This window comes from Mesorhizobium sp. CNPSo 4661 (assembly GCF_057784215.1).
Genome location: NZ_JBWGIO010000002.1, coordinates 395,717 through 594,035, shown reverse-complemented (window position 1 = coordinate 594,035; position 198,319 = coordinate 395,717). Strand labels below are relative to the sequence as shown.

At 64.4% G+C, this 198,319-nt stretch carries 174 protein-coding genes, 1 tRNA gene and 2 pseudogenes (1 of these 177 only partly in view); 96 read left to right on the top strand and 81 right to left on the bottom strand.

Features of this window, described 5'->3' with window-relative positions; all coding sequences use genetic code 11:
* Positions 1-182 precede the first annotated feature (182 nt).
* Positions 183-806, bottom strand: coding sequence for a DUF1062 domain-containing protein (locus AC0YKC_RS04730; RefSeq protein ID WP_488510304.1), 624 nt, complete (start codon positions 804-806; stop codon positions 183-185).
* A gap of 632 nt (positions 807-1,438) precedes the next feature.
* On the opposite strand from AC0YKC_RS04730, the gene AC0YKC_RS04725 reads away from it, so the two are divergent.
* Positions 1,439-2,050 (top strand): LysE family translocator, encoded by a 612-nt coding sequence (locus tag AC0YKC_RS04725; protein WP_488510303.1) that lies wholly within the window; start codon positions 1,439-1,441, stop codon positions 2,048-2,050.
* 61 nt (positions 2,051-2,111) lie between these two features.
* On the opposite strand, the gene AC0YKC_RS04720 is transcribed toward AC0YKC_RS04725, so the two are convergent.
* Both AC0YKC_RS04720 and AC0YKC_RS04715 read right to left on the bottom strand, forming a co-directional pair.
* Positions 2,112-2,435, bottom strand: a complete 324-nt coding sequence (locus AC0YKC_RS04720; RefSeq protein ID WP_488510302.1) for a YciI family protein — start codon at positions 2,433-2,435, stop codon at positions 2,112-2,114.
* 242 nt (positions 2,436-2,677) lie between these two features.
* Positions 2,678-3,241: a peroxidase-related enzyme gene (locus tag AC0YKC_RS04715; protein ID WP_320297549.1), complete on the bottom strand. Its 564-nt coding sequence runs from the start codon at positions 3,239-3,241 to the stop codon at positions 2,678-2,680.
* Positions 3,242-3,370: 129 nt separating this feature from the next.
* Between AC0YKC_RS04715 and AC0YKC_RS04710 the strand changes: the two genes are divergently transcribed.
* Positions 3,371-8,143, top strand: coding sequence for an NAD-glutamate dehydrogenase (locus AC0YKC_RS04710; protein WP_488510301.1), 4,773 nt, complete (start codon positions 3,371-3,373; stop codon positions 8,141-8,143).
* A gap of 260 nt (positions 8,144-8,403) precedes the next feature.
* Positions 8,404-9,777, top strand: a complete 1,374-nt coding sequence (locus AC0YKC_RS04705; protein WP_488510300.1) for an MFS transporter — start codon at positions 8,404-8,406, stop codon at positions 9,775-9,777.
* Positions 9,778-9,983: 206 nt separating this feature from the next.
* Here the strand turns inward: AC0YKC_RS04705 and purH are convergent, their stop codons facing one another.
* From purH to htpX, 5 genes are all read right to left on the bottom strand, one after another.
* Entirely contained in the window at positions 9,984-11,600 is a 1,617-nt protein-coding gene (gene purH / locus AC0YKC_RS04700) for a bifunctional phosphoribosylaminoimidazolecarboxamide formyltransferase/IMP cyclohydrolase (RefSeq protein WP_488510299.1), read from the bottom strand.
* Positions 11,601-11,712: 112 nt separating this feature from the next.
* Positions 11,713-13,437: a heparinase II/III family protein gene (locus tag AC0YKC_RS04695; RefSeq protein WP_488510298.1), complete on the bottom strand. Its 1,725-nt coding sequence runs from the start codon at positions 13,435-13,437 to the stop codon at positions 11,713-11,715.
* Between the two features lie 147 nt (positions 13,438-13,584).
* A complete protein-coding gene (locus AC0YKC_RS04690) occupies positions 13,585-14,931 on the bottom strand; it encodes an RsmB/NOP family class I SAM-dependent RNA methyltransferase (RefSeq protein ID WP_488510297.1) in 1,347 nt (448 codons plus the stop codon).
* Positions 14,928-15,242 (bottom strand): hypothetical protein, encoded by a 315-nt coding sequence (locus AC0YKC_RS04685; protein WP_434724428.1) that lies wholly within the window; start codon positions 15,240-15,242, stop codon positions 14,928-14,930. Before AC0YKC_RS04685 ends, AC0YKC_RS04690 begins: the two co-directional genes overlap by 4 nt.
* Positions 15,239-16,273 carry a zinc metalloprotease HtpX gene (htpX, locus tag AC0YKC_RS04680; RefSeq protein WP_488510296.1) on the bottom strand — a complete coding sequence of 345 codons (1,035 nt, stop codon included), beginning with the start codon at positions 16,271-16,273 and terminating at the stop codon, positions 15,239-15,241. Before htpX ends, AC0YKC_RS04685 begins: the two co-directional genes overlap by 4 nt.
* Before the next feature lie 106 nt (positions 16,274-16,379).
* Between htpX and AC0YKC_RS04675 the strand changes: the two genes are divergently transcribed.
* Complete coding sequence (locus tag AC0YKC_RS04675; RefSeq protein WP_434724426.1) at positions 16,380-16,601, top strand: DUF1674 domain-containing protein; 222 nt, start codon at positions 16,380-16,382, stop codon at positions 16,599-16,601.
* Between the two features lie 210 nt (positions 16,602-16,811).
* Here AC0YKC_RS04675 and AC0YKC_RS04670 read toward each other — a convergent pair whose 3' ends face one another.
* On the bottom strand, positions 16,812-17,477 hold the full coding sequence (locus AC0YKC_RS04670) for an HAD-IA family hydrolase (RefSeq protein WP_434724425.1): 666 nt from the start codon (positions 17,475-17,477) through the stop codon (positions 16,812-16,814).
* 173 nt (positions 17,478-17,650) lie between these two features.
* Between AC0YKC_RS04670 and AC0YKC_RS04665 the strand changes: the two genes are divergently transcribed.
* The 3 genes from AC0YKC_RS04665 (at position 17,651) to AC0YKC_RS04655 (ending at position 21,992) form a co-directional block, all read left to right on the top strand.
* Positions 17,651-18,520 carry a transglutaminase-like domain-containing protein gene (locus AC0YKC_RS04665; RefSeq protein ID WP_488510295.1) on the top strand — a complete coding sequence of 290 codons (870 nt, stop codon included), beginning with the start codon at positions 17,651-17,653 and terminating at the stop codon, positions 18,518-18,520.
* Between the two features lie 331 nt (positions 18,521-18,851).
* Complete coding sequence (locus AC0YKC_RS04660; RefSeq protein WP_488510294.1) at positions 18,852-20,213, top strand: VWA domain-containing protein; 1,362 nt, start codon at positions 18,852-18,854, stop codon at positions 20,211-20,213.
* Positions 20,214-20,723: 510 nt separating this feature from the next.
* On the top strand, positions 20,724-21,992 hold the full coding sequence (locus tag AC0YKC_RS04655) for a class I SAM-dependent methyltransferase (protein WP_488510293.1): 1,269 nt from the start codon (positions 20,724-20,726) through the stop codon (positions 21,990-21,992).
* A gap of 12 nt (positions 21,993-22,004) precedes the next feature.
* On the opposite strand, the pseudogene AC0YKC_RS04650 reads toward AC0YKC_RS04655, so the two are convergent.
* Positions 22,005-22,762, bottom strand: a pseudogene (locus AC0YKC_RS04650) (MOSC domain-containing protein).
* Positions 22,762-24,717, bottom strand: a complete 1,956-nt coding sequence (gene acs / locus AC0YKC_RS04645) for an acetate--CoA ligase (protein WP_488510292.1) — start codon at positions 24,715-24,717, stop codon at positions 22,762-22,764. The pseudogene AC0YKC_RS04650 and the gene acs overlap by 1 nt, the downstream one beginning before the upstream one ends.
* 303 nt (positions 24,718-25,020) lie before the next feature.
* Between acs and AC0YKC_RS04640 the strand changes: the two genes are divergently transcribed.
* Entirely contained in the window at positions 25,021-25,293 is a 273-nt protein-coding gene (locus AC0YKC_RS04640) for an usg protein (RefSeq protein WP_320297565.1), read from the top strand.
* A 175-nt stretch (positions 25,294-25,468) separates the two neighbouring features.
* Here AC0YKC_RS04640 and AC0YKC_RS04635 read toward each other — a convergent pair whose 3' ends face one another.
* Together AC0YKC_RS04635 and AC0YKC_RS04630 are read right to left on the bottom strand one after the other, a co-directional pair.
* Positions 25,469-26,503, bottom strand: a complete 1,035-nt coding sequence (locus AC0YKC_RS04635; RefSeq protein WP_488510291.1) for an aldo/keto reductase — start codon at positions 26,501-26,503, stop codon at positions 25,469-25,471.
* A 34-nt stretch (positions 26,504-26,537) separates the two neighbouring features.
* Entirely contained in the window at positions 26,538-27,725 is a 1,188-nt protein-coding gene (locus AC0YKC_RS04630; RefSeq protein WP_488510290.1) for an MFS transporter, read from the bottom strand.
* A 179-nt stretch (positions 27,726-27,904) separates the two neighbouring features.
* Between AC0YKC_RS04630 and AC0YKC_RS04625 the strand changes: the two genes are divergently transcribed.
* Positions 27,905-28,810 carry a LysR family transcriptional regulator gene (locus AC0YKC_RS04625; protein ID WP_488510289.1) on the top strand — a complete coding sequence of 302 codons (906 nt, stop codon included), beginning with the start codon at positions 27,905-27,907 and terminating at the stop codon, positions 28,808-28,810.
* 65 nt (positions 28,811-28,875) lie between these two features.
* Here the strand turns inward: AC0YKC_RS04625 and AC0YKC_RS04620 are convergent, their stop codons facing one another.
* The 4 genes from AC0YKC_RS04620 to AC0YKC_RS04605 all read right to left on the bottom strand — a co-directional run bounded on the left by AC0YKC_RS04620 (position 28,876) and on the right by AC0YKC_RS04605 (position 31,467).
* Positions 28,876-29,925 carry an aldo/keto reductase gene (locus AC0YKC_RS04620; protein WP_488510288.1) on the bottom strand — a complete coding sequence of 350 codons (1,050 nt, stop codon included), beginning with the start codon at positions 29,923-29,925 and terminating at the stop codon, positions 28,876-28,878.
* Between the two features lie 141 nt (positions 29,926-30,066).
* On the bottom strand, positions 30,067-30,468 hold the full coding sequence (locus AC0YKC_RS04615; protein WP_320297570.1) for a type II toxin-antitoxin system VapC family toxin: 402 nt from the start codon (positions 30,466-30,468) through the stop codon (positions 30,067-30,069).
* Complete coding sequence (locus AC0YKC_RS04610; protein ID WP_320297571.1) at positions 30,468-30,722, bottom strand: type II toxin-antitoxin system Phd/YefM family antitoxin; 255 nt, start codon at positions 30,720-30,722, stop codon at positions 30,468-30,470. Before AC0YKC_RS04610 ends, AC0YKC_RS04615 begins: the two co-directional genes overlap by 1 nt.
* 82 nt (positions 30,723-30,804) lie before the next feature.
* A complete protein-coding gene (locus tag AC0YKC_RS04605) occupies positions 30,805-31,467 on the bottom strand; it encodes a YggS family pyridoxal phosphate-dependent enzyme (RefSeq protein WP_488510287.1) in 663 nt (220 codons plus the stop codon).
* A gap of 290 nt (positions 31,468-31,757) precedes the next feature.
* On the opposite strand from AC0YKC_RS04605, the gene leuS reads away from it, so the two are divergent.
* Together leuS and lptE are read left to right on the top strand one after the other, a co-directional pair.
* Positions 31,758-34,385 carry a leucine--tRNA ligase gene (gene leuS / locus AC0YKC_RS04600; RefSeq protein ID WP_488510286.1) on the top strand — a complete coding sequence of 876 codons (2,628 nt, stop codon included), beginning with the start codon at positions 31,758-31,760 and terminating at the stop codon, positions 34,383-34,385.
* Positions 34,372-34,953 (top strand): LPS assembly lipoprotein LptE, encoded by a 582-nt coding sequence (gene lptE / locus AC0YKC_RS04595; RefSeq protein WP_488510285.1) that lies wholly within the window; start codon positions 34,372-34,374, stop codon positions 34,951-34,953. The genes leuS and lptE overlap by 14 nt, the downstream gene beginning before the upstream one ends.
* A gap of 72 nt (positions 34,954-35,025) precedes the next feature.
* Here the strand turns inward: lptE and fsa are convergent, their stop codons facing one another.
* A complete protein-coding gene (fsa, locus tag AC0YKC_RS04590; RefSeq protein WP_434724411.1) occupies positions 35,026-35,682 on the bottom strand; it encodes a fructose-6-phosphate aldolase in 657 nt (218 codons plus the stop codon).
* A gap of 90 nt (positions 35,683-35,772) precedes the next feature.
* Between fsa and AC0YKC_RS04585 the strand changes: the two genes are divergently transcribed.
* A complete protein-coding gene (locus tag AC0YKC_RS04585; RefSeq protein WP_488510284.1) occupies positions 35,773-37,956 on the top strand; it encodes a primosomal protein N' in 2,184 nt (727 codons plus the stop codon).
* Positions 37,957-37,966: 10 nt separating this feature from the next.
* On the opposite strand, the gene AC0YKC_RS04580 is transcribed toward AC0YKC_RS04585, so the two are convergent.
* Complete coding sequence (locus AC0YKC_RS04580) at positions 37,967-38,422, bottom strand: PIN domain-containing protein (RefSeq protein WP_488510283.1); 456 nt, start codon at positions 38,420-38,422, stop codon at positions 37,967-37,969.
* Entirely contained in the window at positions 38,419-38,664 is a 246-nt protein-coding gene (locus AC0YKC_RS04575) for a type II toxin-antitoxin system Phd/YefM family antitoxin (RefSeq protein WP_320297578.1), read from the bottom strand. Before AC0YKC_RS04575 ends, AC0YKC_RS04580 begins: the two co-directional genes overlap by 4 nt.
* Before the next feature lie 66 nt (positions 38,665-38,730).
* Between AC0YKC_RS04575 and AC0YKC_RS04570 the strand changes: the two genes are divergently transcribed.
* From AC0YKC_RS04570 to AC0YKC_RS04535, 8 genes and pseudogenes are all read left to right on the top strand, one after another.
* Positions 38,731-39,426: an aspartate/glutamate racemase family protein gene (locus tag AC0YKC_RS04570; RefSeq protein ID WP_488510282.1), complete on the top strand. Its 696-nt coding sequence runs from the start codon at positions 38,731-38,733 to the stop codon at positions 39,424-39,426.
* Between the two features lie 96 nt (positions 39,427-39,522).
* A complete protein-coding gene (locus tag AC0YKC_RS04565; protein WP_488510281.1) occupies positions 39,523-39,918 on the top strand; it encodes an AGROH133_08824 family phage infection protein in 396 nt (131 codons plus the stop codon).
* Positions 39,919-40,268: 350 nt separating this feature from the next.
* The gene (locus AC0YKC_RS04560; RefSeq protein WP_320297581.1) at positions 40,269-40,829 is read left to right on the top strand and encodes a F0F1 ATP synthase subunit delta; all 561 of its coding nucleotides are present in this window, start codon (positions 40,269-40,271) and stop codon (positions 40,827-40,829) included.
* Positions 40,829-42,358, top strand: a complete 1,530-nt coding sequence (atpA, locus tag AC0YKC_RS04555) for a F0F1 ATP synthase subunit alpha (protein ID WP_320297582.1) — start codon at positions 40,829-40,831, stop codon at positions 42,356-42,358. Before AC0YKC_RS04560 ends, atpA begins: the two co-directional genes overlap by 1 nt.
* A 34-nt stretch (positions 42,359-42,392) precedes the next feature.
* A complete protein-coding gene (locus tag AC0YKC_RS04550; RefSeq protein ID WP_320297583.1) occupies positions 42,393-43,277 on the top strand; it encodes a F0F1 ATP synthase subunit gamma in 885 nt (294 codons plus the stop codon).
* 65 nt (positions 43,278-43,342) lie between these two features.
* A complete protein-coding gene (gene atpD, locus AC0YKC_RS04545) occupies positions 43,343-44,908 on the top strand; it encodes a F0F1 ATP synthase subunit beta (RefSeq protein ID WP_320297584.1) in 1,566 nt (521 codons plus the stop codon).
* A gap of 98 nt (positions 44,909-45,006) precedes the next feature.
* Positions 45,007-45,414 carry a F0F1 ATP synthase subunit epsilon gene (locus AC0YKC_RS04540; RefSeq protein WP_488510280.1) on the top strand — a complete coding sequence of 136 codons (408 nt, stop codon included), beginning with the start codon at positions 45,007-45,009 and terminating at the stop codon, positions 45,412-45,414.
* Positions 45,413-46,552: pseudogene (locus AC0YKC_RS04535) on the top strand (IS1182 family transposase); the annotation flags it as partial. The gene AC0YKC_RS04540 and the pseudogene AC0YKC_RS04535, both read left to right, overlap by 2 nt.
* A 175-nt stretch (positions 46,553-46,727) precedes the next feature.
* Here the strand turns inward: AC0YKC_RS04535 and AC0YKC_RS04530 are convergent.
* The 6 genes from AC0YKC_RS04530 to AC0YKC_RS04505 all read right to left on the bottom strand — a co-directional run bounded on the left by AC0YKC_RS04530 (position 46,728) and on the right by AC0YKC_RS04505 (position 53,562).
* The gene (locus tag AC0YKC_RS04530; protein WP_320294153.1) at positions 46,728-47,840 is read right to left on the bottom strand and encodes an ABC transporter ATP-binding protein; all 1,113 of its coding nucleotides are present in this window, start codon (positions 47,838-47,840) and stop codon (positions 46,728-46,730) included.
* Positions 47,841-47,875: 35 nt separating this feature from the next.
* Positions 47,876-49,552: a beta-galactosidase BglA gene (bglA, locus tag AC0YKC_RS04525; RefSeq protein ID WP_488510279.1), complete on the bottom strand. Its 1,677-nt coding sequence runs from the start codon at positions 49,550-49,552 to the stop codon at positions 47,876-47,878.
* A gap of 4 nt (positions 49,553-49,556) precedes the next feature.
* Positions 49,557-50,711 carry a carbohydrate ABC transporter permease gene (locus tag AC0YKC_RS04520; protein ID WP_434724893.1) on the bottom strand — a complete coding sequence of 385 codons (1,155 nt, stop codon included), beginning with the start codon at positions 50,709-50,711 and terminating at the stop codon, positions 49,557-49,559.
* 1 nt (position 50,712) lies between these two features.
* A complete protein-coding gene (locus AC0YKC_RS04515; protein ID WP_320294156.1) occupies positions 50,713-51,726 on the bottom strand; it encodes a carbohydrate ABC transporter permease in 1,014 nt (337 codons plus the stop codon).
* Between the two features lie 166 nt (positions 51,727-51,892).
* Entirely contained in the window at positions 51,893-53,248 is a 1,356-nt protein-coding gene (locus tag AC0YKC_RS04510; protein WP_320294157.1) for an ABC transporter substrate-binding protein, read from the bottom strand.
* Positions 53,245-53,562, bottom strand: coding sequence for a hypothetical protein (locus AC0YKC_RS04505; protein ID WP_488510278.1), 318 nt, complete (start codon positions 53,560-53,562; stop codon positions 53,245-53,247). Before AC0YKC_RS04505 ends, AC0YKC_RS04510 begins: the two co-directional genes overlap by 4 nt.
* A gap of 46 nt (positions 53,563-53,608) precedes the next feature.
* Between AC0YKC_RS04505 and AC0YKC_RS04500 the strand changes: the two genes are divergently transcribed.
* On the top strand, positions 53,609-54,631 hold the full coding sequence (locus AC0YKC_RS04500; RefSeq protein WP_320294159.1) for a LacI family DNA-binding transcriptional regulator: 1,023 nt from the start codon (positions 53,609-53,611) through the stop codon (positions 54,629-54,631).
* A gap of 145 nt (positions 54,632-54,776) precedes the next feature.
* Positions 54,777-56,120: an NAD(P)/FAD-dependent oxidoreductase gene (locus AC0YKC_RS04495; protein WP_488510277.1), complete on the top strand. Its 1,344-nt coding sequence runs from the start codon at positions 54,777-54,779 to the stop codon at positions 56,118-56,120.
* A gap of 474 nt (positions 56,121-56,594) precedes the next feature.
* Here AC0YKC_RS04495 and AC0YKC_RS04490 read toward each other — a convergent pair whose 3' ends face one another.
* The 10 genes from AC0YKC_RS04490 to AC0YKC_RS04445 form a co-directional block, all read right to left on the bottom strand.
* On the bottom strand, positions 56,595-58,046 hold the full coding sequence (locus AC0YKC_RS04490; protein ID WP_488510276.1) for a S8 family serine peptidase: 1,452 nt from the start codon (positions 58,044-58,046) through the stop codon (positions 56,595-56,597).
* A complete protein-coding gene (locus AC0YKC_RS04485) occupies positions 58,036-58,701 on the bottom strand; it encodes an anti-sigma factor (protein WP_488510275.1) in 666 nt (221 codons plus the stop codon). The genes AC0YKC_RS04490 and AC0YKC_RS04485 overlap by 11 nt, the downstream gene beginning before the upstream one ends.
* Positions 58,698-59,264 carry a sigma-70 family RNA polymerase sigma factor gene (locus AC0YKC_RS04480; protein ID WP_488510274.1) on the bottom strand — a complete coding sequence of 189 codons (567 nt, stop codon included), beginning with the start codon at positions 59,262-59,264 and terminating at the stop codon, positions 58,698-58,700. The genes AC0YKC_RS04485 and AC0YKC_RS04480 overlap by 4 nt, the downstream gene beginning before the upstream one ends.
* 282 nt (positions 59,265-59,546) lie before the next feature.
* Positions 59,547-60,386, bottom strand: a complete 840-nt coding sequence (locus tag AC0YKC_RS04475) for an alkaline phosphatase family protein (protein ID WP_488510273.1) — start codon at positions 60,384-60,386, stop codon at positions 59,547-59,549.
* 82 nt (positions 60,387-60,468) lie between these two features.
* Complete coding sequence (locus AC0YKC_RS04470; RefSeq protein WP_488510272.1) at positions 60,469-62,058, bottom strand: ABC transporter substrate-binding protein; 1,590 nt, start codon at positions 62,056-62,058, stop codon at positions 60,469-60,471.
* A 231-nt stretch (positions 62,059-62,289) separates the two neighbouring features.
* Positions 62,290-63,966, bottom strand: a complete 1,677-nt coding sequence (locus AC0YKC_RS04465) for an ABC transporter ATP-binding protein (protein WP_488510271.1) — start codon at positions 63,964-63,966, stop codon at positions 62,290-62,292.
* Complete coding sequence (locus tag AC0YKC_RS04460) at positions 63,966-64,787, bottom strand: ABC transporter permease (protein WP_320294167.1); 822 nt, start codon at positions 64,785-64,787, stop codon at positions 63,966-63,968. The genes AC0YKC_RS04465 and AC0YKC_RS04460 overlap by 1 nt, the downstream gene beginning before the upstream one ends.
* 57 nt (positions 64,788-64,844) lie before the next feature.
* Complete coding sequence (locus AC0YKC_RS04455; protein ID WP_320294168.1) at positions 64,845-65,804, bottom strand: ABC transporter permease; 960 nt, start codon at positions 65,802-65,804, stop codon at positions 64,845-64,847.
* A gap of 100 nt (positions 65,805-65,904) precedes the next feature.
* Positions 65,905-67,494, bottom strand: coding sequence for an ABC transporter substrate-binding protein (locus AC0YKC_RS04450; RefSeq protein ID WP_320294169.1), 1,590 nt, complete (start codon positions 67,492-67,494; stop codon positions 65,905-65,907).
* Between the two features lie 148 nt (positions 67,495-67,642).
* Positions 67,643-69,628, bottom strand: coding sequence for a CocE/NonD family hydrolase (locus tag AC0YKC_RS04445; protein ID WP_488510270.1), 1,986 nt, complete (start codon positions 69,626-69,628; stop codon positions 67,643-67,645).
* A gap of 185 nt (positions 69,629-69,813) precedes the next feature.
* On the opposite strand from AC0YKC_RS04445, the gene AC0YKC_RS04440 reads away from it, so the two are divergent.
* Both AC0YKC_RS04440 and AC0YKC_RS04435 read left to right on the top strand, forming a co-directional pair.
* On the top strand, positions 69,814-70,068 hold the full coding sequence (locus AC0YKC_RS04440; RefSeq protein ID WP_320294461.1) for a BrnT family toxin: 255 nt from the start codon (positions 69,814-69,816) through the stop codon (positions 70,066-70,068).
* Entirely contained in the window at positions 70,055-70,366 is a 312-nt protein-coding gene (locus AC0YKC_RS04435) for a BrnA antitoxin family protein (protein ID WP_434724903.1), read from the top strand. The genes AC0YKC_RS04440 and AC0YKC_RS04435 overlap by 14 nt, the downstream gene beginning before the upstream one ends.
* A gap of 10 nt (positions 70,367-70,376) precedes the next feature.
* Here the strand turns inward: AC0YKC_RS04435 and AC0YKC_RS04430 are convergent, their stop codons facing one another.
* Genes AC0YKC_RS04430 through puuE form a run of 4 tightly spaced genes read right to left on the bottom strand, consistent with a single transcriptional unit; the run spans position 70,377 to position 73,768 of the window.
* Complete coding sequence (locus tag AC0YKC_RS04430) at positions 70,377-70,970, bottom strand: nucleoside deaminase (RefSeq protein WP_488510269.1); 594 nt, start codon at positions 70,968-70,970, stop codon at positions 70,377-70,379.
* A 10-nt stretch (positions 70,971-70,980) separates the two neighbouring features.
* Entirely contained in the window at positions 70,981-71,472 is a 492-nt protein-coding gene (locus AC0YKC_RS04425; RefSeq protein ID WP_488510268.1) for an ureidoglycolate lyase, read from the bottom strand.
* Positions 71,469-72,329: a bifunctional allantoicase/(S)-ureidoglycine aminohydrolase gene (locus AC0YKC_RS04420; RefSeq protein ID WP_488510267.1), complete on the bottom strand. Its 861-nt coding sequence runs from the start codon at positions 72,327-72,329 to the stop codon at positions 71,469-71,471. The genes AC0YKC_RS04425 and AC0YKC_RS04420 overlap by 4 nt, the downstream gene beginning before the upstream one ends.
* A gap of 14 nt (positions 72,330-72,343) precedes the next feature.
* Entirely contained in the window at positions 72,344-73,768 is a 1,425-nt protein-coding gene (gene puuE, locus AC0YKC_RS04415; protein ID WP_488510266.1) for an allantoinase PuuE, read from the bottom strand.
* Positions 73,769-73,954: 186 nt separating this feature from the next.
* Here puuE and uraH point away from each other — a divergent pair, with 186 nt between their 5' ends.
* From uraH to xdhC, 4 genes are all read left to right on the top strand, one after another.
* Entirely contained in the window at positions 73,955-74,329 is a 375-nt protein-coding gene (uraH, locus tag AC0YKC_RS04410; protein WP_320294176.1) for a hydroxyisourate hydrolase, read from the top strand.
* A gap of 3 nt (positions 74,330-74,332) precedes the next feature.
* Positions 74,333-75,808 carry a xanthine dehydrogenase small subunit gene (gene xdhA / locus AC0YKC_RS04405; RefSeq protein WP_488510265.1) on the top strand — a complete coding sequence of 492 codons (1,476 nt, stop codon included), beginning with the start codon at positions 74,333-74,335 and terminating at the stop codon, positions 75,806-75,808.
* Positions 75,808-78,171, top strand: a complete 2,364-nt coding sequence (xdhB, locus tag AC0YKC_RS04400; protein ID WP_434724909.1) for a xanthine dehydrogenase molybdopterin binding subunit — start codon at positions 75,808-75,810, stop codon at positions 78,169-78,171. The genes xdhA and xdhB overlap by 1 nt, the downstream gene beginning before the upstream one ends.
* A 114-nt stretch (positions 78,172-78,285) precedes the next feature.
* Positions 78,286-79,188: a xanthine dehydrogenase accessory protein XdhC gene (xdhC, locus tag AC0YKC_RS04395; protein WP_488510318.1), complete on the top strand. Its 903-nt coding sequence runs from the start codon at positions 78,286-78,288 to the stop codon at positions 79,186-79,188.
* Between the two features lie 28 nt (positions 79,189-79,216).
* Here the strand turns inward: xdhC and dps are convergent, their stop codons facing one another.
* Positions 79,217-79,705 carry a DNA starvation/stationary phase protection protein Dps gene (gene dps, locus AC0YKC_RS04390; RefSeq protein WP_488510264.1) on the bottom strand — a complete coding sequence of 163 codons (489 nt, stop codon included), beginning with the start codon at positions 79,703-79,705 and terminating at the stop codon, positions 79,217-79,219.
* Between the two features lie 225 nt (positions 79,706-79,930).
* On the opposite strand from dps, the gene AC0YKC_RS04385 reads away from it, so the two are divergent.
* The gene (locus tag AC0YKC_RS04385; RefSeq protein WP_488510263.1) at positions 79,931-80,761 is read left to right on the top strand and encodes a PhzF family phenazine biosynthesis protein; all 831 of its coding nucleotides are present in this window, start codon (positions 79,931-79,933) and stop codon (positions 80,759-80,761) included.
* 4 nt (positions 80,762-80,765) lie between these two features.
* Here the strand turns inward: AC0YKC_RS04385 and AC0YKC_RS04380 are convergent, their stop codons facing one another.
* The 3 genes from AC0YKC_RS04380 to AC0YKC_RS04370 all read right to left on the bottom strand — a co-directional run bounded on the left by AC0YKC_RS04380 (position 80,766) and on the right by AC0YKC_RS04370 (position 84,648).
* On the bottom strand, positions 80,766-82,016 hold the full coding sequence (locus AC0YKC_RS04380) for an LLM class flavin-dependent oxidoreductase (RefSeq protein ID WP_488510262.1): 1,251 nt from the start codon (positions 82,014-82,016) through the stop codon (positions 80,766-80,768).
* Positions 82,013-82,981 carry an LLM class flavin-dependent oxidoreductase gene (locus tag AC0YKC_RS04375; protein WP_488510261.1) on the bottom strand — a complete coding sequence of 323 codons (969 nt, stop codon included), beginning with the start codon at positions 82,979-82,981 and terminating at the stop codon, positions 82,013-82,015. Before AC0YKC_RS04375 ends, AC0YKC_RS04380 begins: the two co-directional genes overlap by 4 nt.
* A gap of 746 nt (positions 82,982-83,727) precedes the next feature.
* A complete protein-coding gene (locus tag AC0YKC_RS04370; protein WP_488510260.1) occupies positions 83,728-84,648 on the bottom strand; it encodes a LysR family transcriptional regulator in 921 nt (306 codons plus the stop codon).
* Between the two features lie 132 nt (positions 84,649-84,780).
* Between AC0YKC_RS04370 and AC0YKC_RS04365 the strand changes: the two genes are divergently transcribed.
* The 4 genes from AC0YKC_RS04365 (at position 84,781) to AC0YKC_RS04350 (ending at position 89,158) form a co-directional block, all read left to right on the top strand.
* Positions 84,781-86,007 carry a urate hydroxylase PuuD gene (locus AC0YKC_RS04365; protein WP_320294183.1) on the top strand — a complete coding sequence of 409 codons (1,227 nt, stop codon included), beginning with the start codon at positions 84,781-84,783 and terminating at the stop codon, positions 86,005-86,007.
* 2 nt (positions 86,008-86,009) lie between these two features.
* Positions 86,010-87,323 (top strand): guanine deaminase, encoded by a 1,314-nt coding sequence (gene guaD / locus AC0YKC_RS04360; protein ID WP_488510259.1) that lies wholly within the window; start codon positions 86,010-86,012, stop codon positions 87,321-87,323.
* Positions 87,324-87,398: 75 nt separating this feature from the next.
* On the top strand, positions 87,399-87,902 hold the full coding sequence (locus tag AC0YKC_RS04355) for a heme-degrading domain-containing protein (protein WP_434724918.1): 504 nt from the start codon (positions 87,399-87,401) through the stop codon (positions 87,900-87,902).
* A complete protein-coding gene (locus AC0YKC_RS04350) occupies positions 87,899-89,158 on the top strand; it encodes a glycerate kinase type-2 family protein (RefSeq protein WP_488510258.1) in 1,260 nt (419 codons plus the stop codon). The genes AC0YKC_RS04355 and AC0YKC_RS04350 overlap by 4 nt, the downstream gene beginning before the upstream one ends.
* Positions 89,159-89,448: 290 nt before the next feature.
* On the opposite strand, the gene AC0YKC_RS04345 is transcribed toward AC0YKC_RS04350, so the two are convergent.
* The 5 genes from AC0YKC_RS04345 to AC0YKC_RS04325 all read right to left on the bottom strand — a co-directional run bounded on the left by AC0YKC_RS04345 (position 89,449) and on the right by AC0YKC_RS04325 (position 95,384).
* Positions 89,449-90,138 carry a UdgX family uracil-DNA binding protein gene (locus AC0YKC_RS04345; RefSeq protein WP_488510257.1) on the bottom strand — a complete coding sequence of 230 codons (690 nt, stop codon included), beginning with the start codon at positions 90,136-90,138 and terminating at the stop codon, positions 89,449-89,451.
* Between the two features lie 60 nt (positions 90,139-90,198).
* On the bottom strand, positions 90,199-91,605 hold the full coding sequence (locus AC0YKC_RS04340) for a glutamine synthetase family protein (protein WP_488510256.1): 1,407 nt from the start codon (positions 91,603-91,605) through the stop codon (positions 90,199-90,201).
* Positions 91,606-91,616: 11 nt separating this feature from the next.
* On the bottom strand, positions 91,617-92,993 hold the full coding sequence (locus tag AC0YKC_RS04335; protein ID WP_488510255.1) for an aspartate aminotransferase family protein: 1,377 nt from the start codon (positions 92,991-92,993) through the stop codon (positions 91,617-91,619).
* Positions 92,994-93,096: 103 nt separating this feature from the next.
* Positions 93,097-94,071, bottom strand: coding sequence for a WD40 repeat domain-containing protein (locus tag AC0YKC_RS04330; RefSeq protein ID WP_488510254.1), 975 nt, complete (start codon positions 94,069-94,071; stop codon positions 93,097-93,099).
* Positions 94,072-94,343: 272 nt separating this feature from the next.
* Positions 94,344-95,384 carry a CobW family GTP-binding protein gene (locus tag AC0YKC_RS04325; protein ID WP_488510253.1) on the bottom strand — a complete coding sequence of 347 codons (1,041 nt, stop codon included), beginning with the start codon at positions 95,382-95,384 and terminating at the stop codon, positions 94,344-94,346.
* A gap of 373 nt (positions 95,385-95,757) precedes the next feature.
* On the opposite strand from AC0YKC_RS04325, the gene AC0YKC_RS04320 reads away from it, so the two are divergent.
* Positions 95,758-96,231 (top strand): MarR family winged helix-turn-helix transcriptional regulator, encoded by a 474-nt coding sequence (locus AC0YKC_RS04320; protein WP_434725610.1) that lies wholly within the window; start codon positions 95,758-95,760, stop codon positions 96,229-96,231.
* A gap of 179 nt (positions 96,232-96,410) precedes the next feature.
* On the opposite strand, the gene AC0YKC_RS04315 is transcribed toward AC0YKC_RS04320, so the two are convergent.
* Positions 96,411-97,277: an AraC family transcriptional regulator gene (locus AC0YKC_RS04315; protein ID WP_488510252.1), complete on the bottom strand. Its 867-nt coding sequence runs from the start codon at positions 97,275-97,277 to the stop codon at positions 96,411-96,413.
* A 44-nt stretch (positions 97,278-97,321) separates the two neighbouring features.
* Between AC0YKC_RS04315 and AC0YKC_RS04310 the strand changes: the two genes are divergently transcribed.
* From AC0YKC_RS04310 to AC0YKC_RS04285, 6 genes are all read left to right on the top strand, one after another.
* Complete coding sequence (locus AC0YKC_RS04310) at positions 97,322-97,729, top strand: DUF2000 family protein (protein ID WP_488510251.1); 408 nt, start codon at positions 97,322-97,324, stop codon at positions 97,727-97,729.
* A gap of 444 nt (positions 97,730-98,173) precedes the next feature.
* Positions 98,174-99,058 carry a DMT family transporter gene (locus AC0YKC_RS04305; RefSeq protein ID WP_488510317.1) on the top strand — a complete coding sequence of 295 codons (885 nt, stop codon included), beginning with the start codon at positions 98,174-98,176 and terminating at the stop codon, positions 99,056-99,058.
* Between the two features lie 71 nt (positions 99,059-99,129).
* On the top strand, positions 99,130-100,152 hold the full coding sequence (locus AC0YKC_RS04300; protein WP_320294465.1) for a LacI family DNA-binding transcriptional regulator: 1,023 nt from the start codon (positions 99,130-99,132) through the stop codon (positions 100,150-100,152).
* Positions 100,149-101,132 carry a 2-hydroxyacid dehydrogenase gene (locus tag AC0YKC_RS04295; RefSeq protein ID WP_320294194.1) on the top strand — a complete coding sequence of 328 codons (984 nt, stop codon included), beginning with the start codon at positions 100,149-100,151 and terminating at the stop codon, positions 101,130-101,132. The genes AC0YKC_RS04300 and AC0YKC_RS04295 overlap by 4 nt, the downstream gene beginning before the upstream one ends.
* A gap of 259 nt (positions 101,133-101,391) precedes the next feature.
* Positions 101,392-101,781: a hypothetical protein gene (locus tag AC0YKC_RS04290; protein WP_434724928.1), complete on the top strand. Its 390-nt coding sequence runs from the start codon at positions 101,392-101,394 to the stop codon at positions 101,779-101,781.
* Positions 101,782-101,826: 45 nt separating this feature from the next.
* On the top strand, positions 101,827-102,567 hold the full coding sequence (locus AC0YKC_RS04285) for an outer membrane protein (RefSeq protein WP_488510250.1): 741 nt from the start codon (positions 101,827-101,829) through the stop codon (positions 102,565-102,567).
* Between the two features lie 39 nt (positions 102,568-102,606).
* Here AC0YKC_RS04285 and AC0YKC_RS04280 read toward each other — a convergent pair whose 3' ends face one another.
* Positions 102,607-103,380 (bottom strand): gamma-glutamyl-gamma-aminobutyrate hydrolase family protein, encoded by a 774-nt coding sequence (locus AC0YKC_RS04280; protein ID WP_488510249.1) that lies wholly within the window; start codon positions 103,378-103,380, stop codon positions 102,607-102,609.
* Positions 103,381-103,636: 256 nt separating this feature from the next.
* Here AC0YKC_RS04280 and AC0YKC_RS04275 point away from each other — a divergent pair, with 256 nt between their 5' ends.
* The gene (locus tag AC0YKC_RS04275; RefSeq protein WP_488510248.1) at positions 103,637-104,746 is read left to right on the top strand and encodes a TRAP transporter substrate-binding protein; all 1,110 of its coding nucleotides are present in this window, start codon (positions 103,637-103,639) and stop codon (positions 104,744-104,746) included.
* Positions 104,747-104,910: 164 nt separating this feature from the next.
* On the opposite strand, the gene AC0YKC_RS04270 is transcribed toward AC0YKC_RS04275, so the two are convergent.
* The 4 genes from AC0YKC_RS04270 to AC0YKC_RS04255 form a co-directional block, all read right to left on the bottom strand.
* The gene (locus tag AC0YKC_RS04270) at positions 104,911-105,939 is read right to left on the bottom strand and encodes a zinc-dependent alcohol dehydrogenase family protein (RefSeq protein ID WP_488510247.1); all 1,029 of its coding nucleotides are present in this window, start codon (positions 105,937-105,939) and stop codon (positions 104,911-104,913) included.
* An 11-nt stretch (positions 105,940-105,950) separates the two neighbouring features.
* Complete coding sequence (locus tag AC0YKC_RS04265; RefSeq protein ID WP_488510246.1) at positions 105,951-107,738, bottom strand: TRAP transporter large permease; 1,788 nt, start codon at positions 107,736-107,738, stop codon at positions 105,951-105,953.
* The gene (locus AC0YKC_RS04260) at positions 107,735-108,340 is read right to left on the bottom strand and encodes a TRAP transporter small permease subunit (RefSeq protein WP_488510245.1); all 606 of its coding nucleotides are present in this window, start codon (positions 108,338-108,340) and stop codon (positions 107,735-107,737) included. The genes AC0YKC_RS04265 and AC0YKC_RS04260 overlap by 4 nt, the downstream gene beginning before the upstream one ends.
* A 233-nt stretch (positions 108,341-108,573) precedes the next feature.
* Positions 108,574-109,479 carry a branched-chain amino acid ABC transporter permease gene (locus AC0YKC_RS04255; protein WP_488510244.1) on the bottom strand — a complete coding sequence of 302 codons (906 nt, stop codon included), beginning with the start codon at positions 109,477-109,479 and terminating at the stop codon, positions 108,574-108,576.
* Between the two features lie 93 nt (positions 109,480-109,572).
* Here AC0YKC_RS04255 and AC0YKC_RS04250 point away from each other — a divergent pair, with 93 nt between their 5' ends.
* The 10 genes from AC0YKC_RS04250 to AC0YKC_RS04205 all read left to right on the top strand — a co-directional run bounded on the left by AC0YKC_RS04250 (position 109,573) and on the right by AC0YKC_RS04205 (position 121,878).
* The gene (locus AC0YKC_RS04250; RefSeq protein WP_320294203.1) at positions 109,573-110,181 is read left to right on the top strand and encodes a CGNR zinc finger domain-containing protein; all 609 of its coding nucleotides are present in this window, start codon (positions 109,573-109,575) and stop codon (positions 110,179-110,181) included.
* Entirely contained in the window at positions 110,174-110,704 is a 531-nt protein-coding gene (locus AC0YKC_RS04245; RefSeq protein ID WP_320294204.1) for a hypothetical protein, read from the top strand. Before AC0YKC_RS04250 ends, AC0YKC_RS04245 begins: the two co-directional genes overlap by 8 nt.
* A gap of 299 nt (positions 110,705-111,003) precedes the next feature.
* A complete protein-coding gene (locus AC0YKC_RS04240; RefSeq protein WP_488510243.1) occupies positions 111,004-114,477 on the top strand; it encodes an indolepyruvate ferredoxin oxidoreductase family protein in 3,474 nt (1,157 codons plus the stop codon).
* A gap of 151 nt (positions 114,478-114,628) precedes the next feature.
* Entirely contained in the window at positions 114,629-116,944 is a 2,316-nt protein-coding gene (locus AC0YKC_RS04235) for a putative bifunctional diguanylate cyclase/phosphodiesterase (protein ID WP_488510242.1), read from the top strand.
* 344 nt (positions 116,945-117,288) lie between these two features.
* Entirely contained in the window at positions 117,289-118,107 is an 819-nt protein-coding gene (locus AC0YKC_RS04230; RefSeq protein ID WP_320294207.1) for an N-acyl amino acid synthase FeeM domain-containing protein, read from the top strand.
* A 90-nt stretch (positions 118,108-118,197) separates the two neighbouring features.
* Positions 118,198-118,347 carry a DUF3096 domain-containing protein gene (locus AC0YKC_RS04225; RefSeq protein WP_127866594.1) on the top strand — a complete coding sequence of 50 codons (150 nt, stop codon included), beginning with the start codon at positions 118,198-118,200 and terminating at the stop codon, positions 118,345-118,347.
* Positions 118,348-118,497: 150 nt separating this feature from the next.
* The gene (locus AC0YKC_RS04220; RefSeq protein WP_320294208.1) at positions 118,498-118,722 is read left to right on the top strand and encodes an aa3-type cytochrome c oxidase subunit IV; all 225 of its coding nucleotides are present in this window, start codon (positions 118,498-118,500) and stop codon (positions 118,720-118,722) included.
* An 84-nt stretch (positions 118,723-118,806) separates the two neighbouring features.
* On the top strand, positions 118,807-120,060 hold the full coding sequence (locus AC0YKC_RS04215; RefSeq protein ID WP_488510241.1) for a Re/Si-specific NAD(P)(+) transhydrogenase subunit alpha: 1,254 nt from the start codon (positions 118,807-118,809) through the stop codon (positions 120,058-120,060).
* Entirely contained in the window at positions 120,057-120,479 is a 423-nt protein-coding gene (locus AC0YKC_RS04210) for an NAD(P) transhydrogenase subunit alpha part 2 (protein ID WP_434724938.1), read from the top strand. The genes AC0YKC_RS04215 and AC0YKC_RS04210 overlap by 4 nt, the downstream gene beginning before the upstream one ends.
* A gap of 1 nt (position 120,480) precedes the next feature.
* A complete protein-coding gene (locus AC0YKC_RS04205; protein WP_488510240.1) occupies positions 120,481-121,878 on the top strand; it encodes an NAD(P)(+) transhydrogenase (Re/Si-specific) subunit beta in 1,398 nt (465 codons plus the stop codon).
* A gap of 76 nt (positions 121,879-121,954) precedes the next feature.
* Here AC0YKC_RS04205 and gyrB read toward each other — a convergent pair whose 3' ends face one another.
* Positions 121,955-124,426, bottom strand: a complete 2,472-nt coding sequence (gyrB, locus tag AC0YKC_RS04200) for a DNA topoisomerase (ATP-hydrolyzing) subunit B (protein WP_488510239.1) — start codon at positions 124,424-124,426, stop codon at positions 121,955-121,957.
* A gap of 240 nt (positions 124,427-124,666) precedes the next feature.
* Complete coding sequence (locus tag AC0YKC_RS04195; RefSeq protein WP_488510238.1) at positions 124,667-125,239, bottom strand: NADPH-dependent FMN reductase; 573 nt, start codon at positions 125,237-125,239, stop codon at positions 124,667-124,669.
* Between the two features lie 182 nt (positions 125,240-125,421).
* On the opposite strand from AC0YKC_RS04195, the gene AC0YKC_RS04190 reads away from it, so the two are divergent.
* Complete coding sequence (locus tag AC0YKC_RS04190; RefSeq protein ID WP_488510237.1) at positions 125,422-126,792, top strand: cytochrome P450; 1,371 nt, start codon at positions 125,422-125,424, stop codon at positions 126,790-126,792.
* 94 nt (positions 126,793-126,886) lie between these two features.
* Here the strand turns inward: AC0YKC_RS04190 and AC0YKC_RS04185 are convergent, their stop codons facing one another.
* From AC0YKC_RS04185 to AC0YKC_RS04160, 6 genes are all read right to left on the bottom strand, one after another.
* Positions 126,887-127,870 (bottom strand): complex I NDUFA9 subunit family protein, encoded by a 984-nt coding sequence (locus tag AC0YKC_RS04185; RefSeq protein ID WP_488510236.1) that lies wholly within the window; start codon positions 127,868-127,870, stop codon positions 126,887-126,889.
* 382 nt (positions 127,871-128,252) lie between these two features.
* Positions 128,253-129,254 (bottom strand): Ldh family oxidoreductase, encoded by a 1,002-nt coding sequence (locus AC0YKC_RS04180; protein WP_320294216.1) that lies wholly within the window; start codon positions 129,252-129,254, stop codon positions 128,253-128,255.
* 104 nt (positions 129,255-129,358) lie between these two features.
* Entirely contained in the window at positions 129,359-130,168 is an 810-nt protein-coding gene (locus tag AC0YKC_RS04175; protein WP_320294217.1) for an ABC transporter permease, read from the bottom strand.
* Complete coding sequence (locus AC0YKC_RS04170) at positions 130,168-130,833, bottom strand: ABC transporter permease (protein ID WP_320294466.1); 666 nt, start codon at positions 130,831-130,833, stop codon at positions 130,168-130,170. The genes AC0YKC_RS04175 and AC0YKC_RS04170 overlap by 1 nt, the downstream gene beginning before the upstream one ends.
* A gap of 198 nt (positions 130,834-131,031) precedes the next feature.
* Entirely contained in the window at positions 131,032-131,829 is a 798-nt protein-coding gene (locus AC0YKC_RS04165) for a transporter substrate-binding domain-containing protein (protein ID WP_320294218.1), read from the bottom strand.
* 57 nt (positions 131,830-131,886) lie between these two features.
* Positions 131,887-132,702, bottom strand: coding sequence for an ABC transporter ATP-binding protein (locus AC0YKC_RS04160; RefSeq protein WP_488510235.1), 816 nt, complete (start codon positions 132,700-132,702; stop codon positions 131,887-131,889).
* 211 nt (positions 132,703-132,913) lie between these two features.
* Between AC0YKC_RS04160 and AC0YKC_RS04155 the strand changes: the two genes are divergently transcribed.
* From AC0YKC_RS04155 to AC0YKC_RS04140, 4 genes are all read left to right on the top strand, one after another.
* Positions 132,914-133,786 carry a dimethylarginine dimethylaminohydrolase family protein gene (locus AC0YKC_RS04155; RefSeq protein ID WP_488510234.1) on the top strand — a complete coding sequence of 291 codons (873 nt, stop codon included), beginning with the start codon at positions 132,914-132,916 and terminating at the stop codon, positions 133,784-133,786.
* Positions 133,756-134,445, top strand: a complete 690-nt coding sequence (locus AC0YKC_RS04150) for a TetR family transcriptional regulator C-terminal domain-containing protein (protein WP_434724945.1) — start codon at positions 133,756-133,758, stop codon at positions 134,443-134,445. The genes AC0YKC_RS04155 and AC0YKC_RS04150 overlap by 31 nt, the downstream gene beginning before the upstream one ends.
* Before the next feature lie 144 nt (positions 134,446-134,589).
* The gene (locus AC0YKC_RS04145; RefSeq protein WP_488510233.1) at positions 134,590-136,170 is read left to right on the top strand and encodes a 5-guanidino-2-oxopentanoate decarboxylase; all 1,581 of its coding nucleotides are present in this window, start codon (positions 134,590-134,592) and stop codon (positions 136,168-136,170) included.
* A gap of 194 nt (positions 136,171-136,364) precedes the next feature.
* Positions 136,365-137,072 carry an SDR family NAD(P)-dependent oxidoreductase gene (locus AC0YKC_RS04140; protein WP_488510232.1) on the top strand — a complete coding sequence of 236 codons (708 nt, stop codon included), beginning with the start codon at positions 136,365-136,367 and terminating at the stop codon, positions 137,070-137,072.
* 121 nt (positions 137,073-137,193) lie between these two features.
* Here AC0YKC_RS04140 and rpsA read toward each other — a convergent pair whose 3' ends face one another.
* The 3 genes from rpsA to aroA all read right to left on the bottom strand — a co-directional run bounded on the left by rpsA (position 137,194) and on the right by aroA (position 141,194).
* Positions 137,194-138,891 (bottom strand): 30S ribosomal protein S1, encoded by a 1,698-nt coding sequence (gene rpsA / locus AC0YKC_RS04135; protein WP_320294224.1) that lies wholly within the window; start codon positions 138,889-138,891, stop codon positions 137,194-137,196.
* A 193-nt stretch (positions 138,892-139,084) separates the two neighbouring features.
* Positions 139,085-139,735, bottom strand: a complete 651-nt coding sequence (gene cmk, locus AC0YKC_RS04130; RefSeq protein WP_488510231.1) for a (d)CMP kinase — start codon at positions 139,733-139,735, stop codon at positions 139,085-139,087.
* 100 nt (positions 139,736-139,835) lie between these two features.
* Complete coding sequence (gene aroA, locus AC0YKC_RS04125) at positions 139,836-141,194, bottom strand: 3-phosphoshikimate 1-carboxyvinyltransferase (protein WP_488510230.1); 1,359 nt, start codon at positions 141,192-141,194, stop codon at positions 139,836-139,838.
* A gap of 196 nt (positions 141,195-141,390) precedes the next feature.
* On the opposite strand from aroA, the gene AC0YKC_RS04120 reads away from it, so the two are divergent.
* The 3 genes from AC0YKC_RS04120 to AC0YKC_RS04110 all read left to right on the top strand — a co-directional run bounded on the left by AC0YKC_RS04120 (position 141,391) and on the right by AC0YKC_RS04110 (position 142,685).
* On the top strand, positions 141,391-141,786 hold the full coding sequence (locus AC0YKC_RS04120; RefSeq protein WP_320294227.1) for a TIGR02300 family protein: 396 nt from the start codon (positions 141,391-141,393) through the stop codon (positions 141,784-141,786).
* Positions 141,787-141,947: 161 nt separating this feature from the next.
* A tRNA-Ala gene (locus AC0YKC_RS04115) sits at positions 141,948-142,023 on the top strand.
* 230 nt (positions 142,024-142,253) lie between these two features.
* The gene (locus tag AC0YKC_RS04110) at positions 142,254-142,685 is read left to right on the top strand and encodes a hypothetical protein (protein WP_488510229.1); all 432 of its coding nucleotides are present in this window, start codon (positions 142,254-142,256) and stop codon (positions 142,683-142,685) included.
* Positions 142,686-142,934: 249 nt separating this feature from the next.
* On the opposite strand, the gene AC0YKC_RS04105 is transcribed toward AC0YKC_RS04110, so the two are convergent.
* Positions 142,935-143,477 (bottom strand): pentapeptide repeat-containing protein, encoded by a 543-nt coding sequence (locus tag AC0YKC_RS04105; RefSeq protein WP_488510228.1) that lies wholly within the window; start codon positions 143,475-143,477, stop codon positions 142,935-142,937.
* Positions 143,478-144,175: 698 nt separating this feature from the next.
* Between AC0YKC_RS04105 and AC0YKC_RS04100 the strand changes: the two genes are divergently transcribed.
* Positions 144,176-144,529 (top strand): hypothetical protein, encoded by a 354-nt coding sequence (locus AC0YKC_RS04100; protein WP_488510227.1) that lies wholly within the window; start codon positions 144,176-144,178, stop codon positions 144,527-144,529.
* A 13-nt stretch (positions 144,530-144,542) separates the two neighbouring features.
* Here the strand turns inward: AC0YKC_RS04100 and AC0YKC_RS04095 are convergent, their stop codons facing one another.
* Complete coding sequence (locus tag AC0YKC_RS04095; RefSeq protein ID WP_488510226.1) at positions 144,543-144,872, bottom strand: beta-propeller fold lactonase family protein; 330 nt, start codon at positions 144,870-144,872, stop codon at positions 144,543-144,545.
* A 306-nt stretch (positions 144,873-145,178) separates the two neighbouring features.
* Here AC0YKC_RS04095 and AC0YKC_RS04090 point away from each other — a divergent pair, with 306 nt between their 5' ends.
* From AC0YKC_RS04090 to AC0YKC_RS04080, 3 genes are read left to right on the top strand one after another with little or no spacing between them, the layout of a single operon-like run.
* Positions 145,179-145,730 (top strand): MaoC family dehydratase, encoded by a 552-nt coding sequence (locus AC0YKC_RS04090; protein ID WP_434724952.1) that lies wholly within the window; start codon positions 145,179-145,181, stop codon positions 145,728-145,730.
* 3 nt (positions 145,731-145,733) lie between these two features.
* The gene (locus AC0YKC_RS04085) at positions 145,734-146,894 is read left to right on the top strand and encodes a CaiB/BaiF CoA transferase family protein (RefSeq protein WP_488510225.1); all 1,161 of its coding nucleotides are present in this window, start codon (positions 145,734-145,736) and stop codon (positions 146,892-146,894) included.
* Positions 146,895-146,908: 14 nt separating this feature from the next.
* On the top strand, positions 146,909-148,036 hold the full coding sequence (locus AC0YKC_RS04080; protein WP_488510316.1) for an extracellular solute-binding protein: 1,128 nt from the start codon (positions 146,909-146,911) through the stop codon (positions 148,034-148,036).
* Here AC0YKC_RS04080 and AC0YKC_RS04075 read toward each other — a convergent pair.
* Together AC0YKC_RS04075 and AC0YKC_RS04070 are read right to left on the bottom strand one after the other, a co-directional pair.
* Complete coding sequence (locus AC0YKC_RS04075; protein WP_488510224.1) at positions 148,033-148,872, bottom strand: amidohydrolase family protein; 840 nt, start codon at positions 148,870-148,872, stop codon at positions 148,033-148,035. The genes AC0YKC_RS04080 and AC0YKC_RS04075 overlap by 4 nt on opposite strands.
* 65 nt (positions 148,873-148,937) lie before the next feature.
* Positions 148,938-149,726 carry an IclR family transcriptional regulator gene (locus tag AC0YKC_RS04070; RefSeq protein WP_320294235.1) on the bottom strand — a complete coding sequence of 263 codons (789 nt, stop codon included), beginning with the start codon at positions 149,724-149,726 and terminating at the stop codon, positions 148,938-148,940.
* Between the two features lie 165 nt (positions 149,727-149,891).
* Here AC0YKC_RS04070 and AC0YKC_RS04065 point away from each other — a divergent pair, with 165 nt between their 5' ends.
* From AC0YKC_RS04065 to AC0YKC_RS04020, 10 genes are all read left to right on the top strand, one after another.
* Complete coding sequence (locus tag AC0YKC_RS04065) at positions 149,892-151,208, top strand: ABC transporter substrate-binding protein (RefSeq protein WP_320294236.1); 1,317 nt, start codon at positions 149,892-149,894, stop codon at positions 151,206-151,208.
* Positions 151,209-151,329: 121 nt separating this feature from the next.
* On the top strand, positions 151,330-152,226 hold the full coding sequence (locus AC0YKC_RS04060; RefSeq protein ID WP_320294237.1) for a carbohydrate ABC transporter permease: 897 nt from the start codon (positions 151,330-151,332) through the stop codon (positions 152,224-152,226).
* A gap of 2 nt (positions 152,227-152,228) precedes the next feature.
* Positions 152,229-153,095: a carbohydrate ABC transporter permease gene (locus AC0YKC_RS04055; protein WP_488510223.1), complete on the top strand. Its 867-nt coding sequence runs from the start codon at positions 152,229-152,231 to the stop codon at positions 153,093-153,095.
* 4 nt (positions 153,096-153,099) lie between these two features.
* Positions 153,100-154,197, top strand: coding sequence for an ABC transporter ATP-binding protein (locus tag AC0YKC_RS04050; RefSeq protein ID WP_320294239.1), 1,098 nt, complete (start codon positions 153,100-153,102; stop codon positions 154,195-154,197).
* Positions 154,198-154,199: 2 nt separating this feature from the next.
* On the top strand, positions 154,200-155,312 hold the full coding sequence (locus AC0YKC_RS04045) for a mandelate racemase/muconate lactonizing enzyme family protein (protein WP_488510222.1): 1,113 nt from the start codon (positions 154,200-154,202) through the stop codon (positions 155,310-155,312).
* Between the two features lie 10 nt (positions 155,313-155,322).
* Positions 155,323-155,652 carry an L-rhamnose mutarotase gene (locus AC0YKC_RS04040; RefSeq protein WP_127233704.1) on the top strand — a complete coding sequence of 110 codons (330 nt, stop codon included), beginning with the start codon at positions 155,323-155,325 and terminating at the stop codon, positions 155,650-155,652.
* Entirely contained in the window at positions 155,645-156,718 is a 1,074-nt protein-coding gene (locus AC0YKC_RS04035) for a Gfo/Idh/MocA family protein (protein WP_488510221.1), read from the top strand. The genes AC0YKC_RS04040 and AC0YKC_RS04035 overlap by 8 nt, the downstream gene beginning before the upstream one ends.
* A gap of 8 nt (positions 156,719-156,726) precedes the next feature.
* Entirely contained in the window at positions 156,727-157,173 is a 447-nt protein-coding gene (locus tag AC0YKC_RS04030; protein WP_434724958.1) for a MaoC/PaaZ C-terminal domain-containing protein, read from the top strand.
* A 17-nt stretch (positions 157,174-157,190) separates the two neighbouring features.
* Complete coding sequence (locus AC0YKC_RS04025; RefSeq protein ID WP_434724959.1) at positions 157,191-157,922, top strand: SDR family oxidoreductase; 732 nt, start codon at positions 157,191-157,193, stop codon at positions 157,920-157,922.
* Between the two features lie 52 nt (positions 157,923-157,974).
* Entirely contained in the window at positions 157,975-159,252 is a 1,278-nt protein-coding gene (locus tag AC0YKC_RS04020) for an L-fuconate dehydratase (RefSeq protein ID WP_488510220.1), read from the top strand.
* A gap of 88 nt (positions 159,253-159,340) precedes the next feature.
* On the opposite strand, the gene AC0YKC_RS04015 is transcribed toward AC0YKC_RS04020, so the two are convergent.
* The 5 genes from AC0YKC_RS04015 to AC0YKC_RS03995 form a co-directional block, all read right to left on the bottom strand.
* Complete coding sequence (locus AC0YKC_RS04015) at positions 159,341-160,693, bottom strand: hypothetical protein (RefSeq protein ID WP_488510219.1); 1,353 nt, start codon at positions 160,691-160,693, stop codon at positions 159,341-159,343.
* An 80-nt stretch (positions 160,694-160,773) separates the two neighbouring features.
* A complete protein-coding gene (locus AC0YKC_RS04010; RefSeq protein WP_434724962.1) occupies positions 160,774-161,811 on the bottom strand; it encodes an ABC transporter permease subunit in 1,038 nt (345 codons plus the stop codon).
* The gene (locus AC0YKC_RS04005; protein ID WP_434724963.1) at positions 161,808-163,331 is read right to left on the bottom strand and encodes a sugar ABC transporter ATP-binding protein; all 1,524 of its coding nucleotides are present in this window, start codon (positions 163,329-163,331) and stop codon (positions 161,808-161,810) included. Before AC0YKC_RS04005 ends, AC0YKC_RS04010 begins: the two co-directional genes overlap by 4 nt.
* Before the next feature lie 68 nt (positions 163,332-163,399).
* Positions 163,400-164,353 (bottom strand): ABC transporter substrate-binding protein, encoded by a 954-nt coding sequence (locus AC0YKC_RS04000; protein ID WP_434724964.1) that lies wholly within the window; start codon positions 164,351-164,353, stop codon positions 163,400-163,402.
* A 163-nt stretch (positions 164,354-164,516) separates the two neighbouring features.
* Entirely contained in the window at positions 164,517-165,614 is a 1,098-nt protein-coding gene (locus AC0YKC_RS03995) for a LacI family DNA-binding transcriptional regulator (RefSeq protein WP_434724965.1), read from the bottom strand.
* A gap of 164 nt (positions 165,615-165,778) precedes the next feature.
* Between AC0YKC_RS03995 and AC0YKC_RS03990 the strand changes: the two genes are divergently transcribed.
* Positions 165,779-166,438, top strand: coding sequence for a DUF2161 domain-containing phosphodiesterase (locus tag AC0YKC_RS03990; RefSeq protein WP_320294246.1), 660 nt, complete (start codon positions 165,779-165,781; stop codon positions 166,436-166,438).
* Between the two features lie 28 nt (positions 166,439-166,466).
* On the opposite strand, the gene dgoD is transcribed toward AC0YKC_RS03990, so the two are convergent.
* Positions 166,467-167,615 carry a galactonate dehydratase gene (dgoD, locus tag AC0YKC_RS03985; RefSeq protein WP_434724967.1) on the bottom strand — a complete coding sequence of 383 codons (1,149 nt, stop codon included), beginning with the start codon at positions 167,613-167,615 and terminating at the stop codon, positions 166,467-166,469.
* A 15-nt stretch (positions 167,616-167,630) separates the two neighbouring features.
* Complete coding sequence (locus tag AC0YKC_RS03980) at positions 167,631-168,320, bottom strand: FadR/GntR family transcriptional regulator (protein ID WP_488510315.1); 690 nt, start codon at positions 168,318-168,320, stop codon at positions 167,631-167,633.
* 267 nt (positions 168,321-168,587) lie between these two features.
* Here AC0YKC_RS03980 and AC0YKC_RS03975 point away from each other — a divergent pair, with 267 nt between their 5' ends.
* The 6 genes from AC0YKC_RS03975 to AC0YKC_RS03950 all read left to right on the top strand — a co-directional run bounded on the left by AC0YKC_RS03975 (position 168,588) and on the right by AC0YKC_RS03950 (position 174,883).
* On the top strand, positions 168,588-169,580 hold the full coding sequence (locus tag AC0YKC_RS03975; RefSeq protein WP_488510218.1) for an arabinose ABC transporter substrate-binding protein: 993 nt from the start codon (positions 168,588-168,590) through the stop codon (positions 169,578-169,580).
* A gap of 83 nt (positions 169,581-169,663) precedes the next feature.
* The gene (gene araG / locus AC0YKC_RS03970; RefSeq protein ID WP_488510217.1) at positions 169,664-171,175 is read left to right on the top strand and encodes an L-arabinose ABC transporter ATP-binding protein AraG; all 1,512 of its coding nucleotides are present in this window, start codon (positions 169,664-169,666) and stop codon (positions 171,173-171,175) included.
* An 11-nt stretch (positions 171,176-171,186) separates the two neighbouring features.
* A complete protein-coding gene (gene araH, locus AC0YKC_RS03965; protein ID WP_488510216.1) occupies positions 171,187-172,137 on the top strand; it encodes an L-arabinose ABC transporter permease AraH in 951 nt (316 codons plus the stop codon).
* A 70-nt stretch (positions 172,138-172,207) separates the two neighbouring features.
* Positions 172,208-172,987, top strand: coding sequence for an SDR family oxidoreductase (locus AC0YKC_RS03960; RefSeq protein ID WP_488510215.1), 780 nt, complete (start codon positions 172,208-172,210; stop codon positions 172,985-172,987).
* A gap of 19 nt (positions 172,988-173,006) precedes the next feature.
* Positions 173,007-174,719, top strand: coding sequence for an L-arabinonate dehydratase (gene araD, locus AC0YKC_RS03955; RefSeq protein WP_434724971.1), 1,713 nt, complete (start codon positions 173,007-173,009; stop codon positions 174,717-174,719).
* Between the two features lie 11 nt (positions 174,720-174,730).
* Positions 174,731-174,883 carry a hypothetical protein gene (locus AC0YKC_RS03950; RefSeq protein WP_320294252.1) on the top strand — a complete coding sequence of 51 codons (153 nt, stop codon included), beginning with the start codon at positions 174,731-174,733 and terminating at the stop codon, positions 174,881-174,883.
* 165 nt (positions 174,884-175,048) lie between these two features.
* Here the strand turns inward: AC0YKC_RS03950 and AC0YKC_RS03945 are convergent, their stop codons facing one another.
* On the bottom strand, positions 175,049-175,996 hold the full coding sequence (locus AC0YKC_RS03945) for a GlxA family transcriptional regulator (RefSeq protein ID WP_488510214.1): 948 nt from the start codon (positions 175,994-175,996) through the stop codon (positions 175,049-175,051).
* A gap of 86 nt (positions 175,997-176,082) precedes the next feature.
* Between AC0YKC_RS03945 and AC0YKC_RS03940 the strand changes: the two genes are divergently transcribed.
* The 7 genes from AC0YKC_RS03940 (at position 176,083) to AC0YKC_RS03910 (ending at position 183,234) form a co-directional block, all read left to right on the top strand.
* Positions 176,083-176,790 (top strand): DJ-1/PfpI family protein, encoded by a 708-nt coding sequence (locus AC0YKC_RS03940; protein ID WP_488510213.1) that lies wholly within the window; start codon positions 176,083-176,085, stop codon positions 176,788-176,790.
* Between the two features lie 126 nt (positions 176,791-176,916).
* Complete coding sequence (locus AC0YKC_RS03935; RefSeq protein WP_488510212.1) at positions 176,917-177,648, top strand: FadR/GntR family transcriptional regulator; 732 nt, start codon at positions 176,917-176,919, stop codon at positions 177,646-177,648.
* A complete protein-coding gene (locus AC0YKC_RS03930; RefSeq protein WP_488510211.1) occupies positions 177,645-178,847 on the top strand; it encodes a PLP-dependent transferase in 1,203 nt (400 codons plus the stop codon). Before AC0YKC_RS03935 ends, AC0YKC_RS03930 begins: the two co-directional genes overlap by 4 nt.
* 26 nt (positions 178,848-178,873) lie before the next feature.
* Entirely contained in the window at positions 178,874-180,151 is a 1,278-nt protein-coding gene (locus AC0YKC_RS03925) for an ABC transporter substrate-binding protein (RefSeq protein ID WP_320294257.1), read from the top strand.
* 240 nt (positions 180,152-180,391) lie between these two features.
* Complete coding sequence (locus AC0YKC_RS03920; protein ID WP_488510210.1) at positions 180,392-181,315, top strand: carbohydrate ABC transporter permease; 924 nt, start codon at positions 180,392-180,394, stop codon at positions 181,313-181,315.
* Positions 181,315-182,163, top strand: a complete 849-nt coding sequence (locus AC0YKC_RS03915) for a carbohydrate ABC transporter permease (protein ID WP_320294259.1) — start codon at positions 181,315-181,317, stop codon at positions 182,161-182,163. The genes AC0YKC_RS03920 and AC0YKC_RS03915 overlap by 1 nt, the downstream gene beginning before the upstream one ends.
* Before the next feature lie 3 nt (positions 182,164-182,166).
* Positions 182,167-183,234: an ABC transporter ATP-binding protein gene (locus AC0YKC_RS03910; RefSeq protein ID WP_488510209.1), complete on the top strand. Its 1,068-nt coding sequence runs from the start codon at positions 182,167-182,169 to the stop codon at positions 183,232-183,234.
* On the opposite strand, the gene AC0YKC_RS03905 is transcribed toward AC0YKC_RS03910, so the two are convergent.
* A complete protein-coding gene (locus tag AC0YKC_RS03905; RefSeq protein WP_320294261.1) occupies positions 183,231-185,045 on the bottom strand; it encodes an ABC transporter ATP-binding protein in 1,815 nt (604 codons plus the stop codon). The two genes, AC0YKC_RS03910 and AC0YKC_RS03905, sit on opposite strands and share 4 nt — an antisense overlap.
* A gap of 191 nt (positions 185,046-185,236) precedes the next feature.
* Between AC0YKC_RS03905 and AC0YKC_RS03900 the strand changes: the two genes are divergently transcribed.
* The 9 genes from AC0YKC_RS03900 to AC0YKC_RS03860 all read left to right on the top strand — a co-directional run bounded on the left by AC0YKC_RS03900 (position 185,237) and on the right by AC0YKC_RS03860 (position 194,717).
* Complete coding sequence (locus AC0YKC_RS03900; RefSeq protein WP_320294262.1) at positions 185,237-186,595, top strand: LLM class flavin-dependent oxidoreductase; 1,359 nt, start codon at positions 185,237-185,239, stop codon at positions 186,593-186,595.
* Positions 186,596-186,607: 12 nt separating this feature from the next.
* Positions 186,608-187,381, top strand: a complete 774-nt coding sequence (locus tag AC0YKC_RS03895) for a DUF427 domain-containing protein (RefSeq protein ID WP_488510205.1) — start codon at positions 186,608-186,610, stop codon at positions 187,379-187,381.
* 52 nt (positions 187,382-187,433) lie between these two features.
* Entirely contained in the window at positions 187,434-189,077 is a 1,644-nt protein-coding gene (locus AC0YKC_RS03890) for an ABC transporter substrate-binding protein (protein WP_488510201.1), read from the top strand.
* 31 nt (positions 189,078-189,108) lie between these two features.
* The gene (locus AC0YKC_RS03885) at positions 189,109-190,068 is read left to right on the top strand and encodes an ABC transporter permease (protein ID WP_488510199.1); all 960 of its coding nucleotides are present in this window, start codon (positions 189,109-189,111) and stop codon (positions 190,066-190,068) included.
* Positions 190,065-190,952, top strand: a complete 888-nt coding sequence (locus AC0YKC_RS03880) for an ABC transporter permease (protein WP_488510195.1) — start codon at positions 190,065-190,067, stop codon at positions 190,950-190,952. Before AC0YKC_RS03885 ends, AC0YKC_RS03880 begins: the two co-directional genes overlap by 4 nt.
* 52 nt (positions 190,953-191,004) lie before the next feature.
* Complete coding sequence (locus tag AC0YKC_RS03875) at positions 191,005-191,490, top strand: hypothetical protein (protein WP_488510192.1); 486 nt, start codon at positions 191,005-191,007, stop codon at positions 191,488-191,490.
* 120 nt (positions 191,491-191,610) lie between these two features.
* Positions 191,611-193,050 (top strand): aldehyde dehydrogenase family protein, encoded by a 1,440-nt coding sequence (locus tag AC0YKC_RS03870; protein ID WP_488510190.1) that lies wholly within the window; start codon positions 191,611-191,613, stop codon positions 193,048-193,050.
* A 20-nt stretch (positions 193,051-193,070) separates the two neighbouring features.
* Complete coding sequence (locus AC0YKC_RS03865; protein ID WP_488510187.1) at positions 193,071-193,646, top strand: DUF1349 domain-containing protein; 576 nt, start codon at positions 193,071-193,073, stop codon at positions 193,644-193,646.
* A gap of 78 nt (positions 193,647-193,724) precedes the next feature.
* Complete coding sequence (locus tag AC0YKC_RS03860; protein WP_488510184.1) at positions 193,725-194,717, top strand: glycosyltransferase family 10 fucosyltransferase; 993 nt, start codon at positions 193,725-193,727, stop codon at positions 194,715-194,717.
* Between the two features lie 272 nt (positions 194,718-194,989).
* On the opposite strand, the gene AC0YKC_RS03855 is transcribed toward AC0YKC_RS03860, so the two are convergent.
* A complete protein-coding gene (locus AC0YKC_RS03855; protein WP_488510181.1) occupies positions 194,990-196,555 on the bottom strand; it encodes a glycosyltransferase in 1,566 nt (521 codons plus the stop codon).
* A gap of 22 nt (positions 196,556-196,577) precedes the next feature.
* Positions 196,578-198,319, bottom strand: partial view of a glycosyltransferase gene (locus AC0YKC_RS03850; protein WP_488510179.1) — the 3' portion only. 373 nt of this gene lie beyond the right edge of the window; only the last 1,742 of its 2,115 coding nucleotides appear in the window; its start codon lies beyond the right edge, outside the window — the gene reads right to left on this strand; the stop codon is at positions 196,578-196,580.

Sequence of the window (198,319 nt, the reverse complement as noted above, 5' to 3'; positions counted from 1 at the left end):
AGATCGCAATCAGCCTCTGGCCAAAACCCAAACCAAGCCTCGCATGAGGCCAATCCGCCGCGGCAGCCTCCTGACATCTATTTGCCGAGCGCAATCTATCCACAAAACAAAACCCCGCCGAAAATCGACGGGGTTTGTCAGCGGTCTGGAGGGAGGGAGCAATGCTCCCTCCCTTTTATGTTTCAGCCGCACGCAGCCGCGAGGATGGCGGCGCGGTCAGGCTCGTCGGACAGGTCTATGCGAACCGCCATGCCGTTGCGCGCCGGCTTGCGCAACGCTTTGGCACCATCCGGTTCAATACAGAGCCACCGCCCGTCATCCCAGCTCTGCAACCTTGACCGCGAAAGGCCGAGCTCGCCGGCAAGCAGGCGGTCCAGCCGCAAAGGCGTCGTGCCCTCGAGCCGAAGTTCGAGCGCGAGCGCGGCCGCGTGTCCCGGCTCGCCGTCCAGAAGCTCCTTTTGGACCGTGACATCGGGAGATTCCTCGATCCGGCCAGCCCGGTCGCGCAGCATCGCGCCATCGAAGGCGTAGCGGCGGACAAGCGCCGGATCGTTGCTTTCGAGCGCCGTAAGCAACGCGGGTTCGATGTCGCGGCGGTTTCGCCGCTCCAGGATGGCGAAATTCCAGGAGTTGTCGCAGGCGGTACAGCGGTAGATCAGCCAGACGTCGATGCGCTTGCCGTTGGCATTGACGCGGAATTTTTCGCTGCAGCGATATGGTCTGGCGCTGCGGCAGCGGTTGCAGTTGATGAGAGGTCGTGGCGCGATTGCAGGCGCGATCGTCCAGTGGACACGCAAGGTAGACATGCCGGTAGGCCCTTCCCGTCGGGAAGTCCGTCAGGCCGGCAATGTCCGAGATGCCCTTTTTTGTTGAGCATGATCTTTTCCGAAAACCGGGTACCACTTTTCGGGATCATGCTCGTGCGGGCACGGCGTGGCGAAAGGCTGCGTGTTTAAGGTTAGGCGTCGGCTCGGGATTCGGCCGGCGGCTCAGCAATGCCAAACCGGTCTCGAACCGCCGCCTGAAGAACACATGAAAATGATGCAGGGCCGCTAAAGCTGCGCCTGCGGTGCATTCGGAGGAGTTGGCGAGACCGGCGGTTACTGAGGCAAAGTGATGCTCGAAAATGGGTAAATGTTCGGGTCTTTTAGCGGCTGGGTGACGAAGGGGCAAGGGTGTCCCGACGCCGGTTCACGAGCGCTGTGCTGCCCCTCATCCGCCCTTCGGGCACCTTCTCCTCGTGAAGGGGGAAGGAAACTTCTGCGGCAACGCGGGTGATTGGCGAAATCATCGGCGAGAGCGCCCTTCGCCCCGTTTACGGGGAGAAGATGGCGGCAGCCAGATGAGGGGCGGCGCCGGCGTCAGCGATTGTCCCATCTTTGCCAACGTTGCTCCCGCTGGCTAGTATGACAGCCAATCCCAATCCAAGAGGTCCCTCATGCATCTCGCCTCGCTGCTGATCTTCGCCGCCGCGCTCTTCGTCGCGGCCGGCTCACCTGGCCCGTCGATCGCCGCTCTGGTGGCGCGCGTGATCTCGAAGGGGTTCCGCGACGTCTTCCCGTTCCTGCTGGCGATGTGGATCGGTGAGGCGATCTGGCTGTCGCTGGCGGTGTTCGGACTGGCCGTCGTGGCGCAGACCTTCCACTACGCCTTCGTCGCCGTGAAATGGGTTGGCGTCGCCTACCTCGCATATCTGGCGTTCAAGATGTGGACGGCGCCGGTCGAGGCGAAGGAAGGCGAGATGCCGCGCGAGGACTCGGCCCTGAAACTGTTCTTCGCCGGCATGGCGGTGACGCTCGGCAACCCGAAGATCATGATGTTCTATCTGGCGCTGCTGCCCACCATCATCGATCTTGCCTCGGTCAGCATGGTCGGCTGGGTCGAGCTGACGCTGACCATGGCCATCGTGCTGGTCGTCATCGACCTCGCCTGGGTGCTGGCCGCTTCGCAGGCGCGCCGGCTCTTGAAGAGCAAGCGCGCCATGAAGATCGCCAACCGCGTCAGCGCCACCACGATGGCGGGTGCGGCCGCGGCAATCGCCGCCCGGTAGAAAGACGCGCTGATGTTCAGGCGAGGCTGCCTGCGGGCGGCCCGGCCCGAGACCTCTTGCCTCACATCATCTCGATGATCGGCGCGATCTCGACGCTGAAGGCGGGGTCCATCAGGATCGGGCATTCCTTGGCCTTGGCGACGGCGTCGTCGATGTCCCTGGCTTCGACGATGGTGTAGCCGGCGGTCGGATTGCTGCCGCCATTGTTCTCGATCTTGCCGCTCGGCAGCACCGTCTTCGACATGCCGACCGGATTACCGCCGTCGACCACGGCCGAACCGAGCTTGCCGTACCAGCCGGTCCAGGCGTCCATAGCCGCTTTCCGTTCGGCGTCGTCGGTCGGCATCTTGCCGGAGCCGTGATAGACATAGAGAAATTTCGCCATGTTCTCCTCCCTTGTCGGCGGCGTCGAACCGGCATGCGGCCACGCCGCAGTCGTGATGTGCAGCCATGCTGCAATCCGATATGCAGCTGCGCTGCAATCCGATACGCAGCTGCGCTGCGATCGTTGATATGCAGCTACGCCGCAATCATGGATATGCAGCTACGCCGCAATCCTGATCATCGGACCAAATGGCGGGATGGGCAATGAAAAATTCTATATTGCTAATAGAAGGCCCGCGGAGGCTACCTTGCCATGGCGTGGTATTCGGGGTTGGGCCGCATATCGACCGCGGCTGCCACCCGGTTCGACATGTTGAAGAAGGCGGCGGTCGAGGCGATGTCCCAGATGTCGCGGTCTGAAAAGCCGGCCTGGCGCAAGGCGGCGCGGTCGGCCTCGACGATCCTGGCCGGCTCCTCGGTCAGCTTGACGGCGAATTCGAGCATCGCGCGCTGGCGGTCCGAGAGATCGGCGGCGCGGAAATTCATCACCATCATCTCGCCGAGCGCCGGCTCGCCCGACAGCTGACGCACCGCCGCGCCATGCGCGGTCAGGCAATAGAAGCAGTGGTTGATCGAGGAAACGACCACGGCGATCATCTCGCGCTCCAGCTTCGACAGGCCGGACTCTCCCAGCATCAGATCGTTGTACATATCGGTAAAGGCGCGCAGCTTCTTTTCGTCGAAGGCGTAGGCGGTGAGCACATTGGGCACGAGGCCGAGCTTCTCCTCGCATTTCGCGAAATAGGCCTTGGTCGCGTCGCTGAGCTCCGCCTGGACAAGGTCGAGCGCGATTATTTTGCCGGTCATATGGTCTCTCCTCGCGAGGACGATGGCGTCGGTTCGAATTTTTTAAAGCGTCGTCAAACCTTTGTCGCCAAACGGCGCTCATCTGGCTACCATAGTCGCAAAAGCATACGACGGGAGGGAATAAGCGTCATGGCCAGCGTGAAATCCAAGCCGAAGAAGAAAGTCACCGCCGCCGCGAAAGCGGAGGAGAAACCCACAAGGCTTGCCGACTATCTGCTTGCACGGGCGCCCGCCGAGGACATCGCGGCCTATGACGTGGCCGACCTCGAACGCGCCGGCGAGCTCGCCGCCCAAGCGGTCGCCAGCCACAGGAAGGGCGAAAGCGTCGTTGCCGTCGAGGCGGATTCGGGCGTTGCCTGCGACGGCCGGCCGGTCACGGTCATCACCGTCGTCAACGACAACATGCCGTTCCTGTTCGATTCCATCCTCGGCGAGATCGCCGAAACCAGCAGCGAGCCGACGCTGGTCACCCATCCGATCGTCACCGTGCGCCACGGCAAGGCCGGCGTCGTCGAGGTCCTTGGCGATGGCGGCAAGGACGATGACGACAGGCTGAGCGTCGTCCATGTCCACATTCCAAGGCTGAACGCCGAGCAGGCGAAGAGCCTTGCCGAGCGTTTGCGCAAGGTGCTTTCCCAGGTCCGCGCCGCCGTCGTCGACTGGAAGCGGATGCTCGCCCGCCTCGACCAGGCGATTTCCGAATTCCGCTATTCGGCAGTGCCGCTCGACAAGAAGAGCGTCGCCGAGGCGATCGCCTTCCTCGAATGGCTGCGCGACGACAATTTCACCTTCCTCGGCATGCGCGAGTTCAAATATGTCGGCGGCGAGGAGAGCGGCTCGCTGGAGCGCGCCGAAAAGCCCGGCCTCGGCATCCTGTCCGATCCCGACGTGCTGGTGCTGAGGCGTGGCACCGAGGCGGTGACGACGACGCCGGAGATCCGCGCCTTCCTGCATGGACCGGAGCCGCTGATCGTCACCAAGGCCAACGCCAAGTCCCTGGTGCACCGCCGCATCTATCTCGACTATGTCGGCATCAAGACCTACACGTCGAAAGGCGCGCTCGCGGGCGAACTGCGCATCGTCGGTCTGTTCACCTCGACCGCCTACACGCGCTCGGTGATGAAGATACCGTATCTGCGCTCGAAGGCCGAAACGATCATTGCCAAGTCCGGCTTCAATCCGAACGACCATTCGGGCAAGGCCCTGATCAACGTGCTGGAAAGCTATCCGCGCGACGAACTCTTCCAGGTTCCGGTGCCGGTCCTCAGAAAGCACGCCCATGCCATTCTCGGGCTGGTCGAGCGGCCGCGGATCAGGGCGCTGGTGCGCGTGGATCAGTTCGATCGGTTCGTTTCCATCATCGTCTTCGTGCCGCGCGACCGCTATGACAGCGTCGTGCGCGAGAAGGTCGGCGCCTATCTCAAGACCGTGTTCGAGGGCCGGCTGTCGGCCTATTACCCGGCCTTCCCGGAAGGCGGTCTGGCGCGCGTGCACTTCATCATCGGCCGTTCCGGCGGCAAGACGCCGAAGGTCGAGCAGTCGACGATCGAAGCGGCGATCCGCGACATCGTGCGCACCTGGGAGGACGCACTGTCCGAAGCCGCGGAAGCGGCCGGCAGCGATCCGGCGCTGAAGGCGATCGCGGCGCGGTTCCCCGAAAGCTATCGCGATACCTTCTCGGCCGCCGTGGCGCTGGCCGATGCCGGGCGCATCGCAAAGATCAGCGCCGAAAATCCGATCGCCATCGACTATTACCGCCATGCCGACAAGAAGCCGGAGCAGGCGGCGTTGAAGATCTATCACCATGGCAGCCCGGTGGCGCTGTCGCGGCGCGTGCCGGTGCTGGAGAATATCGGCTTCCGCGTCATCAGCGAGCGCACCTTCGAGGTCGGCAACGATCCAGCCGGCACGGTGTTTATCCACGACATGGAGCTGGAGAACAGCTACGGCAAGCCGATCGAGCTTACCGATGGCGGCGCGCTGTTCGAGGACGCGTTCCTGTCGGTCTGGCGCGGCGATGTCGACAATGACGGCTATAACGGCCTGGCCCAGACCGCCGGCCTGTGGTCGGGCGAGATCGCCATCCTGCGCGCCTATGGCCGCTATTTGCAGCAGGCCGGCATCCCGCAGAGCCAGGATTTCATCGCCGCAGCCCTCAACCGCTATCCGGAGATCGCGCGCGGCCTGCACGCGCTGTTCGTCGCCCGTCTCGGCCCGTCGGCGGAAGGCGACGGCGCGGTCGCCGCCAAGCACCTCAAGGCCAAGATCAAGGACGCGCTGGAAGAGGTGCCCAATATCGATGACGACACCATCATCCGCCGCTACCTCAACCTCATCGAGGCCTCGCTGCGCACCAATCATTTCGTAGCCGATACGAAAGCGAAGGGGCAGTCGCTGGCGATCAAGCTGGATTCGCAGGCGGTCGAGGGACTGCCGGCGCCGCGGCCGTGGCGCGAGATCTTCGTCTATGGCTCGGAGGTCGAGGGCGTGCATCTGCGCTTCGGCCCGGTGGCGCGCGGCGGCCTGCGCTGGTCGGACCGCGCCCAGGACTACCGCACCGAGGTGCTGGGACTGGTCAAGGCGCAGCAGGTCAAGAACGCGGTCATCGTGCCGGTCGGCGCCAAGGGCGGCTTCTTCCCGAAGCGCCTGCCGGCTGGCGGCAGCCGAGACGCCATCTTCGAGGCCGGCACCTCGGCCTACAAGAACTTCGTCTCCAGCCTGCTCTCGATCACCGACAATATCGGCGTCGACGGCGTCATCCCGCCGGCCGGCGTGGTGCGGCGCGATCCTGACGATCCGTATTTCGTCGTCGCCGCCGACAAGGGCACGGCGACCTTCTCCGACACCGCCAACGCCATTTCCGAGAAGCACCATTTCTGGCTGGACGATGCCTTCGCCAGCGGCGGCTCGGCCGGCTACGACCACAAGAAGATGGGCATCACCGCCAAGGGCGCCTGGGAAGCGGTGAAACGGCATTTCCGCGAGATCAACCGCGACATCCAGACCTCGCCCTTCACCGTGGTCGGCGTCGGCGACATGTCGGGCGACGTGTTCGGCAACGGCATGCTGCTCTCGCCGCAGACCAGGCTGATCGCCGCCTTCGACCATCGCGACATCTTCATCGATCCCGATCCGGACATGGCCGCCTCGATGGCCGAGCGGGTGCGCATGTTCGCGCTGCCGCGCTCGTCCTGGCAGGACTATGACAAGTCGAAGCTGTCGCAAGGCGGCGTCATCGTCTCGCGCAACCAGAAATCGATCACGCTGCCGCAGGCGGCGGCTGCCGCCATCGGCTTGTCCAAGACCACGGCAACGCCGGTCGAGATCATGAGCGCCATCCTCAAGGCGCCGGTCGACCTTTTGTGGTTCGGCGGCATCGGCACTTATGTGCGGGCCTCAGGCGAAAGCAACCAGGATGTCGGCGACCGCGCCAACGATGCAATACGCGTCACCGCGCTCGATGTTCGAGCGAAAGTGATCGGCGAGGGCGCCAATCTCGGCGTCACGCAGCGGGCGCGCATCGAGTTCGGCCTGAATGGCGGCCGCTGCAATTCGGACGCCATCGACAATTCGGGCGGCGTCAACTGCTCCGACGTCGAGGTCAACATCAAGATCGCGCTGGCCTCGGCCATGCGCAAAGGCTCGCTGACCAGGCCTGCGCGCAACAAGCTGCTCGCCGAGATGACCGACGAGGTGGGCGCGCTGGTGCTCTCCAACAACTACCAGCAGACGCTGGCGCTGTCGCTGGCGCGCAAGCGCGGACTTGCCGACATCGCGCACCAGGCGCGTTTCATGACGGCGCTGGAATCGCGCGGCCTGCTCGACCGCGCGGTCGAGACGCTGCCTTCGCCGGCGGTGCTTGCCGAACGCGAGGCGCGCGGCGAGCCGCTGACCAGGGCCGAGCTCGGCGTGCTGCTCGCCTATGCCAAGATCGTGCTGTTCTCCGACATCGTCGCCAGCGACGTGCCGGACGAGCAGCATTTCGACCGCGACCTGATGGGCTATTTCCCGGAACGCATGGCGAAGAAGTTCGCCGGCGAGATCCGCGACCACCGGCTGCGCCGCGAGATCATCGCGCGGGTCGTCGCCAACGACCTCGTCAATCGCGGCGGTCCGTCCTTCGTCAACCGACTGCAGGAAGCTACCGGCCGCACGGCGGCCGATGTCGTGCGCACCTTCGCGGTGGTCCGCGACGGCTTTGCGCTGCCGGCGCTCTACAAGGAGATCGACGCGCTCGACAACCAGATCGACGGCCAGATCCAGCTCGATCTCTACCAGGCGATCAGCCGGCTTATCTTCGTGACCAGCGGCTGGTACCTGAAAAACGAAGCGGGTTCCGTGCCGCTTGGCCAGCGCATCGCCGAATTGCAGGAAGCCCGCAAGGCGCTGGAGCCGAAGCTTACCTCGCTGCTGCCGGCCTTCTCGCGCGAGCGCGTCGAGGATCGGCGCCACGGCCTGTTCAAGGGCGGCGCGCCGGAGAAGCTCGCCGGGCAGCTCGCTCTGACCGAAGTGGCCGAGCTGATCCCGGATGTCGCGCTCACCGCGCGCACGGCCAATGCCGACATCGTCAGCGCTGCCAAGGCCTTCTTCGCCGTCAGCGACGCCTTCCGCATCCCGCGCGTCGAGGAAGCGGCGCGCTCGATCATGCCGCCCGACTATTACGATCAGCTGGCGCTGTCGCGCGCCACCGACACGATCGGCGTGGCGCGCCGCGGCATCGCGGTGGCGGCGCTCACCGCGCACGGCACGGCGGCGGATCCGGTCGCGGCCTGGCTGGAGGCCGGTGGCGAGCGCGTCGCACGCATCCGCGAGCGGCTGCAGGCGCTGACCGAAGGCGGCGACATCACCGTGTCGCGGCTGTCGGTGGCGTCGGGCCTGATGAGCGACCTGACGGGGATGTGAAGCTTCGGCAGGCTTGGTTCCTCGCCCTGCAGAGCGGGGAGAGGTGCCGAGCGCTGCGAGGCGGAGAGGGGCTTCGTAGAGCGGAGCCCTTCTTTGATGATCAACCTGTCATAGGCCGACGCATTCCCCTCTCCGTCTCGGCTTCGCCGAGCCACCTCTCCCCACTTCGTGGGGCGAGGAACCCGCGCTTGTTCATTTGCATCGCTGCCTGAAAACATGCAGACATGGCGCCCGACGCGAGCGATGCCAGGGGAATCAGCATGGCGGCAGTAGAGACAGTGCAGCGGGCATCGGGGCGCGGCATCTGGGGCTGGATGTTCTTCGACTGGGCGGCGCAGCCTTTCTTCACCGTCGTCACCACCTTCATCTTCGGGCCCTATTTCGTCTCGCGCATGGCGAGCGATCCGACCGCCGGACAGGCGGCCTGGGGCTACGGCATCGCCGCCGCGGGCCTGATCATCGCGGTGCTGTCGCCGGTGCTCGGCTCGATCGCCGACCAGACCGGACCGCGCAAGCCGTGGATCGCCTTCTTCGCCACGATCAAGATCGTCAGCCTCACGCTTTTGTGGTTCGCCGCGCCCGGCTCGAACCTCTTCCTGGTCGTGCTGTTGTTCTCGCTGGCTTCGGTGGCGGCCGAATTCTCAACCGTGTTCAATGATTCCATGATGCCGCGGCTGGTGCCGAAGGACGAGATCGGCCGGATATCCAACATGGCCTGGGGTCTTGGCTATCTCGGCGGCATGATCGCGCTGATCTTCGTGGTGCTGTTCCTGGCCGGCAATCTCGAAACCGGCAAGACGCTCATCGGGCTCGACCCGCTCTTCGGGCTCGACCCGAAGCTCGGCGAGGATGCGCGCTTCACCGGGCCGATGTCGGCCGGCTGGTATTTCCTGTTCATCCTGCCGATGTTCTTCTTCACGCCGGACGCCATCAAAGGGATCCCGATCGGCCCGGCGGTGCGCGAGGGCCTGTCCGAACTCAAGTCGACGCTTGCCGAGGTGCGCCAGCGCAGCGGCATCCTGCGCTTCCTGCTGGCCCGCATGATCTATCAGGATGGCGTCAACGCGCTGCTGGCGCTTGGCGGCACGTTCGCGGCTGGCATGTTCCAGTGGTCGATCACCGAGATCGGCCTGTTCGGCATCATCCTCAACGTCGTCGCCATCTTCGGCTGCTGGATCGCGGCGCGGCTCGATACCGCGCTCGGCTCGAAGCATGTGGTGATGATCGCGCTGGTGATGCTTTCGGTCGCCACGATCGGCGTCGTCTCGACCGGCCCGGGCTTCACGCTGCTCGGCCTGATCCCGCTCTCCACCGCCGATTCCGGCGGCCTGTTCGGCACCGCGGCGGAGAAAGCTTATATCCTCTACGGCTTGCTGATCGGGCTCGCTTTCGGCCCGGTGCAGGCCTCGTCGCGTTCCTACATGGCGCGCAGCGTGACCGCCGCCGAGTCCGGCCGCTATTTCGGCATCTATGCGCTGGCAGGTCGGGCGACCAGCTTCCTGGCACCGTTCATGGTGGCGACCATCACCACCATGAGCGATTCGCCCCGGCTCGGCACGGCGGCGATCATCCTCTTCCTCGGCATCGGCATGGCGATCCTGGCGGGGACGCCCTATCCGGCGGACAAGCGGTAGCGCGATCTCGCCTTCTCCCCTTGCGGGAGAAGGTGGCCGAGCGAAGCTCGGTCGGATGAGGGGTGTTGGAAGGTTCGCTGCGCGGAAGAAGTAAGCGCCTGGAATCTTTCAGTTTTCCGACGTCTCACTCCGCTGGAACACCCCTCATCCGTCTCGGCGCTACGCGCCGATCCACCTTCTCCCACAAGGGGAGAAGGAAAAGGGTGCTAATGCCGGAAATGCCTTACCCCGGTGAACACCATGGCAATGCCGTGCTCGTCGGCGGCGGCGATGACGTCCTCGTCGCGCATCGAGCCGCCGGGCTGGATGACGGCGGTGGCGCCGGCCTCGATTGCCGAGAGCAGGCCGTCGGCGAAGGGGAAGAAGGCGTCCGAGGCGACGACCGAGCCCTTGGTCAGCGGCTCGGCGAGGCCGGCGGCTTCGGCCGCGTCCAGCGCCTTGCGGGCGGCGATGCGCGAGGAATCGACGCGGCTCATCTGACCGGCGCCGATGCCGACCGTCGCTCCGTCCTTCGCATAGACGATGGCGTTCGACTTGACGTGCTTGGCGACGCGGAAGGCGAATTTGAGATCGGCCAGTTCAGCCGGCGTCGGCGCGCGCTTCGTCACGACCTTCAGCTCGAGGTCGTCGACCACGGCATTGTCGCGGCTTTGGACAAGCAGCCCGCCGGCGACGGATTTCGCTGTCGTGCCGGCGGCGCGCGGGTCGGGTAGGCCGCCGGTGACCAGCAGGCGCAAATTCTTCTTCGCCGCGACGATCGCGGCCGCCTCGTCGGTGGCGTCGGGCGCGATGATCACCTCGGTGAAGGTCTTGACGATTTCCTCCGCCGCCTCGGCATCGAGGATGCGGTTCATGGCGACGATGCCGCCGAAGGCCGAGACCGGGTCGCAGGCCAGCGCCTTGGCGTAGGCAGCCTTCAGCGACGGGCCTTCGGCGACGCCGCATGGGTTGGCGTGCTTGATGATGGCGATCGCCGCCGAGCGGGCGGGATCGAACTCGCCGACCAGCTCGAAGGCGGCGTCGGTGTCGTTGATGTTGTTGTAGGAGAGCTGCTTGCCCTGCAATTGCCTTGCCGTCGCGACGCCCGGCCGCTTGTTGCCCGACAGGTAGAACCCGGCGCCCTGATGCGGGTTCTCGCCATAGCGCATCACCTGGTCGAGCCGGCCGCCGAAGGCACGCCAGGTCGGGTGCTCGATCTGCAGCGCCTCGGCGAACCAGCCCGAGATCGCCGCGTCATAGGTGGCGGTGCGGGCAAAGGCCTTGGCCGCCAGCATCTTGCGGAAGTCGAGCGACAGCGAGCCGAGATTCATCTCCAGCGCGTTGACGACGGACGCATAATCGGATGGGTCGGTGACGATGGCGACATAGGCGTGGTTCTTGGCCGAGGCGCGGATCATCGCCGGCCCGCCGATATCGATGTTCTCGACGATCGAGGCATAGCCGGCGCCGGAGCGGCGGACTTCCTCGAACGGGTAGAGGTTGGAGACGACGAGGTCGATAGGTTCGATGCGGTGGTCGCGCATGGCCTTGGCGTGCTCGGCATCGTCGCGGATGCCGAGCAGCGCGCCATGCACCGAAGGATGCAAGGTCTTGACCCGCCCATCCATGATCTCGGGAAAGCCGGTGAGCTCGGAAACGTCGCGGACCGCCAGGCCCGCCTCGGCGATGGCCTTCGCCGTGCCGCCCGTCGAAACCAGCTCGACGCCGGCGGCGGCGAGCGCCTTGGCGAAATCGATCAGGCCGGTCTTGTCGAAGACGGAAAGCAGCGCCCGGCGCACCGGAACGAGATCAGGCGCCGGAATGTTTTTTGTGGGCACGGCCATGGGCGGGCGGCCTTTCAGAGCTGGTGGACGGGACGTTGGCCGGCCCTAGCATATGAGCCCCGGAAATCAAGTGAGTCTTGGGATCAGGCGCGCGGCCGGATTTGCCGGGAATTCAGTTGTTCTCGGGATAGCCGGCGATGTCGGTGCGGGTCAGCTGCCAGTGGACCTCGGCAATCTCCGAGGCCTTGAAGGAGAGCACGATCTGCCGGCTGCGGCGCGGGCCGCTCAGTCCGGCGAAATAGATCGATTCCTCGACCTCCGGCACCACTTCGGCGCAGGTGAAGACCCAGGTGTCGCCCTGCGCGGCGGCAAGCGTCAGGCGGTCGTGGTTGTCCTGCAGCAGGTTGACGTCGGGGTGGACGTGGAAGCGCACCGTGACGAAGTCGCGGCCGTTGTTGCGGATCGCGGCATTGCCCGGGCGCAGGAAACGGTCGCGGCCGGCCAGCACGTTGCCGTTTGTGCCAAGCTTCAGCTCGCGCTCATGCAGGAAACCGAATTGCTGGGCATAGCCGTCGTGGCGGGCGACGAAGCCGTGCACGCCCTTCTGGTCGAGGCGCTTGCAGGGCACATGCTGCGGGCCGCCGATCAGCGGCGATCCCAGCAGGTCGCTGACGCGCAGCGAGTGGCTGAAGCGCGCCGACGACGTGTCGTTCAGGGTGGCGGTCGAATGCGCGGCGGTGGCGCGCGCCAGCGGCCGGAATTCCGGGGCGCCGTAGGTGTCGATGCCGGCATTGACGATGAAGTGCTGGCGCCCGGAGGAGAGCTCGAAGGCGAGGCAGCCGGCATGCGCGGCGTTGGAGACGTCGACCGGCGGCGGCAGGCCGGTGTCGGCGATCACCGTCACGCCGCCCATCGACAGGCGCTCGTAGCCGGAATGCGGCGCATGCAGCAGCGGCGCGCCCGCCGTGTCGTCATGACGCATGATGGTGGCGATGCGATCGTGGATGGTGGCGCCCATGCCGTTGAAGCGGGCGAGGCTGCCGTCCTGATGGCGAAAGAAGCGCAGCGCCGGCAACATGCGGTCGATGGCGCCGATCAGGGCCGCGGGCGGCGCCTCAGCCTGGTTGGCATAGGTCTGGCGCAGCGGCAGAAGGTCGGCCAGCAGCTCCAGCACCGCCATCGGCTTGCGTGAGATATGGCCGCCATCGGGCAGGATCTGATGGTCGAGCTCCTCGGCGAGGTTGCGTGTCGCCGCTCGCAGCGCCGAGGCCGGCGCCGGCAAGGACAGCGCGGCGAAGGCAAGCGCGATGCGGGCGCGCAGCCGGGCCTCGCCATCCGGCATCTCGCGCACCATCGAGCGGAGATAGCGGATCTGCACGGCAAGCGATTTCAGGAAGGCGCGATAGAAAGGGAACTCGGCGCCTTGCAAGACCACCGAGGAATGCTGCAGCCAGGCGATCACCCGCTTGGCCGTCGTTCCCGGCTCCCAGGCGATGCCTGAGATCTGGTTGCCGTGCATGGCGATCCAGTCGGTCACCAGGGCTCTCGCGTTGGCGGCGGCGAGTTCAGTGCCGGCGGCGCGCATGTGGCGCAGCCAGCGGAAGCCATGCAGCGATTTCTGCCAGCCGCGATTGGGCACGTCGAGCTGGAAGGGCGATGTGCCGCCGGTCTCGACCAGGTGGCCGGACAGCGGGTAGCGGCCGTAATAGATCTCCAGCGCGATCTGCGGATCGGCGAGCCGCAGATCCGGAGGGGCGATCAGGACACGTTCGGGCGTGCGTCCGGAATAGCGCCAACGATAGACCGGGCCGGCGCGCAAACGCCGGCGCGTCTTGCGCCAGAACTCCTTCGCGACAAGCGTCCATAGACGTGTCGTGCTGCCGGCAACAAGTGCCAATAGCCCTCCTGATGTCCCCGTAACCCGAGCACAAGCTTATGCGATTCAAGAACTTATGCGAAGGCGGATTTCGCCGAAGTGAACCAATTCACGCGGCCGCAGCCGGGCCGTCCCTAAAAAAGTCAGCAGGTTCAATACGACAACGACTTATCCGGCCCGCTTCATCCTGGCGGCGAAGAAGCCGTCGAGACCCGATAACCCCGGTGATCCCATGGCCAGGTCCGCGGGCGTGGTGCGCAGCGTGCCCTGCGGCGTCAGGAATGGGTCTATACCGGCAAATTCGCCGGGACGGATCGGATCGGCGGCCACGCCGGGGTTCCCGGCGAGGAAATCGCGATAGAGCTCCTCGCCTTCGATCGGGTCGAGCGAGCAGTTAGAAAAGACGATACGGCCGCCGGGCCTGACGAGGCCGACGGCGTGGGCAAGCAGCCGGCGCTGGAGGTCGGCGAGCTTTTCGACATCGGCCATGGTCTTGGTCCAGGGCACGTCGGGGTGGCGGCGCACCGTGCCGGTCGAGGAGCAGGGCGCGTCGAGCAGGACGGCGTCGAACAATTGCGCCGGCCGGTAATCCAGGAGGTCGGTCTGGACGAGATCGGCGGTCAGGCCGAGGCGCTCGAGATTCTGCTTCAGCCGCGCCAGCCGGTTCTTCGAGGTGTCGACGGCGGTGACTTCAGCGCCGGCCAGGATAAGCTGCGCCGTCTTGCCGCCGGGCGCGGCGCACAGGTCGGCGACGCGCTGTCCACGGATGTCGCCGAACAGGCGCGCCGGCAGGCTTGCCGCGGCATCCTGCACCCACCAGGCGCCGTCGGCGAAACCGGGCAGGTCGATGACGTTGGCGGAAAGCTTCTCGACGCGCACCGTGCCGGTGGCCAGCACGATGCCGCCAAGGCGCTCGGCCCAGAGCGCCGGATCGGCCTTGACGGTGAAGTCGACCGGCGCCTCGTGGCGATGCGCGGCAAGGATGGCGCGCGCCTTGTCGGCTCCGTAGGCGGCGGTCAGCCGCTCGGAAAACCATTGCGGCGCCTCGCTGGTCGCGGCAAGCGCCGGGGCGAGCTCGGCCTCCTTGGCGCGCGCCAGCGAACGCAGCACGCCATTGACGAGGCCGGAGAAACGCACTGTGCGCGGATCGGACTTGGCGTGGGTGACGGCAAGGTCAACGGCGGCGCTGTCAGGAACGTCGAGGAACAGGATCTGCGCGGCGGCGACATTGAGGATGTGCGAGAGCGCCGTGGCGTTGGCCGGCAGCGGCTTTTCCAGCCGCTTCGACAGCAGCCCGGCAATGGTCATGCGATGGCGCAGCGCCGTGACCAGGATGGCCCGCACCAGCGCGCGGTCGCGCCCGTCCAGCGCCTTGTATTGCGGGTGGCCGTTCTCGTTGTCGGTCAGTCCGTCGAGCGGCGTGCGGGCATCGATGACGGCGGCAAGCAGGCGCGCCGCCGCCTTGCGCGCGGCAAGGCCGGCTACTTCGAAAGCCTGGCTTTTTACGGGCTTCATTTCGTGGGTATTTGCTCGGCTAGTTCGAACACGGCGTTGACGAAAATATCCTTGCTCCCTCGGGGAGAGGTTAGCCCCATGTACTCTTTTTCCGCGGTGCTCAGATAGTCCACAATTTGCGATGGCGTGGCGCCATCTCTCACGAGCCGGATGACATGGAGCAGATAGGTATCATATTCGTCCTCTGGAAGCGGCCGGGATCGTAGTTCGCTCGATCTCACCAGGTTCGCCATCGGCATGCCGATAGGGTTCCAGTGGATAGCGCATAGATCACGCATTTGCGTCAGCGAGATATCGCCTTTTCCTGTCACGACCAGGGGCCTTTCGACCGGACATTGCGCGGTCCGGTCGGGTTGCGGCCCCAGGGATTGGCTTTCGGCGGCGCCGGCTTGGCCTCCGGGGTCGGTTCTGCCCGCTTACCCCATGGCCCCGCCGATGGCTCGTCGGGCTGGATGGGCGGCGGCGAAGCCTGGCGTCGAGCGGCCGGCGATACGCCACCCATCGCGCGCGCCATGTCCTGCAGGGCGGCGATGCGGTTCTCGGTGCTCGGATGGGTCGAGAACAGATTGTCCATGCGCTCGCCATGAAGCGGGTTGATGATGAAAAGATGCGCCATAGCCGGGTTGCGCTCGGCATCCTCATTAGGGATCTGCTCGGCGCCGCGCGCGATCTTGTTGAGCGCCGAGGCCAGCCACAGCGGATTGCCGCAGATCTCGGCGCCGCGCCGGTCGGCCTCGTATTCGCGCGTGCGGCTCACCGCCATCTGCACGATCATCGCGGCGAAGGGCGCAACGATCATCGCCACAAGCACGCCAACAAAGCCGAACGGATTGTTGTTCTCCCGGCTGCCGCCGAGGAAGAAGGCGAAATTGCCGAGCATCGAGATGGCGCCGGCGAGCGTTGCCACGATCGTCATGGTCAGCGTGTCGCGATGCTGCACATGCGCAAGCTCGTGCGCCATCACCGCCGCGACCTCTTCATGGGAGAGGCGCTGGAGCAGGCCCGTGGACGCTGCCACCGCGGCATTTTCGGGATTACGGCCGGTGGCGAAGGCGTTGGGCTGCGGGTTGTCGATCAGATAGGTCTTCGGCATCGGCAGGCCGGCCTGCTTGGCCAGCGCCTGGACGATCGTGTAGTATTCGGGCGCGTTCTTCTCGTCGACCTCGACGGCGCGGTTCATCGACAGCACCATCTTGTCGGCGTTCCAATAGCTGAACAGATTGGTGCCGGCGGCGATCAGAAGCGCGATGACCATGCCGCCCGAGCCGCCGATCAGATAGCCGACGCCCATGAACAGCGCCGTCATCGCGGCAAGAAGCATGGCGGTGCGAAGCGTGTTCATCGTTTCATCCGTCTGTAGTCGAGGCGAATAGGAGTCGATCCTCTCGGTTTCATGGCTATATGATGGGAAACGGCCGCTCCCGTTTCAATCGGCAAGGACTTATCGCATGATCGAAGAGCCAGGCAAAACCGAAGCCGCGGACGCGGGCGAAAAGCCGCAAAAGGCGCTGACGCCGGAAGCGCAGCGGGCGCTGGCAGAAGCCGAAGCCCGTCGTCAAAAGTATCGAGCGGCGGAAGCGCAATTGCCGAAAGAGATCGGCGGCCGCGGCGGCAAGGAACCCGGCCGTTATGGCGACTGGGAGGTAAAGGGCCTGACCAGCGACTTCTAGCCGGACGTGCTGACATTCAGGTGAGGCCGGCCTGCGAATGGCGGCTTCCTGCGCTTCCGGTGCTCACGTACTTTAAGTACGCTCCGCTCCGGCCTTCGCCGGCCGAAGCCCTCATACGTGTTTACGTTCTGTGAAAGGCTACGGCCGGCGTAGGCCGGTTCTCGGAATCCGTCGTTCTCGACTCGGCCTGACCTGAATCTCAACACATCCTTAGGCCGCCGCCTGGGTGGGCGACAGAACGATGAAACCACTGTCGTCCGTCGCAATGCCGATCTCGTCATAGGAGCGGATTGCCGGGTGCGGCGTGACCATCGGGTGGACATGCGTGGCGCTGATCACCATCACCGATGCGCCGGAAGCCTCGCCTGCCGCGATGCCCGCCGGCGCGTCCTCGAAGACCAGGCAGTCGCGCGCCTCGACGTCGAGACGCCTTGCCGCCAGAAGGAAGCAGTCCGGCGCCGGCTTGCCATGGGTCACGTCTTCCGCGGTCACCATCACGGCGGGAGCCGGAATGCCGGCCGCCTCGATGCGCAGCAGCGCCAGTTCGCGCGGCGCCGAAGTGACGATCGCCCAGCGCTCCGGCGGCAGCGATTGCAAAAACGCAACGGCGCCGGAGATCGGGACGATGCCTTCGAGATCGTCCGCCTCGGCCTTGAGCAGCAAATCCGCCTCCGCCAGCGGATCGACACCCGGAAGCTTCAGCGCGGCGATCGTCTCTCTCGCGCGCCTGCCATGGATCGTGGGCAGGAAGGCCGCCACATCGAGGCCATGCCGGTTTGCCCATGTCGTCCACACCCGTTCCGCGGCGGCGATCGAGTTGAGCACCGTGCCGTCCATGTCGAACAGGAAGGCGGCGAATTTTGAGCCTGCAAACATCGGATGTCCTGGAGAATCGTTTTCGGGGAGGGGCGAAACGCAGAACACAGTTTTAGACCGGGCAGCACCGCCTGAGAAGGCGAGACGCCGGCATTTCGACTCGGGCACTGGAACCAGCTCCGGCTCGCGGCGTTGAACAGGCTGTCTTTCCAAAATCACCAAGGGGGGATGCGATGCTGATCCGGCTCGGCTATGAAATCGCCATCGAATGCGCGGCGGTGACGCCGATCATCTCGCTTCTCGACATCCATCCTGACCGGCATGCCGACATCAAGCGGCAGACGCGGGTCCTGACCTCGCCCTCGGTTCCGACCCGGACCTATCGCGACCGCCACGGCAATATCTGCCGCCGCTTCACGGCGCCCGCCGGAAGCTTCCGCATCCTCTACGACGCGGCGATCGAGGACAGCGGCGAGACCGACGCAGTCAATACGCTGGCGCATGAAACGCCGGTGGCGGAATTGCCCGACGATGTGCTGGTCTATCTGCTCGGCAGCCGCTACTGCGAGACCGACCACCTCAGCGACATCGCCTGGCAGCTTTTCGGCCATCTGCCGCCCGGCTGGGCGCGCGTCCAGGCAATCGTCGACTATGTCAACAGCCGGCTCTCCTTCGGCTACGGCTATGCGCGCGCCACGCGCACGGCGGCCCAGGCGCATGAGGAGCGCGTCGGCGTCTGCCGCGATTTCGCGCATCTGGCGATCGCGCTTTGCCGCTGCATCAACATTCCGGCGCGCTACGTGAACGGTTATCTCGGCGATATCGGCGTGCCGGCCGATCCGGCGCCGATGGACTTCTCGGCCTGGATGGAAGTCTTCCTCGACGGCAAATGGTACACGTTCGATCCGCGCCACAACCGGCCGCGCATCGGCCGCGTCGTCATCGCGCGCGGCCGCGACGCCACCGACGTGCCGCTGCTGCACAGTTTCGGTCCGCACCGACTCAGCCTGTTCAGGGTCTGGACCTACGAGCAGGAAGGCAACCGCTTCAATCCTCCGCATCATGGCGTCGATCGGACGGTCAGCGCGCAGATGCTCTTTTGACATTCAGGTGATGCCGGCCTGGCCTGAATCTCAACAGCCCTGCGCCGCACCTGTTTCATGGCTGCCGCTGACCCGCTTCGGCACAGCCTGTTTGTGCCGAAGCGGGAACGGGTGCGACAGCCGCCGGCACATGGTAAGCGCTTCATGAACGTCGCTTGGCCAGCGCATTTTTCTTTACTTTCCGTTCACCTTCGGATTTGCCGAAAGCCAGCAAAAACAATGGATTAACCTCCCGTTAAGCGTCTTCTCGCTGCTGCCGGCCGCGTCTGGCCGAAATCCTGCAATGCCTCGGCCGAGCGGCACGGTGCCGCAAGCAGTGGAGGCGGAAGGGATGCGGCAGTTCAGAGGCGTCGTTCGTGGGGTGGACGGCTTTGCCCGCAATCGCCAAGGCAATTTCGCGGTACTGTTCGGGGCTGCCGCATCGGTCCTCGCGCTGGGGGTGGGATTCGCGGTCAATATCTCGCAGCTCTACAATGCGAGGTCGAGCTTGCAGGGCGTCGTCGACGCCGCTGTGACCTCGACGGCCCGGGATCTCACCCTCGGCGTCATCACCGAGGCCGACGCCAACAAGACGGTGCAGGCATTCCTCGACGCCAACAGCGCGGCCGGCATCCTGCAGGCCAATCAGGTCGTGCTCGACAAGCTCACCGTCGACAGGACAGCCAACACGGTAAGGGCGGATGTGCACACCGATGTCAGCCTCTACTTCCCGGTCTTCAGCATCGGCGACATGCAACGGGTTAAGTCCTCGACCACCGCGCTCTATTCGGACAAGACGGTCGAGGTGGCGATGATGCTCGACGTCACCGGCTCCATGGCGGGCCAGAAGATCAAGGACCTGAGGATAGCGGCTAGCAACGCGGTCGATTCGTTCCTCGACGGCCAGAACGCCTCCCGGCCACGGGTGCGGGTGGCGATCGTCCCTTACGCCAATTCGGTCAATGCCGGATCGCTTGCCGCAAGCACGGTCTTTGTCGAGACCAAGGCCAGCGACCGCAAGCAGGCGCCGGGCAATGGCGACCCGAAATATGTCTCCACGTCGACGCGACCGGACAATTGCGCCACCGAGCGCAAGGGCGCTTATCAGTATTCGGATGTGGGCCCGGATGTCGGCATGGTCAACCGCGACCTCTATTTGTCGACCTTCGCCAAGCAGACCAACACGGCAGCCTGTCCGGTCGCCACGGTTCAGCCGCTGACGGCGAATGAGTCGACGCTGAACAATGTCATCAAGGACCTTGTCGCTTCCGGCGGCACCGCCGGCCATATCGGCGTGCAGTGGGCTTGGTACTTGCTCTCGGAAAACTGGGGCAGCGTCATGAACGCCTCGCAACGGCCGGCCAAGATGGATCCGAAGAAGGTCGCCAAATATGTAATCCTGATGACCGATGGCGAATTCAACCTGTCCTATTTCGACGCCAGCGGCCCGGATCAGGTCTATAACGGCGCCGGCAAGGTTCAGACACGAACCGCTGCGACGACACTCTGCGCGGCGATGCGCGACCAGGGCATCGAGATCTTCACCATCGGCTTCGCGCTCACCGAGAAGAACGCCAAGTCGACGCTGCAATCCTGCGCCAGCCCGGATACCGGCAATGCCAAGCATTTCTACCAGGCGGCCAATGGCGCCGAGCTCGACCAGGCGTTTCAGGATATCGTGCGCAACATCGACAAGCTGACGGTGACCAGATAGCGGCCAAGCCGCTGACCTGCAGCGCTAAAGCGCGTGGCGATCTTTCAGATTCGCTCCATTTTACGCATGTCTTTATCCCGAAACCGGTTCCCACTTTCGGGAGACATGCTTTAGCGCAAAAGGAAAAGGCCGCCGCTTCTCGACGAAGCCGGCGGCCTTCCGTGTTTCCGTCCATGACGCGGCTCCTGGCGGCAACCCCTTCGGGCTACCCGCCGCGCGTCTCGCGCCTTAACGGGAAGACTGCTTCCCGGAAGTGCAATCCGCTGAGCTCACGTTATAGGAAACGAAATCACTCGACATCGGATCACCTCCTTTCAGTTCGTTGAACACACCCAGATGATGGGGTGTGTCGCGACGAAAGACAAGATGACGTGACGGAATGGCCATGCTTCGAGCCGGGAAACCTGCTCTTGCGGTGCTTTTGCGCAACAGATCGGGATTGCGGTCCACAGGCCGGTGGACGACAGTGCGGCCTGGGAATGGGGCGGAGGCTATATAACGGGAGGTGGAATGGACGCCGCCGACAGAGCCGCGCGGATCGTACGCAAGGTTGTCGAAACGCTGAAGCCGGGTTTTGCGGTCAGGCTATGGACCGGCGAGCGGATCGGGCCTCCTGGCGGTCCGGTGCTCGCCATCAACGACCAGGACATTGTCTGGCAGCTGGTCCGGCGGCCGACCTTCTCGACCCTGGTCGAGATGTGGATTTCCAAGACGGTCGATATCGAAGAAGGGACGCTGTTCGATCTCTATGCCCTGCCGTCGCAAGGCAAGCTCAAGACGAAGCTCAAATCCCTGCCCAAGCTGGCAATCCTGCGCGACCTGCCAATGGTGTTGTTTTCGCGCAAGCAGATGACGGCGCGCAGCGATCTTTCCGGCCGCAAGCCTTTCGTCAGCGGCTCGAACAAGGAGGCTATCCGGCATCACTACGACATTTCGAATGATTTCTACCGGCTCTTCCTCGACGAGCGCATGGTCTACAGCTGCGGCTACTTCCAGGATTTCGCCAACGGGATCGACCAGGCGCAGGTCGACAAGCTCGACCACATCTGCCGCAAGCTGAGACTAAAACCGGGCGAAAGGCTGCTCGACATCGGTTGCGGCTGGGGCGCCATGCTCATTCACGCGGCGAAGAATTACGGCGTCGTCGGCCACGGCGTCTCGCTGTCGCAAGCCCAGACCGACCTTGCTCGCGAGCGCATTCGCGCCGAGGGGCTGGAGGATCGCATCACAATCGAGATAAAGTCCTATGCCGAGCTGTCGGGCACATTCGACAAGATCTCGTCGATCGGCATGTTCGAGCATCTGGGGCTCGCCAACCACGCCACCTACTTCTCGGCTGTCCACCGCTTGCTGAAGCCCGGCGGCATATATCTCCACCACGCCATCACCAGGCGCAGCAAGGGCGACATCAGGAAGACGCTGCGCAAGGGGCCGGAATACAAGGCGCTGATCAAATACATCTTCCCCGGAGGCGAACTCGACACGATCGGCATGACGCTCGGCAATCTCGAGGCGCATGGATTCCTCGTCTACGACGTGGAGAACCTGCGCGAGCACTATGCCCGCACCTGCAGGCTGTGGGCGGAGCGCCTGCATGCGCGGTTCGACGAGGCCGTCGCCGAGGTGGGAGAGGCCAAGGCGCGGCTCTGGCTGCTCTATTTGACCGGTTGCTCGATCACCTTCGAGCGCGCCTCGGCGCAGATTTTCCAGACCGTCGCCACGAGGCGAGCCCGCGGCCCGAGCGGCCTGCCGCCGACACGGGCGGATCTTTATCGGTAGGTCCGGCCGGCTTCAATCCATCAAGCGCATCGGCACGCCGACTTCGATCCGCGCGGGCCGGTCGACGGTGCAATAGACGCCGAGATTGTGGGCGTTGTGGCGCACCAGGTTGCGCAGGATGCCGGGATCGGTGTCGAAACCGTCCTGGGCGATGATGGTGAAGCCGCAGCGGCGGCAAGGCTCGGAGACGGTGAGCAGGAGGTCGCCGACCGCGAGTTTCCTGCCGATCCATTCCGTCTCCGGAAAGGCGCCTTCGACCGGGTCCATGTCGACGACGATGTTGGGCCGGAAGCGGCGCGGATCTGGCGTGCCCTCGGGATGCAGCGCCTTCAGCCTGGCGAGCGAGGCGGTGGTGAGCAGGTGGATCGGCGCCTTGGTGTAGCGGGCCTCGGTCGGCGGGCCGGCATAGAAGGGCGTCGCGTTCTGCGCGCCGAACGGCCGGATCGCGGCGTCGAAGCCGAGAAAGGCGGATATGGCGCGGTCGCTTCGAGGATCGGCGCCGGCAGCCAGTCGCCGCCGGGCACGGCCACGTCGAGCCGCCATTCCTTGCTCGGCAGGGCCTCGCTCAACCGGGTGCGGATCAGCGGCACCTTGTGCCATCTCGCCTCGCGGTCGGGCCTGGCGATCTCGCCGTCGGCATCGACCAGGCCGAACAGCCGGTCGCCCTCAACGGTCTTCAGCCCGACGGAGATGACATCCAGCCGCTCGCCGGCGAGCGAGCTCGCCGGATAGCGCCAGAGCTGGCTGACGGTGCCGAGCTCGCCGGTCATCAGCCCTTCTTGTTCTGCCGGTTGGCGACGAGGTCGTCGACCACGGCCGGATCGGCCAGCGTCGAGGTGTCGCCGAGCGCGCCGAAATCATCCTCGGCGATCTTGCGCAGGATGCGGCGCATGATCTTGCCCGAGCGGGTCTTGGGCAGGCCCGGCGCGAACTGGATCTTGTCGGGCGTGGCGATGGCGCCGATCTCCTTGCGCACATGCGCGACGAGTTCCTTGCGCAGCTCCTCGCTCGACGTGGCGCCGGCCATCAGCGTCACGTAGCAGTAGATGCCCTGGCCCTTGATGTCATGCGGGTAGCCGACGACGGCAGCCTCGGAGACCTTGTCGTGGCTGACCAGCGCCGATTCGACCTCTGCCGTTCCCATGCGGTGGCCGGAGACGTTGATGACGTCGTCGACGCGGCCGGTGATCCAGTAATAGCCGTCGGCGTCGCGGCGGCAGCCGTCGCCGGTGAAGTACTTGCCCTTGTAGGTCGAGAAATAGGTCTGCACGAAGCGGTCGTGATCGCCATAGACGGTGCGCATCTGGCCCGGCCAGGAATCGGTAATGCAGAGATTGCCGTCGGTGGCGCCGTCCAGCACCTTGCCTTCGCCGTCGACCAGCTCCGGCTGGACGCCGAAGAAGGGCCGCGTGGCGGAGCCGGCCTTGAGGTCGGTGGCGCCCGGCAGCGGCGTGATCATGATGCCGCCGGTCTCGGTCTGCCACCAGGTGTCGACGATCGGCACCTTGGCGTTGCCGACGACGTTGTAATACCACTCCCAGGCTTCCGGATTGATCGGTTCGCCGACCGAGCCCAGAACGCGCAGCGATTTTCGCGACGTCTTGGTAACGTGGGCATCGCCGGCGCCCATAAGCGCGCGCAGCGCCGTCGGCGCGGTGTAGAAGATGTTGACCTTGTGCTTGTCGATGACGTCCCAGAAGCGCGACTGCGAGGGATAGTTCGGCACGCCCTCGAACATCAGCGTCGTGGCGCCGTTGGCCAAGGGCCCGTAGACGATGTAGCTGTGGCCGGTGACCCAGCCGACATCGGCCGTGCACCAATAGATGTCGCCGTCATGGTAGTCGAAGACATATTGGTGCGTCATCGAGGCATAGACGAGATAGCCGGCCGTGGTGTGCAGCACGCCCTTCGGCTTGCCGGTCGAGCCGGAGGTGTAGAGGATGAAAAGCGGGTCTTCCGCTTTCATCTTCTCCGGCTTGCAGTCGGCCTTCACCGTGGCGATCTCGTCGTGGTACCAGACGTCGCGGCCCGGCGCCCAGCCGACCTTGCCGCCGGTGCGGCGGACCACGACGACCTTGTCGACCATCACATGCTGCCTGGCCGCGATGTCGATGGCCTTGTCGGTGTTGTCCTTCAGCGGGATCGGCTTGCCGCCGCGCAGGCCTTCATCGGCGGTGATGACGAAGGTCGATTCGCAATCGACGATGCGACCGGCCAGCGCATCCGGCGAAAAGCCGCCGAAGACGATCGAATGGATGGCGCCGATGCGCGTGCAGGCCAGCATCGCGTAGGCGGCCTCCGGGATCATCGGCATGTAGATGGTGACGCGGTCGCCTTTCTTGACGCCGTGCTTCTTCATCACATTGGCGAGCCGGCAGACATGCGCGTGGAGCTCGTTGTAGGTGATCTTCTTGTCGTCGTAAGGGTTGTCGCCTTCCCAGATGATCGCGGTCTGGTCGCCGCGCTTCTTCAGATGCCGGTCGATGCAGTTGTAGGAGACGTTGGTCAGCCCGTCCTCGAACCACTTGATCGAGACCTTGCCGTTGAAGGAGGTGTTCTTGACCTTGGTGAAAGGCTTGAACCAGTCGATGCGCTTGCCGTGCTTGCCCCAGAACTTGTCCGGTGACTTCACGCTGTCGGCATACCATTTGAGATAAGTATCGTTGTCGATCAACGCGTTCTTCTTCCACGCCGGCTGGACGCGGTGGACATGCACATCGGACATTTTTCAGCTTTCCTCCCGAACCATTCCGCCGGCTTGGGTCGCCGGCGGTATCGCGGCGAAGCGGCCGCGAATTCGCGGGCATTATTAACAGTTCCGCCGTGACGGCAATATTAGACGTTGGATTCGCGCGGCGGGATGACGCAGGGGCAACCCTACGCGCTATTAGCAGTCTCGCTGTGCGGCTGCTAACTGCCTGTTTTAACGAGAAAAATTTTGAAGGACGGCGAAAAAATCCATAGACAGTTAAGCAACCGTGCGCACAATTCGGCGTTGGGAGGAAGGAGAATCAACCAAGGAAACGCAATGCGCGACAATTCCGAAATGGACCTGATGCTCAGGGGATACGGGCTGACCACGGCCAAGATCCTTTATCACTACCCGGACCACCCGCACCTGCTGCAAAGCTTCGTCTGGCAGGATTACGACATAGCGCCGAAGTTCCCGGTCCTGATCCGCTTCATCGAGTTCTGGAAGACCAGGCTCGACGGCCCGCTGCATTCGGTCACCTACACGCATCACAAGCTGATCGCGCCGAATGAGTGGCGCAAGGTGGACGGGGAGTTTCTGGTGCACTGAGCCGTCGCAGGGCTCTCCGGAGGTCGAACGTTTGGCGGAAACGCCCATCACTTCGTCATCCTCGGGTCGTCGCGACGCCGCTTCGCGGCTGCTTCGCCCGTGGATGACGAAGTTCAGGAGCCGCGGCTAATCGCATACGTTCGCGACCGCACCGATAGGGACGGTCGCAACACACTCACACCGCCGGCGGGTTCAGCCGGGCGAAACCTTCCTGACGCCGATAGGGAAAGTACGGGTAGGGCGCCGTCACGGCGCTCGCTTCATCGAGCGCCTTGATCTGCTCAGGCGTCAGCGCCCAATCGACGGCGCCGAGATTCTGCCGCAACTGCTCCTCGTTGCGGGCGCCGATGATCACCGACGATACGGTCGGCCGCTGGAGGAGCCAGTTGATGGCGACCTGCGGCACGGTCTTGCCGGTCTCGGCGGCGACCGCTTCCAGCGCATCGACCACCTTGAAAAGCTGCTCGTCCTCGACCGGCGGGCCGAAATCGGCGGTGTCGTGCAGCCGGCTCTTTTCCGGCAAGGGCTGTCCGCGGCGGATCTTGCCGGTCAGCCGGCCCCAGCCGAGCGGGCTCCACACCAGCGCGCCGACGCCCTGGTCGAGGCCGAGCGGCATCAGCTCCCATTCATAGTCGCGGCCGACCAGCGAATAATAGACCTGATGTGCGACATAGCGCGGGTAGCCGCGCCTGTCGGCCAGGCCGAGCGACTTCATCACCTGCCAGCCGGAGAAATTGGAGACGCCGACATAGCGCAGCTTGCCGGAGCGCACGAGGTCGTCCAGCGCCGACAGCACCTCCTCGATCGGCGTCGAGGCATCGAAAGCGTGAAGCTGCAAGAGATCGATATAGTCGGTGCCGAGGCGCTTCAGCGCCGCGTCGACGGAGCGGATCAGGCGCGAGCGCGACGAGCCCCAGTCGGCCGGGCCGTCGCCCATCGGCAGGGACGTCTTGGTCGAGACCAGCACCGCGTCGCGGCGGCCTTTGATCGCCTCGCCAAGCACTTCCTCCGAAGCGCCGTTGGAATAGACATCGGCTGTGTCGAAGAGGTTGACGCCCGCCTCCAGGCAGATGTCGACCAGCCGGCGCGCCTCCTTGGCGTCGCTGTTGCCCCAATGGCTGAAGAGCGGGCCGGAGCCGCCGAAGGTTCCGGCGCCGAAGGAAAGGGCGGGCACTTTCAGGCCCGAGGCGCCGAGAGGTCGATAGTCCATGTTTTTTCTCCTGATTGGATGAAGGAATCAGCGCTCAGCACTGCGCCGTGACCGGCTTGCCGATCGCGCGGCCGCGTTCGAGGCGCAGCGCCAGAAGCACCACGCCGAGCGCGGCGAGCGGCACCAGGCCGGCAACGAGGGGGACGGCGCCGAGGCCGGGGCCGTGGTCGATGACGAAGCCGCCAAGCCAGGCGCCGATGGCGTTGCCGAGATTGAAGGCGGCAATGTTGAAGGAGGACGCCAGGCCCTGGCCGGCGCCCTCGGCCTTCTCCAGCACCCACATCTGCAGCGGCGCGACGGTGGCGAAGGCGGCAGCACCGAGCAGGCCGACGGCGACGATCGCCGCGATCGGCTGATGGATCGCCGCGGTCATGACGAACAGCACCGCCGACAGCGCGACCAGCGTTCCGACGACCGTCGGCACCAAGTGCCGGTCGGCAAGGCGTCCGCCAAGCAGGTTGCCCGCGACCAGTCCGCCGCCGAAGACAAGCAGGATCGGGGACACCGAGGCTTCGGAAAAGCCGGTGACGCGGGTGAGGATCGGCGCCAGATAGGTGAAGGCGGCAAAGACGCCGACCCAGCTCAGCACCGTGGTCAACAGGCCGAGCAGCACCGGCCGGCGGGCGAGCACGGCGAGCGTGCCTTCGGAGCTTTCCTCCTCGTCCGTGGCGGCCGGCTCGTCGCGCGGCACCAGCAACGCGATCACGGCAAAGGCGACGACGCCGACCAGCGTGACGGCCAGGAAGCTCGAACGCCAGCCATAGGCCTGGCCGAGCCAGGTGCCGAAGGGGACGCCGAGGATGTTGGCGACGGTGAGGCCGGTGAACATCAGCGCGATCGCCGAGGCCTTCCTGTTCGGGGCGACCAGGCTGGTGGCGACGACGGAACCGACGCCGAAGAAGGAGGCGTGGGCGAAGGCGGTCAGCACACGCGCCGCCATCAGCGTCCAGTAGTCGGGCGCCAGCGCGCAGGCGAGGTTGCCGACGGTGAAGACCACCATGAGCGCAAGCAGCAAGGTCTTGCGCGGCAGGCGGCCGGTCAGTGCGCCGAGCAGCGGCGCGCCGCCGACGACGCCCAGCGCATAGCCGGAAATGAGCAGGCCCGCCGCCGAGATCGAAACGCCGAGATCGGCGCTGACGTCGAGCAGCAGGCCCATGATGACGAATTCGGTGACGCCGATGCCGAAGGCGCCGGCGGTGAGGGCATAAAGAGCAAGAGGCATGGCGGTGGTCCGGTTGATCTGAGTGGACGCAGTCCCCCGCGCCCCTTTTGTTGGAACATGATCTTTTCCGAAAACCGGTTCCCCACTTTTCGGGATCATGCATCGACCGGAAGATCGTGTTCCGCCAAGCTGTGAACCAGCCTTGCATCAGGCATATTTTCTGTGAAATAGATTCACGAATGGCGAGACCCGACATCAACCGCTCCGGCGAGATCGAGGTGTTCGTCCGCGTCGTTCAGGCGGGCAGTTTTTCCGCCGCGGCGCGGGCGTTGCGCATGACGCCGTCAGCGGTGAGCAAGCTGATCGCAAGGCTGGAGGCGCGGCTTGGCGCGCGGCTGATCAGCCGCTCGACGCGCAAGCTGCAGCTGACGCCGGAGGGCGCGGCCTTCCACGACAGCGGCCTGCGCATCCTCGCCGATCTCGACGCGGCTGAACGGGAAGCGGCTGCGGGCGCTGCGCCGCGTGGCCGGCTGAGGGTCAATTGCTATGTACCGTTCGGCCAGCACCGGCTGATGCCGCTGTTGCCGCGCTTCCTCGAACGCTACCCGGAAATCTCGGTCGAGGCGGTGCTGACCGACAGCGTCATCGACCTGATGGAGGAGCGCGCCGATGTCGCCATCCGCGCCGGCCCGCTGCGCGAGTCACGGCTGGTGGCGCGCAAGCTCGGCCAGAGCCGGATGGTGGTGGTCGCCGCACCGGCCTATCTCGAAGCGCGCGGCACGCCGCAAACGCCGGCCGATTTGGCCAGCCACAATCTGCTCGCCTTCGGCTTCGTGCGGCATATAGACGGCCTGCCATTCGTCGATGCAAAAGGCGCGTCAGTCATGGTTCCGATCGCCGGGAATTCGACGGTCAGCGACGGCGAAGCGATGCGGCTGACGACGTTGGCGGGAGCAGGCATCGCAAGGCTGGCGCGCTGGCATGTCGAGCTCGATATGGCCGCCGGGCGGCTCGTGCAACTGCTGGAGGCGTTCAACCCCGGCGACGAAGAGCCGACGCATGCCGTCTATGTCGGCCAGGGCAAGCATCTGCCGGCGCGGGTGCGTGCTTTCCTCGACTTTCTGGCGGAGACCGTTCGTCTCTGAATAAGGAAAGAGCCGCGTGTCCAAGGGCGCGCGGCTCTGACCTGTCTGCTCAAAGTGAAAGGAATTTACGCCTTCGGCACGAACGGCGCCGGCCGGCGCCCGGCGCCTTGCCGCTCCAGCATCCAGCCGGGATATTCGGCGGGCAGCGCGCTGACCTCGTCGAGCCTGGCGAGATCATCGGCGTCGAGCTTCAAGCCGGTCGCGGCGAGATTCTGTTCGAGCTGGTCCATGCGGCTGGCGCCGATGATGACGCTCATGACGAAGGGCTTGGCCAGCACATAACCCAGCGCCACCGTGGCGACGCTGACGTCGTGCTTCTTCGCGACCTCGCGCATGACGGCGACGGCCGCCCAGGCGCGGTCCTCGTTGACCGGCGGGAAGTTGAAGGAGGCACGGCGGCCTTCGCCATTGCCCGGTGCGCCGGGCCCGTATTTGCCGGAGAGCAGCCCGCCGGCCATTGGCGACCAGACCATCAGGCCTAGCTTTTCCTCGTTGATCAGCGGCACGATCTCGCGTTCGAGATCGCGGCCGGCGATGGAGTAATAGGACTGGATGGTCTCGAAGCGGGCAAAGCCCTTGCGCTCGGCAATGCCAAGCGCCTTGGCGATGCGCCAGGCCTGCCAGTTGGAGACGCCGACATAACGCACCTTGCCGCTGGCGACGAGATCGTCGAGCGCGCGCAGGGTCTCGTCGATCGGCGTCACGGTGTCGGTGCCGTGCAACTGGTAAAGGTCGATATGGTCGAGCTGTAGCCGCTCCAGGCTGCCGTCGACCGAGTCCATGATGTGGCCGCGCGACGAGCCACGCTCATTGGGCCCGTTGCCCATGGTGCCATGCACCTTGGTGGCGATGATGACGTCGGACCTTTTGACACCGAGGTCCTTGAGCGATTGGCCCAGCAACTGCTCGGACTGGCCGACGGAATAGACGTCGGCCGTATCGAAGAAATTGACGCCGGCGGCAATCGAGCGGCCGACGATTTCGTTAACGCCCTTCTGGTCGAGGCTGGCGATCAGCCCCCATTGGGCGTTCTGGCCGGCGGCGCCGAAGGTCATGGTGCCGAGGCAGAGTTCGGAAACGAACAGGCCGGTGTTGCCAAGCTGGTTGTAGCGCATGGTGAGCTTCCCCGAGAACAGGATTGAATGACAGGATCGAATGACAAGAGGCAAATAGGAACGGACCGTTTCGTTTCAAGCCCGGGCGCAAGCGTAGTGGTCAACTTGGCGTGAAGTTGCCCATCAGCGGATTTGGAACGGTCAGACTTCCCAGGGATTGACGACTGTCACGCCCACGCCTTCGAAGTCGGCGACATTTCGTGTGACGAGTATCAGGTCGTGCACGAGGGCGGTTGCCGCGATGAGGGTGTCGGCGCTCCCTCGCGTACGTCCCGCCGTAATGCGGCCCCATGCGAGGGCGACCTCTTCCGTGATCGCGAGGATGCGGTCCGCATTGTCTCGGCGCAGTTCCCGCAGCCAGACATCAAGCCGCGCTGCCCTGTCGGGATCGGTGTTGCGTTGCTTGACGATTCCACGTTCGATCTCACCAATGGTGATAACACTGAGACTGATCGAGGTCGGATCAACCGAAGCGAGCCAGGCGGTTGGTTTGGGCAGCCGCCTTTGCACGTCCGAAACCACGTTCGTGTCGAGCAGGTACATCAAAGATCAATATCCCGGATCATCGTAGCCGAGCGACGGGTGATTTCCTTGTCAAACTCATCGTCCCAGCCCGGGCCGGCCAAAAGATATTCGGCGAGCGATTTCTTCTTCCCGGCAAGGCGATCATAGTCCTCCACGGACAGCACGACCGCAGCCCGTTCGCCGCGAAGTGTCACCGTTTGGGGCCCCTCCGTCCTCGCGCGCTGTACCACCTTTGAAAAATTGTTCTTCGCGTCCTGAAGATGCCAGTTCATGCATCGCTCCTAGCTAGCTTGGCTAGATATAATGCGGATATCCCTCATTATCAATCGAGGTGAGCGAGCATGCCGCCCTTCGCTACCGGCTGCCGAAGATCGCCGAGCCGACCCTTACGCTGGTCGCGCCGAAGGCAATGGCGGTCTCGTAGTCGCCGGACATGCCCATCGAAAGCTTTGCGACGCCGGCTTCGCGGGCGAGCTTTTCCAGCAGCGCGAAATGCGGGCCAGGGTTCTCATCGGCCGGCGGAATGCACATCAGGCCTTCGATGGCGAGACCATAACCATCGCGGCAGCGCTTGACGAAAGCGACCGCCTCGCGCGGCTCGATGCCGGCCTTCTGCAGCTCGGAGCCGGTGTTGACCTGCACGTAAAGCTTGGGTGTCCGGCCCTGCCGGGTCATCTCCCTGGCCAGCTCGGCGGCTATCTTTTCGCGGTCGACCGTCTCGATGACATCGAAAAGTGCCACCGCTTCCTTGGCCTTGTTGGACTGCAGCGGGCCGATCAGGTGCAACTCCAGATCGGCGAATGCCGCTCGCAGCGCCGGCCATTTGCCCTGCGCTTCCTGCACGCGGTTCTCGCCGAAGACGCGCTGGCCCGCCTCGATGACGGGACGGATATCCTCGGCAGCGAAGGTCTTGGATACCGCCACCAGCGTGACGGCGCCGGGCTCGCGCTTCGCCTCGCGTTCGGCGCCCGCGATCTTCGCCTTGACGGCGTGAAGCTGCTCTACGGCGCTCGCCATGCCACTATCCTGCCTATAGTTTTAACGCCGGCGCCGGCTCGCCGCAGTTGACGGGTCCGGCAATCCATGGTGAACACCGCGACGACATAGTCTCGGCTGCCGGCCTAGGCGTGTTGATATTCAGGTGATGCCGGCCTGCAAATGCCGGTTTCCTGCGCTTCCGGTGCTCGCGTACCTTAAGTACGCTCCGCTCCGGTTCTCGGAACCCGCCATTTTCGGCTCGGCCTGACCTGAATATCAACACGCCTTGGTCCAGCACCGCGCCCCTGCTTTTAAGTGAAAAACATCCGATGGCAACCGAACGTTACAATCCGCGCACCTCCGAGCCCAAATGGCAGAAGGCCTGGGCCGAAAAGAAGCTGTTCGAGGCCCGCAACGACGACCCGAAGCCGAAATATTACGTGCTCGAGATGTTCCCCTATCCGTCGGGCAAGATCCATATCGGCCACACCCGCAACTACACGATGGGCGACGTGGTGGCGCGCTACAAGCGCGCCAAGGGTTTCAACGTGCTGCATCCGATGGGCTGGGACGCTTTCGGCATGCCGGCCGAAAACGCCGCCATGCAGAACAAGGTCCATCCCAAGGACTGGACTTATGAAAACATCGCGGTGATGCGCGAGCAGCTCAAGATGATGGGGCTGTCGCTCGACTGGGCGCGCGAGTTCGCTACCTGCGACGTCGACTACTACCACCGCCAGCAGATGCTGTTCCTCGACTTCGTCGAGAAGGGGCTGGTGACGCGCAAGTCCTCCAAGGTCAATTGGGACCCGGAGGACATGACGGTGCTTGCCAACGAGCAGGTCATCGACGGCCGCGGCTGGCGCTCGGGCGCGCTGGTCGAGCAGCGCGAGCTGACGCAGTGGTTCTTCAAGATCACCGACTTCGCGCAGGACCTGCTGGACTCGCTCAACCGCCTCGACGAATGGCCGGAAAAGGTCAAGCTGATGCAGCACAACTGGATCGGCCGCTCGGAAGGGCTGCTGATCCGCTGGCCGCTGGCAAAGCCGGTTGGCGATACGCATGAGCTGGAAGTCTACACCACCCGGCCCGACACCATCTTCGGCGCCTCCTTCATGGCGGTCGCAGCCGACCATCCGCTGGCGAGAAAAGCCGCCGAGAGCAATGTCGAGCTGGCGAAGTTCATCGAGGAGGTCCGCCATATGGGCACCTCGGTGGCGGCGCTCGAGACGGCCGAGAAGAAGGGTTTCGACACCGGCATCCGCGTCGTCCATCCGTTCGACGAGAACTGGACGCTGCCGATCTATGTCGCCAATTTCGTGCTGATGGAATACGGCACCGGCGCCATTTTCGGCTGCCCGTCTGGCGACCAGCGCGATCTCGACTTCGCCAACAAATACGGCCTGCCGGTGATCCCGGTGGTGATGCCGGAAGACGCCGACGCCAAGACCTTCCAGATCATCGAGGAGGCCTATGTCGACGACGGCGTGATGATCAACTCGCGCTTCCTCGACGGCATGAAGCCCGAGAAGGCTTTCAACGAAGTTGCGAAGCTGCTGGAGCAGAAAAGTATCGGCGGCCGGCCGATGGCGGAGCGCAAGGTGAATTTCCGCCTGCGCGACTGGGGCATCTCGCGCCAGCGCTACTGGGGCTGCCCGATCCCGATGATCCATTGCGAGGCCTGCGGCGTGGTGCCGGTGCCGAAGGCCGACCTGCCGGTGAAGCTGCCCGACGACATCGAGTTCGACCGTCCGGGCAATCCGCTCGACCGGCATCCGACCTGGCGGCATGTCAAGTGCCCGCAATGCGGCCGCGATGCGCGGCGCGAGACCGACACGATGGACACCTTCGTCGATTCGTCCTGGTATTTCGCGCGCTTCACCGCGCCCTGGGCGAACGAGCCGACCGAGCCGAAAGCCGCCGACGAATGGCTGGCGGTCGACCAGTATATCGGCGGCATCGAACACGCGATCCTGCATCTGCTCTATTCGCGCTTCTTCACCCGCGCCATGCGCGAGACCGGTCACCTCAATCTGGCCGAGCCGTTCAAGGGCCTGTTCACGCAAGGCATGGTGGTGCACGAGACCTACCGTGTCGGCGGCGCGTCGACCAACGGCCGCTGGCTGTCGCCGCCTGAGGTCAGGATCGAGGACGCCGGCGGCAAGCGCCGCGCCGTGGAGATCGCCACCGGCGAGGAGGCGACGATCGGCGCGCTCGAGAAGATGTCGAAGTCGAAGAAGAACACGGTGAGCCCGGAAGAGATCACCGACGGCTACGGCGCCGACACGGCGCGCTGGTTCATGCTGTCGGACTCACCGCCGGAGCGCGACGTCGAATGGACCGACGATGGCGCCGCCGGCGCGCACCGCTTCGTGCAGCGCATCTGGCGCCTGGTGCAGATCGCGACCGAGCAGCTGGAAGGCGTGAAGCCCGCGGCGGCGAAGGATGGCGATGCGGGGACCGTTTCCAAGGCCGCGCACAAGATCCTGAAGGCGGTCGGCGAGGACATCGAGAAGCTCGGCTTCAACCGGGCGATCGCCCGCATCTACGAGCTTGCCAATGCGCTCGCGACGCCGCTCGCCGACGTTGCCGAAGGCAAGGCCGACGCCGCGCTGAAAAGCGCCTGCCGTGAGGCGGTGGAGATCCTGGTGCACATCATCGCGCCGGTCATGCCGCATCTGGCGGAGGAATGCTGGCAGGCGCTCGGCGGCGCCGAGATGGTCGCCGAGCGGCCCTGGCCGGTCTACGATCCGGCTTTGGTCGTCGACAACGAGATCGTGCTGCCGGTGCAGGTCAACGGCAAGAAGCGCGGGGATTTGACAATTGCCCGCGACGCGGATCAAGGTGCCGTCGAAAAAGCGGTTCTGGCTCTCGACTTCGTGCAAAAAGCACTGGAAGGTAAGGCTCCGCGCAAGGTGATCATCGTCCCGCAGAGGATCGTCAATGTCGTTGCCTGATCCGGTGAAGTCAGAAGCGGCCCGCCTGCGCGGCCGCTTGGCGGTCTGCGGCATGGTCGCCGCGCTGGCGCTGGTCTCGGCCTGCACCGTGCGGCCGCTCTATTCCAATCAGCCGCTGTCGACCGGATCGACGCTCAGCGCGTCCGCCGAGCTCGCCTCGATCTCGATCAAGCCGGTCAACACCCGCTACGCGCAGCAGGTGCGCAACAATCTGATCTTCGCCTTCGGGCAAGGCTCGGGTGAGCCGGCCTCGCCGGCCTACGTGCTCGATCTCGGCGTCACCGAGCTGGTCGAATCGGCGGCAATCGTGCAGGTGCAGACCCAGGAAGATGAGCCGACGGCGGGCACGGTCACGCTGACCGCCAACTACGTGCTCAGGGATACGGCGACCAACACGGTGATTGCCGTCGGCAAGCGCTCGATCCCGTCGTCCTTCGACCGGCCGCGCCAGGAATTCGCGGCCTACCGCGCGCAGATCGACGCCGAGAACCGCGCCGCGCGGGAGCTTGCCGATCTGCTGCGACTGTCGATCGCGCAGGATTTGGCCAAGCACGGCAAAAAAGCCTGAGCGACGCTTCTATTTTCAAAATTAAAAAAGGCCGGTTGCCCGGCCTTTTTTGTTCTGGCGGGAAGACCGGCGTCAGCCGATCTTCTGGCCGGTCTTGGCCCAGTCGGCAAGGAAGGCGGCGAGGCCCTTGTCGGTCAGCGGGTGATTGACCAGCGCCTTCAGCGTCGCCGGCGGCGCGGTCACGACATCGGCGCCGATCAGCGCGGCCTGCTTGACGTGGTTCACCGTGCGCACCGAGGCGGTCAGGATCTCGGTCTTGAAATCGTAATTGTCGTAGATGGTGCGGATTTCCGAGATCAGCTCCATGCCGTCGGAACCGGTGTCGTCGATGCGGCCGACGAAGGGCGAAATGAACGAGGCGCCGGCCTTGGCGGCGAGCAGCGCCTGGTTGGCCGAGAAGCAGAGCGTCACGTTGACCATGCGGTTCATCTGCGTGCGGATCGTCTTGCAGGCCTTCAGCCCATCCAGCGTCAGCGGCACCTTGATGCAGACATTCGGCGCGATCTTGGCCAGCACCTCGGCCTCGGCCATCATGTCCTTGAACTCGGTCGCCACGACCTCGGCCGAGACCGGGCCTTCGACGATGTCGCAGATCTGCTTGGTGACGTCGGCGATCTTGCCGCCCGATTTGAGGATCAGCGACGGGTTGGTGGTGACGCCGTCCAGCAGCCCAAGATCGTTGAGCTCCTTGATTTCCTTGATGTCAGCGGTGTCGACAAAAAACTTCATGGCTGTCTCCTTGGGGATCGCCCGGCGGTCGCCAGGCATATGCGAGGGTCCTCTTTGATCTAGACCAAAGTCAGGGCAAGGTCACGCCTGATGATGGAAGATTCGCCCTTTGTCGCAGCCGCGCCGGTGCTGGTGCCGATGCCTGCCGAACGGCCCTACACCTATGCCGTGCCGCCGGGCATGCGCGTGGTGCCGGGCTCGATCGTGCGCGTGCCGCTTGGGCCCCGCCAGGTCGCTGGCATCGTCTGGGACGGCGCCGTCGAAACCGTCGATGCGAAGAAATTGCGGCCGATCGAGGAGGTGTTCGACTGCCCGCCGATCGACAAGGCGATGCGCCGCTTCGTCGACTGGATCGCGCAATACACATTGTCGGCGCCCGGCATGGTGGCGCGCATGCTGCTCAGAGCCCCCGAGGCTTTCGACCCGGAGCCGTGGATCGAAGGGCTGCAGCGCACGCTGGCCGAGCCGGACCGATTGACCGACGCGCGGCGGCGGGTGCTGGAAACCGCGGAGGGCGGCCTCGCCTGGACGCGCTCGGGGCTCGCGCATGCGGCGGGTGTGTCCTCGACCGTCATCGACGGATTGCGGGCGCAGGGCGTGTTCGAGACGGTGATGATCCCGCCGCGACCGGTGGTGGCGGCGCCCGATCCCGGCCATGCCGTGCCGGATTTGATGCCGGACCAGAAAGCGGCGGCGCAGAAGCTTCGCGCCGCTGTCGCCGCCGATGCCTTCAACGTCACCCTGCTAGACGGCGTCACCGGATCGGGCAAGACGGAAGTCTATTTCGAAGCGGTGGCGGCGGCGCTCGACAAGGGCAGGCAGGTGCTGATCCTGTTGCCGGAAATCGCGCTGACGCATGCCTTCCTCGAACGCTTCCAGGACCGGTTCGGCGCCAAGCCGGGGGAGTGGCACTCGGACCTGCCGCCCCGGATGCGCGAACGCGTCTGGCGGCAGGTGGCCGAAGGCGGCGTGCGCGTCGTCGCCGGCGCGCGCTCGGCGCTGTTCCTGCCGTTCAAGGAACTCGGCCTGATCGTCGTCGACGAGGAGCACGATCCCGCCTACAAGCAGGAAGATCGCGTCTTTTACAATGCGCGCGACATGGCGGTTGTGCGCGGCCATATCGGTGCTTTCCCCGTCGTGCTCGCCTCGGCGACGCCTTCGGTGGAAAGCCGGGTCAACGCCAGCCAGGGCCGGTACGACCGGGCCGTGTTGTCGTCGCGCTTCGCCGAGGCGGCGCTCCCCGACCTCAAGTCGATCGACATGCGGCGCTCGCCGCCGGCGCGCGGCGGCTTCCTGTCTCCGGTCCTCCTGGAACAGATGCGGCATACGCTGGAGAGACAAGAACAGTCGCTGCTCTTCCTCAACCGGCGCGGCTATGCGCCGCTGACGCTCTGCCGCGTCTGCGGCCATCGCTTCGGCTGCCCCGTCTGCTCGGCCTGGCTGGTCGAGCACCGGTTTCGCGGCCAGCTCGTCTGCCACCATTGCGGCCACAATGAGCGGCGGCCGGAGGCCTGCCCGGAATGCGGCACGCTCGACCATCTGGTGGCCTGCGGTCCCGGCGTCGAGCGCATCGCCGAGGAAGTGGTCGGGCATTTCCCCGATGCCCGCACCATCGTCCTGTCCTCCGACCTTCTGGGCGGCGTGCGCCGGCTTCGGCTCGAGCTCGAGGCCGTCGCCAATGGCGAGGCCGACATCGTCATCGGCACGCAGCTCGTCGCCAAGGGTCACAATTTTCCCGGCATGACGCTGGTCGGGGTGGTCGACGCGGATCTGGGATTGGCCAATGGCGATCCGCGCGCCGCCGAGCGCACTTTCCAACTGCTCAGCCAGGTGACGGGGCGCGCCGGCCGCACCGGCAAGAAGAGCCTCGGCCTGCTGCAGACCTACCAGCCGGACCATCCGGTGATGCGGGCGATCGTGTCGGGCGATTCGGAGGCCTTTTACGAGCGCGAGATCGCCGAGCGCGAACGCGCGGCGCTGCCGCCTTTCGGCAGGCTCGCCGGCATCATCGTCAGCGCCGCGACACGGGGCGAGGCCGAAAGCCATGCGCGGGGGTTGAGACGGGCGGCGCCGCAGGCTTCCGATCTGTTCGTGCTCGGTCCGGCCGAGGCGCCGCTGTCGCTGATCGGCGGGCGTCACCGCTTCCGCCTGCTGATCCAGGGCGAGCGGCGCGCCGATATGCAAGGCTTCATCCGCGCCATGCTGGCCGAGGGGCCGAAGCTGCGCGGCTCGGTCAGGGTGCAGGTCGACATCGACCCGCAGAGCTTTTTGTGAGTTTGCGGGATTACTCTCTCAGATCACTTTCGGTGAAGGGATTCAGATGGGGTACATCGAGAATTGCAAAATGCCGCACATTGGCCGTTAGGACGGACATGTTATTCAAACGGGCAGTCGAGGCGATCACGACGTCCGCCAAACCGGGATTGAAGCCTTTGGCGATTGCGGCATCTTCCAATTTCCCGGCGTCTCGGGCGATTGCGACGTCCACCGGCAGAATGCGTTGGTCGAATTCCGTCATTAGCCGTTCGAACCAGACCCCGATACGCGACGCCTTCGAACTTGCACCGGATCGCTTCAATTTCGCGATCCCTTTTTCCAACTCCAAGACGACGATGGACGACAGGTGCCAGGAGCCACGCTCCCGCTGTTCGTCTACCCAGGTCAGTACGTGTGAGGGAAGCGGAGGGCGATCAGGCGCAAAGGCTGACAGGAAGGACGTATCGAGCAGATAGCCGCTCAAAAGTCGACGTCCCGTGACGGCGATTCGTTTCGCTCAAATTCGATACCGCCAGGGTACTGAAGCAGGAAGTCGACGAAGGCTTTTTGGCTGCCCTGCGGATAAAGCTTTCGCCCCTCATCAATCGGAACAACCATGGCAATCGCCTTGCCATGCCTGGTGATGGTAGTAGGCTCACCATTCCCCGCGGCCTCGACAAGTGCCGAAAGCCCTGCCTTAGCCTCCCGAAGCTGGACGGTTTTCAAGGCGATCTCCGTTGTAGTCTCATGTGGTCACAATATAGAGATTGCATAGGAAAGGAACAAGTCCAGATGAAAACCCTCGGCCTCATCGGCGGCATGAGCTGGGAATCGACGGCGATCTATTACCGCGTGCTCAACGAGATCGTGCGTGATCGCCTGGGCGGGCTACATTCGGCCAAGCTCCTCCTGTGGTCGTTCGATTTCGCCGAGATCGCCGAACGGCAGCATGCGGGCGACTGGGAAGGCGCCGGTGCCCTTCTCGTGGAGGCTGCACGCCAACTGGCGGCGGGTGGTGCCGAAGGCCTGGTGATCTGCACCAACACCATGCACAAGCTGGCTGACGCGGTGCAGGCGGCTATCTCTATCCCGCTCATCCACATCGCCGACGCAACTGGGCATGCCGTCGTCGATGCAGGCGTGAAGCGGCCGGCGCTGCTCGCGACGCGCTTCACCATGGAGCAGGATTTCTACAAGGGTCGGCTTGCCGACAAATACGGGCTGCAGCCGGTGGTGCCGGACCAGCCGGGGCGCGACATGGTGCACAAGGTGATCTATGACGAGCTCTGCCAGGGCATCGTCAAAGGCGAATCGAAATCCGCCTATCTCGACGAAGTCGGCCGGATGCTGCGCGACGACCGGGTGGACGGCGTCATCATGGGCTGCACCGAGATCACCATGCTGATCGGCCAGGGCGATTTCGACGTTCCGGTGTTCGACACGACGCGCATCCATGCCGAGGCCGCGGTCGATTTCGCGCTCGCCTGATGCGCGATTTCTAATGTGCCCGCCGTCCCTCTGGCGCGCTGTTTTTCCCTCGCTAGAATGCCGGTGTTTCAGAACAAGAAATATGAGGGGGACTTTATGGACTTTGCGTTTCCGTGGCCCGCCAGCCAGGGTGAATGGCTGGCCTGGTCGAGCGCCATCGTGACCCTGGCCCTCGGCCTGTTCCTGTTCCTGGCGCCGGAACTTGCGTTTCGTGTGCTGCGCCTGCAGCCAAGGCCGGAGAAAGCGGCTGCGATCGCCGAGGGACGCGGCCGCATGTCGGGCTTCTATCTCGGCGTCAGCCTGTGCTGCATCCTGTTGGCGCAGCCGCTGCTTTACATGGCGCTGGGCTTCTCCTGGCTGTTCACCGCCTTCGGCCGGCTCCTGTCGATGATGTCGGACGGCGCCAACACCCCTTTCAACTGGGTTTCCATCGTGGTTGAACTGGCATTGGCGGCGCTGCCGCTGGCCTTTGCCTTCGGCTTCGTGCCGTGAATCCGTGACTAAAGCGCGCCGCGTTGAAACGGATTCAAGCGACGCGCTTTAGCTCCTTGTTTCGATGCATGTCGTTCTCCCAAAACCGCTACACACTTTTGGGCGACATGCATTAATCCTGCGCTTAAGGTTGGCCTTCGCCGCCTGATGCGACAAAAGTGCCTGAAAACCATGCCGGGCGATGCATTGCGGTCTTAAAAAGCCTGTGCTAGACGGCAATCGACTTTCGGCAGGGGATAGCGGAAGCCGCATCTCCGTGCTTGAAAATTTGTAATAAGGTCAAAGATTTAGCCAGAGTTTTTGCTCGCGCCAACAATCTGCGGCCTGTCAGACAAGAGAAAAGACGGTCCGTGGCCCAATCGTCATCGCCAATCTCAGCTGTCGCAGAACGCTATGCAGGCTCGCTGTTCGAGCTCGCGCTGCAGGACAATTCAGTCGCCAAGGTCGAGGCCGACCTCACCAGCTTCGAGGCGCTGCTCAATGGCAGCGACGATCTCTCGCGGCTGATCAACAGCCCGGTGTTCTCCAGCGAGGACCAGGCTAGGGCCATCGCCGCCATCGCCGACAAGGCCAAGATCACCGGCCTGGTCGGCAATTTCCTGCGCGTCGTGGCCAAGAACCGCCGCCTGTTCGCGGTGCCCGGCATGATCAAGGCGTTCCGCCAGATCGCCGCCGACCATCGCGGCGAGGCCTCGGCCGAAGTCACCTCGGCGCATGCGCTGACGGCCGCGCAGCAGACTGAACTCAAGGCGACGCTCAAGGGCATCGCCGGCAAGGACGTGGCCATCGCCATGACCGTCGACCCGTCGCTGCTCGGCGGGCTGATCGTCAAGATGGGCTCGCGCCAGATCGATACGTCGCTCAAAACCAAACTCAATTCGCTCAAGCTTGCACTGAAAGAGGTCGGCTGATGGACATCCGCGCCGCGGAAATTTCCGCAATTCTGAAAGACCAGATCAAGAATTTCGGCAAGGAGGCCGAGGTCTCCGAAGTCGGCCAGGTTCTGTCCGTCGGTGACGGCATCGCCCGCGTCTACGGCCTCGACAATGTCCAGGCCGGCGAGATGGTCGAGTTCCCGGGCGGCATCCGCGGCATGGCGCTGAACCTCGAAGCCGACAATGTCGGCGTCGTCATCTTCGGTGCCGACCGCGACATCAAGGAAGGCGACACCGTCAAGCGCACCGGCGCCATCGTCGACGCGCCTGTCGGCATGGGCCTGCTTGGCCGCGTCGTCGACGCGCTGGGCAACCCGATCGACGGCAAGGGCCCGATCAAGGCAACCGAACGCAAGCGTGTCGACGTCAAGGCGCCCGGCATCATTCCGCGCAAGTCGGTGCATGAGCCGATGTCGACCGGCCTCAAGGCCATCGACGCGCTGATCCCGGTCGGCCGCGGCCAGCGCGAACTGGTCATCGGCGACCGCCAGACCGGCAAGACCGCCATCATCCTCGACACGATGCTGAACCAGAAGTCGGTGCACGACAACGGCCCCGAGAAGGAAAAGCTCTACTGCGTCTACGTCGCCGTCGGCCAGAAGCGCTCGACCGTCGCGCAGTTCGTCAAGGTGCTGGAAGAGCGCGGCGCGCTCGAATATTCGATCATCGTGGCCGCCACCGCGTCCGATCCGGCGCCGATGCAGTTCCTGGCGCCGTTCACCGCCTGCACCATGGGCGAATATTTCCGCGACAACGGCATGCATGCGCTGATCAGCTATGACGATCTGTCGAAGCAGGCCGTCGCCTACCGCCAGATGTCGCTCCTGCTGCGCCGCCCGCCGGGCCGCGAAGCCTATCCGGGCGACGTCTTCTACCTGCACTCGCGCCTGCTCGAGCGGGCCGCCAAGCTCAACGACGACAACGGCAACGGTTCGCTGACCGCGCTGCCGATCATCGAGACGCAGGCGAACGACGTGTCGGCCTACATCCCGACCAACGTGATCTCGATTACCGACGGCCAGATCTTCCTCGAGACCAACCTGTTCTTCCAGGGCATCCGCCCGGCGGTGAACGTCGGCCTGTCGGTGTCGCGCGTCGGCTCCTCGGCGCAGATCAAGGCGATGAAGCAGGTCGCCGGCTCCATCAAGGGCGAGCTCGCGCAGTATCGCGAAATGGCAGCCTTCGCGCAGTTCGGCTCCGATCTCGACGCCGCAACGCAGCGTCTGCTCAATCGCGGTTCGCGCCTGACCGAGCTGCTCAAGCAGCCGCAATTCTCGCCGCTCAAGGTCGAGGAACAGGTCTCGGTGATCTTCGCCGGCGTCAACGGCTATCTCGACAAGCTGCCGCTGAACCAGGTCGGCAAGTTCGAGCATGGCCTGCTCAGCCACATGCGCTCGGCCGGCAAGGATGTGCTCGATGCTATCCGCAAGGAGAAGGCGTTGTCGGACGACCTGCGCGCCAAGCTCAAGGCGGAGATCGACGCCTTCGCCAAGACCTTCGCCTAACAACAAGCCGGACGCACGGGATCAGGTTTGAAGCATGCCTTCATTAAAAGACCTTCGTAACCGTATCGCCTCGGTCAAGGCGACGCAGAAGATCACCAAGGCGATGCAGATGGTCGCCGCGGCGAAGCTGCGTCGCGCGCAGGAGGCGGCGGAAGCGGCGCGTCCCTATTCCGAGCGCATGGGCGCGGTTCTGGCCAACATCACCCAGGCGATCGGCGGCGGCGGCGATGCCCCGGCGCTGATGACGGGCACCGGCAGGGACGATGTGCATCTGCTCATCGTCTGCACCGCCGAGCGCGGCCTGTGCGGCGGCTTCAATTCGCAGATCGCGCGCCTTGCCCGCGACCACATCCGCCGGCTTCTCGCCGACGGCAAGCAGGTGAAGATCATCTGTGTCGGCAAGAAGGGCTACGACATCCTGCGCCGCGACTACGCCTCGATGATCCTCGAGCGCGTCGACCTGCGCGAGGTCAAGACGCTCGGCTTCGTCAATGCCGATGCGATAGCGCGCAAGGTCATCCACCTCTTCAACGAGGGCGGCTTCGACATCTGCACGCTGTTCTATTCGCAGTTCAAGTCGGTGATCAGCCAGATCCCGACGGCGCAGCAGATCATCCCGGCGGCGCAGGCTTCGGCCACCGCCGAAGCAGGCAATGGCGGCGGCGCCGTCTATGAATACGAGCCGGAGCCGGGCGAGATCCTCTCCGACCTCATCCCGCGCAACATCGCCGTGCAGGTCTTCCGCGCGCTGCTGGAAAACGCGGCGGGCGAGATGGGCGCCAAGATGAGCGCCATGGACAATGCGACGCGCAACGCCGGCGATATGATCAACAAGCTGTCGATCACCTACAACCGCCAGCGGCAGGCGCAGATCACCAAGGAACTGATCGAGATCATTTCGGGCGCCGAGGCGCTCTAATCACGCGCCGCGCGGGATACCCGGCGGCCAGCGTGAACAACGGATAGACGAAAAGGGCAAAGACGATGGCGAAAGCAGCTACCCCGAAGACCGCCGCCAAGGCGGCACCGGCCCCCAAGGCGGCGAAGGCCCCGGAAGCAGCCGAAAAGGCCGCCGTTCCGGCGAAGAAGGCAGCCGCTCCGGCCAAGGCGGCGAGCGTAGCGACGAAGCGGGTCGGCGCCGCCGGCAAGGTCCGCCAGGTCATCGGCGCCGTCGTCGACGTGCAGTTCGAAGATCATCTGCCCGCCATTCTGAACGCGCTTGAAACCGAAAATGTCGGCAACCGCCTGGTGCTCGAGGTCGCCCAGCATCTCGGCGAGAACACCGTGCGCTGCATCGCCATGGACTCGACCGAAGGCCTGGTCCGCGGCCAGAACGTCTACGACACCGGCGCGCCGATCTCGGTTCCGGTCGGTCCGGGCATGCTCGGCCGCATCATCAACGTCATCGGCGAGCCGGTCGACGAGGAAGGCCCGGTCGACGGCGTCGAGATGCGCGCCATCCACCAGCCCGCTCCGGCCTATGTCGATCAGTCGACGGAAGCGCAGATCCTGGTCACCGGCATCAAGGTTCTCGACCTGCTCGCGCCTTACGCCCGTGGCGGCAAGATCGGCCTGTTCGGCGGCGCCGGCGTCGGCAAGACCGTGCTGATCCAGGAGCTGATCAACAACGTCGCCAAGGCTCACGGCGGCTTCTCGGTGTTCGCCGGCGTCGGCGAGCGCACCCGCGAGGGCAACGACCTCTATCACGAGTTCATCGAATCGGGCGTCAACAAGAAGGGTGGCGGCGCCGGCTCGAAGGCCGCGCTGGTCTACGGCCAGATGAACGAGCCGCCGGGCGCGCGCGCCCGCGTCGGCCTGACCGGCCTCACCGTTGCCGAATATTTCCGCGACCAGGGCCAGGACGTGCTGTTCTTCGTCGACAACATCTTCCGCTTCACGCAGGCGGGCTCGGAAGTGTCGGCGCTGCTCGGCCGCATTCCTTCCGCCGTGGGTTACCAGCCGACGCTGGCCACCGACATGGGCGCGCTGCAGGAACGCATTACGACGACGACCAAGGGCTCGATCACCTCGGTGCAGGCCATCTACGTGCCGGCCGACGACTTGACCGACCCGGCGCCGGCGACCTCGTTCGCCCACCTCGACGCCACGACCGTGCTGAACCGCGCGATCTCGGAAAAGGGCATCTATCCGGCCGTCGACCCGCTGGATTCCACCTCGCGCATGCTCGACCCGATGGTCGTCGGCGAAGAGCACTACCAGGTCGCCCGCCAGGTGCAGTCGATCCTGCAGCGCTACAAGTCGCTGCAGGACATCATCGCCATCCTTGGCATGGACGAGCTGTCGGAAGAGGACAAGCAGACGGTGGCCCGCGCCCGCAAGATCGAGCGCTTCCTGTCGCAGCCGTTCTTCGTCGCCGAAGTGTTCACGGGCGCGCCGGGCAAGCTGGTCGACCTCGCCGACACCATCAAGGGCTTCAAGGGCCTCTGCGCCGGTGACTATGATCACCTGCCGGAAGCCGCCTTCTACATGGTCGGCGGCATCGACGAAGCGGTCGAGAAGGCGCAGCGCCTGGCGGCTGAAGCAGCGTAAAGAAGCGAATAGCGAATAGGGAGTAGCGAATAGGGATCAGTGGGCCAGCCGAGTTTTTCACTACTCGCTACTCGCTATTCCCTACTCGCTAGATTGGCATGGCTGAAGCTTTCAAGTTCGAACTGGTCTCGCCGGAGCGGCTGCTCGTTTCCGAGCAGGTCGAGTCCGTCGTCATCCCGGGCGCCGAAGGCGAGATGACGGTGATGGCACAGCACGCGCCGGTCATGACGACGATCAAGCCCGGCGTCGTCACGATCAAGGCCGCGTCCGGCAAGGAAGACCGCTTTGTCGTGTTCGGCGGTTTCGCCGACATCCTGCCGTCAGGCTGCACGCTGCTTGCCGAATCGGCAGTGCATGTGAACGACATCGACCGTGCTGACCTTGCCCGTCGCATCCAGGACGCCAAGGAAGACGCCACCGACGCCAAGGACGACGTGGCGCGCAGCCGCGCCGAGCAGTTCCTCAGCCAGCTCACCACGCTGGAAGGCGCGCTGCTGCCAGCCTGACGTTTGCTTAAGGCGGCAAGTCGCGATCGACTTTTCCTTCATCCACGATCTGACGGCGCCGTTGTACTGCGCCGACAATGGGCGCCCGCCGCTGGACCCGACCTTGATGTTCAAGGCGCTGTTTGTTGGCTACCTGTTCGGGGTGCGCTCGGAACGTCAGTTGGTGCGCGAGATCGAGGTCAATGTCGCCTATCGCTGGTTCCTGCGGCTGAAGCTGACGGACAAGGTGTTCGACGCCTCGACACTGTCGCAGAACCGTCGGCGGCGTTATCAGGACGAGAGCATTGCACAAGCGATCTTCGACAAGATTGTCGAGCAGGCGATCGGGGCGGGTCTGGTGGATGGGACGGTGCTCTATACCGACAGCACGCACCTGAAGGCCAACGCCAACAAGGGCAAGTACGACCTTGCCATGGTCGCCAAGTCGCGCGCCGACTACTGGGCCGATCTCGACCGCGCGATCGAGGCCGAGCGGGCGCTGCATGGCCAGAAGCCGCTGAAGGGCAAGGAGCGCAAGCCGCCGCAGAAGCAGACCAAGGTCTCGCGCGCCGACCCGGAGGCCGGCTACATGGTGCGCGAAGGTAAGCCGAAGGGCTTCTTCTACCTCGATCACCGCACGGTAGACGGGCGCTGCGGCATCATCACCGACACTTTCGCCACGCCGGCCAATGTGCACGACTCGATCGTCTATCTCGGCCGGCTGGACCGCCAGGTTGAGCGCTTCGGCTTCACCGTGGCGGCGGCGGGGCTGGATGCCGGCTACGCCACGCCGGGCATCGCCAAGGGCCTGGAAGACAGGAAGGTCAGGGGCGTCATCGGCTATCGCAACCCGACCCCACCCAAGCCCGGCAAGATGAGAAAGAGCGACTTCGTTTATGAACCGGATCTGGACGGCTATCGTTGCCCGCAGGGCCAGTTGCTCACCTACGCCACCACCAATCGGGACGGCTACCGCCAATACAGGAGCGACCCGTCCATCTGCCGCGATTGTCATGCCAAGCAGCTCTTCGGCCATCGTTATGCCCGCTTCCGAGGACGCACACGCGTCGCCTGCCAGTGCCTGATCGCAGCCGCCGCCCAGAACATGAAAAAGATCGCAATCAGCCTCTGGCCAAAACCCAAACCAAGCCTCGCATGAGGCTTATCGGCTACTCCAGCCCCTGACATCTCCTCCCGACATCAAGTTACAAAGCGCAATCAACGCCCAAAACAAAACCCCGCCGAAAATCGACGGGGTTTGTCAGCGGTCTGGAGCGGCGGGCTTGGCCCGCCGCTTTTTTATTTTCTGGGAAAGGCCAGTCATCCGAGAGGTGTCAGGCGGCCTTCGCTTCCTCGCGATGCAGCGTAAAGGAATGGCCGTCGGCGTCGAAGATGTGCAGATCGCCGCCGCCGGCGTTGAGCCGCAGCGTCTCGCCGCGCTTGACCTCGACATTGCCCGGCAGCTTGGCCACCAGCGGCAGGTCGGTCCGGCCGATATCGACATAGACGAGCTGAACCTCGCCGAGCTGCTCGATATAGTCGACCTTGCCTTCGAACAGATAGTCCGCGCCGGTCGCGATGGCGAGGTCCTCCGGCCGCACGCCGAAGCTGACCGCGGCGCCATTCGCCGAGGCAGGCGTCGCGATCGGCACCGTCGCCTTGCGGCCGCCGACATGGCTGACCACGGTCGGATTGCCGGCCTTCTCGATCTTCGCCGGCAATATGTTCATCGCCGGCGAGCCAATGAACTGGGCGACGAACAGATTGCCTGGACGTTTATAGAGTTCCATCGGCGTGCCCACCTGCTCGACGACGCCTTCCTTCAGCACCACGATGCGGTCCGCCAGCGTCATCGCCTCGACCTGGTCGTGCGTGACGTAGATCATGGTCGTATTCGGCATCGATTCCTTGAGCTTGGCGATCTCGATGCGGGTGGCGACGCGAAGTGCCGCGTCAAGGTTCGACAGCGGCTCGTCGAACAGGAACACCTTCGGGTTGCGCACGATGGCGCGGCCGATGGCGACGCGCTGGCGCTGGCCGCCCGACATCGCCTTGGGCAGGCGGTCGAGATATTTGGTCAGCTGCAGGATCTCCGCCGCCTGACGCACGCGCTTGTCGATCTCGGCCTTGCTTTCCTTGCCGATCTTCATCGAGAAGGCCATGTTGTCGTAGACCGTCATATGCGGATAGAGCGCATAGGACTGGAACACCATGGCGATGCCCCGCTTCGAGGGCGGCACGTCGTTCACCACCTCGCCGTCGATCTTCAGCTCGCCCGAGGTGATTTCCTCGAGGCCGGCGATCGACCGCAGCAAGGTGGATTTGCCGCAACCCGACGGCCCGACAAAGACGATGAACTCGCCCGATTTGATATCGAGGTCGATGCCGTGGAGAATGTTGAGGTTGCCGTATGATTTCTTCACCTGGTTCAGCGTGACATCGGCCATGTTTTTCCTCTCCCGTTGATCTCTGTTTTAGAAGTTCAGTCGATGCGCCCGAACCAGGCGCCATATCCGCCGAGGCGGACCGGCCCGGTGCCAGTCTGTCCCGAAAAGCCATGCCCGGGCAAGGGTTGCAGCGAGCCTTTACCGAGATCGACCTCGGCAGGCTTGCCGCCGAGGTTGAAGGCGCAGACGATCCGCTCATTGCCTTCGCGGCGCGTGAAGGCGACGGTATCGCCATCGCTTTCGATGAAGGTGATGTCGCCCTTGGCCAGCGCCGGATGCTGGCGCCGGAAGGCGAGGAAGCGCCGGTAATGTTCGAGCAGCGAGCTTGCGTCGCCCTGCTGCACGTTGACGGCCTGCGACAGGTGCTTGCCCGGCACCGGCAGCCACGGCTTGGCGCTCGAGAAACCGCCATTCTTGGCGGCAGCGTCCCACACCATCGGCGTGCGGCAACCGTCGCGGCCCTTGAACTCCGGCCAGAACCTAATGCCGTAGGGGTCCTGCAGGTCTTCGAACTTCAGCTCCGCCTCGCCAAGGCCGAGCTCTTCGCCCTGATAGATGCACACCGAGCCGCGCAGCGACATCAGAAGCGCCGAGATCACCTTCAGATAGGCGGTCGGATCCGCCTCGTTGGCGGCCCAGCGCGAGGCGACCCGCATCACGTCATGGTTGGAGAAGGCCCAGCACGACCAGCCGTCGCTGGCGACCGTGCCGAAGGCCTCCAGCACCGCGCGCACTTTCGCCGCGCTGATCTTCTCCGGCGCCAGGAAATCGAAGGAATAGCACATATGCACGCGCTTGCCCTCGGCGGTGTAGGCGGCGACCACCTCCAGGCCGCGCTGGGAGTCGCCTACCTCGCCGACGGCGGCCTGCGCCGGATATTCGTCGAGAAGCGCGCGGAAGCGCTCGAGGAAGCCGAGGTTCTCCGGCCGGCTCTTGTCGTAGAGATGGTCCTGGTAATTGTAGGGATTGACCGCCGGCGCCGTCTGGTCGTTGCGCTGTTCCGGCGGCAGCGGCGGATTGTCCTCCAGCCCCAGGCTGTGGAAGTAGAAATTGATCGTGTCGAGGCGGAAGCCGTCGACGCCGCGCTCCAGCCAGAAACGGGTGATGTCGAGCAGCGCGTCCTGGACTTCGGCGTTGTGGAAGTTGAGGTCGGGCTGTTCGGCCAGGAAGTTGTGCATGTAATATTGCTGGCGGCTGGTATCCCACTGCCAGGCCGAGCCGCCGAAGATCGACAGCCAGTTGTTGGGCGGCGTGCCGTCGGGCTTGGCGTCGGCCCACACATACCAGTCGGCTTTCGGATTGTTGCGGCTGGAGCGGCTTTCCTTGAACCAGGGGTGGATGTCGGCGGTGTGCGACAGCACCTCGTCGATCATCACCTTGAGGCCCAGCCGATGGGCTTCCGTCACCAGCGCGTCGAAATCGGCGAGCGTGCCGAACATCGGGTCGACATCGCAATAATCCGACACGTCGTAGCCGAAATCCTTCATCGGCGATTTGAAGAAGGGCGAGATCCAGATGGCGTCGACGCCGAGCGAGGCGATGTAGGGCAGCCGCCGCACGATGCCTTTCAGGTCGCCGATGCCGTCGTCGTTGGAGTCCTGGTAGGAGCGCGGATAGATCTGGTAGATCACCGCGCCCCGCCACCAGTCGCGGTCGATGGCAGGGTCTGGGGCGGGGTCTGGTCTGGAAGTCGCCTTCAAAGCCGATTGCATATCTTCAACCTCCTTTCACCGAGCCGGCAAGCAGCCCGCGGACGAAATAGCGCTGCAGCGAGAAGAAGACGATCAGCGGCACGATGATGGTGATGAACGCCGATGTCGTCAGGATTTCCCAGTTGCCGCCGCGCGAGCCGAGCAGCGCGTTGAGCTTGGCCGTCAGCACGATCTGATCGGGCGCCGTGCCGAGGAAAACCATCGCCACCAGCAGATCGTTCCATACCCACAGGAACTGGAAGATGGCAAACGAGGCAAGCACCGGGAAGGACAGCGGCAACACGATCTTGACGAAGATCTCGAAGTCGCTGGCGCCGTCGATGCGCGCCGATTCCATGATCTCGCGCGGCAGGCCGGCAATGTAGCTCCTGAGCAGGTAGATGGCGAAGGGCAGGCCGAAGCCGGTATGCGCCAGCCAGATGCCGAGATAGGTCTTGGACGGCACGCCGAAGAAGGTGCCGACGCCGTTGTAGAGCTTGAGCAGCGGGATCAGCGACATCTGCAGCGGCACGACCAGCAGGCCGATGATGACGGCAATCAGCAGCGCCCGGCCCGGAAACCGCATCCAGGCCAATGCATAGGCCGCGAAGGCTGCGATCAGGATGGGGATGATCGTTGCCGGGATGGTCACCGTCAGCGAGTTCATGAACGAGCGGCCGATGCCTTCGGAAAACAGCACGGCATCGTAGTTGTCCGTGGTGAATTTCGGCGGCGCGGAAGAGGCGAAATAGACGCGCTGGCCGCGGTCGCCCTCGAAGGCTTTCGCGGAGGACAGGACAAACGTGCCGTCGGCATTCATCTGCAAGGCGACACCGTCGCCGAGGTCGGCAGCCGTTCCGGCCTTGTACTGCGTCGGCGCGGACGACTTCACGCCGAAGGCGCTGATCTCGCGCTTGGGCCCGTCGCCGAAGATGTTGCCCTCGATGACGTATTTGCCGTCCTTCTGGGTTTGCGCCGATGCCGCGGGAAGTCGCCCGGCCTCGCTCTGGCTGGAACTGGCGAAGGAGTTCCACCAGCCCGATGCGACGATCTGGTCCTTGTCGCGCAGCGACGAGACGAGGATGCCGAGCGTGGGGATGGTCCAGATGACCACGAAGACGAGCACGGCGATATGGACGCCGAAGCGGCCGGCGAAGGACTTTCCGGTGGACGCAGCCATTTCAGTGCCCTCCCGTCTCTTTGTTGGCCTGGCGGATGTTCCAGACCATGATCGGGATGACCGCGATCATGATGATGATGGCGATGGTGGCGCCGCGGCCGAAATCGCCGCCGCCGCGGAACATCCAGTCGAACATCAGATTGGCCAGCACCTGGCTGTTCCATTGGCCGTTGGTCATGGTCAGCACGATGTCGAACACTTTGAGCACCAGGATGGTGATGGTGGTCCAGACAACGGCGATGGTGCCCCAGATCTGCGGCACCATGATCTTCCAGAAGATCTGGAACGGGTTGGCGCCGTCGATCACCGCGGCCTCGAGCGTCTCTTCGGGAATGCCGCGCAGCGCCGAGGACAGGATCACCATGGCAAAGCCGGTCTGGATCCAGATCAGGATGATCATCAGGAAGAAGTTGTTCCAGAACGGCAGCGATATCCACACCTGCGGCTGGCCGCCGAAATACTGGATGATGGCGTTGAGCAGGCCGATCTGCACCTGGCCCTCGCCGCGATACTCGTAGATGAACTTCCAGATCACGCTGGCGCCGACGAAGGAGATGGCGAGAGGCAGGAAGATAAGGCTCTTGGCGATCGTGCCCCACCAGATCTTGTCGGTGAGCACGGCGATGATCAGCCCAAGGAAGGTGCAGGCCGCCGGCACCACCGCCAGCCAAAGCACATTGTTCAGGATCGAATTGCGGAAATCGTGATCGCCGAGCGCCCACTCATAATTGGCGAGGCCGACGAAATTCGTGCCGCCGCGATCGAGGAAGGAGAGCCTCAACGTCTCGATGACCGGGTAGATCAGATAGATGGTGAGGATGATCATCGCCGGGCCGACGAACAGCCAGGGCCGCACCAGTCCCTGCCGGCGCAAATTGTCGACGGCGGCGGTCCCCGAGACGCCGCGCGACGGGAAGACGAGGTCGAGCAGTTTGTTGGCGCCCCAGAAATAGGCGACACAGCCGCCGACGCCGATGATGATGACGAATATGGCCGAGAAAATCTGAGCCGCCATGGGTCCCTCTCCCTGCGCATGATCGGCCAGCCGAGGCTGCCGATCGGATGCACCGACTTTCGGTTATTCGGAACAATCGAAACGCGAAGGCTTCCGGCGTCGACCGCCGGTCGGATCCGGGCCGTAGCCCGGATCCAGGTGGAGGATTAGGAGGAATTCAGGACGCCTACTTGATGGCATCCCAGCTTTTCTGGATGTCGGCGGCGACGTCCTGGGCGGACTTGCCGCCGACCAGGTCGATCATGCCGGTCCAGAACGAGCCCGCGCCGACCTTGCCGGGCATCAGATCGGATCCGTCGAAGCGGACCGTCGTTGCGCCGACCAGGATCTCGCCCTGCTTCTTCAGCGCGTCGCTGCCATAGGCGTCCTTGTTGGCCGACTTGAACGGGGTGACGAAGCTCTTCTGCGCCATCCACAATTCATGCGCGAGCGGCATTTCGAGGAACTTGATGAACTCGCGCGAGGCCTTGGAATCCTTGGTGATCATCACCAGCGTTCCCGCCACTTCCAGCGGCGTGCCCAGTTCCGGCTTGGAGGCGTAAGGCGGATAGGGGAAGAAGTCCGCGTCCTGGCCGAGCTTCACGTTTTCCGGGAAGAAGGAGGGGATGAACGATGCCTGATGGTGCATGTAGCACTTGGGCGGCACGGTGAAGAGGCCCTTCGGGCTGTCGCGGAAGTCGGTCGCCGCGACCGCCTTGGCGCCGCCATCCACCATCTTGTCGTCGGTGGCGATCTTGCCGAAGATGTCGATGGCGTTGACCACCGCCGGGTCGGTGAACGGGATCTCGTTCTTCACCCACTTGTCGTAGACCTCCGGCGGCTGCGTACGCAGCATGATGTCCTCGACCCAGTCGGTCGCAGGCCAGCCGGTGGCGCCGCCCGAGCCCAGCCCGATGCACCAGGGTTTGCCGCCGTCGGCGACGATCTTCTTTTCGAGATCGGCGAGCTCTTCCTGGGTCTTCGGCACCTTGTAGCCGGCTTCCTGGAAGTTGTCGGGCGAGTACCAGACCAGGCCTTTCACGTCGATCTTGTAGGGGAAGGCGTAGAAGCCCGGCTTGCCGTCCTTGCCATTATAGGTGCCGAGCTTGGCCCAGGAGTCGCCGGCGGCGTAGTTTTCCTTGATCCAGGCGGCGACGTCGTCGCCCAGCGGCGTCAGCACGCCCTTGGAAGCAAGATCCTGGATGAGGCCGGGCTGCGGCAGGACGGCGATGTTGGGCGGGCTGCCGGCCTGGGTGTCGATGACGATCTGCTGCTCATAATTTTCGGACGAGGAATATTTGACCTCGGCGCCGGTCGCTTCCTGGAAATAGTCGAGAACGGACCGCACAAGCGTCTCGTCCTCGCCACGCCACGGTCCGAAGATCGTCAGCGTCTCGCCCTTGAGGTCGACCTTCTTGAGGTCGTCGTAATTCGCCCAGTGAAACTTCGGATCCTCGCCCGGCTTGAATTTCAGCTCGGCATGTGCCGGCAGGCCAAGGGTGAGCGCAGCGAACGCGGCACCCAAGAGAAGCATTTTCTTCATCGCAGTCCTCCCAGTGTTGAAACAGTTCGGACGAAACCTCCATTTCGTCCGCCGACGCCCGCGGAACTGTGACTCAGCGAAAGGGCAACCGCAACCTTTCGAAGAGATTTCCAAAGCGCTTTGGCTGCTTTGATCTCGCCATTGAATTGCCTGGGAGTCAAGTAGGGGAGTTTATTAATCGATTTAAATCCGGCCGGATTGAGTAAAAAAGTGCGCCGCAGCATAGTTTTTTGGCGCCGCAGCAGCAATTTTGCTTCAAACGGCGCTGATCGCGCTCTAAGGTCATGATACTTGGCGATCACGCCAACAATCATCGGATCGATTCCTGTTTGAAAGCGCTTTGAGGCTGGAGGGCCTCCGATGAACCTCAAGCAACTGTCGCACATGCTGTCGCTTTCGCAGACTACGGTGAGCCGGGCGCTCAACGGCTATCCCGAGGTCAGCGAGGAAACCCGGCGGCGGGTCATGGACGCCGCCAAGCGCCACGGCTACCGGCCGAACCCCAGCGCGCGTCGGCTCGCCACCGGCAAGTCGGGAATGATCGGCTATGTGCTGCCGACCGGCGCCGCCGTCGACATCGATCCGCATTTCGTCGAATTCCTCTCCGGCCTCGGCGACTATGCCCGCGCGCACGAGCTCGACCTCGTGCTTTCGCCCGCCGATGCCGACGACGAGGAAACCACCTACCGGCGCATCGTCGCCAACCGGCAGGTCGACGCCGTCTACCTTTCCTCGCCGCGTCCGGCCGACAGGCGGCTGGCGCTGGTCAACACGCTGGGCATTCCCTTCATCGTCCATGGCCGCAGCGAAGGCTTCGACTTCGACTATCCCTATCTCGACATCGACAATGAGGGCGCCTTCCACGAAGCGGCGCGGCTGTTGATCCAGCTCGGCCACAAGCGCCTGGCGCTGATCAACGGCAACGAGCGCGAGACCTTCGCCATCCACCGCGAGCGCGGTATGCGCCGCGCGCTCGCCGCGAGCGGCCTGACGCTCGGCGAACGCCACATCCGCTCGATGACCATGACCGAGGAAAACGGCTATCGCGCCGCCCGCCGACTGCTCGAGGAAGATGAGCCGCCGACGGCTATCGTCTGCTCCAGCCTGATCATGGCGCTGGGCGTCGTGCGCGCAGTGCGCGACCTTGGCCTGACCATTCCGGGCGACCTGTCGCTGGTCGCGCATGACGACGTCTTCCCCTGGTTGCGGCCGGAGAATTTCCCGGTGCCGCTGTCGACCACGCGCTCCTCGATCCGCCTTGCCGGCGCCCGCGTCGCCGAGCGCCTGGCGGCGCGGATATCGGGATTGGAAGAGGGCGCGCGCGGCGAGGTCTGGCCGGTGGATCTGGTGGTGCGGGGATCGGTGGCCGGCGCGCCGGTCTAGGTCACGATTCGACAGCTTCGCCGAGCGCTCCCTTCTGGACTGCCTTTGTCGTCGTGGGACAACGATCCGCCTTCGGCTGCTCCTGATCTCGGACGGTGACAACCGGTAAGCCATAACCGTCAACCAGTCCTTCAGAGTGCGCCATTTGCTCACGTTCCCGTTCACCGAAGCGGATCCAATCCAATACCCCGGGCCGCCGCCGAAGACGTCGCAGGTGGTGATTGTCGGTGGCGGCATCATCGGCGCAACCACGGCCCTGTTCCTTGCCTCCCGCAACATTCCGGTGACGCTGCTGGAGAAAGGCCGCGTCGCGGCCGAGCAGTCATCGCGAAACTGGGGCTGGATCAGAAAGCAGGGACGGGATGCGGACGAGCTGCCGATTGTCATCGAGGCTATTCGCCTGTGGCGGCAACTGGCCGAGGAATGCGGCGAAGACATCGGGCTGAACCAGACCGGCGTGACCTATCTGGCGAATGCCGACAAGGACATGGCCGGCTTCGAAGCGTTCATGAAGATCGCCGCGATCCATGATCTCGACACGCGCCTCCTTGACGCGAACGAGACCGCGAAACTCATCACCGGCATGTCGCGCAGGTTCGCGGGCGCGATGACGACGCCCTCCGACATGCGTGCGGAACCTTGGCTGGCGGTGCCAGCGCTGGCCAGGCTCGCCGTGCGAAAAGGCGCCAGGATCGTCGAGAACTGCGCGGCGCGAGGCCTCGACATCGCGGCCGGCAGGATCAAGGGCATGTGGACCGAGGCGGGATATATCGAGACCTCCACCGTGCTGGTCGCGGGCGGCGCCTGGTCGTCCCTGTTCCTGGCGCGGCACGGCGTGTCCATCCCCCAGCTCAGCGTTCGGGTGACCGTAGCCGCAACGGAATCCCTGCCTGAAGTCTATGCAGGCGCGGCCGCCGACAATCACATCGCTTTCAGGCGCAGGCAGGATGGCGGATACACGCTCGCAGGAGGCAGCCACCTGCTTTACCTGGGGCCTGACGCATTCCGGCACGCCACCAGGTACATTCCCGCCCTCAGGAACGATCCGTTCGGAGCGCGCTATTTTCCGTTCGCTCCATCAGGCTACCCGGATGGCTGGTCGACACCGCGCAATTGGGCGCCGGATGCGCCAAGCCCTTTCGAGAGGATGCGGGTGCTCAACCCAGCCCCTCAACCGGCCCGGCTTCGTAGGATCGAGCGCAATTTCAAACAGCTTTTTCCGCAGTTCGACAAACTTCGCCTGAAGGTCGGCTGGGGCGGCATGATCGACGCCATGCCCGACGTCGTCCCCGTCGTGGACCGGGTCCAGGCGATCGGCGGTCTTTTCGTCGCGACCGGAATGAGCGGCCACGGCTTCGGTATCGGGCCCGGCATAGGCCGCGTCGTCTCCGACCTGATCCAGGGAAACGAAACCGGGCACGACCTCAGCCGCTTCCGGCTGTCGCGCTTCTACGATGGAAGCCCTGTCCGGTTAGGGCCGGCGCTTTGAATAGCTGCTCGAAGTGCGTTCTCGATCGTCACGGCAACGGGCCGCTGATTGCTCCCCTCACGGCAATTGGGATGGCCGACTAATTCCCCGACAGGGATTTTGAAAGGTTGCCGTTTGTCTTGACGCAAGATTTTTCACTCAGATCCGTGAAACCAGAGCAAACGCCGGGGATTGGTCGAAAGCCGCCCCAACGTCGTCATTCTATGGCGAAGCAAGGAGCGAAGCGACGCGGCGCAGACCATAGAATCCATGCCGTGACTTGGAAGCGCTGCTACGGTGCAGAATTCTGCTCCGCTGCACGCCTTGGCGAAGGTAACGGCATGGATTCTAGGGTCTTCGCGACGGAGTTCCGCTCCTGCTCCGCCCTAGAATGACGATCGCAACGGGCGTTTCGGCCAATCTCCAAGGCATGCCACCTTCCAACGCAAACAGAGCCGACCGGTCAAAATCTCCGTGCAGTGTCACTAGTTGGACTTATTCCTCCGCCGCTTCCGCCGCCTTCAGGTCGATCAGCCCATAGCCGAAATCATTGTCCCGCCCTTTCGGCCCAAGATCCTTGGCGGTTGCCGCCAGCGCCTTCTCGATCTCGTCGGCCGAGCGGTCGGGCGCGGCGTGGATCAGGTTGGCGATGGCACCGGACACGATCGCGGCGGCGAAGGAGGTGCCGGTCACGACGTCGGAGCCGGCGCCGCTCGGCGCCACCATCTCGACGCCCGGCGCAGAGATGAACACATAGGCGCCGCGATTGGCCTGCGGCATCAGCCCGTCCTTGGCGTCGGTGGCGGTGACGGCGATGACGTCGTCGAAGGCAGCCGGATAGCCATAGGGCGCCTTCGGCCCGTTGTTGCCGGCGGCCGCGACCAGCACGATGCCGAGCGCCCGCGCATTGCGGCACGCGGTGCCGAGCAGGTCGTTCTTCGGCCCGACGAAGCTCATGTTGATGATGCGCACGTCCTGTTCCGCCGCCCAGTCGAGCGCCGACAGGATCACATCCATGGTCGACTTGCCGCCTTCGAAGGCGCGCGCATGATAGATCCTGGCGCCTGGCGCCATGCCTTCCAGCGGACCGACGCCGGCGATCAGCCCGTCGACCGAGGTGCCGTGGTCGCGCTTCTCGATCGGCACGTTCGGCATCGCGTCATATTGCTGGGCGATAACGCCGGCAAGCGCCGGGTTGGTGTCGTCGATGCCGGTGTCGATGACGGCGACACGCACATTCTCGCCGCTCGCCTGTTTCGAATCGAGCGCGATGCGGTCGAAGGCATAGTTCACGATGCCCGCCGCCTGCTGCAGCGTATAGATGTGGTTGGGCTCGCGCCGCTGCGTACGCCCGTCGGCGGCAAGCTGCGCCAGCACCACGCCGACCGGGCGCCCGTCGGTGATGCCGAAGCGCACCAGCGTGGTGCCGAGCAGCCGCGACTGGCGCTGCGAGCGCACCTGCAGGCCGAAGGAATTGGCGATCTGCTGCACCACGCCGGCATCGCCATCGACCGTCACCAGCACCTCGTCGGGCACGAATTCGCCGGCAATCGCGCGCGGCGGCTCGGCAAGGTTGAGGCCCTGCGGCACCGTGACGGGTCCGCTCGGCGTCGGGGCCGGCGTGTTGCTGGAACCGTTCGACGATGATGTTCCATTGGACGGTGCGGGCGTTTGTGGGGTCGCGCCGGCGGGCGTGTTCGGGAACAGGTCGACGATCAGCGCCGGCAGGAACACCGCGCCGCCCGTGGCCGTGCCGTTGCCCGGCGCGCCACCGTTGCCCTTGGCGCCGCCGTCCTTGTCGCAGCCCGTGCCTGCGGCTGTCGTGCGGTCGAGGCAGTCGACCGGCTTTTGCGTCAGGTTGGGATCGTTGGTCTGCGCAAACGCAGGCGCGGCGACAAGTGCCGCCGCGAGGATTGCCGCGTGAAGAATGACCGCCTTAGCCGCCATCGACCGGTTTCCTTCCCTGCACCACAGCATCCGCGAAAGGCTGGGCGGCAATAAGGCCGACAATCCGGTCGTAGTCGGCCGCCTTGTCGGCCGGGATCGTCAGGTGAAAGACGCCATCAGCGGTCGGGCCGCCGGCGATCTTCAACCCGTTCTGGCCGAGGAAGGCGGCGATGTCGGCCATCTTGGCATCCGGCTTGAACTTGACCAGGGCGAAAGGCAGCTTCGCCAGATCGTCCTGAGCGCCGGCCACCTCGAAGTCGTTGCCCTTGCCGCCCGGCCGTTCGAAGGACTGCACGATGACCAGCGCCAGCAGCGCCGCGGCCGCCGCCCAGGCGACGCCGGCCGGCATCGCCGTCACCCGGCCGAAGACTTTCGCCAGCCAGGATTGGCCGGGCGCGCGCACGGGGCCGGCCTCGGCGTCGAGCGCCCTGGCGAAGCGCGACAGTGCGTCGGCCGGCGGGCGGATCGCCTCGTTGGCGGCGGCGGTGCCGGAGAACTCGGCCTCCGCCTCGCCAAGTGCTGCCATCGCCGCCGGATCGGTGGCCAGCCATTCCTCGACGGCCTCCAGTTCGGCGCCTTCCAGCGAGCCGTTCAGGTAGAACGGCAGCAGCGTTTCCATCTCGTCGCGGCGCGACATCTTTTCAGCGGCGCTCATGGCCACCCCCTGTCGTAACCGGCGGCCTTGAGGGCTTCGCCGAGTTTCTTGCGGGCGTAGAACATCCTCGTCTTGACGGTCGCGACCGGAATGTCGAGCACCTCGCCGATCTCGGTCACCGACTGTCCATGGTAATAGGCAAGGTCGATCACCGTGCGGTGCTCTTCCGGCAGGGCGTCGATCATGCGGCGCAAGGCGGCGGCCTTGTCCTCCTTCATGGTCACGACTTCCGGCGTGTCGGCGCTGTCGGGAACTTGCGCCGCATCGTCGTCGTCGATCCAGTCTTCCTTCTTCTTGCGCAGCATGGACAGCGCCTTGAAGCGGGCGATGCCGAGCAGCCACGTGGAAACTTCAGAGCGCCCCTCGAAGCTGGGCGCCTGTTTCCACAGCTCCAGAAAGACCTCGTTTGCGATATCGTCGGCCATCATTTCCGATCCCGTCTGGCGCACCACGAAGCGGTAGACCCGCGCGTGGTGACGCATGAACAGGAGCCGGACGGCGGCCCGGTCGCCCTTCGCGACCCGGTCCACAAGCGCGCGATCGGTTTCCGTCGCCGCGTTCATGGCCGGTCGAGCCGCCTAGCTCCTCGAAGCTCTGTCGCTGATCGGTCCAAAAAGGTTCACCCTCCGCCAAGGATTTATCGAAGGCTAACCGAAGAAAGTGAGCGTTGCCAGAGGGTAGCGCTCCCCCTTCTCCCCTTGTGGGAGAAGGTGTCGTCGAAGGCGACGGATGAGGGGTGCTCCAGGGAAAGCCGGCGTCTCACTCCGCTGGAACACCCCTCATCCGTCTCGGCGCTTGCGCGCCGATCCACCTTCTCCCACAAGGGGAGAAGGGAAAGGCTACGCTTACCCCAGAAACACCTTCGCCTTCATCGTCTCGGGTATTTCCACGCCGAGCCGGCTCAGCACCGTCGGCGCAAGCTGCAACTGGTCGAGCAGCGTGTCGGCCTTAGGCCCCTTGGCCGGGCCGAAATAATAGAGCGCGAAATCCTGCATCTCGTCGTCGCGGCCGCCATGATGGCCACGGTCGGTCTGGCCATGGTCGGCCGTCACCATCACTTCATAGCCGGCTGCGCGCCATTGCGGCAGGAAGCCTGCCAGCATGGCGTCCATCGCATAGCAGGCATGGTCCATCTCGTGGCAGTCATGGCCGAAGCGATGGCCCATCGAATCCAGCGTGCAGGTGTGCAGGATGCCGTAGTCGATGCCGTGGCGCTTCGCCAGCATGGTCAGCGTCGCGAACAGGTCGACGTCGCTCGGCGTCATCTGGTTCTTGAGATTGTAGCCGGTCATGGTGTGGAAGCGGCCATGCGTGATCGGCCCGGCGGGCTCGTCGAACTCCATGTCCTCGACAAGGTCGAACGGATACGAGCGGAAGAATTCCGACCAGTAGGAATGGGTCACGGCGCCCGTCCTGCCGCCGGCCTTGCTGACTTCGGAAAAGATATCCGGCTGTGTGACGCGAAAGCGGTTCTCGTTGGAAAGGATGCCGTGCACCTGCGGCGTGACCCCGGTGTGGATCGAGGCATAGCAGCAGGCCGAGGTCGACGGCAGCACGGAACGCATCTTCCAGACCTGCGCCTCGCCCGACTGCGCCCAGCCCTCGAGGTTGCCCATCAGCCGGCGCCAGTTCCGGTAGGGCACGCCGTCGAGGATGATGAGCAAAAGCTTGGATTTGAGCGCCACGGAAGGTTCCTGTGATTGGTCTTCGAAAACAAAAGCGCCGCGTGTCGCGCGGACACGCGGCGCTGCTTTGGATAGCCCGATATCAGGCGCTCAGCCAGCACTCGTTGAGCGCATAGCCGTCCATCATCTCGCCGTTCGGGTTCTTCACCCAGCCGCCGACCTTCTTGGTGTTGGCGGCATCGACGAACTGGTTGAAGAACGGCACGATCAGGCCGCCTTCGTCGCGCATCAGCATCGCCATGTCGCGATAGATCGCCTTGCGCTTGGCCTGGTCCAGCTCGGCGCGGGCCGTGTAAAGCATCTTGTCGAATTCGGGCCGCTTGAAGCGCGTGTCGTTCCAGTCGGCGGTCGACACATAGCCGGTGGAATACATCTGGCCCTGCGTCGGCCGGCCGCCCCAGTAGGAGAGCGAGAAGGGCTGTTTGTTCCACACTTCCGACCAGTAGCCGTCGCCCGGCTCGCGCTTGATCTCTATTCTGATGCCGGCCTTGGCGCAGCTCTGCTGGTAGAGCTGCGCGGCGTCAACCGCGCCGGGGAAGGCGACGTCCGACGTGCGCAGCAGGATCGAGCCGCTATGACCCGACTTCTTGTAGGCGGCGGCCGCCTTTTCCGGATCGAACTTGCGCTGCTCGATGTCGGAGGAAAACAGCGGATAGGCTTCGTTGATCGGAAAGTCGTTGCCGACCGAGCCATAGCCGCGCAGGATCTTGTCCAGCATCTCCTCGCGGTCCATCGCCAGCTTCAACGCCATCCTGAGGTCGTTGTTGTCGAAGGGCGCGGTGTCGCAGAACATGTTGAACGGGTAATAGCCGCGCCCGGCGACGGCCTCGATGCTGACGCCCGGCATGCGCTTCACCAGGTCGACCACCTTCGGCTCGACACGGTTGATCAAGTGCACCTGGCCGCCCTGCAGCGCCGCAAGCCGGGCCGTCGCATCGTTGATGACGACGATTTCGATCTGGTCGGCATGGCCGGCCTTGTCGCCGCGCCAGTAATTGGCGAAGCGCTCGCCGCCATGCTTCACGCCGGGCTGGTTGACGCTGACCTTGTACGGACCGGCGCTGATACCGGCATTCGGATTGTCCTTGCCGCCATTCGGCTGGATGACGAGATGGTAGTCGGCCATCAGATAGGGGAAGTCGGCATCGGCGTCGCTGAGCGTCACCACCACGTCCTTGCCGTCGGCCTTGATGGTCTTGATGTTCTTCAAAATGCCGAGCGCGCCGGATTTCGACTTCTCGTCGGCATGGCGCTCGAGCGTCGCGACAACGTCTTCCGCCTTCACCGTCTTGCCGTTGTGGAACTCAATGCCGTCGCGGATCTTCATCGTCCAGGTCTTGGCGTCGGCCGACGCGCCGATCTCCTCGGCGATCAGGTTCTCGACGCCGCCGTCCGGGGTCAGGCGGACGAGGAATTCACCCCATTGCTTGCAGAAGCTGAAGGTGACCTGGCTGAGGTTAAGCGCCGGGTCGAGGCTGTTGGTCGATTCACCGCCCTGCAGGCCGGCCTTGATGATGCCGCCTTTCACCGGCGTCGCGGCAAAAGCCTTGCCGGCCAGTGTCGTCGCCAGCGCCGCCGAGGCGCCGAGCGCCGCCGCGCGGCCGAGGAAATCGCGCCGCGAGATCCTGCCCTTGCCGGCGAGTGCGGCGAGATGGTCGAGTTCGGTCTGCATGTCCTGCCCCCATTTGAGATTGATTTGGTGCGGGCTCTACCTGCCCGCAGCCGATCTTTCCCGTTCCCCATTGCAGCCGCATGACAGCGGCCGCCTAGGCGGCAGACTTCACACTTTTCCGGGAATTGCTTTAGAGCATGATCCCGAAAAGTGGGAACCGGTTTTCGGAAAAGATCATGCTCAAACAAAGAGTTAGAGCGGGATGGCGATTCAACGAAACGTCATCCTGCCCTAGTTTCCGGCGCTCGCCATGCGCCGTCCCGCGATCGCCTTCTCCAGCCAGCCGATCTCCATTTCGGGCACGGAGGAGAGCAGCAGGTCCGTGTAGGCGTCGAAAGGCGGCGTCAGCACCTTGCTCTTGGAGCCGTAGCGCACCACCTCGCCGCGATACATCACCGCGATCGAATCGGCGATCGACTTCACCGTTGCCAGGTCATGCGTGATGAACAGAAAGGCGACCTTCTCCACCTGCTGCAGATTGAGCAAGAGCTTCAGGATGCCGTTGGCGACCAGCGGGTCGAGCGCCGAGGTCACCTCGTCGCAGATGATCAGCTTCGGCTTGGCGGCGAGCGAGCGGGCAATGCAGACGCGCTGCTTCTGGCCGCCGGACAATTCGGCTGGGTAGCGGTCGACGAAACCCTTGCCCATCTCGATCTCGTCGAGCAGTTCGGCGACGCGCTTGTCGCGCTCGCGTCCCTTGATGCCGAAATAAAACTCCAGCGGCCTGCCGATGATGGTGCCCACCGTCTGGCGCGGGTTCATCGCCACGTCGGCCATCTGGTAGATCATCTGCAGCTGGCGCAAATCCTCCTTCGGCCGGTCGGCCAGCCTGTTGGCGAGCGGCCTGCCGTCAAAGGTGACGGTGCCTTGCTCAGGCGGCAACAGGCCGGTGATGGCGCGCGCCAGCGTCGACTTGCCGGAACCGCTCTCGCCGACGACGGCAAGAGTCTGGCCGGGATAGATGTCGACCGAGACGTTCTTCAGCACCTTGACATGCCCGCCGCCATAGGCGGCCGTCACATTCTTCACCGACAGGAACGGCGTTGTGCCGGGCTGCTGCTCCCGGTGTTCGATCTCATGCACCGAAACCAGCGCGTTGGTGTATTCCTGGCGCGGTTCCTTGATGATCTGCCGCGTGCCGCCCCACTCCACCAGCCGGCCATGGCGAAGCACCATGATTTCGTCCGACACCTGGGCGACGACGGCAAGGTCGTGGGTGATGTAGAGGGCCGCGACATGGGTGTCGCGGATAGCGTCCTTGATCGCCGCCAGAACGTCGATCTGCGTCGTCACGTCAAGCGCCGTGGTCGGCTCGTCGAAGACGATGAGGTCGGGCTCCGAGCAGAGCGCCATCGCCGTCATCACGCGCTGCAGCTGGCCGCCGGAGACCTGGTGCGGGTAGCGCTCGCCGATCGTTTCGGGATTGGGCAGGCTGAGCTTCTTGAACAGCGCAATAGCCCGCTTCTCGGCCTCGGCGCGCGTCGCGGTACCGTGCAGGAGCGTCGCCTCGACCACCTGGTCGATCAGCTTGTGCGCCGGATTGAAGGCGGCTGCCGCCGACTGCGCGACATAGCACACCTCGCGTCCGCGCAGCGCCCGCACGCCTTTTGGTCCGACCTTCATGATATCACGGCCGTTGAGGATTACCTCGCCGCCGGTGATGCGCACGCCGCCGCGGCCATAGGCCATGGACGACAGGCCAATGGTCGACTTGCCGGCGCCGGATTCGCCGATCAGGCCGAGAACCTTGCCTTTCTCGAGCGTCAGCGAGACCTCGTGGACAAGTGTGATGGTCTTCGGCGCCTCGCCCGGCGGATAGACGGTCGCCTCGATGCGCAGGTTGCGGATGTCGAGGAGCTTGCCTGAACTTGCCTGCCCGGACTTTGCCTTTGCCTGGTTCTCAGCCATCAGCCGCGTCCTCCCTTCAGGCTCGTCGTGCGGTTGAGCACCCAGTCGGCGACGAGGTTGACCGAGATCGCCAGCACCGCGATCGCGGCCGCCGGGATCAGCGCCGCCGGAATGCCGAACACGATGCCGTCCTTGTTCTCCTTCACCATGCCGCCCCAGTCCGAATCCGGCGGCTGCACGCCAAGGCCGAGGAAGGACAGCGCCGACAGGAAGAGCACGGCGAAGATGAAGCGCACGCCAAGCTCCGCCACCAGCGGCGACAAAGCATTGGGCAGGATCTCGCGGAAGATGATCCAGGCCTTGCCTTCGCCGCGCAGCTTCGCCGCCTCGACGAAGTCCATGACGTTGATGTCGACGGCAACGGCGCGCGACAGGCGATAGACGCGGGTGGAGTCCAGAATGCCCATGACCAGGATCAGCGTCAGCGTGGTCGTCGGCAGCACCGACAATACGACGAGGCCGAAGATCAGCGTCGGGATCGACATCAAAAGGTCGACGAAGCGCGACAGCAGCGTGTCGAACCAGCCGCCGAACACAGCCGCCGTGAAGCCGAGGATCGAGCCCAGCGAGAAGGACAGCGCCGTCGCCGCCACCGCGATCTCCATGGTGATGCGCGCGCCATAGATCATGCGCGAGATAAGATCGCGGCCGAGATTGTCGGTGCCCAGCCAGTGGGCGGCCGACATCGGCTCCCAGACGTCGCCGACGATCTCGCCATTGCCATGCGGCGCGACCCAGGGCGCGAAGATGGCGCAGAACGCAAGGAAGCCGGTCAGGATCAGCCCGACCCAGGCGGTGAACGGGATTTGTCGTAGCGCCATCGCCTCAATTCCCCCTTTGGTCGTTTAGCATCCGGCCCATCACTTTCGATGCCCCCATCATTTCGGATGTCTCAGCCGCGGATTGGCCACGATGGCGGCGATGTCGGCAACGATGTTGAGCGTGATGTAGACCGCGGCGAAGATCAGGCCGACCGCCTGCACCACCGGCACGTCGCGCTTGGCGACATGATCGACCAGATACTGTCCCATGCCCGGATAGACGAAGATCACTTCGACCACGACGACGCCGACAATGAGATAGGCGAGATTGAGCATGACGACGTTGACGACCGGCGCGATCGCGTTGGGAAAGGCATGCTTGCGGATGATGTCGAAGGCCTTCAGCCCCTTGAGCTCGGCCGTCTCGATATAGGCCGACTGCATGACATTGAGGATCGCAGCGCGCGTCATTCGCATCATATGGGCGAGCACCACCAGGGTCAGCGCCGTAGCCGGCAGCACCACGGCCTGCAGCCTTTCCAGGAAGGGCGTGGAGTCGTCTACCGTCGAGATGCTGGGGAAGATCTGCCATTTCACGGCGAAGAAATAGATCAGCACATAGCCGATGAAGAACTCCGGGAACGATGTCGAGGCCAGCGCCAGGCCGGAGATCAGCTTGTCGACGAAGCCGTTGCGATAGCGCACCGCAATGAGGCCGAGGATGATCGCCAGCGGCACCGCGACGATTGCCGCGCAGGCCGCCAGGAACAGCGTGTTCTTCAGCCGGGTGCTGATGGAGGTCGCAATGTCCAGTCCGCTCGACTGCGCCGTGCCGAAGTCGCCATGCAGGATGCCCCAGAGCCAGTGCACGTAGCGCAGCCACGCCGGGTCGTTGAGCCCGAGCTGCTCGCGCAGGTTCGCCAGCGCCTCCGGCGTGGCCGACTGGCCGAGGATCGCCTGGGCGACGTCGCCCGGCAGGATCTGCGTGCCGGCGAAGATAAGCACCGAAACGGCCAAAAGAAGAACCAGGCCCAGCAAGACGCGCTGAGCGACCAATCTCAGGATCGGAGACGACATCGGCTACCTGCAACGGTGAAGAAGGGACGACGCCCGCCTTTCGGGCGGGTCATGAAAACGGGGAAGGGCCGGCTTGCGCCAGCCCTTCCCTTATCCTTCATCAGGCCTGCAGCCAGCACTCGATCAGGGCATGGCCGTTGCTGAGTTCCTGCGCCGGGTTGTCGACCCAGCCTTCGACGCCCTTGCCGGTTGCGTCGACGAACTGGTTGAAGAACGGCACGATCAGGCCGCCTTCGTCGCGCATGATCTCGCCCATGTCGCGATAGATCTTCTTGCGCTTGGCTTCGTCGAGCTCGCCGCGCGCCGCAAGCACCATCTTGTCGAAGTCCGGGCGCTTGAAGCGCGTGTCGTTCCAGTCCGCGGTCGAGAGGTAAGCGGTCGAATACATCTGGTCCTGGGTCGGACGGCCGCCCCAGTAGGAGAGCGAGAAAGGCTGCTTGTTCCAGACTTCTGTCCAGTAGCCGTCGCCGGGCTCGCGCTTGATCTCGATCTTGATGCCGGCCTTGGCGCAGCTCTGCTGGTAGAGCTGGGCGGCGTCGACCGCGCCCGGGAAGGCGACGTCGGAAGTGCGCAGCAGGATCGAGCCGCTATGGCCTGACTTCTTGTAAGCCGCGGCTGCCTTTTCCGGATCGAACTTGCGCTGCTCGAAATCGCCGGCGAACAGCGGGTAGGCCTTGTTGACCGGCATGTCGTTGCCAACCTCGCCGTAGCCGCGCAGGATTTTGGTCAGCATCTCCTCGCGGTCCATGGCAAGCTTCAACGCCATCCTGAGATCGTTGTTGTCGAAGGGCGCGGTGTCGCAGAACATGTTGAAGGGGTAGAAGCCGCGGCCCGAGGCGGCGCGGATCGTGACGCCGGGCAGCCGCTTGACCAGGTCGACGATCTTCGGCTCGACACGATTGATCATGTTGACCTGGCCGCCCTGCAGCGCTGCCATGCGCGCCGTCGGGTCGTTGACGACGACGATCTCGACCTGGTCGGCATGGCCGTATTTGTCGGCCTGCCAGTAGTTGGCGAAGCGTTCGCCGCCATGCTTCACGCCGGGCTGGTTCGTGGTGACTTTGTACGGGCCGGTGCCGATGCCGGCGTCCGGCTTGTCCATGCCCCCATTCGGCTGGATGATCAGGTGATAATCCGCCATCAGATAGGGCATGTCGGCATTCGGGTCTTTCAGCGTGACCACGACATTGCCGCCGTCGGTCTTGATGGTGTCGATGCTCTTCAAGACGCCGAGCGCGCCCGACTTGGACTTCTCGTCGCTGTGGCGCTTCAGCGTCGCCACCACGTCGTCCGGCGTCACTTCCTTGCCGTTGTGGAACTGGACGCCCTTGCGGATCTTCATCGTCCAGGTCTTGGCGTCGTCCGAAGAGCCGATTTCTTCGGCAATGCGGTATTCGACGCCGCCGCCCGGCGCGAGCTCGACCAGCGTCTCGCCCCAGCATTTGCCGAAGGCGAACGGAACCTGGCTAAGGAAGGTCGCCGGATCTAGGCTGTTGGTGGATTCGCCGCCCTGCAGGCCGGCCTTCAACGTGCCGCCCTTAACCGGACCGGCCGCACGCACGGCCTTGGAGAGCAGCGAGTTGGCAACGGTGGCGGCGACGCCGAGCGCCGCGGCGCGGCCGAGAAAATCGCGACGGCTAAGTTTTCCGGCCGCGACTCGCCGGCTGAGATAGTCGAGTTCGTTGGACATTATGGTTCCTCACTCTGGATATCCGACCTTAGGGTCGTTTCTTGCTATTGGAGGAGATAATGACCGTAAGGGAAAGCGACAGGCAAGACCGAATGCGACATACCGTGGCGTAAATCGCACGTCGCATTTGGACCAATCTTGTCTCGGCTCAAACCATGGAGCGTGGGATCGCCTGCTCGAAGTCGCGTTCGAAGACCAGCTTTTCGCCCTCATAGGCCTCGATTCTGGCGCTGACGATGAAGTTGCCGACGTCCGATCGCATCTGGGCAAAAGTTTCGGTCCGCACCGACCATTCATTGCGCGACAATGTCTGCGTCCAATGCGTGGCTCCGGTGGCCGACAACGGGTCGTCGGGATGGATCGTCCATGTCTCGCGCGCGATGCTGCCATTGACCAGCCCATGGTCGAGGTCGCGCAGCTCGCCGAAGTCGTCGGTTATGGAGAGCGTGACAAGGCCGGTCTTCTCGTCGCGGTCGACATGGCGTTCGGACTTTGCCGGCCGGATCGTCTCGGTCGCCCAGGGTTTCGCGCCTTCCGGCTCAGCAAACGAAACCTCATCCTGCTTTGCCAGCGGGCGCAGCGGCAGCTTCAGCGTCGCCTTCGCGAGATCGAGCCGCACCGGCTCCGGCGAGGGCCAGATCATTGGCCAGTAGGCGGTCGAAACGGCGACGCGCAATTTGTGGCCGGCCGGCACCCGGTAAGCGCATTGGTCGAGCACGACGCGTGCCGACACCGTCTCGCCGGGAATCAGCGCATGCGGGAATTCATGCGAGCTGCGGTGCGTGAGATTGAGAACGCCATAGGAAATCAATTCCGAGGCGCCGTCGGGATGCACGTCGCAGAGGCGCACCGCGATGTTGGCCTGTGGCCGATCGGAGGCAATTCGGACCTCGAGCTCGGGCGCCCCGACGATGTCGATCGCCTCACCGAGCTCGGGTTGGTCGAAGCAAACCGACAGCGCGTCGTCGGGACGCTGGTCGCCCGGCAGTTCCGGCCCGAAGGTGAAGGGAAAATACTCACCGCCGGCAAGCCCGCAGGTCTGCGGCGAAGCGACGATCGAAGGTCTTGCACCTGCCGAAACGAGCTCGATTGCCTCGACCTTGATGTTCGAGGACGGCCATTCCTGTTCCGCCACCCAGCGGCCCGGCCGCTCGGGATGCCAGCGCGCCGGCCGCACGCTGTCCATGACATAGGCACGATAGTCCGGATCGGCTTCGACGCCGGTTTCAGCACCCTTCAGCCAGCGGTCCCACCAGCGCAGCGCTTCCTGCAGGAAGCCGATCGCCGGATTGGGTCCGGCATAATGAGGGTACTTGTGGATCCAGGGGCCGACGATGCCCTTGACCGGCGACTGGATGCCGGTGACGAGATTGGAGATGGTGTTGCGGTAGCCGTCATGCCAGCCGCCGATCGACAGCACGGCCGCCTTCACGGCGGAAAAATCCTCGCAGATCGAGCCGCGCTTCCAATAGGCGTCGCGATGCTGGTGGCTGAGCCAGAGTGGGAGGAGAAAAGACTGGTTCTCCAGCCGGCTGAGCCACAGGTCGCGCCAGCGATTGCTGCCGGCGATCGCCGGATCCGGGGGCCGCGACGAATAGGACAGCATCGTCGAGGCCCAGCCGAAATTTTCCAGGAGCAGGCAGCTGCCCTTGTAGTGGATGTCGTCGGCATAGCGGTCGACGGTCGAGCACAGGCTGATCACCGCCTTCAGCGCCGGCGGCTGCTTCGCCGCGACCTGCAGGCAGTTGAAGCCGCCCCAGGAAATGCCCATCATGCCGACATTGCCGTTGCACCAGGGCTGCGCCGCGGCCCAGGCGATGACGTCGCAGGCATCCTGCAATTCCTGCTCGGAATATTCGTCGTCCATCAGCCCTTCGGAATCGCCATTGCCGCGCATGTCGACTCGGATCGAGGCGTAGCCATGCCCGGCGAAATAGGGATGCGTCAGCTGATCGCGAAAAATGGTGCCGTCGCGCTTGCGGTAGGGCAGGTGCTCCAGGATTGCCGGAACTGGATCGTCAGCCGCATCCTCCGGCATCCAGATGCGCGCCGACAGCCGGCAACCATCCGGCATGACGATGCCCATATCGGGAAATTCGACGACCTTGCGGGGGAATTCGGTGACGGTTTTCATGGGGCGCATAACGCTCCGCGGCGTGACGACTTTCAATCGCCATTCGCGACTGGAGCATCAAAAAATGCGACCTGGGTCGTTGGTGAACGCACCCTCCGATGATCCGGCTTCTCCTTGCATTCTCCAGTAATTTATGTATTACGTTTATTTACGTGGCCCGACGCAGATACGGTGGATGATCTCGCCTGAAAATCGTTTGGGATGAGCCAAAACGGGTGACGAACCTCGCAAACCGAGGTCTCGATTTCGCTGATCTCGATATCGAGTTTTTTGCCACGTCAATCGTCCTCCCGGCCAAGACTGGCCGGTTGAAGGCGATTGGAGAATTTGGAGAGATCATTCTCGCCGTGATCTTCAAGCCGCTTGGTTCCGAAGCGATCTCGGTGATCTCGATGCGTCATGCCAGCCGAAAGGAAAGGTCCGTGTATGAGCAACACTAAGTCACGCGTTCGGCGGCTTACCGACGCCGAGGAAGCCGAAATTCAAAGACAGATTGCTGCCGATCCCGAGGACGGGGAGGCGACAGACGAACAGCTGGCACAAGCCAAGCCTTTCGCGGAAGCGCTCCCGGAGCTCTTCGAGAGTATAAGGCGCTCACGTGGCCGGCCAGCCCTGGAGAAACCGAAGCAAGTCGTCTCCATCCGCCTGGACCAGGATGTCGTCAGAAAATTCAAGGCGACCGGCAAAGGCTGGCAGGCAAGGATAAATAAAGTGCTGAAAAACGCGAAGGTGAGGTAGGCAATCCGCGTCAGTTCAGCGGAATGTCGTTATCGGCCTTGCTTGCCTGATAGGCGCCTGACAGCTCGTCATAGCGCGCCGCGATCCTGCCGATCCGCGCCTCCAGCCGGTCGCGCTCGGCCTCGGGCAACCCCCGCACCAGCCGGCGGATGGAAAAGCTCTTCCAATAGGCGTTCTCGGCGTTGTAGCCGCCGGGATCGAGGGTGAAGACCTCCTTCAGGATCTTGAGGTCGTGTGGGATAGCAAAACTGTCGCGCGAATCCTCGTGGCTGAAGAGGTAGTAGAAATTGTCGAAACCGGTCCAGGTGATCGCCGACAGGCAGAGCGAGCAGGGCTCGTGGGTAGCCACGAACAGCGCATCCTTGGTATCGACGCGCTCGGCCTTGGGCATCTCGTAGAAACGCTTCAGGCAGTGCACCTCGCCATGCCAGAGCGGATTTTCGATTTCGTTGTTGGTTTCGGCCAGCACCAGCGAGCGGTCGCCCTTCCGCAGAATCGCGGCGCCGAACAGCTTGTTGCCATGGGCGACGCCTTCAGCGGTCTTCGGCACGATGTCGTGCTCAATGACGTCGAGCAGGCGGTCGATCAGCGAAACGTCGGTCATGGGTAAGCTTTCAGGGGAGGTGGATCTCGTATGGATGCGAGAAATGGAACTCTTCGAGATTGGAGCCCTCACCGGCGCGGTCGACGATGACAAAATCCTGTTCCTCGCCGATCGGCGTCAGCACGCCGTGCCAAAGGTTGCGGCGGTAGTTGATGCCCTGTCCGGGGCCGGCGAGAAAGGCATGCGGCTCACCCGGCCCATCCTTGGTGTCGTGGCAGACGACGACCAGGAACGGTCGCGGCGACAGCGGGATGAAAGCCTGGCTGCCGAGCGGATGGCGCTCGACCATGCTGAGCTTCAGCGGCATCTCATAGGGCGTGCCGCGCACCATCGAGATCAGCACGCGCGCATTCGGGCCGGCGGCTTCCGCCGTGGCCAGGTCGTGATAGCGCATCGCCCGACCGCCATTGATCGGGTAGCGGTTGTCGCCGCTCATGTCGATGACGTCGCCGAAGGGCGCGAAGGTCTCGCGGGTCAACGGTCGGGCGACGATGCGGGTCACCGCGCGTTGCCCCCAAGGTAGCCGCCAAGCCTGGCGTGCCGGTTGACGTCCTTGTAGAGCAGATAGCGGAAATTGCCGGGGCCGCCGGCATAGCAGGCTTGCGGGCAGAAGGCGCGCAGCCACATGAAGTCGCCCGCCTCGACCTCGACCCAGTCCTGGTTGAGCCGGTAGACCGCCTTGCCTTCCAGCACATAGAGCCCGTGCTCCATGACGTGGGTTTCGGCGAAGGGTATAACCGCGCCCGGCTTCAGCGTCACGATTGTGACATGCATGTCGTGGCGCATGTCGGCCGGGTCGACGAAGCGGGTCGTTGCCCAGCGCCCTTCCGTACCCGGCATCGGGCTCGGCGCCACGTCCTGATCGCTCGAGAAGAAGGCCTCCGGCACGTCGAGGCCGTCGACGGCCTCGTAGGTCTTGCGGATCCAGTGGAAGCGGGCAGCTTCGCCACTCTCGTTGCGCACCGTCCAGCCGCTGGCCGGTGGCAGGAAGGCGAAGCCGCCGGGGGCAAGCACATGTTTCTTGCCGGCAAGCGACACGGTGATCTCGCCCCCGACGACGAACAGCACGCCCTCGGCGCCCGCATCGAGTTCCGGCCGGTCGCTGCCGCCGCCTGGTAGAACCTCGACGATGTATTGCGAGAACGTCTCGGCGAAGCCCGACAGCGGCCTTGCGATGATCCAGGCCCGCGTCTCGTCCCAGAACGGCAGCGGGCTGGTGACGATGTCCTGCATCACGCCTTTGGGGATGACCGCATAGGCCTCGGTGAAAACGGCCCTGCCGGTCAAAAGCTCGTTCTGGCCGGGATGGCCGCCATGCGGCGCATAATAGGTTCGCTCGGCAGTCTTGATCATATCCATGGGGGTCCCTGGCGTTATTGCGGGAGCATGTCTCTCAGCCGAAGCAGCGCGATGCGTTCGACCTGTTTGCAGGCGGTTTCCAGCTCGGTGCCGCGGCTGTTGCCGATCCGCGCCTCGAACTCCGCCAGGATTTCGTCCTTGGTCTTGCCCTTGACCGCGATGATGAAGGGGAAGCCGAAGGTCGTGACATAGGCGGCGTTGAGTTTCGAGAACAGCTCGCGCTCCTTGTCGGTCAGCGCGTCGAGCCCGGCGGAGGCTTGTTCCTTGGCCGATTCCGGCGTCAGGCGCTTGGCCTTGGCCAGCTTGCCGGCGAGGTCCGGGTGGGCGTTGAGCACCGAAAGCCGCTCGGCTTCGCTCGCCGCGCGGAAGATGCGGCAGAGCGCATTATGCAGGCCGCCGGCGCTGTCATGCGCAGGCCCGAGTTCGAGCTCATAGGCGCGCTCGGCGATCCACGGCGAATGCTCGAAGACACCGCCAAAGGCATGCACGAACTCTTCGAACTCCATCCGCGACGGGCGCAGCGCCGGCGCCTCGTAAGGGTGCGTTTCGCGCCAGTGCCTGGCGATGTCGATGCGCCGCGTCAGCCAAACCTTGTCATGCGACTTCACATAGTCGACGAAGCGCTTCAGCGCCGCCACGCGGCCCGGGCGGCCGACCAGCCGGCAGTGCAGGCCGATATTCATCATGCGCGGCCTGCCCGCTTTGCCCTCGGCATAGAGCGTGTCGAAGCTGTCCTTCAGATAGGCGAAGAACTGGTCGCCCGAATTGAATCCCTGCGGCGTCGCAAAGCGCATGTCGTTGGCGTCGAGCGTGTAGGGGATGACGAGCTGCGGCGTCTCCAGCCCGTCGCGGTCGAACCAGTAGGGCAGTTCGTCGTCATAGGTGTCGGAGACGTAGTCGAAGCCGCCTTCCTCGGCGACGAGGCGAACGGTGTTGACCGAGGTGCGCCCGGTGTACCAGCCGGTCGGCCGCGCGCCGGTCACTTCGTAATGCAGCCGGATGGCCTCATCGAGGTCGCGCCGCTCGTCCTCGGCCGCATGGTCGCGATAGTCGATCCATTTCAGCCCGTGCGAGGCGATTTCCCAGCCGGCCTCCTGCATCGCCGTGACCTGGTCGGGCGAGCGCGCCAGCGCCGTGGCGACGCCGTAGCAGGTCACCGGCACTTGCGCGTCGGTGAACAGCCGGTAGAGCCGCCAGAAGCCGGCCCGCGCGCCATATTCATAGATCGATTCCATGTTCCAGTGGCGTTGGCCGACCCAGGGCGCCGCCCCGACGATCTCCGAAAGGAAGGCTTCCGAAGCCTTGTCGCCATGCAGCACGCAGTTCTCGCCGCCTTCTTCATAGTTGACGACGAACTGCACCGCGACATGCGCGCCGCCGGGCCATTTCGGATCCGGCGGATTGGCCCCGTAACCGCGCATGTCCCTATCGTAACGCATTGCCACTCCTGCCCGATGGTTGAGATGAAGATATCGAAAGGAGTGCGCATGCATTCCCCCGAAAATTTTTGAAAGTGCTTTTTGCCGCGCTCCGCTCGACCGGGGCTTATGCATCGCCTTTAATGGGCGCACAATTGACCTGAAACTGTACCGGCCAATCGGTCGTGCTGGAAATGGGAGGCGCCAGTGGCAGAAACGTCGAAAGCCGATGGCGGGCGCCTGACGACCCATGTGCTCGACACCGCGACTGGACGGCCGGCAAAGGGCCTGTCGATCGGGCTTTTCCGCATCGAAGGCCAGAGCCGCACGCATCTCAAGACCGTGGCCACCAATGACGATGGCCGTTGCGACGCGCCGCTGCTCGCCGGTGCCGATTTCCGCACCGGCGAATATGAGCTGGTCTTCGCCGCCGGCGACTATCTGCGTGGCCAGGGTGTCGACCTGCCGCAACCGGCCTTCCTCGACATCGTGCCGATCCGCTTCGGCATGGCGGAGGCGCGGCATTACCACGTGCCGCTCTTGATTTCGCCCTATGGCTACTCGACCTATCGGGGGAGCTGAGACATGGCCGGGACCCGCAACGAGATACGCTTCATCCTGAACGGCGCCGACGTGGCGCTGAAGGACGTCGCGCCCGATGCGACTTTGCTCGACTGGCTGCGGCTCAACCGCGCGCTGCGCGGCACCAAGGAAGGCTGCGCCGAAGGCGACTGCGGCGCCTGCACGGTGCTGGTCGGCAAGCTCGCTGCCGAAGGTCTCGTCTACGAAAGCGTCAACGCCTGCATTCGCTTCATGGGCTCGCTCGACGGCACCCATGTCGTGACGGTGGAACATCTGCGCGGCGATGGCGAAAAACTGCATCCGGTGCAGCAGGCGATGGTCGATTTCCATGGCTCGCAGTGCGGCTTCTGCACGCCGGGCTTCATCATGTCGCTCTATGGGCTCTGGATGAAGAACCCCGATCCGTCCGACGCGGCGATCGAGAAGGCGCTGCAGGGCAATCTCTGCCGCTGCACCGGCTATGAGGCGATCATGCGCGCCGCACATGCCATTTCGAGCTACGGCAAGGCGGCCAAGGATCCGCTGGCGCTGGAGCGCAAGGACATCACCGCGCGGCTGAAGGCGCTACGCGATGGCGCCAGGGTCGAAATCGGCTCCGGCAAGGCGCGGCTGATCGTGCCGGCCAATGCCGACGATTTCGCCGCCATCTTCGAAAACGAGCCGAAAGCGACCGTCGTTGCCGGTTCGACCGACGTGGGCCTGTGGGTCACCAAGCACATGCGCGACATCTCGCCGGCAATCTTCATCGGCGGTCTCGATGGCCTTGGCGCGATGTCCGAGAAGGATGGCGTGATCACCATCGGCGCCGGCGTCACTTACACCGAAGCCTTCGAAACGCTGTCGAAGCATATCCCGGCCTTGGGACCGCTGGTCGACCGCATCGGCGGCGAGCAGGTGCGCAATATGGGCACTATCGGCGGCAACGTCGCCAATGGCTCGCCGATCGGCGACACGCCGCCGCCGCTGATTGCGCTCGGCGCTGAGCTCACCCTGCGCAAGGGTAACGCCCGCCGCACGATACCGCTCGAAACCTTCTTCGTCGCCTATGGCAAGCAGGACCGTCAGCCCGGCGAGTTCGTCGAATCCGTCCATGTGCCGGTGCCGGCAAAAGGAACGAAGTTTGCCGTTTACAAGGTCACCAAGCGCCGGGACGAGGACATCACCGCGACGCTCGGGGCTTTCTACCTGACCTTGGCCAAGGATGGCACGGTGACCGATATCCGCATCGCCTATGGCGGCATGGCGGCGACGCCGAAGCGCGCCACGGCGGTCGAGAAGGCGCTGACCGGCAAGGCCTGGAACGAGGCGACGGTGGAGGCCGCAATGGCCGAATATGCCAAGGATTTCACGCCGCTGACCGACATGCGGGCGACCGCCGAATACCGGGCGCTGGCGGCAAAGAATCTGCTGCTGCGCTTCTATATCGAGACGACCGGAACGAAGGCGCCGTTCCAGGTATCACGTGAGGAGGCGGCCTGATGAACAAGCACGCCACTCCCAACCTCAAGGCGGAAAAAATCACCGGCGGCGTCGCCACCGACCAGCGGCACGATTCCGCGCACAAGCATGTCAGCGGCACCGCCGTTTATATCGACGACATGCCGGAGCCGGCCGGCACGCTGCATGTCGGCCTCGGCCTGTCGAAGGTCGCGCATGGCGCCCTGAAGAGCGTCGACCTGTCGGCGGTGCGCTCGGCTCCCGGCGTTGTCGATGTGCTGACCCATGCCGACGTTCCCGGCGAGAACGATGTTTCGCCAAGCAACATGCATGACGATCCGGTGCTCGCCGAAGGCAAGGTGCAGTTTTACGGCCAACCGATCTTCGCCGTGGTCGCCGAGACGCGCGAGGAAGCGCGCCGCGCGGCGCGCCTGGCCAGGATCGAATATGACGAGCTTCCGGCCGTCATCGACATCTGGGATCTCGACCCGGTCAAGGACAAGCAGGTCACCACGCCGCTGATCCTGAAGCGCGGCGATGCCGCCGCGGCGATCGCGGCCGCTCCCCGCCGCATCAAGAACCGCATGTGGCTCGGCGGCCAGGACCATTTCTATCTCGAAGGCCAGGTCTCGCTGGCCATTCCCGGCGAGGATGACGAGGTCATCGTCTATTGCTCGACTCAAGGGCCGAGCGAGACGCAGCATCTGGTCGCCCATGCGCTCGGCGTGCCGAGCCATGCCGTGACAGTTGAGGTGCGCCGCATGGGCGGCGGCTTTGGCGGCAAGGAAACTCAAGCCAACCAGTGCGCCGCGATCGCCGCGATCGCCGCCAAGAAGCTCAAGCGTGCGGTGAAAATCCGGCTCGACCGCGACGAGGATATGACCGCCACCGGCAAGCGGCATGATTTCGCCATCGACTACGAGGTCGGCTTCGACGACGAGGGCAACATCCTCGGCGTCGACTTCACCTATGCGCTGCGCTGCGGCTTTTCCGCCGACCTGTCCGGCCCGGTCGGCGACCGTGCGCTGTTCCACTGCGACAACGCCTATTTCTATCCGGCGGTGCATGCGAAGTCGGCGCCGCTCTACACAAACACCGTCTCCAACACCGCCTTCCGCGGCTTCGGCGGCCCGCAAGGCATGGTCGGCGCCGAGCGCGTTATCGACGAGGTCGCTTTCGCCGTCGGCAAGGACTCGCTCGAGATCCGCAAGCTCAACTTCTACGACCCGATGGAGGCCATCGGCGAGCGCAGCGTCACGCCCTACCACCAGAAGGTCGAGGATTGCATCATCCAGCGCATCGTGGCGGAGCTGGAGGAAAGCTCCAATTACGCGCGCCGCCGCCGCGAGATCAGCGCCTTCAATGCCAACAGCCGCTTCCTCAAGCGCGGCCTGGCGATGACGCCGGTCAAGTTCGGCATCTCCTTCACCAAGACCGAGGCCAACCAGGCCGGCGCGCTGGTGCATGTCTATGCCGACGGTTCGGTGCATATGAACCATGGCGGCACCGAGATGGGCCAGGGCCTGCATCTCAAGGTGGCGCAGGTCGTGGCGGAAGAGTTCCAGATCGACCTCGACCGGGTCAAGATCACCGCCACCACCACCGCCAAGGTGCCGAACACCTCGCCGACGGCGGCTTCCTCGGGTGCCGACCTCAACGGCATGGCGGCGCAGGATGCCGCGCGCCAGATCCGCAAGCGGTTGACCGATTTCGCCGCCGACAAATATCAGGTCCCGCACGACCAGGTCGTGTTCCTGCCCAACCGGGTGCGCGTCGGCAACCAGGAGGTGGCCTTCAACGACCTGGTCAAGCAGGCCTACATCAACCGCGTCCAGCTCTCGGCGGCCGGCTTCTACAAGACGCCGAAGATCCATTGGGACCGGAGCAAGGGCCGTGGCCACGCCTTCTACTATTACGCCTATGGCGCGGCCTGCTCGGAGGTTTCGGTCGACGCGCTCACCGGAGAGTATGTCGTCGAGCGCACCGATATCCTGCACGACGCCGGCCGCTCGCTGAACCGGGCGATCGACCTCGGCCAGATCGAGGGCGGCTTCATTCAGGGCATGGGCTGGCTGACCACGGAGGAATTGTGGTGGGACAATAGCGGCCGGCTGCGCACGCATGCGCCGTCGACCTACAAGATCCCGCTCGCCTCCGACCGCCCAAAGATCTTCAACGTCAAGCTGACCGACTGGTCGTCGGCCTATGAACCGACCATCCATCGCTCCAAGGCGGTCGGCGAGCCGCCGCTGCCGCACGGCATGTCGGTGCTGCATGCGCTGTCGGACGCGGTCGCGAGTGTCGCTGACCACAAGATCTGCCCGCGCCTCGACGCGCCGGCGACGCCGGAACGGGTGCTGATGGCGATCGAGCGGTTGAAGCGGGAAGCTGCGAAGCCGGCCTGAGTGGGCCGAAACGTGCAAATCGAGGCGCAAAACGCTATATTTCCCAGCGCACGACCCCGAAATCGGCGTCGATTTCGGAAAGGATCATGCGCCAAACAGACGAAAATGCAGACGATGAACTCGAAAGTGCAAGAGCTGAAGGAATTCCTCGGCCGCGTCGGCCGGGCTGCATTGGTTGAAGTGGCGGCAACGAAGGGCTCGACGCCGCGCGAGGCCGGTGCCTTCATGCTTGTCTCGATATCGTCGATTTTCGGCACGATCGGCGGCGGCCAACTCGAATATATGGCGATCGACAAGGCCCGACAGATGCTGCGACCCTTATCTCCCCGCACGGGGGCGGATAGCGAAGCCCGGATTGAGGTCGATGAGGTCTGCGCCACGCTGGATGTCCCGCTCGGGCCGGAAATCGGCCAGTGCTGCGGTGGCCGCGTCGAGGTGTCCATCCGCTTGGTCGATGCTTCGCTTGAACGCGAGCTGATCGCCAAGGCCGAAGCCGAGGAAGCGCATCTCCCGCATGTCTATCTCTTCGGCGGTGGCCATGTTGGCCAGGCGCTGGCTGCGTCGCTGGCGCTCCTGCCGACCCATGTCGTCGTCGTCGAGACACGGGCAGATGCACTGGAAGGCATGCCCGAAACGGTGGAAACACGCCTGACGCCGATGCCCGAGGCCGTGGTGCGCGAGGCGCCGGCTGGGTCGGCCTTCGCTATCCTGACCCACGACCATGCGCTGGATTTCCTGATCGTCGCCGAGGCGCTGAAGCGCGACGACACTGCCTATGTCGGCATGATCGGTTCCAAGACCAAGAAGGCCACCTTCAAGAACTGGTTCCTGAAGTCGGCCGAAGGCAGCGATGCCCAGTTCGGCCGGCTCGTCTCGCCGATCGGCGGCAATGCGGTGAAGGACAAGCGCCCGCCGGTGATCGCAGCACTCGCCGCCGCCGAGATCATGACGGCGCTGGTGTCGCACGCCGTCGAGGCGCCAAGGTCCACCGGTGCTGAAAAGGCGATGGCCGGCTGATCAGCCGGCCATGTGAGCGGCCGTCTGGCTATTCCTTCTCCTGCGTGTGCGCCTCCAGGAACCACAACAATTTGTCCAGTGAGCGCGAATAGGCGGTGAAGATGTCCGCCGTATCGCGATCGCCGGCGTCGTCCGCCTCGTTGATCGCCTCGCGCGTCAGCTTGGCGGCCGCGGCATAGCGGTCGATCAACGCCGCCAGGTGATCCTTGGTCTTGTGGATGTCGGTCGGATAGGGTTTCAGCCGGGTTGCCTTTGACACTTCTTGCGAAGTGCCATGCGCGGTGCCGCCGAGCTGGACGGCGCGCTCGGCGATGATGTCGACATGGCCGTCGATCTCCTCGCGGAATTCATCGAGCATCTCGTGGATGGCGATGAATTGCGGGCCCTTCACGTTCCAATGCGCCTGCTTGGTGATCAGCGCCAGGTCGATGGCGTCGGCAAGCCTGGCGTTGAGCAGATCGATCGATTCCTTCTTGGCATCGGATTTGAGGTCGTTCTTGGTGACGATGGCGTCCATGGTCGGCTCCTGTCGCGCTGCGTCGGTGATGAAAGCTGAAGGCGGCCCGAGCGACCGCCAGTCGTCAGAACGGCGACGACCCGAATTTCGTTCCGCATTGGAATAAGGAGCCTGATTGCAGCTGTGACTGAAGCTCACGGCTGCTCGTCGCTTTCTTCGTTTCCCAAACGCGGTCGAACCGTGTTTTCTGCGCGCCTGACCAGCGGTGAACACGGGACGAGCGACATGGACGTATTGCGCATAGCGGCATTTTCGGATGGGAACACCGGCGGCAATCCCGCTGGCGTGGTGATCGGCGAGGCCTTGCCGGGCGCGGCCGACATGCAGCGTGTCGCGGCCGAAGTCGGCTTTTCGGAAACCGCCTTCGCTGCGCCCGAAGGCGACGGCTGGCGCGTCCGCTACTTCTCGCCGGAATCGGAAGTGCCCTTCTGCGGCCACGCCACGATAGCGCTCGGTGCGGCGCTGGTTAGAAAATTCGGCGACGGCATCTTCAAGCTTACCCTCAACCAGGCCGACATAACCGTCGAAGGGTTTCGCGACGGTGCCAACTTTGCCGCCGCCTTGCAGTCGCCACCGACGCGAAGCAAGGCTGTTTCGTCGGAACTGGCCGGGGAGGCTCTCGCCTTGTTCGGCTATCAGCCGGGCGATCTCGACCCCGCCATTCCGCCGGCGCTGATCCATGGTGGCGCCGATCACCTCGTCCTGGCGCTGAAGTCTCGCGAGGCGCTGGCCGCCATGGCCTATGATCTGAGAAAGGGCCAGTCCTTCATGCGGCGCGAAGGCCTGGTCACGATCCTGCTCGCCTATGCCGAGACGCCGCGCCTGTTCCATACGCGCAATCCATTCGCTTCCGGCGGTGTCTACGAAGATCCGGCGACGGGCGCCGCGACCGCTGCCTTTGCCGGCTATCTGCGTGATCTCGGCTGGCCGCATGGCGGCGCGATCGACATCGTTCAAGGCGAGGATATGGGCATGCGCTCACGCCTTCATGCCGATATCCCACCGACACCGGGCAGCTCGATCAGAGTGTCGGGAACGGCACGGCTGATGGACTGAACTCTTAAACCGGCCGCTTGAGGCCGAGATGCTCGCGCAGCGTGCGGCCTTCGTAGTCCTTGCGGAACAGGCCGCGCCGCCGCAGCTCCGGCACGACCAGCGTCGCAAAGGCGTCGAGCTCGCCCGGGAACCAGGACGGCATCACGTTGAAGCCGTCGGCGGCGCCGCCTTCGAAGCGGGCCTGCAATTCGTCGGCGATCTCCCCGGCCGTGCCGACAATGCGCCAATGGCCGCGTGCGCCGGCAAAGTAACGCGCGAGCTCGCGGATCGAGAGCCCGTCGCGGCGCGCCTGCTCGATGACCAGCGCCTGCCGGCTCTTCATGCCTTCGCTCTCCGGCAGTTCGGGCAGCGGCCCGTCGATCGGGTAGCGGCCGAGATCGGAGATGCTGAGATAGCTGGAGAGCAGCGCCACGCCGACATCGTCGGGGATCAATTCCTGCAGCGCGTCATATTTCGCCTGCGCCTCGGCTTTCGTGGCGGCGACGATCGGCGCCACGCCGGGCATGATCTTGACGTCGTCCGGCTGTCGCCCATAGGCGGCGAGCCGCCCTTTGAGATCGTCATAGAAGGCCTTGGCTTCCTCAAATGTCTGCGCCGCCGAGAACACGACGTCGGCGGTGCGCGCGGCAAGATCCTTGCCGTCATCGGAGGCGCCGGCCTGCACCATCACCGGCGCGCCTTGCGGCGAGGGCGGAATGTCGAGCGGATCGCGCACCGAAAAGCTTTCGCCGTCATGGCCGGCAGCGCGCCGGTTCCACAGGCCGGTGATGACGGTCGCGAATTCCCGCGCCCGCGCATAGCGGTCGGCATGCGGCCGCAAGCCCGTCGCGCCGAAATTCGCCGCTTCGATTGGGCTCGCCGAAGTGACGAGGTTCCAGCCGGCGCGGCCGCCGCTCAGATTGTCGAGCGAGGCGAACATGCGCGCCAGCCCGTAGGGCTCATTGTAGCTGGTCGATGCCGTCGACACGAGGCCGATGCGCTCGGTCTGCGCGGCCAGCGCCGACAGCAGGCTGATCGGCTCGAAGCCGATGGAACGCGAAGTCTGGCTGGCGATGTTGACATCGGCCTCGCGCAGGCCGGCGGCGTCCTCGCAGAACACCATGTCGAACTTGGCGGCCTCGGCAGTGCGGGCAAGCTGTACGTAATGGTCGATGTCGATGCCGGCCTTCACATGCGCATCCGGATGGCGCCATGCGGCGATGTGATGGCCGGTCGCCCACAAAAACAGGCCGAGCTTCATCTGGCGAGTGCTCATTTTGCGCCTCCGGCGCCAAGCCCGAGATAGTCGCGTAGCGTCTTGCCGGCATAAACAGAGCGGGCGGAATTTCGACGGCGCAATTCCGGCACGATGCGATCGGTGAACCCGTCGATCGCGGAACGGTCAGTCGGCACAGCAAAGATAAGGCCGTCACAGCATTCCGCGCCGAACCACGCCTCCAGCCTTGCGGCGGTGAGATCGGGGGCGAAAACCGTCGTCAGCACTTTTAGCGCGTCAAGCGTGCGTCCCGCGGCCAGCGCCCGTTTCTTGAGATCGTCGCAGGTCGCTCCAGCACCTTCCGGCGAGGGTTCCTCAATCGCTATGACATCGGCGACTTTGGCGCCGAAATCGAGGTCGGCCTTTGTCAGACCGGACATGAACAGCAGCGGCGTGTCCTGCGGCGAGCGGGCGATGTTCAGCGGTCCGCGCACCGAGAAGAACTCGCCCTTATGGTCGAGGAAGTGCATCTTGCGGGGATCGTGGAACCGGCCGCCCGCCTGGTCGAACAGCAACGCGTCCGCGTCCCAGCCTCCCCACAGCCCTTGCACGATGCCGATATATTCTGCCGCGCGGCGGCGAAAATCATCGTCCGAAAAACCTTCCGGTCGGCTGAAATTGGCCGCCTCGAGCGGATTCTGCCTCAGCGTCGCGTTCCAGCCGGCGCGGCCATGGCTGATAATGTCGAGCGAAGCAAAGCGGCGCGCCAGATTATAGGGCTGATGCGCGAGCGTCGAGGTGGTGGCGACGAGGCCGATCCTGTCGGTCACCGTCGCCAGAGCGGCAATGAGCGTGGTCGCTTCGAACGGGCTGGTCGATGGCTCGCCGCTCGTCAACGAGTCGGAAATGACGACCATGTCGATCCCCGCCGCCTCGACCTTCCGCACGAAACCGGCAATCTCCGCGAATGTCAGCCCGGTCTGCCCTGTGGCGACGGCGATGTTGAGCGAAACGGCGAGATGCATTGGGTGGCCTATTCGGCTGCGGGCGACCTCGCGCAACCATCCGGTTACCAACCTAGGCTGGCTTTCGCGTAAGGCAACCGGCCCGGATGGGCCACCAGGCTGCCACTTGCCAGCCAGCCACCGGATAGCAGCCGGTAGAAGCCTTGACGGCCCGAACGTTGCGTTGGCGGCCATAAACTTCGGCAATTAGCCTGAACGCCCATCCCGTCGTCATTCTATGGCGGAGCAAGGAGCGAAGCGACGCGGCGCAGACCATAGAATCCATTCCGTGACTTCAAAACGTTGCGACGATGCAGAATTCTGCTCCGCAGCACCCTACGATTACAGTCACGGAATGGATCCTCGGGTCTGTGCTCCGCTTCGCGTCGCTCCGCCCGTGGATGACGACGTCACGCAGGCTTCGGCCAATCGCGACGCAACGTCACTTGCCCGCCAGCAGTCGCGTGCATCGAGGTAGAGGTCTTGACGGCCCGAACGTTGCGTTGGCGGCCATAAACTTCGGCAATTAGCCTGAACGCCCATCCGGTCGTCATTCTATGGCGGAGCAAGGAGCGAAGCGACGCGGCGCAGACCATAGAATCCATTCCGTGACTTCAAAGCGTTGCGACGGTGCAGAATTCTGCTCCGCAGCACCCCTACAATCAAGGTCACGAAATGCACCTCGGGTCTGCGCTCCGCTCCGCCCGTGGATGACGACGTCACGCAGGCTTCGGCCAATCGCGACGCGACGCAGCGCTAGCGGCCCATCACTTCCCGGCCAAGATATCCTTGATAAGCCGCTGGCAGCGCTCGGCCATGAAGTCGAGCAGCAGCCGCACTTTCGGGTCCTGCAGCTTCTTGTGCGGATATACGGCGGCGAACTGCACCGGTGTCGGTGGTGTCTTGGCCAGGATCACCTTCAGCCTCTGGTCGCGGATGAACGGCTCGACCTCGAAACGCGGCTTGTTGATGATGCCGCGTCCGGACAAGGCCCAGCCGGTCAGCACGTCGCCGTCGTCGGTGTCGTAGGGACCGTGCACCTCGTATTTCTGCGGCCCGCCCGGCGTCTGCAGCGTCCAGACATATTCGCGCGCCCCGGCGTAGCGCAGCATCAGGCAATCGTGCTTCTTGCCTATCAGTTCCTGCGCCTCGGCCGGTTCGCCGCGCGCTTCCAGATATTTCGGCGCCGCCACCAGCACGCGCTCGCATTCCATGATGCCGCGCATCCTGAGGCTGGAATCCTCGATGATGCCGAGCCGGAAGGCGACGTCGATGCCTTCCTTCATGATGTCGACATTGTGGTCGGAGAGCCTCAGCCGCACCTCGATATCGGGGTACTTGTCGTGGAAGTCCGGAATGCCGGAGGCGATCAGCCGCCGGCCGAGGCCGAGCGGCGCCGTGACCCTGATGGTGCCGCGCGGCTGGCCGGAAAGTGCCGCGACCGCGGCTTCCGCCTCGGTGATCGCGTCCAGCACCTGCTTGGCGCCGGTGTAGAACACCGTGCCGTGCTCGGTCGGCATCAACTGGCGGGTTGTGCGGTTGAAGAGCCTGACGCCCAGGTGCTTCTCCAACTCCTTGATACGGTTGGAAGCCACCGCCGGCGAAATGCGCATGTCGCGCCCCGCCGCCGACAGATTGCCGAGCTCGACGACGCGGACGAAGACGGCGATGTTGTCGAGATAGGCCATGCGTCGCTCTCATGCGGCTGCGTAGGGCAAGCCTAGTATTTTTTATTTTTTTTTGAAAGTCATCGCGCACCTCGCCTCTTTTCGTTTGCGCGCCAGACCGTAAAGTCGCTCCCATCGGCAGGGACGAGTGCAATGACGGATTTCGCGATTTTCTGGGACTGGTTGAGTTTTGCGGTCCGCTGGCTGCATGTCATCACTGGCATCGCCTGGATCGGCTCGTCGTTTTATTTCGTCGCCCTCGACCTTGGGCTGCGCCAGCGTCCCGGCCTGCCCGCCGGCGCCTTCGGCGAGGAATGGCAGGTGCACGGCGGCGGCTTCTACCACATCCAGAAATATCTGGTGGCGCCGGCCGAGATGCCGGAGCACCTCACCTGGTTCAAATGGGAATCCTACGCCACCTGGCTGTCGGGCTTCGCCATGCTCTGCGTGGTCTATTACGCTGGCGCCGATCTCTTCCTGATCGACCCCAACGTGCTCAACATCTCGGTGCCGGTCGGCATCCTCTTGTCGCTGGCCACCATCGGCGTCGGCTGGATCGTCTACGATCTGCTCTGCCGTTCGCCGCTGGGCAAAAGCGACACCGGGCTGATGCTGGTGCTCTACTGCGTGCTGGTCTTCATCGCCTGGGGGCTGACGCATCTGTTCACAGGCCGCGCCGCCTTCCTGCATCTCGGCGCCATCACCGCGACGATCATGTCGGCCAACGTCTTCATGGTCATCATCCCCAACCAGAAGATCGTCGTCGCCGACTTGATCGCCGGCCGCAAGCCCGACCCGAAATACGGCAAGATCGCCAAGCAGCGCTCGCTGCACAACAACTACCTGACCTTGCCGGTCCTGTTCCTGATGCTGTCGAACCACTATCCGCTGGCCTTCGGGACGCAGTTCAACTGGGTCATAGCCTCGCTGGTCTTCATCATCGGCGTGCTGATCCGGCATTATTTCAACACGGTGCATGCACGGAAGGGCAACCCGACCTGGACCTGGCTGGGCGCGGCGGTGCTGTTCATGATCATCATCTGGCTGTCGACCGTGCCGAAGGTGCTGACCGGCGAGCCGAAGACCTCAGCGGCCTCCGCCGCCGCGCAGGTCTATATCGCCTCGGCCCATTTCCCGGCCGTGCGCGACACCGTGCTCGGCCGCTGCTCCATGTGCCATACGGAAGAGCCGGTCTATGAAGGTATCTATCATGCGCCGAAGGGCGTGCTGCTCGATACCGACGAGCGCATCGCCGAACATGCGCGCGAGATATATATCCAGGCCGGCCGGGCGCATGCCATGCCGCCCGCCAACGTCAGCCACATAACAGACCAGGAACGGGCCCTTCTGGTCGCCTGGTTCGAGGGCGCCGGAAAATAAACATGACAATGAAATTATTGCGTGGCCGCACGCTGTCTTTCCTGCGCTGGCCCGAAGCGACAGACGACCATTCCGCCTGGCGTTACGAGGAGGATGGCGGTCTGCTGATCGAAAACGGCAGGATCGTCGCCGCCGGCTCCTACGCGGAGGTCCTGAAGAAGGCGGGCGCCGGTGTCGAGACGGTTGACCATCGTCCGCATCTCATCCTGCCGGGCTTCCTCGACGCGCATGTGCATGTGCCGCAGATGCAGATCATCGCCTCCTATGGCGCGGAGCTGCTCGACTGGCTCAACAAATACACCTTCCCGGAAGAGTCGAAGTTCCAGAACGCGCAGCACGGCCGCCGCATCGCGCGGCTGTTCCTCGATGAGATGCTGCGCCACGGCACGACGACCGTCGCTGCCTATTGCTCGGTGCACAAATCGTCGGCCGAAGCCTTCTTTGCCGAATCGCATGAGCGCAACATGCTCAACATCGCCGGCAAGGTGATGATGGACCGCAACGCGCCGGACGCCGTGCTCGACACGCCGCAGGCCGGCTATGACGACAGCAAGGCGCTGATCGCCGAATGGCACGGCAAGGGCCGCCAGCTCTATGCCATCACGCCGCGCTTTGCGATTACCTCCTCGCCCGAGCAGATGGAGATGGCCGGTGCGCTCTGCCGCGAACATCCCGACCTCCACATGCAGACGCATTTGTCGGAGAACCACGCCGAGATCGCCTTCACCCAAGAGCTCTATCCCTGGTCGCGCGACTACACCGACGTTTATGAACATTACGGCCTGCTCGGCAAAAAGAGCCTGTTCGGCCACTGCATTCATTTGTCGGAACGCGAGGCGGATGCGCTGTCGCGGTCGGGCTCGGTGGCGGTGTTCTGCCCGACCTCCAATCTCTTCCTCGGCTCCGGCCTGTTCGACTACCAGCGCTATCGCCGCCGCGAGGCGCCGCTCAGAATCGCGGCCGCCACGGATGTCGGCGGCGGCACGAACTACTCGATGCTGCGCACCATGGACGAGGGCTACAAGGTGATCGCGCTGAACGGCGAGAAGCTCAATCCGTTCCAGTCCTTCTGGCAGCTGACGCGCGGCAATGCCGAGGCACTGTCGGTGGCCGACAAGGTCGGCACGCTGGATGAAGGCACCGACGCCGATATCGTCGTGCTCGACGCCCGTTCGACGCCGGGAATGCGGCTTAGGATGGAGACGGTGGAAACGCTGGCCGAGGAGCTCTTCCTGCTGCAGACGCTGGGCGACGACCGTGCCGTGCGCGAGGTCTATGTGGCGGGGCGGCCGGCGAAGAGCGCGATTGTCGCATAGATTAAACGTGCTCTTCGCTTGACCCCGCGTCAGCCATCGGCCAAAGCGTGCGTCGACATTTGACAGGGGAACGCCATGGCCACCGCCGACGACATCGCTCTGATCAAGAAACAGGAAGCCACTCTGGTCTTCCCGGCTTTCGACGAGGCTGTGGCCTTCAAGATCGGTTCCGCCATCCGGGACCGGGCGCTGAAGGAAAACCTGCCTGTCATCGTCGACATCAGGACCTTCGACCGGCCGCTCTTCTACGCCGCGATGCCCGGTTCCAACGCCTCCAATCCCGACTGGGCGCGGCGTAAGATCAATGTCGTGAAGCGCTATCTGAGAAGTACCTATCGCCTCGTGCTCGAGCAGCAGCGCCCGGACCGCACCTTCAAAATCGGTGAGGGCCTCGACATTGCCGACTATGTGCTTGCCGGCGGCGGCTTCCCGGTCACCGTCAAGGGCGCCGGCGTCATCGGCGTGATCGCCGTTTCGGGCCTGCCGGAGCGGGAGGATCATGGCGTCGTCGTCGAAGCGCTTTGTGCCCATCTTGGCATCGATGCGAGCGGGCTGGCGCTGCCGCCGGAAGAAAAATGACCGACCCGAAAAGCTTCCTCACCTCGATCTTCAACGCCGCCGTCGCCGCCGCCGACCCGGAAAAGACGATCCGCAACCATTTGCCGGCAAAACCCAAGGGCCGCACCATCGTCATCGGCGCCGGCAAGGGTTCGGCGCAGATGGCGGCCGCCTTCGAGAAGGTCTGGGACGGTCCGATCGACGGCCTTGTCGTTACCCGCTACGGCTATGGCGCCAGATGCGAGCGCATCGAGATCATCGAGGCGGCGCACCCGGTGCCTGACGCCGCCGGTCTCGAGGCGTCGCGCCGGCTGCTGGAGAAGGTGCGCGGCCTGACCGCCGACGATCTGGTGGTGGCGCTGATCTCCGGCGGCGGCTCGGCCTTGCTGCCGTCGCCCGCTCCCGGATTGACGCTTGCCGACGAGATCGCCGTCAACGAGGCGCTGCTTGCCTCCGGCGCTCCGATCGCGGCGATGAACACCATCCGCAAGCATGTCTCGACCATCAAGGGCGGACGCCTGGCCGCTGCCGCCTATCCGGCCAGGGTGGTGTCGCTGGTCGTCTCCGATATCCCCGGCGACAATCCGGCGCTGGTTGCCTCAGGCCCGACCATTCCCGACACCGGCAGCCGCGAGGATGCGCTGGCTTCGATCGCCGCCTATGGCATGAAGCTGCCGGCCTCGGTCATGGCGCATATCAATTCGCCGGCGGCTGACGCGCCGCGTCCCGACGATCCGCGCTTCGCCGGCAATGAGGTGCACTTGACCGCCTCGGCCGGCGTGTCGCTGGAAGCCGCGGCCGCCGAGGCCAAGCGGCAAGGCATCGAGGCCGTCATCCTGTCGGATGCGATCGAGGGCGAGGCGCGCGAGGTCGGCGGCGTCCACGCCGCGATCGCGCGCGAGGTGGCCACCCGCAACCGGCCCTTCGCCAAGCCGGTGCTGATCCTCTCCGGCGGCGAGACGACCGTGACGCTGCGCGCCAAAGGCAAAGGCGGCCGCAACTCGGAATTCCTGCTCGCCTTCGCCATCGGCATCGATGGTGTGAACGGCATCCACGCGCTGGCCGCCGACACCGACGGTATCGACGGGTCGGAAAACAACGCCGGCGCCTTCGCCGACGGCGCGACGGTCTCGCGCATGCGTACGGCCGCCGTCGATGCGAAGGCCATGCTTGCCGGCAACAACGCCTGGACGGCGTTCAACGCTGTGGGCGATCTGTTTGTGCCGGGACCGACGGGCACAAACGTGAATGATTTGAGGGCGATTTTGGTTAGGTAGCTCGGATCCCCACAAAATCGTCATTCTAGGGCGAAGCAAGGAGCGAAGCGACGAGCGCAGACCCTAGAATCCATTCCGTGACCTCAGCCGAGGAGTGCAGTGGAGCAGAACTCTGCACCGTTGCAACACGTCGAAGTCACGGCATGGATCCTCGGGTCTGCGCGCGTCGCTTCGCTCCTTGCTCCGCCCGTGGATGACGACCTGATGGGCGTTTCGGCTAATCTCCAAGGCCGCGAGACCTCCATACAAGAGGGTCCGTTAAACCCTTCCTTGGGCGCGCAGAACAACGGTCACGAGACCATCAACTCCCTCACCTTCCGCATATCCTGCAAAAACCGCTCGCGTTCGGCCTCCTTGTCCTCCGGCTCGCGGATGCGCAGGATGAAGGACGGGTGGATGGTCAGGAACACGCGCAATCCGTCCTCGCGCTCGACCACATCGCCGCGCATCTTGGTGATCGGCACGGCCTTGCCGAGCAGCGACTGCGCCGCCGTCGCGCCGAGCGCCACTACGAGGTTCGGTTTGATCAGGTCGAGCTCCTTGCCCAGCCACCAGCGGCAGGCCTGGATTTCGCCAGCATTGGGTTTCGAGTGGATGCGTCGCTTGCCGCGTGGCTCGAATTTGAAATGTTTCACCGCATTGGTCACATAGACCTTGCGGCGGTCGATCGCGGCATCGTCGAGGATGCTGTCGAACACCTTGCCCGCCGGTCCGACGAATGGCTTGCCGGCCAGGTCCTCCTGGTCACCGGGCTGTTCGCCGACGAAGATCACGTCGGCATTTTCCGGACCCTCGCCGAAGACGGTCTGCGTCGCATCGCGCCAGAGCGGGCAGCGGCGGCAGCCCATTGCAGCCTCACGCGCCTCTTCGATCGAGGTGGCGTCATCCCCGGCGGTCAGCTCTGATTCCGACGCAGGGATGCGCCTGGCTGGACGCCCCGCTTCACGCTGCAAGGCCGTTGTTGGCGGTGTTGTTGCCATCGTTCTGTCTCGCCCGCTTTCGAATTTGAAATGGGCGAGACCGGCGATGGTTCCCGATCCTCACACCTCGTGCAGGTAGAGATGATAATCCAGCTCGCTGACGGTGCGCGCGACGCGCAGATATTCCGCCTGCTTGATCGCCACGAAGGTCCGGTGCAGGTCGGGGCCGAGCGCCGATTTCAGGAAATCGGAGCCCCTGGCGGCCTCGATCGCGGCGCGCCAGTCGGCCGGCATGGTCGACTTCTCCGGTGCCTGCTCGTAGCCGTTGCCGGTCGTTTCGGGACCGGGATCCAGGGCCTCGTCGAGCCCCTTGACGATGCCGGCCAGCACCGTCGCGGCGATCAGGTACGGATTGGCGTCGACGCCCGACGGCCGGTGCTCGATGCGGCGGTTCTTGGCGTCGCCCGCCGGCACGCGCAACGCCACCGAGCGGTTGTTGACGCCCCAGCTCGGCGCCACCGGCGCATAGGATTGCGAGACGAAACGCCGCCAGGAATTGGCGTGCGGCGCAAACACAAGCATCGATTCCGCCATGGTGTGGATGAGGCCGCCGAGCGCGTTGAGCAGCTTTGGCGACCACTTTTCGCCGGCAGCCTCGGTGAACACGTTGCGGCCGGCATCGTCCTGCAGCGAGACGTGGAAATGCATGCCGGAGCCGGCATAGGCCTCGATGGGCTTGGCCATGAAGCAGGCGGTGACGCCATGCCGGCGCGCCTGCGCCCTGACCAGACGCTTCAGCATGACGAGGTCGTCGGCCGCCCGCATCACGTCCTTGCGGTAGTTCAGCGTCAGCTCGTACTGGCCGGGCGCGTATTCGGAAATGACGGTTTCGGCCGGTATGCCTTGCGCCTTGGCCGCCGCGTAGATGTCGGAAAACAGCGGCTCCATGCCGTGCAGATGGTCGACCGAATAGACCTCGGTCTTGGCCGAGCGGCGGCCATCGAGCACCGCGCGGGCAGGCTGCACCTTGCCGTCGGCGTCGCGCTCATTGGACAGCAGGAAGAACTCGAGCTCGAAAGCGCCGGCCGGATGCAGGCCGCGTGCCGCGAGCAGTTCCACCTGCCGTGCCAGCACCAGCCGCGGGTCGGACGTCATCGGCTCGCCGTCGAGGTGGTGCATCGACATCAGCACCTGGCCGCGCGGCGGGTTGGTGCCGAAGAGCGGCACCAGCGTGCCCGGGATCGGCCAAGCGCGCAGGTCGCCGTCACCGGTGTCCCACACCAGCCCGGTTTCGTGCACGTCCTCGCCGGTGATGTCCAGGCCGAGGATCGAGATGGGCAGATGCCGGCCGTTCTCGAAAATGCCCATCAGCTCGTGCCGGCGCACGATCTTGCCGCGGCCGATGCCGTTGGCATCGGTGAGCACGATGTCGAACGCCTCGATCTCGGGGTGCGCGTCGAGAAAGGCCTTCGCCTCGGCAGGCGTCGAGCCGGAAGGGGACGTGGTTACGGCGTGCGGATTGTCCATCGCCGCTTTTCTCACGCCGTAAGCCTGGCCGCAACCGCAGCGAAGGCGGCGATCAGCCGGCTCACTTGCGCTGACGTCGTTGCCGGCGAGATCAGCATCATGTTGTGGAACGGCGCGATCAGCACGCCGCGATTGACCAGCGCCACATGGATGGCGGCTTCCAGCTCGGGCGCGTGCGCCTTTTCCGCCTCGCCGCCGTTCCCGAGCGGCCCGGGCGCGCAGATGAACTCGACGCGGGCGCCGACCCGCGCGACATGCCAGGGCAGCTTTTTTCCCGCGATGACGGCGGAGAGCCCCGCATCGAGCCGGCGCGCCAGCCGGTCCATATGGGCATAGGCCTCCTCGGTCATCACCTCTTCCAGTGTGGCGCGCATCGCCGCAAATTGCAGCGGATTGGCCGACAGCGTCGTGCCCATGCCGGAATAGCCGGGCTCCTTGGTCCTGTTGTAGGTACCGTAACGGGTGGCGACTTCCTCGCTCATGCCCCAGATGCTCGCCGGCACACCGCCGGCCACCGGCTTGCCGAGCACGAACAGGTCCGGCTCCAGCCCGTGCTTGCGCGTATAGCCGCCGGGTCCGGTCGAGATCGTGTGCGTCTCGTCGATCAGCAGCAGTGTGCCGGCCGCACGGGTCAGGCGCCGCAGCGCGTCGTGGAAGCCCGGTTCCGGCAACACCATGCAGGAATTGGTCAGCACCGGCTCGGTGATGACGCAAGCGACGTCGCGGTCCGCGAGCGCTGCTTCCAAAGCAGAGATATCGTTGAATTCGATGATCTTGGTTGCTCGCGTCAGGTCGCGGAATTCGCCGGCCAATCCAGGCCTGTTCACCGGCTTGCCGTCGATCAGCCGCACCATCGTCTCGTCGACCGAGCCGTGATAGCAGCCGTTGAAGACCAGGATCTTCTCGCGCCCGGTCACCGCGCGGGCAACCCGCAGCGCGAAGCGGTTGGCGTCGGTGGCCGTGGTTGCGATCTGCCAGTAGGGCAGGCCGAAGCGTTGCTGTAGGAGCGTGCCGATCGCCAGCGCGTCCTCGCTGGGCAGCATATAGGTCAGCCCCCGGGCGGACTGCCGGCGGATAGCGCGGGCGACCGCCGGCGGCGAATGGCCGAGCATCGAACCGGTGTCGCCGAGGCAGAAATCGTCGAGCCTGTTGCCGTCGATATCGGTGATGGTGGCTCCTTTGGCGCCGTCGACCAGGATCGGGAATGGCGTCGGCCAGTCCGTCATCCAGTGCATCGGCACGCCGCCGAGGAAACCCGCAATGCCGTTGCCCAATTTCGCCTCGGATTTCGGCCGCGCCTTGCGGAACGCGGCCGCTTCCGTTTCGCGCAGTTCGGCGATGCGGGCAATGTCGATGCCGCCGATGGAAATCCGGTCCATTGAATGCATGAGCCCCCCTTCAGGCAGTAGGCAGTAGGCAGTAGGCAGTAGGCAGTAGGCAGTAGGCAGTAGGTGCCGTCGTCCCTAAGCCCTACTGCCTTTTCCCTACTGCCTATGCCGTGATATCGATGACGCCGCAATCGCCCGCGGCGCTGCCGAACACGATGCGGCGCTCTTCCTTGTCCCACATCATCGCGGTGATGGCGCCCCTGCCGGGGCGGCGCAGCAGCACTTCCTTGGCGTCGGCGAAGCGCGCCGCGATCACCATGCCGTCCTCATAGCCGATGGCCACCACGTCCTGGCTCGGATGGCAGGCGACGCAAGTCACCATCGTGTTGCCGCGCGTGCCGAGCTCCAGCGGCGCCTTGCCCATCGGCCCGTCTTTGGCTTGAAACGGCCACACGATCGCCGCCGGCGCGCCGGAGCTTGCCAGCCATTTGCCCTTCACACTCCACGACAGGCTCTTCACCTTGCCAGGATAGCCGCTCATGCGCATGTGCTTGCCGTCGGCGAGCTTCCAGCCATGCAGCGCGTTCTCCTGCATGGTGGTGACCAGAAAGGCGCCGTCTGGCGAAAAGGTGATGCCGGTATGCGCGCCCGCCCATTCGAGATCGACAGGCTTGCCTTCGGCTGCCGGGAAATGCAGCGTCGCGCCATTGTAGCGGGCGACGCCGAAACGCATGCCCTTGGGCGAGAAGGCCAACCCCTCGACCGAGCGCGGGTGGCTAAATTCCTTGATCTTGCCGTCGGCGAAACGCACGAAGGCGGTCTTGCCGGAGGCATAGGCGATCGCGCCTTGCGGTCCGGCGGCGACGCTGGTGATCCATTTTTTTCCAGCGCTCGCCAGTTCCGCCACGTCGCCGCCGGCTTTGACGGCAAACACCTTGCCGTCCTCGCCGCCGGTGATCAGCCGGTCGTTGGCCACATCATGAAATGCGGCGAGCAGGCCGTCATTGGCCTGCACCGTCTTCTGCCCGTTGTCCAACCGGTGGATCGCGCCATCGGCCAAAGCGAAATGCGGCACGTCGTTGAGGAAGACGGCCGCGACGCAATGGCCTTCGAGATCAAGCGGGGCGACTGTGGGCATGTGAACAGATCCGTAAGAGATTTCTACCCCTCCCCATAAGGGGTTGAGCTGCGGGTCTCAACCCGCCTCGAAACGCGATGGGCGGGGGGGGCGCCGGCGTGCGGCTCTCCCTTCTCCCCCTGTGGGAGAAGGTGGCCGAGCGAAGCTCGGACGGATGAGGGGTGTTCCAGGGAACACCAACGTCTCACTCCGCTGGAGCACCCCTCAACCGTCTCGGCGCTGCGCGCCGATCCACCTTCTCCCACAAGGGGAGAAGGAAGAGGGCGCGAGAATCAAGCTGCCTGGCAGGCTTCAAAACTCTTCCTGAGCCGATCGGCGTCGAGATCGCGGCCGATGAAGACCAGCCGGCTTTCGTGTTTTTCGCCGTCCTTCCAGGCGCGCTGGTGGTCGCCCTCGAGGATCATGTGCACGCCCTGCAGCACGTAGCGGTCCTCGTCGCCCTTCAGCGCTATGATGCCCTTCAGCCGCAGGATGTTCGGCCCCTCCATCTGGGTCACTTTCTCAATCCAGGGGAAGAACTTCTTCGGATCCATCTCGCCGCCGCGCAGCGACACCGACTTCACCGTCACATCATGGATGTCGGAAGCATGGTGGTGATGGTGATGATCGTGCCCGTCATGATCGTGATGATGGTGGTCGTGGTCATAATCGTGGCGGTCCGCGTCGAGGAAGTGCGGATCGTTCTCCAGCGCGCGCGACAGGTCGAAGGCGCCGCGGTCGAGCACTTCGCTAAGCGCCACGCCGGAACGCTGCGTGCGATGGATCCTGGCCGCCGGGTTGATGGCGCGGATCGTCGCTTCGACCTTTTCCAGCTCTTCCGCGCTGACGAGGTCGGTCTTGTTCAGCACCACCACGTCGGCGAAGGCGATCTGGTCCTCGGCCTCCTTGGAATCCTTCAAGCGCAGCGGCAGGTGCTTGGCGTCGACCAACGCCACCACCGCGTCGAGCTTGGTCTTGGTGCGCACGTCGTCGTCCATGAAGAAGGTCTGCGCCACCGGCACCGGATCGGCGAGACCGGTGGTCTCGACGACGATGGCATCGAAGCGGCCGGGCCGTTTCATCAGGCCTTCGACGACACGGATCAGGTCGCCGCGCACCGTGCAGCACACGCAGCCATTGTTCATCTCGTAGATTTCCTCGTCGGATTCGACGATCAGGTCGTTGTCGATGCCGATCTCGCCGAACTCGTTGACGATGACGGCGTAGCGCTTGCCGTGGTTCTCCGACAGGATGCGGTTGAGCAGCGTCGTCTTGCCCGCGCCGAGATAGCCGGTGAGAACGGTTACGGGGATTTGCGTCTGTGCATCGCTCATGGCTTGCCTCGAAAATCTTGGATTTGTCGGCCTCATATAGGATGGGTGCCGCGCTTTTGCACGCGCCAAACCAATAGGCCAGGCGGCCGCTTCAGCCGGCATGGCGCCGAGGACCGATCGGCGGCGGCCGAGGCAGCCCGTACGGGCGAGCCGCGTGGACTCCCAATGGCCCTTGCCGGCTTCCGCTGTGAATCTCGCCGGCACAAAAGTCGTTTGTCATCTAACTGAAATAAACATCTGGCATCACCTGCGCGGGCACCGCAATGCTTGCCGGCAAAGCGTTCTGCAAGCCGGACTCTTTAAATCGTCATTTGCCAGCCGTCGGACAGCCTCTATGCTCGCCCGCGCCGGTTCGGCCGAAGAGGGAACGACCATGGCCAAGGCGGACAAGACAGCGACGATGAGCCGGCTGCATTCGGCGGCAAGGCTGGCGCGCACCGCGCTCGCCGCGCGGCTTCTGGCCCACGGCTTCTATGCCGGCCAGGACCAGATCATGCTGGCGCTCGACCGCGAGGACGGCCAGACCCCCGGCAACCTCGCCGGCCGGCTCGGCGTGCGCCCGCCGACCATCACCAAGACCATCAACCGGCTGCAGGCGCAGGGTTTCCTCGAAAAGCGCGCCTCGTCGGCCGATGCCCGCCAGGCCCACATCTTCCTCACCGAGTCCGGCCGCGAAACCATCCGCGCTATCGAGAAGTCGGTCAAGAAGACCGAGAAGCAGGCGCTGAAGGGCCTCGACAAGAAAGACCAGAAGGCGCTGTTCAAGCTGCTCGCCCGCATCGAGGCGAACCTGTCGAACGAAGACCTGGTCCTGATGGACGACGACGCGGAGCTGGATGAGGCGTGACGCGCAGCGTCATCGCTCAACCGCGAGACGTTGGTGACAGACGCGCGATGCAAAGCATCGTCGCGCAACCGCGCGGGCCCAAGCATCGACGGCTCAGCGGAAGGGCGACGACGCTGCGCGTCGCGCCTGAGCGCTATCATCAGGCGTCACGCGGTTAGCGACGATGCTGCGCATCGCGCCTACGCGTCGCGCCTGCGCACCAGCGCTGCCCAGCGCCCCGGGGTCAATCCGAACGCCTTCTTGAAATGCCGGTTGAAATGGCTCTGGTCGCTGAAACCGGCGGCCGCGGCGATCTCCGCCAGCGACTCGCCTTCGGCAATCATGCGTCGCGCCCTTTGCAGTCTCCGCATCAACAGGAAGCGATGCGGGCTGGTCGAATAGGTGGCGCGAAAATGGCGCGACAGCGCATAACGGTCGATGCCGGTGACGGCTTCCAGCTCATCGGAGCGCACCGCCCGTTCGGCATTCTCCTCGAGATAGTCGCGGGCAAGCGCCGCCGCGCGCCATGCCGTCTTGCCCGTCGACTTTGCCGGCTGTCCGGCGTGGCGTTTCAACTGCTGCGCCAGCTGCGCGACGAAATCCGCCACGAACAGGTCGCCGAGCTCCTCGTCCAGCGGCGCCAGCGCCGACAACAGCGTGTCGCGCAAGCCAGGATCGTCGACCACGGCGTCGCGGACGAAAGGCAGCGGATCGCCATCCAGGCTGTCGAGCAGCAGGGACGGCTCCAGATAAAGGATCCGGTAGCGCAGGCCGTCTTCCGTGCCGGCGCCGCCATCGTGCAGTTCGTCCGGGTGCAGCACGATCGCCTGCCCCGGCAGGCTGTGCCGCAGCGCGCCGCGATAATGGAAGCGCTGTACGCCGTCCAACGTCACGCCGATGGCATAGGTGTCGTGCCGGTGCAGCTCGAAGGCGTTGCCGTGGAAGCGCGCTTCGATGCGTTCGAGGCCCAGGCCGCCCGGCGCCGAAACGATGCGGTCGCCGTGGGCCGTATCCGCGCACGAACGTTCAAGACCTTCCTTGGCTTCTGCGCCTAGAGCCTGCGTCATCGCATTCCCCGCCCGTCATGGGTCGTCCCGGAGTCTCAATCTTGGTGTTCGATACGAAAATTGCAATTGTTCTGAGTGAAGATCTGCCGGTGTGGCAGAAGCTCAACGTCACCGCGTTCCTGACCAGCGGCATCGTTGCGCAATTCCCCGAGATCATCGGCGAGCCCTATCGCGACCGTGCCGGCAACCTCTACAACCCGATGTCGATCCAGCCGGTCATCGTCCTGTCGGTCGATGCGGCGACGCTGGGCTCGATCCATCGCCGGTCATTGGAGCGGGGCGTCGCGACATCCGCCTATATCGAGGAGATGTTTTCGGCCGGCCACGACGTCGCCAACCGCGCCGTCTTCGCCGAATTCGCCCCGGACGACGCCAAGATCGTCGGGATCGCCTTGCGCGGCGACAAAAAGCTCGTCGACAAGATCACCAAGGGCGCTCGCATGCATGCCTGAAATTGGCATGCTCCTTCGCCCGAAAGGCTATTCCGAACGTTTGGGGTTAGCCGCGGCCATCCAGTTCGTCATCCACGGGCGGAGCGGGAGCGAAGCGGACGCGTAGACTCTAGAATCCATTCCCTGACCTTGGCTAAGGAATGCAACGGAGCAGAATTCTGCACCGTGGCAACGCCTCGACGTCACGGAATGGATTCTAGAGTCTGCGCGCGTCGCTTCGCTCCTTGCTTCGCCATAGCATGACAACCGAGAGGAACGCTCGCGCAAATCGCCAATAGCGAGGCTCTCTAAGCCTGTATCAAACGCTTGTTGGGCCAGTCGCTTTTGGCTTGCCGGCAAGCGGCGATTGCCGCAGAAGGGTGAGGTCTATCTTCCTTCGGCCCGATTTTGACCATTCCCAAAAACAACGACGACAGCGCAACGCCGCCCGCGGCGATGCTTCTGATGCTTTGCGTCTATGTCTGCTTCACCTTCCTCGACACCTCCAGCAAATTTCTGGTGCTGGCCGGCGTCTCGGCGCTGATTGTCGCCTGGACCCGCTTCACCGTGCATGTGCTGCTGGTCGGCCTCTTCCTGCGCGGCTGGCGCGAGCCGGCGCGTTTTCGCGCCAACAACCTGCCGGCGCATATTTTGCGCGGCTGCATGCTTTTCGGCTCGACCATGTTCAACATCCTGGCGCTGAAGACGCTGCAGCTGGCCGAGACCACGTCGATCTATTTCTTCGGCCCGATGGTCATCACCGCGCTGGCCGGTCCGCTGCTCGGCGAATGGGCCGGCTGGCGGCGATGGATGGCAATCCTCACCGGCTTTGTCGGTGTTCTGATCATCACCCGGCCAGGCGTGGGCGTGTTCGGCATCGGCCATCTCTTCGCGCTGTGCTCGATGCTGTCGAACAGTTTCTACGTCATCATGACGCGCCGCATGTCGGCGACGGAAACGTCGGAAAGCCTGATCCTGTTCTCTGCGCTGGCTCCGTCGGTGCTGCTTGCTCCGATGCTTGCCTTCTCGCCTGCGCTGCCCCATGGCGGCTTACAATGGTTCATCGTCCTGATGCTGGGCGTCTTCGGCGCCGGCGGCCACTATCTGCTGGTCCGCGCCTATCGTCTGGCCACCACGACGCAGCTCGCGCCCTATCCCTATTCGCAGATGGTGTGGATGATCATTTCCGGCTGGCTGATCTTCCACCAGTTCCCTGATCGCTGGACGCTGCTCGGCGCCGCCATCATCGTTGCCAGCGGCCTCTACATCATCCACCGCGAGCACCGGCTTCGCGTCCGCAACTCCGCCTCGCTCGACACCGAGGCGGAGGCATTGGCGAAAAAACTTTGATTTGCTCCGAATCCGGTGGCATAAGGCCGTTTTAAAAAATTTAAAGACCTGACCCTGGGGAGCGAAGGGCACTGGCACAGAAGATCAAGCTTTCGACGATCGCGGATGCGCTAGGCGTCTCCACGGCAACCGTGTCGCTGGCGCTGCGCGACAGCCCGCTGGTCGCCGGCACGACGCGCGAGCGTATCAAGGAACACGCCCGCGCCATCGGCTATATTTATAACCGCCGCGCCGCCTCCTTGCGCACCTCGCGCTCCGGCATCGTCGGCGTCGTCGTGCACGATATCATGAACCCGTTCTTCGCCGAGATACTGCGCTCGATCGAAAGCGAGCTCGACCGCAGTCGCCAGACCTTCATCCTGTCGAACCATTACGACCAGCTCGAAAAGCAGCGCACCTTCATCGACACGCTGCTGCAGCTCGGCGCCGACGGCGTCATCATGTCGCCGGCCATCGGCACGCCGGCCGAGGACATCATCATGGCCGAGGAAAACGGCCTGCCGGCGGTGCTGATCGCGCGCACCGTCGCCGGCGCCGATGTGCCGGTGTTCCGTGGCGACGATGCCTATGGCACCGCGCTCGCCACCAATCATCTGATCTCGCTGGGGCACAAGCGCATCGCCATGGTCGGCGGCACCGACCAGACCTCGACCGGCCGCGACCGCTACCAGGGCTATCTCAACGCGATGGAGGCCGCCGGCCTGGAAGTGAAGCCGTCCTGGCGCATTTCCGGCCCGCGCACCAAGCAGGCGGGATTCGAGGCCGCGGGGCAGTTTCTGGCGCTGAAGGACAGGCCCACCGCTGCCTGCTGCTGGAATGACCTTGTCGCGATCGGGCTGATGAACGGCATCGCGCGCGCCGGCCTCGTGCCGGGCGTCGACATCTCCGTGACCGGCTATGACGATCTCGAGGAGGCGGCAATCGCGACACCGGCCCTGACCACGGTCTGGAACGGTCAGCGCGAGGTCGGCCGCCGCGCTGCGAGCGCCTTGCTCGACAAACTGAACGGGCAGGCGGTGCGGCCCTCGCAGGAGCTGATCAAGCCGGAACTGCATGTGCGGCAGTCCACCGGCAAGCCGGTGGAGCGTGCATGACCAGGGCCGAAGCAAGATTGCCGGTCGCCATCCTGGTGCCGGGCGATTTCAACGACCATGCCGTCGGCCGCGTCGACAAGGCGTTCAAGCTTGTGCGGATCGAACGCGCCGACCCCGGGCTGGTGACGGACGAGATGCGCGCCGCGGTGCGTGGCATCGCCTCCTATGCAGGCATCAACGCGGCGATGATCGATGCGCTGCCCAATCTCGAGATTATCGCCAGCTTCGGCGTCGGCTATGATTCGGTCGACGCCAATCACGCGGCGAGGCGCGGCGTCATGGTCACCAACACGCCCGACGTCCTGACCGAGGAGGTTGCCGACACCGCCATCGGCCTGTTGATCAACACCGTGCGCGAACTCTACGCCGCCGAGAAATGGCTGCGCGACGGCGACTGGGTGGAGAACGGCAATTATCGCCTGAGCCGGCTTACCTTGCGCGGCCGCAGCGTCGGCATTTTCGGCATGGGACGCATCGGCCGTGCCGTCGCCCGGCGCCTTGAGGCCTTCGGCCTGCCGATCGCTTACCACAACCGCCGCAAGGTCGAAGGCCTGTCCTACGAATACCATGCCACGCTGAAAGGCCTCGCCGAAGCCGTCGACACGCTGATCTGCATCGCCCCGGGCGGCGCCGCCACGGAGAAGGCAATCAATGCCGGGATCCTGTCGGCGCTGGGGTCGAACGGCGTCTTCGTCAACATCGGCCGCGGCTCGACGGTGGATGAGGCAGCCCTTGCCGCCGCCCTCGAGAGCGGCACCATCGCGGCCGCCGGGCTCGACGTCTTTGCCGACGAACCGAACGTGCCGCAGGCCCTGCTCGACGCTCCCAACACCTCGCTTCTGCCGCATGTCGGCTCGGCGTCGGAGCACACGCGCCGCGCCATGGCCGATCTATGCGTCGACAATCTCGTCGCCTGGTTTGCCGAGCGTCGGCCGCTGACGCCCGTGCCGGAGACGATCAACGTCAAGGCGCGCGGCTAAAGCATGTCTCCCGAAAATGGGCCCGGTTTCGGGACAAAGGCATGCTTAAAATCAAAAACTTGAAGCAGGTCGCGTGATCCTTTTCACGCGACCTGCTTTAGGCAATTCCGGGGAAGGTGTGGAAACAGCTTTCCGTCCATGGAACGTTGAACCGTTCCAGGCGCTTTCGCCACATTTGTTAATGCTCTCGCGGTCCCATTAACTCCCGCTTAACGCTTTGAAATCATTTTCCATATTTGATTGAGTGTGGAGAAGTGGTGTGAAGCTGGTTGCCGGGTTGGTTGTGTCGGCGGCGTTGTTCGGAGGCGCGCATGTCCTGTACGGCGGCGAGGGCCGGAGCACGGCTGTCGAGACCGCTTCATCGAGCGCCTATCGATTGACGGCCAATGGCGACGAAGCCGCCTGCGCCGTGCAGCGGGGAGCTCCGGTCTCGGACGGACTATCGTTGCTCTCCGTCGCGCCGAACTGCCGCAAGCTGATGCCCGGCATCGAGCGCGTCAAATTCTGGCGCGAGCAGGCGGACGGCTCGGTCGCGTTCAGCGAGAACGGCGTCGATCCGATCGTCACTTTCGGCGTTGCCGATGGCGACGGCTACGAATCCTACGCACCGGCCGCGCCGCTGCTGGCGCTGAACAACGACAGCCAGTGACCCCGAGCGTGGTCTTTTTGCAACTTCGGCTAGGAAAATATCCCGATGCCGGTGCCTGTCTTGGCATTGCACCCAAAGCCAAATAAATTGGCGCAGCTTTGGGGTGCTCAAATGAAGTCTTTTCTACTCGCTTCGACCATTCTCGCCTTGTTCCCGGCCAGCGCGTTCGCTGCGGACGTGCTTTCGCCTGCTGCTCCCGCAACTTATGAGTGGAGTGGCTTCTATGCCGGTGTCCAGCTCGGCTATGGCTGGGGAAAGGTCGACAGTCACGATTCTCAGATAGTCACTGGCTTTTCCGACTGGGCCGACTCTTGGAACAGCAACGGCGTGCTAGGCGGCATTCATATCGGCTACAACCAGGCTTACGATCAGTTCGTTCTTGGCGCCGAAGCCGACATCGAAGCCTCGGGAATGAGAGGTTCGGTGGATTCGGAGTTTGCCGGCAACATCAAGACCAAGATCGATGTGCAAGGCTCGCTGAGGGCGCGCCTTGGCTATGCGATGGGGCCAGCTCTGCTTTATGCGACAGGCGGTTTGGCGGTTGCCCATTTCGATACCGACTACAATGAGGGCGGAACGAGCGACAGCTCTTCGCATACGAAAGCCGGCTGGACATTGGGTGCAGGTGTCGAATATGCATTCGCACCGAATTGGACGACGCGCGTCGAATATCGCTACAGCGATTTCGGCAAATTCACCGACAATCCGGCGACCGATGGCGGCTTCCTGTATCCGACGCATGTGACCACAAACGCCGTGCGGGTCGGCTTCAGCTACAAGTTCTGACCTGATTGGCGAAAGGCGGCGCTTGAAGCGCCGCCATTTCTATTCCGCCGCCGCGCGTGCGCCGGCCTTTGCCGCCGCATGCAGGCGTACGGCATCGCCGAAAGCCTTGAAGATCTTGGCGGAATTGCTGTCCGACTTCACCCAGTATTCGGGGTGCCATTGCACGCCGACAGCGAAGGCGCGGGCGTCCTTGACCGAAACCGCTTCGACCGTGCCGTCGGAGGCCAAAGCTTCGACCTGCAGTTTCGAGCCGAGCCGATCGATACCCTGCCGGTGCAGCGAGTTGACCTTGATGTCGCCGGCGCCGAACACGCCTGCAAGGCAACTGCCCGGTTTGATCGAGATCGTCTGATGGATGGCGAAGCGCTCGTCCTGATTGTCGCTCACCGGCGCGCGATGGTCGAGCGAGCCCTCGCGCTCCTGGATTTCGGTGCCCAGCGTGCCGCCGAGCGCCACGTTCAGTTCCTGGATGCCGCGGCAGATGGCCAAAAGCGGCACGCCGCGCTCGAGCGCCTTGCGGATCAGCGGCAGCGTCGTGGCATCGCGCGCCGGATCGTAAGGACCGTTGGCCTCGCTCGGGTCGCCGTCGTAAAGCGACGGATGGACGTTGGATTTCGAACCCGTCAGCATGACGCCGTCGACCGAGGACAGCAATTCGTCGAAGTCGAGCCGACCGCCGAAGGACGGCACCAGGAGCGGGAACACGCCGGCGCCCGTGATCGCGGCTTCCAGATATTGCTGGGGCGCTGCATGCCAGGTGTAGTTGTCGAACTGGCGGACGTCGGTCGAGACTGCGACGAGCGGTTGCTGCATTTTGGGTTTGGTTTCCATCAGGCCAAGGAACTGTTCTGCCTACAAAATAAGCGATCCGTCGCGGCTTTTCCATGGCAAGTTTGGCCGCCTCGCATGGACCAGCGAAAGGAATGTTAGACTATAGTTGCGGAATGGCGGCAACCTCGGCCCGCGGCGCTGGACTCGACTTCTTGCCTGTGTATGGTTCTCCCCCAACCGATCCGGGCACCGAGGATGTCCCGACATCGGTCAGCTGATCCGCAAGGGAGGAAACTGCATGGATCGTCGTTCATTCATCCGCAAGGCCGGCGCGTCCGGCGTGGGCGCCGCGGCAGCGGCCGCGGCACTCGCCACGCCGGCCATTGCGCAGTCCAACCCGAAAGTGACGTGGCGGCTTGCGTCGTCCTTCCCCAAGTCGCTCGACACGATCTATGGCGGCGCCGAAGTCTTCTCCAAGATGCTGTCCGAGGCGACCGACGGCAATTTCCAGATCCAGGTCTTCGCTTCGGGCGAGTTGGTGCCAGGCCTGCAGGCGGCCGACGCCGCCGCTGCCGGCACCGTGGAGGCCGCGCATACGGTCGCCTACTATTACTGGGGCAAGGATCCCACCTGGGCGCTGGGCGCCGCCGTGCCCTTCTCGCTCAACGCGCGCGGCATGAACGCCTGGCACTATCATGGCGGCGGCATCGACCTCTTCAACGAATTCCTCGGAGCGCAAGGGTTGTTCGGCCTGCCGGGCGGCAACACCGGCGTTCAGATGGGCGGCTGGTTCCGCAAGGAGATCAACAGCCTCGCCGATCTGAAAGGCCTCAAGATGCGCATCGGCGGGTTCGCCGGCAAGGTCATCGAAAGGCTAGGCGTGGTGCCGCAGCAGATCGCCGGCGGCGATATCTACCCGGCGCTGGAAAAGGGCACCATCGACGCCGCCGAATGGGTCGGCCCCTATGACGACGAGAAGCTCGGCTTCTACAAGGTCGCGCCTTACTATTACTATCCCGGCTGGTGGGAAGGCGGCCCGACCGTCCACCTGCTGTTCAACAAGGCAAAATACGAAGAACTTTCGCCGGCCTACAAATCCCTGGTGCGCACCGCGGCGCAGGCTGCGGACGCCAACATGCTGCAGAAATACGACTATGTGAATCCGCCGGCGGTGCGGCGGCTGGTGGCTGGCGGCGCCAAGTTGAGACCCTTCAGCCAGGAGATCATGGCGGCCTGTTTCGAGAAGGCCAACGAGGTCTATGACGAGATGGAATCCAACAACGCGCCGTTCAAGAAGATCTGGGAATCGATCAAGGCCTTCCGCAAGGAACACTATCTCTGGGCTCAGGTCGCCGAGTACAATTACGACACCTTCATGATGGTGCAGCAGCGCAACGGCAAGCTGTAAGCCGGGCCTTGCCTTCTCCCCCTGTGGGAGAAGGTGGGTCGGCGCGCAGCGCCGAGACGGATGAGGAGTGTTGGAAGGATCACCGTCCTTGCCAAGCTGGAGCACCCCTCATCCGTCGCCTTCGGCGACACCTTCTCCCACAAGGGGAGAAGGGAAAACCGCGCTTAGCCTCGGCCCGGCACAACCAGCACCTTGACCTCACCCGGCGCCGGCGGATTGGCGATCACCTGAGGCGCTTCCTCCAGGCTGACCTGCTTCGAGATCAGCTTGTCGATCTCGATGGCGCCCGAGGCAATGAGCTGGGCTGCCCTTCCATGCGTGAACGGATTGAGGAAGGAACCGAGCACCTTCAGTTCGCGAAACAAAAGATCGAACGGCTCGATTTCCACCTTCATGCCTTGCGGCATCACGCCGACGATGACGACCGTGCCGCCGGCCCTTGCCATCCGTATCGACTGCTCGACCGTGTCGCGCACGCCGGCGCATTCCAGCACCACGTAGGCACCGCCGGGCGCCAGCCCGTTCGCTCCGGCGACGGCCGCGATCGGGTCGCCGGCGCTCGGGTCGATCGTCGCGGTGGCGCCGAGGTCCTCGGCAAGCGCGCGGCGCGAGGCCTGCCGGGTCGACAGGATGATGGTCGCGGCGCCCGCGAGCTTTGCCAGTTGCACAACGAGCAGGCCGATGACGCCGCCGCCGAGCACCACCACCGATGCGCCCGGCCGGATCGCGGCAAGGTCGACGCCGTGCAGGCAGCAGGCCAGTGGCTCGCAGAAGGCGCCGTGCGTCGGCTTGAGGCCAGCGGGTAGCCGGAAGGCCTGCCTTTGCGGCATCAGCACATAGTCGGCAAAGCCGCCATCGCGGTGGATGCCGATGGCGCTCAGATTGCTGCAGAGATTGACGCGGCCGGCATGGCAATGGGCGCAGCGCCCGCAGGCGATGTTGGGATCGCCGGTGACCCGGTCGCCGACGGCAATGCCCGACACCGCCGCGCCGACGGCTTCGACGATGCCGCAGAATTCATGGCCGAGCGTCACCGGCGGCGTGCAGGGAAACTCGCCGTGGAAGAGGTGCCGGTCGGTGCCGCAGACGCCGCAGGCCTCGATCTTCACCAGAACGTCCTCGGGTCCGGGAGCGGGCTTGGTAACCTCGCGCAACCCGATATTGCCCACCGCTTCCAGTCGCACCGCTCTCATGGCTGTTCACCTCAGTTGAATTTGGGCGGCTGCGAGAGGTCCGGCGCCGGCGCGGGTTTGGCCGGCGCGTCACCGAAGCTCGGCGGCTGGGACAGGTCGGGTGTGCCGGGTGCTGCCGGGGCGGCGCCATTGGCCGGAGCCGCGCCCTTGTCCGCCGGCGGCGTGCCGAGCGGCGACAGCGAAGGCATGTCCGGCAGCTTGATGTCGATCGTGCTGGGTTCGACCGCAGCACCTTTGTAGCGCATCACCATTTGCGGGAAGGCGATGGTGAGGGCGATCATGATCACCTGGATCAGGACGAACGGCACTGCGCCCCAATAGATCTGCCCGGTGGTGACCGGCGCAACCTGCTTGCCGGTTAACCGGTCCAGATAAGGCACGCGGGCCGCGACCGAACGCAGGTAGAACAGCGCGAAGCCGAAGGGCGGATGCATGAAGCTCGTCTGCATGTTGACGCCGAGCAGCACGCCGAACCAGATCAGGTCGATGCCGAGCTTGTCCGCGGCGGGCGCTAGCAGCGGCACGATGATGAAGGCGAGCTCGAAGAAATCGAGGAAGAAGGCAAGCACGAAGACCAGGATGTTGACGCCGATCAGGAAGCCGGTCTCTCCGCCCGGCAGCGAGGTCAACAGATGCTCGACCCAGATGTGACCGTTGACGCCGTAGAAGGTGAGCGAAAAGACGCGTGCGCCGATCAGGATGAACAGCACGAAGGCGGAAAGCCGGGTCGTCGAGGCCAGCGCTTGCTTGATGACGTCGAGCGAGAGCCTGCCCTTGGCCGCTGCCATGATCAAGGCTCCGACCGAGCCCATGGCGCCGCCCTCGGTCGGCGTGGCGATACCGAGGAAGATGGTGCCGAGCACCAGGAAGATCAGCGCCAGCGGCGGGATCAGCACAATGATCACCTGCTGTGCCAGTTTCGACATCATGTGGATGTGGAGGCGCTGGTCGAGGATCGCCACGATGTAGATGACGATCACGCCAATGGCGGCGCCGAGAATATCGGCATTGTCGCCATGCGCCGGCGCGAGATAGCGATAGGCCGCATAGGAAATCGCGACTGCGACCAGGAGCGCCACGATCAGCGAGATCACGCCGTGGCCGAGCGTACGTGCTTCGAGCGGCAGCGCAGGCATCGCGTTCGGCCGGACGATCGACATGATCAGGATGTAGAGCATGTAGATGCCGGTGAGCACGAGGCCGGGGATCAAGGCACCGGCATACATGTCGCCGACCGAGCGACCAAGCTGGTCGGCAAGCACGATCAGCACCAGCGAGGGCGGGATGATCTGGGCGAGCGTGCCGGAGGCGGCGATGACGCCTGACGCCAGCCGCCGGTCATAGCCGTAGCGCAGCATGATCGGCAGCGAGATCAGTCCCATGGCGATGACGGAAGCCGCCACCACGCCGGTCGTTGCGGCAAGCAGCGCGCCGACGAAGATCACCGCATAGGCGAGCCCGCCGCGGATCGGCCCGAACAGCTGGCCGATCGTGTCGAGCAGGTCCTCGGCCATGCCGGAGCGTTCGAGCACGATGCCCATGAAGGTGAAGAAGGGTATCGCCAAGAGCGTGTCGTTGGACATCACCCTGGTGCCGTAGAAATTGTCCGGCAGCGCATGCAGCAGCGGCCAGGCAAGGTTGATCGACCCGCCTGAATAGGGGGAGACCAGCACGCCGATGAAGAAGAACAGCAGGCCGTTGGCGGCCAGCGAGAAGGCGACGGGGTAGCCGATCAGCAGGAAAATGATCAGCGAGGCGAACATGATCGGCGCCATGTTCTGCGCGATGAACTCGATCATGGGCGGGCCTCGCCCGCGATCGCCTTGGCTTCCTCGGCCAGCGCCTCCGCCTCGAGCTTGGCCTGGTCATGCGCCGAAACGAAGGGATTGGGGTCGTCCATGTCGCCGCGCATGATGGCGATCTTCTTGATGATCTCGGAAACCCCTTGCAGCGCCAGCAGGAAGAAACCGACGAGCAGGATGGCCTTCGCCGGCCACACGATGAGCCCGCCGGCATTGGTCGACATCTCGCCGCTGCGGAAGGACAGCGACACATAGGGCACGAAATAGATCGCCATCAGCACCACGAAGGGCATCAGGAAAAACAGGTGGCCGAGCAGGTCGATCCAGTGCTGCACGCGGCGTGACCACATGCCGTAGACGATGTCGATGCGGATATGGTCGTTCTGTTTCAGCGTGTAGGCGGCGGCCAGCATGAAGGCGGCGCCGAACAGGTACCACTGCAGCTCGAGCCACGCGTTGGAGGAGATGTCGAACACCTTGCGGATGACGGCGTTGCCGGCGCTCACCAGGATCGCGAGCAGGATCAGCCAGGAGACCCAGCGGCCGATGAACTCGTTGATGCGGTCGATCGTCCTGGATAGAGCGAGCAGCCCTGCCATGCATATCCTCCCTGATACCGACAGCGCGCCCGATTCCCCCTCCGGTGTCGCGCCGCTTGGCCCAACGGTATGCAGTGCGTGGTCCGGTTGGTCAACATGACAAAGTCGCGGCAAACGGATCGGCACGCCGGACAGCGGCGGAATACCGCCACGTGACGATACGTCATGCAACGAAAGTCTTGGGCAACGAAAGGCTTGGGCAAGGAAAGTCTGGGGCGACGAAACTGGGTGGTTCAGGCGATCTTGGCCTGGTCGCGCCCGGCGCCGATCAGCACCAGCATGGCGACGAGGAAGAGATAGATCCAGGCGTCGCGCCATTCGAGCGGGAAATAGCCGGCCCAGAGCGATTCCGCCATGCCGAAGGCCGCGGCGCCAAGCGCCGCCTTGAGCGGCGACAGATAGCCGCCGACCGCCGTCACGAACAGGATCTTGAGGCCGTAGATCAGCCCGGTGCCGAAGGAGACATTGCCGTAATAGAGACCGGCAAGCACGCCGGCCAAGGCGGCGCAGAAGCCGCCGAACAGCACGGCGCGGCGGAACACGGCGCGCACATCGACACCGCACATCGCCGCCGCTTTCGGATCGTCGGATACGGCGCGCCATGAACGGCCAAAGCTGGAGTGGGAAAACAGCCAGGCCGCCAGCGCTACCAATGCTACGACACCTGCGCAGTCGAGCAACTGGATGACGGTGAGCGTGACCTTGAAGCCGTCGCCTTGGGCGAAAATGACGGGGGCGGCGAGCATCGGCGGCAGCCACAGGTCATGCGTGTCGGCGGCGATGCGGCTCCCCTCCGACAGGAAGATCAAGATGCCGAGCGTCGTCACCACGATTGCGTTGGGCGAGCGGTCGGCGAGCCTCTCGAAAACGCTGCGCGACAGGATATGGCTGATCAGCGCCGCATAGAGAATGGCCGCGATCACGCCGAGCGCCACCGCGGCGGCAAGCGTCAGCCACAGCGCCTGGTAGCCGAAGGCGGCGGTCAGGATCATCGTCTGGCCGCAGAAGGCGAACAGCGCGCCGTAAGCCAGGTTGGTGCGATGCAGGATACCGTTGGTCAGCACATAGCCGAAGGCGAGCAGCGCATAGAGCGCGCCCGAATGCAGCCCGTTCAGCACCTGCTGGTAGAAATAGAGCATGCGGCATCCCACAGGTCGTATGACGCGACCCTGCCGGACCGTCGCATTCAGAATCTAACTTGTCAAATGCGTTTTATCGGTTAGATTTCTGTCATGACGGTATCCTGGACCCCGCACCGCTTCACCGGCGGCATCCTTGCGCTCGATACGGCGAACACCGTCGTGCTGCGCAACGATCCGCAAAAGTCCTTCGACCGTTTCGACGACCCGGCCGAGATCGCCCGCTTCGCCGAGGCGGCAAGCGGCTTTCGCGCCACCGAGCTCGGCGGCAGGCGGCTGCGGGCGCCCGAACCGGGCGAGATAAAGCCAACCGTCATCTCGATCCGCGAAGCGACCGATCGCCTGTTTCGTCATGCGGTGTCGAACGGCGCGCTCGCGACCAGCCACCTGCCGGATTTCCTCACGGCCTGCGCCGGCGGCCTGGCCGGCAGCGAGACCGAGATCGGGACGCCGGGCCAGCCTTTCGGCGATCCGCAAACGCCGATCGCCTTCGAGGCGGCTTTGGCCGTCTCCGCGCTGTCGCTTTTGCGCGACGAAACGGTGGCGAGGCTGAGGATCTGTCCCAATTGCAGCTGGCTGTTCGTCGACCGCAGCCGCAACGCCAGCCGCCTATGGTGCGACATGGCCGTTTGCGGCAACCGCCAGAAGGCAAACCGCCATTACCGCCGCCGCACAGCGGCGAGAGAGGTCAGCAATGTTTAGGAAATTGTCGCGTTCGGTTTTGGTCGGCGCCGCCGTGATCGCCGCAGTCGCGCTCGGCGCCTGCCGCGACACCGGCAAGGACCAGCTGTTTGCCATCTCCGGCAAGCTGTTCGAGTTCAATTACCGGCTGGCCATCGCCACCTATGTCATCACGCTGAAGCCGCTGCGCCCGATGGTCGACGGCCAGGTCGCGGTGGTGAGCTTCCAGAACCCGGCCGGCGGCGACCCGCTCATCGTCAACCAGAAGATCTGGCCGAAGCTGCCCCACATCACGCTGACCAGCCCGCCGCTCACCTGCGTGGTCAAGGACAAGCCCTACAGCGTCTCGATCCGCATCGAGGATGCGAGCGGCACATTGCTGCAGAGCATCGACACCACCATGACCTCATCGGAGGACCAGACGATGCTGCCGGACCGGCCGCTGGTGATCGGACCGAAATACGAGCTCAACCCGGACCTTGCCGGCCATCCCGACGGCAAGCTGCCCGAGGACCAGAAGCCGGATTGCTCGAAAGCGACCTGAAACGCAGGCGTCAGAGTAATTCCAGGAAAAGTGTGAAACGGTCGGGCTCGGCGACTTCGCCGTAGCCTCCCGTCCGGAATTGCGTCTAAACAAAACGAGTCTGTCGCGAAATTTTTGTTCTTCACAAGGCGGTTAGCATGATCTTGTATGCGCCGCGGGCCACTCGCCAGACCGTTTGTTGCGTGTTATTTGGCCTCAGCGATTTTGTTTGACCTCTCCCGCAAGGGAAGAAAGACTGCGGCGTCCCGCCCCGACGTTGGCTGCCTGATTTGGGGCAGCCTCCGCAGAGGAAATACCTGATGACGCTGCACGACGTCGCGCTCGACGACAAGTTCGACCTTGGCAAGGAGCGCGTCTTCCTGTCCGGCGCGCAGGCGGTGGTGCGCATGCTTCTGATGCAGCGCGAGCGCGACCGCCGCGCCGGCCTCAACACGGCGGGCTTCGTCTCCGGCTATCGCGGCTCGCCGCTCGGTGGCCTCGACATGCAGCTATGGCGGGCGAAAAAGCAACTCGCAGGGGCCGACATCGTCTTCCAGCCCGGCCTCAACGAGGAACTGGCCGCCACCGCCTGCTGGGGTTCGCAGCAGACCGAATTGCTGGGCGAGGGCACGCATGACGGCGTCTTTTCGGTCTGGTACGGCAAGGGACCCGGCGTCGACCGTTCCGGCGACGTCTTCCGCCACGCCAATCTTGCCGGCTCGTCGAAGCATGGCGGCGTGCTCGCCCTGATGGGCGACGACCATATGGCCGAGTCCTCCACCAACGCGCATGCCACCGAGTTCCTCTTCGTCGACACGATGGTGCCGATCCTCAACCCGGCCGGCGTCCAGGAGATCATCGACTACGGCCTCTACGGCTTTGCCATGTCGCGCTTCGCCGGCACCTGGGCGGCGATCAAATGCGTCAAAGACAACATCGAATCGACGGCGTCTGTCGACGCCTCGATCGAGCGTCTGGACATCGTCATTCCCGAGTTCGAAATGCCGCCGGGCGGCCTGAACATCCGCCACGAGATCGACATGCTCGGCCAGGAAGAGCGGCTGCATGAATACAAGCGCGCCGCCGCTTCCGCCTTCATCCAGGCCAATGGTCTCAACCGCGCCATCTATTCCGGCGGCCGCAATCCCAAGCTCGGCGTCATCACCATCGGCAAGAGCTATCTCGACGTCCGCCAGGCGCTCGAGGATATCGGCATCGATGAAGCGGCCGCCAACCGTATCGGCATCCGCCTGTTCAAGGTCGGTTGCCCATGGCCGCTCGACTTCCAGCACATCGCCGAGTTCGCGCGCGGCCTCGACACCATCGTCGTCGTCGAGGAAAAGCGATCGCTGATCGAGGTGCAACTGCGCGAGAACCTCTACGGCACCGCCACGCAGCCGGTAATCATCGGCAAGAAGGACGAGCGCGGCGACTGGCTGTTCCCCGCCAAGGGCGCGCTCGATCCGAACGAGATCGCCATCGCGCTCGGCGAGCGGATCCTGCGCACCATCGGCCCGTCGGAAGAAATCGCCGCGCGGGTGGCGAAGCTGCGCCAGTTCCAGGCGATGCTCGCCGACACCGCCGATATCGGCTCGCGCACGCCTTTCTTCTGTTCGGGCTGCCCGCACAATTCCTCGACCAAGGTGCCGGACGGCTCGTTGGCCGCCGCCGGCATCGGCTGCCATTTCATGGCGCTGTGGATGGACAGGAACACCGTCGGCTTCACCGCCATGGGCGGCGAGGGCGCGCAATGGGTCGGCCAGGCGCCATTCTCGAAGCGCGACCACATCTTCCAGAATCTCGGCGACGGTACCTACAACCATTCCGGCGTGCTGGCGATCCGCTTCGCGCTGTCCTCCGGCGCCAACATCACCTACAAGATCCTCTACAACGACGCGGTGGCGATGACCGGCGGCCAGCCGCATGAAGGCGGCCTGACCGTCGACATGATCGCCAGGCAGGTGCGCGCGGAGGGCGTCGACCGCATCGCCGTCGTCACCGACGAGCCGGACAAATATGCCGGCAAGGCCGATTTCCCGGCCGGCATCAGCATCCATCACCGTGACGACCTCGACCTTGTCCAGCGCGAGTTGCGCGACGTGAAGGGCGTTTCGGTGCTGATCTATGATCAGACCTGCGCCGCCGAAAAGCGCCGGCGCCGCAAGCGCGGCACCTTCCCCGATCCCGACAAGCGCGTCTTCATCAACGAGCTAGTCTGCGAAGGCTGCGGCGATTGCGGCGTGCAGTCGAACTGCGTCTCCATCCAACCGGTCGAGACCGAATTCGGCCGCAAGCGCCGGATCGACCAGTCGAGCTGCAACAAGGATTTTTCCTGCATCAACGGTTTCTGCCCGTCCTTCGTCACCGTGCATGGCGGCAAGATCAGGAAGGCAGAAGGCATTGCCGGCAGGGCCGATCCTCTCGACGGCGTTCCCGCGCCGGCCGAGTTCCGCACGGGCAACCAGGGCTGGGCGGCGATCATCGACGGGGTCGGCGGCACCGGCGTCGTCACCGTCGGCGCGGTGCTCGGAATGGCCGCGCATCTGGAGGGCAAGGGCTGCGGTATGATCGACATGGCCGGCCTCGCCCAGAAGGGCGGCTCGGTCTTCACCCATGTCCGCGTCGCCCCGACGCCCGAGGACATCCACGCCATTCGCGTTTCGGCCGGCAAGGCCGACCTTGTGCTCGGCTGCGACCTCGTCGTCTCCGGTGCCAAGAAGGTGCTGGGCGCGGTGCGCGAGGGCCACACGATCTTCCTCGCCAACACCGCCGAGATCATGCCCGGCGAATTCACCCGTTCCGCCGATTTCTCGCTGCCGGTCGAGCGGCTGAAGAAGGCGATCCGCGCGGCCGCCGGCGACGACAAGGCCCATTTCTTCGACGCCACCCGCACCGCGACCGCGCTGTTCGGCAATTCGCTCGGCGCCAACATGTTCATGCTCGGCTTCGCTTTTCAGCATGGCGGCCTGCCGCTTGCGGCCGAAGCGGTTGAAAAGGCGATAGAATTGAACGGCGAAGCGGTGGCGATGAACGTCGCTGCTTTCCGCTGGGGCCGCCGCGCCGCGCATCAGCCCGATTTCGTGCGTGGCCTGGTCGCCCAGACCGGCAAGCCGGCGTCAAAACCGGCCGAGACGCTGGACGACGTCATTGCCCGCCGCGTCGCTTTCCTCACCGCCTATCAGAATGCCGCCTATGCCAGGCGCTACGCCGACCGCGTGACGGCGTTGCGCGCCGCCGAAGCCAAGGCCGTGCCCGGCTCGACCGCGGTGACCGAAGCGGTCGCCAGGAACCTCTTCAAGCTGATGGCGATCAAGGACGAGTATGAGGTGGCGCGGCTCTACACCGACGGCACTTTCGCCGCCGATCTCGCCAAGCAGTTCCAGAGCTACGAGAAGCTCGAGTTCCATCTCGCGCCGCCGATCCTCGGCCGGCACGGCAATGACGGCAAGCCGCGGAAATCGAACTTCGGCCCATGGATGATGAAGGGTTTCCGGCTGCTGGCGGCGATGAAGGGCCTGCGCGGAACCGCCTTCGACCTTTTCGGCTACACCGCCGAGCGGCGCACCGAGCGGCAGTCGTTGAGGCAGTATGAGGCAGATCTCGACCTGATCGCCGGCGCGCTGGCGCCGGGCAGGGTGGAAGCCGCGACGGCTCTTGCCTCCGTGCCGGCGCTCATCCGAGGCTACGGCCATGTCCGGCAGGCGAGCGCCGAAAAGGCGGCGGGCGAGCGGGCGCGGCTGATCGAGCGTTTGAACCAAGCCCCCGCGGAGTCTGCGCTTCGGGCAGCGGAATGACCGCGAACGCCGGTTGACGCCACGCCAAAACTCCCGAATTTCCCGGTTCTGCCTCTCGTAGCGCAACCCCTGCGCAACCGTGGCCGAGCGCCGTTCTAAGCCTTTCTTAAGGCGGGTGTGGCATGACAAGGCGTAGTGTTGGGCCAACGGCATGGGTAGAACAAAGACCGAGAACATCCCGGCGGATGTTTATATCCAGTTTGTGCGGTCGTTGTTCGACAACGCGCACATGCTGGTGATCGGTGGCGTTTGCTACTGGATCCTCGGATTCATGATCTATTGGCGGACGCACAATCCGCTGTTCCTGGCCTTTTCTTTCGGTCTGCTCTCCATCAGCCTTTTCCGTTATTTCGGCATTCGCGCCTTCCTGAAGGCGGGTGGCACCATAGCCGATGTCGAAGAGGCCCAGTGGTGGGAGCGCAACTACATCCTAAAGGGCAGCCTGCAGGGCCTGGGCCTGGGTTCGCTCTGCTTCATATCGATCTATGTCTATCCCGACCCCTTCGCCGAGCTGGCCGCCACGTCGCTGACGATCGCGACCCTGGTCACGGTTGTCGGCCGCAACTACGGCTCTCCGCAGATGGTGCGGATATTCTCCGTGACCTTCATCGGTCCCGCGGCGCTCGGACTTCTGCTGCGCATGGATTTCCCGTCGGTGCTGCTGGGCCTGATGATCATCCCGCTGACCTTCATCACCATCAACAGCGCCGATCATGTCCGCAACGTGCTGTTCTCCGCCGTCATCGGCCACAAGCAGGCCAGGAACCTGACGCGCCGGTTCGATCGCGCGCTCAACACCATGTCGCATGGCCTGGTCATGCTGGGGCCCGACGGGCGCGTCGCGGTGGCCAATGCCGAAGCCGCCCGCCTGATGTCGCTGAAATCGGGCGATGCCTTGCTTGGACGCTCGATCCACGGTCTTTTGATGCGCGGCGTCGCCGGGGGGATGCTGGCGCCGAAAGACTGCCGCTACATCGAGGCGCAGCTGACGCGCGCCTTGCGCGAAGGCCGCGACCGCAAGGTGCTGGTCTCCTTGGCCAACGGCCAGCACTACGAATTCTCCGCCCGCGAAGGCAGCCAGGAACTGGGCGTCATCACCTTCGAGGACGTGACGGCCCGCGTCGAGGCGGAGGAAAAAATCCGCTTCATGGCGCGCTACGACAATCTGACCGGCCTGCCGAACCGCGCCTATTTCCACGAACTGGTCGGCGAGGCCATGGCCTCCGGCGACCAGGACCGGCTCTGCGGTCTCGCGGTGCTCGATCTCGACGACTTCAAGAGCGTCAACGACACGCTCGGCCATCCGGTTGGCGACGGGTTGATCTATGCCGTCGCCGAGCGCCTCGCGGCGGTCGCCGGGCCGGGCATCACCGTCAGCCGCTTCGGCGGCGACGAGTTCATGATCTTCTTCGACCGTGTCGAGGACGAGAGCCATCTCAGCACCCTGCTTGACCGCATCTTCGCGGACCTGCAGGGCGAAGTGGACGTCGCCGGCCACGGGCTGCGCATCCAGGCCAGCGGCGGCGCGGTGCTTTCCAAGGTCAAGGACACCGACGCGGACGCCATGATCGTCAAGGCGGACCTAGCCCTCTACAAGGCCAAGGAGCTCGGCAAGAACAGCTGGCGGCTGTTCGAGGCGGCCATGGATGCCGCCTTCCGCAATCGCCAGCTGATGAAGGCCGACCTGCGCAATGCCGTGCAGGCCGGGGATTTGCGCGTCGTCTACCAGCCGATCGTGGCCGTCAGCACCATGCGCATCGCCAGCTGCGAGGCGCTCTGCCGCTGGGATCATCCCGATCTCGGCCCGATCTCGCCCAGCGTCTTCATCCCTTTAGCCGAGGAGATGGGCATCGTTTCCGACATCAGCACGTTCGTGCTGGAGGCCGCCTGCGCCGAGTGCGCCAAATGGCCGGCCCAGACCAGCGTGTCGGTCAACCTCTCAGCCAAGGATTTCCGCAGTCGCGACATCGTCCAGAAGGTTGCGGACGCCCTGGTCAAATCGGGCCTCGCGGCGCACCGGCTCGAAATCGAGGTCACCGAGACCGCCTTGCTCGACGACAAGTCGCTGACGCGCGAGTCGATCGAGGAACTGAAGGCGCTCGGCGTGCATATCGCGCTTGACGATTTCGGCACCGGCTACTCCAGCCTGAGCTATCTCCACAAGCTGCCGCTCGACAAGATCAAGATCGACCGTTCCTTCCTGGCTGATATCAACCAGAACCGGCAGTCGCTCGATCTTCTGAAAGGCATCGTCAGCCTGTCGCGGACGTTGAGGCTTTCCGTCACCATCGAAGGGGTCGAGACCTTCGAGCAGTTGAAGACGCTGGTCCATCTGGTCAAGCCGGACTTCGTGCAGGGCTTTCTCTTCGGCGCCGCACTCAGCGCGTCGGGCATCGAGACGATGTCGAGCGTCACATGGCCATTTGCCGCGGACCTGCACATCGCCGGCAAAAGGACAGCCAGCTAAGAAGCAATTCCAGGAAAAGTGTGAAGTGGTTAGGCTCGGCGCTTTGCCGTAGCCTCCCGTCCCTAATTGCGTCGATCAAAAGAAGAGTTTCCAAGAAAAGCGCAAAGGGCTCTCCGGCGTTGCGGTTACGCGTTCTCAAGAACGCTGACCGCTCCAGCGTAGTCTAAACTCGCCTCGCCTCGGCGTTTTCAAGCTCTGAGTTCGAAGTGATCTTGGCAACCTGACTCTAGGCCGTGTGAACCGCCAGAGCCGAACCTTGCTCTTTTCTTGTGCAAAGATCGACCAAAAGAGCGCGGTCATTAAGGTTAACAGATGGTAAATCAGCAATCTCGAATTTTCAGCTTGTGTCTCATTTCAACTCGAATAGCCTGTTCACAGGCGGAATTCGAGGACGGACAATAATGGAAGCTGCGGCTAAGGGTGCGTCGGCTGGCGTCAGCTCAAAGGCTGATTCCCTGCTCAACCGAACGATGATGCAACTCCTGGAGCATGTCGAATATCGCCTCATTACCGGGGGCGAAGATCTGGAAGCGATCTACCGGCTTCGCTATCAGTCCTACCTCAAATCAGGCATGTGCGGTCCGATCGCCAGTGGGATGTTCGAGGATCGTTGGGATAATCTGCCCAATTCCTACCGCTTCGGCGTCTATTGTTATGGCGAATTGGTCAGCACATTGCGCTTTCACTATATTTCCAGTGAACAGCCATACTCACCTTCAATTGACGCCTATCCGGAAGTGTTGCTTCCGCGGCTCGCCCGGGGGGAAACCTTCATCGACGGCACCCGCTTCGCAACCGATCCCGATGCCGCGCCGGCGCCCGGCGTTCTGCCTTTCCTGACGCTCCGGATCGCCATGGTGGCCTCCAATTATTTTGGCCAGGACTCGGTGTTGACCCCGGTCAAGGTCGAGCATTCTCATTTCTATGCCCGGTTCTTCAATGCCGTGCAGAGGAGCGAAGCCAAGCAGTTCCCGGGCGTTCTTGCTCCGATCGCGCTGTTCGAAATCCCTGCCGGCGAGAATATGCGCCGCACGCTCGAGCGGTTCCCGTTCTACAATTCGACGCCGATGGAGCAGCGGCTGATGTTCGGTAATCCGGCTATCAACCGGCTGACGCCCCTCACCATTCTGCCGACGGCGAAATACTATCGCACCGCTGCCTGAACGCAGGCCATGAACCTTTCGCCGGCTGAGCCGTTATCCGGTCCGCAGCCCGTCTGACGGGCGATCGCCTGTCAAAGGAAAGGTTTCTGCATGACCATCCATTCGCTCGCACTGACGCCGCTGATCTCGCTGATCGCCGGCGTGCTGATCCTGGTGATGCCGCGGCTCCTCAATTACATCGTGGCGCTCTACCTGATCGTCGTCGGCCTGCTCGGCCTTTTTCCCCATCTCGCCAGCTGAAATCCCACGTCGGCCGCGCGGACGAAAGCACGCCATCCAGTTTCAACTTTCATTTGAGGCTGTTGTCGCCGGCTGTGCGGCAATAGCGCCATTGCTCTTGGTTCGGCTTTTCGATATGTGCCTCAAAGGCATTTTCGAAGGGGTACTTCCATGGCTGATCACTCGCCGACCGGTCCTGTCGAGCTTGGCGCGCAGATGGACTATGCCGAGCATGACCGTACCTACAAGGGCTTCCTCGGTCTTGCCAAATACGGCTCGCTGTTCTGCGCCGCCATCCTTATCGCAATGGCCTTCGGCTTCTTCGTCGGCGGCTTCTTCTCGGCGACCATCCTGTTCATCCTGATCATGGCCGTCGGCACTCTCATTCTGCGGTAGACTTCCCAGCCCATTGCCCTCGACGTCGCCGGACGTCCGGCCGACGCCTTGCGCAATCAAGGTTCCAGCCGAAAGGATCGTCCGGTGGGACAAATCATATTCATCCCTCGTGAGGTCGACCCGAACGAGCCGCGCGTCGCAGCCTCGCCGGAGACGGTCAAGCGCCTGGCGGGTCTCGGCTTCGACGTGATCGTCGAGAAGGGCGCCGGCCTCGGCTCCCGCATCCCCGACCAGGATTTTGCCGCCGCCGGCGGCGCGATCGGCACAGCGGCTGACGCCAAGAAGGCCGATGTCGTGCTGAAAGTGCGCCGGCCGATCGATGCGGAGCTGAAGGGCTACAAATCCGGCGCCACTGTCATCGCCATCATGGATCCATATGGCAACGACGCCGCCGTCGCGGCGATGGCCAAGGCTGGCATCACGGCGTTTTCCATGGAGTTCATGCCGCGCATCACCCGCGCGCAGTCGATGGACGTCTTGTCCTCGCAGGCCAACCTTGCCGGCTACCAGGCGGTGATCGACGCGGCCGCCGAATATGACCGCGCGCTGCCGATGATGATGACCGCGGCGGGCACTGTGCCGGCGGCCAAGACCTTCATCATGGGCGTCGGCGTCGCCGGCCTGCAGGCCATCGCCACCGCGCGCCGTCTCGGCGCCGTCGTCACCGCCACCGACGTGCGTCCGGCAGTGAAGGAGCAGGTGCAGTCACTCGGCGCGAAGTTCCTGGCGGTCGAGGACGAGGAGTTCAAGGCGGCCGAGACCGCCGGCGGTTACGCCAAGGAGATGTCGAAGGAATACCAGGCCAAGCAGGCGGCGCTGACAGCCGAGCACATCGCCAAGCAGGACATCGTCATCACCACGGCACTGATCCCCGGCCGCCCGGCGCCGAAGCTGGTCTCGGCGGCCATGGTCGCCTCGATGAAGCCCGGCTCGGTGATCGTCGATCTTGCGGTAGAGCGCGGCGGCAATGTCGAGGGCGCGGTGCCCGGCAAGGTCGTGACGACCGGGAACGGCGTCAAGATCGTCGGCCATCTCAACGTGCCGGGCCGTGTCGCGGCCTCGGCCTCGCTGCTCTATGCCAAGAACCTCTACGCCTTCCTCGAGACCATGGTCGACAAGACGACCAAGCAGCTTTCGATCAAGCGCGACGACGAATTGGTCAAGGCGACGATGCTGACAGACGCCGGCAAGGTCGTGCATCCGAACTTCGCCAAGGCGGCGCAAGAGCCGCGCACCGAACCGGCGGCCATTCCGGCGACGACCATGGTTGCCGATGCCACCGACGCGAAGCCGGCGGCAAAGAAGAAGGCCGCAGCCAAGCCTAGGGGGACCGCATGATGGATGCCTTGCAGAAAGCCCTCGATCAGCTCGATCAGGCGACCGCCGCCGTTCGCCTTGCGGTGCAGGATCTCGCCAACGCACCCGCCGGCGAGGCGGCAGGCAACGCGGCGCATGCGCTCTCGGGCGGCGCCATCGATCCCTTCGTTTTCCGTTTCGCCATCTTCGTGCTGGCGATCTTCGTCGGCTATTATGTCGTGTGGTCGGTGACGCCGGCGCTGCACACGCCGCTGATGGCCGTCACCAACGCAATCTCTTCCGTGATCGTCGTCGGCGCGCTGCTCGCCGTCGGCATTGCCGCTTCCGGCCTCGCCGCGGGCTTCGGCTTCGTCGCGCTGGTGCTGGTCTCGGTCAACATCTTCGGCGGCTTCCTGGTCACCCAGCGCATGCTCGCCATGTACAAGAAGAAGGACAAGTGACGTGACCGTCAATCTCGCTTCCTTCCTCTATCTCGTCTCCGGTATCCTGTTCATCCTGGCGCTGCGCGGCCTGTCGCATCCGACCACCAGCCGCCAGGGCAATCTCTACGGCATGATCGGCATGGGCATTGCCATCGCCACCACGCTGGCGCTGGCGACCCCTTCGGCCGGCCGCTTCGGCCTGATCGTGCTCGGTCTCGCCATCGGCGGCGGCATCGGCGCGGTCACCGCGCGCCGCATCGCCATGACCTCGATGCCGCAACTGGTCGCCGCTTTCCACTCATTGGTGGGCTTTGCCGCCGTCATGGTGGCGGCCGCCGCCATCTACGCGCCGGAAAGCTTCGGCATCGGCACGGCGGGCGACATCCACGCCCAAGCGCTTGTCGAAATGAGCTTGGGCGTCGCCATCGGCGCCATCACCTTCACCGGCTCGGTCATCGCCTTCCTCAAGCTCGACGGCCGCATGTCGGGCAAGCCGATCATGATCGGCGGCCGCCATCTCATCAACATCGCCCTCGGCATCGCCCTGGTGGTGCTGATCGTGCTTTTGGTCACAACCGAATCCAAGCTCGTCTTCTGGCTGATCGTCGCCGCCTCGCTGGTGCTCGGCGTGCTCTTGATCATCCCGATCGGCGGCGCCGACATGCCGGTCGTGGTGTCGATGCTGAACTCCTATTCCGGCTGGGCGGCTGCGGCTCTCGGCTTCACGCTCGGCAACCTGGCGCTGATCATCACCGGCGCGCTGGTCGGCTCCAGCGGTGCGATCCTGTCCTACATCATGTGCAAGGGCATGAACCGCTCCTTCATCTCGGTCATCCTCGGCGGCTTCGGCGGCGAGACGGCCGCGGTTGCCGATGACGGCATCGAGCGCACCGTCAAGCAGGGCTCGGCCGACGATGCCGCTTATCTGATGATGAACGCGCAGAAGGTCATCATCGTGCCCGGCTACGGCATGGCGGTCGCCCAGGCGCAGCATGCGCTGCGCGAGATGGCCGACAAGCTCAAGGCCGCCGGCGTCGAGGTCAAATACGCTATCCATCCGGTCGCCGGCCGCATGCCCGGCCACATGAACGTGCTGCTTGCCGAAGCCAACGTGCCCTATGACGAGGTGTTCGAGCTGGAGGACATCAACTCCGAATTCGCGCAGGCCGACGTCGCCTATGTCATCGGCGCCAACGACGTCACCAACCCGTCCGCGCGCGACGACAAATCCTCGCCGATCTACGGCATGCCGATCCTCGACGTCGACAAGGCCCGCACCTGCCTGTTCGTCAAGCGCTCGCTCGGCTCCGGCTACGCCGGCATCGACAACACGCTGTTCTACAAGGACGGCACCATGATGCTGCTCGGCGACGCCAAGAAGATGACCGAAGAAATCGTCAAGGCGATGGATCATTGATCCAGCCGCAATTTCCGCAACAAAAAGGCCGGCAAAATGCCGGCCTTTTTGTTGCGGAAATTGTCGACCTGCCTGCTCAAATATCCAGATTGGCGACCGACAGCGCGTTGTCCTGGATGAACTCGCGCCGCGGCTCCACCTCGTCGCCCATCAGCCGCGAGAACAGTGAGTCCGCGTCGGTCGCGTCGTTGACCTTGACCTGCAGCAACGAGCGCACATTCGGGTCGAGCGTGGTTTCCCAGAGCTGCTCGGCATTCATCTCGCCAAGACCCTTGTAGCGCTGCATGGTCAGGCCCTTGCGGCCGGTGGCGAACACCGCATTGAGCAGCGCCAGCGGCCCCGAAATCGTCTCAGAGGTCTCCTTGCGGCGCAGTGTCGGCTGCGCGCCATAGATTTCCGCAAGGCGCGCCGCATAGCGGTCGAGCTGGCGCGCGTCGGCGGAATTGATCAGCCCGGCATCGAGCTGGGCGACGTCCTTGACGCCGCGCACAGTGCGCTCGAACACATAGCCGCCGGAGCCGTCATTGGAGGTCGACAGCCGCCCGGTCCAGCCGCGCTCGGTCTCCTCGGCGATCATGTCGAGGCGCTGGGCCACGCGCTCGGCCATGGCGTTGGCGCGGCCGAGATCGGCAAGCACATCGGCGTTGAGCGCGCCGGCGATCGCCGCCTGCTCGACGACGCTGCGGTTGTAGCGGGTGTGCAGACCGTTGATCAGCTGGCGCACCGCCAGCGCATCATCGATGGCGCTGTGCAGGTCCTGTCCGGTGCGGACCTCGCCCGAAGCCAGCGTCAGCGACGCTTCGTCCAGCCCGGACTCGATCAGATACTCCTCATAGGCGCTTTCGTCCTTGAGATATTGCGAGCTCTTGCCCCGCGTCACTTTGTAGAGCGGCGGCTGGGCGATGTAGAGATGGCCGCGCTCGATCAGCTCCGGCATCTGCCGGAAGAAGAAGGTGAGCAGCAGCGTGCGAATATGGGCGCCGTCGACGTCGGCGTCCGTCATCAGGATGATCTTGTGGTAGCGCAGCTTGTCGGCGTTGAACTCGTCCTTGCCGATCGAGGTGCCGAGGGCGGTGATAAGCGTGCCGATCATGTCGGAGGAGAGCATGCGGTCGAAGCGCGCCCGCTCGACGTTCAGGATCTTGCCGCGCAGCGGCAGGATGGCCTGGTTCTGGCGCGAGCGCCCGCCCTTGGCCGAGCCGCCGGCCGAGTCACCCTCGACGATGAAGATTTCCGACTTCGCCGGATCGCGTTCCTGGCAGTCGGCGAGCTTGCCGGGCAGCGAGGTGACGCCGAGCGTGCTCTTGCGGGTGATGTCGCGCGCCTTGCGCGCCGCTTCGCGCGCGGCGGCCGCCTGGATCACCTTCTCGACCACCACCCTGCCTTCGCTCGGATGCTCTTCCAGCCAGGTGCCGAGCGCCTCGTTGACCAGGCTCTCCACGACAGGGCGAACCTCGGACGAGACCAGCTTGTCCTTGGTCTGCGAGGAGAATTTCGGGTCCGGCACCTTGACCGAGAGCACCGCGGTCAGGCCTTCGCGGCAATCGTCGCCGGTCAGCGAGACCTTTTCCTTCTTGGTCTGGCCGGACGATTCGCCGTAGCCGGTGATCTGCCTGGTCAGCGCCGCGCGGAAGCCAGCCAGATGCGTGCCGCCGTCGCGCTGCGGGATGTTGTTGGTGAAGGCCAGCACATTCTCGTGGTAGCTGTCGTTCCACCACATCGCGACTTCGACGGTGATGCCGTCGCGCTCGGCGCGGATGGCGATCGGCGTCTCGATCAGCGGCTTCTTCACCCGGTCGAGATATTTGACGAACTCCTCCAGGCCGCCGTCGTAATGCAGCTCGTGGCGCACGATGTCGGCATGGCGGGCGTCGGTCAGCACGATACGCACGCCGGAATTGAGGAAGGCGAGCTCGCGCAGCCTGTGCTCCAGCGTGCTGTAGTCGAACTCGACCATGGTGAAGGTCTCGGCCGACGGGAAGAACGTGATTTCGCTCCCGCTGCGGCCCTCATAGGTGCCTGGGCGCTTGTCCTGCTCGTAGCTTCCGGTCACCTTCAGCGGCGCGTCGGCGTTGCCGTGCGTGAAGCTCATCTCGAAGATCTCGCCGTTGCGGCGGATCTTGATCTTCAGCCATGCCGAAAGCGCGTTGACCACGGAGACGCCGACGCCGTGCAGGCCGCCGGAAACCTTGTAGGAGTTCTGGTCGAATTTGCCGCCGGCATGCAGCTGCGTCATGATCACTTCGGCCGCCGAAACGCCCTCTGTGGGGTGGATATCGGTCGGAATCCCGCGACCATTGTCGATCACGGTGACGGAACCGTCGGGGTTGAGCGTCACCGAGACGAGGTCGGCGTGGCCGGCCAGCGCCTCGTCGATGGCGTTGTCCACCACCTCATAGACCATGTGATGCAGGCCCGAGCCGTCATCGGTATCGCCGATATACATGCCCGGCCGCTTGCGCACGGCATCCAACCCCTTCAAAACCTTGATGGAATCGGCGCCGTACTCGGCTTCCGCGCCATTGGCGCTTTCGGTCTGGTCGCTCATGAAAACCTGTCTGATTGATGTCGATGGTCCGGCGCGGAAAAATGGCCCCGAATCGCGCCGTTTTGATGTCCTAGATATAGGCGCAAACGGCTGCTTTTCCAAGGTTTGCGGCCATTTTGCCGGCTTGGCGAACGGCGTCTTCGCGTCGGCGCGAGATGCTGCGCGTATATTGGCGCGTCCGGCCGGGGAAGCCGCGCCGAAACGCGGCCTCGCAACTTGCCTTTGCTGGGAGTTTCGCGCCTATGCGGCGGCGCGCAGCGCCTTCAGCGCCTCGCTCCAGCGCGACAGTTCGTCGAGCATCGTCCTGGTGCCTCCCTGCACCTGCTCGCTCGGATGAAAGGCGCGGTCCTGGTCGAGCAGCGTCGCATAGGCCGGCAGCGCGACGCCTTCCGGGATCGGCATGACGCCGACGGAGGTGAGCAGCGGCTTCAGGGCCTGCGCCGCGCGCAGGCCGCCGGACACGCCGCCATAGCTGAAGATCGCCGCCGGCTTGTAGCGCCATTCATGGATCAGGTAGTCGATGGCGTTCACGATCGCGGGCGCCACGAAGTAGTTGTACTCCGGCGCGACGAATACGAAGGCGTCGGCGGTATCGATCGCCTTCGACCAGGCCTTGGTATGGTCGTTCTCGTATTTACGCAGGCGCGGATGGTGCGGCTCGTCGAGCATCGGCAGGTTGAACGCCGCGATGTCGGTCAGCACCGGCTCGAACTTGCCATGCTGGCGCGCGAAGCCGTCGAGCCATTCGCCGAAGATCGGACCGGCGCGTCCCGGCCGCGTGCTGCCGATGATGATGTCCAGGCGTTGCTTCACTTGCGGCTCCTTGCTTGACGGTATCCGTTGGTGACTAAAGCAAGCCTCCACCGCCAACAAGCAGGCATTTGTCGGTGCCGGTCACATTCCGGCGAGTGTGCGGCAGCCGGATATGCCGCTCAGTCACATGGACGCCGGCTTCATGGGGCACTACATTTGCCGCTGTCAGCGGAGCATGCCTCATGGACACCAAGCCCGCCCCCTTCGTGCCGCCGGCGCCGAAGCCGCGCACCCAGCCGCCCTCGACGCTGGAGATGATGCGCATCGTCTACCGCAACCCGCTCGAATTGTGGGGCGAGCATACCTACAACGAGCCGTGGGTCTCGGCGAACGGCGTCGGTGGACATCTGATCGTCGCCAACGATCCCGGCCTCATCCGCCACGTGCTGATCGACAACGCAAAAAACTACAAGATGGCGACGGTGCGCCAGCTGATCCTGCGCCCGATCCTGCGCGACGGGCTGCTGACCGCCGAGGGCGAGGTCTGGAAGCGCTCGCGCAAGGCGATGGCTCCGGTGTTCACGCCGCGCCACATCTTCGGTTTCGCCGCGCCGATGCTGAAGCGCACGCTGGAATTCGTCACCCGCTACGAGGCTGGCGGCAAGACCGATGTCGCCCATGACATGACGCTGCTCACCTACGACATCCTGGCCGAGACGCTGTTTTCCGGCGAGATCGCCGGCGAGCCGGGCAGCTTCGCCAAGGAGATCGACCGTCTGTTCGAGACCATGGGCCGCGTCGATCCGCTCGACCTGCTGCGCGCGCCCGAATGGCTGCCGCGCCTCACCCGCATCCGCGGCCGCAAGACCATGGCCTATTTCCGCAACATCGTCGCCGGCACGGTGAGGATGCGCGAGGAGCGGATGAAGCGCGATCCCGACGGCGTGCCGCAGGATTTCCTGACGCTTCTGCTGCGCGCCGAGGGGCCGGACGGGCTGACGCGCGCCGAAGTCGAGGACAACATCATCACCTTCATCGGCGCCGGCCACGAGACGACGGCGCGGGCGCTGGGCTGGACGATCTATTGCCTGGCCGAGGCGCCCTGGGAACGCGACAAGGTCGAGCAGGAGATCGATGCCGTGCTGGCGCGCGAGCCCGATCCGACCAAGTGGCTGGATGCCATGCCGCTCACCCGCGCCGCTTTCGAGGAGGCGCTCAGGCTCTATCCGCCGGCGCCCTCGATCAACCGCGAGCCGATCGAGTCGGAGACGTGGAACGGCCTCTACATCCCAAAATACGCCGCCGTGCTGGTGATGCCCTGGGTCGTGCACCGCCACAGAAAGCTCTGGGACAGGCCGGATGCCTTCATGCCCGAGCGTTTCCATCCGGAGAACCGCGACAAGATCGACCGCTTCCAGTACTTGCCCTTCGGCGCCGGCCCGCGCGTCTGCATCGGCGCCAGTTTCGCCATGCAGGAGGCGATCATCGCCTTGGCGATCCTTTTGTCGCGCTTCCGCTTCGACGTGACGCCCGAGACCCGGCCATGGCCGGTGCAGAAGCTCACCACGCAGCCGCAGGGCGGTCTGCCGATGCAGGTCTCGCGGCGAGGCTAAAGCAATTCCCAGGAAAAGTGTGAAACGGTCGGGCTCGGCGACTTCGCCGTAGCCTTCCGTCCGGAATTGCGCAAAACAAACACGAATATTCCGATTACCGGTCGGCGATCGGCCGGCGCTGCTGGAACTGGCCGGCGGTGCGGAAGCGCCAGAGATAGCTGGGCAGGATGGTGGCGATCGCCTGCGGCTGGATGCCGAGGCCGGCGAGCGTCCTTTCAGCCTTGGCGGCTTCGTCCGAGACGATGTTGTGCTCGCGCAGCTGCATGACCTGGTCCTTGGTCAACAGTGGGTTGGGCAGCAGCTGGAGGATCGAGGCCTGGATATTCGCCAACCAGAACGGCACCGGCACCAGGAGGCGACGGCGCTCGATCACCATCAGCATCTCTTCCATGCATTCCTTGAAGGTCAGCACCTGAGGACCGCCGAGCTCGTAGATCTGACCGCCCTTGATCTTGCCGTCGACCGAGCGCGCCACCGCTTCGGCGACGTCGCCGACATAGACCGGCTGGAACTTGTTCTGCCCGCCGCCGATCAGCGGCAGCACCGGCGAGTAGCGCGCCATGTTGGCGAAGCGGTTGAAGAAGCTGTCTTCCGGGCCGAAATTGATCGACGGCCGCAAGATGACGGCATCGCCGATCGTGTCGAACACGGCTTTCTCGCCGAGCGCCTTGGTGCGGGCGTAGCCGGATGGCGAATTGAGATCGGCGCCGAGCGCCGAGATGTGGGTGAGGCCGGCGCCGACCGAGCGGGCGGCCTCGGCGACGGCGCGCGCGCCGAAATCGTGCACGGCGCCGAATTTCTGGCGGCCGGTCTCATGCAGGATGGCGACGAGGTTGACGACATGGTCGGCGCCCTGCACGGCGCGGTCAACCGACCAGCGCACGCGCACATTGGCCTGCACCGGCTGGATCTGGCCGACATTGCCGAGCGGCTGCACATGGCCGGCAAGGTCGGGCCGCCGGCAGGCGACCCGGATGCGATAGCCGCGCTTGGCCAGTGCCCGCACGACATGGCGACCGACGAAACCCGAGCCGCCGAAGACGACGACGAGCTTGGGGGTCTGCAAAATTTCGGTCATGACTGGCTCCGCGCGCGTAAATGCTTGGCTGAAGCCGTGTCTTAATCCGTTTCTCGCCAAAGGCAAAGAGCGACCGGAGGTCGCCGTCGAGGAGTTTTTGAACTTGCCTGGAATGCTGCTCTCTCCGCCTTGGAGAAGCAGAAAACCCCGCCGAAGCGGGGTTTTCCGGGCAGTGTCCACGCCGAAACAGGGTCCAACGAGGCGGCCTGACCTGAGACGGTATCAAGGTGGCGTGAAGCAAGCACGTCCGCCCCCGCCCTGAACGCCCGGCGCGGCGCCGCCAACCGCGAGCCGGAGGAAGCCAACCAAGTCGGCTCGCGGCGTGGGGTGCCGCAGATGGGTCGTGTCAGGCCGGGAAAAGGTTCAAATCGCGCGGGAAAAATCAGGCCGAATAGCGCTCGGCGAATTCCGAAATGCGCTGCACCACCGCCCTGGACGTGGTGATGCCGCGCGCCTTTGCCTTCTCGGCGGCCTCGGCGCGGGAGCGTCCGGGAATATGCACGCCAAAGCGCCGCCGCAGCCGGTCGAGCTGGTCCTTCATGCGCTGCTCGAAATCCGGGTCGAGCAGCTTTGGCTCGATGGCCAGAACGAAAAGGCCGGTACCGGGACTGTCGGGCCCGCCGGTGAACCAGGGCGCGTCGAGCGACCAATTGGCGCCCGAAATGCCGGCGGCCAGCACCTCGACCATCAATGCGATGTTGGCGCCGCGCTGGCCGCCGAAGGCAAGCATCGCGCCCTTCATCGCCGCCGCCGGATCGGTGGTGGGATTGCCGCTGGCATCCAGCGCCCAGCCTTCGGGGATCTTCTTGCCATCCTCGGCCGCCTTGCGGATGTTGACGAAGGCCGTGGCGCTCGAAGACTGGTCGATGACCAGCGGCGGCCCGTCGGCGGCGGGCGAGGCAAAGGACATCGGATTGGTGCAATAGACGGGCTTCACCGAGCCTGAGCCGGCAAGCACCGCCGGCCCGTTGGTAGCGGCGAAGGACACCAGCCCCTGTTCGGCCAGCCGTCCGGTGAAATAACCGAGCGCGCCGCATGTATAGGCGTTCTTCTGCGAGAAGATGGCGACGCCGAACAGCTTGGCCGCCTTGACCAGGTCGTCGATCGTGCGGTCGAAGCCGGTATGGGCAAGCCCGCCGCGCGCGTCCGAAAGATAGACGGCGAGCGCCGGCCGGGTGATCGCTGGATCGGCATCGCCGTCGATGCGGCCGGCTTCGAGCGCTTCCAGGTAGTCGATGAAATGCGACAGCCCCACCGTCGACAGGCCTTCGGCCTCCGCGGCGATGATCGAGGCGGTGAGCGACTGCGCCGCTTCCTCATTGGCGCCGGCACCGAGCGCTGCCATCCGGCATAGGCCTGTTGCCTGGTCGAGAGTGAGTTGCATGGTGAGCCTTGGTGAATGGTGAATGGTGAATAGTCAGTAGTGAGTAGTCGGTGTGATGGGAAGTGAAGCCCCACGGCCATTCACCATTCACCATTCACTACTTACTACCCGATCTTGACCGGAATCCGAGCCTCTATCCGGCTGAAGACGAAGACCAGGATGCCGGTGATGGTCATATAGATCAGCGCCAGCAGCAGCAAAGGCTCGTAGGTCAGGTAGGTGTCCTGGCGCACCTTGGAGGAGACGGCGAAAATATCGATGACGCTGATCGTCGCCACCAGTGGCGTCGACTTCAACTGCAGCACGGTTTCGCCGGTCAAGGTCGGCAGCGCCCGGTAGAAGGCCTGCGGCAGCCAGATGCGGCGGAAGATTTTCCAGCGGCTCATGCCGAAGGCGCGGGCGGCCTCCAACTGTCCGCGCGGCACGCCGGCAAAGGCGCCACGCATCACTTCGCCCTCGTAGCCGGCGAAGGAAAAGGTCAGCGCCACCACGGCGTAGGGCCAGGCCTGCCTGAGATACGGCCACAGCCAGGATTCGCGAATCCACGGATATTGCGGGAAGATCGAGCCGAGGCCGTAATAGAGCAGCCAGAGCTGCAGGAGCAGCGGTGTTCCCCGGATGATGGTGCAGAAGATTTTCGCTGGCACGGCGAACCAGAACGGCCCCCCTGCCTGGGCGAGCCCCAGCGGCACCGCAAGCGCAAAGCCCAGCGCGCAGGTGACGGCGAGGATCCAGAGCGCCCGCCAGATGCCCAGCAGGCCCATTTCCCAATATTGCGGCAGCCAGTCCCAGCGCATGAAGAAGGCGGCGCAGAGGACCAGCGCCAGCGCTATCAGGATCAGCACGATGCGATGCGGCTTGAGCCAGATCGAGGCGCGCGCCGCCAGGTCGATCGTGCTCGCTTCCGCCGACATCAGCGCGCCTCCTTGACTGACGGCATGCCGCGTCGCGACCAGGCCTCGACGCGGCCGATAATCACGTTGGAGAACAGCGACAGCGCGAGATAGAGCGCGCCGGCCGCGAGGTAGAACAAAAGATAGGCCTTGGTGACGCCCGCCGCCTGGCGCGTCGCCAGCGTCAGTTCGAAGAAGCCGACGACCGCAAGCAGCGCGGTGTCCTTGGTGGCGATCAGCCACAGATTGGCAAGGCCGGGAATGGCGAAGGGCAGCATCGCCGGCAGCGTGATGCGCCGCAGCATCAGGCCCGGCGACATGCCGTAGGCGCGGGCGGCCTCGATCTGGCCCTGCGGGATGGCGAGGATGGCGCCGCGGATGACTTCGGTCGAATAGGCGCCCTGGACGAAGCCCAGCACGAAGATGCCGGCCGCGAGCCCGCTGATGTCGACGCGCTGGTAGCCGATCGCCGTCAGAACCTGGTTGATGAGGTCGGTGCCGGCATAATAGAGCAGCAGGATCAGCACCAGTTCCGGCACCGCGCGGACAACTGTGGTGTAGACCGCGAGCAGGTCGCGCGTCACCGGGCCGCCATAGAGCTTGCCGAAGGCGCCGGCGGTGCCGATCAGCAAGCCGAGGCAGGTGGCGCCGATGGCGATCTCGAGCGAATGCAGCAATCCGACCAGCAAAGTGCCGCCCCAGCCGGGTGAGAAGGGCGACAGGAGTTCGATGATGCCGGCAGCCGTGGCCGGAAGAAGCGCGTCGATCAGTTTCGCCCCCGAATTGCTGGGTCAGCCGGCTTCAATGGCCGGCGGCAAGCGTGCGTGGCACGGTAGCGAGGGCATGGCGCGGACACCATGCCCTCAACTCAGGCGGAAGGTTCGTCAGTTCGACTGCGTGGCGCCGCCATAGATGTCGAAGTCGAAATACTTCTTCGAGATCTCGTCATATTTGCCGTTGGCGCGGATCGCCTTGATGCCGGCGTTGAACTTTTCCTTGAGCGCGGTGTCTTCCTTGCGGATGCCGGCGCCGACGCCCGGTCCAAGCACTTCGTCGTCAGGGGCCACCATGCCCTTCAGGTCGCAGCAGGCCTTGCCCTGGTCGGTCTTGAGGAATTCGCCGAGCGCGATGGAATCGGCCTGGACGGCATCGAGACGGCCGGCGGCCAGATCGTTGTTGGCTTCGTCCTGCGTCTGGTATTCCTTGATCTCCTGCGCGCCGGTGAAATGCTTCTTGGCGTAGACGGCATGCACGGTCGAGACCTGGACGCCGATCACCTTGCCCTTGAGATCGTCCGGCGTGGCGCCGAACTTCTGGTCCTTCGGTCCGATGATCGCGGTCGGGGTGTTGTAGTACTTGTCCGAGAAGTCGATCGTCTTCTCGCGCTCGGCGGTGATCGACATGGAAGAGACGATGGCGTCGATCTTCTTGGTGGTCAGCGCCGGGATGATGCCGTCCCAGGCGACAGGGGTGATGACGCAGTCGAGCTTCTCTTCGGCGCAGACGGCGTCGACGAAGTCGATCTCCCAGCCGACCCATTTGCCGCTGGCGTCGGGCGACGTGAAGGGCGGGTAGGGCTCGGCGGCGACGCCGATCTTGACCTGCTCGGCCTTGGCCGCGCCACCCATCGCCGCGACGCCGAGAAGCAGCGCGGCGGCAAAGGTCTTGAGAACAGTCTTCATGTCATGACTCCCAGTTTGTTGTTGTTCCCGGTTTTTCCCTCCGCTTGATGCCGGCACCTAACCGACATTGCGGAGGAATTGCTTGAGCCTTTCGGATTTGGGCGCGCCGAACAATTGTTCCGGCGGACCTTCCTCCTCGACCAGCCCGTTATAGAGATAGACGACATGCGTCGCGACCTCGCGGGCGAACTTCATTTCATGCGTCACCAGCACCATGGTGCGCCCCTCGCGCGCCAGGTCGCCGATCACTTTCAGCACCTCGCCGACCAGTTCCGGATCGAGCGCGGAAGTCGGCTCGTCGAACAGCATGACGCGCGGATTGATCGCCAGCGCCCGGGCGATCGCGGCGCGCTGCTGCTGGCCGCCGGACAGGAAGGCCGGGTAGACGTCGCGCTTCTCCGCCAGCCCGACGCGGGCAAGCAGCTTCTCGGCCTGGGCGATCGCCTCGTCGCGCTTGACGCCGAGCACATGCACGGGAACCTCGATGACGTTCTCGATCAGCGTCATGTGGCTCCACAGGTTGAAATTCTGGAACACCATGCCGAGCCGCGAGCGGATACGCTCGATCTGCCTGCGGTCGGCAGGAACGGTGTGGCCGTGGCTGTCGGCCTTGAGCTTGATCTGCTCGCCATTGACCCGGATGATGCCGCTGGTCGGGTTCTCCAGGCAGTTGATGCAGCGCAGCAGCGTCGATTTGCCGGAACCGGAGCCACCGATGATGGCGACCACCTCACCGTCGCGCGCCGACAGCGAAACGCCCTTCAGCACATGCAGCTGGCCGAATTTCTTGTGCAGGTTTTCAACGTGGATGGCTTCTGCGGCGCCGTTCTGCGCCTCGCCGGATCGGACTGCGGCAGCGTCCGCCGCGCTCACCGGGTGACCTCTATCTGGCCGACGGCAGATCGTCGAACGTCTATCCGGCTAATCAACATTACGCTGTATTGCCCACTCCAGATTTCAGCATGGACCCGACAGCGCGAGCCCGTCAATCCCGCTCATTACGGCACTTGCGGCGTTGTTGTGCAAGTGTATAAATAGCCTCTCATGAAATTTTTTCGATTTTTTTCAGCATAAAAGGGCATCGATGAGCGCTTTCGGATCACAGTCCATGGCGGCGCCGCTGCGGCGCGTGCTGATGCGTTCGGCGGCCAACGCCATGCGCGACGCCGACAGGGCTGCATGGCATTATGGCCCGGGATTCAACCCGGCGAAGGCCGCCTCGCAGCATGCGCTCCTGGCCGAGCTGGTGGCGGCTTCCGGCGCCGAAATCGAGTGGATCGAGGACAAGGCCGACGGCCTATCGGATTCGGTGTTCACGCATGACCCGTCGCTGATGACCGACCGCGGCGCGCTGATCCTGTCCATGGGCAAGCCCTTGCGCGCCCGGGAACCCTCGCTGCATGAGGAAACCTACAGGAGACTGGGCATACCGGTCCTCGGCCGCGTCGAGGCGCCCGGCCAGGTCGAAGGCGGTGACTGTGTATGGGTGGATGCCCGCACGCTGGCGATCGGGCGCGGTGTGCGCTCCAACCAGGAAGGCATCCAGCAGGTGTCCAACCTGCTGAAGCCGCTGGGCGTTTCGGTCTACGGCTTCGATCTGCCGCTGTGGCAGGGCGAAGAGGCGTGCCTGCATCTGATGTCGGTGATCAGCCCGCTGGCCGATGACCTGGCCCTGGTCTATTCGCCGCTTCTGCCGGCCGCATTCTATCAGATGCTGAAGGCGCGCGGCATCCGGCTGGTCGAAGGCGATCCGCAAGAGTTCGCCGCCTCCAACGGCCTCAGCCTGAACGTGCTGCCCACCAGCCCGCACAAGGTCATCGCCGTTGCAGGTTTTCCCAAGACCAAGGCCGCGATGGAAGCCGCCGGCTGCGCGGTCGAGGTTTTCGAGGCGGACGCGCTCTGCATCGCCTGCGAAGGCGGGCCGACATGCCTGACGCGGCCGATCCTGCGCCAATGAACGCGCGCCGCAAGTTCCGTCGCGAGGGCGAGGAGCGGCGGCGGCAGGACCTGATCGATGCGACCCTGGACAGCGTGGCGGAACATGGCCTGCAGGGCGCCACCGTGCGCACCATCGCCTTGCGCGCCGGCGTCACCGCCGGACTGATCCGGCACTATTTCCCAGGCAAGGAAGACTTGCTGCAGGAGGCCTACGCGGCATTGATGGGCCGCATGACCGAGCAGGCGAAAGCGGCCCTGGTCATGGAAGATGCCTCGCCGCGCCAACGCCTTGCGGCTTTCGTCACCGCCAACCTCAACGCGCCGATCATCGACCAGCGGGTTTTCTCGCTCTGGGCAACCTTCATCGGCCGCGCCGGCGCGGATCCGTCGCTCGCCCGCGCCCACCGCGAAGGCTATCTCGGCTTTCGCAACGAGGTGGAGGCGGTCGTGGCCGAAGTGCTCGCCGCCGAACGGCGAAAGCCGGACGCGGCTGAGCTGCGCCGCCATGCCATAGCGATCAACGCGATCCTCGACGGGCTCTGGATCGAAGGCTGCCTGGCCGGCGAGATGTTCTCGCAAGGCGAATTGGCGGCGATCGGCATCAAGGCCGTCGAGGCCGAACTCGGCCTTGGGCCGCTAGAGCCGGATGATTTCAGGTCAAATCGACCTGAAATCTGAATCCGGCTCTAAATCAAAGAGATAGAGCATGATGTCGTCCGAAAACCGCTTCACACTTTTCGGCATCATGCTCTCGCAATTCCAGGAAAAGTGAGAGCGGTTTTCCGTCCGGAATTGCGTAAGAAACAAAAGGGGAGGGAACCAATGACCACCATCGGCGAAGCGCTGATCACCTTGCTCGAAGCGCATGGCGTCGACACCGTCTTCGGCATTCCGGGCGTGCACACCGTCGAGCTCTATCGCGGCCTGGCGCGTTCGAAGATCCGCCATGTCACGCCGCGCCATGAGCAGGGCGCCGGCTTCATGGCCGACGGCTATGCGCGTGCCGGCGGCCGGCCGGGCGTCGCCTTCGTCATCACCGGGCCGGGGCTGACCAACACCATCACCGCCATGGGCCAGGCACGCGCTGATTCGGTGCCGATGCTGGTGATCTCCGGCGTCAACGCCACCGATACGCTGGGCAAGGGGCTGGGCTTCCTGCATGAGCTGCCGGATCAGCGCGGCATGATGGAAAAGGTCGCGCTGTTTTCCGAGCGCGTCACCGAGGCCGCGCAGTTGCCGGGCGCCCTCGCCCGCGCCTTCGCCGTTTTCTCGTCCTCACGTCCGGGTCCGGTCCATATCGAAATCCCCACCGACGTCATGGTGAAGCCCGCCGACGATATCGCGGCGGCGCTGAGCAACGCCACGCCGCCCGCTCCGGCCCCGGCGGCGATTGCCGAAGCGGCAAAGCTCGTCAAGGCGGCGCGCCGGCCGCTGATCCTCGCCGGTGGCGGCGCAAGGAAGGCTGACGCGGCGCTGCGGCGCCTGGCCGAGACGCTTGGCGCGCCGGTCGTCGAGACCGTCAATGCGCGCGGCCTGCTGCATGGCCACCCGCTGTGCGTGCCGGCGAGCCCCAGCCTCAAAGCGGTGCGCGCGTTGATGGCGAACGCCGATCTGGTGATTGCGGCCGGCACCGAGTTCGGACCGACCGATTATGACGGCTATGGCGACGGCGGCTTCGTGCTGCCGAAAAACCTGATCCGCATCGATATCGGCGCCGACCAGATCGAGCGCCGGCCGGTGACGGTCGGTATCCAGGCGGATTGCGCCGAAGCGATCGAGGCTCTGCTCGCGGCGATCGGGCCGGGTCATCCTCAAGCGAAGGATGGCGAGGCTCGCGCGGCCGCCGCGCGGAAAGCAGCGTTGGCCGAACTGAAGCCCGAATACCTGGCGCAGGTTCATGCTGTGGAAACGATCCGCGACGCGCTGCCGGGCGCAATCATCGTCGGCGATTCGACCCAGCCGATCTACGCCGCCAATCTCTATTACGACCATGACCGTCCCGGCGGCTGGTTCAACGCCGCGACCGGTTTCGGCGCGCTGGGTTACGGTCCGCCGGCGGCGATCGGCGCGGCGCTTGCCGTTCCGCAAGCGCCCGTGGTGTGCCTCACCGGCGATGGCGGCTTCCAGTTCACCTTGCCCGAGATCGGCGCCGCGCTCGACGCCGAAACGCCCGTGATCTTCGTCGTCTGGAACAACCGCGGCTATCGCGAGATCGAAACGTCGATGCTCGATGTCGGCGTCGAGCCGGTCGGCGTGTCGCCGGCGCCGCCCGATTTCTGCAAGCTCGCCGAGGCCTATGGCATCGAGGCCGAGCGGCTGGCCGGGGCCGGTGGTCTTGCCGTGGCGCTGAAGCGCGCGCGGGCGGCCGGCAAGCCGCGCGTCATCGAAATCACCGTCGACTGAAAGGCTGGTGAGTCTGCCGGTTGGCCATTGCAGCGCCGGCAAATCGATGCCGCCTGCCATGGTTCGACGCATGCAAAGACGCGGCGCCTGCCATGTCGATATTTCAATTGAGTGACGACGCGAAAGGCGCGACGTTCCAATCTGGGGCGGCATAACCAAAAGAAATCATAAAAAGTGACAGGAGCGGTCGAAGTATGACGGAAACGCTGAATGGCAGGCATGTCGTGGTGACGGGCGGCACTGGGGCGCTCGGCGGCGCGGTTGTCGGCAGATTGCTGGAGCAAGGCGCGATCTGCCACGTGCCCAATGCCCACGCGGCGGCCCCGCCGCATTTTCCTTACGCAGCTCACGCCAGCGTGCATCTGGCGCATAATGTCGACCTGTCGGATTCGGCCAAGGTCGAAGCCTTCTACCATCAGGTCCCGGAGCTCTGGGCCTCTATCCACCTTGCCGGCGGCTTCACCATGGCGCCGGTCGAAAGGATCGAGTCGGCCTCCTTCGCCGAGATGATGGACACCAACGCCCGCACAGCCTTCCTGTGCAGCCGCGCCGCTGTGCGCTCGATGTTGTCGTCCAATACGGCCGGCCGTATCGTCAATGTCACCGCGCGCGCCGGGCTGGAGCCGAGGCGCGGCTCCGGCATGGTCGCCTATGCCGCGAGCAAGGCGGCGGTCGCGGCGATGACGGTGGCCATGGCCGAGGAGTTGAAGCACAAGGGCATCCTGGTCAACGCCGTGGCGCCCTCGACGCTCGACACGCCCGCCAACCGCGCCGATATGCCCGACGCCGATTTCGCCAAATGGGTCAGCCTCGAAGCCGCGGCGGAAGCGATCGCTTACCTGGCCTCGCCCGCAAACCAGGCCATGAGCGGCACGCTGGTCCCGCTCTACGGCCGCGCCTGACCGCACGGATATCCGACAAAGAAAAACCCCGCCGGAGCGATCCGGCGGGGTTTTGTTATTCGACGGGAAGGGCTTACGCAATTCCGGACGGAAAACCGCGTAGCGGTTTTCCTGGAATGCTCTAGTTGCCCTGCTTCTTCAGCGCCGCGCCCAGGATATCGCCCAGCGAGGCGCCGGAGTCGGTCGAGCCGTACTGGGCGACCGCTTCCTTCTCCTCGGCGATTTCCAGCGCCTTGATCGAGACCTGCAGCTTGCGGGTCTTCTTGTCGAAGGCGATGACGCGGGCGTCGACCTTCTGGCCGACGGTGAAGCGCTCGGGGCGCTGCTCGTCGCGGTCGCGCGAAAGGTCGGAACGCTTGATGAAGGTCTCGATGCCGCTGTCGACCAGCCGCACGTCCAGACCGCCATCCTTCACGCCGATGACCTCGCAGGTGACGACGGCGTTCTTGCGCAGTTCGCCGCTGTTGGCCGCTTCGCCAACCGAGTCACGGGCCAGCTGCTTGATGCCGAGCGAGATGCGCTCCTTCTCGATGTCGACGTCGAGCACCTGCGCCTTGACCATGTCGCCGCGATTGTACTCTTCGATGACCTGCTCGCCCGGACGGGTCCAGTCGAGGTCGGAAAGGTGGACCATGCCGTCCACGTCGCCGTCCAGGCCGATGAACAGGCCGAACTCGGTCTTGTTCTTGACCTCGCCCTCGACCTGGCTGCCGACCGGATGGCTCGAGGCAAAAGCCTGCCACGGGTTTTCCAGCGTCTGCTTGAGGCCGAGCGAGATGCGACGCTTGGCCGGATCGACCTCGAGCACCACCACGTCGACTTCCTGCGTCGTCGACAGGATCTTGCCGGGGTGCACGTTCTTCTTCGTCCACGACATTTCCGAAACGTGGATGAGGCCCTCGATGCCCGGCTCCAGCTCGACGAACGCGCCGTAGTCGGTGATGTTGGTGACGGTGCCCTTGATCTTCTTGCCGATCGGGAACTTGGTGCCGATATCCGACCACGGATCCGACTCGAGCTGCTTCATGCCGAGCGAGATGCGGTGGGTTTCCTGGTTGATACGGATGATCTGCACCTTGACCGTCTGGCCGATGTTGAGGATCTCGGTCGGATGGTTGACACGACGCCATGCCATGTCGGTGACATGCAGCAGACCGTCGATGCCGCCGAGGTCGACGAACGCACCGTAATCGGTGATGTTCTTGACCACGCCTTCGACCACCTGGCCTTCCTCGAGGTTCTGCACGATTTCCGAACGCTGTTCGGCGCGGCTCTCCTCGAGCACGGTGCGGCGCGACACTACGATGTTGCCGCGACGGCGATCCATCTTGAGGATCTCGAAGGGCTGCGGGTTGTGCATCAGCGGGGTGACGTCGCGGATCGGGCGGATATCGACCTGGCTGCGCGGCAGGAACGCCACGGCGCCGTCGAGGTCGACGGTGAAGCCGCCCTTGACCTGGTTGAAGATGACGCCTTCGACGCGCTCACCCTTGGTGAACTTCTCTTCGAGGCGCACCCAGCTCTCCTCGCGGCGAGCCTTCTCGCGCGACAGCATGGCTTCGCCAAGCGCGTTCTCGATGCGCTCGACATAGACCTCGACGGTATCGCCGACCTTGAGGGAGGACTCCTTGCCCTTGGCGCCGAATTCCTTCAGCGGCACGCGGCCTTCGACCTTGAGGCCGACGTCGATGATGGCCATGTCCTTTTCGATCGCGGTGATCGTGCCCCGGACAACCTGGCCCTCGCCGGAATGGCCGGCGGTGAATGATTCTTCGAGCATGCTCGCGAAATCGTCGCGAGACGGATTAGCAACTGACATTGTTTCTCCTGGAATGCTCCGCGCGCTGGCGGAGCGGGCGCCGTGGGTTAGCGTTGCGTGAGCCTGCCGGCGTTCCGGGCTGAAAGCCCTTGGCCGCTGTTCAGGCGGCAAGTCCGGCGCATGAAGAATGCTGGCAGGCTGGTTCGTGCCCGATATGGGTATTTTCGCCGCCGACGGCAATCGAAAAACCTGATCAGGCCTTGTTTCTCTTGGCAAGGGCCTCGTCAACGATGGCCATCGCCGCCAGAAACGCGGCTTCTATAGCCATTTCGCTGGTATCAAGCAAGTGCGCGTCAGCTGCCGGCTTCAAGGGCGAGTCGGCGCGGCCCATGTCGCGCTCGTCGCGGCGCTCGATATCGGCAAGGATCGTCGCGAAATCGGCGCTGCCGCCCATGCTCTCGATCTCGGCCAGCCGGCGTTGCGCCCGCACCGCCGCGCTTGCCGTGACATAGAGCTTGATGTCGGCATCGGGGCACACGACCGTGCCGATGTCGCGGCCATCGAGCACGGCGCCCGGCGGCGCCTTGGCGAAGGCCCGCTGCTTCTCCACCAGGATACGCCGCACAGTGGGAATGACCGCGACCTTGGAGGCCGCCTCGCCCACCGCATGCGCCGACAGCACCGTGCGGTCGAGGGTCGACAGGTTCACCTGCCGCGCTGCGGTTTCGGCCGCCGAGACATTGTCGAGCGGCAGGCCGAGCTCCAGCAGCTTGTGCGCCACCGCGCGATAGGTGAGGCCGGTGTCGAGAAGGTTCAGCCGGTAATGGTCGGCGAGCCGGCGGGCCAGGGTGCCTTTGCCCGCACCGGCAGGGCCGTCGATGGCGATCGTGAAGGTGTGGGTCATTGGCTGGTCGGCCTGAACAGAGGGCGCAAGGAACAAGACGAGCGCCGTGATCCTTCGCGCTGTCCCGCCAGCGTCTCAGTTTGGCTTCGACCCATCGCCCCTACTCGATCTCCGCGCCCAGCCCCGTCATCAATCCCATGAACTCCGGAAAGCTTGTCGTGATCATGTTGGCGTCGTCGATGGTCACCGGCTTCTCCGTCGCCAGCCCCATCACCAGGAAACTCATGGCGATGCGGTGGTCGAGATGCGTCTTCACCACCGTATCCTGACCGTTCGGATGGGCACCCAGACCCTTGCCACCCGGCTTGCCGCGCACGGCGAGCGAAGCCTCGCCCTCGGTGCAATCGACGCCGTTGAGCTTCAGCCCATTGGCCACCGCTGAGAGCCGGTCGGATTCCTTGACGCGCAATTCCTCCAGCCCCTGCATCAGCGTCTCGCCCTCGGCGAAGCTCGCCGCCACCGCCAGCACCGGATATTCGTCGATCATCGACGGCGCGCGCTCGGGCGGCACCACCACGCCTTTCAGTTCCGACGAGCGCACGCGCAGGTCCGCCACGTCCTCGCCGCCGGCATTGCGCGGGTTGAGGATGTCGATGCGCCCGCCCATTTCCTGCAGCGTCAGGAGCAGCCCGGTGCGGGTCGGGTTCATCAGCACATTCTCGATCAAGATGTCCGAGCCCGGCACGATCAGCGCCGCCACCAGCGGGAAGCCGGCCGAGGAAGGATCGCCCGGCACGGCGATCGTCTGCCCGGTGAGCTTGCCCTGGCCTTCGATGAAGATATGGCGCACGCCGCGCTCGTCGGTCTCGACGGTCAAATTGGCGCCAAAACCTTTCAGCATCTTTTCGGTATGGTCGCGCGTCATCACCGGTTCGATCACCGTGGTGATGCCCGGCGTGTTGAGGCCGGCAAGCAGCACCGCCGACTTCACTTGGGCCGACGCCATCGGCACGCGATAGGTGATCGGCGCGGCATGCTTCGGGCCGCGCAGCGTGATCGGCATGCGGTCGCCAGGTGCTGCCTTCAGCACCTGCACGCCCATCTGGCGCAGCGGGTCGAGCACGCGGCCCATCGGCCGGCCGGAAAGCGAGGCATCGCCGATGAAGGTCGTCTCCATGTCGTAGGTGCCGACCAGGCCCATGGTGAGGCGCGAGCCGGTGCCGGCATTGCCGAAGTCGAGCGGACCTTGGGGCTGCAGCAACGCGCCGTTGCCGGTGCCGCGGATCACCCATTCGGCGCCGTTCTTTTCGATATGCGCGCCCATCGCCTTCATGGCGGCGCCCGTGCGCATCACGTCCTCGCCCTCGAGCAGGCCGGTGATGCGGGTTTCGCCGGAGGCAAGGCCGCCGAACATGAAGGAGCGGTGCGAGATCGATTTGTCGCCCGGCACGCGCGCGGTGCCGGCAAGGGCAGGTGATTTGCGGGCCGTGGCTGGCTTAGCGGCGGCGGAGTGAGACATCCTTGTCTTCCAAATGAAATGCCGGCTGGCCGGCTCGGTTCGTCATGGTGCGGCGGTCTCGTATCACGGTGCGTTGCAATGGTCATCCCCTTGTGCGAGGCCTTCGAATACGAGCATTTTACAATGCCGGCTTTTGGCTTTGACAGCGCTCAAAACTGCGGTTATGGGGTCCACTCTTTTATTGACGAGGCCTGCTGTGGCAAAAGCTGAACTTGGCACCAAGCGTGTCGACCCCGAAACGGGTCGGAAATTCTACGATCTCAACAAGGATCCGATCGTCTCGCCCTATACCGGCAAGAGCTATCCGCGCTCCTATTTCGACGAGGGCAAGATTTCCGCCCTCGAGGAGGATGAGGAAGTCGCCGAGAAGGAAGTAGACGCCGAGGAAGAGGACGGTGCCGAAGTCGTCTCGCTCGAGGAGGCCGACGACGAGGCCAAGGGCGGCGGCGACGATCTTCCCGATCTTGGCGATGATGAAGAAGATGTCGATCTCGGCGACGATGAGGACGACACCTTCCTTGCCGACGAAGAAGAAGAGGACGACGACGTCGCCGATATGATCGGCGTCGGCGACGACGATGACGAAGTCTGATTTCGTTTGCCGGCCATTTTGGCCTGTGACGAAAAAGCGGCCTTTGAAGGCTTGATCTTGACCGAAGGCGGCGCTAGAAGCCGCCAGCACTAAACGACGGCGCGGTTCCCAACCGCGCCGGATCTCTTCGCCGGAAACGGCGCCGGCCGACTGCCGGGAGTGGGGCCATAGCTCAGTTGGGAGAGCGCTTGAATGGCATTCAAGAGGTCGTCGGTTCGATTCCGATTGGCTCCACCAAACAGTCCTCTACGTTAATAAAATCAAATACTTAGAAGGGTCGGAAATGACCCCCTGATCCTTACTTCTGACGCCTTTGGGAGAGTAGGCCGGCTCCTGTGCCCTATGGGCCGGGAAGTTGCGGTTCTGTTCCCACCGCGCAACGTCCGCCGCTTGTAGGCGTTGTATCGATTGGAGGAGCCATGGCCACCCTAGTGCCGGCTCGTTGTTGACCAATCGGAGGCGCTTAGATGTCGAAATTCACAGAAGCCCTTGAACGGGGCAAGCAAGCGGACGGTCGTCAAAGCGCCCCTGCGAAAGAGCAAGTTGCTCCAGTGGACTTTGGCGCACAGGCCAGGGCTTGGCTAAACGACGTTGCGGTTGCTGCGCTGGAGGCGGCGAAGGCCGAGGTAGCAGAAGACGTAACGGTCGACGTAGACACAGAGCCGCTCCGCCAAGACGAAGCGTTAGCGCCAACCGTGCGGTTTCAAATTTACCGGAACGGAGAGGTGCAGGCCCCCGCCGGTAGGACGTTCACTATCAGCGTTGCGGTAAGTGGAGAGGTCTCGGTGTCTGCGCCAGGTGTGGTGGCGGAAAGCGTGGGGAACATAGCTGACATGTCGGATGAAAGGTTCCGCAGCTTCATTGCGAAGCAGATCGAGGCCGCCGCTAAGGGAAGCTAGGTACGCCAAAGGGTTTCCCGTTCGTGGGGCTTGGGAGTTGTTGGAAGCCTCATAGGCTCTCTTTCGTGTCAGGTAGTGCGGCATGATCCGTCATGACATCGCAGCCGATCTGGAAAGCGCAGCCAATCGCCCACGTTTCCCGGGCGACCTTCAGGTGATGGGCCAAATCCTTGTCGTACGCGCGACCGCGCTAATTTGAGACCGGGCCCTTCGGCGTCTTGGGCCTTCCGAGATCGCAAGGCAATTCGGTTAACAACCGCTGTTGTCCTTGTGGCCATCAGGCATAATTGTGGCGCAAAGTTTCGCCTCGGCCAACAAGGTTGCGTCTGCGTTCATCCCGCCGGTAAGGTCGGCTTTATTGAGGTTGGCGCCCTTGAATTTCACAAATTCGAGGTGGGCCTCGCGAAGATTGGCGCCTGTCAGGTTCGCTCCCGTGAGGTCCGCGCCGTGCAGCGAGGCATTCGACAGATTTGCGTTGGACAGGTCGGCATCGGAAAAGAGTGCGTTTGTCAGGACAACTCCGGACAGATCGGCACCTGTCAGCCTTGCGCCCTTGAAATTCACAAAGCCAAGGTTCGCTCCCTTCAAATGGGTGTCCGTCAGGTTTGCATTCGTCAGGATTGCTCCCGGCAGATAAACATTCTCCAACAGTGCCTCGGACAAATCGCAGTCTGGGCACGATTTGTTGGTCTTGAGCAAAGCGATGGAGTTTTGATCGAAGGCATGTGCATCCAACAGGCACATTTCGAGAAGGGCCAAAGCCCCACCGGATTTTGCAAGCCACGAGGACATCATTTTATCCCTCTTTCAGCGGGGAGACGGCGTCAATAAATGCGGAGATGCTAATATGTTGACACCTTGTGCTCTATTACGAGCGTTGTCCATGGCAGTCGAAGCCGTTCTTGGTAATGCCGTCAGCGTCCTTGATGACTTGGGTCCGGTAGCCGTCGAACTTGACCTCATGGCCCCATTCACCACCCTTCGGCGGCTGTTCGACAAGCTCGGGCTCCATAGGGCGGATGAACGACGGCCGAACGGGGCTGGCGTCTTGGTGATCGGAGACAAAACAGCACCGTGGATGGGGAGAACGGCGCTGTCGCGGGCGCTTGGGGCGGACCGCGATAGTCTCGAAATCCGGTGGGTTTGGCTGCGACGACCTGCTCGCCTGATTGTTCGCTTGGGGTACGAACGATAGCGCCCGAGGAAATCCCTATGCCGGCAGCGGCAACTAGGCTAAAGGGCTTCCTGTCAGAGGGATGCTTATGAGAATTCCGGTTCTGGATGGGAAACTGGCGCGGGGATGGGTTCGATCCGGATTGCTTGCGCGACCAAACAATCTCTTGCCGATGCTTTGCATCGCGGCCGCTCTTGTTGCCTGCCAATCCACTCCGGACACACAGCCTGTTGCTAACTCGCAACCTGTTGCCGACCCGCAACCAGCTCCGGCCGCCATTGCTGCTCAAGCTCCGGCTTTGTCGAATTCGGCGGCGTTGGATCAAACGGTCGCGGTTGTTCCGCCCGGCAAGGGCGTACCGGCCAACTACGCCGCGTTCTCCGGCATATGGGCCGGGCAGCTCAACGGCATGTATGACGGCAAGCTGGCGGTCCTGACCGTGTCCTCGGGCGGGCAGGTGACGGCCAGCTACGCATGGGGCAACCTGGCCGACAACAAGCCAGGCGTCGCCGACGGCTCCGGCAGGATTTCCGGCAACACGTTGAAACTCGGGCGCCTGCCGAACGGCGCCGACATCACCGCCACGATGCCGTCGCCAGGAACGCTCAACGTTACCTATGCGTTGGCGGGGCAGACCTATACAGGCTCGTTCGCCCGGGTCAGCCAGTAAGCAAGCTTGGCTGTTAAGATCGAAGCGGGTCCCGCGTGATCCGCACGCACATCGGCGTTCCGACCTCGATGGCACGGCCGGTGTCGGTCAGCCGGCCGCTCGCCTCGTCGCGGGCGAAGATCGAGATGCGGTCGGCGTTCTGGTTGGCCGAAAACAGATGCCTGCCCGATGGCGTCACCGACAGGAAGGTCGGGTTGTCGACCTCGTCGGTCTCGGCAAGCTTTTGCACGTCAAGCGTCGCCTCGCCGAAAGCGTAGACGCCGAGGCCGACGCCCCGCGCGCCCTGGAAATAGGGCGCCTCGCGGTTGAGGCTGCCGACAAAGACAAGACAGGCGCTTTGCATCGATCTTCCTCCTAAGCAGGTTCCGCAAAAGTGTCCCACGGGTTTGCGAAGAGAACCTGCGAAAAACAACAATCCCTGAGCAGGCATTTGTGGGCTTGTCCGCGACTGCCTGCTCAGGGCCGGCGGCCCCTCCGCCTGCGCCGGCCGTCAAAAATTTCGCCGATCGTCGCTTGCAAGGTAATCCCATATGTGAAAATATTATTCACAAAAGAAAATTGACGGGAGGAAAGCGATCATGCATCTCGCCATCCGGCATCCTGGCCGGGACCGCTTGGCAGGCCGCGCGGGAACGTCTCGGAGCGAGGCATGAGCGCATTCTCGCCGACTGTCGGTGTCGCCTCGACGCACCCCGTCGACATGCCCGAGGCGCATGCCGACATCCCTGTCTGGAATTCGGAAAACTGGTTCTACGAGGACTGGCAGGTCGGCCACAAAATCCGCTCGCTCCGCCGCACCATCGCCGAGGGCGAAAGCCATATGTTCAATGCGCTGGTGCTGGATATCCATCCTTACGTGCAGGACCAGATGTTCGCCGGGAAGGAAGGCATCTTCGGCAGGCGGCTGGTGGCCGGCGCCTTCGTGTTCTCGGCCGGGCTCGGGCTGGTCGCCACCAATTGCATCAACGCCTTTTCCTATGGTTACGACAAGCTGCGCTTCATCAAGCCGGTCTTCATCGGCGACACCATCTACTCGATCCGCACCAACCTCGACAAAAAGCCGCGCTACCAGGACATGGGCCTGATCCGCGCCAGCTATGAAGTCTTCAAGGGTGAAGGAGAGCTGGTGCTCTACTGCGAGCATCTGCAGACGGTGAAATACAAGAACCCGGCCGATTTCGTCGGCAAGACAGAGAAGTGAACCGTGGCCGCTGAAAACGAACTTCCGCTGACCGGCCTCGTCGTCGTCGACATGAGCCAGTTCCTGTCGGGTCCCTATTGTTCGCTGCGCCTGCTCGATCTCGGCGCTCGCGTCATCAAGATCGAGCGGCCCGACGGCGGCGACCTGTCGCGCCGGCTCTATCTCAGCGACACCGAGATCGGCGGCGATTCGACAATTTTCCACGCCATCAACCGCGGAAAGGAGAGCCTGGCCGTCGACCTCAAGAACGAGGCCGACCTCGCCATGCTGTGCGCGCTGATCGCCAAGGCCGACGTGCTCATCCAGAACTTCAGGCCGGGTGTGATCGAGCGGCTCGGCCTCGACTATGAGCATGTGAGAACGATCAACCCCCGGCTCGTCTATGCCTCGATCAGCGGCTATGGCGAGGACGGTCCCTGGGTCAAGCGCCCGGGGCAGGATCTGCTCGCCCAGGCTCGTTCCGGCGTGATGTGGCTGAATGGCGACGAAGGGCAGGGGCCGGTGCCGTTCGGCCTGGCCATCGCCGACATGCTGGCGGGCGCGGCGTGCGCCCAAGGCATCCTCGCCAAGCTGGTGCGGCGCGGCATCACCGGTCAGGGCGGTCACGTCGAGACCAGCCTGCTCGAGGCGCTGGTCGATTTCCAGTTCGAGGTGCTGACCACGCATCTCAATGACGGTCGCCGCCTGCCGAAGCGCTCGTCCTTCCGCAGCGCGCATGCCTATCTCTCGGCGCCTTACGGCGTCTATCCGGCCAAGGACGGCTATCTGGCTATTGCCATGACGCCGATCCCGAAGATCGCCGACCTGCTCGAATTGCCCGAGCTCGACCCGTTCCGCGACAAGCCCGCAACCTGGTTCACCGCCCGCGACGAAATCAAGGCGATCATAGCCAGGCGTATAGCCGGGAAAACCATCGACGAATGGCTGGCCATTCTCGAACCCGCCGATGTCTGGTGCGCCAAGGTGCTGACCTGGCCGGAACTGATGCAAAGCGACGGTTTCAAGACGCTCGACATGCTGCAGACCGTGACGCGCGAGGACAACGTCTCGATCCTCACCACCCGCACGCCGCTGCGCGTCGACGGCGCGCGCGCCAGGGTGGATCGCGCTGCCCCCCGCATCGGCGAGCACAGCGACAGGATCCGCGCGGAGTTCGGCCTGTGATCCGGTTGAAAGGCATGACCTGGAGCCATCCGCGCGGCTATGACCCGATGGTGGCGTGCTCGGCGCTGTGGAAGGAAAAGACCGGCATCTCGATCGACTGGGAAAAACGCTCGCTGCAGGATTTCGAGTCCTTCCCGGTGGAAGAGCTCGCCCGCGCCTATGATCTGATCGTCATCGACCATCCGCATGTCGGCCAGATCACCGCCGAAAAATGTCTGGCGCCGCTCGATGTGCCGGGACGCGAGGGGGACCGCGAAGCGCTCGCGCGGGCAAGCGTCGGCCGGTCCTATCCGAGCTACACCTGGCAGGGTCGGCAATGGGCTTTCCCGATCGATGCCGCGACCCAGGTGCAGGCCTGGCGGCCCGATCTGATCGAAGCCGCGCCGGCGATCTGGACCGAAGTGTTGGCGCTTGCCGAGCAGGGCCGGATGCTCTTGCCGCTCCGGCCACCGCATTCGCTGATGTGCTTCTACACGTTGGTCGCCGATCTCGGCCGGCCGTGCATAGTCGACGGTTCGGCCGACCTTGTCGACGGCGAGGCCGGAGAAACCGCCTTCGAGATGCTGCGCGAGATCGCAGCGCTGGTCGATCCCGCATGCCTGACCATGGACCCGATCGCGGTGTTCGAAAGGATGGCGGAAGCCAATTCCCGCATCGCCTGCGCGCCGCTGATCTACGGCTATGTTCCCTATGCGGTGGCGGGTTTCCGGCCGCACCGCCTAGCCTTTGCCGACATGCCTGTCGCCGGCGGCACCAGCCCGGTCGGCTCGGCGCTCGGCGGCACCGGCATTGCCGTCTCCGCCTTTTCCGCCGCGCGCGAGGCGGCAATCGACTTCGCCTATTGGATCGCCAGCGGCGACGTGCAGCGCGGGCCTTACGCCGCCGCTGGCGGCCAGCCCGGTCATGCCGCGGCCTGGGAGGACGATGCCGTCAACGCCGCGACGGGCGACTTCTATCGCGACACACGCGCGACGCTCGAAGGCGCCTGGGTCCGCCCGCGCCACGACGGCTACATGGCGTTCCAGCAGCGGGCTTCGGACCGCATCAATGAAGGCCTTGCCGGCAGGCAGGACGCAAGGAGCGTCGTCGCCGACATCAACCGCCTGTTCAGGGAAAGTTTTGCGCCGGCCGCCGCCGGTTAATCCAGCCGCCACAAGCGGCGCGCATTGCCCGAGAGCAGGCGGGTCCGCTCTGAATCGCTTGCCCCGGCCAACAGCGCATGGGTAGCAGCAACCCATGTGGTCAGCCCACCGCCCAACGTGCAAACCGGCCAGTCGCTGCCCCAGATCACCCGGTCCCAGCCGAAACACTGGATCGCGTGCTCGACATAGGGCTTGAGCGTCTCGACCGTCCAGGTCGCCGGGTCGGTATAGGCGACAACGCCGGAGATTTTACCGACGACATTCGGACGCTTGGCGATGGCTTCCATATGCTCACGCCACGGATGCTCCGCATTGCCCTTGATGTCGGGCACGCCGCAATGGTCGAGGACGAACTGGACGTCGGGCGCGAGGTCGGCCAGCGCCATCGCCTTCGGGATCTGATGCGGCAGCACCACGAGGTCGAAGGTCAGGCCGGTGCCGGCAAGCCGCTTGATGTTCTGGCGAAACAGTGCCCCTTCCGACAGATCGTCGGGCACGACATGCAGCACGCGGCGGAAACCCTTGACGAAGGGCTCGGCCTTGACCGATTCCAGATAGGACTCGAAACCGGCCTCCTCGGGCCGGCACGAGGCGATGGCGCCTCTAAGCAGGCTGCCTGCCCGACCGGCGACCGACTTCACGTAAGCCGTCTCGGCGGCGATGTCGGCGGGGTCGACATCGACCTCCATATGCAACACCGCTTCGATGCCTGAGCGCCGCGCGTCGGCGGCATATTCCTCATAGAAGAAATCGCGGTTCAGCGCCGGCGCGCCGGCCAGCCACGGATAGCGAAGCGCGCTCTGGTCGATGAGGTGCAGATGCGTGTCGATGATCATGGCGGCGTCTCCTCCCGTTGCGCCAAGCACTATCTCGCCTAAAAATCCATTATTCAAATAAGAAATTACTGCGATTGCGGCACATCCGAACCGGCGAGCTGCGAGAGCCTCGCAGCGGCGTCCTGCAAATGACGAATCGTCAGCGTGATATCGGGCGCCGTGGGCGCGTTGACGAGGGTGATATAGGGGATGGTCAACGCCGCGATGGCTCTGCCGTCCGGCCCCAGCACCGGCGTCGAAAGATTGTAGACGCCGGCGGTCTGCAGCGAAGCCATCATCTCGTAACCGCGGTCGCGCACCTGGTCGAGGCGGGCGAAGAACTCCGGCGTCAGGGCGAACTGTTCGGTGCTCTGCAGATGCTCGGCGATCATCATCTTGCGCTCTTCGGGCGAGCGGAAGGCGAGCAGCACATGGCCGGATCCGGTGTCGAACAGGCTGATATGCGAGCCGACGCGGATCGAGATGCCCCAGTAACGCGGCGCTTCCTGCTGCGCGATAACCACGGCGGCGCCGCGGTCGAACACCACCAACTGGTTGGCTTGCCATGATGTTTCGGCCAGTTCTCGCATGATCGGCGTCGCGTAGGACACCAGCCGGCGCACCGGCGCGTGCAGTTGCGCGAGGCCGAAAAGCTTGAGCGTCAGCGAATAGCGGTCGCCGTCGATCTTGGTGACATAGCCGCGCCGCACCAGGCGGTCGAGCATCCGGTAGAATTCGTTCGGGCTGCGGTCGAGCCGCTTGGCGATCTCCGCCTGCGTCAGCCCGCCATCCACGCTCGACAGCAGTTCGAGGATATCCAGCCCCTTGTCGAGCGCCGGCGCGCGGTAGCGGTCCCCATCTTCTTCCTCTGCCACCTGCCCCTCCAGTGAATTTCGATCTGCATATATGCATGAACTTCATTCCGCTCAAAGCATAATCGGCTTGACCCGGGAATGAAAATGCTATTTGCATATGAATGAAGCTTGAGCGATCGGCTGCGCATCCGGCGGGCCGTCGCCGCAGGCTGTTGGGAGGAGAACATGACGAGACTGGTTCTAGGCATTTCCGCCGGCCTGGCTGGCCTGCTGCTGAGCGGCACGGCGTTTGCGGCCGATCTGCCCGGCAAATATCCGGGCGTGACGATCGACGCCAAGCTGATTGGCGGCCAGCAATATGAGAAACTCTACGAGCGCATTCCCGAGTGGGAGAAGCTGACCGGCGCCAAGGTCAACATCCTGTCGAAGAAGAACCACTTCGATCTCGACAAGGAGATCAAGTCGGACATCGCCTCCAACTCGATCACCTGGTGCGTCGGCTCCAACCACACCTCGTTCGCGCCGCAATATCCCGGCATCTACACCGATCTCGCCAAGCTGTTGCCGAAGGAAGAGATCGATGCCTTCGTCCCGGCCAACGTCGCCGCCGGCACGCTGGACGGCAAGCTGGTGATGCTGCCGCGCGCCCAGTTCGACGTCTCGGCGCTCTACTACCAGAAGAGCCTTTATAAGGACGAAGCCAAGAAGAAGGCCTACAAGGACAAATATGGCGAGGAGCTGGCGCCGCCGGACACGTTCGACGAGATGGCGCAGCAGGCCGAATTCTTCGCCAGCCCGCCCGATTTCTACGGCACGCAATATGCCGGCAAGGAAGAGGCGATCAACGGCCGCTTCTACGAGATGGTGATCGCCGACGGCGGCGAATATCTCGACAAGGATGGCAAGCCCGCCTTCAACTCCGAGGCCGGCGTCAAGGCGCTCGACTGGTTCGTCAACCTCTACAAGGCCAAGGCCGTGCCGGCCGGCACCACCAATTATCTGTGGGACGATCTCGGCCAGGGCTTCGCTTCGGGCACGGTGGCGATCAACCTCGACTGGCCGGGCTGGGCCGGCTTCTTCAACGACCCGAAGTCGTCCAAGGTCGCCGGCAATGTCGGGGTCAAGGTCCAGCCCAAGGGTTCGTCCGGCAAGCGTTCCGGCTGGTCCGGCGCGCATGGCTTCTCGGTGACTGAGAACTGCGCCAACAAGGAAGCTGCCGCCTCCCTGGTATGGTGGCTGACCAATGAGGACAGCCAGAAGCTGGAAGCCGCGGCCGGCCCGCTGCCCACCCGCACCAAGGTTTGGGAGTGGGACCTCGAGCAGGCGAAGTCCGATCCGTACAAGACCGAAGTGCTGCAGGCCTTCCAGGAAGCCGCCAAGAACGCCTTCCCTGTGCCGCAGACGCCGGAATGGATCGAGATATCCAACGCCGTCTATCCTGAACTGCAGGCCGCCATCCTCGGCGACAAGACGTCGAAGCAGGCGCTCGATGAGGCTGCCGCCAAGGCAACGCAGATCCTCCAGGACGCCGGCAAGCTCTAAGCTTCCACCCCCCGCGGCCGCCTCCCCGCAAACCGGGGAGGCGGCCGCTCAAGCCTGCGCAAAATGTCATTCCCCGGTTTCGGCCGCGGCTTGGTCATCTCACTTCGCTCACAGGGTTCCGATGAAGGGCTTCAAGCCATCCGCGCCGATACTGCTTCTGCTGCCGGCCTTCGTCGTGTTGGCGGCGGTGGTGCTCGTGCCGCTGCTTTTGTCGCTCTATTCCAGCTTCACGCCATTTCGCCTGACCAGGCCCGAAACCTTCTTCGTGCTGATCGGCTTCAGGAACTACGTCTCGATCCTGAGCAACCCGGACTTCTGGTACGCTTTCGGCCGGACGGTGCTTTTGCTCACCGTCGCGCTCAACCTCGAAATGCTGCTCGGCCTCGGCCTGGCGATGCTGGTCGAGAAGGCGACGCGCGGCCAGCGCATCCTGCGCACGCTGATGATGTTTCCGATGATGTTCTCGCCGATCCTGGTCGGTTTCCAGTTCAAGTTCATGTTCAACGACAATATCGGCCTGGTGAACAATGCGCTGCAGTCGTTGGGCATCACGCAGGACGCCATCCCGTGGCTGATTGAAAGTCATCTCGCCTTCATCGCCATCTCGATCGCCGAGATCTGGTCGTCGACCTCGATCTTCGCCATCCTGATCCTGGCCGGGCTGCTCGCCATGCCCAAGGAGCCGATCGAGGCCGCGCGCGTTGATGGCTGCACGCCATGGCAGACCTTCCGCTATGTGACCTGGCCGTTCGTCATGCCCTTTGCCTACATCGCCATGACGATCCGCTCGCTCGACGTGGCGCGCGCCTATGACATCGTCAAGATCATGACTGATGGCGGCCCGGCCGGCCGCACCGAGCTGTTGTGGACGCTGATCGGGCGGACTGCCTATAGCGACGCGCGCATGGGTCTCGCCAACGCCATGGCCTATTTCTCGATCCTGCTCTCGATCGCCTTCACCGTCTACTTCTACAACAAGCTCGCCGCGGCGCGTGCGCAGATCGGCGCGGAGTGGTGAGAATGGACGAGAACGCCTCCGCCCGCATCACGCGCCGCGCGCTGACCGTCGCGCACCGCGTCGGCCTGTTCCTCGCCATGCTCCTGATCTGCCTGCCGGGCATCTGGATCGTGCTGTCGTCGCTGAGGCCCACGGTCGAGATCATGGCCAAGCCGCCGGTGTGGATCCCGCAAGAACTGTCCTTCGACGCCTACATCGCCATGTTCAGCGGCATCGGCAAGGGCGGCATTCCTGTGCTCGACTATTTCCGCAACTCGCTGATCATCTCGGTCTCCTCGACGGTGATCGCGCTGGCCATCGGCATGGCCGGCGGCTACGCCTTCGCGCGCTACCGCTTCCGCGGCAAGTCCGGCATGTTCCTCGGCCTGATGCTGACGCGCACCGTGCCCGGCATCGCCATGTCGCTGCCGCTGTTCTTCGTCTATGCGCGGCTCGGCATCATCGACACGCATTTCGGCATGATCCTCGCCTATGTGGCGTTGAACATCCCTTTCACCATCTGGCTGATCGACGGTTTCTTCCGCCAGGTGCCGAAGGACCTCGCCGAGGCCGCGCAGATCGACGGCTGCACGCGCTGGCAGGCCTTCTGGCAGGTCGAATTCCCGCTGGCCCGGCCCGGCATCGCCTCCGCCGGCATCTTTGCCTTTCTCACCTGCTGGAACGAGTTCGCCTTGGCCTCGCAGCTGACCCGCTCCGTCAATTCCAAGACGCTGCCCGTCGGACTGCTCGACTACACGGCCGAGTTCACCATCGACTGGCGCGGCATGTGCGCGCTGGCCGTGGTGATGATCATCCCGGCGCTGACCCTCACCTACATTGTCCAGAAACACCTTGTCGGCGGTCTCACCTCCGGCGCGGTGAAAGGTTGACTTCATGGCAACGGTTTCGCTGAAAAAGCTCACCAAGCGCTACGGCAACACCCAAATCGTGCATGGCATCGATCTCGAGATCGCCGACCGCGAATTCATCGCGCTGGTCGGTCCCTCCGGCTGCGGCAAGTCGACGACCTTGCGCATGATCGCCGGTCTCGAGGATATCAGCGGCGGCGAGATCGACATTGGCGGGCGCATGGTCAACGACCTGCCGCCGCGCTCGCGCAACATCTCCATGGTGTTCCAGTCCTACGCGCTCTACCCGCATATGACGGTGCGCGAGAATCTCGGCTTCTCGCTCAAGATCGCCGGCGCGGCAAAGGACGACATGGACCGGCGCGTGGCGGAAGCCTCCGCCATCCTCGGTCTCGACGAACTGCTTGAGCGTCGTCCCTCGCAGCTCTCCGGCGGCCAGCGCCAGCGCGTCGCCATGGGCCGCGCCATCGTGCGCGATCCCGATGTCTTCCTGTTCGACGAGCCGCTGTCCAATCTCGACGCCAAGCTGCGCACGCAGATGCGCACCGAGATCAAGAAGCTGCACGCCAAGGTGAAGTCGACGGTCATCTACGTCACCCACGACCAGGTCGAGGCGATGACGCTCGCCGACCGTATCGTCATCATGCGCTCAGGCTATATCGAACAGGTCGGCACGCCGGACGAGGTGTTCAGCCGGCCGGCAACCCGCTTCGTCGCAGGCTTCATCGGCTCGCCGCCGATGAACCTGCACGAGGCGACGGTGAGCGACGGCAAACTTGTCTTCAACGGCGGCGACAGCCTGCCTTTGCCTGGACAGTTCAAGTCGAGGACATCGGTCGGCGACAAGGTCGTGTTCGGCATCCGCCCCGATGATTTCTATCCGACCGGCCACGGCCTGAGCTCCGGCGGCGAGACCGAAGTCCACCGCGTCGAGCTGCCGGTCAGCATCACCGAGCCGCTCGGCAACGAGACGCTGGTCTTCGCCGAGTTCAACGGCACCGACTGGGTGTCGCGCATGCTTAATCCGAAGCCGCTGAAGGCCGGCGACAGGATCGGCATGAGCTTCGACTTGAGCCGCGCGCATCTGTTCTCCGCCGAAACCGGCAAGTCGCTGAGGAGCTGAGCATGGCAAAAATCGAGAAAATCGAACTGCGCATGGTCGACCTCGTGCCGAAGGTGAAGCGCACGGACGCCATCCAAAGCTTCGTCAGCCAGGAAACGCCGATCGTCACCATCACCGATTCCGACGGCGCGTCGGGCACCGGCTATAGTTATACGATCGGCACCGGCGGCTCGTCCGTGATGCGGCTTCTGGCCGATCATCTGGCGCCCCGCCTGATCGGCCGCGACGCCGACCAGATCGAGGCGATCTGGCATGATCTCGAATTCGCCACCCACGCCACCACCATCGGCGCCATGACGGCGATCGCGCTGGCCGCGATCGACACGGCGCTTTGGGATCTGCGCGCCAGGAAGCAGAACCTGCCGCTCTGGAAACTCGCCGGCGGCGCCAAGGACCGCTGCCCGCTCTACACCACCGAAGGCGGCTGGCTGCATATCGAGACGCAGGCGCTGGTTGACGACGCGCTTGCCGCGAAGGCCAAGGGCTTCACCGGCTCGAAGGTCAAGATCGGCAAGCCGCACGGTTCCGAGGACGTCGCCAGGCTGTCGGCGGTGCGCAACGCGGTCGGCGACGGCTACGAGATCATGACCGACTGCAACCAGGGCTTTTCCGTCGACGAGGCGATCCGCCGCGCCGAGCGGCTGCGCGAGCTCGACCTCGCCTGGATCGAGGAGCCGCTGCCGGCCGATGACATCGACGGCCATGTCCGCCTGTCGAATTCGACTGCCACGCCGATCGCGGTCGGCGAGTCGCTCTATTCCATCAGGCATTTCCGCGAGTATATGCAAAAGGGCGGCTGCAACATTGTCCAGGTCGATGTCGGCCGCATCGGCGGCATCACGCCCTGGCTGAAAGTCGCCCATGCGGCGGAGGCCTTCGACATGCCGGTCTGCCCGCATTTCCTGATGGAACTGCATGTCAGCCTCACCTGCGCTATCCAGAACGGCAAATATGTTGAATACATCCCGCAACTCGACGAGTTGACGGGCGCCAAGATGCGCATCGAGAATGGCAATGCGCTGGCGCCCAGCGAACCCGGCATCGGCATCGACTGGGACTGGGATGCCGTGAAGGCAAGAAGCATCGCCGAATTCACCACGGCGATCGTGAAATAGGGAGGCGGATATGCAGCGCATGGGAATGGTGCTGGGCTTAAAGCCCGAGAAGGTCGAGGAATATGTCCGCCTTCACGCCGCTGTCTGGCCCGACGTTCTCGCCATGATCTCGGCCTGCAACATCAAGAACTATTCGATCTACCTGAAGCGGCCGGAGAACCTCCTGTTCTCCTATTTCGAATATCACGGCACCGACTACGCCGCCGACATGGCCAAGATGGCCGCCGACCCGAAGACCCAGGAATGGTGGTCGGTCTGCATGCCTTGCCAGGAGCCGCTGGAAACGCGCAAGGAAGGCGAGTGGTGGGCGACGATGGACGAGGTCTTCCATCATGACTGATGCCTTCGATCCGGCATCGTTGGCGCAGTCGTGGCCGAAACCCTCGAAGCCGCGCCCGATCGTGACTTTCGGCGCCGGCTCGATCGTCGGCGACGCGCATTTTCCCGCCTACCGCAAGGGCGGCTTCCCGATTTCCGGCCTCTACGATCCGGATCAGGCCAAGGCGCAAAAGCTTGCCGAGGCATGGGGCGTGACTGCGTTCCGTTCGGTTGAGGAAGCTGCGGCGGTGAAGGACGCGATTTTCGATCTCGCCACGCCGCCGGGCCGCCATGCCGAGGTGCTGAAGGCTCTACCGGATGGCGCGGTGGCGCTGATCCAGAAGCCCATGGGCAACTATCTCGGCGAGGCGACCGAGATCCTCGAAATCTGCCGCGCCAAGCAACTCAAGGCCGCAGTCAATTTCCAGCTCCGCTTCGCGCCGATGATGCTGGCGTTGAAGGACGCCATCGCCAAGGGCTGGCTGGGCGAGGTTGTCGATTTTGACGCGCTTCTGGCGCTCGACACGCCCTGGCAGCTCTGGGAATTCCTGCTCAAGGCGCCGCGCGTCGAGATCGCCATGCATTCGATCCATTATCTCGACCTGATCCGCCAGCTTCTCGGCAATCCGCAGGGCGTGCACGCCAGGACGCTCGGCCATCCCAACCACAAGGTCGCGCAGACCCGCACCAGCGCCATCCTCGACTATGGCGACACGGTGCGCTGCGGGCTGTCGATCAACCACGACCACAAATTCGGGCGCCGCTACCAGGCCTGCGAGTTCCGCATCTGCGGCACCGAGGGTGCTGCCTATGTCAAGCTCGGCCTCAACCTCGATTATCCGCGCGGCGAGCCCGACATCCTGGAGATCCATCCCAAGGGCGGGTCCGATTGGATCAGCGTTCCGCTCGCCGGCGAATGGTTCCCCGATGCCTTTGTCGGCCGCATGGCCAATGTCCAGCGCTTCGCGTCCGGTGAAGACGCCGAGCTCGTCAGCTCCGTCGAAGACGCCTGGCACACCATGGCGCTGGTCGAGGCCGCCTATAAATCGAGCGCGGCGCCGGCGACGCCGCTGGCGGCAAAGCCGTAAGGCAGGACATGGAACAGACCACCTATTTCGAGGACTACCTGATCGGTTCATCCCGCCTCACCAGCGGCCGCACCATCACCGAGACCGATTTCATCGTCCATGCCGGCCATACCGGCGATTTCTTTCCGCATCACATGGACGCCGAGTTCATGAAGACGACGTCCTTCGGCCAGCGCATCGCGCATGGCACGCTGGTGTTCTCGGTCGGCGTCGGGCTGACCGCGAGCGTGATCAACCCGGTCGCCTTCTCCTACGGCTACGACCGGCTGCGCTTCATCAAGCCGGTCTTCATCGGCGACACGATCCGCACGCGCACCACGATCGCCGCCAAGGAGGACGACCCGAAACGGCCAAATGCCGGGCGCGTCATCGAACGCGTCGAGGTTTTGAACCAGCGCGACGAGGTCGTGCTGGCGGCGGATCACATCTACATCGTCGAGCGACGGCCCGGCTGAAAGACGGAGACAAGAACATGGCTGATATCACAGGCAAGGTCGTGGTCGTCACGGCGGCCGCGCAGGGCATCGGACGGGCAAGCGCCCTGGCTTTCGCAAAGGCCGGCGCCATCGTCCACGCCACCGACATCAACGAGGCAGCCCTGGCCGAACTTGGCAAGACGCCCGGGATTGCGGCGCGAAAACTCGACGTGCTGAACGACGAGGCGGTGAAATCCGCCTTCGCCGAGATCGGCCGGGTCGACGCGCTGTTCAACTGCGCCGGCTTTGTCCATGCCGGCTCGATCCTGGAGATGAAGGACGAGGACCTCGACTTTGCCTTCAATCTCAATGTACGCGCCATGATCCGCACCATCCGCGCCGTGCTGCCCGGCATGCTGGAGCGCGGCGACGGCTCGATCATCAACATGGCGTCGGTGGCGGGCGCCCCGAAGGGCGTGCCGAACCGCTTCGCCTACGGCGTGACCAAGGCGGCCGTGATCGGCCTGACCAAATCGATCGCCGCCGACTACGTCGCTCGAGGAATCCGCTGCAACGCCATCTGCCCGGGCACCGTCGAGAGCCCCTCGCTTCACGGCCGCATGCAGGCGCAGGGCGACTATGAGGCGGCCCGCGCGGCTTTCATCGCCCGCCAGCCGATGGGCAGGATCGGCACGCCGGAGGAGATCGCAGATCTCGCCGTCTATCTGGCCGGCGCCACCTACACGACCGGGCAGGCCTATAACATCGACGGCGGCTGGTCGATCTGAGGCCGTTTCGGCCGCCAGTTGCGTTACGAGGCAGGCCAGCTAAGAGGCAGCAATGACGAAAATCACGGACCTCAGAACCTTCGACCTGCGCTTCCCGACATCGCAAAGCCTCGACGGCTCCGACGCGATGAATCCGGACCCGGACTATTCGGCCGCCTACGTCATCCTCGACACCGATGTCCCGTCGCTGAAAGGCCATGGCCTCACCTTCACCATCGGCCGTGGCAACGAGATCTGCTGCGCCGCGATCGAAGCGCTGCGCCACCTCGTCGTCGGGCTCGATCTCGACTGGGTGAAAGAGGATCCCGGCCGTTTCTGGCACCATGTGACCGGCGACAGCCAGTTGCGCTGGATCGGCCCGGACAAGGGCGCCATGCATCTTGCGGTCGGCGCCGCGGTCAACGCGGTCTGGGACCTGTGGGCCAAGGAGGCCGGCAAGCCGGTCTGGCGCCTGGTCGCCGAGATGAGCCCGGAAGAGATCGTGCGCATCGTCGATTTCCGCTACCTCACCGACGCCATCACACCGGCCGAAGCGCTGGCGATCCTGAAGAAGGCCGAGGCTGGCAAGGCCGAGCGCATCGCCATACTCGAGCGCGAGGGCTATGCCTGCTACACCACCTCGGCCGGCTGGCTCGGCTATCCCGACGACAAGCTCAGGCGTCTTTGCCAGGAGGCGATCGACGATGGATTCAACCACATCAAGCTGAAGGTTGGCCGCGACCGCGAAGACGATATCCGCCGTCTCAGGATCGCCCGCGAGGTCATCGGCCCGGACCGCTATCTGATGATCGATGCCAACCAGGTCTGGGAGGTCGACCAGGCGATCGACTGGCTCAAGGACCTCGCCTTCGCCAAGCCCTTCTTCATCGAGGAGCCGACCAGCCCGGACGACGTCGCCGGCCTTGCCAAGATCCGCAAGGCCGTCGCGCCGATCAAGGTCGCGACCGGCGAGATGTGCCAGAACCGCATCATGTTCAAGCAGTTCATCGCCGGCGGCGCTATCGACGTCGTGCAGATCGATTCCTGCCGCATGGGCGGGCTGAACGAGGTGCTGGCGGTGCTGCTGATCGCCGCCAAGTTCGGCCTGCCGGTCTGGCCGCATGCCGGCGGCGTCGGCCTGTGCGAATATGTCCAGCATCTCTCAATGATCGACTATGTGGCTGTGTCAGGCAGCAAGGACGGACGCGTCATCGAATATGTCGACCATCTGCACGAGCATTTCCTGGAGCCCTGCGTGATCCGCGACGCCGCCTACATGCCGCCGGCCGCACCTGGCTTCTCGATCGAGATGAAGCCGCAATCGATCGAGGATTATCTGCATCGGGCCTGAGACATGGCGCGGCCCGATTGCTTTCGGGCTTGCCTTCATCTGGATCTCGGCTCGAGGTCGATCGTCGTTCGACCTCGAGCCGAGTTGTCTATCCGGCGCTGACGGTCGGCGGCGTCTCCAACTGGTCGGCAACGGCCTGCCAGCAGTCGGCGAAATGGCCGTAGGCCGTCTTGATCTCGACGCCCACGGGAAGCTCGGGACATTCATTCTCGCCATTGCTGCCCCAGTTCACCCAGCCGGACTGGCGCCGCTGGACGATCTGGAAGGCGCCGGAAGGCTGCGATGTCCACCAGACCATGGCGCGGCCCGTGGCCGTGTCGAACTCCACCGTCTTATCGGCTGGGCCGGGAAATATCGTTTCGTGCTCGACCGCCGACACATCGACCGGCCGATCCGTCAGCACCCACTGGCGATCCGTGAGCTCGGCCTTCACATGCGATGCCGCGCGCACGCGCGCCAGTCGTTCACGAAGCTCGTCTTCGCCCAGCACGCCCTCCCACTGGCAGAACAGGCGCCAGTAGAGATCCCAATGGGCGGATTCGATGTCGCTGAGATTGGAACGGAATTCCTCGAACTTCCGGCTCTGGTTGGTCGAGCCGCTCACTGTTTCTGCGACCATGGCGACGAGTTCGCCGGCATAGGGGTCCCCCGCGCGGTAGCGCGTTCCGCCATAGGCGGCGAAGCGGTCGAAGACCAGCTTGCCCTTGCCGCCCTCGAACTCGTCGCCGACGGTGATCTTGTTGGTGACCGAGCGCCCGTTGATGACGGTCTGGAAGGGGTCGACCTGGTAGCGGCGCTGGAAGAAGGGCGTGCCGTGGGTAAAAACCCAGTCGATCGAGAAGCGCTTGCCCTTGAGCTCGTCAAGCAGCCCGTCCGGTATCGTGCCATGCATGCGGTAGTGGTGGAGGACTGGGCCGCGCTCCACCGTCTCGATCTCGACGGTCGTATGTTCGGGAGGGTTGATCAGCCCGTTCTCGGGCGTGAAGAAAGGCCCGTAAAAGCCGCCGATGGCATTGTTGCCGGAGGGAAGCAGCTCGAAATCGTCGGCCAAGGACCGGAAGTGGCGGATACCCCATTTGGAGGAGCCGAGACCCTGGGCGGTGCCGCGGCAGAGCTCGAGATCGAAGGCCCCGGTATCGAGACGGACGAAGCAGTCGGCCTCCTTGCCTTGCAGCACCGTGATGCCGGGAATGCAGGCTGAACCAGGCTCGCACGGTTCTTCCAGCGTCAGCCGCAACTGGCCGCTGAAGCTCACGGTCGCGATGAAACGCGTTTCGCCTGGCCTTCTGTCTTGCGTCAGGCGCTGGCAAAGCACCCGGTTGCTGGCGTCGTCGCGAGCCCACCAGAGGGCCTGCGGCAGGTCCCCAGCGACGGAAAAGACGATCGGTTCGCGCTCGCGATGGCCGGCAAGGGGATCCGTGATGGCGACGGCAAGGGTCATGGAGAATTCTTCCAATTCAGAGTGTGAGCGGGAAAGTGCGCGGCCGGCCGTGCCGGGCGCAGACGGCGGCACCTGAGCGGTTATTGGCCGGATGCGCCGGGCGGTCTGTTCCTGCGGAAGTGGAAAAGCCCCGGCCGCTGCTTCAGGCTGTCGATGGCAACGGCGAGGATGATCACCACGCCCTTGATCAGAAGCTGCGTGAAGAAGGGCACGTTGAGCAGGATCAGGCCGGTGCCCAGAACGCCGAGGATTACCGATCCGATCAGGGTGCCGACGATCCGGCCGCGGCCGCCGGCAAGGCTGGTGCCGCCGAGCACCACTGCCGCGATGGCATCGAGTTCATAGCCGGTGCCGGCTGTCGGCTGAGCCGAGATCACGCGGGCGGCGAAGATGACGCCCGCCAGGCCCGAACAAGCGCCCGCCAGCACATAGACGGACGTGACGACCCGCTTCACGCGCACGCCGGCGAGTTTCGCCGCCTCCGCGTTGCCGCCCACGGCATAGACGTGACGGCCGTAGCGCGTCCGTTCCAGGATGAACCAGACGATCAGGTAGACGACCGCCATCACGATGACCGGCATCGGGATGCCCCAGAGATACCCGTTGCCGATATCCTTGAAATTCAGCGAGCTGGAGACGATCGGCTGGCCTTTGGTGATGGTGTAGGCGAGGCCGCGCAAGAATGTCATCGTGCCCAGCGTAACGATGAACGGGGCAAGCGAAAGATAGGCCGTCAGCGCGCCATTGATCAGGCCGCAGGCCGCGCCGACGGCAAGGCCAATGCCGATGGCGGCGGGTGCCGGCACTCCAGCAATGGCGGCTATGACCGAAACCACGCCCGAAACGGCGACCATCGATCCGACGGACAAGTCGATGCCTCCGGTCAGGATGACGAGCGTCATTCCGGCCGCCAGGATGGCGTTCACCGATATGGAGCGCGCGATGTTGAGAAGATTGTCGACGCGGTTGAAGTTCGGCGCGATGGCCGACATCAGGATGATCAGCGCGACCAGCACCACGAGAATGCCGACCCGATCCCACCATTTGGCGAAATCGAACGGGGCGTGCTCGGCAGCGACCGCTTTTGCCTGGAGGATCTCGTCTCGAGCAGGGTTCATGGCTGCGCTCCTGTATGTCTGCTGCGGGTCGCGGTGCCCGTCGCGTGAAGCATCACTTCTTCTTCCGAGGTTTTTTCCGAAACCAGTTCCGAGACGATCCTGCCCTGGCGCATGACCAGCAGGCGGTCGCTTATGCCGATCGCCTCCGGCAGGTCCGACGATATGACGAGGATCGCCTTGCCGGCGCGCGCCAGCCGGTCGATCTCCTCGTAGATCTCGCGCTTTGCGCCGATGTCGACGCCGCGGGTGGGCTCGTCGAGGATCAGCACCCTGGAATCGCGAAGCAGCCACCGCGCCAGCGCCGCTTTCTGCTGGTTTCCTCCGGACAGCGCCTTCACCGGCAGCGCAAGCGCGTTGAGCCTGAGGCCCAGCCGCTTCATCTGCGCCAGAACCGCGTCGCGTCGCGCCGTCCGGTCGACGACGCCCGCCGTAACGAAGCGATCGAGCGAGCTGATCGCAATATTGTCTTCCACCGAATGCTCGAGGAACAGCCCTTGCTCTTTACGGTTTTCTGGCACCATGCCAATGCCGTCGGCGATCGCCTCGAACGGATCCGCCGGGCGGCTGTGGCGACCTCCGATGCGGACCGAACCGGCGGTGCGAGGGTCGGCACCGAACAGCAGGCGGCCGACTTCGGTCCTGCCGGACCCGATCAGGCCGGCCATGCAAACCACCTCTCCGGCGCGGACCGAGAGATCGACGGGGCCGACCCCCGTGCCCGTCATTCCCTCGACTTCGAGGATGGTGGCACCCGGCTCGCGTTTGTCATGGTGGTAGAGGTCGGCAACCTGACGGCCGACCATCATGCGGACCACGTCGGGCGGGCTGATCTCGGCTAAGGTTCCGGTCCCGACATAGCCGCCGTCGCGGAACACCGTGACGCGATCCGCCAACTGCCAGACCTCTTCCATGCGATGCGAAATGTAGATCAGGCCGACGCCCGCCGAGCGCATCTGGCCGATGATGCGATAAAGCTCCTGCGCCTCGGCCCGCGACAGCGCGGCGGTCGGTTCGTCGAGCACCAGCACGCGCGCGTTTTCGCTCACGGCGCGCGCGATCTCGACCATCTGCTGCATGCCGACGCTCAGCGAGCCGAGCGGCCGCCGCGGATCGATCGTGGAGTGAATGCGCGCCAGCTTCTGACGCGCCTGCTCATCCATGCGGCGGCGGTCGAGCATGCCCAGCCTGGTGCGCGGCTCGCGCCCGAGCGCCAGGTTCTCCGCGACCGTCATGTCGCGCACGGTGTTGAGTTCCTGGTGGATGATGGCGATGCCGTTGGCGGAGGCCTCGATCGGCGAACGGATCTCGACTTCGCGGCCGTCGATGAGGATGCGCCCTGCGTCGCGCTGGATGTTGCCGGCAAGGATCTTCATCAGCGTGGATTTGCCGGCGCCGTTCTCGCCCATCAGCGCGTGCACTTCGCCCGCTCTCAGGTCGAAACGGACCTTGTTCAGCGCCAGCGTGGCGCCGAAGCGCCTGGAAACGTCCTCGACGGCGAGCAGCGGAGGTTGGATGCTCATGGCAGCCTCATCGGATCTCTGGGCGGGGAGCGGCGCAAGGCCGCTCCCCGCGGGCTGGCCTGGGAGATTTACCAGCCCGGATACTGGCCAACATTGTCGCGGGTGACCAGCACGCTCTCGATCAGGATCGTCTTGTCCTGCGGCGCCTTGCCGGCAACCATGTCCTGCGCGACCTTGACCGCCTGACGCACCATCTCGGCCGGGTTCTGCGTGGCCGAGCCGATGAACGGCGACCCGTCCCGCTTCAGTTCGGCGACCGCTTCGGGGCTGCCGTCCACGCCGGTGACCTTGATCTGGCTTGCTTTGCCGGCTTGCTCGACCGCGAGCACGGCGCCGAGCGCGGACGGGTCGTTCATGCCGAAGATGCCGGTGACGTCCGGGTTGGCCGTCAGCATGTCGGTCGTCACGGCGAGCCCGGAAGCACGGTCGTTCTTCGAGGCCTGCTGGCCGACGATCTTGATGTCCGGGAACTTCTTGGCCACCGTCTTGCAGCCATTGATGCGGTCGATGATCGTCTGGATCGGGGTGCCGTCCACCAGCAGCACCTGGCCCTTTCTGCCCATCTGCTGGAACAGGTATTCGCAGGATTTCTCGCCCGCCTGCACCGCATTGGTCATGATCACCGCGTCGGCGCCGTGCGCAGGAGTGTCGACGGCGATGACGATGATGCCGGCCTCCTTGGCGCGCAGGATGGCCGGTTCGATGCCCGCCTCATCCACCGCCGAGATGACGATCAGATTGACCCCTTGCTGGATGAAGGCGTCGATCTGGGTGTTCTGGTTGGCGAGGTCGAGCTGCGCGTCCTGCACGTTGACGGAAGCGCCGATCTGCTTGGCGGCGTCCTGGGCCCCCTTCGTCATGGCGGAGAAGAACGGGTTGGACATATCCTGCACCATCAGGCCGATCTTCTCGATCTTGCTGGGAAGCTTGCTTTCGGCCGTGGCCGGAACGGCTCCAAATGCCAGGCCGAACGCCAGGAGCGATGTGGCGGTAATTAACCGCAGGGTGGTCTTTGCTGTCATGTTTATCCTCCTTGTTGTTCGCCGCCGTGATGTGACGGCAATTCGTTTTCTCGACTGTCGAACCGCGAGCATCACCGCGGCCAGATCCCGGCTTCCGAGCTGCCTAATCGTTTAGGTTCAAGCACAAGATAATCCGGTCATTGTCCTTCCATTCCTTGTGTCGCTAGGCAGCCTGCGAGGCGACGGGGCCTCGTGCGTGCACGCCGTCCCTCGAACAGCCGCAGGAACAGCGGATGATCAGCCGCGCTGGCACGCGCTGCTGGTCCTCGGGAAGATAGAGGGGCGTCGGCGCCTCGCCCTTCTTCTCGGCTTCGACCTGCTTGTCGATGATCCTGCGCAGGGTCATCGCGGCAAGCAGGCCGATCTGTTCGCTGTGCTCGTTCAGCACCGTCATCGGCGGATCGGTAAGTTCCGACCAGGCGAATTCGTCATAGGCGACCACCGCCAATTCATCCGGAATGGCGATGCGCCTCTCGGCGGCAAGCTTCATGGAGCCGAGCAGCAGCGGATTGTTGCCCGCGATCAGCGCGCGCGGAATCCTGCCACTGGCATCAATATGGCGCGCCAGCGTGCTGTAACCGGACGCTGCGTCGTTCTCCGATTCCAGCACCACCAGGTCGGCGCCGTGGATCCGCGCCGCCTCCCTTATGCCGCGCTCGCGGTCGAACCGCGTCGACCATTTCGACGGATAGACCAGGAACAGCCAGTCCTTGTAGCCATGGTCGGCAAGATGTTTGCCTACCATCAGGCTGGCATTGTAGTTGTCGGTGGTCACGCTTGGGATGTGCGCGGCCTCTGCCGGCGGCGAGGAATCGACGAAGACCAGCGGGATGTCCCAGCGTTCGAGCAGCCGCGCGTTGTCTGCCGTCAAGGTCAATGTCGAAATCACGCCGGCGGTCCGCGACTCGATGAGGCGGCGTATCATCCGATCCTCGAGGCGGGCGTCATAGGCGCCGTTGACCGCGACGTCGCCGACGACCACGGTCCAGGCGGACGGCTCGAGCGCTTGCTGTATGCCCGCCATCAGGTCGAGATAGTAGGAGTTGGAGGTGCTTGCGGTGATGACGGCAACTGAATCGCGGCTGGCGCGGCGCAATTCCTGAGCGGCGCGGTTGAGCACATAGCCGAGATCGCTGGCGGCTTTCAGCACCTGCTCGCGGCTGGCCTCGGACACGCCATCCGCTCCGCTGAGTGCGCGCGATACGGTGAACAAAGACAGGCCTGTGGCGCGGCTGATGTCGCGCATTGTCGATCTTGCCAAGGGTCGAAACCTCCCTCGTCGAGGTCAGCCGAAGCTTTTACCTAAACGTTTAGGGTTGTTTGTAGTCGGTGTTCCAGGCGTTGTCAATCCAGCCTCTCAATCCATCACGGTGAGGATACTTCTAGCGCGCGACCGGACCGCCGCGAATCGGCTATGCATCGCCGATGCAGGAAACTTCCCTCTACGAGCCGGTGAAGCGGTTCCTCGAGAGCATGGATTTCGCCGTCAAGGGCGAGATCGGCGGCTGCGACGTGGTCGGCGTGCGCACCGGTGAGCCGGATGTCGTCGTCATCTGCGAGCTCAAGCTGCAATTCAACCTCGAGCTCGTCCTGCAGGCCGTCGACCGCGCGGCGGCCTGTGACGAGGTATGGCTGGCTGCTTTGATGTCGGCGCGCGGCAAGGGCCGGGAGCACGACCGCCGCTTCCGCGCGCTCTGCCGTCGTCTAGGTTTCGGCCTATTGGGCGTCGGCAAGAAGGGCGAGGTGGAACTGCTGCTCAGTCCCGCCGCCTTGCCGCCGCGCCGCGACCCCAGGCGGCGCTCGCGCCTGGTCGAGGAGCATCACCGCCGCAAGGGCGATCCGTCCATCGGCGGCAGCACGCGCAAGAAGCCGATCATGACCGCTTACCGCCAGGAGGCGCTGGCCTGCGCCGCCGCCATGGCCGACGGTCCGAAGCGGCCGCGCGACCTCAAGACCCTTTCGCCGCGCGCCGCCAGCATTCTTTTGCATAACTACTACGGCTGGTTCGCCAGGGCCGAGCGCGGTGTCTACGCGCTGACCGAAGCCGGTCTCGCCGCCATCGGACCTTTGCCGGCGACGTTATAGGCAATCGAGTGCGAAATAATTTGCCGGCTTACCACTCGGCGAACGAGCCGTCCTTGTGGCGCCAGACCGGGTTGCGCCAGCGATGCCCTTCCTTGGCACGCTCCTTCACATAGTCTTCGTCGATCTCGACTCCCAGGCCCGGACCGTCGGGAATGGCAACATAGCCGTCCTCATAGCGGAACACGTCCTTGTTGGCGGCGTAGTCGAGCAGGTCGTTGCCGGCATTGTAATGGATGCCCAGGCTCTGCTCCTGGATGAAGCAGTTGTAGCTCACGGCGTCGAGCTGCAGGCATGCGGCAAGCGCGATGGGTCCCAGCGGACAATGCGGCGCCACCGCCACGTCATAGGCTTCCGCCATCGCCGCGATCTTGCGGCATTCGGTGATGCCGCCGGCATGCGACAGATCGGGCTGGATGATGTCGACGACCGCCTCCTCGAACACAGATTTGAAGTCCCAGCGGCTATAGAGCCGTTCGCCGAGCGCGATCGGCGTCGAGCCGAGCGCGGCGATCTCCTTCAGCGCCTCGCGGTTCTCGCTCAGCACCGGCTCCTCGATGAACATCAGCCGGTATGGCTCCAGTTCCTTGACCAGCATACGCGCCATCGGCCGGTGCACCCGGCCGTGGAAATCGACGGCGATGCCGATATTGGGGCCCACCGCCTCGCGCACCATGGCAACCCGCTCGACCGCGGCATCGATCCTGTCATGGCTGTCGACGATCTGCAGTTCCTCGGTGCCGTTCATCTTGAGCGCCTGGAAGCCGCGCGCCACCACATCCCTGGCGCCGGCCGCCACTTCCGCCGGCCGGTCGCCGCCGATCCAGGAATAGACCTTGATCGTCTCGCGCAGCTTGCCGCCAAGCAGTTCATGCACCGGCACGCCGAGCGCCTTGCCCTTGATGTCCCACAGCGCCTGGTCGATGCCGGCGATCGCGCTCATAAGGATCGGCCCGCCGCGATAGAAGCCGCCGCGATGCATCACCGTCCAGTGATCCTCGATCAGGCGCGGATCCTTGCCGATCAGATAATCGGCCAGTTCCTTGACCGCCGCCTCGACCGTCAGCGCCTTGCCTTCGACCACCGGCTCGCCCCAGCCGCTGATGCCGGCATCGGTCTCGATCTTGAGGAACAGCCAGCGCGGCGGAACGATGTAGGTGGTCAAGGCGGTGATTTTCATGCGGGCAAGCTTGTCTCAGTTGTTCTTGAGTTTCTTGGCGCTGACGAGGTCGCGCGCCGCCAGGTGGAGAATTCTGTTTGCCGCGTCGCGCGCCGCTTCGGCGTCGCGCATGCGCAGCGCCTCCACCACTTCGCGGTGCGCCGCCACCGCTTCCATGCGCCGGTCGAGCGAAATGGTCGCCGTCGCTTCCAGCGAGAATTTCAGCCCGGTGTCGATCAGGTTGCCGATCTGCCGGAAGATCGGGTTGTGGCTGGCGGCATAGAGGATCTGGTGGAAGGCGATGTCGCTGCGCGAGAAGGCGACGGGGTCCTCGCCGGCGCCGGCCATGCCGCGCCATGCCGCCTCCAGGTCGGCGATCTCCTGCAGCGTCGCGCGCGCGGCGGCGAGCTCGGCGACCAGAGGCTCGATGGCGCGGCGGGTTTCGAGGATCGCGTCGAACAGCTTGTCGTCCAGGGCGTGCGGCGCATGCCAGGCAAGCACTTGCGGATCGATGATGTTCCAGTTGTCCTGGTCGCAGACCACCGTGCCGATGCGCGGCCTGGAAAGCACGAGGCCCTTGGCCGCCAGCACTTTCAGCGCTTCGCGGATCACGGTGCGGCTGACGCCATATTCGACGCCGAGGTCGTTCTCGGTCGGCAGTGACGAACCGGCCGGATAGCGGCCCGAGAAGATGTCGGAGGCCAGCGCCTTCGTCACATCCGGCATGACGCGCGGGCGACGTGCCGTCTCGCGTGCATCCGTCGCCTCGTCAGCCTTCTTCGGTGTCTCGTTCACCTCAGCCCCTCCTCCAAGGCAGCGAACCCTGGTTGCGCGCGCCCGGCCCGGCCTTAGCGGATACCGGTGATTTGCGCCAGCGCTACTGATCTGACTATTTAAATCATTTATCATACCAGATCAATTGACGTGTATGATGAAATTGACTAGAGACGGGAAACCCGGGCTCGATGCCCGGCCGTTCACTGGGAGGTAAACATGCGACTTTTGAAAACCGCGCTCGTCGCGGGCGCTCTCGCCGTCTTGTCGGTCACGACAATCGCGTCTGCCTATGCGCAGGACACCAAGATCGGCTTCATCGTCAAACAGCCCGAGGAGCCCTGGTTCCAGGACGAATGGAAATTCGCGGACCAGGCTGCCAAGGAAAAGGGCTTCACCCTCGTCAAGATCGGCGCCGAGGACGGCGAGAAGCTGATGTCGGCGATCGACAATCTCGGCGCCCAGGGCGCGCAAGGTTTCGTCGTCTGCACCCCGGATGTGAAGCTCGGCCCGGGCATCATCGCCAAGGCGGCCGCCAACAATCTGAAGCTGATGACGGTGGACGATCGCCTCGTCGGCGCCGACGGCAAGCCGCTGGAAGACGTGCCGCATATGGGCATCTCCGCCACCAAAATCGGCGAGGCCGTTGGTCAGGCCATCATCGACCAGATGAAGGCGCGCGGCTGGAAGATGGACGAGGTCGGCGCGATCCGCGTCTCCTACGACCAGCTGCCGACCGCCGTCGACCGCGTCGAAGGCGCGATTTCGGTGCTGAAGGCCGCCGGCTTCAAGGCCGAGAACATCTTCGACGCGCCGCAGGCCAAGACCGACACCGAAGCCGCGCTCAACGCCGCGACCGTGGTGCTCAATGCCCATGCCGACATCAAGAAGTGGATCGCCTTCGGCCTCAACGACGAGGCGGTGCTCGGCGCCGTTCGCGCGTCCGAAAGCGTCGGCATCCCGGCCGACGGCATGATCGGCGTCGGCATCGGCGGCGCGGAATCGGCGATCAACGAGTTCAAGAAGCCCACCGCTACCGGTTTCGTCGGCACGGTGATCATCTCGCCCAAGCGCCACGGCTACGAGACGGCGCTGAACATGTATGACTGGATCACCAACAACAAGGAGCCGGCGAAGCTGACGCTGACCGCCGGCGCGCTCGCCAAGCGCGACGACTACCAGAAGGTGCGCAAGGACCTCGGCATCGAATAGTCCTCCCTGTACAAACAGGCGGCGGCCCGCGTCGCCGCCTGTTTGGTCTGACCCGGCAAGGGTAGCGCACAAGGATCTGAGCGGTGTCCTTTCTCGAATTCTCCAACATCACCAAGACCTATCCGGGCGTCAGGGCTCTGTCCGACGTGTCGTTCGGTGTCGAAAAGGGCGCCGTGCACGGATTGATGGGCGAGAATGGCGCCGGCAAATCCACCCTCATCAAGATCCTGTCCGGCGACCAGCATGCCGATGCCGGCGCAATAAGCATCGACGGCAAGGTCCAGGCCTATGCCTCGACCAGGAACGCCTTCGACAACGGCGTCATCGTCATCCATCAGGAATTGCAGTTGGTGCCCGAGCTGACCGTCGCCGAAAATCTCAGCCTTGGCCGGTTTCCAGCGAGCGCAGGCGTCATCGCCCGCCGCCGTATGCTCGACGATGTCGGCGCCAAGCTGAAATCGGCCGGCATCGACATCGACATGCGCCGCAAGGTCAAGACGCTCTCGATCGGCGAACGCCAGATGGTCGAGATCGCCAAGGCGGTGATGCTGGACGCCCGCGTCATCGCGCTCGACGAGCCGACCTCGTCGCTGTCCTCGCGCGAAAGCGAGATCCTGTTCGCTCTGATCGACCGGCTGCGCGGCGAGGGCAAGGTCATCATCTATGTCTCGCACCGGCTCGACGAGGTGTTCCGGCTCTGCGACAGCCTGACGGTGCTGCGCGACGGCAAGCTCGCCGCGCACCACGCATCGCTCGAAGGTGTCACGCGCGATCAGGTCGTTGCCGAAATGGTCGGCCGCGAGATCTCCGACATATGGGGTTTTCGGCCGCGCAAGGCGGGAAAGGTCCGCCTCAAGGTCGACAATCTGAGCGGCGCCAGGTTGCGGACGCCGGCAAGCTTCGAAGCCCGCGCCGGAGAGATCGTCGGCTTCTTCGGCCTGATCGGCGCCGGGCGCTCGGAGTTGATGCGGCTGGTCTTCGGCGCCGATCCGCGCTCGGGCGGCGCGATCGCCGTCGACGACAAGGCGATTGCCGCCGCCAGCCCGCATGACGCGATCAGGGCGGGCATCGTGCTCTGCTCCGAGGACCGCAAGCATGACGGCATCATCCAGGGCCGCTCGATCGAGGAGAACATCAACATCTCGTCCAGGCGCCATCACACGCGCTTTGGCGTGCTGAGCCGCGCCAACGAGATCGCGACGGCCGAGACCTTCATCAAGAAGCTCAAGGTGCGCACGCCGTCCCGCAGGCAGGACATCGTCAACCTGTCCGGCGGCAACCAGCAGAAGGTGATCCTCGGCCGATGGCTGTCCGAGCAGGGCATAGGTGTTTTGATCGTCGACGAGCCGACGCGCGGCATCGATGTCGGCGCCAAGTCGGAAATCTACGAGCTGCTCTACCAGCTCGCCGAGGACGGCATGGCGATCGTCGTCGTCTCCTCGGAGCTGCCGGAAGTGATGGGCATTTGCGACCGCATCCTGGTGATGTGCGGCGGACGCATCAGCGCCGAACTCACGCGCGACCAGTTCGCCGAAAAGGCGATCCTGGCCGCGGCCCTTCCCGACAAGAAAACCCCCGACGCGATCGCATCCTGAGGACACCCGCCATGACCGACCGGTTGAAGAAGATACTGCTCGGCGAGCAGGGCCTCGTCGTCATCTTCATCGTCGCCTTCGCGCTGGTGTCGCTGCTGGTGCCGAACTTCCTCACCGACCGCAACATGCTGGGCCTGCTGCAATCGGTGGTCACCGTCGGCATCGTTGCCTGCACGATGATGTTCTGCCTCGCCGCGCGCGACTTCGACCTGTCGGTCGGCTCCATCGTCGCCTTTGCCGGCATGGTCGCGGTGATGGCCTCGAACTACACCGGCTCGATCCTGCTCGGCCTCATCGCGGCCATCGCCTGCGGCGCCGTAGTCGGCTGGGTCAATGGCGTCGTCATCGCCAAATTCCGCATCAACGCCCTCATCACCACCCTGGCCACCATGCAGATCGTGCGCGGCTTCGCGCTGATCTCGTCGGACGGCCGCGCCGTCGGCATCAACAGCCCTGACTTCTATCAGTTGGCCCTGTCGAAGCTACTCGGCATCCCGATGCCGATCTGGGTGCTTGCGGTGCTCTTCGCCATTTTCGGCTTCGTGCTCAACAGCACCGTCTTCGGCAAGAACACGCTGGCCATCGGCGGCAATCCGGAAGCCTCGCGCCTCGCCGGCGTCAATGTCGACAGGACGCGCATCTGGATCTTCACGCTGCAGGGCGTGGTCTGCGGCATTGCCGGTATCCTGCTCGCTTCGCGCATCACCTCTGGTCAGCCCAACGCCGCGGTCGGCCTCGAGCTGTCGGTGATCTCGGCCTGCGTGCTCGGCGGCGTCTCGCTGGCTGGCGGCCGCGCCACGATGTCGGGCGTCATCGTCGGCGTTTTGATCATGGGCATCGCCGAGAACGCGATGAACCTGCTCAACATCCCGGCCTTCTACCAATATATCGTCAGGGGTGTGATCCTGCTTCTGGCGGTCCTGCTCGACAATCTGCGGTCGTCGGCATTGGGCCGGCGCTGAGCCGGCATGTCGATGTCGGGCCGATGCGGCTGAAGGATCGCCATGGCCGTCTTCGACTGGAGTGACGACGATGACTGAGCGCCTTGCAGGCAAACGCATCTTTCTGACCGGCGCCGCCCAGGGCATCGGGCTCGCCATCGCCGAAGCCTGCCTGGCCGAGGGGGCGAGCCTGTTCATGATCGATCGCGACGGCGAGCTCCTGGACAGGGCCGCCTCCGGCCTGTCGGCGCCGCGCGGTCGTCTCGGGCACTGCCGGGCCGATATAACCGATGCCGCGGCGATCGCGTCGGCCGTCGGCCGCGCGGGCGAGGAAATCGGGCCGGTCAACGCGCTGATCAACAACGCGGGGATGAATGTCTTCTCGACGCCGCTCGAGGCGAGCGAAGAGGAGTGGAACCGCAATTTCGACGTCAACGTCAAAGGCGCCTGGAATTGCAGCAAGGCGGTGCTGCCGGGCATGCTGGCAAGCGGCCGCGGGGCGATCCTGAACATCGCCTCGACGCACAGCTTCACCATCATTCCGCATACCTTCCCCTATCCCGTCGCCAAGCACGCGCTGCTCGGCCTGACCAGATCGCTGGCGCTCGAATATGCAGGCCAGGGCGTGCGCGTGAACGCGCTGGCGCCGGGTTATGTCGAGACGCAGAAGGCCCTCGACTACTGGAACAGCTTTCCGGACCCTGTCGCCGCGCGCGCCAACACCATGGCGCTGCACCCCGGCGGCCGCATCGCCACTGCGCGCGAGATCGCGCTCGCCGCGGTGTTCATGATTTCCGACGAGTGCCTGTTCATGAACGCGGCCTGCCTCGTCGTCGATGGCGGGCTGAGCCAGCTCCAGCATCCGGCCTGAACATCGCCGAGGACCGACCATGACCAAGAGACGATCGCAGCACTGGTTCGGCGGGCTCGGCAAGGACGCCTTCATCCATCGCAGCTGGATGAAGAACAACGGCCTGCCGGACGATGCTTTCGACGGCCGGCCGGTGATCGGCATCTGCAACACCTTCTCCGAATTCACGCCCTGCCACGTGCATTTCCGCGGCCTGGTCGAGCACATCAAGGCCGGCGTGCTGGAAGCCGGCGGCCTGCCGCTGGAGTTTCCGGTGTTCTCCTGCGGCGAATCCAATCTGCGGCCGACGGCCATGCTGTTCCGCAATCTTGCCTCGATGGATGTCGAGGAGGCGATTCGCGGCAATCCGATGGACGGCGTCGTGCTGATGGCGGGCTGCGACAAGACCACACCGTCTCTGGTGATGGGCGCGGCCTCCTGCGACCTGCCCGCCATCGTGATTTCCGGCGGGCCTATGCTCAACGGCCGGTTCCAGGGCCGTGAGATCGGCTCCGGCACCGACGTGTGGAAATTTTCAGAGGATGTGCGGGCCGGGGTGATGAGCGCGCAGGATTTCGCCAGCGCCGAGAGCGCCATGTCGCGCTCGCCCGGCCATTGCATGACCATGGGCACGGCCTCGACCATGGCCTCGATGGTCGAGGCGCTTGGCCTGGCACTGCCCGGCAACGCGGCCTATCCGGCGGTCGACGCGCGCCGCAGCCGTATCGCCCGCATGACCGGGCGGCGCATTGTCGAGATGGTCAACGAGGATTTGCGGCCGTCGGCGATCCTCAACAAGCAGGCCTTCGCCAATGCCATACGCGTCAATGGCGCGATTGGCGGCTCGACCAACGCCGTCGTGCATCTGCTCGCCATCGCCGGCCGGGTTGGCGCCGAGCTCAGCCTCGACGATTGGGACAGATACGGCCGCGATGTACCGACCATCCTCGACCTGATGCCGTCGGGCCGCTTCCTCATGGAGGATTTCTGCTATGCCGGCGGCATCCCGGCTGTGATGAAGGAGATCGCCGACCTGCTCGATCTCGACGCGCTGACGGTCACCGGCAAAAGCGTGCGGAACAATATCGCCGATGCCCGGAATTACAATCCGGAAGTGATCCGCCCGCGCGACAAGGCGCTCACGCCGCATGGCGGCATCGCGGTGCTGCGCGGCAATTTGGCGCCGGCGGGCGCCATCATCAAACCGTCGGCCGCATCGCCCGCCTTGATGAGGCATCGCGGCCGCGCCGTCGTTTTCGAAGACATCGACGACTACAGGGCGCGCATCGACGACCCGGGGCTCGATATCGACGAGACGTCGGTCATGGTGCTGAAGAATTGCGGCCCCAAGGGCTATCCCGGCATGGCCGAGGTCGGCAACATGGCGCTGCCGCGGAAGCTCTTGCAAAAGGGCGTGCGCGACATGGTCCGCATTTCCGACGCCCGCATGTCCGGCACCGCTTTCGGCACGGTTGTGCTGCATGCGGCCCCCGAAGCCGCCGTCGGCGGCCCGCTGGCACTGGTCAGAAGCGGCGACATCGTCGAGCTCGATGTCGAGGCAAGAAGGCTGCATCTCGAGGTTTCGGAAGAAGAATTGGCTCGACGTCGGCAATCCTGGCGGCCGCCCGAACCGGCGATGCGCGGCGGCTATCAGGGCCTCTATGTCGATCATGTCCTGCAGGCGGACCGTGGCGCCGACCTCGATTTCCTCGTCGGCAGCCGCGGTCACGCCGTTCCGCGCGAAAGCCATTGAGGGCGAGCGCGATGGCCCAATTCGCGCCGGATCAGATCCATGGCATCCACGCCATTCTCTACGCGCTGTTCGACAGCCAGGTCTTCGTCATGCAGGGCATCGAGAACCTGATCTGCTACGGCAAGCGCCTTGTTCGGCGCCCGTGCCGGCGTCCCGATATTTGACCGCGCGCCGGCGATGCGGCCGTGCGCAGCCGGCCTGGCGATGGTGGAGCGCTTCGCGTCCCGTCTGGGCAGTTATCCGCCCTGACGCCAATACCCTGGCGCATGAATCCAAACGATCACATGCCGGGCGGCACAGGATCGCCCGATCAGCGACCTGTCGGTGGATCAGAAACGCTCCCGATAATCGCGCGGGTTGGTGCCGAGGACGCGTAGAAAGCCGCGCCGCATCGTTTCCTCGGAGCCGAAACCGCAGCGCCGCGCCGTTTGGCTGACCGTTTGCCCCCGCTCCAGCATCCGCCGCGCCGCCTCAATCCGGATTTCTTCGATCGCGCGGGCGGGTGTGCGCCCCGTTGCCTCCTGATAGTGCCGCGAGAAACTGCGCCGGCTCATATTCGCGTGTTCGGCCAGCTGCTCCAGCGACAGGTCGCCGCTCAGATTGTCGAGGATCCAGCCATGCAGCCGGTCGAAGCGCCCGTCCCCCTCTTGCAACTTGAGGGTCTGGCTGAACTGCGCCTGACCGCCGGGTCGTTTCAGGAAAACGACCAGCTCGCGTGCCACGGCGAGTGCCATGCGCCGGCCGAGGTCGGCCTCGACGAAGGACAGCGCGAGATCGATGCCGGCCGTCACCCCGGCCGAGGTCCAGACATTGCCGTCGCGAATGAAGATCGGGTCGGGTTCGAGCCGAACCGCCGGAAAGCGCTTGGCGAACTCCGCGCAGCGGCCCCAATGGGTAACCGCGCGGCGGCCGTCGAGCAGGCCTGCCTGAGCCAAAAGCATCGCGCCGCTGCAGACCGAAGCCGTCCGCGTCGCATCGCGCGAGCGGCCGACGATCCACTGGACGAGCTCGGGATCCTCGCAGGCCGCGTTGACGCCCCAGCCGCCAGGCACGATCAGCGTATCGACCGCGAGCCCCTGCGCCGGCAGCGCCGCCGCCTCAAGCGCCAGACCGGACGATGTCCTGATCCGCGGCGAGGCGGCGACGACGACGGGCTCATAGGCGGCCGGCTCGCCGGCCTGCGTCCTGAAGTCGTTGGCGCTGGCAAAAACCTGAAGCGGTCCGCTGACATCGAGGAGCTGGATGTCGGGATAAGCGAGGATTTCGATGCGGCGCATGGGAATGGCCTGAAACGAGGGATGAATGGCAATCGTGCCAAAGCATGATTCCGTAGATTGCCAGAAGTCAACCCACGGAGATTCCCATGTCCCTTCGTTTCGGCATCCTCGTCTTCCCCAACGTCCAGCAACTCGACCTCACCGGGCCTTATGAGGTTATGGCAACGGTCAAGGGCGCTGAGGTGGAACTGATCTGGAAGGATCGCAATCCGGTGATGTCCTCGACGCGTCTGTCGCTCACGCCGACGGCGACCTTCGAAGACTGCCCGCCTCTTGACGTGCTGTGCATGCCAGGCGGCGGCGGCGTCAACGCGCTGCTGGAGGACAGGGCGGTTCTCGACTTCGTCTGGGAGCGCGCGGCGCAGGCGCGCTACATCACCTCGGTGTGCAGCGGCGCCCTGGTGCTTGGCGCGGCCGGATTGCTCAAGGGCAAGCGCGCCACCACGCACTGGTATGCGCATGATTTCCTTGAAGAGTTCGGCGCGATTCCTGTCGATGCGCGGATTGTCGAGGACGGCAAGCTGATCACCGCCGGCGGCGTCACCTCCGGCATCGATTTCGGCCTGGCGCTGGTCGCAAGGCTGCTCGGCCAGGCCGAAGCGGAAATCGTGCAACTCTCGCTCGAATACGCGCCGGCGCCTCCCTTCCGGTCAGGCACGCCCGCCGAGGCTTCGCCCGCTGTCCTGACGGAAGCAAAGGAGCGGCTCTCGGGTTCGCGGCGGGTTCGCGAGGAAATGTTCGCGCGCTGGCGCGAAGAGCGCGCGGCGGCCACGCCGGCGCGCGTCCGCGCCTGAAAACGACAGGCCGGTCGGATGGCGCAAATTTGCGCCGTTCGGCCCGACCTCGTTTCCACTGTTGACACGTCTCGCCACTTGTGCAGAAATTGGTTGGACCATTGAACCACTTTAGGCTCAGCCGGCGTGACCGATTTCCTGCCCCCCATCCAGACCACGGCCCGCGATGACGCGGTGCTGAAGGCGTTGGCGGGGTTCGTGCGGCAGGAGGCTCTTGGCCCGGGTGAAAAACTGCCGACGGAGCGCATCCTGGCGGAACGCCTCAAGGTCAGTCGCAACACGGTGCGCGAGGCCCTGACCCGCTGGGAGGGGCTCGGGCTCGTCGAACGGCGGCAGGGCTCGGGCACCTATCTCAAGGCCGCCGTCTCGCCCGACATGCTGCACATGCCGCTGACATTGGCCGGCGGCAGCGATTTCGCCGGCCTGATGGCGACGCTGGAAATCCGACGCGCGCTGGAGGCGGAGGCGGCGGCACTTTGCGCCATTCGCGCGGGCAAGGCCGAGATCGCCGAGATCGAGCGCAAGCTCGACCTCATGGAAGAGGCCTTCCGCACCCGCGCCGGCATGTCCTCGGACGAGGACTGGGAATTCCACCAGGCGGTCTTCCGCGCCTCCGGCAACCCGCTGTTCGAGCAGATCATCGCCGCCATGTACGAGATGTTCCACCGCTTCTGGGAGCATCCGCTCGGCGTGCGCGACTTCGGCCATGCCAGCTTCCCCTATCACCGCACCATCTTCGACCGCATCGCCGCGCATGATCCCGACGGCGCTCGCGCCGAGGCGCTGAAGCTCATCGCCACCGTCGAGGACGATCTGAAACGCGGTGCCGCCAACCTCAAACTTTCGGACCGCAGATGAACGAGCAGCCCAACACCTTCGATCCGGCCTCGATGGCCAGCGATTATCTCGGCGAGGCGGCGACGCTTCTGGCGCATGACGATCCGTTCCCCGGCGGCGCGGTGGTGCCGCCGATCTACCAGACGTCGCTGTTCACCTTCGCCAATTACGCCGACATGGCCGACACCTTTGCTGGTCGAAGAAAGCAGCCGATCTACTCGCGCGGCGACAACCCGACCGTGATGGAGTTCGAGGCGCGGGTCGCGGCGCTCGAAGGCGCCGAGGCCGCGCGCGGCTTTTCCAGCGGCATGGCGGCTATCAGCGCCACGGTGCTCGCCTTCGTCGGCGCCGGCGAGCGCATGGTCGCCGTACGCAACTGCTATGGCGACGCCTACCGGCTGTTCGAGCGGCTGTTCCCGCGCTTGCACATCAAGGTCGACTATGTCGACGGCGCCGATCCCGATGCGGTCGCCGCAGCCCTTCCCGGCGCCAAGCTGCTCTATCTCGAAAGCCCGACCTCGATGATGTTCGAGCTGCAGGACCTGGAGCACCTGACGCGGCTGGCGAAGGAGCAGGGCATCGTCACCACCATCGACAATTCCTGGGCGACGCCCGTCTTCCAGAAGCCGATCTCGCATGGCGTCGACCTGGTGCTGCACTCGGCCTCCAAATATCTGAGCGGCCACAGCGATACCGTCGCCGGCGTGGTGGCGGGTTCTGCCGCCCACATCAAGCACATCAACGAGCAGACCTATTCCCAGCTTGGCGGCAAGCTGTCGCCCTTCGAAGGCTGGCTCTTGTTGCGCGGGCTGCGCACCTTGCCGCTGCGCCTGCCACATCACATGAAGAGCGGGCTCACCATTGCCGAGCGGCTCAAGGCGCATGGCAAGGTCGAGCGGGTCAATCACCCCGCTTATTCCAACCACCCCGGCAAGAAGACGCTTGCCGGCTATGCCGGCCTGTTCTCCTTCGAGGTCACCGAGGATGTCGATATCCCGGCCTTCGTCGATGCGCTGAAATTCTTCCGCATCGGCGTCAGCTGGGGTGGCCATGAAAGCCTGGTCGTGCCGGCAAAGGCCTCGCTCGAGCAGACGCCGGGCATCAATTCGATGGCGCGCTTCGGCGTCAGCCCCCGAACCATCCGCTTCAATGTCGGATTGGAAAATGTCGAGGATCTCTGGGCGGACATCGTCCAGGCCTTCGACAAGTCAAAAAAATAAACGGATCGAAAATGGGAGTCCTGAAGATGAAAAGACTGACCTTCATGCTTGCCGCAGCGGCCGGCCTGGCGATTTCCGCCAGCGGCGCGATGGCCGACACCACCATCAAGCTGGTCGAGGTCATCACCAGCCCGCCGCGCACCGAATTCCTGAAGAAGCAGATCGCCGAATTCGAAAGCGCCAATCCAGGCATCAAGGTGGAGGTGGTTTCGCTGCCCTGGGGCCAGGCCTTCGAAAAGTTCCTCACCATGGTGCAGGCCGGCGATACCCCTGATGTCGTCGAGATGCCTGAGCGCTGGATGGGCCTCTACGCCAACAACGCCCAGCTCGAGGATCTCGGCCCCTATATGGCCAAATGGGACGACGCCAAGACGCTGGGCGACCGCGCCAAGCAGTTCGGCTCGACCGTCAACAACACCCAGTTCATGATCCCCTACGGCTATTATGTGAATGCGCTGTTCTGGAACAAGAAGCTGTTCAAGGAAGCCGGCCTCGACGGCCCGCCGGCGACGCTCGACGATTTCGTCGCGGATTCCAAGAAGATCTCGGCCATCCCCGGCAAATACGGCTACTGCCTGCGCGGCGGCCCGGGCGCCTTCAACGGCATGCACATGTTCATGAACATCGCCGACGGCAAGGGCGGCTACTTCAACGAGGACGGCACCTCGACCATCAACGATGAAGGTTCGGTCAAGGGCCTGCAGATGCTGGCCGACATGTACAAGAACGGCCTGGCGCCGAAGGACGCCGTGAGCTGGGGCTTCAACGAAACGGTGACGGGCTTCTATTCCGGCACCTGCGCCATGCTGAACCAGGATCCGGACGCCTTGCTCGGCATCGCCGACAAGATGAGCGCCGACGACTTCGCCGTGGCTCCGCTTCCCGTCGGCCCGAGCGGCAAGTCCTATCCGACGCTGGGCTATGCCGGTTGGGCGATGTTCGCCAATTCCCAGCACAAGGATGAGGCCTGGAAGCTGATGGCCACACTTCTGTCGCCCAAGGACAATCTGGAATGGGCCAAGGAGGTGGGCGTCGTGCCGATCCACAACGGCGCCGACCAGGACGCTCATTTCAAGACCGAGCAGTTCAAGGGCTGGTTCACCGAGCTCAGCGACAGCTCCAAGTACGAAATGGTGACGCCGCCGACCCATCTGGAGAACCTTGGCAACTTCGTCGACCAGGTGGCGATCAAGAATTTTCAGGAAGTGCTGCTCGGCCAGAAGCCGGCCAAGCAGGTGGCCGACGAATGGGCCGCGTTCCTGACCAAGGAGCAGCAGGCCTGGCTGGCCAAGAACAAGAAGTGACGCCTCCTCTTCCTTCTCCCCGTTTACGGGGAGAAGGTGTCACCCGATGCATGTCGCCCAAAAGTGCTTAGCGGTTTTGGGACAACGTCATGCACAGATAAGTGACGGATGAGGGACCGCGCTGACTTCTGAAAGGTTCGCGCCGCCCCTCATCTGCCTGCCGGCATCTTCTCCCCGTTGAACGGGGAGAAGGACGCTGTCGCCATCGCCAGAATTCACCCTCCACCGTAGAGCCACGTAATGACCTACGCAGTGTCCGAAATCCGATCCGCTGCCCCGCCGCGAAAGCAACGGCTGAGCAAGGCCGCGATCGAGCCATGGCTCTATCTATCGCCGGCTATTGTCCTCTTGGTCGTGGTGCTTCTGGTGCCGCTGATCATCGGCATCAGCTATTCCGTCCGCAAATTCTCGGCCTTCAAGTCCGAATATGTCGGCCTCGGCCAGTACCAGGCGATGCTCTCCGACCAGGTGCTCGGCCAGGCGCTGATCAACACACTGTGGTGGACGGTCGCCAGCCTGTTCTTCCAGTTCTTCCTGGGGCTGGGTCTGGCGTTGCTGCTCGACAAGCCGTTCTATGGCCGCAAGGTGGTCCAGGCGGTGGTGTTCCTGCCCTGGGCGGTGCCGTCTTTTCTTTCGGGCCTCACCTGGGCCTGGCTGTTCAACCCGATCATCGGGCCGCTGCCGCACTGGCTTTTCGCGCTGGGCTTAAAGGCCGAGCCGACCAATGTGCTGTCCGACCCCGCCACCGCCATGTGGGGGCCGATCGTCGCCAACATCTGGTTCGGCATTCCCTTCTTCGCCATCACGCTGCTGGCCGCGCTGAAGTCGATCCCGTCCGAATTGCATGAGGCGGCGGCCATCGATGGCGCCTCGCCGTGGCAGCGCTTCACCAAGGTGACGCTGCCCTTCCTGGCGCCGACCATCGTCATCACCGTCATGCTGCGCACCATCTGGATAGCCACCTTCGCCGACCTGATCTTTGTCATGACCGAGGGCGGGCCTGCCGGCTCGACCAGCACGGTGCCGGTCTACATCTATGTCAGCGCCTTCAAGTCGCTCGACAAGGGCTACGCTTCGGCGGTCGCTGTGCTGCTTCTGGTGCTGCTCATTGCCTATGCGATCGGGCTGATCGCCATCCGCCGCACGCTGGTGAGGCACGTCTGATGATCGCCGGTCGCTCCACATCATCGCGCATCGTCGGCGGCATCGGGCTTTACCTGGCCATTGCGGCATTTGTGATCTTCGCGCTGTTCCCGATCTTCTGGACGCTGAAGATCTCGGTGACGCCCGAGCGCCTGCTCTATTCGGAAGGCATCACCTTCTGGCCGTCGCAGACGACTTTTCAGAATTTCGTCACCGTGCTCGAGGCCTCCGACTTTCCGCGCTATTTTCTGAACAGCGTCATCGTCTCGGTGTCGACGGCGGCATTTGTCACCGTCATCGCCACGCTTGCCGGCTACGCCATGTCGCGCTTCACCTTCCGCGGCAAGGCGACGCTGGCGATCCTGTTGCTTCTCACCCAGACCTTCCCGCTGGTCATGGTCATCCCGCCGATCTACCGCATCATGGGCGATATCGGCCTGACCAACAGCCTGATCGGACTGATCATCATCTACACCGCCTTCAACACCGCCTTCGCCACCTTCCTGATGCAGTCCTTCTTCGATGGCATCCCGAGGGATCTCGAGGAGGCGGCGATGATCGATGGCTGCACCCGCGCCCAGGCGATGCGCCGGGTGATCGTGCCGCTGACCTTGCCCGGCATGGGCGCCACGCTCGGCTTCGTCTTCACCGCCGCCTGGAGCGAATTGCTGTTCGCGCTGATGTTGATCTCCAGCGACGAGCAGAAGACTTTTGCGGTTGGGCTGCTCACCTTCATCGGCAAGTTCGCCGTCGACTGGGGGCAGATGATGGCGGCCTCGATCCTGGCGCTGATCCCGGTCTGCGTCTTCTTCGCCTTCCTGCAACGCTATCTCGTCACCGGCCTCACCGCCGGCGCGGTCAAAGGATAAAAGATGGCCTCCGTCACGCTGCAAAACGTCGAGAAGGATTATGGCTCGCTGCGCATCCTGCACGGCGTCGATCTCGCGATCGCCGATGGCGAGTTCGTCGTCCTGGTAGGTCCGTCCGGCTGCGGCAAGTCCACGCTGTTGCGCATGATCGCCGGCCTCGAAGAGGTCACCGGCGGCGAGATCCATATCGGCGAGCGCCTCGTCAACGACGTCGCGCCCAAGGACCGCGACATCGCCATGGTGTTCCAGTCCTACGCGCTCTACCCTCATATGGACGTCTCTTCCAACATGGGCTTCAGCCTGATGCTGAAGAAGGCCGAGAAGACGACGATCGACGGCCGCGTGGGTGCCGCCGCCAAGCGGCTTGGCCTCGACAGCTATCTCGGCCGTTTGCCGCGCCAGCTTTCCGGTGGCCAGCGCCAGCGCGTCGCCATGGGGCGCGCCATCGTGCGCGACCCGAAAGTCTTCCTGTTCGACGAACCGCTGTCGAACCTCGATGCCAAGCTGCGCGTCCACATGCGCGCCGAGATCAAGGCGCTGCACCAGCAGCTCAAGACGACGTCGGTCTATGTCACCCACGACCAGGTTGAGGCGATGACCATGGCCGACCGCATCGTCGTCATGCATGACGGCTACGTGCAACAGGTCGGCCATCCGCTCGAGCTTTACGACCGGCCGGCCAACACCTTCGTCGCCGGGTTCATCGGCTCGCCGGGCATGAACTTTTTGCCGGCGAAATTCGCCAAGGGCGGCAAGGCCGATGCCGTGCTCGCCGATGGCCAGAAGCTGCGGCTGCCCGATGGCCTGCCGCTGAAAGATGGCGATGACCTGACTATCGGGCTACGGCCTGAGCACATAAAACTGGTCGACGATGGGGCGCTGAAAGCCGAGGTCGAGGTGGTCGAACCGCTCGGCCTGTCGACGCAGTTCTATGTCCGGCTGGCCAACCAGCAGATCTGCGTCTTCGTCATGGGCCGTAGCGACGTGAAGCCGGGCGATATCGTTCGGCTGTCAGCCGATCCGGCGGCGCTGCATCTGTTCGATCCGGCGAGCGGCAACCGGATCGGTTAGGGCGTCTCACTTAGAAGGTGGTTTGTTCGCCAGCAGGCGATCAGGTGGCCGTCGCCGACATCGGCGGAGGCCGGTTCGGCTTCACGGCAGTCCGGCGAGGCGAGCGGGCAGCGGTCGGCAAAGCAGCATCCCTTGGCCGACTGAAGCTCCGCCACGGTCCCGCCCTGGATGGAGGCGGTCTGGGCAGCATCGGCGGACGCCGCCAGCAGCAGCTTCGTGTAGGGATGGTTGGGGCCGCGAAAGACCTGTTCCGATGAGCCGGTCTCGACCAGCCGGCCGCGATAGAGCACGCCGATCCTGTCGGCCATGTAGCGCACGACCTTGAGGTCGTGGCTGATGAACAGGTAGGTCGTATCCTTGTCGCGCTGCAGGTCGTTGAGCAGGTTGAGCACCGTCGCCTGGACCGAGACGTCGAGCGCCGAGGTCGGCTCGTCCAGCACCACCACTTTCGGCGCGCCGGCAAAGGCGCGCGCGATTGCCGCCCTCTGCCGCTGGCCGCCGGACAATGAGCGTGGCTTCTGTTCCGCGGTCGTATCGGCCAGCCTGACGGAGCGCAGCAGATCGGCGACGCGGTTCTTCGCATCGCTCCGGCCAAGGCCGGCAAGCCGCCGTAGCGGCCGGCTGATGATCCGCCCGATCCGGTGGCGCGGATTGAGCGTGCGGTCGGGCGACTGGAAAACCATCTGCATGTCGCGCCGTTCGCCCGGCGCCCGTTTCTCGGCGCGCGGCGCGACTTTCCTGCCGAACAGCTCGACCGACCCCTGGCTGGGTGTCTGCAGCCCGGTGACGATCCGTGCCAGCGTCGACTTGCCAGAGCCGGATTCGCCGATCAGGCCGAAGGTTTCGCCTTGCCCGACGCGAAGCTCGACATCGTGCAATACGGCCTGCGAACCGAACGAATGGCTGATGCCCTTGCAGGCAATGGCGGTCTGGCGTTCCGCGTCAGGGCCGGTTCGGCGAGCGGCCGACCGGATCCGGCCTGCCGTGCCGGTCTCGGCGAGCCGCCCGTCATGCTTGGTGAAATTCAGCGCCGGGATCGAGGCGATCAGCGCCCTGGTATAGGCATGGGCGGGGTTTTCGAAGACATCCTCGGCGCCGCCGCTCTCGACCACGGCGCCCGACTGCATGACCGCGACGCGGTCGCAGGAGCGGCGGATCAGGTTAATGTCGTGGCTGATCAGGAGGATGCTGGTTTTGTGGTCGCGGCGCAGATCGTCGAGGATCGCGATCATCTCCGACTGCACGCTGGCGTCGAGCGCCGTCGTCGGTTCGTCCAGCACCAGCAGCGCCGGGTCGAGCGCGATGGCGATGGCGATGTTGGCGCGCTGCTGCATGCCGCCGGACAGCTCATGCGGATAAAGATCGAGCACCCGCTCCGGATTGGCGACCCGCACGCGCCTGAGCAATTCGGCCGATCGCCAGCGGGCTTCCTCGTGACGGACCCGGCGATGGCGCATGATCGTCTCGCCGATCTGCCGGCCGATCGTCATGGCCGGGCTGAGCGCGGCGCCCGGATGCTGGTAGACGGCCGCGATACGGTTCCCTCTCAGGCCGCGCAGATCTTCGCCGGACAGCCCGCGGATTTCCCTGCCCTGGAACTCCAGCGCCGAGGCCGCCACACGCGCATTGCCCGGCAGGTAGCGCAATATGGCCAAAGCCACCGAGCTCTTGCCCGAACCTGACTCGCCGACCAGCCCCAGTGCTTCGCCCTGGCCCACGCTTAGCGAAACGCCATTGACGGCGGATTGCCATCCTCTTTTCCCGCCATAGGCGATGGAAAGTTTCTCCACGTTCAGCACCGAAGGGGACATTGAGACCTCGAAATCGCTTTCTGTTGGTGCCCTAATCAAGGGCAATCGCTTTCACTCATTTAGTACATTATCTCTATAAAATTACTCGAATTAACGGCAAGCGCAATCTAGCCTTTCACCTGATCGAGAGATTTCGACAGCGCCGACGGATGCGGCGCCCCGGTCTCTCGCGGATCTGCAAGGAGGCCGGCATGGCGCGAAACCAGTTGATCTTAAGCGCATTCTTCTTCAACCCGCAGGGCGACCATCGCATGTCGTGGCGGCACCCGCGCGCGCCCGGCCACGAAGTGCTTGGCTTCGATTACTATCGCGAGCTGGTCCAGGCTGCCGAGCGCGCCAGGATCGACACGATCTTCGTCGCCGACCACGTGTCGATCTGGGATTCGGTGAAGAGCGGCGTCGCGCATTACGCCAATGCCCGCCTCGAGCCGCTGACGCTTTTGTCGGCGTTGGCTGCCGTGACGAAGCATATCGGCCTCATCACCACCGCGTCGAGCTCCTACAGCGAGCCCTACAATGTGGCGCGCCTGTTCGCCTCGCTCGACCATATCAGTGGGGGCAGGGCGTCCTGGAATGTCGTCACCTCGGCCATGGACGAGGAGGCGCGCAATTTCGGCCGCGACGGCAATATCGAGCACGCCTTCCGCTATCAGCGCGCGGCCGAATTCCTCGATATCGTCAAGGGATTGTGGGACAGCTGGGAAGACGAAGCCCTGCTGTTCGACAAGCAAACCGGTTATTTCGCCGACCCGGACAAGGTCCATGTGCTCGACCATCGCGGCGCGCATTTCAAGGTGCGCGGGCCGCTCAACGTGTCGCGGCCGCCGCAGGGCCATCCGCTGATCGTGCAGGCAGGCTCGTCCGAGGACGGCAAGAATTTCGCCACCGCCCATGCCGATGCGCATTTCGCCATCTACAGCACCAGGGAAGACGGCATCAGATATCGTGAGGACATCAACGAGCGGTTGGCGCGTCACGGCCGGCGGCCGGAGAGTTTCAAGATCCTGCCGGGCATCCTGCCGATCGTCGCCGCCTCCGAGGCCGAGGCGCGCGACAGGCAGGACTACCTGCAGACGCTGCTCCCCGACCGCGTCGGCATCGATCTCCTGTCGAGCTGGAGCGGTATCGACCTCTCGGCCTATCCGCCGGACGGCCCGCTGCCGCAGCTTCCCGACGAAAGCACCTTCAATGGCGGGCGAACCTCGCTCAACCGGGTCAGGCAGTGGGCGACGCAGAACCTGACCCTGCGCGAAATCGCCCGCAAACTCGCCAACAGCGGCTCGGTGCCGACCGTCGCCGGCACGCCAAAGCAGATCGCCGACCAGCTGCAGGACTGGTTCGAGGCGGGCGCCGCCGACGGCTTCAACCTGATGTTCCCGCTGCTGCCGGAGGACTGGGTCAACTTCGCCGAGCAGGTCGTGCCGGAGCTGCAGCGCCGCGGCGTCTTCCCGACCGAATACGCGCCCGGAACGCTGCGCGACCGCTTCGGCCTTGCCCGTCCCGCCAACCGCTTCGCCGAACAGCGCGCCAACGCGCGCGCCGTGTCCTAAAGGAGAGCCGTCATGACCGCCGCGCCGAGATTGCAGCCGCGCGAAGCCACCGCGCCGCAATTGATCAATGTCCTGCACAGCCCCAAGCGCATCCGCGTCAAATTCGGCGGGCGCGTGATCGCCGATAGCCGCAACGTGCTGGTGCTGCGCTCCAATCATTTCCTGCCGATCTATTTCTTCCCGCTGGCGGCGGTCGACCAGTCGGTGCTGAAACCGTCGAAGCAGGGCCAGCAGCACGCGGTCGGCGGCGAGACAAAATACTGGGATATCGAAGCCGGCGACAGGCGCGCCGCCGATGCCGCCTGGTCGTTCACGGCGCCGCCCGACGAGAACCTCGCGCCGCTCGCCGGCCGCATCGCCTTCACCTGGAACCTCGTCGACCAGTGGTTCGAGGAGGACGAAGAGGTCTTCGTCCATGCACGCGACCCCTATGCGCGCATCGACGTGCTGCAGAGCTCCAGCCATGTCGCGATCTGGTTCGACGGCGAATTGATCGCCGACAGCCGCCGCCCCGTGCTGCTGTTCGAAACGCACCTGCCGACACGTTTCTATCTGCCGCCGGAGGATGTCCGGCTCGACCGGCTGAGAGCCTCGCTGACGAGGACCCGATGTCCCTACAAGGGCATCGCCTCCTATTGGTCCGGCGTGCTCAAGGACGGCTCTCTGCGCGAGGATATCGCCTGGAGCTACCGCGATCCGATCGCCGAGATGCCGAAGATCAAGGGGCTGATCGCCTTCTATCCGCAAGCAGTCGACCGCATCCATCTCGACGGCCAGCCGGTCTGACCGGCCCGTCGTCTCCACCTCATTTCAAACCACAATTTTCACAGAGGCAAAAATGACCAAGCGCAACGAAATCGACGCCCTTCGCAATCTCTCCGGCGACATCTGGAACGTCGCCGTCGACGAATACGCCGCCGGCTACCTGAAACGCCGCGATCTCTTGAAATACGCGGCATTGATCGGCCTGACCGGCTTCGCCGCTTCGCAAGGTCTGGGCTTTTCCGGCACGGCGCGCGCCGCTGCCGCCGGCGGCACCGTCCGCGTCGGGCTCGGGCAGCCGACCAAGGCGATCGATCCGGTCACGGTCACCGATCCGGCCAGCATCGGCGTGCTCAGCCAGGTCGGCGAATACCTGATCCTCGACGATCCCAAGGACGGGCTGCAGCCAAAGCTCGCTTTGTCCTGGGAAGCCGACGAGACGGCCAAGCGCTGGACGTTCAAGCTGCGGCCCGGCGTGAAATTCCATGACGGCCGCACCGTGACCGCCAAGGACGTCGTGGCGAGCTTCGAGCGTCTGGTCGATCCGAACAGCGGCTCGTCGGCCCTGTCGGCCTATAAGGGCATCCTGTCCAAGGGCGGCGCCAAGATCGTCGACGACGAGACGGTAGCCTTCGATCTCGACCAGTCGAACTCGAATTTCCCGTTCTATGTCTCCTCCGACGTCTACAACGCCGTGATCCTGCCGTCCGACTATGCCGGCGATTTCGAGAAGAACTTCAACGGCACCGGCCCGTTCAAGCTCGAATCCTTCCGCCCCAAGCAGGGCGCCAGCTTCGTGCGCAATCCCGATTACTGGGGCGACAAGGCGCTGCCCGACCGGGTCGAAATAAAGTTCTTCGACGACGAGCAGGCGCAGGTCGTGGCGCTGCAGGCCGGCCAGCTCGATGTCATCCCGAGCACCACGCGCCTCGAGCTGGCGATCGAGGGCAATGCCAACTTCAAGCTGCTGAGCGTCCAGGCAAGCTCGCATGATGCCGTGCATCTCAGGACCGATCAGGCGCCGTTCACCGACAAGCGCGTCCGCCGCGCATTGGCGCTCACCCTCGACCGCGAGGCCATCGTGAAGGGCCTCCTCAAGGGGCGCGCCATCGCCGGCAACGACACGCCGTTCGCGCCGATCTTCCCTTCGGCCGATCCGTCGGTGCCGCAGCGCAAGCAGGACATCGCCGAGGCCAAGCGTCTGCTGGCCGAGGCCGGCGTGCCCAACGGCTTCGAGGTGACGCTGACCACCGAACGCGCCTACGACATCCCCGACTACGCCGTGATCATCCAGAACTTCGCCAGGAAGGCCGGCATCGACATCAAGCTCAACGTCCTCCCGCAGGATGCCTATTACGGCTCGGCGACCTTCGGCAGCTCGCCCTGGCTGGATTCCAATCTCGGCATCACCGATTTCGGGCATCGCGGCACGCCCGACATCTTCCTCAACGCGACGCTGAAGAGCGACGGCGCGTGGAACGCCGCGCATTTCAAGAATGCGGACTATGACGCCTTGCTGGTCGACTACGGCAAGGCCCGCGACCTTCAGGCGCAGCGCGTCGTAGCCGGCAAGATCCAGACCCTGCTGCTCGACGAGACCCCGGAGATCATCAGCTACTTCTCGCAATACAGCCGCATAACCAGCAACAAGGTCGAGGGGGCGCGCTTCACGGCGATCTCGCATCTTCTGCTCGACCGCGTTTCCTTCGTCCAGGCATGATGCGCAAACGCCAAGCCGCGTGGGACGCCGGATGCTGACCGGCCGCGCCTTGTCGGCGCGCGGGGTCTCGCTGCTGCTCACCCTGTGGCTGGTCAGCGCGCTGGTCTTCCTCGCCGGGCAGGTCCTGCCCGGCGATGTCGCACGCGTCATGCTCGGTCCCTTCGCCGACGCGCAGGCCGTCGCGGCGCTGAACAGAGAGCTCGGCGCCGACCAGCCCGTGCTCGTTCAATACTGGCGATGGTTCAGCGCGGCGCTCACCGGCGACTTCGGCACGTCGCTGTCGATGCGCGCGCCGGTCGCGCCCTTCGTGCTGGCAAGTCTCGGCCGTTCGGCGGCGCTTGCCGGCATCATCCTTTTGTTTCTTGTGCCGCTCGGCGTCGGCGCGGGCATCGTCGCCGGCCTCAACCGGGGTCGGCTTGTCGACCGGCTGATCGTGCTCGCCGGCGTCTCCTTCGGCATCGTCCCGGATTTCGTATCGGGGCTGCTCCTGCTGCTGGTCTTCGGCCTGTGGCTGAACTGGCTGCCGATCACCGGTGCTGCCCCCGATGGCGCCGGCTTTTGGACGAGCAGCTACTACCTGATCCTGCCGGCGCTGCCGCTGGTGCTCAACCTTGCCGGCTATCTGGCGCGCATGACGCGGGCCGGCGTCATCGAGGCGCTGGCCGCCGACTATACGCGCAGCGCCATTCTGAAAGGGCTCGATCGCCGGCAGGTCATTCTCCGCCACGTGCTGCCCAACGCGCTGACGCCGACGATCGCGGTGCTGGCGACGCAGAGCGGCTACATGCTCGGCGGGCTGGTGGTGATCGAGGCGCTGTTCGGCATCCAGGGCCTCGGCAATCTCGTTTTGAACGCCGCCAAGTCGCGCGATTTCCCGATGCTGGAAGCAGGCGTGCTTGTCATGGCGACGATCTTCGTCCTGTCAGCCGCGGCGGGCGATCTCGTTCAAGCGCTGCTCGACCCGCGGCAGCGGCGGCGGGCGTCGCTATGATGGACCTTTTGGAATTCCCGGCACCTTCGCGCGCACCCGGTTTCCTGCGGAGCGCCGGCAGGCTGGGCCGCGCCGTTCGCGGCCTTCCTCCATCCGTCATTATCGGATCGCTCATCCTCGCCTTCTGGGTCGCCTGCGCTTTGTTCGGCGACCGGCTGGTTCCCTATGATCCCTATGCCGAGGATTTCCTCGCCACGCTGACGCCGCCGGACGCCGCGCACTGGTTCGGCACCGATCATCTCGGTCGCGATGTGCTGTCCCGCATCATCGTCGGGTCGCGCGACATCCTGCTGGTCGCGCCGCTCGCGACATTGGGCGGCGTTGCCGCCGGCACCATCATCGGCCTGGCGCTCGGCTATTTCGATGGCCTGGTCGACGCGATCGGCGCGCGGCTGCTCGACACGCTGATGGCCTTTCCCTTCATCGTCCTCGTCACCATGACGCTGGTGGCGCTGGGGCCCTCGAACCTCACCGTCATCCTGGTAATCGCCATTGCCTATGCGCCGCTGGTGGCCAGGACCGTGCGCGCCGCGGTGCGCGAGCAGAAGGAACGCGAATATGTCAGCGCCGCCCGCCTCGGCGGCGAGAACTCACTTGCCATCATGGTTCTGGAGATACTGCCCAACATCAGGGAAACGATCCTGATCGAGCTCGTCACGCGGCTGGGCTATGCCTTCTTCTCCATCGCCACGCTGAGCTTTCTCGGCCTCGGCATCCAGCCGCCTTCGGCCGACTGGGGCCTGGCCGTTGCAGACGGCTATGGTTTCCTCACCGGCGGCAAATGGTGGATCGTTGTCTTCAACTCAGGCGCAATCGTCTCGCTGGTCATGGCGACGAATCTGATTGCGCAAGCGGTAGGTGCCTTCGAGAATATCGAGAGGTGATTGCGGCTTTTGATTGCTAGACTCCTGTTGATTCGTCTCGACAGGAAACGACATGAGCAAGGCCCTCGGCACATTCGCACTGGTCACTCTTTTCAGCGCCTTGCTGATGGCGCTTTCCCTGGCGGTGGCGAGGCACGGCTATCCCTACGGCGCCTTCGGCGTTAAGCGCCTCGACGGCATCGCCGACGCCGGCTCGTTCCTGGCGATGGCCGCCATCTATTTCTTCGGCGCCATGCTGATGATGATCCTCCCCATCCGTGCCGCCGGCGTGGTGCTGACCCATGCCGCCGACGCGATCTTCTGGGCGACGATCGTGCTCTTCGCGACCATCGTCGGCTCGCTGCTCGCCAGATGGGCCTTCGGCCAGCATGAGGTGCTTTGGGCGCTTTTCAACTGGCGCTTCCTGTTCGTCGCGGCGATCGTGGCGGCGCATCTTTTCTTGAACGAGCTTCGACGCAACGTCCTGCTCAGAAGCCTGTTCTTCGTCGTCTTCGGCGCGGTCACGCTCGCCTGCCTGTTCTGGTCGTTCTCGACCTGACGCGAGCCGGCTCTAGGTTTAAGATGGCGGGTAGACCTCCTCCCGGACAATGACTATACCATTTGTCTGACAATTAGCCCGACCGATGGCTGCCGCGACCAAAACTCAAGGAAAAACAAGATGACCGTGCTGCGTAAGAACCTGATCGACGGCGAGTGGCTTGGCGAGCCCGGCTCGCGCAACATCAACCCCTCGAACACCAACGACGTCGTCGGCGAATATGCTTCGGCCGGGCCAGAGGAAGCCAAGCAGGCCATCGCTGCCGCCAAGGCAGCCTTCCCGGCCTGGTCGCGCTCCGGCCCGCTGGCCCGCCACGCCGTGCTGAAGAAGACGTCAGACGAGATCATGGCGCGCAAGGACGAGATCGGCCGCTCGCTTGCCCGCGAGGAAGGCAAGACGCTGGCCGAGGGCATCGGCGAGACCATCCGGGCGGCGCAGATCTTCGATTTCTTCGCCGGCGAGACGCTGCGCCTGTCGGGCGAGACGGTGCCGAGCGTGCGCCCGGGCGTCGGCGTCGAGATGACCCGCGAGGGTGTCGGCGTCGTCGGCATCATCACGCCGTGGAACTTCCCGATCGCCATTCCCGCCTGGAAGATCGCGCCGGCGCTCACCTATGGCAACACGATCGTCTTCAAGCCGGCCGAACTGGTGCCTGAAAGCGCCTGGACCATCGTCGATATCCTGCACCGCGCTGGCCTGCCCAAGGGCGTGCTCAACCTCGTCATGGGCAAGGGCTCGGTGGTCGGCCAGGCGATGCTCGACAGCCCCGACGTCAACGCCATCTCCTTCACCGGCTCAGTCGGCACGGGCAAGCGCGTCGCCGCCGCAAGCGTCGAGCACATGCGCAAGTTCCAGCTTGAAATGGGCGGCAAGAACCCGTTCGTCGTGCTCGACGACGCCGATCTGGCCGTCGCCGTCGATTGCGCCGTCAACGGCGCCTATTTCTCGACCGGTCAGCGCTGCACGGCGTCCTCGCGCCTGATCGTCACCGACGGCATCCACGACCGTTTCGTCGACGCCATGAAGGAGCGGCTGGACAAGCTCGTCATCGGCGACGCGCTCGATGCGCAGACCCAGATCGGTCCCGTCGTCGACGCAACCCAGCTGAAGCAGGATGAAGACTACATCGCCATCGGTGTCAGGGAAGGCGCAACGATTGCCTTTGGTGGCGAGCGGCTCGATCGCAAGACGCCGGGTTTCTATCTGCAGCCGACGCTGTTTACCGGTTCGACCAATGCCATGCGCATTTCGCGCGAGGAGATTTTCGGCCCGGTCGCCAACGTCATCCGCGTCAAGGACTATGACGAGGCGCTCAGCGTCGCCAACGACACGCCGTTCGGCCTCACCTCCGGCATCTGCACGACCAGCCTGAAGCACGCGACGCATTTCAAGCGCAATTCCGAAGCCGGCATGGTCATGGTCAACCTGCCGACGGCGGGCGTCGACTTCCATGTACCGTTCGGCGGCCGCAAGGGCTCGAGCTACGGCCCGCGCGAGCAGGGCCGCTACGCCATGGAGTTCTACACCACGGTGAAGACGGCCTATACATTCGCCGGCTAATCCAGCCTGGGAGGAAATCGATGAGCGTGGCCGGCATGACATGGCTCAACCCGCCGCCGCACCATACGGTCGGCGACGGCACGCTTACCGTTCGAACAGGAAAAGATACCGACTTCTGGCGCGAGACCTTCTATGGTTTCTGGCGCGACAACGGCCATTTCCTCTACCGCCCCGTCGAGGGCGACTTCAGCGCCGAAGTCACCGTGAAGGGCGACTACAAGGTGCTCTACGATCAGGCCGGGCTGATGCTGCGGCTCAGCGAAACGCACTGGATCAAGGCCGGCATCGAATACACCGACGGGCTCGCCTACTTCTCCGTCGTCGTCACCAACGACACCTCCGACTGGTCGCTGGTCGCCATCGCCGCCGGCAAGGATGGCGTCAGGATCCGCCTGACCCGCCACGCCGAGGCGATCCGCATCCAATATCTGGATGCTTCGGATGGCCAGTGGAAGCCGGTGCGGCTGGCCTACTTCCCGATCTCGAAATCGGTCGATGTCGGCATGATGTGCTGCTCGCCGCAGCGCGAAGGGTTTGAAGCGACATTTTCCGGCTTCACCATAGGGCCGGCGATTTCAAGGGACCTCCATGACTGACCGTCGCAACGGCGGCCATCCTTTCGCGGCTGCAGGCAAGGGCGTAAAGACAGCGCATCGCTTGATCCACGGGGCCTGATGCCGCCGAATCGTCCGCTCATGCTCTTCTGGACGCGCTGGTTCAAAAAGGCCGTCGATCTCGACGCCATTCCTCGATGCGACTTTCCCGTCGAGTGGACGAACGACCGCAGCCGGCTGGCGGAAGCGGCAGCCGTCATCTTTCACGTGCCGAATTTCGAAGAGATCGCCGATGCTCGCAAATACCCCGGCCAGCTATGGGTCGCCTGGTCGATGGAGAGCATCGTCAATTATCCCGTATTGGCCGATCCGGCTTTCATGCGCCACTTCGACATCGTCATGACCTATGAAACCGGGTCGGACGTCTGGTCGCCTTATCTGCCGGGGGCAGGCTGGTGGGACGCCGCGCGACATAAGCCCATACCGCCCAAGGTCGAGCGCGCGCCGGCGGTGCATTTCCAGTCGTCGAGCTTCAACAAGAGCGGTCGCGACAAATTCATCGCCGAACTGTCACAGCATATCGCTGTCGATTGTTACGGCCGATATCAACCCAACCGTCAAATCGCGGGCCCCGATCTCGGTCCGCAGACGAAGCTCGAAACCATAGGCCGGTATCCTTTCTGCCTGGCGCTGGAGAATTCGATCGCGCCCGATTACGTCACCGAGAAGATGTTCGATCCGCTCGCCGCCGGCACGGTGCCCGTTTATCTCGGCGCGCCCAATGCCGCAGCTTTCGTTCCGGACGGCTGCTATATCGATGCTGCGTCCTTCGGCTCACCGGCGGAGCTCGCCGCCTATCTCCGTCATCTGATCGAGACGCCTCAAGCATATCAGGCTTATTTCGCCTGGCGGTCGAAACCGCTGCCGGAGCGCCTGAGAGCACAGTTGGAGCGGGCGGCCATGCCGCCGAAAGTCCGTCTGGCCGCACTCGTCCACGAACGTCTTGCGGCACGGACCGCTCCGCCGTCGGGCCGGCCTCACAGCCCATTCGGGCATGCGGCGTTCCTATCGGCGCGCCTGTCGCGTTGGCGTGGAAAATTTCGCGCCGGCTGATCGCGCCGTCGGTTGACCCGGCCACCGCGCAGCCACCCGTGGCGCTAGAGCAATTCCAGGAAAAGTGTGATCGGTTAGGCTCGGCGGCTTCGCCGTAGCCTTCCGTCCGGAATTGCATAAAAACAAGGAGATAGTGCGTTTCGCCGTTTCCGTGAAACGGTGAAACACTAATGCATGTCGCGCAAAAGTGACCTCGGTTTGCGGCAACGACATGCATCAAGCAAGGCGCTAAAGCGCGTCGCGTGAATCCGTTTCGACGCGACGCGCTCTAGTCACCACGGCACGTGCTCTATCTCCAGCCTGGGCAGCCCGATTGGTCTGATTCCCAGATCGTTGGCCAAAACGCCGAACCCCTCCGTCTCGATCAAATCGCGATAGGGTATCTCTGGAAAGCGAAGCCCCCCGCGATGCAGGGCCGCGTCGACGAGAAGCATGGTCCCGCCGACGCCGTCGAGCCCGATGCTGTCGAGATGCCTGACGTCGCTGAGATGCAAGCGGTTGTAGGAGTGTACCGGCGGTTGATGAATGCCGCCGCGCATCTGGCGATAGTAGCGATAATCCTTCTCCCGGCGCACGCTGACGAAGCTGTTGAGGTCGAAACTGTCGCCGCCGGCGATCTTGACGCAGTTGGGAACCACGATGCGATGGCCGCTCTCGATAAGCCGGCTCAAGATATCGCCGGGAAACCGCCACACGTCGATATCTATCCACAACGCCCAATCGTCGACCGGGCCAAGGCCGTGGTCGATCAGGTGGTTGCGCACCTTCGCGATGGCGCCGCGCCTCACGCGCTGCAAGTGTCGCCTGGCGCGTTTCGTTCGGTCGAGCTGGACGCCGGTCTGTCTCTGCAGCAGGACCACGTCGCGATAGACGCCGGCCAGCGGTGCCACGGCCTGCTGCAATCGCTCCCAGCTTGCGTCCAGGCTGTCACCCTCGCAGAAGACCAGCTTGATCTTGTCCTTCGGGTAGTCGAGCGCGCCGACGGCATCGAGGAAAGGCTGGATATGATCCGCCGCGTCGCGCAGCGGCACCAGAATGGCGACGTTGCGGCCTGACGGGATCGGCGCCGCGATGGCCGCCGGGCTCACGCCCTGCCTGGCGGCTGCTTCGCTCAGATAGGCGCCGCGCGTGAGATGGTGCCAGGACCGGTAGACCTGCGTGCGGATATTGTCTCGCCACCCCGGGGCCGAGGCGCGTGTCCACCATGTGCCGGCCCAATGGTGGATGGAAAGGGTCGGCGTCCCGTTGTCGCCATTGCGTCCGGCCGAGTCCACCGGTGCGAACAACGCCGAAGGGTGGATGGCGAAGGCGGATTGATCGTCATAGCTGAGCTGGGCCGAAGTCATCACGCAGGGGCCTGTCGCGTCGATGGCTTCCTTGGCGTGAGCCAGCCCCGGCAGGAAGGACAGGAGATGAAGCCAGAAGGGATGGCCAGGTGGGCTGGCCATGGTGCCGTTGAACAGAAGATAGGGCAGCCGGCGGAAATCGGCTTGCACCCGTGCATGCGTTTCCGGTTCCTTGCAGACCACGATCCGGTCCTCGCTGGCCAGCGGATCGAAGGAGGCCACGCATTCGCAGTCGATATCGGCGTAGACACCGCCGAAATGATGCAGAAGCATATACCGTCCGGCATCCGCTCGCAGCACGCCGCGTTCGTAACTGCAAAAGGTCGGCAGGAAGTCGGGATAATGCTGGGCGACGAACTCGAGCAGCCGCCGGTCGTTCCAGAACATCATCGTCCAGTCCGGATGGTGCCGCTTCCAGCTCTCGACATAAGCCCGGAATCGGGCGGGGATTTCGTCGGTCTTCCAGGTCTGGTGCAGGATCTTGGGGATCATCGAAGGCTCGTTGTGCAGCGGTTCATCGGCTGGCGCCGCCCAGTTCCAGGCCATGGCGAACGGCGTCGCGGATTGCCTGAGGTCCGAAGCGGGACCATGCGGTATCATGGGCCCGGGCGCGCAGCCGGGCCATGCGGGCAGGGTCAAAACAGAGTGCTACCGTCAGGTCGGCAAGTCCTTCGTCGCTGTCGGACAGGAGCAGGTCCTCGCCTCCGGTGAGGTCGAGCCCTTCCGCCGCGAGCGGCGTCGCGATCACCGGAACGCCCGCGGCCATCGCTTCCAGGATCTTGATGCGCGTGCCGCCCCCCGTCCTGAGCGGAACGATGCAAAGATGCGCTGCCGACAGCAGGGGGGCGACATCGTCGGGGTTTTCGATCAGGACGACGCCGTCGAGTTCTGACAGGGTCCGGACGGCTGGATCGGGCGAACGGCCGGCAAGGACGAGCCGCGCGTCCGGCAACGCCTGCCGGACCCGCGGCAGGATGATGCGGGCCAGGCGCTCAGCGGCATCGATGTTGGGGCTGTAGCCGAGATGGCCGACAAAGAGGATCACCGGAAATCCGTCGGATGTGCCGGGCGGTGGCGGCAGCGCCCCAAACGACCCTTGGGGGCGCGGGATGCCGTTCGGTACGATATCGATCGGTGTTCTGTGCGCCACAATAGCGTTGAGCCGCTCGCGGTCCCGCTTCGAACACACCCAGATACGGTCGACGATGGCCGCCGCTCTCCGCTCCAACCGCCTTATGTCGGGCGACACGGCCGACGGGGCATTGCCGGGCGCCTGGGCCGCGAGATCAGACTCGACATTGTGCATGTCGAGAACGAGCTGCCTGGTCAAAGGCCGAAGAGGCCGCAGCAGCTTGAACAGCGGAATGCTCTCGACGACGATCGTGTCCGGACGGAACTCGCGCACCAGGGCCTTGAGGCGAGCGAGCGCCGGACGTGGAATGCGGTTTTCTCCTTTGAGGCGTCGCCAGCCGAGCGAATGCGATCGCTTGTCGGCTTCCGTGACCAGCGACACCACGCGGATGTCGCGGTCGGGTGGCTGCATCGAGCCGGCCGGCTTTACCGAGGCAAGGCGGACAGGCCCGAACTCGGCCGCCGCGCCGGCATTGCCGAAGGTCCTGAGATCGGCGCCGGAGACAGGCGGATAGGCAGGGTCGAAGCTGACGATCAGCGTGCGTCGGGGCGCCGCCGGATCGACAGATATATCCGGCCTGTTGCCTGCCAGCCGCCCGAACCGGATCCTGGCCAGGTATTGTGCCGCCTTCCAGCTCCGGCCAAGTTCCCGATGCGCCTTGACCGCGCGCATCATGCCGGCCGCGTCGGCGAACATCCTGTGCTTGATGAGCTGGCGCGCGATGCGCTGCGCTATCCAGGCCTTTCGCCATTGCAGAGGCCCCTGCTCGACGCCGGCGGCCGCAAGGCCGTTGAGCTCGCGCGCTATGGCCAGAAAGGTCTTGCGCGGCGCCGTGATGAAGCGCCGCGCCATCCGGGCCTCGTCATGGTGGTAGAGGAGCACCGGCGTCTCGATCGCGACAATGTCGGCGCGCGCCAGCAACGACGCCCAGTAGCAGGTGTCCTCGTCGAGGCCGATCGTCTCGGGAAAGCGAATGCCGGCTGTAGCCCAGCCGGCGACCAGCGCGCTTCCCATGGCGATCGGCCATAATTCGTTGCGCAGGTATCGGCGCGTGTTCTGCCGCCTGTCGGGGCCATAGCCATGCGGCGTCTTGAGCTTGTCCGGCCGGCCCTTCGCGCGCCGTA

Bases quoted from the DNA above. Each gene is read 5' to 3' on its own strand.
- AC0YKC_RS04730 (WP_488510304.1), bottom strand. From the start codon at position 806: ATGTCTACCTTGCGTGTCCACTGGACGATCGCGCCTGCAATCGCGCCA.
- AC0YKC_RS04725 (WP_488510303.1), top strand. From the start codon at position 1,439: ATGCATCTCGCCTCGCTGCTGATCTTCGCCGCCGCGCTCTTCGTCGCG.
- AC0YKC_RS04720 (WP_488510302.1), bottom strand. From the start codon at position 2,435: ATGGCGAAATTTCTCTATGTCTATCACGGCTCCGGCAAGATGCCGACC.
- AC0YKC_RS04715 (WP_320297549.1), bottom strand. From the start codon at position 3,241: ATGACCGGCAAAATAATCGCGCTCGACCTTGTCCAGGCGGAGCTCAGC.
- AC0YKC_RS04710 (WP_488510301.1), top strand. From the start codon at position 3,371: ATGGCCAGCGTGAAATCCAAGCCGAAGAAGAAAGTCACCGCCGCCGCG.
- AC0YKC_RS04705 (WP_488510300.1), top strand. From the start codon at position 8,404: ATGGCGGCAGTAGAGACAGTGCAGCGGGCATCGGGGCGCGGCATCTGG.
- purH (WP_488510299.1), bottom strand. From the start codon at position 11,600: ATGGCCGTGCCCACAAAAAACATTCCGGCGCCTGATCTCGTTCCGGTG.
- AC0YKC_RS04690 (WP_488510297.1), bottom strand. From the start codon at position 14,931: ATGAAGCCCGTAAAAAGCCAGGCTTTCGAAGTAGCCGGCCTTGCCGCG.
- htpX (WP_488510296.1), bottom strand. From the start codon at position 16,273: ATGAACACGCTTCGCACCGCCATGCTTCTTGCCGCGATGACGGCGCTG.
- AC0YKC_RS04675 (WP_434724426.1), top strand. From the start codon at position 16,380: ATGATCGAAGAGCCAGGCAAAACCGAAGCCGCGGACGCGGGCGAAAAG.
- AC0YKC_RS04670 (WP_434724425.1), bottom strand. From the start codon at position 17,477: ATGTTTGCAGGCTCAAAATTCGCCGCCTTCCTGTTCGACATGGACGGC.
- AC0YKC_RS04665 (WP_488510295.1), top strand. From the start codon at position 17,651: ATGCTGATCCGGCTCGGCTATGAAATCGCCATCGAATGCGCGGCGGTG.
- AC0YKC_RS04660 (WP_488510294.1), top strand. From the start codon at position 18,852: ATGCGGCAGTTCAGAGGCGTCGTTCGTGGGGTGGACGGCTTTGCCCGC.
- AC0YKC_RS04655 (WP_488510293.1), top strand. From the start codon at position 20,724: ATGGACGCCGCCGACAGAGCCGCGCGGATCGTACGCAAGGTTGTCGAA.
- acs (WP_488510292.1), bottom strand. From the start codon at position 24,717: ATGTCCGATGTGCATGTCCACCGCGTCCAGCCGGCGTGGAAGAAGAAC.
- AC0YKC_RS04640 (WP_320297565.1), top strand. From the start codon at position 25,021: ATGCGCGACAATTCCGAAATGGACCTGATGCTCAGGGGATACGGGCTG.
- AC0YKC_RS04635 (WP_488510291.1), bottom strand. From the start codon at position 26,503: ATGGACTATCGACCTCTCGGCGCCTCGGGCCTGAAAGTGCCCGCCCTT.
- AC0YKC_RS04630 (WP_488510290.1), bottom strand. From the start codon at position 27,725: ATGCCTCTTGCTCTTTATGCCCTCACCGCCGGCGCCTTCGGCATCGGC.
- AC0YKC_RS04625 (WP_488510289.1), top strand. From the start codon at position 27,905: ATGGCGAGACCCGACATCAACCGCTCCGGCGAGATCGAGGTGTTCGTC.
- AC0YKC_RS04620 (WP_488510288.1), bottom strand. From the start codon at position 29,925: ATGCGCTACAACCAGCTTGGCAACACCGGCCTGTTCGTTTCCGAACTC.
- AC0YKC_RS04615 (WP_320297570.1), bottom strand. From the start codon at position 30,468: ATGTACCTGCTCGACACGAACGTGGTTTCGGACGTGCAAAGGCGGCTG.
- AC0YKC_RS04610 (WP_320297571.1), bottom strand. From the start codon at position 30,722: ATGAACTGGCATCTTCAGGACGCGAAGAACAATTTTTCAAAGGTGGTA.
- AC0YKC_RS04605 (WP_488510287.1), bottom strand. From the start codon at position 31,467: ATGGCGAGCGCCGTAGAGCAGCTTCACGCCGTCAAGGCGAAGATCGCG.
- leuS (WP_488510286.1), top strand. From the start codon at position 31,758: ATGGCAACCGAACGTTACAATCCGCGCACCTCCGAGCCCAAATGGCAG.
- lptE (WP_488510285.1), top strand. From the start codon at position 34,372: ATGTCGTTGCCTGATCCGGTGAAGTCAGAAGCGGCCCGCCTGCGCGGC.
- fsa (WP_434724411.1), bottom strand. From the start codon at position 35,682: ATGAAGTTTTTTGTCGACACCGCTGACATCAAGGAAATCAAGGAGCTC.
- AC0YKC_RS04585 (WP_488510284.1), top strand. From the start codon at position 35,773: ATGATGGAAGATTCGCCCTTTGTCGCAGCCGCGCCGGTGCTGGTGCCG.
- AC0YKC_RS04570 (WP_488510282.1), top strand. From the start codon at position 38,731: ATGAAAACCCTCGGCCTCATCGGCGGCATGAGCTGGGAATCGACGGCG.
- AC0YKC_RS04565 (WP_488510281.1), top strand. From the start codon at position 39,523: ATGGACTTTGCGTTTCCGTGGCCCGCCAGCCAGGGTGAATGGCTGGCC.
- atpA (WP_320297582.1), top strand. From the start codon at position 40,829: ATGGACATCCGCGCCGCGGAAATTTCCGCAATTCTGAAAGACCAGATC.
- AC0YKC_RS04550 (WP_320297583.1), top strand. From the start codon at position 42,393: ATGCCTTCATTAAAAGACCTTCGTAACCGTATCGCCTCGGTCAAGGCG.
- atpD (WP_320297584.1), top strand. From the start codon at position 43,343: ATGGCGAAAGCAGCTACCCCGAAGACCGCCGCCAAGGCGGCACCGGCC.
- AC0YKC_RS04540 (WP_488510280.1), top strand. From the start codon at position 45,007: ATGGCTGAAGCTTTCAAGTTCGAACTGGTCTCGCCGGAGCGGCTGCTC.
- AC0YKC_RS04530 (WP_320294153.1), bottom strand. From the start codon at position 47,840: ATGGCCGATGTCACGCTGAACCAGGTGAAGAAATCATACGGCAACCTC.
- bglA (WP_488510279.1), bottom strand. From the start codon at position 49,552: ATGCAATCGGCTTTGAAGGCGACTTCCAGACCAGACCCCGCCCCAGAC.
- AC0YKC_RS04520 (WP_434724893.1), bottom strand. From the start codon at position 50,711: ATGGCTGCGTCCACCGGAAAGTCCTTCGCCGGCCGCTTCGGCGTCCAT.
- AC0YKC_RS04515 (WP_320294156.1), bottom strand. From the start codon at position 51,726: ATGGCGGCTCAGATTTTCTCGGCCATATTCGTCATCATCATCGGCGTC.
- AC0YKC_RS04510 (WP_320294157.1), bottom strand. From the start codon at position 53,248: ATGAAGAAAATGCTTCTCTTGGGTGCCGCGTTCGCTGCGCTCACCCTT.
- AC0YKC_RS04505 (WP_488510278.1), bottom strand. From the start codon at position 53,562: ATGATTGTTGGCGTGATCGCCAAGTATCATGACCTTAGAGCGCGATCA.
- AC0YKC_RS04500 (WP_320294159.1), top strand. From the start codon at position 53,609: ATGAACCTCAAGCAACTGTCGCACATGCTGTCGCTTTCGCAGACTACG.
- AC0YKC_RS04490 (WP_488510276.1), bottom strand. From the start codon at position 58,046: ATGGCGGCTAAGGCGGTCATTCTTCACGCGGCAATCCTCGCGGCGGCA.
- AC0YKC_RS04485 (WP_488510275.1), bottom strand. From the start codon at position 58,701: ATGAGCGCCGCTGAAAAGATGTCGCGCCGCGACGAGATGGAAACGCTG.
- AC0YKC_RS04480 (WP_488510274.1), bottom strand. From the start codon at position 59,264: ATGAACGCGGCGACGGAAACCGATCGCGCGCTTGTGGACCGGGTCGCG.
- AC0YKC_RS04470 (WP_488510272.1), bottom strand. From the start codon at position 62,058: ATGCAGACCGAACTCGACCATCTCGCCGCACTCGCCGGCAAGGGCAGG.
- AC0YKC_RS04465 (WP_488510271.1), bottom strand. From the start codon at position 63,966: ATGGCTGAGAACCAGGCAAAGGCAAAGTCCGGGCAGGCAAGTTCAGGC.
- AC0YKC_RS04460 (WP_320294167.1), bottom strand. From the start codon at position 64,787: ATGGCGCTACGACAAATCCCGTTCACCGCCTGGGTCGGGCTGATCCTG.
- AC0YKC_RS04455 (WP_320294168.1), bottom strand. From the start codon at position 65,804: ATGTCGTCTCCGATCCTGAGATTGGTCGCTCAGCGCGTCTTGCTGGGC.
- AC0YKC_RS04450 (WP_320294169.1), bottom strand. From the start codon at position 67,494: ATGTCCAACGAACTCGACTATCTCAGCCGGCGAGTCGCGGCCGGAAAA.
- AC0YKC_RS04445 (WP_488510270.1), bottom strand. From the start codon at position 69,628: ATGAAAACCGTCACCGAATTCCCCCGCAAGGTCGTCGAATTTCCCGAT.
- AC0YKC_RS04435 (WP_434724903.1), top strand. From the start codon at position 70,055: ATGAGCAACACTAAGTCACGCGTTCGGCGGCTTACCGACGCCGAGGAA.
- AC0YKC_RS04430 (WP_488510269.1), bottom strand. From the start codon at position 70,970: ATGACCGACGTTTCGCTGATCGACCGCCTGCTCGACGTCATTGAGCAC.
- AC0YKC_RS04420 (WP_488510267.1), bottom strand. From the start codon at position 72,329: ATGGATATGATCAAGACTGCCGAGCGAACCTATTATGCGCCGCATGGC.
- puuE (WP_488510266.1), bottom strand. From the start codon at position 73,768: ATGCGTTACGATAGGGACATGCGCGGTTACGGGGCCAATCCGCCGGAT.
- xdhA (WP_488510265.1), top strand. From the start codon at position 74,333: ATGGCCGGGACCCGCAACGAGATACGCTTCATCCTGAACGGCGCCGAC.
- xdhB (WP_434724909.1), top strand. From the start codon at position 75,808: ATGAACAAGCACGCCACTCCCAACCTCAAGGCGGAAAAAATCACCGGC.
- xdhC (WP_488510318.1), top strand. From the start codon at position 78,286: ATGAACTCGAAAGTGCAAGAGCTGAAGGAATTCCTCGGCCGCGTCGGC.
- dps (WP_488510264.1), bottom strand. From the start codon at position 79,705: ATGGACGCCATCGTCACCAAGAACGACCTCAAATCCGATGCCAAGAAG.
- AC0YKC_RS04385 (WP_488510263.1), top strand. From the start codon at position 79,931: ATGGACGTATTGCGCATAGCGGCATTTTCGGATGGGAACACCGGCGGC.
- AC0YKC_RS04380 (WP_488510262.1), bottom strand. From the start codon at position 82,016: ATGAGCACTCGCCAGATGAAGCTCGGCCTGTTTTTGTGGGCGACCGGC.
- AC0YKC_RS04375 (WP_488510261.1), bottom strand. From the start codon at position 82,981: ATGCATCTCGCCGTTTCGCTCAACATCGCCGTCGCCACAGGGCAGACC.
- AC0YKC_RS04370 (WP_488510260.1), bottom strand. From the start codon at position 84,648: ATGGCCTATCTCGACAACATCGCCGTCTTCGTCCGCGTCGTCGAGCTC.
- AC0YKC_RS04365 (WP_320294183.1), top strand. From the start codon at position 84,781: ATGACGGATTTCGCGATTTTCTGGGACTGGTTGAGTTTTGCGGTCCGC.
- guaD (WP_488510259.1), top strand. From the start codon at position 86,010: ATGACAATGAAATTATTGCGTGGCCGCACGCTGTCTTTCCTGCGCTGG.
- AC0YKC_RS04355 (WP_434724918.1), top strand. From the start codon at position 87,399: ATGGCCACCGCCGACGACATCGCTCTGATCAAGAAACAGGAAGCCACT.
- AC0YKC_RS04350 (WP_488510258.1), top strand. From the start codon at position 87,899: ATGACCGACCCGAAAAGCTTCCTCACCTCGATCTTCAACGCCGCCGTC.
- AC0YKC_RS04345 (WP_488510257.1), bottom strand. From the start codon at position 90,138: ATGGCAACAACACCGCCAACAACGGCCTTGCAGCGTGAAGCGGGGCGT.
- AC0YKC_RS04340 (WP_488510256.1), bottom strand. From the start codon at position 91,605: ATGGACAATCCGCACGCCGTAACCACGTCCCCTTCCGGCTCGACGCCT.
- AC0YKC_RS04335 (WP_488510255.1), bottom strand. From the start codon at position 92,993: ATGCATTCAATGGACCGGATTTCCATCGGCGGCATCGACATTGCCCGC.
- AC0YKC_RS04330 (WP_488510254.1), bottom strand. From the start codon at position 94,071: ATGCCCACAGTCGCCCCGCTTGATCTCGAAGGCCATTGCGTCGCGGCC.
- AC0YKC_RS04325 (WP_488510253.1), bottom strand. From the start codon at position 95,384: ATGAGCGATGCACAGACGCAAATCCCCGTAACCGTTCTCACCGGCTAT.
- AC0YKC_RS04320 (WP_434725610.1), top strand. From the start codon at position 95,758: ATGGCCAAGGCGGACAAGACAGCGACGATGAGCCGGCTGCATTCGGCG.
- AC0YKC_RS04315 (WP_488510252.1), bottom strand. From the start codon at position 97,277: ATGACGCAGGCTCTAGGCGCAGAAGCCAAGGAAGGTCTTGAACGTTCG.
- AC0YKC_RS04305 (WP_488510317.1), top strand. From the start codon at position 98,174: ATGCTTTGCGTCTATGTCTGCTTCACCTTCCTCGACACCTCCAGCAAA.
- AC0YKC_RS04295 (WP_320294194.1), top strand. From the start codon at position 100,149: ATGACCAGGGCCGAAGCAAGATTGCCGGTCGCCATCCTGGTGCCGGGC.
- AC0YKC_RS04285 (WP_488510250.1), top strand. From the start codon at position 101,827: ATGCCGGTGCCTGTCTTGGCATTGCACCCAAAGCCAAATAAATTGGCG.
- AC0YKC_RS04280 (WP_488510249.1), bottom strand. From the start codon at position 103,380: ATGCAGCAACCGCTCGTCGCAGTCTCGACCGACGTCCGCCAGTTCGAC.
- AC0YKC_RS04275 (WP_488510248.1), top strand. From the start codon at position 103,637: ATGGATCGTCGTTCATTCATCCGCAAGGCCGGCGCGTCCGGCGTGGGC.
- AC0YKC_RS04270 (WP_488510247.1), bottom strand. From the start codon at position 105,939: ATGAGAGCGGTGCGACTGGAAGCGGTGGGCAATATCGGGTTGCGCGAG.
- AC0YKC_RS04265 (WP_488510246.1), bottom strand. From the start codon at position 107,738: ATGATCGAGTTCATCGCGCAGAACATGGCGCCGATCATGTTCGCCTCG.
- AC0YKC_RS04260 (WP_488510245.1), bottom strand. From the start codon at position 108,340: ATGGCAGGGCTGCTCGCTCTATCCAGGACGATCGACCGCATCAACGAG.
- AC0YKC_RS04255 (WP_488510244.1), bottom strand. From the start codon at position 109,479: ATGCTCTATTTCTACCAGCAGGTGCTGAACGGGCTGCATTCGGGCGCG.
- AC0YKC_RS04250 (WP_320294203.1), top strand. From the start codon at position 109,573: ATGACGGTATCCTGGACCCCGCACCGCTTCACCGGCGGCATCCTTGCG.
- AC0YKC_RS04245 (WP_320294204.1), top strand. From the start codon at position 110,174: ATGTTTAGGAAATTGTCGCGTTCGGTTTTGGTCGGCGCCGCCGTGATC.
- AC0YKC_RS04240 (WP_488510243.1), top strand. From the start codon at position 111,004: ATGACGCTGCACGACGTCGCGCTCGACGACAAGTTCGACCTTGGCAAG.
- AC0YKC_RS04235 (WP_488510242.1), top strand. From the start codon at position 114,629: ATGGGTAGAACAAAGACCGAGAACATCCCGGCGGATGTTTATATCCAG.
- AC0YKC_RS04225 (WP_127866594.1), top strand. From the start codon at position 118,198: ATGACCATCCATTCGCTCGCACTGACGCCGCTGATCTCGCTGATCGCC.
- AC0YKC_RS04220 (WP_320294208.1), top strand. From the start codon at position 118,498: ATGGCTGATCACTCGCCGACCGGTCCTGTCGAGCTTGGCGCGCAGATG.
- AC0YKC_RS04210 (WP_434724938.1), top strand. From the start codon at position 120,057: ATGATGGATGCCTTGCAGAAAGCCCTCGATCAGCTCGATCAGGCGACC.
- gyrB (WP_488510239.1), bottom strand. From the start codon at position 124,426: ATGAGCGACCAGACCGAAAGCGCCAATGGCGCGGAAGCCGAGTACGGC.
- AC0YKC_RS04190 (WP_488510237.1), top strand. From the start codon at position 125,422: ATGGACACCAAGCCCGCCCCCTTCGTGCCGCCGGCGCCGAAGCCGCGC.
- AC0YKC_RS04185 (WP_488510236.1), bottom strand. From the start codon at position 127,870: ATGACCGAAATTTTGCAGACCCCCAAGCTCGTCGTCGTCTTCGGCGGC.
- AC0YKC_RS04180 (WP_320294216.1), bottom strand. From the start codon at position 129,254: ATGCAACTCACTCTCGACCAGGCAACAGGCCTATGCCGGATGGCAGCG.
- AC0YKC_RS04175 (WP_320294217.1), bottom strand. From the start codon at position 130,168: ATGTCGGCGGAAGCGAGCACGATCGACCTGGCGGCGCGCGCCTCGATC.
- AC0YKC_RS04165 (WP_320294218.1), bottom strand. From the start codon at position 131,829: ATGAAGACTGTTCTCAAGACCTTTGCCGCCGCGCTGCTTCTCGGCGTC.
- AC0YKC_RS04155 (WP_488510234.1), top strand. From the start codon at position 132,914: ATGAGCGCTTTCGGATCACAGTCCATGGCGGCGCCGCTGCGGCGCGTG.
- AC0YKC_RS04150 (WP_434724945.1), top strand. From the start codon at position 133,756: ATGCCTGACGCGGCCGATCCTGCGCCAATGAACGCGCGCCGCAAGTTC.
- AC0YKC_RS04145 (WP_488510233.1), top strand. From the start codon at position 134,590: ATGACCACCATCGGCGAAGCGCTGATCACCTTGCTCGAAGCGCATGGC.
- AC0YKC_RS04140 (WP_488510232.1), top strand. From the start codon at position 136,365: ATGACGGAAACGCTGAATGGCAGGCATGTCGTGGTGACGGGCGGCACT.
- rpsA (WP_320294224.1), bottom strand. From the start codon at position 138,891: ATGTCAGTTGCTAATCCGTCTCGCGACGATTTCGCGAGCATGCTCGAA.
- cmk (WP_488510231.1), bottom strand. From the start codon at position 139,735: ATGACCCACACCTTCACGATCGCCATCGACGGCCCTGCCGGTGCGGGC.
- aroA (WP_488510230.1), bottom strand. From the start codon at position 141,194: ATGTCTCACTCCGCCGCCGCTAAGCCAGCCACGGCCCGCAAATCACCT.
- AC0YKC_RS04110 (WP_488510229.1), top strand. From the start codon at position 142,254: ATGTCGAAATTCACAGAAGCCCTTGAACGGGGCAAGCAAGCGGACGGT.
- AC0YKC_RS04105 (WP_488510228.1), bottom strand. From the start codon at position 143,477: ATGTCCTCGTGGCTTGCAAAATCCGGTGGGGCTTTGGCCCTTCTCGAA.
- AC0YKC_RS04095 (WP_488510226.1), bottom strand. From the start codon at position 144,872: ATGCAAAGCGCCTGTCTTGTCTTTGTCGGCAGCCTCAACCGCGAGGCG.
- AC0YKC_RS04090 (WP_434724952.1), top strand. From the start codon at position 145,179: ATGAGCGCATTCTCGCCGACTGTCGGTGTCGCCTCGACGCACCCCGTC.
- AC0YKC_RS04080 (WP_488510316.1), top strand. From the start codon at position 146,909: ATGACCTGGAGCCATCCGCGCGGCTATGACCCGATGGTGGCGTGCTCG.
- AC0YKC_RS04075 (WP_488510224.1), bottom strand. From the start codon at position 148,872: ATGATCATCGACACGCATCTGCACCTCATCGACCAGAGCGCGCTTCGC.
- AC0YKC_RS04065 (WP_320294236.1), top strand. From the start codon at position 149,892: ATGACGAGACTGGTTCTAGGCATTTCCGCCGGCCTGGCTGGCCTGCTG.
- AC0YKC_RS04060 (WP_320294237.1), top strand. From the start codon at position 151,330: ATGAAGGGCTTCAAGCCATCCGCGCCGATACTGCTTCTGCTGCCGGCC.
- AC0YKC_RS04055 (WP_488510223.1), top strand. From the start codon at position 152,229: ATGGACGAGAACGCCTCCGCCCGCATCACGCGCCGCGCGCTGACCGTC.
- AC0YKC_RS04050 (WP_320294239.1), top strand. From the start codon at position 153,100: ATGGCAACGGTTTCGCTGAAAAAGCTCACCAAGCGCTACGGCAACACC.
- AC0YKC_RS04045 (WP_488510222.1), top strand. From the start codon at position 154,200: ATGGCAAAAATCGAGAAAATCGAACTGCGCATGGTCGACCTCGTGCCG.
- AC0YKC_RS04040 (WP_127233704.1), top strand. From the start codon at position 155,323: ATGCAGCGCATGGGAATGGTGCTGGGCTTAAAGCCCGAGAAGGTCGAG.
- AC0YKC_RS04035 (WP_488510221.1), top strand. From the start codon at position 155,645: ATGACTGATGCCTTCGATCCGGCATCGTTGGCGCAGTCGTGGCCGAAA.
- AC0YKC_RS04030 (WP_434724958.1), top strand. From the start codon at position 156,727: ATGGAACAGACCACCTATTTCGAGGACTACCTGATCGGTTCATCCCGC.
- AC0YKC_RS04025 (WP_434724959.1), top strand. From the start codon at position 157,191: ATGGCTGATATCACAGGCAAGGTCGTGGTCGTCACGGCGGCCGCGCAG.
- AC0YKC_RS04020 (WP_488510220.1), top strand. From the start codon at position 157,975: ATGACGAAAATCACGGACCTCAGAACCTTCGACCTGCGCTTCCCGACA.
- AC0YKC_RS04015 (WP_488510219.1), bottom strand. From the start codon at position 160,693: ATGACCCTTGCCGTCGCCATCACGGATCCCCTTGCCGGCCATCGCGAG.
- AC0YKC_RS04010 (WP_434724962.1), bottom strand. From the start codon at position 161,811: ATGAACCCTGCTCGAGACGAGATCCTCCAGGCAAAAGCGGTCGCTGCC.
- AC0YKC_RS04005 (WP_434724963.1), bottom strand. From the start codon at position 163,331: ATGAGCATCCAACCTCCGCTGCTCGCCGTCGAGGACGTTTCCAGGCGC.
- AC0YKC_RS04000 (WP_434724964.1), bottom strand. From the start codon at position 164,353: ATGACAGCAAAGACCACCCTGCGGTTAATTACCGCCACATCGCTCCTG.
- AC0YKC_RS03990 (WP_320294246.1), top strand. From the start codon at position 165,779: ATGCAGGAAACTTCCCTCTACGAGCCGGTGAAGCGGTTCCTCGAGAGC.
- dgoD (WP_434724967.1), bottom strand. From the start codon at position 167,615: ATGAAAATCACCGCCTTGACCACCTACATCGTTCCGCCGCGCTGGCTG.
- AC0YKC_RS03980 (WP_488510315.1), bottom strand. From the start codon at position 168,320: ATGCCGGATGTGACGAAGGCGCTGGCCTCCGACATCTTCTCGGGCCGC.
- AC0YKC_RS03975 (WP_488510218.1), top strand. From the start codon at position 168,588: ATGCGACTTTTGAAAACCGCGCTCGTCGCGGGCGCTCTCGCCGTCTTG.
- araH (WP_488510216.1), top strand. From the start codon at position 171,187: ATGACCGACCGGTTGAAGAAGATACTGCTCGGCGAGCAGGGCCTCGTC.
- AC0YKC_RS03960 (WP_488510215.1), top strand. From the start codon at position 172,208: ATGACTGAGCGCCTTGCAGGCAAACGCATCTTTCTGACCGGCGCCGCC.
- araD (WP_434724971.1), top strand. From the start codon at position 173,007: ATGACCAAGAGACGATCGCAGCACTGGTTCGGCGGGCTCGGCAAGGAC.
- AC0YKC_RS03950 (WP_320294252.1), top strand. From the start codon at position 174,731: ATGGCCCAATTCGCGCCGGATCAGATCCATGGCATCCACGCCATTCTC.
- AC0YKC_RS03945 (WP_488510214.1), bottom strand. From the start codon at position 175,996: ATGCGCCGCATCGAAATCCTCGCTTATCCCGACATCCAGCTCCTCGAT.
- AC0YKC_RS03940 (WP_488510213.1), top strand. From the start codon at position 176,083: ATGTCCCTTCGTTTCGGCATCCTCGTCTTCCCCAACGTCCAGCAACTC.
- AC0YKC_RS03930 (WP_488510211.1), top strand. From the start codon at position 177,645: ATGAACGAGCAGCCCAACACCTTCGATCCGGCCTCGATGGCCAGCGAT.
- AC0YKC_RS03925 (WP_320294257.1), top strand. From the start codon at position 178,874: ATGAAAAGACTGACCTTCATGCTTGCCGCAGCGGCCGGCCTGGCGATT.
- AC0YKC_RS03920 (WP_488510210.1), top strand. From the start codon at position 180,392: ATGACCTACGCAGTGTCCGAAATCCGATCCGCTGCCCCGCCGCGAAAG.
- AC0YKC_RS03915 (WP_320294259.1), top strand. From the start codon at position 181,315: ATGATCGCCGGTCGCTCCACATCATCGCGCATCGTCGGCGGCATCGGG.
- AC0YKC_RS03910 (WP_488510209.1), top strand. From the start codon at position 182,167: ATGGCCTCCGTCACGCTGCAAAACGTCGAGAAGGATTATGGCTCGCTG.
- AC0YKC_RS03905 (WP_320294261.1), bottom strand. From the start codon at position 185,045: ATGTCCCCTTCGGTGCTGAACGTGGAGAAACTTTCCATCGCCTATGGC.
- AC0YKC_RS03900 (WP_320294262.1), top strand. From the start codon at position 185,237: ATGGCGCGAAACCAGTTGATCTTAAGCGCATTCTTCTTCAACCCGCAG.
- AC0YKC_RS03895 (WP_488510205.1), top strand. From the start codon at position 186,608: ATGACCGCCGCGCCGAGATTGCAGCCGCGCGAAGCCACCGCGCCGCAA.
- AC0YKC_RS03890 (WP_488510201.1), top strand. From the start codon at position 187,434: ATGACCAAGCGCAACGAAATCGACGCCCTTCGCAATCTCTCCGGCGAC.
- AC0YKC_RS03885 (WP_488510199.1), top strand. From the start codon at position 189,109: ATGCTGACCGGCCGCGCCTTGTCGGCGCGCGGGGTCTCGCTGCTGCTC.
- AC0YKC_RS03880 (WP_488510195.1), top strand. From the start codon at position 190,065: ATGATGGACCTTTTGGAATTCCCGGCACCTTCGCGCGCACCCGGTTTC.
- AC0YKC_RS03875 (WP_488510192.1), top strand. From the start codon at position 191,005: ATGAGCAAGGCCCTCGGCACATTCGCACTGGTCACTCTTTTCAGCGCC.
- AC0YKC_RS03870 (WP_488510190.1), top strand. From the start codon at position 191,611: ATGACCGTGCTGCGTAAGAACCTGATCGACGGCGAGTGGCTTGGCGAG.
- AC0YKC_RS03865 (WP_488510187.1), top strand. From the start codon at position 193,071: ATGAGCGTGGCCGGCATGACATGGCTCAACCCGCCGCCGCACCATACG.
- AC0YKC_RS03860 (WP_488510184.1), top strand. From the start codon at position 193,725: ATGCCGCCGAATCGTCCGCTCATGCTCTTCTGGACGCGCTGGTTCAAA.
- AC0YKC_RS03855 (WP_488510181.1), bottom strand. From the start codon at position 196,555: ATGATCCCCAAGATCCTGCACCAGACCTGGAAGACCGACGAAATCCCC.